Origin of the sequence: Micromonospora sp. NPDC047707 (assembly GCF_040704235.1) — a bacterium.
In the GTDB taxonomy this organism is placed as follows: Bacteria; Actinomycetota; Actinomycetes; order Mycobacteriales; family Micromonosporaceae; genus Micromonospora.
This window is the reverse complement of the sequence record NZ_JBEYSU010000005.1, coordinates 1-228,263: the sequence shown is the minus strand read 5'-3', so window position 1 is coordinate 228,263 and position 228,263 is coordinate 1. Positions and strand designations below refer to the sequence as shown.

General features: G+C 73.7%; 216 protein-coding genes, 1 tRNA gene, 1 other RNA gene and 2 pseudogenes (1 of these 220 running past the window's edge). 107 read left to right on the top strand and 113 right to left on the bottom strand.

Annotation, left to right across the window (positions count from 1 at the left end; all coding sequences use genetic code 11):
• A protein-coding gene (locus AB0873_RS08095; protein WP_366598959.1) for a DUF3488 and transglutaminase-like domain-containing protein crosses the window boundary here: on the top strand, positions 1–768 show its 3' portion. Its footprint begins 1,704 nt before the window's first position; only the last 768 of its 2,472 coding nucleotides appear in the window; the start codon falls outside the window, past its left edge; it ends in the stop codon at positions 766–768.
• 260 nt (positions 769–1,028) lie between these two features.
• Here AB0873_RS08095 and AB0873_RS08090 read toward each other — a convergent pair whose 3' ends face one another.
• The 9 genes from AB0873_RS08090 to AB0873_RS08050 all read right to left on the bottom strand — a co-directional run bounded on the left by AB0873_RS08090 (position 1,029) and on the right by AB0873_RS08050 (position 11,566).
• On the bottom strand, positions 1,029–1,424 hold the full coding sequence (locus tag AB0873_RS08090) for a DUF3040 domain-containing protein (protein WP_155331088.1): 396 nt from the start codon (positions 1,422–1,424) through the stop codon (positions 1,029–1,031).
• 115 nt (positions 1,425–1,539) lie between these two features.
• Complete coding sequence (locus tag AB0873_RS08085) at positions 1,540–2,799, bottom strand: DNA polymerase IV (protein WP_366598958.1); 1,260 nt, start codon at positions 2,797–2,799, stop codon at positions 1,540–1,542.
• A 38-nt stretch (positions 2,800–2,837) separates the two neighbouring features.
• Complete coding sequence (locus AB0873_RS08080) at positions 2,838–4,031, bottom strand: nucleotide pyrophosphatase/phosphodiesterase family protein (protein ID WP_366598957.1); 1,194 nt, start codon at positions 4,029–4,031, stop codon at positions 2,838–2,840.
• Positions 4,028–4,795: a methyltransferase domain-containing protein gene (locus AB0873_RS08075; protein WP_366598956.1), complete on the bottom strand. Its 768-nt coding sequence runs from the start codon at positions 4,793–4,795 to the stop codon at positions 4,028–4,030. The genes AB0873_RS08080 and AB0873_RS08075 overlap by 4 nt, the downstream gene beginning before the upstream one ends.
• Positions 4,796–4,824: 29 nt before the next feature.
• The gene (locus AB0873_RS08070; RefSeq protein WP_366598955.1) at positions 4,825–5,007 is read right to left on the bottom strand and encodes a hypothetical protein; all 183 of its coding nucleotides are present in this window, start codon (positions 5,005–5,007) and stop codon (positions 4,825–4,827) included.
• 99 nt (positions 5,008–5,106) lie between these two features.
• Entirely contained in the window at positions 5,107–8,502 is a 3,396-nt protein-coding gene (locus tag AB0873_RS08065) for an error-prone DNA polymerase (protein ID WP_366598954.1), read from the bottom strand.
• A gap of 81 nt (positions 8,503–8,583) precedes the next feature.
• Positions 8,584–10,182 carry a DNA polymerase Y family protein gene (locus AB0873_RS08060; RefSeq protein ID WP_366598953.1) on the bottom strand — a complete coding sequence of 533 codons (1,599 nt, stop codon included), beginning with the start codon at positions 10,180–10,182 and terminating at the stop codon, positions 8,584–8,586.
• Positions 10,179–10,967: a hypothetical protein gene (locus AB0873_RS08055; protein ID WP_366598952.1), complete on the bottom strand. Its 789-nt coding sequence runs from the start codon at positions 10,965–10,967 to the stop codon at positions 10,179–10,181. Before AB0873_RS08055 ends, AB0873_RS08060 begins: the two co-directional genes overlap by 4 nt.
• Positions 10,968–11,116: 149 nt before the next feature.
• A complete protein-coding gene (locus AB0873_RS08050) occupies positions 11,117–11,566 on the bottom strand; it encodes an SAV_6107 family HEPN domain-containing protein (RefSeq protein WP_366598951.1) in 450 nt (149 codons plus the stop codon).
• Positions 11,567–12,025: 459 nt separating this feature from the next.
• Between AB0873_RS08050 and AB0873_RS08045 the strand changes: the two genes are divergently transcribed.
• The 6 genes from AB0873_RS08045 (at position 12,026) to crtI (ending at position 17,492) form a co-directional block, all read left to right on the top strand.
• Positions 12,026–12,514: a YbaK/EbsC family protein gene (locus AB0873_RS08045; protein ID WP_366598950.1), complete on the top strand. Its 489-nt coding sequence runs from the start codon at positions 12,026–12,028 to the stop codon at positions 12,512–12,514.
• Between the two features lie 28 nt (positions 12,515–12,542).
• Positions 12,543–13,304, top strand: a complete 762-nt coding sequence (locus tag AB0873_RS08040; RefSeq protein WP_366598949.1) for a monooxygenase — start codon at positions 12,543–12,545, stop codon at positions 13,302–13,304.
• A gap of 81 nt (positions 13,305–13,385) precedes the next feature.
• On the top strand, positions 13,386–13,955 hold the full coding sequence (locus AB0873_RS08035; protein WP_155331077.1) for a GNAT family N-acetyltransferase: 570 nt from the start codon (positions 13,386–13,388) through the stop codon (positions 13,953–13,955).
• Positions 13,952–14,818, top strand: a complete 867-nt coding sequence (locus AB0873_RS08030) for a carotenoid biosynthesis protein (protein ID WP_155331076.1) — start codon at positions 13,952–13,954, stop codon at positions 14,816–14,818. Before AB0873_RS08035 ends, AB0873_RS08030 begins: the two co-directional genes overlap by 4 nt.
• A gap of 43 nt (positions 14,819–14,861) precedes the next feature.
• Positions 14,862–15,989 carry a glycosyltransferase family 2 protein gene (locus tag AB0873_RS08025; protein WP_366598948.1) on the top strand — a complete coding sequence of 376 codons (1,128 nt, stop codon included), beginning with the start codon at positions 14,862–14,864 and terminating at the stop codon, positions 15,987–15,989.
• A 15-nt stretch (positions 15,990–16,004) separates the two neighbouring features.
• Complete coding sequence (gene crtI / locus AB0873_RS08020; protein WP_366598947.1) at positions 16,005–17,492, top strand: phytoene desaturase family protein; 1,488 nt, start codon at positions 16,005–16,007, stop codon at positions 17,490–17,492.
• Between the two features lie 68 nt (positions 17,493–17,560).
• On the opposite strand, the gene AB0873_RS08015 is transcribed toward crtI, so the two are convergent.
• Together AB0873_RS08015 and metF are read right to left on the bottom strand one after the other, a co-directional pair.
• Entirely contained in the window at positions 17,561–18,250 is a 690-nt protein-coding gene (locus tag AB0873_RS08015; RefSeq protein WP_366598946.1) for a CDP-alcohol phosphatidyltransferase family protein, read from the bottom strand.
• Positions 18,251–18,293: 43 nt separating this feature from the next.
• Entirely contained in the window at positions 18,294–19,211 is a 918-nt protein-coding gene (metF, locus tag AB0873_RS08010) for a methylenetetrahydrofolate reductase [NAD(P)H] (protein ID WP_155331072.1), read from the bottom strand.
• Between the two features lie 154 nt (positions 19,212–19,365).
• Between metF and AB0873_RS08005 the strand changes: the two genes are divergently transcribed.
• On the top strand, positions 19,366–20,448 hold the full coding sequence (locus tag AB0873_RS08005; protein ID WP_366598945.1) for a polyprenyl synthetase family protein: 1,083 nt from the start codon (positions 19,366–19,368) through the stop codon (positions 20,446–20,448).
• Between the two features lie 36 nt (positions 20,449–20,484).
• Here AB0873_RS08005 and AB0873_RS08000 read toward each other — a convergent pair whose 3' ends face one another.
• On the bottom strand, positions 20,485–20,853 hold the full coding sequence (locus AB0873_RS08000) for an Rv2175c family DNA-binding protein (protein ID WP_155331070.1): 369 nt from the start codon (positions 20,851–20,853) through the stop codon (positions 20,485–20,487).
• 188 nt (positions 20,854–21,041) lie between these two features.
• Here AB0873_RS08000 and pknB point away from each other — a divergent pair, with 188 nt between their 5' ends.
• On the top strand, positions 21,042–23,015 hold the full coding sequence (gene pknB / locus AB0873_RS07995) for a Stk1 family PASTA domain-containing Ser/Thr kinase (protein WP_366598944.1): 1,974 nt from the start codon (positions 21,042–21,044) through the stop codon (positions 23,013–23,015).
• Positions 23,016–23,017: 2 nt separating this feature from the next.
• Positions 23,018–23,911: a deoxyribonuclease IV gene (locus AB0873_RS07990; RefSeq protein ID WP_366599015.1), complete on the top strand. Its 894-nt coding sequence runs from the start codon at positions 23,018–23,020 to the stop codon at positions 23,909–23,911.
• A gap of 41 nt (positions 23,912–23,952) precedes the next feature.
• Here AB0873_RS07990 and AB0873_RS07985 read toward each other — a convergent pair whose 3' ends face one another.
• From AB0873_RS07985 to AB0873_RS07970, 4 genes are all read right to left on the bottom strand, one after another.
• Positions 23,953–24,981: a GntG family PLP-dependent aldolase gene (locus tag AB0873_RS07985; protein WP_366598943.1), complete on the bottom strand. Its 1,029-nt coding sequence runs from the start codon at positions 24,979–24,981 to the stop codon at positions 23,953–23,955.
• A 50-nt stretch (positions 24,982–25,031) separates the two neighbouring features.
• Complete coding sequence (locus tag AB0873_RS07980) at positions 25,032–26,438, bottom strand: class II 3-deoxy-7-phosphoheptulonate synthase (protein WP_155331067.1); 1,407 nt, start codon at positions 26,436–26,438, stop codon at positions 25,032–25,034.
• Between the two features lie 85 nt (positions 26,439–26,523).
• Positions 26,524–27,000, bottom strand: coding sequence for a hypothetical protein (locus AB0873_RS07975; protein WP_366598942.1), 477 nt, complete (start codon positions 26,998–27,000; stop codon positions 26,524–26,526).
• 150 nt (positions 27,001–27,150) lie between these two features.
• Positions 27,151–28,779, bottom strand: a complete 1,629-nt coding sequence (locus AB0873_RS07970) for a glycosyl hydrolase family 18 protein (protein ID WP_366598941.1) — start codon at positions 28,777–28,779, stop codon at positions 27,151–27,153.
• Between the two features lie 209 nt (positions 28,780–28,988).
• Here AB0873_RS07970 and AB0873_RS07965 point away from each other — a divergent pair, with 209 nt between their 5' ends.
• From AB0873_RS07965 to AB0873_RS07945, 5 genes are all read left to right on the top strand, one after another.
• Complete coding sequence (locus AB0873_RS07965; RefSeq protein ID WP_366598940.1) at positions 28,989–29,483, top strand: glutathione peroxidase; 495 nt, start codon at positions 28,989–28,991, stop codon at positions 29,481–29,483.
• A 73-nt stretch (positions 29,484–29,556) separates the two neighbouring features.
• Positions 29,557–30,303 carry an NADPH-dependent F420 reductase gene (locus AB0873_RS07960; protein ID WP_366598939.1) on the top strand — a complete coding sequence of 249 codons (747 nt, stop codon included), beginning with the start codon at positions 29,557–29,559 and terminating at the stop codon, positions 30,301–30,303.
• Between the two features lie 119 nt (positions 30,304–30,422).
• Positions 30,423–31,274 (top strand): DUF4397 domain-containing protein, encoded by an 852-nt coding sequence (locus AB0873_RS07955; RefSeq protein ID WP_366598938.1) that lies wholly within the window; start codon positions 30,423–30,425, stop codon positions 31,272–31,274.
• Positions 31,271–31,918, top strand: a complete 648-nt coding sequence (locus AB0873_RS07950) for a class F sortase (protein ID WP_366598937.1) — start codon at positions 31,271–31,273, stop codon at positions 31,916–31,918. Before AB0873_RS07955 ends, AB0873_RS07950 begins: the two co-directional genes overlap by 4 nt.
• Before the next feature lie 224 nt (positions 31,919–32,142).
• Positions 32,143–32,739 carry a flavoprotein gene (locus AB0873_RS07945; RefSeq protein ID WP_366598936.1) on the top strand — a complete coding sequence of 199 codons (597 nt, stop codon included), beginning with the start codon at positions 32,143–32,145 and terminating at the stop codon, positions 32,737–32,739.
• Between the two features lie 63 nt (positions 32,740–32,802).
• Here the strand turns inward: AB0873_RS07945 and AB0873_RS07940 are convergent, their stop codons facing one another.
• From AB0873_RS07940 to AB0873_RS07925, 4 genes are all read right to left on the bottom strand, one after another.
• A complete protein-coding gene (locus AB0873_RS07940) occupies positions 32,803–34,374 on the bottom strand; it encodes an NAD(P)/FAD-dependent oxidoreductase (RefSeq protein WP_366598935.1) in 1,572 nt (523 codons plus the stop codon).
• A 534-nt stretch (positions 34,375–34,908) separates the two neighbouring features.
• Positions 34,909–35,727 (bottom strand): pyrroline-5-carboxylate reductase, encoded by an 819-nt coding sequence (proC, locus tag AB0873_RS07935; protein WP_366598934.1) that lies wholly within the window; start codon positions 35,725–35,727, stop codon positions 34,909–34,911.
• Positions 35,728–35,799: 72 nt separating this feature from the next.
• Positions 35,800–36,828, bottom strand: coding sequence for a 6-phosphofructokinase (locus tag AB0873_RS07930; protein ID WP_155331058.1), 1,029 nt, complete (start codon positions 36,826–36,828; stop codon positions 35,800–35,802).
• A 190-nt stretch (positions 36,829–37,018) separates the two neighbouring features.
• The gene (locus AB0873_RS07925) at positions 37,019–37,525 is read right to left on the bottom strand and encodes a polyadenylate-specific 3'-exoribonuclease AS (RefSeq protein ID WP_366598933.1); all 507 of its coding nucleotides are present in this window, start codon (positions 37,523–37,525) and stop codon (positions 37,019–37,021) included.
• A gap of 273 nt (positions 37,526–37,798) precedes the next feature.
• Here AB0873_RS07925 and AB0873_RS07920 point away from each other — a divergent pair, with 273 nt between their 5' ends.
• Positions 37,799–38,491 (top strand): Crp/Fnr family transcriptional regulator, encoded by a 693-nt coding sequence (locus AB0873_RS07920; protein WP_155331056.1) that lies wholly within the window; start codon positions 37,799–37,801, stop codon positions 38,489–38,491.
• Positions 38,492–38,510: 19 nt separating this feature from the next.
• Here AB0873_RS07920 and AB0873_RS07915 read toward each other — a convergent pair whose 3' ends face one another.
• The 4 genes and pseudogenes from AB0873_RS07915 to AB0873_RS07900 all read right to left on the bottom strand — a co-directional run bounded on the left by AB0873_RS07915 (position 38,511) and on the right by AB0873_RS07900 (position 43,205).
• Positions 38,511–39,224, bottom strand: coding sequence for a 1-acyl-sn-glycerol-3-phosphate acyltransferase (locus AB0873_RS07915; RefSeq protein ID WP_155334111.1), 714 nt, complete (start codon positions 39,222–39,224; stop codon positions 38,511–38,513).
• Positions 39,206–40,078, bottom strand: a pseudogene (locus AB0873_RS07910) (RHS repeat-associated core domain-containing protein); the annotation flags it as partial. The gene AB0873_RS07915 and the pseudogene AB0873_RS07910, both read right to left, overlap by 19 nt.
• 361 nt (positions 40,079–40,439) lie before the next feature.
• Complete coding sequence (locus AB0873_RS07905; protein WP_366598932.1) at positions 40,440–40,913, bottom strand: hypothetical protein; 474 nt, start codon at positions 40,911–40,913, stop codon at positions 40,440–40,442.
• A 117-nt stretch (positions 40,914–41,030) separates the two neighbouring features.
• Entirely contained in the window at positions 41,031–43,205 is a 2,175-nt protein-coding gene (locus AB0873_RS07900; protein WP_366598931.1) for an RHS repeat-associated core domain-containing protein, read from the bottom strand.
• 320 nt (positions 43,206–43,525) lie between these two features.
• On the opposite strand from AB0873_RS07900, the gene AB0873_RS07895 reads away from it, so the two are divergent.
• The 3 genes from AB0873_RS07895 to AB0873_RS07885 all read left to right on the top strand — a co-directional run bounded on the left by AB0873_RS07895 (position 43,526) and on the right by AB0873_RS07885 (position 47,550).
• A complete protein-coding gene (locus tag AB0873_RS07895; protein WP_366598930.1) occupies positions 43,526–44,896 on the top strand; it encodes a serine hydrolase in 1,371 nt (456 codons plus the stop codon).
• A gap of 222 nt (positions 44,897–45,118) precedes the next feature.
• Positions 45,119–45,931: a DUF308 domain-containing protein gene (locus AB0873_RS07890; RefSeq protein ID WP_366598929.1), complete on the top strand. Its 813-nt coding sequence runs from the start codon at positions 45,119–45,121 to the stop codon at positions 45,929–45,931.
• Positions 45,932–46,131: 200 nt separating this feature from the next.
• Complete coding sequence (locus tag AB0873_RS07885) at positions 46,132–47,550, top strand: trehalose-6-phosphate synthase (RefSeq protein ID WP_366598928.1); 1,419 nt, start codon at positions 46,132–46,134, stop codon at positions 47,548–47,550.
• 12 nt (positions 47,551–47,562) lie between these two features.
• Here the strand turns inward: AB0873_RS07885 and AB0873_RS07880 are convergent, their stop codons facing one another.
• From AB0873_RS07880 to AB0873_RS07855, 6 genes are all read right to left on the bottom strand, one after another.
• Positions 47,563–48,378: an alpha/beta fold hydrolase gene (locus tag AB0873_RS07880; protein WP_366598927.1), complete on the bottom strand. Its 816-nt coding sequence runs from the start codon at positions 48,376–48,378 to the stop codon at positions 47,563–47,565.
• Positions 48,379–48,433: 55 nt separating this feature from the next.
• Positions 48,434–49,840 (bottom strand): NAD(P)-binding domain-containing protein, encoded by a 1,407-nt coding sequence (locus AB0873_RS07875; protein ID WP_155331048.1) that lies wholly within the window; start codon positions 49,838–49,840, stop codon positions 48,434–48,436.
• A gap of 94 nt (positions 49,841–49,934) precedes the next feature.
• Positions 49,935–50,645: an endonuclease/exonuclease/phosphatase family protein gene (locus AB0873_RS07870; RefSeq protein ID WP_366598926.1), complete on the bottom strand. Its 711-nt coding sequence runs from the start codon at positions 50,643–50,645 to the stop codon at positions 49,935–49,937.
• A gap of 23 nt (positions 50,646–50,668) precedes the next feature.
• On the bottom strand, positions 50,669–51,616 hold the full coding sequence (locus AB0873_RS07865) for an ROK family glucokinase (protein ID WP_366598925.1): 948 nt from the start codon (positions 51,614–51,616) through the stop codon (positions 50,669–50,671).
• Between the two features lie 69 nt (positions 51,617–51,685).
• Complete coding sequence (locus tag AB0873_RS07860) at positions 51,686–52,324, bottom strand: hypothetical protein (RefSeq protein WP_366598924.1); 639 nt, start codon at positions 52,322–52,324, stop codon at positions 51,686–51,688.
• Positions 52,325–52,364: 40 nt separating this feature from the next.
• Positions 52,365–52,820 carry an SRPBCC family protein gene (locus AB0873_RS07855; RefSeq protein WP_366598923.1) on the bottom strand — a complete coding sequence of 152 codons (456 nt, stop codon included), beginning with the start codon at positions 52,818–52,820 and terminating at the stop codon, positions 52,365–52,367.
• A gap of 128 nt (positions 52,821–52,948) precedes the next feature.
• Here AB0873_RS07855 and AB0873_RS07850 point away from each other — a divergent pair, with 128 nt between their 5' ends.
• The 5 genes from AB0873_RS07850 (at position 52,949) to AB0873_RS07830 (ending at position 59,899) form a co-directional block, all read left to right on the top strand.
• On the top strand, positions 52,949–54,745 hold the full coding sequence (locus AB0873_RS07850) for an AMP-dependent synthetase/ligase (RefSeq protein ID WP_366598922.1): 1,797 nt from the start codon (positions 52,949–52,951) through the stop codon (positions 54,743–54,745).
• A 14-nt stretch (positions 54,746–54,759) separates the two neighbouring features.
• A complete protein-coding gene (locus AB0873_RS07845) occupies positions 54,760–56,451 on the top strand; it encodes a GAF domain-containing sensor histidine kinase (RefSeq protein ID WP_366598921.1) in 1,692 nt (563 codons plus the stop codon).
• 7 nt (positions 56,452–56,458) lie between these two features.
• Positions 56,459–57,127 carry a response regulator transcription factor gene (locus AB0873_RS07840; RefSeq protein WP_088972416.1) on the top strand — a complete coding sequence of 223 codons (669 nt, stop codon included), beginning with the start codon at positions 56,459–56,461 and terminating at the stop codon, positions 57,125–57,127.
• 155 nt (positions 57,128–57,282) lie between these two features.
• Positions 57,283–58,098 (top strand): SAM-dependent methyltransferase, encoded by an 816-nt coding sequence (locus AB0873_RS07835; RefSeq protein ID WP_155331041.1) that lies wholly within the window; start codon positions 57,283–57,285, stop codon positions 58,096–58,098.
• 145 nt (positions 58,099–58,243) lie between these two features.
• Positions 58,244–59,899 carry a bifunctional diguanylate cyclase/phosphodiesterase gene (locus tag AB0873_RS07830; RefSeq protein WP_366599014.1) on the top strand — a complete coding sequence of 552 codons (1,656 nt, stop codon included), beginning with the start codon at positions 58,244–58,246 and terminating at the stop codon, positions 59,897–59,899.
• 31 nt (positions 59,900–59,930) lie between these two features.
• On the opposite strand, the gene AB0873_RS07825 is transcribed toward AB0873_RS07830, so the two are convergent.
• The 8 genes from AB0873_RS07825 to AB0873_RS07790 all read right to left on the bottom strand — a co-directional run bounded on the left by AB0873_RS07825 (position 59,931) and on the right by AB0873_RS07790 (position 67,813).
• Complete coding sequence (locus tag AB0873_RS07825; RefSeq protein WP_366598920.1) at positions 59,931–61,055, bottom strand: glycosyltransferase family 4 protein; 1,125 nt, start codon at positions 61,053–61,055, stop codon at positions 59,931–59,933.
• Position 61,056: 1 nt separating this feature from the next.
• The gene (locus AB0873_RS07820; protein ID WP_155331038.1) at positions 61,057–62,316 is read right to left on the bottom strand and encodes a M48 family metallopeptidase; all 1,260 of its coding nucleotides are present in this window, start codon (positions 62,314–62,316) and stop codon (positions 61,057–61,059) included.
• Positions 62,317–62,527: 211 nt separating this feature from the next.
• Positions 62,528–63,319, bottom strand: coding sequence for an ABC transporter permease (locus AB0873_RS07815; protein WP_366598919.1), 792 nt, complete (start codon positions 63,317–63,319; stop codon positions 62,528–62,530).
• Positions 63,316–64,269 carry an ATP-binding cassette domain-containing protein gene (locus AB0873_RS07810; protein ID WP_366598918.1) on the bottom strand — a complete coding sequence of 318 codons (954 nt, stop codon included), beginning with the start codon at positions 64,267–64,269 and terminating at the stop codon, positions 63,316–63,318. Before AB0873_RS07810 ends, AB0873_RS07815 begins: the two co-directional genes overlap by 4 nt.
• A gap of 25 nt (positions 64,270–64,294) precedes the next feature.
• Positions 64,295–65,143 carry a DUF4097 family beta strand repeat-containing protein gene (locus AB0873_RS07805; protein WP_366598917.1) on the bottom strand — a complete coding sequence of 283 codons (849 nt, stop codon included), beginning with the start codon at positions 65,141–65,143 and terminating at the stop codon, positions 64,295–64,297.
• Between the two features lie 66 nt (positions 65,144–65,209).
• Complete coding sequence (locus tag AB0873_RS07800; RefSeq protein ID WP_366598916.1) at positions 65,210–65,728, bottom strand: hypothetical protein; 519 nt, start codon at positions 65,726–65,728, stop codon at positions 65,210–65,212.
• Between the two features lie 206 nt (positions 65,729–65,934).
• Positions 65,935–66,150, bottom strand: coding sequence for a hypothetical protein (locus AB0873_RS07795; protein ID WP_366598915.1), 216 nt, complete (start codon positions 66,148–66,150; stop codon positions 65,935–65,937).
• A 214-nt stretch (positions 66,151–66,364) separates the two neighbouring features.
• On the bottom strand, positions 66,365–67,813 hold the full coding sequence (locus AB0873_RS07790) for an NYN domain-containing protein (protein ID WP_366598914.1): 1,449 nt from the start codon (positions 67,811–67,813) through the stop codon (positions 66,365–66,367).
• Positions 67,814–67,974: 161 nt separating this feature from the next.
• Between AB0873_RS07790 and AB0873_RS07785 the strand changes: the two genes are divergently transcribed.
• From AB0873_RS07785 to AB0873_RS07775, 3 genes and pseudogenes are all read left to right on the top strand, one after another.
• Positions 67,975–69,732: a DEDD exonuclease domain-containing protein gene (locus AB0873_RS07785; protein ID WP_366598913.1), complete on the top strand. Its 1,758-nt coding sequence runs from the start codon at positions 67,975–67,977 to the stop codon at positions 69,730–69,732.
• 128 nt (positions 69,733–69,860) lie between these two features.
• Entirely contained in the window at positions 69,861–71,651 is a 1,791-nt protein-coding gene (locus AB0873_RS07780) for an HD domain-containing protein (RefSeq protein WP_155334110.1), read from the top strand.
• Between the two features lie 245 nt (positions 71,652–71,896).
• Positions 71,897–72,130, top strand: a pseudogene (locus AB0873_RS07775) (VOC family protein); the annotation flags it as partial.
• 228 nt (positions 72,131–72,358) lie between these two features.
• Here the strand turns inward: AB0873_RS07775 and AB0873_RS07770 are convergent.
• Both AB0873_RS07770 and AB0873_RS07765 read right to left on the bottom strand, forming a co-directional pair.
• Positions 72,359–73,690, bottom strand: coding sequence for a GNAT family N-acetyltransferase (locus AB0873_RS07770; protein WP_366598912.1), 1,332 nt, complete (start codon positions 73,688–73,690; stop codon positions 72,359–72,361).
• Positions 73,691–73,777: 87 nt separating this feature from the next.
• Positions 73,778–75,178, bottom strand: coding sequence for an MFS transporter (locus AB0873_RS07765; RefSeq protein ID WP_366598911.1), 1,401 nt, complete (start codon positions 75,176–75,178; stop codon positions 73,778–73,780).
• Between the two features lie 94 nt (positions 75,179–75,272).
• Between AB0873_RS07765 and AB0873_RS07760 the strand changes: the two genes are divergently transcribed.
• The 7 genes from AB0873_RS07760 to AB0873_RS07730 all read left to right on the top strand — a co-directional run bounded on the left by AB0873_RS07760 (position 75,273) and on the right by AB0873_RS07730 (position 80,055).
• Positions 75,273–75,875: a TetR/AcrR family transcriptional regulator gene (locus AB0873_RS07760; protein ID WP_366598910.1), complete on the top strand. Its 603-nt coding sequence runs from the start codon at positions 75,273–75,275 to the stop codon at positions 75,873–75,875.
• 36 nt (positions 75,876–75,911) lie between these two features.
• Positions 75,912–76,349 (top strand): MarR family transcriptional regulator, encoded by a 438-nt coding sequence (locus AB0873_RS07755; RefSeq protein ID WP_366598909.1) that lies wholly within the window; start codon positions 75,912–75,914, stop codon positions 76,347–76,349.
• A complete protein-coding gene (locus AB0873_RS07750; protein WP_366598908.1) occupies positions 76,336–76,857 on the top strand; it encodes a hypothetical protein in 522 nt (173 codons plus the stop codon). Before AB0873_RS07755 ends, AB0873_RS07750 begins: the two co-directional genes overlap by 14 nt.
• A 62-nt stretch (positions 76,858–76,919) precedes the next feature.
• Positions 76,920–77,159 carry a VOC family protein gene (locus tag AB0873_RS07745; RefSeq protein ID WP_366599013.1) on the top strand — a complete coding sequence of 80 codons (240 nt, stop codon included), beginning with the start codon at positions 76,920–76,922 and terminating at the stop codon, positions 77,157–77,159.
• Positions 77,160–77,486: 327 nt separating this feature from the next.
• Positions 77,487–78,245, top strand: coding sequence for a DUF2071 domain-containing protein (locus tag AB0873_RS07740; protein ID WP_366598907.1), 759 nt, complete (start codon positions 77,487–77,489; stop codon positions 78,243–78,245).
• Positions 78,242–79,156 (top strand): TIGR01777 family oxidoreductase, encoded by a 915-nt coding sequence (locus AB0873_RS07735; protein ID WP_366598906.1) that lies wholly within the window; start codon positions 78,242–78,244, stop codon positions 79,154–79,156. Before AB0873_RS07740 ends, AB0873_RS07735 begins: the two co-directional genes overlap by 4 nt.
• An 80-nt stretch (positions 79,157–79,236) precedes the next feature.
• Entirely contained in the window at positions 79,237–80,055 is an 819-nt protein-coding gene (locus tag AB0873_RS07730; RefSeq protein WP_366598905.1) for an MBL fold metallo-hydrolase, read from the top strand.
• 339 nt (positions 80,056–80,394) lie between these two features.
• On the opposite strand, the gene AB0873_RS07725 is transcribed toward AB0873_RS07730, so the two are convergent.
• The gene (locus tag AB0873_RS07725) at positions 80,395–81,081 is read right to left on the bottom strand and encodes an SHOCT domain-containing protein (protein ID WP_366598904.1); all 687 of its coding nucleotides are present in this window, start codon (positions 81,079–81,081) and stop codon (positions 80,395–80,397) included.
• A gap of 403 nt (positions 81,082–81,484) precedes the next feature.
• Between AB0873_RS07725 and AB0873_RS07720 the strand changes: the two genes are divergently transcribed.
• From AB0873_RS07720 to AB0873_RS07710, 3 genes are read left to right on the top strand one after another with little or no spacing between them, the layout of a single operon-like run.
• A complete protein-coding gene (locus tag AB0873_RS07720) occupies positions 81,485–82,027 on the top strand; it encodes an NUDIX domain-containing protein (RefSeq protein WP_366598903.1) in 543 nt (180 codons plus the stop codon).
• Positions 82,024–82,938, top strand: coding sequence for a sugar phosphate nucleotidyltransferase (locus tag AB0873_RS07715; RefSeq protein ID WP_366598902.1), 915 nt, complete (start codon positions 82,024–82,026; stop codon positions 82,936–82,938). Before AB0873_RS07720 ends, AB0873_RS07715 begins: the two co-directional genes overlap by 4 nt.
• Positions 82,935–83,222, top strand: coding sequence for an Lrp/AsnC ligand binding domain-containing protein (locus AB0873_RS07710; RefSeq protein ID WP_155331016.1), 288 nt, complete (start codon positions 82,935–82,937; stop codon positions 83,220–83,222). The genes AB0873_RS07715 and AB0873_RS07710 overlap by 4 nt, the downstream gene beginning before the upstream one ends.
• Before the next feature lie 90 nt (positions 83,223–83,312).
• On the opposite strand, the gene AB0873_RS07705 is transcribed toward AB0873_RS07710, so the two are convergent.
• The 5 genes from AB0873_RS07705 to AB0873_RS07685 form a co-directional block, all read right to left on the bottom strand.
• Positions 83,313–83,957 carry a DUF4142 domain-containing protein gene (locus tag AB0873_RS07705; RefSeq protein ID WP_366598901.1) on the bottom strand — a complete coding sequence of 215 codons (645 nt, stop codon included), beginning with the start codon at positions 83,955–83,957 and terminating at the stop codon, positions 83,313–83,315.
• Between the two features lie 136 nt (positions 83,958–84,093).
• Positions 84,094–85,716 (bottom strand): ubiquinol-cytochrome c reductase cytochrome b subunit, encoded by a 1,623-nt coding sequence (locus AB0873_RS07700; protein ID WP_155331014.1) that lies wholly within the window; start codon positions 85,714–85,716, stop codon positions 84,094–84,096.
• Positions 85,713–86,807, bottom strand: a complete 1,095-nt coding sequence (locus AB0873_RS07695) for a ubiquinol-cytochrome c reductase iron-sulfur subunit (protein WP_155331013.1) — start codon at positions 86,805–86,807, stop codon at positions 85,713–85,715. Before AB0873_RS07695 ends, AB0873_RS07700 begins: the two co-directional genes overlap by 4 nt.
• A 67-nt stretch (positions 86,808–86,874) precedes the next feature.
• The gene (locus AB0873_RS07690; RefSeq protein WP_155331012.1) at positions 86,875–87,708 is read right to left on the bottom strand and encodes a cytochrome c; all 834 of its coding nucleotides are present in this window, start codon (positions 87,706–87,708) and stop codon (positions 86,875–86,877) included.
• A gap of 73 nt (positions 87,709–87,781) precedes the next feature.
• Entirely contained in the window at positions 87,782–88,381 is a 600-nt protein-coding gene (locus AB0873_RS07685; RefSeq protein WP_155331011.1) for a heme-copper oxidase subunit III, read from the bottom strand.
• Between the two features lie 108 nt (positions 88,382–88,489).
• Here AB0873_RS07685 and AB0873_RS07680 point away from each other — a divergent pair, with 108 nt between their 5' ends.
• From AB0873_RS07680 to AB0873_RS07665, 4 genes are all read left to right on the top strand, one after another.
• Positions 88,490–89,434, top strand: coding sequence for a cytochrome c oxidase assembly protein (locus AB0873_RS07680; RefSeq protein WP_366598900.1), 945 nt, complete (start codon positions 88,490–88,492; stop codon positions 89,432–89,434).
• 94 nt (positions 89,435–89,528) lie between these two features.
• A complete protein-coding gene (locus AB0873_RS07675; protein ID WP_155331009.1) occupies positions 89,529–89,924 on the top strand; it encodes a hypothetical protein in 396 nt (131 codons plus the stop codon).
• A gap of 82 nt (positions 89,925–90,006) precedes the next feature.
• A complete protein-coding gene (gene trpD / locus AB0873_RS07670) occupies positions 90,007–91,053 on the top strand; it encodes an anthranilate phosphoribosyltransferase (protein WP_366598899.1) in 1,047 nt (348 codons plus the stop codon).
• Between the two features lie 246 nt (positions 91,054–91,299).
• On the top strand, positions 91,300–91,506 hold the full coding sequence (locus AB0873_RS07665) for a hypothetical protein (RefSeq protein WP_366598898.1): 207 nt from the start codon (positions 91,300–91,302) through the stop codon (positions 91,504–91,506).
• A gap of 227 nt (positions 91,507–91,733) precedes the next feature.
• Here AB0873_RS07665 and AB0873_RS07660 read toward each other — a convergent pair whose 3' ends face one another.
• Together AB0873_RS07660 and coxB are read right to left on the bottom strand one after the other, a co-directional pair.
• Positions 91,734–92,159: a cytochrome c oxidase subunit 4 gene (locus AB0873_RS07660; protein ID WP_366598897.1), complete on the bottom strand. Its 426-nt coding sequence runs from the start codon at positions 92,157–92,159 to the stop codon at positions 91,734–91,736.
• A gap of 10 nt (positions 92,160–92,169) precedes the next feature.
• Positions 92,170–93,141 carry a cytochrome c oxidase subunit II gene (coxB, locus tag AB0873_RS07655; RefSeq protein ID WP_366598896.1) on the bottom strand — a complete coding sequence of 324 codons (972 nt, stop codon included), beginning with the start codon at positions 93,139–93,141 and terminating at the stop codon, positions 92,170–92,172.
• A gap of 255 nt (positions 93,142–93,396) precedes the next feature.
• Between coxB and AB0873_RS07650 the strand changes: the two genes are divergently transcribed.
• Both AB0873_RS07650 and AB0873_RS07645 read left to right on the top strand, forming a co-directional pair.
• Positions 93,397–94,548 (top strand): aminotransferase class V-fold PLP-dependent enzyme, encoded by a 1,152-nt coding sequence (locus AB0873_RS07650; RefSeq protein ID WP_366598895.1) that lies wholly within the window; start codon positions 93,397–93,399, stop codon positions 94,546–94,548.
• Positions 94,545–94,778 (top strand): sulfurtransferase TusA family protein, encoded by a 234-nt coding sequence (locus AB0873_RS07645; RefSeq protein ID WP_155331003.1) that lies wholly within the window; start codon positions 94,545–94,547, stop codon positions 94,776–94,778. Before AB0873_RS07650 ends, AB0873_RS07645 begins: the two co-directional genes overlap by 4 nt.
• A gap of 82 nt (positions 94,779–94,860) precedes the next feature.
• Here AB0873_RS07645 and AB0873_RS07640 read toward each other — a convergent pair whose 3' ends face one another.
• From AB0873_RS07640 to AB0873_RS07630, 3 genes are all read right to left on the bottom strand, one after another.
• Positions 94,861–95,838 carry a carbohydrate kinase family protein gene (locus AB0873_RS07640; RefSeq protein ID WP_155331002.1) on the bottom strand — a complete coding sequence of 326 codons (978 nt, stop codon included), beginning with the start codon at positions 95,836–95,838 and terminating at the stop codon, positions 94,861–94,863.
• 163 nt (positions 95,839–96,001) lie between these two features.
• Positions 96,002–96,370 (bottom strand): iron-sulfur cluster insertion protein ErpA, encoded by a 369-nt coding sequence (gene erpA, locus AB0873_RS07635; protein ID WP_155331001.1) that lies wholly within the window; start codon positions 96,368–96,370, stop codon positions 96,002–96,004.
• 162 nt (positions 96,371–96,532) lie between these two features.
• Positions 96,533–97,669, bottom strand: a complete 1,137-nt coding sequence (locus AB0873_RS07630; RefSeq protein WP_366598894.1) for a glycerate kinase — start codon at positions 97,667–97,669, stop codon at positions 96,533–96,535.
• A 68-nt stretch (positions 97,670–97,737) separates the two neighbouring features.
• Between AB0873_RS07630 and nadA the strand changes: the two genes are divergently transcribed.
• From nadA to AB0873_RS07615, 3 genes are all read left to right on the top strand, one after another.
• The gene (nadA, locus tag AB0873_RS07625) at positions 97,738–98,937 is read left to right on the top strand and encodes a quinolinate synthase NadA (protein ID WP_366598893.1); all 1,200 of its coding nucleotides are present in this window, start codon (positions 97,738–97,740) and stop codon (positions 98,935–98,937) included.
• Positions 98,938–99,148: 211 nt separating this feature from the next.
• Positions 99,149–100,504 carry a UDP-N-acetylglucosamine 1-carboxyvinyltransferase gene (gene murA, locus AB0873_RS07620; protein ID WP_155330998.1) on the top strand — a complete coding sequence of 452 codons (1,356 nt, stop codon included), beginning with the start codon at positions 99,149–99,151 and terminating at the stop codon, positions 100,502–100,504.
• Between the two features lie 90 nt (positions 100,505–100,594).
• Entirely contained in the window at positions 100,595–101,191 is a 597-nt protein-coding gene (locus tag AB0873_RS07615) for a DUF3043 domain-containing protein (RefSeq protein WP_366598892.1), read from the top strand.
• A gap of 40 nt (positions 101,192–101,231) precedes the next feature.
• Here the strand turns inward: AB0873_RS07615 and AB0873_RS07610 are convergent, their stop codons facing one another.
• The 3 genes from AB0873_RS07610 to AB0873_RS07600 are packed head-to-tail and all read right to left on the bottom strand — an operon-like array spanning position 101,232 to position 103,736.
• Entirely contained in the window at positions 101,232–102,245 is a 1,014-nt protein-coding gene (locus tag AB0873_RS07610) for an ATP-binding cassette domain-containing protein (RefSeq protein ID WP_366598891.1), read from the bottom strand.
• Positions 102,242–103,063 (bottom strand): ABC-2 family transporter protein, encoded by an 822-nt coding sequence (locus AB0873_RS07605; RefSeq protein WP_155330992.1) that lies wholly within the window; start codon positions 103,061–103,063, stop codon positions 102,242–102,244. Before AB0873_RS07605 ends, AB0873_RS07610 begins: the two co-directional genes overlap by 4 nt.
• Positions 103,056–103,736, bottom strand: coding sequence for an ABC-2 family transporter protein (locus AB0873_RS07600; RefSeq protein ID WP_366598890.1), 681 nt, complete (start codon positions 103,734–103,736; stop codon positions 103,056–103,058). The genes AB0873_RS07605 and AB0873_RS07600 overlap by 8 nt, the downstream gene beginning before the upstream one ends.
• A gap of 271 nt (positions 103,737–104,007) precedes the next feature.
• Between AB0873_RS07600 and AB0873_RS07595 the strand changes: the two genes are divergently transcribed.
• Both AB0873_RS07595 and AB0873_RS07590 read left to right on the top strand, forming a co-directional pair.
• Positions 104,008–104,142, top strand: coding sequence for a hypothetical protein (locus AB0873_RS07595; protein ID WP_366598889.1), 135 nt, complete (start codon positions 104,008–104,010; stop codon positions 104,140–104,142).
• Positions 104,139–109,058: a WG repeat-containing protein gene (locus AB0873_RS07590; protein ID WP_366598888.1), complete on the top strand. Its 4,920-nt coding sequence runs from the start codon at positions 104,139–104,141 to the stop codon at positions 109,056–109,058. The genes AB0873_RS07595 and AB0873_RS07590 overlap by 4 nt, the downstream gene beginning before the upstream one ends.
• Before the next feature lie 185 nt (positions 109,059–109,243).
• Here the strand turns inward: AB0873_RS07590 and AB0873_RS07585 are convergent, their stop codons facing one another.
• Together AB0873_RS07585 and AB0873_RS07580 are read right to left on the bottom strand one after the other, a co-directional pair.
• Entirely contained in the window at positions 109,244–109,795 is a 552-nt protein-coding gene (locus tag AB0873_RS07585; protein WP_366598887.1) for a DUF3558 family protein, read from the bottom strand.
• 26 nt (positions 109,796–109,821) lie between these two features.
• The gene (locus tag AB0873_RS07580) at positions 109,822–110,301 is read right to left on the bottom strand and encodes a cupin domain-containing protein (RefSeq protein ID WP_155330989.1); all 480 of its coding nucleotides are present in this window, start codon (positions 110,299–110,301) and stop codon (positions 109,822–109,824) included.
• Between the two features lie 93 nt (positions 110,302–110,394).
• Between AB0873_RS07580 and AB0873_RS07575 the strand changes: the two genes are divergently transcribed.
• Positions 110,395–111,054: a helix-turn-helix domain-containing protein gene (locus AB0873_RS07575; RefSeq protein ID WP_366598886.1), complete on the top strand. Its 660-nt coding sequence runs from the start codon at positions 110,395–110,397 to the stop codon at positions 111,052–111,054.
• Between the two features lie 93 nt (positions 111,055–111,147).
• Complete coding sequence (locus tag AB0873_RS07570; RefSeq protein ID WP_155330987.1) at positions 111,148–112,146, top strand: aldo/keto reductase family protein; 999 nt, start codon at positions 111,148–111,150, stop codon at positions 112,144–112,146.
• Between the two features lie 70 nt (positions 112,147–112,216).
• Here the strand turns inward: AB0873_RS07570 and AB0873_RS07565 are convergent, their stop codons facing one another.
• Together AB0873_RS07565 and AB0873_RS07560 are read right to left on the bottom strand one after the other, a co-directional pair.
• Positions 112,217–113,014 (bottom strand): site-2 protease family protein, encoded by a 798-nt coding sequence (locus AB0873_RS07565; protein WP_366598885.1) that lies wholly within the window; start codon positions 113,012–113,014, stop codon positions 112,217–112,219.
• Entirely contained in the window at positions 113,014–113,214 is a 201-nt protein-coding gene (locus AB0873_RS07560; RefSeq protein ID WP_155330985.1) for a hypothetical protein, read from the bottom strand. The genes AB0873_RS07565 and AB0873_RS07560 overlap by 1 nt, the downstream gene beginning before the upstream one ends.
• Before the next feature lie 116 nt (positions 113,215–113,330).
• Between AB0873_RS07560 and AB0873_RS07555 the strand changes: the two genes are divergently transcribed.
• The 4 genes from AB0873_RS07555 (at position 113,331) to AB0873_RS07540 (ending at position 119,291) form a co-directional block, all read left to right on the top strand.
• On the top strand, positions 113,331–115,136 hold the full coding sequence (locus tag AB0873_RS07555) for a protein kinase (protein ID WP_366598884.1): 1,806 nt from the start codon (positions 113,331–113,333) through the stop codon (positions 115,134–115,136).
• Positions 115,137–115,207: 71 nt separating this feature from the next.
• Complete coding sequence (locus tag AB0873_RS07550; RefSeq protein WP_366598883.1) at positions 115,208–117,166, top strand: bifunctional adenosylcobinamide kinase/adenosylcobinamide-phosphate guanylyltransferase; 1,959 nt, start codon at positions 115,208–115,210, stop codon at positions 117,164–117,166.
• Positions 117,156–117,929 carry an adenosylcobinamide-GDP ribazoletransferase gene (locus tag AB0873_RS07545; protein ID WP_366598882.1) on the top strand — a complete coding sequence of 258 codons (774 nt, stop codon included), beginning with the start codon at positions 117,156–117,158 and terminating at the stop codon, positions 117,927–117,929. Before AB0873_RS07550 ends, AB0873_RS07545 begins: the two co-directional genes overlap by 11 nt.
• 66 nt (positions 117,930–117,995) lie before the next feature.
• Complete coding sequence (locus AB0873_RS07540) at positions 117,996–119,291, top strand: DUF2314 domain-containing protein (protein WP_155330981.1); 1,296 nt, start codon at positions 117,996–117,998, stop codon at positions 119,289–119,291.
• A 99-nt stretch (positions 119,292–119,390) separates the two neighbouring features.
• Here AB0873_RS07540 and gcvT read toward each other — a convergent pair whose 3' ends face one another.
• A complete protein-coding gene (gene gcvT, locus AB0873_RS07535; RefSeq protein ID WP_366598881.1) occupies positions 119,391–120,521 on the bottom strand; it encodes a glycine cleavage system aminomethyltransferase GcvT in 1,131 nt (376 codons plus the stop codon).
• A 162-nt stretch (positions 120,522–120,683) separates the two neighbouring features.
• Here gcvT and AB0873_RS07530 point away from each other — a divergent pair, with 162 nt between their 5' ends.
• Entirely contained in the window at positions 120,684–122,258 is a 1,575-nt protein-coding gene (locus tag AB0873_RS07530) for a leucyl aminopeptidase (RefSeq protein ID WP_366598880.1), read from the top strand.
• Positions 122,259–122,341: 83 nt separating this feature from the next.
• Here AB0873_RS07530 and AB0873_RS07525 read toward each other — a convergent pair whose 3' ends face one another.
• Complete coding sequence (locus AB0873_RS07525; RefSeq protein WP_155330978.1) at positions 122,342–122,671, bottom strand: hypothetical protein; 330 nt, start codon at positions 122,669–122,671, stop codon at positions 122,342–122,344.
• Between the two features lie 180 nt (positions 122,672–122,851).
• On the opposite strand from AB0873_RS07525, the gene lpdA reads away from it, so the two are divergent.
• Together lpdA and sucB are read left to right on the top strand one after the other, a co-directional pair.
• A complete protein-coding gene (lpdA, locus tag AB0873_RS07520) occupies positions 122,852–124,240 on the top strand; it encodes a dihydrolipoyl dehydrogenase (protein WP_366598879.1) in 1,389 nt (462 codons plus the stop codon).
• 67 nt (positions 124,241–124,307) lie between these two features.
• Positions 124,308–126,131, top strand: a complete 1,824-nt coding sequence (gene sucB / locus AB0873_RS07515) for a 2-oxoglutarate dehydrogenase, E2 component, dihydrolipoamide succinyltransferase (protein WP_366598878.1) — start codon at positions 124,308–124,310, stop codon at positions 126,129–126,131.
• Positions 126,132–126,192: 61 nt separating this feature from the next.
• Here the strand turns inward: sucB and AB0873_RS07510 are convergent, their stop codons facing one another.
• The gene (locus tag AB0873_RS07510; protein WP_366598877.1) at positions 126,193–127,143 is read right to left on the bottom strand and encodes an SDR family NAD(P)-dependent oxidoreductase; all 951 of its coding nucleotides are present in this window, start codon (positions 127,141–127,143) and stop codon (positions 126,193–126,195) included.
• A 202-nt stretch (positions 127,144–127,345) separates the two neighbouring features.
• Between AB0873_RS07510 and AB0873_RS07505 the strand changes: the two genes are divergently transcribed.
• From AB0873_RS07505 to AB0873_RS07490, 4 genes are read left to right on the top strand one after another with little or no spacing between them, the layout of a single operon-like run.
• A complete protein-coding gene (locus AB0873_RS07505) occupies positions 127,346–127,924 on the top strand; it encodes a helix-turn-helix domain-containing protein (protein ID WP_366598876.1) in 579 nt (192 codons plus the stop codon).
• A gap of 46 nt (positions 127,925–127,970) precedes the next feature.
• Entirely contained in the window at positions 127,971–129,302 is a 1,332-nt protein-coding gene (locus AB0873_RS07500) for a low temperature requirement protein A (RefSeq protein ID WP_366598875.1), read from the top strand.
• Positions 129,303–129,350: 48 nt separating this feature from the next.
• Positions 129,351–129,620 carry a type II toxin-antitoxin system Phd/YefM family antitoxin gene (locus AB0873_RS07495; protein WP_155330972.1) on the top strand — a complete coding sequence of 90 codons (270 nt, stop codon included), beginning with the start codon at positions 129,351–129,353 and terminating at the stop codon, positions 129,618–129,620.
• Positions 129,610–130,026: a type II toxin-antitoxin system VapC family toxin gene (locus tag AB0873_RS07490; RefSeq protein WP_230689012.1), complete on the top strand. Its 417-nt coding sequence runs from the start codon at positions 129,610–129,612 to the stop codon at positions 130,024–130,026. The genes AB0873_RS07495 and AB0873_RS07490 overlap by 11 nt, the downstream gene beginning before the upstream one ends.
• Before the next feature lie 21 nt (positions 130,027–130,047).
• Here the strand turns inward: AB0873_RS07490 and AB0873_RS07485 are convergent, their stop codons facing one another.
• Positions 130,048–130,950 (bottom strand): LysR family transcriptional regulator, encoded by a 903-nt coding sequence (locus AB0873_RS07485; protein ID WP_366598874.1) that lies wholly within the window; start codon positions 130,948–130,950, stop codon positions 130,048–130,050.
• A gap of 70 nt (positions 130,951–131,020) precedes the next feature.
• Between AB0873_RS07485 and AB0873_RS07480 the strand changes: the two genes are divergently transcribed.
• Positions 131,021–131,899: a dihydrodipicolinate synthase family protein gene (locus AB0873_RS07480; RefSeq protein WP_366598873.1), complete on the top strand. Its 879-nt coding sequence runs from the start codon at positions 131,021–131,023 to the stop codon at positions 131,897–131,899.
• Between the two features lie 164 nt (positions 131,900–132,063).
• A complete protein-coding gene (locus tag AB0873_RS07475) occupies positions 132,064–132,798 on the top strand; it encodes an MOSC domain-containing protein (RefSeq protein ID WP_366598872.1) in 735 nt (244 codons plus the stop codon).
• Between the two features lie 33 nt (positions 132,799–132,831).
• Here AB0873_RS07475 and AB0873_RS07470 read toward each other — a convergent pair whose 3' ends face one another.
• On the bottom strand, positions 132,832–133,059 hold the full coding sequence (locus tag AB0873_RS07470; RefSeq protein WP_155330967.1) for a winged helix-turn-helix domain-containing protein: 228 nt from the start codon (positions 133,057–133,059) through the stop codon (positions 132,832–132,834).
• 337 nt (positions 133,060–133,396) lie between these two features.
• Here AB0873_RS07470 and AB0873_RS07465 point away from each other — a divergent pair, with 337 nt between their 5' ends.
• The 4 genes from AB0873_RS07465 to AB0873_RS07450 are packed head-to-tail and all read left to right on the top strand — an operon-like array spanning position 133,397 to position 136,085.
• Entirely contained in the window at positions 133,397–133,732 is a 336-nt protein-coding gene (locus AB0873_RS07465) for a hypothetical protein (RefSeq protein WP_366598871.1), read from the top strand.
• On the top strand, positions 133,729–134,010 hold the full coding sequence (locus AB0873_RS07460) for a hypothetical protein (protein ID WP_366598870.1): 282 nt from the start codon (positions 133,729–133,731) through the stop codon (positions 134,008–134,010). The genes AB0873_RS07465 and AB0873_RS07460 overlap by 4 nt, the downstream gene beginning before the upstream one ends.
• Before the next feature lie 21 nt (positions 134,011–134,031).
• A complete protein-coding gene (locus AB0873_RS07455; protein ID WP_366598869.1) occupies positions 134,032–135,450 on the top strand; it encodes an AAA family ATPase in 1,419 nt (472 codons plus the stop codon).
• Entirely contained in the window at positions 135,447–136,085 is a 639-nt protein-coding gene (locus AB0873_RS07450; RefSeq protein ID WP_366598868.1) for a hypothetical protein, read from the top strand. The genes AB0873_RS07455 and AB0873_RS07450 overlap by 4 nt, the downstream gene beginning before the upstream one ends.
• Before the next feature lie 28 nt (positions 136,086–136,113).
• Here the strand turns inward: AB0873_RS07450 and AB0873_RS07445 are convergent, their stop codons facing one another.
• A complete protein-coding gene (locus AB0873_RS07445) occupies positions 136,114–136,965 on the bottom strand; it encodes an NAD(P)H-binding protein (protein ID WP_366598867.1) in 852 nt (283 codons plus the stop codon).
• A gap of 194 nt (positions 136,966–137,159) precedes the next feature.
• On the bottom strand, positions 137,160–137,528 hold the full coding sequence (locus tag AB0873_RS07440; RefSeq protein WP_366598866.1) for a MerR family transcriptional regulator: 369 nt from the start codon (positions 137,526–137,528) through the stop codon (positions 137,160–137,162).
• Positions 137,529–137,582: 54 nt separating this feature from the next.
• Between AB0873_RS07440 and AB0873_RS07435 the strand changes: the two genes are divergently transcribed.
• Entirely contained in the window at positions 137,583–138,590 is a 1,008-nt protein-coding gene (locus tag AB0873_RS07435; RefSeq protein ID WP_366598865.1) for an aldo/keto reductase, read from the top strand.
• 46 nt (positions 138,591–138,636) lie between these two features.
• Complete coding sequence (locus AB0873_RS07430; protein WP_366598864.1) at positions 138,637–139,536, top strand: TIGR01777 family oxidoreductase; 900 nt, start codon at positions 138,637–138,639, stop codon at positions 139,534–139,536.
• A gap of 60 nt (positions 139,537–139,596) precedes the next feature.
• Here the strand turns inward: AB0873_RS07430 and AB0873_RS07425 are convergent, their stop codons facing one another.
• Positions 139,597–140,808: a PHB depolymerase family esterase gene (locus AB0873_RS07425; RefSeq protein WP_366598863.1), complete on the bottom strand. Its 1,212-nt coding sequence runs from the start codon at positions 140,806–140,808 to the stop codon at positions 139,597–139,599.
• Between the two features lie 232 nt (positions 140,809–141,040).
• Here AB0873_RS07425 and AB0873_RS07420 point away from each other — a divergent pair, with 232 nt between their 5' ends.
• From AB0873_RS07420 to AB0873_RS07400, 5 genes are all read left to right on the top strand, one after another.
• Positions 141,041–142,873, top strand: a complete 1,833-nt coding sequence (locus AB0873_RS07420) for a DUF2079 domain-containing protein (RefSeq protein ID WP_366598862.1) — start codon at positions 141,041–141,043, stop codon at positions 142,871–142,873.
• 50 nt (positions 142,874–142,923) lie between these two features.
• Positions 142,924–143,562 (top strand): lipoyl(octanoyl) transferase LipB, encoded by a 639-nt coding sequence (gene lipB / locus AB0873_RS07415; protein ID WP_366598861.1) that lies wholly within the window; start codon positions 142,924–142,926, stop codon positions 143,560–143,562.
• A 127-nt stretch (positions 143,563–143,689) separates the two neighbouring features.
• Positions 143,690–143,857 carry a hypothetical protein gene (locus tag AB0873_RS07410; RefSeq protein WP_366598860.1) on the top strand — a complete coding sequence of 56 codons (168 nt, stop codon included), beginning with the start codon at positions 143,690–143,692 and terminating at the stop codon, positions 143,855–143,857.
• A 77-nt stretch (positions 143,858–143,934) separates the two neighbouring features.
• A complete protein-coding gene (locus AB0873_RS07405; protein ID WP_366598859.1) occupies positions 143,935–144,645 on the top strand; it encodes a hypothetical protein in 711 nt (236 codons plus the stop codon).
• On the top strand, positions 144,642–145,316 hold the full coding sequence (locus tag AB0873_RS07400; protein ID WP_366598858.1) for a DUF4166 domain-containing protein: 675 nt from the start codon (positions 144,642–144,644) through the stop codon (positions 145,314–145,316). Before AB0873_RS07405 ends, AB0873_RS07400 begins: the two co-directional genes overlap by 4 nt.
• 109 nt (positions 145,317–145,425) lie before the next feature.
• Here the strand turns inward: AB0873_RS07400 and AB0873_RS07395 are convergent, their stop codons facing one another.
• Complete coding sequence (locus AB0873_RS07395) at positions 145,426–145,980, bottom strand: amino acid--tRNA ligase-related protein (RefSeq protein ID WP_366598857.1); 555 nt, start codon at positions 145,978–145,980, stop codon at positions 145,426–145,428.
• Between the two features lie 293 nt (positions 145,981–146,273).
• On the opposite strand from AB0873_RS07395, the gene lipA reads away from it, so the two are divergent.
• Both lipA and AB0873_RS07385 read left to right on the top strand, forming a co-directional pair.
• On the top strand, positions 146,274–147,326 hold the full coding sequence (lipA, locus tag AB0873_RS07390) for a lipoyl synthase (RefSeq protein ID WP_366598856.1): 1,053 nt from the start codon (positions 146,274–146,276) through the stop codon (positions 147,324–147,326).
• Between the two features lie 66 nt (positions 147,327–147,392).
• Positions 147,393–149,069: a hypothetical protein gene (locus AB0873_RS07385; protein WP_366598855.1), complete on the top strand. Its 1,677-nt coding sequence runs from the start codon at positions 147,393–147,395 to the stop codon at positions 149,067–149,069.
• 12 nt (positions 149,070–149,081) lie between these two features.
• On the opposite strand, the gene AB0873_RS07380 is transcribed toward AB0873_RS07385, so the two are convergent.
• Positions 149,082–152,018 (bottom strand): AAA family ATPase, encoded by a 2,937-nt coding sequence (locus AB0873_RS07380; RefSeq protein ID WP_366598854.1) that lies wholly within the window; start codon positions 152,016–152,018, stop codon positions 149,082–149,084.
• A gap of 356 nt (positions 152,019–152,374) precedes the next feature.
• On the bottom strand, positions 152,375–152,545 hold the full coding sequence (locus AB0873_RS07375; protein WP_196255862.1) for a hypothetical protein: 171 nt from the start codon (positions 152,543–152,545) through the stop codon (positions 152,375–152,377).
• 195 nt (positions 152,546–152,740) lie between these two features.
• Here AB0873_RS07375 and AB0873_RS07370 point away from each other — a divergent pair, with 195 nt between their 5' ends.
• Positions 152,741–153,430 (top strand): DUF4191 domain-containing protein, encoded by a 690-nt coding sequence (locus AB0873_RS07370; protein WP_366598853.1) that lies wholly within the window; start codon positions 152,741–152,743, stop codon positions 153,428–153,430.
• Positions 153,431–153,494: 64 nt separating this feature from the next.
• Here the strand turns inward: AB0873_RS07370 and AB0873_RS07365 are convergent, their stop codons facing one another.
• Positions 153,495–153,830: an RDD family protein gene (locus tag AB0873_RS07365; protein WP_366599012.1), complete on the bottom strand. Its 336-nt coding sequence runs from the start codon at positions 153,828–153,830 to the stop codon at positions 153,495–153,497.
• 317 nt (positions 153,831–154,147) lie between these two features.
• Here AB0873_RS07365 and glnA (AB0873_RS07360) point away from each other — a divergent pair, with 317 nt between their 5' ends.
• Positions 154,148–155,572, top strand: coding sequence for a type I glutamate--ammonia ligase (gene glnA / locus AB0873_RS07360; RefSeq protein WP_155330947.1), 1,425 nt, complete (start codon positions 154,148–154,150; stop codon positions 155,570–155,572).
• Between the two features lie 135 nt (positions 155,573–155,707).
• Here glnA (AB0873_RS07360) and AB0873_RS07355 read toward each other — a convergent pair whose 3' ends face one another.
• The 4 genes from AB0873_RS07355 to mptB (AB0873_RS07340) all read right to left on the bottom strand — a co-directional run bounded on the left by AB0873_RS07355 (position 155,708) and on the right by mptB (AB0873_RS07340) (position 159,504).
• Positions 155,708–156,166 (bottom strand): SRPBCC domain-containing protein, encoded by a 459-nt coding sequence (locus tag AB0873_RS07355; RefSeq protein WP_366598852.1) that lies wholly within the window; start codon positions 156,164–156,166, stop codon positions 155,708–155,710.
• Between the two features lie 14 nt (positions 156,167–156,180).
• A complete protein-coding gene (locus tag AB0873_RS07350; RefSeq protein ID WP_366598851.1) occupies positions 156,181–156,534 on the bottom strand; it encodes a metalloregulator ArsR/SmtB family transcription factor in 354 nt (117 codons plus the stop codon).
• Between the two features lie 79 nt (positions 156,535–156,613).
• The gene (gene mptB / locus AB0873_RS07345; RefSeq protein WP_366598850.1) at positions 156,614–158,089 is read right to left on the bottom strand and encodes a polyprenol phosphomannose-dependent alpha 1,6 mannosyltransferase MptB; all 1,476 of its coding nucleotides are present in this window, start codon (positions 158,087–158,089) and stop codon (positions 156,614–156,616) included.
• A complete protein-coding gene (gene mptB / locus AB0873_RS07340; RefSeq protein ID WP_366598849.1) occupies positions 158,086–159,504 on the bottom strand; it encodes a polyprenol phosphomannose-dependent alpha 1,6 mannosyltransferase MptB in 1,419 nt (472 codons plus the stop codon). The genes mptB (AB0873_RS07345) and mptB (AB0873_RS07340) overlap by 4 nt, the downstream gene beginning before the upstream one ends.
• Positions 159,505–159,549: 45 nt before the next feature.
• Between mptB (AB0873_RS07340) and AB0873_RS07335 the strand changes: the two genes are divergently transcribed.
• Both AB0873_RS07335 and AB0873_RS07330 read left to right on the top strand, forming a co-directional pair.
• Positions 159,550–161,229, top strand: coding sequence for a hypothetical protein (locus AB0873_RS07335; RefSeq protein WP_366598848.1), 1,680 nt, complete (start codon positions 159,550–159,552; stop codon positions 161,227–161,229).
• A gap of 127 nt (positions 161,230–161,356) precedes the next feature.
• The gene (locus tag AB0873_RS07330) at positions 161,357–162,022 is read left to right on the top strand and encodes a methyltransferase domain-containing protein (protein WP_366598847.1); all 666 of its coding nucleotides are present in this window, start codon (positions 161,357–161,359) and stop codon (positions 162,020–162,022) included.
• Positions 162,023–162,059: 37 nt separating this feature from the next.
• Here the strand turns inward: AB0873_RS07330 and AB0873_RS07325 are convergent, their stop codons facing one another.
• Positions 162,060–165,146: a bifunctional [glutamine synthetase] adenylyltransferase/[glutamine synthetase]-adenylyl-L-tyrosine phosphorylase gene (locus AB0873_RS07325; RefSeq protein WP_366598846.1), complete on the bottom strand. Its 3,087-nt coding sequence runs from the start codon at positions 165,144–165,146 to the stop codon at positions 162,060–162,062.
• Positions 165,146–165,910 (bottom strand): type 1 glutamine amidotransferase, encoded by a 765-nt coding sequence (locus tag AB0873_RS07320; RefSeq protein ID WP_366598845.1) that lies wholly within the window; start codon positions 165,908–165,910, stop codon positions 165,146–165,148. Before AB0873_RS07320 ends, AB0873_RS07325 begins: the two co-directional genes overlap by 1 nt.
• Positions 165,911–165,963: 53 nt before the next feature.
• Here AB0873_RS07320 and AB0873_RS07315 point away from each other — a divergent pair, with 53 nt between their 5' ends.
• Positions 165,964–166,893, top strand: a complete 930-nt coding sequence (locus tag AB0873_RS07315; RefSeq protein WP_366598844.1) for an LD-carboxypeptidase — start codon at positions 165,964–165,966, stop codon at positions 166,891–166,893.
• A 308-nt stretch (positions 166,894–167,201) separates the two neighbouring features.
• Complete coding sequence (locus tag AB0873_RS07310) at positions 167,202–167,672, top strand: hypothetical protein (RefSeq protein WP_366598843.1); 471 nt, start codon at positions 167,202–167,204, stop codon at positions 167,670–167,672.
• 202 nt (positions 167,673–167,874) lie between these two features.
• Here AB0873_RS07310 and glnA (AB0873_RS07305) read toward each other — a convergent pair whose 3' ends face one another.
• Positions 167,875–169,224: a type I glutamate--ammonia ligase gene (glnA, locus tag AB0873_RS07305; protein ID WP_155330937.1), complete on the bottom strand. Its 1,350-nt coding sequence runs from the start codon at positions 169,222–169,224 to the stop codon at positions 167,875–167,877.
• 211 nt (positions 169,225–169,435) lie between these two features.
• Between glnA (AB0873_RS07305) and AB0873_RS07300 the strand changes: the two genes are divergently transcribed.
• The 3 genes from AB0873_RS07300 to AB0873_RS07290 all read left to right on the top strand — a co-directional run bounded on the left by AB0873_RS07300 (position 169,436) and on the right by AB0873_RS07290 (position 173,020).
• Entirely contained in the window at positions 169,436–171,196 is a 1,761-nt protein-coding gene (locus AB0873_RS07300) for an NAD+ synthase (protein ID WP_155330936.1), read from the top strand.
• Between the two features lie 150 nt (positions 171,197–171,346).
• On the top strand, positions 171,347–172,192 hold the full coding sequence (gene panB, locus AB0873_RS07295; RefSeq protein ID WP_366598842.1) for a 3-methyl-2-oxobutanoate hydroxymethyltransferase: 846 nt from the start codon (positions 171,347–171,349) through the stop codon (positions 172,190–172,192).
• A 171-nt stretch (positions 172,193–172,363) separates the two neighbouring features.
• Complete coding sequence (locus AB0873_RS07290) at positions 172,364–173,020, top strand: class I SAM-dependent methyltransferase (protein WP_366598841.1); 657 nt, start codon at positions 172,364–172,366, stop codon at positions 173,018–173,020.
• 247 nt (positions 173,021–173,267) lie between these two features.
• Here AB0873_RS07290 and npdG read toward each other — a convergent pair whose 3' ends face one another.
• The 4 genes from npdG to AB0873_RS07270 all read right to left on the bottom strand — a co-directional run bounded on the left by npdG (position 173,268) and on the right by AB0873_RS07270 (position 177,000).
• On the bottom strand, positions 173,268–173,966 hold the full coding sequence (gene npdG / locus AB0873_RS07285; RefSeq protein ID WP_155330933.1) for an NADPH-dependent F420 reductase: 699 nt from the start codon (positions 173,964–173,966) through the stop codon (positions 173,268–173,270).
• Between the two features lie 184 nt (positions 173,967–174,150).
• On the bottom strand, positions 174,151–175,584 hold the full coding sequence (locus tag AB0873_RS07280; protein WP_366598840.1) for an RNB domain-containing ribonuclease: 1,434 nt from the start codon (positions 175,582–175,584) through the stop codon (positions 174,151–174,153).
• Between the two features lie 287 nt (positions 175,585–175,871).
• The gene (locus AB0873_RS07275; RefSeq protein WP_366598839.1) at positions 175,872–176,720 is read right to left on the bottom strand and encodes a histone; all 849 of its coding nucleotides are present in this window, start codon (positions 176,718–176,720) and stop codon (positions 175,872–175,874) included.
• Positions 176,721–176,796: 76 nt separating this feature from the next.
• The gene (locus tag AB0873_RS07270; protein WP_168001362.1) at positions 176,797–177,000 is read right to left on the bottom strand and encodes a hypothetical protein; all 204 of its coding nucleotides are present in this window, start codon (positions 176,998–177,000) and stop codon (positions 176,797–176,799) included.
• A 223-nt stretch (positions 177,001–177,223) separates the two neighbouring features.
• On the opposite strand from AB0873_RS07270, the gene AB0873_RS07265 reads away from it, so the two are divergent.
• The 3 genes from AB0873_RS07265 to AB0873_RS07255 are packed head-to-tail and all read left to right on the top strand — an operon-like array spanning position 177,224 to position 179,788.
• Complete coding sequence (locus AB0873_RS07265; RefSeq protein WP_366598838.1) at positions 177,224–178,489, top strand: M48 family metalloprotease; 1,266 nt, start codon at positions 177,224–177,226, stop codon at positions 178,487–178,489.
• A 19-nt stretch (positions 178,490–178,508) separates the two neighbouring features.
• The gene (locus AB0873_RS07260) at positions 178,509–178,994 is read left to right on the top strand and encodes an NUDIX domain-containing protein (protein ID WP_155330928.1); all 486 of its coding nucleotides are present in this window, start codon (positions 178,509–178,511) and stop codon (positions 178,992–178,994) included.
• Entirely contained in the window at positions 178,991–179,788 is a 798-nt protein-coding gene (locus AB0873_RS07255) for a nucleotidyltransferase domain-containing protein (protein ID WP_366598837.1), read from the top strand. The genes AB0873_RS07260 and AB0873_RS07255 overlap by 4 nt, the downstream gene beginning before the upstream one ends.
• Before the next feature lie 298 nt (positions 179,789–180,086).
• Here the strand turns inward: AB0873_RS07255 and AB0873_RS07250 are convergent, their stop codons facing one another.
• On the bottom strand, positions 180,087–180,305 hold the full coding sequence (locus tag AB0873_RS07250) for a hypothetical protein (protein WP_366598836.1): 219 nt from the start codon (positions 180,303–180,305) through the stop codon (positions 180,087–180,089).
• Between the two features lie 167 nt (positions 180,306–180,472).
• The gene (locus tag AB0873_RS07245) at positions 180,473–181,144 is read right to left on the bottom strand and encodes an alpha/beta hydrolase (protein WP_366598835.1); all 672 of its coding nucleotides are present in this window, start codon (positions 181,142–181,144) and stop codon (positions 180,473–180,475) included.
• Positions 181,145–181,416: 272 nt separating this feature from the next.
• Between AB0873_RS07245 and AB0873_RS07240 the strand changes: the two genes are divergently transcribed.
• Both AB0873_RS07240 and AB0873_RS07235 read left to right on the top strand, forming a co-directional pair.
• Positions 181,417–181,587 (top strand): hypothetical protein, encoded by a 171-nt coding sequence (locus tag AB0873_RS07240; RefSeq protein WP_366598834.1) that lies wholly within the window; start codon positions 181,417–181,419, stop codon positions 181,585–181,587.
• A gap of 134 nt (positions 181,588–181,721) precedes the next feature.
• Positions 181,722–181,913 carry a hypothetical protein gene (locus tag AB0873_RS07235; RefSeq protein WP_366598833.1) on the top strand — a complete coding sequence of 64 codons (192 nt, stop codon included), beginning with the start codon at positions 181,722–181,724 and terminating at the stop codon, positions 181,911–181,913.
• Positions 181,914–182,262: 349 nt separating this feature from the next.
• On the opposite strand, the gene rnpB is transcribed toward AB0873_RS07235, so the two are convergent.
• Positions 182,263–182,675: RNase P RNA component class A (gene rnpB, locus AB0873_RS07230), an RNA gene on the bottom strand.
• 233 nt (positions 182,676–182,908) lie between these two features.
• Here rnpB and AB0873_RS07225 point away from each other — a divergent pair.
• Positions 182,909–183,670 (top strand): sulfite exporter TauE/SafE family protein, encoded by a 762-nt coding sequence (locus AB0873_RS07225; RefSeq protein WP_155330923.1) that lies wholly within the window; start codon positions 182,909–182,911, stop codon positions 183,668–183,670.
• Between the two features lie 126 nt (positions 183,671–183,796).
• Here the strand turns inward: AB0873_RS07225 and mctP are convergent, their stop codons facing one another.
• Positions 183,797–185,446: a monocarboxylate uptake permease MctP gene (mctP, locus tag AB0873_RS07220; protein WP_155330922.1), complete on the bottom strand. Its 1,650-nt coding sequence runs from the start codon at positions 185,444–185,446 to the stop codon at positions 183,797–183,799.
• Positions 185,446–185,688 (bottom strand): DUF3311 domain-containing protein, encoded by a 243-nt coding sequence (locus AB0873_RS07215; protein ID WP_366598832.1) that lies wholly within the window; start codon positions 185,686–185,688, stop codon positions 185,446–185,448. Before AB0873_RS07215 ends, mctP begins: the two co-directional genes overlap by 1 nt.
• Positions 185,689–185,848: 160 nt before the next feature.
• On the opposite strand from AB0873_RS07215, the gene AB0873_RS07210 reads away from it, so the two are divergent.
• On the top strand, positions 185,849–186,706 hold the full coding sequence (locus tag AB0873_RS07210) for an alpha/beta hydrolase (RefSeq protein WP_366598831.1): 858 nt from the start codon (positions 185,849–185,851) through the stop codon (positions 186,704–186,706).
• A 42-nt stretch (positions 186,707–186,748) separates the two neighbouring features.
• Here AB0873_RS07210 and AB0873_RS07205 read toward each other — a convergent pair whose 3' ends face one another.
• From AB0873_RS07205 to AB0873_RS07185, 5 genes are all read right to left on the bottom strand, one after another.
• Positions 186,749–187,954, bottom strand: coding sequence for a bifunctional RNase H/acid phosphatase (locus tag AB0873_RS07205; RefSeq protein WP_366598830.1), 1,206 nt, complete (start codon positions 187,952–187,954; stop codon positions 186,749–186,751).
• A gap of 3 nt (positions 187,955–187,957) precedes the next feature.
• Entirely contained in the window at positions 187,958–188,695 is a 738-nt protein-coding gene (locus AB0873_RS07200; RefSeq protein ID WP_366598829.1) for a C4-type zinc ribbon domain-containing protein, read from the bottom strand.
• Positions 188,685–189,521, bottom strand: a complete 837-nt coding sequence (locus AB0873_RS07195; RefSeq protein WP_366599011.1) for a Nif3-like dinuclear metal center hexameric protein — start codon at positions 189,519–189,521, stop codon at positions 188,685–188,687. The genes AB0873_RS07200 and AB0873_RS07195 overlap by 11 nt, the downstream gene beginning before the upstream one ends.
• 154 nt (positions 189,522–189,675) lie before the next feature.
• Positions 189,676–190,251: a flavoprotein gene (locus AB0873_RS07190; RefSeq protein WP_366598828.1), complete on the bottom strand. Its 576-nt coding sequence runs from the start codon at positions 190,249–190,251 to the stop codon at positions 189,676–189,678.
• A gap of 16 nt (positions 190,252–190,267) precedes the next feature.
• Positions 190,268–191,494, bottom strand: coding sequence for a helix-turn-helix domain-containing protein (locus AB0873_RS07185; protein ID WP_366598827.1), 1,227 nt, complete (start codon positions 191,492–191,494; stop codon positions 190,268–190,270).
• A 246-nt stretch (positions 191,495–191,740) separates the two neighbouring features.
• Between AB0873_RS07185 and AB0873_RS07180 the strand changes: the two genes are divergently transcribed.
• Complete coding sequence (locus AB0873_RS07180) at positions 191,741–192,412, top strand: bifunctional DNA primase/polymerase (protein WP_155330914.1); 672 nt, start codon at positions 191,741–191,743, stop codon at positions 192,410–192,412.
• A 327-nt stretch (positions 192,413–192,739) separates the two neighbouring features.
• Here the strand turns inward: AB0873_RS07180 and AB0873_RS07175 are convergent, their stop codons facing one another.
• The 5 genes from AB0873_RS07175 to AB0873_RS07155 form a co-directional block, all read right to left on the bottom strand.
• A complete protein-coding gene (locus tag AB0873_RS07175; protein WP_366599010.1) occupies positions 192,740–193,462 on the bottom strand; it encodes an FAD:protein FMN transferase in 723 nt (240 codons plus the stop codon).
• Between the two features lie 101 nt (positions 193,463–193,563).
• Positions 193,564–194,160: an FMN-binding protein gene (locus AB0873_RS07170; protein WP_366598826.1), complete on the bottom strand. Its 597-nt coding sequence runs from the start codon at positions 194,158–194,160 to the stop codon at positions 193,564–193,566.
• Between the two features lie 7 nt (positions 194,161–194,167).
• Entirely contained in the window at positions 194,168–195,589 is a 1,422-nt protein-coding gene (locus AB0873_RS07165) for a ferredoxin reductase family protein (RefSeq protein ID WP_366598825.1), read from the bottom strand.
• A complete protein-coding gene (locus AB0873_RS07160) occupies positions 195,586–196,965 on the bottom strand; it encodes a DUF1501 domain-containing protein (protein WP_155330912.1) in 1,380 nt (459 codons plus the stop codon). The genes AB0873_RS07165 and AB0873_RS07160 overlap by 4 nt, the downstream gene beginning before the upstream one ends.
• Positions 196,966–196,973: 8 nt before the next feature.
• Positions 196,974–198,992 carry a DUF1800 domain-containing protein gene (locus tag AB0873_RS07155; protein ID WP_366598824.1) on the bottom strand — a complete coding sequence of 673 codons (2,019 nt, stop codon included), beginning with the start codon at positions 198,990–198,992 and terminating at the stop codon, positions 196,974–196,976.
• 520 nt (positions 198,993–199,512) lie between these two features.
• Here AB0873_RS07155 and AB0873_RS07150 point away from each other — a divergent pair.
• Complete coding sequence (locus AB0873_RS07150) at positions 199,513–199,770, top strand: DUF3040 domain-containing protein (protein WP_168001343.1); 258 nt, start codon at positions 199,513–199,515, stop codon at positions 199,768–199,770.
• A 33-nt stretch (positions 199,771–199,803) separates the two neighbouring features.
• Here the strand turns inward: AB0873_RS07150 and AB0873_RS07145 are convergent, their stop codons facing one another.
• Both AB0873_RS07145 and AB0873_RS07140 read right to left on the bottom strand, forming a co-directional pair.
• Positions 199,804–200,739, bottom strand: a complete 936-nt coding sequence (locus AB0873_RS07145) for an SWIM zinc finger family protein (RefSeq protein ID WP_366598823.1) — start codon at positions 200,737–200,739, stop codon at positions 199,804–199,806.
• Entirely contained in the window at positions 200,736–204,137 is a 3,402-nt protein-coding gene (locus AB0873_RS07140; protein WP_366598822.1) for a DEAD/DEAH box helicase, read from the bottom strand. Before AB0873_RS07140 ends, AB0873_RS07145 begins: the two co-directional genes overlap by 4 nt.
• A gap of 64 nt (positions 204,138–204,201) precedes the next feature.
• On the opposite strand from AB0873_RS07140, the gene AB0873_RS07135 reads away from it, so the two are divergent.
• Both AB0873_RS07135 and AB0873_RS07130 read left to right on the top strand, forming a co-directional pair.
• Positions 204,202–205,077 (top strand): PfkB family carbohydrate kinase, encoded by an 876-nt coding sequence (locus AB0873_RS07135; protein WP_366598821.1) that lies wholly within the window; start codon positions 204,202–204,204, stop codon positions 205,075–205,077.
• 53 nt (positions 205,078–205,130) lie between these two features.
• On the top strand, positions 205,131–205,337 hold the full coding sequence (locus tag AB0873_RS07130) for a hypothetical protein (protein WP_366598820.1): 207 nt from the start codon (positions 205,131–205,133) through the stop codon (positions 205,335–205,337).
• 56 nt (positions 205,338–205,393) lie between these two features.
• Here AB0873_RS07130 and AB0873_RS07125 read toward each other — a convergent pair whose 3' ends face one another.
• The 5 genes from AB0873_RS07125 to AB0873_RS07105 form a co-directional block, all read right to left on the bottom strand.
• Complete coding sequence (locus AB0873_RS07125; RefSeq protein ID WP_155330905.1) at positions 205,394–206,542, bottom strand: polysaccharide pyruvyl transferase family protein; 1,149 nt, start codon at positions 206,540–206,542, stop codon at positions 205,394–205,396.
• 257 nt (positions 206,543–206,799) lie between these two features.
• Positions 206,800–207,597 (bottom strand): alpha/beta fold hydrolase, encoded by a 798-nt coding sequence (locus AB0873_RS07120; protein WP_366598819.1) that lies wholly within the window; start codon positions 207,595–207,597, stop codon positions 206,800–206,802.
• A gap of 22 nt (positions 207,598–207,619) precedes the next feature.
• Complete coding sequence (locus tag AB0873_RS07115; protein ID WP_366598817.1) at positions 207,620–207,754, bottom strand: hypothetical protein; 135 nt, start codon at positions 207,752–207,754, stop codon at positions 207,620–207,622.
• Positions 207,755–207,827: 73 nt separating this feature from the next.
• Entirely contained in the window at positions 207,828–208,481 is a 654-nt protein-coding gene (locus AB0873_RS07110; protein ID WP_366598816.1) for an alpha/beta hydrolase, read from the bottom strand.
• 119 nt (positions 208,482–208,600) lie between these two features.
• The gene (locus tag AB0873_RS07105) at positions 208,601–209,098 is read right to left on the bottom strand and encodes a DinB family protein (RefSeq protein WP_366598815.1); all 498 of its coding nucleotides are present in this window, start codon (positions 209,096–209,098) and stop codon (positions 208,601–208,603) included.
• Positions 209,099–209,240: 142 nt separating this feature from the next.
• Between AB0873_RS07105 and AB0873_RS07100 the strand changes: the two genes are divergently transcribed.
• The 5 genes from AB0873_RS07100 (at position 209,241) to AB0873_RS07080 (ending at position 212,371) form a co-directional block, all read left to right on the top strand.
• A complete protein-coding gene (locus AB0873_RS07100; protein WP_366598814.1) occupies positions 209,241–209,927 on the top strand; it encodes a helix-turn-helix domain-containing protein in 687 nt (228 codons plus the stop codon).
• The gene (locus AB0873_RS07095; protein WP_366598813.1) at positions 209,924–210,583 is read left to right on the top strand and encodes an arsenate reductase ArsC; all 660 of its coding nucleotides are present in this window, start codon (positions 209,924–209,926) and stop codon (positions 210,581–210,583) included. Before AB0873_RS07100 ends, AB0873_RS07095 begins: the two co-directional genes overlap by 4 nt.
• A 54-nt stretch (positions 210,584–210,637) precedes the next feature.
• A complete protein-coding gene (locus AB0873_RS07090) occupies positions 210,638–211,381 on the top strand; it encodes an MIP/aquaporin family protein (protein WP_366598812.1) in 744 nt (247 codons plus the stop codon).
• A gap of 178 nt (positions 211,382–211,559) precedes the next feature.
• Complete coding sequence (locus AB0873_RS07085; RefSeq protein ID WP_366598811.1) at positions 211,560–211,967, top strand: arsenate reductase ArsC; 408 nt, start codon at positions 211,560–211,562, stop codon at positions 211,965–211,967.
• Positions 211,968–212,014: 47 nt separating this feature from the next.
• A complete protein-coding gene (locus tag AB0873_RS07080; RefSeq protein ID WP_366598810.1) occupies positions 212,015–212,371 on the top strand; it encodes a hypothetical protein in 357 nt (118 codons plus the stop codon).
• A 422-nt stretch (positions 212,372–212,793) separates the two neighbouring features.
• Here AB0873_RS07080 and AB0873_RS07075 read toward each other — a convergent pair whose 3' ends face one another.
• The 7 genes from AB0873_RS07075 to AB0873_RS07045 all read right to left on the bottom strand — a co-directional run bounded on the left by AB0873_RS07075 (position 212,794) and on the right by AB0873_RS07045 (position 218,793).
• Complete coding sequence (locus tag AB0873_RS07075) at positions 212,794–213,201, bottom strand: DUF805 domain-containing protein (protein ID WP_366598809.1); 408 nt, start codon at positions 213,199–213,201, stop codon at positions 212,794–212,796.
• Positions 213,202–213,640: 439 nt separating this feature from the next.
• A complete protein-coding gene (locus AB0873_RS07070) occupies positions 213,641–213,775 on the bottom strand; it encodes a hypothetical protein (RefSeq protein WP_366598808.1) in 135 nt (44 codons plus the stop codon).
• Between the two features lie 352 nt (positions 213,776–214,127).
• Positions 214,128–214,202 (bottom strand) — tRNA-Val (locus AB0873_RS07065).
• An 87-nt stretch (positions 214,203–214,289) separates the two neighbouring features.
• Complete coding sequence (locus AB0873_RS07060) at positions 214,290–214,757, bottom strand: peroxiredoxin (protein WP_155330893.1); 468 nt, start codon at positions 214,755–214,757, stop codon at positions 214,290–214,292.
• Between the two features lie 82 nt (positions 214,758–214,839).
• Complete coding sequence (locus AB0873_RS07055; RefSeq protein ID WP_366598807.1) at positions 214,840–215,277, bottom strand: DUF3052 domain-containing protein; 438 nt, start codon at positions 215,275–215,277, stop codon at positions 214,840–214,842.
• Positions 215,278–215,388: 111 nt separating this feature from the next.
• Positions 215,389–218,247, bottom strand: coding sequence for a transketolase C-terminal domain-containing protein (locus AB0873_RS07050; protein WP_366598806.1), 2,859 nt, complete (start codon positions 218,245–218,247; stop codon positions 215,389–215,391).
• Between the two features lie 63 nt (positions 218,248–218,310).
• Positions 218,311–218,793, bottom strand: a complete 483-nt coding sequence (locus AB0873_RS07045) for a MarR family winged helix-turn-helix transcriptional regulator (RefSeq protein WP_366598805.1) — start codon at positions 218,791–218,793, stop codon at positions 218,311–218,313.
• A gap of 81 nt (positions 218,794–218,874) precedes the next feature.
• Between AB0873_RS07045 and AB0873_RS07040 the strand changes: the two genes are divergently transcribed.
• From AB0873_RS07040 to AB0873_RS07030, 3 genes are read left to right on the top strand one after another with little or no spacing between them, the layout of a single operon-like run.
• Positions 218,875–219,354: a MarR family transcriptional regulator gene (locus AB0873_RS07040; protein WP_366598804.1), complete on the top strand. Its 480-nt coding sequence runs from the start codon at positions 218,875–218,877 to the stop codon at positions 219,352–219,354.
• Positions 219,347–220,258: an ABC transporter ATP-binding protein gene (locus AB0873_RS07035; RefSeq protein ID WP_366598803.1), complete on the top strand. Its 912-nt coding sequence runs from the start codon at positions 219,347–219,349 to the stop codon at positions 220,256–220,258. The genes AB0873_RS07040 and AB0873_RS07035 overlap by 8 nt, the downstream gene beginning before the upstream one ends.
• Complete coding sequence (locus AB0873_RS07030; protein WP_366598802.1) at positions 220,245–221,042, top strand: ABC transporter permease subunit; 798 nt, start codon at positions 220,245–220,247, stop codon at positions 221,040–221,042. The genes AB0873_RS07035 and AB0873_RS07030 overlap by 14 nt, the downstream gene beginning before the upstream one ends.
• A gap of 49 nt (positions 221,043–221,091) precedes the next feature.
• On the opposite strand, the gene AB0873_RS07025 is transcribed toward AB0873_RS07030, so the two are convergent.
• Together AB0873_RS07025 and AB0873_RS07020 are read right to left on the bottom strand one after the other, a co-directional pair.
• A complete protein-coding gene (locus AB0873_RS07025) occupies positions 221,092–221,496 on the bottom strand; it encodes a YjbQ family protein (protein ID WP_366598801.1) in 405 nt (134 codons plus the stop codon).
• A gap of 52 nt (positions 221,497–221,548) precedes the next feature.
• The gene (locus AB0873_RS07020) at positions 221,549–222,001 is read right to left on the bottom strand and encodes a hypothetical protein (RefSeq protein ID WP_366598800.1); all 453 of its coding nucleotides are present in this window, start codon (positions 221,999–222,001) and stop codon (positions 221,549–221,551) included.
• A gap of 207 nt (positions 222,002–222,208) precedes the next feature.
• Here AB0873_RS07020 and aceE point away from each other — a divergent pair, with 207 nt between their 5' ends.
• The 3 genes from aceE to AB0873_RS07005 all read left to right on the top strand — a co-directional run bounded on the left by aceE (position 222,209) and on the right by AB0873_RS07005 (position 227,483).
• Positions 222,209–224,947, top strand: coding sequence for a pyruvate dehydrogenase (acetyl-transferring), homodimeric type (gene aceE, locus AB0873_RS07015; RefSeq protein WP_366598799.1), 2,739 nt, complete (start codon positions 222,209–222,211; stop codon positions 224,945–224,947).
• Positions 224,948–225,225: 278 nt separating this feature from the next.
• Positions 225,226–226,515, top strand: a complete 1,290-nt coding sequence (locus tag AB0873_RS07010) for a choice-of-anchor B family protein (RefSeq protein ID WP_366598798.1) — start codon at positions 225,226–225,228, stop codon at positions 226,513–226,515.
• Positions 226,512–227,483, top strand: a complete 972-nt coding sequence (locus tag AB0873_RS07005; RefSeq protein ID WP_366598797.1) for a hypothetical protein — start codon at positions 226,512–226,514, stop codon at positions 227,481–227,483. The genes AB0873_RS07010 and AB0873_RS07005 overlap by 4 nt, the downstream gene beginning before the upstream one ends.
• 94 nt (positions 227,484–227,577) lie before the next feature.
• Here AB0873_RS07005 and AB0873_RS07000 read toward each other — a convergent pair whose 3' ends face one another.
• The gene (locus AB0873_RS07000; protein ID WP_366598796.1) at positions 227,578–228,024 is read right to left on the bottom strand and encodes an SRPBCC family protein; all 447 of its coding nucleotides are present in this window, start codon (positions 228,022–228,024) and stop codon (positions 227,578–227,580) included.
• Between the last annotated feature and the right edge of the window lie 239 nt (positions 228,025–228,263).

Sequence of the window (228,263 nt, the reverse complement as noted above, 5' to 3'; positions counted from 1 at the left end):
ACCACCCCGGAGCCGGGCACGTCGGCCGGGCCGGCGGGGCCGGAGGCCACGCCCGGCGTGGAGCGCCGCACCGACGGGCAGGAGGACCCGTCCTCGGGGCTGCCGGCCGACTCGGGCACGCCGACCAGCAGTGTGCCGGTGTGGCTGTGGTGGGTCGCCGGGGTGCTGGCCCTGCTCGTGCTGCTCGCCGTCCCGGCGTTGCGGCGGCTCGCCCTGCGCCGGCGACGCGGCGGCGGCCGGGCACCCGCACCGGTCCCGGAGGCCGCCGAGCCGGACACGGCCGAAGTGCCGGCCGGCGGGCGGCGGATGGTGGTCCTGGCCGACGCCGACCGGGCGCGGGCCGACGCGCACGCCGCCTGGGACGAACTGCTCGACACCCTGGTGGACTTCCGCGTCCGGGTCGACCGGACGGAGACCCCCCGGGCCACCGCCGACCGGATCGCCCGGGAGACCCTCGCCGAGGACACCGACGCGACGACGGCGGTACGTCTGCTCGGCCGCGCCGAGGAGCGGGCCCGGTACGCCCGGGACCCGCTCACCGGGGAGCCGCTGCTGCCGGCGCTGCGCCGGGTCCGTGGCGCGCTCGCCGCGCGGGCCGACCGTCGCACCCGCCTGGTGGCGGCGGTCCTCCCCCCGTCGGTGCTGCTGCGCTGGCGTGCCGCCACGGCGGACGGGTCGGCCCGGCTGGTGGCGTCGTACGGACGGCTCCGGTACGCGGCCCTGCGCTGGAGTCCCCGACGACTGCTCGCCAACCGCCTCGCCCGCTGACCGTCGTGGCGACGCCGCCACGACGGCCGGTCGGGGTGTCCGCCCCGCCTTCGTGAAGATCGTGCTCGAACAGGGAAGTAGTGGCCTCATTGACGCCGCGAGGCCACTACTTCCTGGTTCGAGCAGGATCTTGGGGGGTGTCGCGGGGCGTGACGAGGCGAGGGCTCGGTGCGGTCGTCGGGGCGCACGGAAGCGCGAAGCGTCGCCGGAGCCGCGACGACGCGCTTGCCCCGGCGGCGGGCCGGTCGGTCAGCTGAGGGTCAGCGGTGCCCCTCCGGGCGCTGCCGCCACCGGTCCTCCATCCGGTCCAGGATCGACGGACGCCGACCTGTCCGCCCGCGGGGCCGGCGACGTGTGGTCGTCCCGCCCACGACGTGCAGGTCCGGTGACTGCGCCCGCCGATGCGACTGCACCGCGAACGCGGCCGAGGCCAGCATGACGACGAAACCCGCCACCGACACCAGCGCGGTGGTGATCACCACGCCGTAGACCAACAGGGCCAGGCCGACGATGATCGCGACGGCAGCGACGAGCAGGCGACGCCGCGCGTGGAAACGCGGGTCGCTGGCGCGCACGGCCGAGGCGAATTTGGGGTCCTCGGCAAGCGACCGCTCGATCTGCTCGAACAGCCGCTGCTCGTGCTCCGAGAGCGGCACGGCACTCCTCCCCGGTCACGTGGGTCGGCCCGGTCGGGCCGACAGACCGTGGCAGCCAACCGGCTGCTTACCCGCAAGTCTACGAGGGGCCCCGCGCGTCGGAAAGCGGGACGACCTATGGCCGGCGCGGATTTTCGTCGGGGCGTGGATCTCGGACCCGGAGCAGACTGGCCGGACCTATGACGGACCGCCCGAAACGGGCAGCGGCGGCGTCGGCGGCAGCTTCCGCCTCCCGCCAGCCGCGCTCAGGAGCGCCGAGCGCGAGCTGGCGCGGCGTCTCCCAGGCCCCCGAGAGCCCCTCGGCCCGGACGCCGACCAGGCGGATCGGCTCACCCGGGTCGAGGGCCGTGAACAGCGCCCACGCCGTGTCGAACATCTCCCTACCGACATCGGTCGGCACGTCGAGGGTGCGGGAGCGGCTGACGGTGCGGAAGTCGGCCAGGCGCACCTTCAGCGCCACCGTCCGCCCGACCTGGCCGGAGCGGCGCAGGCGGGCGCCCACCTTCTCGGCCAGGCCGAGCAGGGCACGGCGGATCTCCTCCGGGTCGGCCACGTCGACGTCGAACGTCACCTCCGCGCCGATCGACTTCTCCGCGTGCTCCGGGGTGACCCGGCGGGGGTCGCGCCCCCACGCCAGGTCGTGCAGGTGGCGGGCGGCGGCGTCGCCGAGCGCCTGGCGGAGCATGCCGTACGGCGCCTGCGCCAGCTCGCCGACCGTGGTCAGGCCGAGCCGGCGCAGCGTCTCGGCGGAGCGCTCCCCGACGCCCCACAGCGCCGACACCGGCAGCGGGTGCAGGAAGTCGAGCACCCGGGTGGCCGGGACGACCAGGAGGCCGTCGGGCTTGGCCCGGGTCGACCCCAGCTTGGCGACGAACTTGCTGGACGCCACCCCCACCGAGCAGGTGAGCGCCTGCTCGCGCGCCACCCGCTCGCGGATCAACCGGCCGATCGCGGCCGGCGGGCCGAACAGCCGCCGGGCGCCGGCCACGTCGAGGAACGCCTCGTCCAGAGAGAGCGGCTCGACCAGCGGGGTGGCGTCCCGGAAGATCCGCATGACCGCCCGGGAGGCCGCCGAGTAGGCGCTGAAGTCGGGCGGCAGGAACACCGCCTGCGGGCAGAGCGCGCGGGCCCGCATGGTGGGCATGGCGCTGCGGACGCCGTACCGTCGGGCCTCGTAGCTGGCGGAGCTGACCACGCCGCGCGGGCCGACCCCGCCGACCACGACCGGCCGGCCGCGCAACTCCGGCCGGCGGCGCACCTCGACGGAGGCGAAGAACGCGTCCATGTCGACGTGCAGCACCGGGCAGCCGGAGTCGTCGGCGTCCGGCCCGAAGCGCGGATCGCCGCCCCGGGGCAACGACTGGCTGCGGCCCATGCCGGAAGGCTAGCGGCCGGGTCCGACGAAACGCCGGGTCAGCCCCGCACCACCAGCAGCGGGATGGTCATCTCGGCCGCCGTGTCCGCCCCGTGGTACGCCACCAGCCGGCTCGCCATCGGCGGCTCGGAGCGGGTGGCCAGGACGGCGTACGTGTCGTTGCACACGACCACCACGTCCCCGATCCGGCTCAGGTGCTCCTCGGGCACCGGGCCGAACCAGCCGGCGGCGACCGCCTCCTCCCGGGTGCGCACCCGGGCCGCGGGCCCCAGCACCGCCGACCAGCTCGCCACCACGTCGTCACGGGCTCCGGGCCCGACGTGCAGGTAGCGGACGCGGGGTTCGCCCGCGACCACGGCCACGCCGGCGCGCAGGCGCGGATCGGTGTCCAGGTCGAACCGGTGACCGGCCGGGACGTCGAGCTGCCCGTGGTCGGCGGTGACCAGCAGCGCGGCGTCCGGCGGCAGCCCGTCCACGAGGCGGGCCAGCAGCCGGTCCACGTCGGCGGCCGCGATCCGCCACGGCACCGAGTCGACCCCGCTGAGGTGGCCGTGCCGGTCCAGGTCGGGGTGGTAGCCGGAGACCAGGGTCGGCCCCGGCCCGGCGCTCAGCGCGGCGAGCATCTCCCGGCCCAGCGCGTCGACACCCGCCGCGCCCCGGTAGTCGCCGCCGCGGTTGGCCGCCACCGTCAGCCCGCTGCCACCGAACTCCGGCCGGCTCACCACCGTCACCTGCACACCGGCGGCCCGCGCCCGCTCCAGCTGGGTCGGGACCGGCTGCCAGCGCAGCGGCTCCGGGTCGCCGGCCCACTCGACGTGGTTGAGCACCCGGTCGGTGCCGGGAACCCGCAGGGTGAAGCCGAGCACGCCGTGCGCGCCGGGAGCGGCCCCGGTGCCCAGGGTCACCAGGCTGGTCGGGGTGGTGGACGGGAAGGCGGAGGTGAGCGGCCGGCCGACGGTGGCGGCGAGACCGGCCAGCGTCGGCGCGTACGGCGCGGCGGTCGGGATCTGGTACCACCCGAGGCCGTCGACGAGCAGCACGGCGATCCGGCGGACGCCGGCCAGCGTCGTGGTCAGGCCGAGCGCGTCGGCGGCGCCGGGCACCCCGAGCACCGCGAGCGCGGCGGGGAGGACGTCGGCGAGGCTCGCCGCGCCGTACCGGGGGGCGACGGTCTCCAGCGGACCGGGCGACCCGTCCGGCCCACGCCCGTCCGACGAGGTCGGACCGGTCATGCCGGGCGGCGGGCGAACAGGTGCAGCTGCGCGGCGAGGTCCCGCCAGGGCGTCCGGGCGGCGAGCGCCCGCTCCAGCTCCAGCAGGGCGGCCGGCTGGCCGTCGGCGACCACGGCGGGGAGCAGGTCGGCGAGGACGCGTACCCCGTGGACCTCCTCCACCGTCAGCCCGGCGGCGGCCAGCAGCGCGGCGGCGCTCTCGGCGTCGTAGCGGCGGCGCAGGGTGTCGCGTGGCCCGGCGCTGCCGGTGGGGTCGGCGGCCAGCGCGGCGGCGACGTCCAGGTGCCCGTTCATCGCCCGGCCGAGCACGGCGGCGGCCCGACCGGCGACCAGCACGCTCGCGGCGCCGCCCGGGCGGAGGGCGGCGGCCAGCGCGGCGACCACCGGCTCCGGCTCGTCGACCACCTCGAGGACGGCGTGGCAGAGCACCAGGTCCACACTGGCCGGCTCGACGAGCCCGGCGAGCGCGTCCCCGTCCCCCTGCACCGCGCGTACCCGCGCGGCGACCCCGGCCTCGGCGGCGCGGCGGGTCAGCGCGGCGAGCGCGTCGGGACTGGCATCGACGACGGTCACCCGGTGGCCGGCCTGGGCCAGCGGCACGGCGAACCCGCCGGTGCCGCCCCCCACGTCGAGGACCGTCAGGTCGGTGTCACCGCGGCGGTCCAGCTCGGCGCGCAGCACCGACCAGATCACGGCGGTACGGGGGGTCAGTGGCGGCCCGGCGAGCCGGCCTCGGGTGTGCTCCACCCCGACGAGCCTAGTCACCCGGTCCAGCTCGGCCGGGGACGCGGCGGTCAGGCCTCGCCTCCGCCGGCGGCGGCGTCCTCCTCGTGGCGGGATCGCACGGAGTTGGCGACGGGCCCGTCGGTGACCTCGTACTCACGGATCTCCATGTGGTGCGCGGGCACCCAGCCGGCGCCCAGCCGGGTCCGTCGGGCGTTGGCAACTCCACCGCTGTTGGCGCGATACCCCGTCATCGGCACGTTCCCCTCCTGCCCGCGCGGGCCACTCTGCCCGCGCGGGCAGGAGTCTCCCGCCGTCGCGGGCGGAAAACCGTAACCTGAATCACTTATTGATCAACGGAAATCGCGTGCGGCGGGGCTGACCGGAGGATCAATCGGGTCCAACCGGTCGGCGGTGAGATTGATCACTCCCTCGTGGCGCTGCAGCCGCCCCCGGACCACCAGCGCGGCGCTGGTCCTCGCCACCCGCCGGTACCGCTGCCAGAGCCCCGGGGAGCAGGTGACGTTGAGCATCCCGGTCTCGTCCTCCAGGTTGAGGAAGGTGACCCCGCCCGCGGTCGCCGGGCGCTGCCGGTGGGTGACGATACCGCCGACCCGGATCCGCCGGCCCGGCTCCACCCCGCCGAGCCGGGCGATCGGCACCGCGCCCAGGGCGTCGAGCCGGTCGCGGATGAACCGGGCCGGGTGGCTCTCCGGCGACAGCCCGGTCGCCCACACGTCCGCGACGAGGCGGTCGACCGCCTCCATCCCGGGCAGGGTCGGCGCGGCCGTGCCGGTCACCGTGTCGGGCAGGCGACCCGGCCGGTCCTGGGCCGCCGCACCGGCGGCCCACAGCGCCTCCCGGCGGGTCAGGCCGAAGCACGCGAAGGCGTCCGCGGTGGCCAGCGCCTCCAGCTGCGCGGCGGTGAGACCCACGCGCCGGGCCAGGTCCGGCATGTCACGGTACGGCCCGTGCGCCACCCGTTCGGCCTCGATCCGCTCGGCCACCTCCTCGCCGAGGGTACGCACGCTCGACAGCCCCAGGCGGACGGCCGGCCCGCCCAGCCCCCAGGCGTGCGGCGGCTCCCCCGGCCGGCTCCCCCACCGGGTGTCCGGGGTGGACTCGAGGACGGCCTTCGCCCCGCTCGCGTTGACGTCCGGCCGGCGGACCTCCACCCCGTGCCGGCGCGCGTCGTCGACCAGGGTCTGCGGCGAGTAGAAGCCCATCGGCTGGGCGTTGAGCAACGCGGCCAGGAACGGAGCCGGGTGGTAGCGCTTGAGCCAGGAGCTGGCGTAGACCAGGTACGCGAAGCTCATCGCGTGGCTCTCCGGGAAGCCGTAGCTGGCGAACGCGGTGAGCTTGCGGTAGACGTCGTCGGCCAGCTCGCCGGTGATGCCCCGCTCGGCCATGCCGGCGTAGAGCCGGTCGGCGATCTGCGCCATCCGCTCCACCGACCGTTTGGCCCCCATGGCCCGGCGCAGCTGGTCGGCCTCGGCGGCGTCGAACCCGGCCAGGTCGATGGCGAGCTGCATGAGCTGCTCCTGGAACAGCGGCACGCCGAGGGTCTTCTCCAGCGCGTTGCGCATCAGCGGATGCGCGAAGGTGACCGGCTCCTGGCCGTTCTTGCGCCGGATGTACGGGTGCACCGAGCCGCCCTGGATCGGGCCGGGCCGGATCAGCGCCACCTCCACCACCAGGTCGTAGAAGCAGCGGGGCTTGAGCCGGGGCAGGGTGGCCATCTGGGCACGGCTCTCCACCTGGAACACCCCGACCGAGTCGGCCCGGCAGAGCATGTCGTACACCTCGGGGTCGTCCAGGGTCATGTCCCCCAGGTCGAGGCTCATCCCGATCATGTCGTAGCCGTAGTGCAGGGCGGAGAGCATGCCGAGGCCGAGCAGGTCGAACTTGACCAGCCCGACGGCGGCGCAGTCGTCCTTGTCCCACTGGAGCACGCTGCGGCCGGGCATCCGCCCCCACTCCACCGGGCAGACCTCGATCACCGGCCGGTCGCAGATCACCATGCCGCCGGAGTGGATACCCAGGTGCCTCGGGAACCCCGCCCACCTCCCCGAGCCACCAGTCAGCTCGTTGGCGTACCCGACCACCTGCTCGGGGATGTCCGCCACGTCGACCGCGGCGACCGAACCCCAGCGGTCGATCTGCTTGCTCCAGGCATCCTGCTGTCCGGGGGAGAACCCGAACGCCTTCGCCACGTCCCGCACCGCCGACCGCGGCCGGTACGAGATGACGTTGGCGACCTGGGCGGTGTGCTCCCGGCCGTACCGGGCGTAGACGTGCTGGATGACCTCCTCGCGGCGGTCGGACTCGATGTCCACGTCGATGTCCGGCGGGCCGTCCCGCTCGGGGGCGAGGAAACGCTCGAAGAGCAGCCGGTGCCGTACCGCGTCCACGTTGGTGATCCGCAGCGCGTAGCAGACCGCCGAGTTGGCCGCCGACCCCCGGCCCTGGCAGTAGATGTCCTGCTCGCGGCAGAACGTGACGATGTCGTAGACCACCAGGAAGTAGCCGGGGAAGCCCAGCTCCTCGATCATGTTCAGCTCGTGTTCGAGCTGCGCGTACGCCTCGGGGTGCGCCTCCGGCGGGCCGTACCGCTCCCGCGCGCCCTGCGCGGTGAGGTGCCGCAGCCAGCTCATCTCGGTGTGCCCCGGCGGCACCGGGTACGCCGGCAGCGTCGGTGCGACGAGCTGGAGGTCGAAGGCGAGTTCCCGGCCGAACTCGGCGGCCCGGGCCACCGCCCCCGGGTACGCGGCGAACCGGGCCGCCATCTCCGCGCCGCTGCGCAGGTGCGCGGTGCCGGCGGCGGGCAGCCAGCCGTCGAGCTCGTCCAGGCTGCGCCGGGCCCGGACCGCGGCGACCGTGGTGGCCAGCCGGCGCCGCCCCGGGGTGGCGTAGTGCACGTTGTTCGTCGCCACCGTCGGCAGCCCGGCGGCGGCGGCCAGCTCGGCGAGGGCGTCGTTGCGGTCGGCGTCGACGGGGTGCCCGTGGTCGGTCAGCTCCACCGCCACCGTCTCGGCGCCGAAGAGCGCGGTCAGCCGGTCCAGCTCCCGGGCCGCCGCGTCGACGCCCTCGGTGAGCAGGGCGGCCGGCACGTGCCCCTTGCGGCAGCCGGTGAGCACCAGCACGTGGTCGCGCAGTTCGGCGGCGACCTCCGCCAGCTCCCCGTAGACCGGGCGGCCCTTCTCCCCGCCGCGCAGCTGGGCGCGGGAGATGGTGGCGGCCAGCCGGGCGTACCCCTCGTGGCCGTGGGCGAGCAGCAGCAGGTGCCGGCCGAGCGGGTCCGGTTCGCCGTTCTGCGGGCCGGGCAGGTCGAGGGAGAGTTCCGCGCCGAAGACCGTCGGCAGGTGCAGGGCGCGGGCCGCCTCGGCGAACCGCACCACGCCGTAGAACCCGTCGTGGTCGGTCACCGCGAGGGCGGTCAGCCCCAGCCGGGCGGCCTCCTCGGCCAGCTCCTCCGGGTGGCTGGCGCCGTCGAGGAAGCTGAAGTTGGTGTGCGAGTGCAGCTCCGCGTACGGCACCACGCCGTCCGGGCGGTCCAGCGGCGGCGGCTCGTACTGCTGCCGCTTGCGGGTCCAGGCCGGCGAGTCCCCACCGTCGGCGTCCACCGCCAGGGGGTCCACCACGTGCAGGTGCCGCTCGCCGTGCGGCGTACGGCGTTGCCCCCGGGCGGGCTTGCCGGTGAGCACCCGCTCCAGGTCCGACCACGGCAGATCCGGATTGTGAAAACTCACGCCCCCACCCCCGGATGCGCCGGGCGCGCCGGCTGAGCCGGCGCCGCGGTCGCACGGATGGGGCAGCTCGACAGGGGACGGTCAGTCATAGACCGCCTCCACCAGCCACCGGCCGCCCTCGACCGCGAGCAGCAGGGCGGTGCCGTCGGCGAGGCCTACCTGGAACCGGGCCCGCCGCCGCGCCTCGGCCGGCGCCCACCAGCGCTCCTCCACCGGCCACGGCCCGGTCCAGCCCACGATCTCCACCGGGCGGGCGGTCCCGACGGCCAGCCGGACCGGTGCGGCGCTCACCGCCAGGCGGGCGCTGACCACGACCGGCTCGCCGGCCGCGTCGTGCACGGTGGCGGCGAGCGGCTCGGGGAGCACCACCGCCGGCGCCGGCGGTGGGAGCCGACCCGGCCACGGCGGTTCCCCCGCCCGGGCGGGGAGGCGTTCGTCGCCCCACGGCACCAGGCGTACCTGGTCGGCCGGAGACCGCCCGCCGCCGAGCACCGCCGTGACCACCGCCTCGGGGCCGAGGATGCCCTGGACCCGGCTGAGCGCCCGGTGGGCCCGTTCCCGCTCCTCCCCGGCCTCCCCCCACAGGCCCGGTTGCAGGGCGCCCTGCGCGATCACCCCGTCGGGGACCAGCCGCAGCCGGATGATGCCGGCCGTCGGCCGGGCGGGGCGGGCACCGGCCCGGCCGGGCCGGCCGCCGGAGAGCCAGCCGTCGAGCTGCCACCGCACCCGGTCGGCGATGGCGGCGGCGGTGAGCAGACCGTCGTGCCGCCAGACCCGGTGCAGCTCCTGGCCGTGCGCGGTGACCGCCTCGATGCCGAGCCGGGTGCAGGCCAGCCCGTGCGCGGCGAGACGGTCGTGCAGCCGCTCGGCCAGCGCCCGGGCGACGAAGGCCGCCGCGTCGACCCGGTCGAGGGGGTCGTCCTGGTCGGCGGTGACCGCCAGGTCGGCCGGGGGTTGCCGGACCGCGAGCGGACGGTGGTCCCGCCCCGCCGCCAGCCGGTGAGCCAGCGCACCGTCGAAACCGAACCGGGCCAGCACGTCCCCGGCGGGCAGCGCCGCGAAGTCGCCGAGGGTACGCACACCGAGCCGACGCAGCAGGTCGGCCAGGGCCGGACGGCCGAGCGCCTCGACCGGCAGGCCGGCGAGGAACCGCGGTGTCCCGTCGGGCGGGACGACCCGGCCCGAGCGGCCGGCCAGCCCCGCGGCGAAGACCCCGTCGGCGATGCCGATCTGGCTCTCCACCGCGCAGGCCTGGGCGACGTGCTCGACGATCCGCTCCGCCGCCGCCTCCTCGCCCCCGAGGTAGCGGCTCGGCCCCCGGGCCGCCACCGCGCACGCGCCGGGGCGGACCACCTCGACGCCGGCCACCAGCTCCTCGACCGCGGCCACCACCGGCTCGAACGCCCGGGCGTCCCGGGCCGGGTCGTGGTCGACGACGATGAGCCGGGGGCACCGGCCCTGCGCCTCCCGCCTGCGCAGCCCCCGGCGCACCCCTTCCGCCCGGGCCTGCTCGGAGCAGGCGACCACCCGGTTGGCGTGCAGCACCGCGACCGGCTCGGTGGCCGGCACCCCGTCGACGATCTCGGCGGCGATCACCGGCCAGTCCGGACACCAGAGCACCAGCGTGCGTACCGGCGCGACGGACCCGCCGGTCGCCGCGGGACGGGACCCGCCGGTCACGCCGGGCCGACCAGGGTGAGCGCCGGCGGGGACGGCTCGGCGGCGGAGGCCGCCGGCACGGCGCGGAGCCGACCGGCGGCCGAGCGGCCGGTGACCGAGGCGACCGGGGTGCCGGGGACCGGACGGGGAATGATCCGGGTCAGCGCGTCACCGGGCAGCCAGACCGTCACCTCCCGGGGGCGGGCGGCGGCGCCCCGGCCCCGCGCCGAGACGGTGACCTCCCGGCGCCGCAGCCGGCCCCGGCCGGCACCGAGCCCCTCCCAGGTTCCCCGGACCACCTGGAGGGTCACGTCGGCGCCGTCCCACCGCCCGTACGGGACGAGGACACAGCCCCGCTGTCGGGCCCGGGCGGCCAGCCGATCGGCGACCGAGGCGGAGACCGTGGCCGGCACGGCGGTGACCACGACGTCCACCCCGTCGATCAGCGCGGCGACGACGGTGGCCCACTCCGGCCCCGGGTGCGGCACCAGGGCGAGCCGGTCCAGGGCGATGCCGAGCTCGGCGGCGGCACCCGCCCCGAAGGTCGGCACCCCCACCACGGCGCACCACGAGCCGGCCCGGGACGCCTCGGCGAGCAGCGCCAGGACCAGGGAGGTGGCGCCGCTGGGCCGGGGCTGGCCGGCGACCGCGATCGTGCTGCCACGGCGCAGCCCCCGGTTGGGTAGCAGGCCGGTCAGTTCCGGGGTCACCGGCAGCACCCGGTGACCGCCCGCCGGGTCCGGGGCGCTCGCCGGGCGCACCAGACCCGCCAGTGCGGCGGTACCGACCACCATCCGGCCCGCCATCGGACCTACCCCCTGTCGTGCGCTGTGCGGGTGTGCTGCTGATAGCTCAAAACGGATCGGCCGCGCGGACGGCCCTCGTCTCCGCCCTGCCGGCGCAGGGCAGGCCGCCCCGGGGGACCGGCGCGGGCCCGGGGACGGATGCCGGGGGATCAGGCCGCGAGGCCGTCGAGTGCCGCTTGGTGGGCCACGCCGAGCGCGGTCTCGACCACCGTCACGAACTCCTCCGCCGCGCGCAGCAGGTCGTCGGCCTCCCGGGCGGTGACGACCCGGGGGATGCCGGCCTCGGCGGCGGCGCGCTTGCTGGCGCCGACGGCGAAGAACCGGGCCCACTCGTCCAGCTCGGGGGCGACGCCGGAGAGCAGGACCCAGACGCTGGTGACCCGGTTCCGCCGGGTCGGCGCGGGACGGGCGCGCGCGGCGAGCACGGCCGCGGCGGCGCGGAGAGCGGCCAGGTGGGCCGCCGCGTAGCGGAGGCCGTCCGGACCGGTCCGGGCGGCCTCGGCCAGCCCCTGGCGGGCGACCGCGAGAAGCTGTGCGGGGGTGCGGTGCGGCAGCACGTGCGCCGGCACCGTCGGTGCCTGAGCCGGGTTGGTCGGCATGGGTCTGTCTCCTCCACGTGGCCGAGGCGCGCACCCCGCGACGGAAACCGGTCCGCCGGCGGGACCGCCGGGTCGAGTGGTGCGGAGGAAGACGCACCGGTGTGGAAGCCGGCCGGGTGTGGACGCTTCCCCACACCACACCCGGCCGGCATGACCGGCGGGTTCGTCGCCCACCGCCCGGGGGTCGAGGGCGGCGGGCGACGCTCCTGCCTTGACGGGCCCGGGCTCGCGACTGCCCGGAACCCTGGTGCGGCCCGCGGAGCCGCACCCGCCCGGAACCGGTGCCGCGAAACACCGCTCCGGGGCTGTTGGAACGAGCGTACGAGGCAATCGAACATTCGTTCTAACTACTGCTGACAGTACACCCTCCCTCCGACGAAAATGCAACGTGTGACTCGCCGGAGATGCCTCAGCGTGGCCGGCTGAACCCGTTCCGGGCGCACCGGGAAGAATGGCGGCATGCAGCCACACCCGAACGTACGGGCGGTGCAGGAGGCGCTCGACGGCGCGGACGCCCGCGACGGCTCCGGCACGCCGAGCGCGGTCCGCCTGCTGCCCGACGCGGTCCACACCGCCGCGGCCGCCGCCGAGGCACTCGGCGTCGAGGTCGGACAGATCGCCAACTCACTCGTCTTCGACGCCGACGGCGCACCGCTGCTCGTGCTGACCTCCGGGGCCCACCGGGTGGACACCGCCGGTCTCGCCGCGTCGATCGGGGTCACCCGGCTGCGGCGGGCCACCCCGGAGTTCGTCCGCGGACACACCGGGCAGGTGATCGGGGGTGTCGCCCCGGTCGGCCACCCGCGGCCGCTGCGCACCGTGGTGGACACGGCCCTCGAGACGTACGCCGAGATCTGGGCCGCCGGAGGCGTCCCCCGGGCGGTCTTCCCCACCACGTACCCCGAGCTCCTCCGGGTGACCGGCGGCACGCCGGCCGAGGTGGCGTGAGCGAGCGGACGTCGCCCGGAGTGACCGCGTGAGCCCGGCCGGCCGCGGTGAGCCCGTTCCCGACCTGGTCACCCTGCACGTGTGGCGCACCGCCCGGGGCGGGTTGCCCCGGGCGCTGGTCCGGATGGCCCGCGATCCGCGCCGGCTGCGCGCACTGCCCGGCGTACGCTTCGCCAAGCTGCTCGGCACCGGGACCGGCACCGGCTTCGGGCCGGGTGACGCGGACCTGACCCGGTGGGCCGCCCTGACGGTGTGGGACTCCCCCGCCGCGGCGGCCGGCTTCGACGGCTCCCCGGTGGGGCGGGCCTGGGCGCGGCTCGCGCGCGCCGCCGTCCGGGTCGACCTGCGCCCCCTCACCAGCCGGGGCGAGTGGTCCGGCTGCCGGCCGTTCGGCGACCCGCCCGGCGGGCCGGCCGACGGCCCGGTGCTCGCGCTGACCCGGGCCCGGCTGCGCCCCGCCCGCGCGGTCACCTTCTGGCGGGCGGTCCCACCGGTGGCCGCCGCGCTGCGCGCCGCGCCCGGCCTGCTCGCCCGGTTCGGCGTCGGGGAGGCGCCGCTGGGCTGGCAGGGCACGGTCAGCGTGTGGCGCGATCCGGCGGACCTGGTCGCGTTCGCGTACCGTCACCCGGAGCACCGGGACGCGATCATCCGGACGCCCACCGAGGGGTGGTACGCGGAGGAACTCTTCGCGCGGTTCGCGGTGCGCGACGTGGTCGGCGACCGGACGGTGCTGGGGTGGGGCGCCGACGGCGACCCGGGTACGGCGGAGGGGCCGCGTGAGCGAGCGTAGCGAGCGAACCATCAGGCACAGCAGCGCGAGGAGTGAGCCGGGGTGGCGAGCCCCGCGGTCGGGAACGGGAGAAGGTACGGCATGAGGCTGGTGCGGTGGACACCGGAGGATCTCGTCCGGCGGCTGGACGACGTGGTGGCCGTCTACGGCGAGGCGATGGGGTACCGCACCGACCTGCTGGACGCCCGCCGCGGCTACATCGCCACCCACGTCCGGCGGCCCGGATTCCGCGCCGTCGCCAGCCTCACCACCGAAGGTCACCTGGCCGGCTTCGGCTACGGCTACCTGGGCGCGGCCGGCCAGTGGTGGCACGACCAGGTGTGGCGCGCGCTGGACCCGGCCGCCCGGCAGCGCTGGCTGGGCAACTGCTTCGAGGTGGTGGAGCTGCACGTCCGGCCGCCCGCGCAGGGGCACGGCCTCGGCGCGGGGCAGCTGCGCGCGCTGCTCACCATGGCCGAGGGGACGACCACCCTGCTGTCCACGCCGGAGGCCGACGAGCAGCGGTCCCGCGCCTGGCGGCTGTACCGGCGCTTCGGCTTCGTCGACATCCTGCGCGACTTCCACTTCCCCGGCGACGAACGCCCGTTCGGGGTGCTCGGCCGGGACCTGCCGCTGGCCGCACCCACCTCCCCGGCGCCGGCCGCGGCATGACCGGTCCCGTGCCGGCCACCCGCGCCGCCCGCCCGGCCTGGGCGGTGCTGGCGGTGCTGGTGCTGGCACAGATCTGCTACCCGCTGGCCGCCGGGCAGACCCGGGCCGGGCTCACCGTCGCCACGGTGGTGCTGGGCTACCTGCTCTCGGTCGGCCACGCGCTGCTCAGCCGCGGCCCACGGGCGGCGGCGGCGCTGGTCGCGGTGGCCACCGGAGGCGGCTTCGCCATCGAGGCGCTCGGTGTGGCGACCGGGTTCCCGTTCGGCAGCTACGACTACTCCGGCCAGCTCGGCCCGAAGCTGGCCGGTGTGCCGCTGGTCATCCCCCTCGCCTGGACCTGGATGGCCTGGCCGGCCTGGCTCGCGGCGGTACGGCTCACCGGCGGCGGGCCGGGCGGATCCGGCGGCGCCGGGATCGGGCGGACCACCCGGCGGATCGCGCTGGCGGCGCTCGGGCTGGCCACCTGGGACCTCTTCCTCGACCCGCAGATGGTCGCCGAGGGGTACTGGTCCTGGCGGGACGCGACCCCCGCGCTGCCCGGCCTGCCCGGCATCCCGGTCAGCAACTACCTGGGTTGGCTGCTCTTCGCGGTCCTGCTGATGGGCGCCCTGCGTCCGCTGGCCGGGCCCGCCGTCGCCGCCACCGACGGCCGCGACGACCCGATGCTCGCCCTCTACCTGTGGACGTACGCCTCCAGCGTGCTGGCCCACGCCGTCTTCCTCGGCCTGCCCGCCTCGGCGCTGTGGGGCGCCGCCGGCATGGCGGTGACGGCCGTCCCGCTGGCGGTGACACTGCTCCGCGCGGGCCGCCGCCCCGGTCCGGCCGACCGGAACCCCCGCCCCCGCGTCGACGCGCCGGCATGAACGGGCGGAGCGCCGGCCGGAGCGGGCATGGCGGGGCTGCGGCGTGAGCGTCGTGCTGGCGCTGCTGGCGGGGGTGGCCGCGTTGACCGCGCACACCGCCGTCAACGCCGGCCGGTGGCTGCGCCGCCCCGCCCCGGCGCCGGCGGAGGTGACCGAGACGGTGGCGGTGCTGCTGCCGCTGCGCGACGAGGCGGCCCGGGTCACCCCGTGCCTGCGCGCGCTGCTGGCCCAGCGCGGTGTGCCGCGGCTGCGGATCGTGGTGCTCGACGACGGGTCGACCGACGGCACCGCCGACGTGGTCCGCGCGGTCGCCGGGGACGACCCGCGGGTCACCCTGCTCGACGGGGCCGCCCCGCCGCCGGGCTGGCTGGGCAAGCCGCACGCCTGCTGGCAACTCGCCACCCGCGCCGACCCGGCCGCCACCGTGCTGGCGTTCGTCGACGCCGACGTCGTCCTCGCCCCGGAGGCGGTGGCCGCGGCCGTCGGTGAACTGCGCGCCGCGCGGGTGACGCTGCTGTCGCCGTACCCCCGGATCGTGGTGGCGACGGCGGCCGACCGGCTGGTCCAGCCGCTGCTGCAGTGGCTGTGGCTGACCTTCCTGCCGCTGCGCGCGATGGAACGCTCGGCGCGGCCGTCCCTGGCGGCGGCCGGCGGGCAGTTCCTGCTGGTGGACCGGGCCGGCTACACCGCCGCGGGCGGGCACGCGGCGGTGGCCGACCGGATCCTGGAGGACGTCGAGCTCGCCCGCGCGGTCAAACGGGCCGGCGGGCGGATCGCCCTGGCCGACGGCTCACGGCTGGCCACCTGTCGGATGTACGACGACTGGCCGCAGCTGCGCGACGGCTACACCAAGTCGCTGTGGGCCACGTTCGGGCACCCGCTCGCCGCCGGCGTGGTGGTCGCGCTGCTGCTCCTGCTCTACACCGCTCCCCCGCTGGTCACCGTGGCCGCGCTGGCCGCCGGCGCGCCGGGGGTGGCCGCCGGCGCCGCCGGGGCGTACCTGCTGGGGGTCGCCGGTCGGGTGCTCAGCGCGCGGGCGACCGGCGGCCGGTGGTGGCCCGACGCGCTCGCACACCCCGTGTCGGTCGCGGTCCTCGGTTGGCTGACCCTGCGGTCGTACCATCTGCGGAAGCGGCGGCACCTGACCTGGCGGGGCCGTCCGGTCGTCTAGGTCTGGGGGCGCGGCATGGCGCGGATCGTGGTCGTCGGCGCCGGGGTGGGTGGCCTCGCGACCGCCGCCCGGCTGGCCACCACAGGGCACGAGGTCACCGTCTTCGAGCAGGGCGACACGGTCGGCGGCAAGCTCGGCCGACACGTGCACGACACCCCGGCCGGCCCGTTCCACTTCGACACCGGGCCCAGCCTGCTCACCCTGCCGCAGGTCCTCCACGACCTGTTCGAGGACACCGGCGCGAAGCTCGACGAGTACCTGGACCTGGTCCCGCTGGACCCGATCGTGCGGCACGTCTTCCCGCACGGCGGGCCGACGCTGGACTCCTGCGCCGACCCGACCGGATTCGCCAGCCGGATCGGCGCGGCCCTCGGCGACCGTGCGGCGACGGACTGGCAGCGCCTGTGGCGGCGCGCCGAGCGGGTCTGGACGGCCTCGGAGCGGGACATCCTGCGCCGCCGCGTCGACTCGCCCCGCGACCTGGCGACGCTGGCGTGGCGGCTGGGTGACCTGGCCGCGATCGCGCCGGGCCGCACCCTGCGCGGCCTGGGCCGCACGCACCTGTCCGACCCCCGGCTGCGGATGCTGCTCGACCGGTACGCCACCTACACCGGCGCCGACCCCCGCCGGGCGCCGGCCGCGCTGGTCGCCGTGCCGTACGCCGAACTGGCCTTCGGCGGCTGGTACCTGCGCGGCGGGCTGGGCACCCTGGCCGACGCGCTGCTGACCCGCTGCCTGGACCTCGGCGTCGTCGTGCAGACCGGCGCCCGGGTCACCCGGATCGACGCGGCCGGCGGGCGGGTGCACGGCGTACGCCTCGCCGGCCGGGCCGCCCCGGTCCCCGCCGACGTGGTGGTGGCCAACGTCGACGCGCTCACCGTCTACCGGGACCTGCTGCCCTCGCCGCGCCGGCTGGCCGGTCTGACCGACCGCAGCCTCGCCGGCTTCGTGCTGCTGCTCGGCGTACGCGGCGACTCCGGGCTGGCGCACCACACGGTCTTCTTCCCCGACGACTACGACGCCGAGTTCGACGCGGTCTTCGGGGCACCGGGGCGGGGTGTCCGGGCCCGCCCCGCGCTCGACCCGACGGTCTTCGTCACCGTGGCGGACGACGAGATGGTCCGCCCGGCCGGGCACGAGGCGTGGTTCGTGCTGGTCAACGCCCCCCGGCACGGCACCGCCGCCGGTGCGGTGGACTGGCGGCGGCCCGGCCTCGCCGAGGCGTACGCGGACCACGTCCTCGACGTGCTGGCCGCCCGGGGCGTGGACGTGCGGGACCGGCTGGTGTTCCGGGAGATCCGTACCCCGGCGGACCTGGCCAGCGCCACCGGCGCGCCCGGTGGGGCGATCTACGGCACCGCCGGCGGCCTGCTCCGCCCGGCCAACCGCGGGGCGGCCCGCGGGCTGTGGCTGGTCGGCGGCTCCAGCCACCCGGGCGGCGGCCTGCCGATGGTCACCCTCTCCGCCCAGATCGTCGCCGAGCAAATCGGCCCGGCCTGGTAAGGAAGGGCCCCTTCTTGACGCCTGGGGTAGAGGAAGGGCCCCTTCTTAACGTCCTCTCCCCGGGAACGTCAGCCGGCTTCGAGCAAGGTACGGCGGACGGCCGCCAGCAGCTGCCCCAGGCCGAAGCCGGCCAGCAGCACCCACACGGCCGTCGCCATGGTGATGGTGCCGGCGGCCAGGTCGGGGTCGATCAGCCCGGTCAGGCCGGCCAGCAGCAGGCCCACCAGGGCCACCGAGACGCGGGTCGGGCGCTCCCCCACGGTCACCGCGCCGATCTCCCGCATGCCGGCGGAGACCGCCCGTGCCCGCACGTACTCGTGCAGCCAGGAGAGCCCGCCGCCGGCGGCCACCAGCGCGCCGGGGGCGCCGATCAGCCAGAACGCGACCAGCCAGGCCGCCTCGCCGAGCCGGTCGGCCACCGAGTCGTAGACGTACCCGAGCCGGGTGGTGCGGTTCGTCGCGACGGCGACCGCCCCGTCGACGCTGTCCGCCACCGAGGCGAGCAGCACGAACAGCGCGCCGAGGAACGGCCCGTCCTGGGGCCGTACGGCGAACAGCGGCACGCAGAAGCAGAGCAGCACCCCGACCACGGTGACGGCGGTCGGGGAGACCCGCAGCCGGCCCAGCACGAAGCCCACGTGGTACGCGAAGCGCAGCCAGGCGCGGACGACCGGGGCGGCGGCGCGGGGGTCGAAGCCCCCGTGCAGGCGCGCCCAGGCCGTCGCGTACTGGTCCCAGTTCAGCTGTGTGCCCACCACGGATCAACCGTCGCACCTGGCGGGAGGTGTCGCGGCACGAAGGTCACACCCGGGCGCCGGCTTGCAGGTTCTGCCAGATCTCCCGGGTGGCCGTCGACCGGTTGAAGGTGATGAAGTGGATCCCCGGCACGCCCTCGTCGAGCAGCCGCCCGCACATCTCGCTGGCCTGCTCGATGCCGAGCCGGCGGACCGCCTCCGGATCGTCGGCGACCCTCTCGAAGCGCGCGGCCAGGGCCGGCGGGAAGGGCGCGCCGGAGAGCTGCACCGACCGCTCGATGGTGCTGAACTGCGTCACCGGCATCACACCGGGCAGGATCGGGGTGTCGCAGCCCGCCGCGGCCACCCGGTCCCGCAGCCGCAGGTAGTCCTCCGCGTCGAAGAACATCTGGGTGATCGCGAACTCGGCGCCGGCCCGGCACTTCCGGACGAAGTACTCCGTGTCGGTGGCGACGTCGGGCGAGCGGGGGTGCTTGTACGGGAAGGCGGCGACGCCCACGCTGAAGTCGCCGGAGTCCCGGACCAGGCGCACCAGGTCCTCCGCGTAGCGCACGCCCTCGGGGTGCGGGACCCACTCGCCGGTGGGGTCGCCCGGCGGGTCGCCGCGCACCGCGAGCACGTTGCGCACGCCCGCGCCGGCGAGCCGCCCGATCACGTGGCGCAGCTCGGCGACCGAGTGGTTGACCGCGGTCAGGTGCGCCATCGGCAGCAGGGTGGTCTCGGTGGCGATCCGTTCGGTGACCGCGACCGTCGTGTCGCGCGTCGACCCGCCGGCGCCGTAGGTGATCGAGACGAACGACGGGCGCAGCGACTCCAACTCCCGGATGGCCTGCCAGAGCAGCCGCTCGCCCTGCTCGGTTTTGGGTGGCATGAACTCGAAGGAGAACGTCGGCTGGTGGTCGCGGATCAGCTCCCCGATCGCCGGCTGGGGATTGGGGAGGACCGAGGGGAGACCGAGCGCCACCTCACGACTGTAGCGGTGCACGGCCTGTCGACCCACGGTCTTCCCACCCGGCGGACCGGCGACGGCGCGCCGCGCCCACGCGGCGGACGGGCGTCGGCGCGCCGCGCCCACCCGCCGGTACGTCGTGGGCGGCGCGACCGGCTAGCGTCGGGGCGTGACTCACGCTGCTCCCGTCTCCCCGGTCGACCGCGCCGGGCTGCGTCAGCGCGTCGACAAGGCGCTGACCGAGTTCCTGGCCGCCCGGCGCACCTGGATGACCGGCGTCGACGACGCTCTGGTCCCGGTCGCCGAGGCGATCGAGGCGTTCGTCCTCGGCGGCGGCAAGCGGCTGCGGCCCGCGTTCGCGTACTGGGGGTTCCGGGGCGCCGGCGGGGTGGACACCGACCAGGTCGTGACGGCCCTCGCCGCGCTGGAGTTCGTCCAGGCCAGCGCACTGATCCACGACGACCTGATGGACCGCTCCGACACCCGCCGGGGCGAGCCGGCCGTGCACCGCCGGTTCGCCGCCCGGCACCGGGCGGCCGGCTGGGGCGGGGACGCGGACGGGTTCGGCGACGCCGCGGCGATCCTGCTCGGCGACCTCTGCCTGGTCTGGTCGGACGAGCTGCTGCACTCGGCCGGGCTCGATCCGCGCACGGTGGCCCGGGCACGGCCGGTCTTCGACGAGATGCGCACCGAGGTCACCGTCGGGCAGTACCTGGACGTGCTGACCCAGGCCACCGGGGACACCTCGCTGGAACGGGCCGGGAAGGTGGCCCGCTACAAGTCGGCGAAGTACACGGTCGAGCGCCCGCTGCTGCTCGGTGCCGCCCTGGCGGACGCCTCGCCGGACGTGCGGTCGGCGTACTCGGCGTACGGGCTGCCGCTGGGCGAGGCGTTCCAGCTCCGCGACGACGTGCTGGGGGTCTTCGGCGACCCGGCGCAGACCGGCAAGCCGGCCGGTGACGACCTGCGCGAGGGGAAGCGCACCTACCTGGTCGCGGCGGCTCTCGAGGCGACCGACGAGGTCGGGCGGGAGGTGTTGCTCGGCGGTCTCGGCGATCCGGCGCTCGACGAGACGGGCGTGACCCGGCTGCGGGACCTGATCGAGGCGAGCGGCGCGCTGGCCCGTACCGAGCAGCGGATCCGGGCGCTCACCGACGCCGCGCTCGCCGCGCTGGCCACCGTCGACCTGGACACCGAGGCCCACCAGGCCCTGGTCGACCTGGCCATCGCCGCCACCCGCCGCCCTGCCTGACCCCGCCGCCCCGTCCGCACCGCGGCGCGGACGGGGTCAGAAGCCCAGGGCCTGGGCTCGGCGCTTGATCTCGCGGGCCTGGTCGCCGGCGAGGGCCGCGGCCGCGGTGCCGCCGGGCAGCGTGTCGTCCGGCTGGTAGAGCCAGCGCAGGCTCTCCTCGTCGTCGTAGCCGGCGTCGGCCAGCAGGTTGAGCACCCCGGGCAGGTGCTTGAGGGCGCCCTGGCTGGCCACCAGTTCCTCCGGCACCCGGCGGACGCCGTCACGGCGTACCGCGATCAGCTCCCGGTCCCGGATCATCTGGTGCACCTTGCTGATCGGCACGTCGAGGCGCTCGGCGACGTCCGGGAGGGTCAGCCAGGCGGCCGGTTCGGCGGCACGGTTCGCGGCGGGTACGGAGTCGGTCACCCGACCACCCTGCCACGTCCCTCCCGCCGGACGGGTGGCGGCACCCCGTGACGACCGCGATCGGCCGCCGGCACAGCCCGTTCGACCTGCGGCGACACGTGGCGCCGCCACAGCCGGCCCGGCCGGTCGCCCGTCCGCTGTAGCATCCAGTTCAACCTTCACCCCCTGGACACATAGACTCCCTGCCGATGGACACACAGGTCGCCGACACGTTGCTGGGCTCGCTGATCGACGGGCGCTACCGCATCCGCGGTCGCGTGGCCCGTGGTGGCATGGCGACCGTGTACACCGCCACCGACGAGCGCCTCGAACGCACCGTGGCGGTCAAGATCATTCACTCGGCGCAGGGCCCGGAGGGCCGGGGCTTCGTCGAGCGCTTCACCGACGAGGCGAAGACGATCGCCCGGCTCACCCATCCCAACGTCGTCGCGGTCTACGACCAGGGCACCCACGGCGGCCGGCCGTACCTGGTGATGGAGTACGTGCGGGGCCGTACCCTGCGTGACGTGCTCGCCGAGCGGCGCCGGCTCAACCCGGACGAGGCGCTCGCCATCACCGAGCAGATGCTCGCCGCGATCGCCGCGGCGCACCGGGCCGGCCTGGTCCACCGCGACGTCAAGCCGGAGAACGTGCTGGTCGCCGAGGCCCCGACCGGCGGCGTGGCCAACCTGGTGGACAGCGTGGTGAAGGTCGCCGACTTCGGGCTCGCCCGGGCGGTCGAGGCGAGCGCCCACGAGGAGCAGGGCAGCCAGCTCATGGCCACCGTCGCGTACGTCGCGCCGGAGCTGGTCACCGACGGCCACGCCGACCCGCGCACGGACGTCTACTCGGCCGGCATCGTGCTGTTCGAGATGCTGACCGGCCGGGTGCCGTACGACGGGGACCGGCCGGTCGAGGTGGCCTGGCAGCACGTGGACCGGGACGTGCCGGCGCCCTCGACCCTGGTGCCGGCGCTGCCGAAGGCGCTCGACGACCTGGTCGCCAGGGCCACCCGGCGCGACCCGGGTGCCCGTCCGACCGACGCCGGAGCGCTGCTGTCCGAGGTGCAGATGGCCCGGGAGGAACTGGGCAACCCCAACACGCGTACGGCGGTGCTGCGCCGCGTGGCGGACGAGCCGGCGGTGGCCCAGCCCACCATGGTGGTCGCGGCCGTCCAGCCGGTCGAGCGGCCCGCCTGGGCCCGGCTCCCGGAGGGCGGTTCCCGGGCGGGCCGGCGGCGGGCGGCGCCGGAGGGGGGCGACCTCTGGTCCCGGCTGGCCGCCCTGCGGACCGGGCTGCTGGGGCACCCGCGGGGCCGGCTGGCCGTCGCCGCCGTCGTCGTGGTGCTCGGCCTGATCGCCGCGGTGGGCGGCTGGTGGGTCGGTGTCGGCCGCTACACGGTGGCGCCGCAGCTGGTGAGCCTCAGCAAGGCCGAGGCGGAGGCGCAGGCGGACCGGGCCGGCTTCGTCCTCAGGTACGCCGATCCCCGCCACGACGAGCAGGCGCCGAAGGACGCCGTCCTCCAGCAGGACCCGGTGTCGTCCACCCGGATCAAGAAGGGCGGCACGATCACGCTCACCCTGTCGTTGGGCCCGGAGCGGTTCCCCGTGCCGGACGTGGTCGGCAAGGAGTTCGAGCTGGCCGCGACCGACCTGGCCGACGCGCAGCTCAAGGTGGTCAAGGGTGCCGCCCGCTACGACGACAGCCTCCCGGCCGGCGTGGTGATGGCGACCGACCCGAAGGCGGGCACCGAGGTCAAGCCGGGCGACAAGGTCACCGTGATCCTCAGCAAGGGGAAGGCGCCGATCTCGGTACCGAACCTGGTCGGTAAGAACCTGAACGAGGCCCGGGGGATCCTGGCCCGGCTGGGGCTGGTGCTCGTCGAGCCGCCGACGGTGAAGGAGTCCGACAAGCCCAAGGACGAGGTCCTCGGGCAGAGCCCGGCCGACGGCACCGGTGTGGAGAAGGGCGCCCAGGTCCGGCTGGAGGTCAGCCAGGGGCCGCCGCTCGTCGTCGTCCCCCGGGTGCTCGACCTGCCGTGCGCGCAGGCGCAGCAGGTGCTGCAGAGCCAGGGCTTCCCGGTGACGGTGCAGTTCAACCCGAACGGCATCGCCCGGTTCCAGAGCCCGAACGAGAATTCGCAGGTGCCTCCGGGCACCCCGGTCACCCTCGGGTGTCTGTGACGATGACCGCGCCGGTGACCGGCGCCGACCGCGGCCCGGCGCAGCACCGGCCGGTCGGCACGCACACGCCGACCTCGGGTGGCCTGGCGAAGGCGGCCCTGCCGTACGTCGATGCGGCGGGCTCGGAGGTCGTGCAGGTCTACGTCTCCAACTCGCGGGGCTGGGCGCTGCCACCGGGTGACCCGGTCCAGGACGCCCTGTTCCGGGAGGGTTGCGCGGAGCGCGGCGTTCCCGTCTTCATCCACGCGTCGCTGCTGGTCAACCTTGGCTCCCCCACGGCGGCGACGGTCGAGCGGTCGGCGGCGACGCTGGCGCACGCGCTGCGCCGGGGAACGGCGATCGGGGCGCGCGGGGTGGTCTTCCACGCCGGCAGCGCGGTGGACGCGGGCCACGCCGAGGCGGCGATGCGGCAGGTCCGCGAGGCGCTGCTCCCGCTGCTGGACGCGGCGGGCGACGCCGGCGGGCCGATGTTGCTGGTCGAGCCGAGTGCGGGCGGCGGGCGGTCGCTCGCCTCGCGGGTGGAGCAGCTCGGCCCCTACCTCGACGCGGTGGACGGGCACCCGATGCTGGGCGTCTGCTTCGACACCTGCCACGCGTGGGCGGCAGGGCACGACCTGGCCGCCGAGGGCGGCATGACGGCGACGCTGGACGTCCTGGTCGCCACGGTCGCGGCGGAGCGGCTGCGGCTGGTGCACGCGAACGACTCGAAGGACCTGTGCGGCTCCACCCGGGACCGGCACGAGAACATCGGCAAGGGCACCATCGGCGAGCCCGCGTTCGCCGAGCTGATGCGCCACCCGGCCACCGCCGGCGTGCCCGTGGTGGTGGAGACCCCGACGGAGAAGCACGTCGGCCACGCCGCCGACGTCGCCACCCTCAAGCGCCTCCGCCCCTGACCCCCGGCCCGCCGCAGTCCGCACCGGCGCGCTCGAATGGGTCAGGCGCGCAGGATCCGGGTGACGGCCGCCACGGCGCGGTCGATGGCGCTGTCGTCGACGTCCATGTGGGTCACCAGGCGGGCCGTGCGGGGGCCGAGCACCGAGACCAGCACGCCCTCGGCCCGGGCCGCGGCGGCCAGGGCCTTCGCGTCCAGTGGATGCTTGGTCAGGTCCAGCGGGACGAGGTTCGTCCGGACCGGGCCGGCCAGCACCCCGAACGGCGCGACCGCCTCGGCGAGCCGGGCCGCCTTCGCGTGGTCCTCGGCGAGCCGCTCGACGTGGTGCGCGAGGGCGTACCGGCCGGCCGCGGCGAGGACGCCCGCCTGCCGCATGCCGCCGCCCATCCGCTTGCGGACGAACCGGGCCCGCTCGATCCGGTCGGCGCCGCCCACCACCAGCGACCCGACCGGCGCGCCGAGGCCCTTGGACAGGCAGACCGACAGGGTGTCGAACAGCCCGCCGTAGGTCGCCAGCGGTACGCCGTCGGCGACGTGCGCGTGCCAGATGCGGGCGCCGTCGCAGTGCAGCGCGACCTGCGCGTCGTCGGCGACCCGCCGCAGCTCGCGCAGCGTGTCCAGCGGGATCACGCCGCCCCCGCCGCGGTTGTGGGTCTGCTCGACGGCGATGGCCCGGGTGGGCACCGCCCAGTAGCCGTCGGGCCGGATCATGGCGGCGACAGCGTCGGGGTCGACGTCCGCGCCGACCGCCGGCCACGTCCGCGACGAGATGCCGCCGTACGCCGCGGCGGCGCCGATCTCGTACGTCACCACGTGCGCGTCGGCGTCACAGAGCAGCTCGTTGCCGGGCGGCACGAGCAGTTGCAGGGCGATCTGGTTGGCCATCGACCCGGTCGGGCAGAACAGCGCCGCCTCGTGGCCGAAGAGCGCGGCGACCTCGGCCTCGAGGGCGTTGACCGTCGGGTCCTCGCCGTAGACGTCGTCGCCGACGTCGGCGGTGGCCATGGCCTCCCGCATCCCGGCGGTCGGCCGGGTCACCGTGTCCGAACGAAGATCGATGAGGTCAGCCACGGTCATCCTTCCGGCTGCCGGCTGCGGGGCTCGCCAGCTCACTCCTCGGGTCAGCCACGGAGCATCTCCGCAACCAGGAAGGCCAGCTCCAGCGACTGCTGGGTGTTCAGTCGCGGGTCGCAGGCGGTCTCGTACCGGTCGGGCAGGTCGAGGTCCTCGATGCCCTGGGCGCCGCCGAGGCACTCGGTGACGTCCTCGCCGGTCAGTTCGACGTGCAGGCCGCCGGGGTGGGTGTCCAGACCCCGGTGGACCTCGAAGTAGCCGAGCACCTCGTCGACGATGCGGTCGAAGTGGCGCGTCTTGTAGCCGTTGGACGACTCGTGGGTGTTGCCGTGCATCGGGTCGCACTGCCAGACGACCTTGGCCCCCGCCGCGGTGACCTTGGCGACGATCGGCGGCAGGACGTCGCGTACCCGGTGGTTGCCCATCCGGCTGATCAGGGTGAGCCGGCCGGGGACGTTGTCCGGGTTGAGCTTCTCGCACAGCTCGATGGCCTCGTCGGGCGTGGTGGTCGGGCCGAGCTTCACGCCGATCGGGTTGGCGATCCGGGAGATGAAGTCGATGTGCGCCCCGTCGAGCTGCCGGGTGCGCTCCCCGATCCACAGGAAGTGCCCGGACAGGCCGTACGGACGCTGGTCGGAGACCCGGGTGAGCGCCCGGTCGTACTCGAGGGCGAGCGCCTCGTGGGAGCAGTAGAGGGTGACGGTCCGCAGCGCCTCGTCGTCGGTCATCCCGCAGGCCCGGATGAAGGCGAGGGCCCGGTCGATCTCCCGGGCGATCGCCTCGTACCGCTCGCCGGCGGGCGAGTTGCGCACGAACCCCTTGTTCCAGTCGTGCACGGCGTGCAGGTCGGCCAGGCCGCCGGCCAGGTACGCGCGGAGCATGTTCATCGCGGCGGCGGAGTTGGCGTATGCCCGGATCATGCGCTGCGGGTCGGCGATCCGCGCCTCCGGTGTCGCCTCCAGAGAATTGATCATGTCTCCGCGGTAGGCCGGCAGGCCGCGGGCGTCGGTCGGCAGGGACCGGGGCTTCGTGTACTGGCCGGCGACCCGGGCGACCTTGACCACCGGCAGGGAGGCGCCGTAGGTCAGCACGATCGCCATCTGGAGCAGCGTGCGGGCGTTGGCGAGCAGGTGGCTCTCGGTGTTGTCGGCGAAGGTCTCGGCGCAGTCGCCGCCCTGGAGCAGGAACGCCTTGCCCTCGCAGACCAGCGCGAGCTTCTGCCGTAGCTGGTCGACCTCGTAGGGCGCCACGACCGACGGCACGTTCTCCAGCACCTTGCAGACCTCGGCGACCTGGGCCGGGTCCGGCCAGGGCGGGGTCTGCGCGCGGGGCAGGTCGCGCCAGAGGTCCAGGCCGAGGGCCGCGTCCTCGGCGGAGTCGACGGTCGGCCGGCTGGTCTGGAGCACGGGGCTGCCGACGGCCGGATGGCTCAGCTGATGCCACTCATGGCGCATGCCAGAAAGCGTACGGCGACGGGCCGGGCGGCCGGGCGGCGAGGGGCGCCGTTCCGGCAGGTGAGAGATCCCTCACCGGTTCCGGTCAGGGGCTGGCGGCGGGGCTGGGCGGGTTGCCGCGCGCCTCGCCCGCGATGCACCAGTCGGCCCCGTCGCGGGTGACCGTGAACAGCAGCGGGCGGGTGAGCTTCTGCCGCCCCGAGGTCACCGACACCGCCGTGCTCACCTGGAGGCCCTGCGGGCCGGGGCGGATGTCGGTGATCTGCGCCTGGGGTACCTCGAAGTGGTCGGCGAAGTCACCGTTCGGCCCGGTGGCGGCGGCGTCGAACGCCTCGTGCATCGCCGCGCAGAGCTGGCTGCGCCCGGCGGCCACGTCCTTGGCCGTCATGGCGTCCAGGTACGCCTGGACCCGCTCCCGGGCCTTCGCCGAGGCCTCCTCGACGGGCGCCCGTCCGGGGCGCTCCGCCGGCTGGTCGTCGCCGCCGATCCCGCACCCCGTCAGGGCGGGCGGCAGGGCCACGACGAGGGCGCCGACCGCCAGCCTCCGGTACGCCGTACGCATGCCACCTCCGAAACGCCCGTGGACAGTCAACCCCCGTCGAGCGGCGAGTCTGTCACATCGAGCCGGCCGACGGCCCGTCGGCACACGCGGGCGGGGAGGGACCGGTGCGCGGTCCCTCCCCGCCGTGTGGGTGATGCGTCGGCCTGCGGACTAGCCGAGACCGCCCTTGATGGCGCCGATCAGCTCACCGTTGCTGGTGTCACCGGAGAGCTCCCAGAAGAACGCGCCACCGAGGCCCTGGTTCTTCGCGTACGTCATCTTGCCGCCGATGGTGGAGGGGGTGTCGTAGCTCCACCAGTTGCTGCCGCACTTGGCGTACGCCGTGCCGCCGACGGTGCCGGTGGCCGGGCAGGTGTTCTTGAGGACCTTGTAGTCCTCGATGCCCTGCTCGTAGGTGCCCGGGGCCGGCCCGGTGGCGGTGCCGCCCGGCGCGGTCTGGGTCACCCCGGTCCAGCCGCGGCCGTAGAAGCCGACGCCGAGCAGCAGCTTGTTGGCCGGGATGCCCTTGCTCTTGAGCTTCTGGATCGCCGCGTCGGACCAGAAGCCCTGCTGGGGGATGCCCGGGTACGAGTACAGCGGGGAGTGCGGGGCGGTCGGGCCCTGCGCGTTGAAGGCGCCGAAGTAGTCGTACGTCATCGGCATGATCCAGTTGAGGTACGGCGCCGCGCCGGCGTAGTCGGCGGCGTCGATCTTGCCGCCGTTGCTGCCGTCCGCGGTGATCGCCGAGGTGACCAGGGCCGACGAGCCGAACCGCGAGCGCAGCGCGCTCACCACGTTCTTGAACGCGGCCGGTCCGCTGGAGTCGCAGGTGAGGCCGCAGGCGTTCGGGTACTCCCAGTCGACGTCGATGCCGTCGAACACGTCCGACCAGCGCGGGTCCTCGACCAGGTTGTAGCAGCTCTCGGCGAACGCGGCCGGGTTCTGCGCCGCCTGGGTGAAGCCGCCGGACCAGGTCCAGCCGCCGAACGACCAGATCACCTTGAGGTGCGGGTACATCCGCTTGAGCTTGCGCAGCTGGTTGAAGCTGCCGCGCAGCGGCTGGTCCCAGGTGTCGGCGACGCCGTCCACGCTGTCCGCCGCGGTGTACGCCTTCTCGTAGTCGGCGTAGCTGTCCCCGATGGTGCAGCGGCCCCCGGTGGTGTTGCCGAAGGCGTACAGGATGTGCGTCAGCTTCGCGGCCGAGCCGCTGGTGTGGATGTTCTTGACGTGGTAGTTGCGGGCGTAGACGCCCCACTGCGCGAAGTAGCCGACGATCTTGCGGTCCCCGCTCGGCGGCGGCGTGGTGGGCGGCGGCGTCGTCGGTGGCGGGGTGGTGGGCGGCGCCGTGGTCGGCGGGGCGGTGGTCGGCGGCGCGGTGGTGGTCGGGGGCGGGGTGCCGCCACCGCCGCAGGGGGCGCCGTTGATGGTGCAGTTCAGCGGGGCCTTGTAGGCGCCGGTGCCGTTGTAGCCCCAGCTGAAGGTGGCACCCGGGGCGAGCGGGCCGGCCCAGCTCTTCTTGACCGCCACGTAGTGGTTGCCGGTGCGGGTGACGTCGGCGTCCCAGGAGCTGCTGATGCTGGTGCCCGCGGGCAGGTCGAACTCGATGCGCCAGGTGCTCACCGACGCGTCCGAGCCGTTGGTGACCGTCACCCGCGTCTCGTGACCGGTCCCCCAGTCCTGCACCTTGGCGAACGTGGCGGTGACACTGCCGGCCCCGAACGCCGAGGCCATCGGGACCGTCGTGGCCGTGAGTGCGACCACGGCGCCGACCCAGAGGGCCCGGCGGAACGATCTCTTCATGTGGCGTCTCCCCAAACAGTTAGGAAACTTTCCAAAAGGATTGCTGAGACGCTACTCACGGCGTCACCAGTTCGTCAAGATGTGCATGTATCGATTTCGTGAGGAGCAAAGCCGGCCGCGTCGCCCAACCCGCACCGGCCGCCGACCCCGCCACCGCGAGGGGCACGCCGGGCGGCAGCGACGGTTCCGATCCGCGTAGCCTCGCCTCCATGACGGTCTTCGACACCCCGATCGACGCCCTCACCGGCGGGCCCGCCGACCTCGCCCGGTACCGAGGTCGCGCCCTGCTGGTGGTCAACGTCGCGTCCCGCTGCGGCCTCACCCCGCAGTACGCCGGCCTCCAGGCCCTGCACGACGAGTACGCCGACCGGGGCCTCGCGCTGCTCGGCGTGCCCTGCAACCAGTTCGCCGGCCAGGAACCCGGCAGCGCCGCGGAGATCAGCGACTTCTGCCAGGTGAACTACGACGTCACGTTCCCGCTCACCGAGAAGGTGGACGTGAACGGCCCGCACCGGCACCCGCTCTACGCGGCCCTGGTCGACACCCCGGACGCCGAGGGCCACACCGGTGACGTGCGGTGGAACTTCGACAAGTTCCTGGTGGCGCCGGACGGCACGGTCGCGGCGCGGTTCGCGCCGACCGTCGAGCCCGGTTCGCCGGAGTTGCGCGCGGCGATCAAGAAGGTCCTTCCCGCGACCACCTGACCCGCACGGCCGGTCCGGACCGCCGGCCGGCACGCCGCGCCCTCCCCGGCCCGGACGCGCGGAACTCGGCAACGTGCGGGGCGCACGGCAGTACGTTGGGCAGACGGGGCCGGGGCGCGCGGCACGACGGTCGGACGGGGTCGGGGTGGCGACGGTGGGGCTGATCGGCAGTGGGCACATCGGGAGCACGGTCGCCCGGCTGGCGGTGGCCGCCGGCTACGACGTCGTCCTCAGCAACCGCCGGGGGCCGGCCACGCTCGCCGACCTGGTCGGCGAGCTCGGCCCCCGGGCCCGCGCCGCGACCCCACCGGAGGCGGCGGCGGACGGCGACCTGGTGGTGGTGACGATCCCGCTCAAGGCGTACCGGGACGTGCCCGTCGACCCCCTCGCCGGCAAGCTCGTGATCGACACGAACAACTACTACCCCGAGCGGGACGGCCGCTTCCCCGAGTTGGACGCCGGCTCGACCACCAGCAGCGAGCTGCTCCAGCGGCACCTGCCCCGGTCCCGGGTGGTCAAGGCGTTCAACAACATCTTCTTCAAGCACCTCCTCGCCCTGGCCCGCCCGGCCGGCAGCGCGGACCGCAGCGCGCTGCCGGTCGCCGGCGACGACCCGGGCGCGAAGGCCGAGGCCGCCGCCTTCCTCGACGGGCTCGGGTACGACCCGGTCGACGCCGGGACGCTCGCCGACAGCTGGCGCTACCAGCCGGACACCCCGGCGTACGGGGTCGTCTACTCGGCCGACCCGCAGGACTGGGAACGGGAGTCCCCGGCCGACGCGGACAGCGTGCGCTCAGCCCTCGCCGCCGCCACCCGCTGACCCGCACCGCGGAGCGCCGGCCGCGGCGGTCCGGAGTGGACGGCGTGTCGAGGGTTGCGCCGGAGTCCCGTTCACGGGACTCTGGTGACGGGCACCCGTCCCCGCGCCCCGGAGGCCACATGCACCCGCTCCGCACCGCGTCCCGCCGGCCGCTCGTCACCGCCGCCGCGCTCCTGCTCGCAGCCGGCGGTGTCGCCGTCGTCGCCGGCCCGGCGCAGGCCGCCCCGGTCGGCTACGTCCGGCTGGCGCACCTCTCCCCCGACACCCCCGCCGTCGACGTCTACCTGGCCGCTTCCGGTCAGGAGAAGCCCCAGGTCTTCCCCGGCGTCGGCTACGGGGTGGTCTCCACCTACCTGCCGTTGCCCGCCGGCCGCTACGCGGTCGCCATGCGCGAGGCCGGCGCCCCCGCCGACGAGCCTCCGGTGCTGACCACCGAGGTGGCGGTGAGCGGCGGCGCGGCGTACACGGTCGCCGGGGTCGGCCGGCACGCGGACCTCGGGCTGCGGGTGCTCGACGACGACCTGAGCGCTCCGGAGCCGGGCTACGCCAAGGTCCGCGTCGTGCAGGCGTCGGTGCGCGCCCCGGTGCTCGACGTCGCGGCGGCCGACGGCCCGCCCATCGCCACCGGCGTCCGGTTCGCCACCACGACGGACTACCAGCAGGTCGAGCCGGGGCGCCTGCGGTTGCGACTGAGCAGTGCCGGCGGCCCGACGACCGACGTGCAGGTCACGCTGACCGGCGGGGCCGTCTACTCGCTGCTCGTGCTGGACGCGAAGCAGGGCGGGCTCACCACCGAGCTGCGGCAGGACGCCGCGGGCGGGGTCGTCGTCGTCCCGACGGGCGGCGTCGACGCCGGCGCCGGCGGCAGCACCGGGCCGCCCGCGTACCCGCTGGTCGCCGGCGGCCTCGCGGTGGCCGCGCTGACCGCGGGCCTGGTGCTGACCGGCCGCCGGCGGCGCGGCGTCTGGTGACCGGCCGGCCCGACGCCACGATCCGGCGGCACCGCGACCGCGGGGCGCCGGCCACCGCGCTCGTCGCGGCCGGGGCGGCGCTCTGCCTGGTGGCGGGGACGGGGGTCGGGCTGGCCACCACCACCACCTCGCCGCCGCCGGCCGTGGACTGGCGACCGGGCTGCACCACCGACTGCCCCCGGGCGGCCCCGCGGGCCGCGCGGCTGCCGGCCCCGACCCGGGTACGCGTGCCGCGCATCGCGGTCGACTCGCCGCTGGAGGTGCTGGGTGTGGACGCGGCCGGCGCCCTCGCCCCGCCGGTCGACTTCGCCCGGGCCGGCTGGTACGGCGCCGGGCCGGCCCCCGGCGACCCCGGTCCGGCCGTGATCGCCGGTCACCTGGACTCCCGCACCGGACCGGCCGTCTTCGCCCGGCTGGGCGAGCTGCGACGGGGCGACCGGGTGCAGGTGTGGCGCGGCGACCGGGTGGTGTCGTTCCGGGTCACCGGCACGGTGCGGGCGCCCAAGGACCGCTTCCCCACCGCCGCCGTGTACGGCCCGACGCCCGGCCCCGAGCTGCGGCTGGTGACCTGCGGCGGCGACTTCGACCGGCGGACGCGCCACTACCGGGACAACGTGGTGGTGTTCGCCGTCGCCGAGCCGTAGCTGACCGGCGGTGGACGACCTGGTCGGCGCGGGGACCGACCAGCTGTCGGCGTTCGACCGGTGCCGGCGGCCGCACCTGCCCCACTGACCAACCGATCAGGCGCAGGCGCGAACCGATCCAGCCGGATAACTGGATTCCGGCTCGCGTCCGCGCCCGGCTCGCTACCCTCGGCTGCGGGACCCACACGGACATCCGCGGTGCACGTCATGCCGATTGGAGCGCCATGCCCGCCACGTCACGACCGCCTGTCCTGCACCTCGTCGTCGGCGCCGCCGAACCGGCCGCCCAACTCAGATCCTTCATCACCGCCTGCCAGCAGCTGGGCTGGGAGGTCCACCTCGTCGCCACCCCGGACGCGCTCGACGTGATCGACCCGGACGCCGCAGCTGACCTCACCCACCACCCCGTCCACACGGACGAGCAGATCACCGAACTGCCGCCGGCCGAGGCCTACGCGGTCGCCCCGGCCGGTTTCGACCTGGTCAACAGGTGGGCGTACGGCTTCAACGACAACCTCGCCCTGCGGCTGCTCAACGAGGCCACCTCCATCGGCCTGCCGGTCGTCGCCGTGCCCGTCCCGAACCCGGCGCTCGCCCGGCACCCCGCGTTCCTGGAGAACCTCGAGCGGCTGCGGCACTGGGGCGTCCTGGTGACCGCGCCCGCCGAGCCCGCGGACCGGGCCCCGTGGCGCGCCGCCGTGCGGGTGATCGCCGAGTGGACCCGCTTCGCCCGGATGCCGGTACAGCCGACAGCGGTGCCCGAGCAACCGGGCGGAGACCGGCCGCGCAGCGCCGACGACCTGGCGTTGCAGTCCGGCTGAACGCCCCGCGCAGACCGACGAGGATCGCGCGAACCGCGGAAACAACGAAGCTGACAAGATGGATCACGCGCCGAGCAGTTGCCGGGCGACGATGAACCCGGAGCCGCCGCTGACGCCGGCCCCCGGCCAGGTGCCGGCACCGAGCTGGTACAGGCCGTCGATGGGCGTCCGGTGGCCAGGCTGGCCGGGCAGCGGACGCAGCAGGTAGCTCTGCGCCAGGTCGTGCGCACCACCGTACGGATCACCCGGGCCGCAGTTCGGGTTGTAGCGCGCCAGGTCGTCCGGTGTGGTGACGGCGTGCGCGGCGATCGCATCGGGGATGTTGGGGATGTGCCGGCCGACCATGGTGATAACCCGGTCCACGAGCCGATTGGTCAGGTCGTCACTCCAGCCACCGTCGCCCACATCGATCACCCCGGCCGCGTCCCCACGCGGGCGGATCGGCATCTCCAGCAGCTGGATACGAAGGATCGCCGCACCGGCCGGAGCACGGCTGGGATCCAGCGCGGTCGGGCAGTCCACGGTGAACGTCGGGTCGGCGGGCAGCAGACCCGCCATGCCCTGCGCCACGGCAAGCGCGCACTCGTCCAGGCCGCTGGTCAGGAACGGCTGACCGATGGTCGCGAAACGAGGGTCCGGCCAGCGCGGCGGTTCCCGTAGGGCGAGATGGATCTGCACGCATCCGCGACCGTACCGGTACCGGGCTGCCTGTGCGCGCAGCGTGTCCGGCGCGTCGCCGCCGAGCAGCTTGAGATAGAGCTGGTCGGCGTTGGTGCAGGCGAGCACCGCCTGGCGAGCGGCCATCCGGGTCCCGTCAGCGGTGACCACACCGGTCGCCCGCCCCTGCTCGACCAGGATCCGATGCACCTCCGTGTCGGTGACGATCCGCCCGCCGTGCTCAGTGACCAACTGGGTCAGGGCGGTGACCAGGGCCTCGCTGCCACCGACCGGGAACGGCATGCCCGCCCGCATCGCGGTCTGGGTGAACAGGGTGACCCAGATGCCGCTGCCCGGCTCATTCGGCGTGCGCCCCATGTGGAGCACCCAAGACGCGAGCATCGCCCGCAGTACCGGCGAGGAGAACCGGGACACGGTGGTCTGCGCGGTGTCGAAGAGGTCGACCGCGAACGGAGTCAGCCCCGCACCGTCGCCCCGGAGCAGCCGACCGATGGCGGCCCTGGCACCCGGCTCGCTCAGCTCGCGCGAGAGGAGCCCGAAGACATCGCCCGCGTACGGCGCGAAGGCCGACATCCATGCGGCGAAGGCATCGCCGTCGCCGGGCGAGAGCTGGTCCGCCTCGGCCACCATGGCATCCATCGACCGGTGCAGGACGGCCGTACGGCCGTCCGGAAAGGACACTCCGGTGGGCGGGTCCGGGTTGACGTAGCTGAGGCCACGCGCGGTCAACTCCTCGCCGAGGTCGGCCCAGACGGGGCCGGCGTGCAACAGCGGATGCACCGCGGAGTAGACGTCGTGCAGGTAACCAGGCAAGGTCATCTCTTCGGTGCGCACCAGGCCGCCGGGCCGGTCGTTGCGTTCCAGGATCAGCACTTCGCGCCCGGCCCTGGCCAGGTAGGCGGCGGCAACCAGGGCGTTGTGCCCGCTGCCGACGACGATGAATTCGTAGCTGTCCACTGCGTCTCTCCCCCATCGGCGCTCCGTCAGCGGGGCGAGCGCCGACGTCAACCGGAGGTCGGGCCACCGGCGCGGTGGTAGCCGGCCGGGCCCCCACGAGGCATCGCGACATTCGGGCCGCGAGGAATCTGGTCGAAACGAACTCTATAGACGTTGCCGCTCCGGGTAGCGGGTTTCCCTGGTTCCTACCCTCGGCGGCGATCCAAGCCGTGCTTCAGGTCGGCGCGTTGATCCATCTCGACCGACCGTGCGGATCAGATCGCCCGTCGATCGACACACGAGACGGATCACCGACAGTCGAACTCCGCCGACCGGACCGTCAGTCGGCATCGGTGTCATGCCGGTGCAGCGCCCACCTCCAGCGAGAGACCAGCGATCTCGACCGGTGGCGGCGGGCAGACCTGCCGGCACCGGAGGCCTGCGGTCATCACCCGGAGGAAGACCGGCGCCTGGATCTGCGCGGGCAAATGGATCGGCGGGGCCGGACACCGGCGGCGAGCAGCCGCGGGTGAGTGGATCAACCCAGGATGAGCCTCAGTCGGCCTGGGCGGCGAGTTCCCGGGCGCGGTCGCGGGCGGCCTCCAGCGCGGCCAGCAGCGCCGCCCGCACGCCGTGCTTCTCCAGCTCGCGGATGGCGGAGATGGTGGTGCCGGCCGGCGAGGTGACCGCCTCGCGCAGCTTGACCGGGTGCTCGCCGGAGTCACGCAGCATGACCGCGGACCCGATCGCGGTCTGCACGATCAGCTCGTGCGCGACCTGCCGGGGCAGGCCGAGCAGGATGCCGGCGTCGATCATCGCCTCGACCAGCAGGTAGAAGTACGCCGGGCCGGAGCCGGACAGTGCCGTCACCGCGTCCTGCTGCGACTCGGGCACCCGGATGGTGGCGCCGAGGGGCTTGAACATCTCCTCGGCGAGGGCCAGGTGCGTGCCCGTGGCGTGCGCCCCGGCGGAGATGGCGGTCATCGCCTCGTCGACCAGGGCCGGGGTGTTGGTCATCACCCGCACCACCGGGGTGCCCTCCGGCAGCCGCCGGCTGAAGAAGGTGGTCGGCAGGCCGGCGCAGAGCGAGATGACCAGCTTGTCGGCCGGCACCTTGGGCCCGATCTCCTCCAGCAGCACGCCGGCGTCCTGCGGCTTGACCGAGATCGCGAGCACCTCGGCCTCGTCCACCGCGGTCAGGTTGTCGACCACCCGGACGCCGTAACGGGCGGCGAGCTCCTCCGCCCGGGCCGGCCGCCGGGCGGTGGCCAGCAGGCGGTCCACCGGCCAGCCCGAGCGCAGCAGCCCGGAGAGCATCAGCTCGCCGATCTTGCCGGCCCCGATGACCGCGACCGTGTGCACCGAACCCGCCATCGGGCCGTACCCCTCTCGCCGTGAAACCGGCGCGCGGCGGACCCGGGGCCCGCCGCGTCGCCGTGGGACGGATCAGCTGCCGAAGAAGACCTCGGCCTCGGCGTACCGCTCCAGCGGCACGGTCTTCAGCTCCCGGGTGGCCTCCGCCAGCGGGACGCGGACGATGTCCGTGCTCTGCATGGCGACCATCTTGCCCCAGTCGCCCTCGTGGGCGGCGTCGATGGCCTGCAGGCCGAGCCGGGTGGCGAGCACCCGGTCGAACGCGGTCGGGGTGCCGCCGCGCTGGATATGACCGAGCACGACGGTGCGGGCCTCCTTGCCGGTCTTCGCCTCCAGCTGCTCGGCCAGCCACTGGCCGATGCCGCCGAGGCGGACGTGGCCGAACGCGTCCAGCTCCTGGTTGTGCAGGACCATCTGGCCCTCGAGCGGGTGGGCGCCCTCGGCGACCACGACGATCGGGGCGTACTGGTGCTGGAAGCGCTTCTCGACGTAGCCGGCGACCTGGTCGACGTCGAACTGCCGCTCCGGCAGCAGGATCACGTTGGCGCCACCGGCGAGGCCGGCGTGCAGGGCGATCCAGCCGGCGTGCCGGCCCATCACCTCGACGACCAGGGTGCGGTGGTGGCTCTCGGCGGTGGTGTGCAGCCGGTCGATCGCCTCCATGGCGATGTTCACCGCGGTGTCGAAGCCGAAGGTGTAGTCGGTGGCGCCGAGGTCGTTGTCGATCGTCTTCGGCACGCCGATCACGTGGACGCCCAGCTCGTGCAGCTTGGTCGCCACGCCGAGGGTGTCCTCACCGCCGATCGCGATGAGTGCGTCCACGCCCTGCGCGGCGAGGTTCTCCTTGATCCGCTCGACGCCGTTCTCGATCTTGAACGGGTTGGTGCGGGACGAGCCGAGGATGGTGCCGCCGCGCGGCAGGATGCCACGGACCTCCGCGATGCCCAGCGGGCGGGACAGGCCCTCCAGCGGGCCCTTCCAGCCGTCCCGGAAACCCACGAACTCGTGACCGTAGTTGGTGACGCCCTTGCGGACCACCGCCCGGATCACCGCGTTGAGACCTGGGCAGTCGCCGCCGCCGGTGAGCACGCCGATACGCATGATCTGCTCATCCTCCTGGAGCATTGGGGTAAAGCCCGGTAAGCCCCAGGATAGGTGTCAAGAACAGACCATCGGCGCCGTTGCCGGCCCGGGGCGGGCCGTCAGTGCGCACTGTAGTCCGCGCGGGTGCACGCCGGCACCGCGGCCCGGTTACCGCCCAGTAGCTGACCTGGGCTTTCCGGCCGCCCGGTCAGCGCCCACCGGAGGCGGTCATGGCCCGCCACCGCAGCAGGTTGTGCCGGGCGTCGACCAGCGCGTCGTGCCGGGCCGCCTCGGCCTCCGGCAGTGGCGGGCGGCCCCGGTCGTCCCAGACCTGGCGCAGTTCCTTGGTGAACCGGGGGATCTCGCGGGGCAGCGCGGTCATCGGGCCCCAGAGCTGCGCGAGAGCCACGTGGTCGTACGCCGCGTACCAGGCCCAGAGCTCGATCTGCTCGCCCGGACGGTCGCGCACCGGCTCGAGGAGGAAGTCCAGCAGGTCGTCCCGGATCCGCTCCCGGGAACGCCAGGCCCGGTCGGCCGGCGACGGGAGCTTGTCGAGCACGTTGCGGCGCACCCACGGCACGGCCCGGGAGTCGTCGAACTCGGTGGAGACGGCGTAGAACTCGCGGCCGTACTCGTCGACGACGCCGATCGACACCAGGTCGATGATGCGGCCGTCCTCGATGAACTCACAGTCGTAGAAGTAGCGGTAGACCATCACCGCCATCCTCGCGTACGCCCACACCGCCGCGCCGGGCGGGTGGCGACAGCCCGACCACCGGCACGTTCGCGCAGGTCACGACGGGGATGAGGGACGGCCTCGAGTACGCCTCGAACGTCACGGAGATGAATTGAGGGGTGTACAGCAAGCGACCGGACCGTCATGATCTGATGTGTACCGCTACCGGAGGTGTCGGAGCACCTGGGCGGGGGGCCCGTCAGGTTCACCCGGTGAGCGAGTTGTGGTCCTTGACCGGGGAGGGGTTGGGCCGTGGAGGTGCGCCTTCCGGAGCCGGGTGACGCGCTCACGGGTGTCGAGATGTTCGCCGGCCTCGAGCCGGAGGTCCGGCAACGCGTGATCGCGGCGGCCGTCCCGCGCACGTACCGCAAGGGGCAGCTGCTCTTCGTCGAGAACGATCCCGGCGAGTCGCTGATCGTGCTGCGGCGCGGCGCGGTCGCCGTCTTCCGCACCGCACCGACCGGCGAGCGGGCCGTGCTGTCGGTGATCCGGCCGCCGGACGTGCTGGGCGAGGTGTCCCTGCTCGACGCCTCCACCCGCTCCGCGTCGGCCGAGGCCATCGAGGACTGCTCGGCCCTCGCGCTGTCCCGCGGCGCGTTCATGGAACTGGTGCACTCCAACCCGCGCATCCTCGACGCGGTGATGCGCTCCCTCGGCGCCCTGATCCGCCGCCTGACCGAGCAGAACGCCGACCACGTCTTCCTCGACCTGCCCGGCCGCGTCGCCAAGACGCTGGTCCGCCTCGCCGGCGAGAGCCAGGCGCCGATGATCACCATCGAGCTCAACCAGAGCCAGCTCGCCGAGATGGCCGGCGGCTCCCGGCAGAGCGTCAACCAGGCGATCGGCTCGTTCGCCAGCCGGGGCTGGCTGCGCACCGAGGGCCGCCGCATCGTGGTCACCGACGTGGCGTCGCTGCGCCGCCGCGCCGGCATGAGCGAACGCTGACCGTCGGGCGACGCCGCCGTCAGGCCGCGATCGGCTCGCGGGGCTTCGGCGCGGGCGGCGGGGGCACCGACTTCGCCTTCTGGGCGTACATGTCGACGTACTCGCGGCCGGACAGCTCCATCAGCTCGTACATGATCTCGTCGGTGACCGCGCGCTCGACGAACCGGTCGCTCGCCATCCCGGCGTAGCGGGAGAAGTCCAGCGGCGGGCCGAACCGGATGCGCACCCGCTGCACCTTCGGGATGATCTTGCCCGGCGGCTGGATCTCGTCCAGGTTGAGCATCACCACCGGCACCACCGGGGCGCCGCTCTCCAGCGCGAGCCGGGCAACGCCGGTCTTGCCCCGGTACAGCCGCCCGTCCGGCGAGCGGGTGCCCTCCGGGTAGATGCCCGCGACCCCGCCGGCCCGCAGCACCTTGAGCTGGGTGTCCAGCGCCGCCCGGGCGGCCCGGCCGCCGGAGCGGTCCACCGGGATGGTGCCGGTGCCGACGAAGAACATCTTGGTCAGCCACCCCTTGAGGCCCTTGCCGGTGAAGTACTCCGCCTTGGCGACGAAGGTGACCTTCCTCGGCACGATCAGCGGGGTGAAGATCGAGTCGGAGAAGGAGAGGTGGTTGCTGGCGAGGATCACCGGGCCGGTCGCCGGTACGTGGTGCAGGCCCTCCACCTGCGGGCGGAAGATCAGCTTCAGCAGCGGCCCGAGGATGACGTACTTCAGCAGCCAGTACAGCACCGGCGTCCTTTCCCGTGGGGTTGCCCGCGACAGCGACCCGTCCCCGGGAGCGCTGCCGTCGCCGACGAGCCTACGGAGCACCGGCCCTCCGCCACAACGGACGACCGATCAACTTTCCCGTCACACCACCTGTGGCGCCCCGGAGGAGCGCCCTCTCCCACTCGTCCAGCCCGTCGCCGCTCGACCTGGCCGTCGCGACATATTCCACCCCGGAGAACCGGTCGCCTGTCGCTCGTCCGCACCTCCACGGCGGGCACCAGGTCACGCTCCGCCGCGCAACTCCGGAGGTAGTTTCCGTCGGCGATGCGGACCGGAGTGTCCGGGACGAAGGAGTTGCAGCGGCTCCGGTGACGGCCCTTGTAGGCACGACGCACCTTGCTGGCCTTACGCGCCTTGTAGGCGGCGCGGGCACTGTTCACGGCGAGGCGGACGCCCTTCACCGCCGCTCCGGCGCCGACGACGGCCGCCGCCGCTCCCGCGAACGCCCAGGCCGCCTCCCGCCAGTTGCCGGTGGCCGCGTACGACACGGCGGACACCACGCCGGCGATCGTGCCGATCGGGCCGGGGATCATCGAGGCGTACGAGGCCACCTTGGCGACCTTCGACAGCCCCTTCTTGATGCTGCCCCAGCCCCACTTGCCGTCCAGGTCGGTGCAGTTGACGGGGTCGCCGGCGCAGTAGTCGTACGCCGTGGCGTTGCCGCCGTCGACTGGGTCCACCTGGAGGAACCGGCCGATGCCGGGGCTGTAGAGGCGGACGCCCATCAGGATGACGTCGCCCATCGCCTCGCCCGAGCGCTGCTTCCCGCCCAGCCAGCCGTACCGCTGGTCGGCCTGCCCGGCCATCGGCACGCCGAACTCGTCGTAGTCGAAGAACTCCGGCTCGGTTCAGCGCCGTGTCGACCGTCGCCGCCACGTCACCGTGCAGGTCGGTCAGTTGCAGCACCACGTCGTCGGTGGCCCAGGTGGCGGCGGCCAGGCCGCCGTCCGGCCCGGACACGTTGCGGGTGATGCTGCCCAGCGTGGTGCCCTCGACGATCCAGCGCGGCTGGTAGGAGTCGTCGCCGTAGTGGTTCAGGCTTCGACGTGGCGCCGACCCAGTTGCCGTCGACCAGCGTCTCGGTGGTGTACGCGCGGAACCGGCGCGCCGGGGCCAGCGTCCACCTACCTGTTGACCTTGCCTTACTTTGTCAGTTCAACACCGGTACTGGGACGGCTACTCGCCGTTCTCGGCACGCCAGCGCTCCAGCTCTGCAGTCAACCCTGCGGCCGCACGCCGGCCGGGCGACATGAAGGCGAGGAACCGGTACGAGCCAAGGACACTCAGCTCGACCTCTTCATGGTCACCGTCTGGTGAGCGAACGGCGACGATCGGCGTCTGCACCTCGAAGAACGTGCCCGCCAAGCCCGTTGACTGTTCGCCAATACCGACCCTGTCGACGTCGGCCCACGGAATTTTCCTCGTACGCGTCAACTCTCGGATCTGGATTTCGTTGTCACGCACGCTGACCCCGAGCAGAAGTGCTCGGACCGCCCCGGCGGCAAGTACGGCGGTCATGATCCAAAAGATGATACGCGCGGGTAGAGCCGACTCGGACACCGCGATAGATGCGGTCAGCAACAGCATGATCATAAGGCACAGGAACAGGAACATGTTCCACGGCCACGAACGCCAGGTGACCTTCGTCATCTCGCCGCCCTCGTCGATATCGCGTCATACCCTCGCGGATCCTACGTCCGCGAGGGTATGACAGGGTCATGTGCCCCGGGCCGGCCAGCTGAAGCCGGCCGGCCCTCCAGACCGAAGTCAGAAGTACCAGGGGAGCCGACTCATCGGACGCCGCCAGCACCTGTCCGAGTAGCACTTCGCCGCGCCGAAGGGCAGGTTCACCCCTCCGGTTCGCATCGCCGACGCCCGCCAGCCCAACTGGTTCCAACCCCTGGTCTGGTACTTCCGCTCCCATGCCTTCAGCTTTTTGCGTTGCCACAGGGCCGGCTTCTTGGCCTTGATGCGGCCGAGCTTGCCGTACTGGGCGTAACGGAACGCGGAACCCAGACCGACGGTGGCGAAGGTGGCAACGCCATCAACCGCGTTGGCCCGCCACGTCTTCCGCCAGCCGCCGCCTTCCTTCGCTCGTTGCTGGGCGCGAACGCCATACGCGGCAGCCTGGAGACCGGCGCACGCGGCCCAACCCACCGCGGGCGTCAGGCAGGCGCCGGTGGCGACCGCAGTCGCGATCGCACCTCGGTGCCGGTACGCCCAGCGGCCCACCGCGCTCGCTCCTCGCGCGATGCCGCGTCCGACCGCCGCTGCCTTCCGGCACGCCCACTTCGGCCCCCAACACCGCTGGCCGTCGAGGTCGAACTGGTTGACCGGATCCGCGCAGGCGTAGTCATAGTCGTTACAGCTGCCGCCGTCGACGGGGTCGACCTGGAGGAACCGGCCCAACGACGGGCTGTAGAGACGGACACCCATGAGGATCACGTCGCCGAGTGCCTCACCGGAGCGCTGTTTCCCGCCCAGCCAGCCGTACGCCTGGTCCGCCTGACCCGCCTGCGCATTGCCGAACTCGTCGTAGTCGAAGGCCTCGACGTCGACCAACGCCGGATCGGTGGTGACGACGACGTCCCCGTGCAGGTTCGTCAGGTGCAGCTTCACGTTTCCGCTCGCGGAAGTGGTCGCGGCCAGGTCACCGTCCGGCCCGGACACATTTCGGCTGATGTCCCCCGTCACCGTGTCCGTGACGACCCACCGCGGCTCGTCACTGTCGTCGCTGTAGTGGTTCACCTTCGAGGTGGACGGCGTCCAGGCGCCGTCGACCAGCGTCTCCGTGGTGAAGGTTCGGAATCGCCGGGACGGGTCGAGCGTCCAAACCTGCCGGACGTCGTCGAGTTCCTGCTTCTGCACCAGGTCGTTGACGAAATAGGTGTTGGTGAGCCCGTCCGGAAGGGTGGTGACCCGGCCGAACGCGTCGTAGTGGTAGCCGCTGTCGACCAGCCGGTCCGCCGTGTCGTAGCTGTGCGTGTCGACGCTGGACGCGGTGGCCTCCTGGCACGCACCGTCGGCTGCCGGTCCGAAGACACTCTTCGAGGTGCGGTTGGTCTGGTTGTCGTAGCCGTAGGTCCGCGTGACGCAGCCGCCCGAGACCGAGCTGTCGTGCCGGGTGCGGGTGAGTCGGCCGAGGCGGTCGTAGCCGTACGTCTTGTCTCCGCCGGTGTAGGCGTGATTCACCCACTGCCCGGCGCTGTTCTCCGTCACGGCCTCGCTGTACACCACGGCGCCGTCGGAATCCCTGGTGTAGACCCGCTCTACCGGGTCGAGTCCGCTGTCCAGCCGGTCTCGTCGGGTGATTCCGCCGGGGTAGCTCACCTCGACCAGCTGACCATCCGGCGCGTACCGCGCTCCGAACGAGCCGGCGACGCTGTCGCTGACGCTCGTCAGGAACCCTCGTGGCTCGGAGGCGCGATCGTAGGCGTAGGTCGTGGAGCTATGCGGGTCCGCGATCTTGACCAGCTTGCCGACCCGGTCGTACTCGGTGGTCGTCACCGCGCCCCCAGCGTCCGTGTACTTCACGGAACGGCCCAGCGCGTCGAACTCGCGGGCAATCGTGGCGGAGCCGCTCTGCGTGGTGGTCGCCCGTCCGTTGACCGGGTCGTAGCCAGTGGTGACCGACTCCAGCGCGACCCCCAGATCCGATGTCACCGAGCCCGAGACCACGCGACCCGCCGCGTCATACCCCGTGACGGTCGTCCGGGTGCTTCCTCCCGCCGCCTCGGTGACCGTGGTGGGATCGCCGTAGCGGTGATAGCCCGTGACGTGCCGGACGGGCAGGCTGCCAGGCATCCGGTCCGGGTCGTGCCCACTGACGGCACCGGCGTGCCGCGTCATGCAGGGCTGGCCGGCCCACTCGGGCTTGTTGCCGCACACGCTCTCCTGCGGGTTGGCGCCCGCGGTGTAGAACCGGTGATCCTTTGCGGACACCTACCGCCGAAATGGATCCGTCGCACCGAGCCGGATGAGTCGGACTCTTCCGGCTTCCGACCGTCACCGAGCGCCGCGGGCGGACCAGCCATGATCGGGGCGGGCTCCAGCGCCCGATGCCGCCACCTGCGGCTCGGCCCCACCCGGACGACGGCGGAGCACCGCCCTGGTGACGATCGGTGACCCTACCCGGCCGGGACGCCGCGCCGACCCCGGAACACATCGGCCTTCGCCTATGACGTGAGTCACAGTCGCCGTCGATGTCCGCGGCTGGCCGGGCAAGCTGGATTCGCTCGGCCGCAGCTGCCATGATGCGCCGCATGTCCCTGCACCGTCGTACCGTGCTCGGCATCGGTCTCGCGGTCGCCGCCGCGACCGTCGCCGGCTGCCGCGAGGTGGCCCGGTCGGCCACCGCCGGCCCGTCCGCCGCGCCCACCGCGAGCGCGGGCGCGAGCGCGTCGGCCGCGCCCAGCCGGTCCGCGGCGGCACGAATCGCCGCCCCGGACGCCACCGGGACCAGCGGGGCGACGGTTCGCGGCGGCGCCAACGCGGCGGGCCGGCTGGTCATCATCACGCTCGACCGCCATCTCTCGCCGACCCGTGCCAACCCGCAGCATCCGGCGTACGCGGGCGCGGTCGCGCTGTGCCTGGTCAACGGGGCCATGGTGGCGCGGGCGGTGGCCGGCAAGGCGCTGCGCTACGACGCCGGGCCGGTCCTGCTGCCCGCGTCGAAGCAGGTGACGATGCGGTACGACTCGATCTTCGACCTCGCCTCGATCACCAAGGTCTACACCTCGATCCTGGCGTTGCAGCAGGTCGACAAGGGACGGATCGACCTGTCCGCGCGGGTGGTGGACTACCTGCCCGGCTTCACCGGCACCGGCAAGGACAAGATCACCGTCGCCATGCTGCTGTCCCACACCAGCGGCCTGCCGGTCGGGGCGAAGGTCGCCGGCCTGCCCGACGACGCGGCCCGCCGGGCGGCCGTCCTGGCCACCCCCCTGGTGAGCGGCGCCGTGCCCGGCACGGTGTTCCGGTACTCCAGCGTCGGGCTGATGGTCCTCGCGTTCCTGGTCGAGAAGGTCACCGGGCAACGGTTGGACCAGGCGCTCAAGACCGGGCTGACCGGCCCGCTCGGCCTGCGGTACACGGGCTTCAACCCGAAGACCTGGCTCAGCGCCGCCGACCAGGCCGCCCGGCTCGTCGCCACCGACGCGCGCTCGTCGCGGGGGCTGCTCCGGGGGGTGGTGCACGACGATGTCGCCAACCACATGGGCGGAATCGCCGGCCACGCCGGCATCTTCAGCACCCCCGCCGAGGTGGCCGTCATCGGTGAGCTGCTGCTGAACGGCGGTGCCTACCGGGGCGTCCGGATCCTCTCCGAGGAGATCACCCGGCAGATGCTCACCAACGTCAACGCCGGCCTGCCGGCCGTCGACCCCGAGCGGCCCACCCGTACCGCCGCGCACGGCCTCGGCGTCGTGCTCGACCAGCCGTGGTTCATGGGCCGGCTGAGCGGTCCGCGCACCTTCGGGCACACCGGCTTCACCGGCACCTCCCTGGTGGTGGACCCGGACCGGCGGATGGTCCTGGTCCTACTGACCAACCGCGCCCACCCGAACTGGAGCTGGGCGAGCCCGGACCCGGTCCGGGTCGACGTCGCCGACATCGTCGCGGCGATCCCCCGCTGAGCCGGGTCGCGGCGGCGGAGATCACGCCGGCAGAGGGCGCGGTCCGCGCACAAACGGACAAACACCCGCGCCCGCCACCAGCGGAGCGACCCCTGACGGGCAAGACGCGACACAACGCACTCCCGGAACCGGGTGCCGACGTGTCACGATTCATGGCACGGCGTGGGGACGCCGAGGGGGCTCAGGTGGCGCGCCGCGGGCGCGCGTTGAGGAGGTTGTCCGGTGTCAGCGGGTGGCGCCCGCCGGGGGCGGCGGGACAACGGGCTCGACGCGACCGAGTACGCGGTCGCCGGCGACGTCGACCCCCGGGTCGGCGAGCACCTGCTGGACGTGCTGGCGGCCGGGGGCATCGCCGCGTACCTGCAACCGTCCGCCGACCTGAACCCGGTCACCCGCACCACCACGGTCCCGTCCCGGCCGGTCGACCGCCTGTACGTGGACCGCTCGCACCTGACGACCGCCCGCGACTACCTGACCCAGCTCGCCGACGAGGGCGCCACCGACCGCGCGCGTGACGACGAGCCCGACATCGACGCCGAGTGGGCCCGCATCGTCGCCGGTTTCCACGCCACCGCCCCGACCGGTGACAACCCGTGGCCCGCCGCCGAGGACGTCGACGACACCCGCCCGGGTCGGCCCGGCGTCGACGAGCCGACCGTCACCGAGGCCCGGCCGCTGCCGTACGCGGCCGACATCTCCGGGGTGACCGTCGGGCGGGGCCGGGACGACGCGCCGTCGCTGCTGGACGGGCTGGACACCTTCGGGGCGGACCTCCCCGACGACGAGGACGAGGACCGGTACACCCCGCCCCCGCCCCCACCGCTGCCCCGGATCTCCAAGTACGCCGCGGTCGGCACGCTGGCCATCGTGGTCGGCTTCGTGCTGTTCCTGTTCCCCACGGTGTTCCCGGCCGACCCGTCCGTGGTCACCCTGCTCGGATTCACCGGCATCCTGGCGGGCTTCGTCACGCTGGTCTGGCGGCTGCGGCCGGGCGACCGCGACGAGCAGGACCCGGACGACGGCGCGGTCGTCTGACCGCCCGATCCAGCGGACGCCTCGATCAGCGGCACTGCGCCCGCATCCCGGGACGGCCACTCCCCCACCATGGGCGTAACAGTGGTGTAACTTACGGTCAGTAGGAATACCGCTGCCCGTCACGTCCCCTCCGCTGACTGCCGGTCGTTCCTCCCCCTTCGCACCGGCGGTCGCTTCCCCGGCAGATCGGAACGCCCGAGATGCGACAGAGTTCCCTCGTGGTGGTCGCCAACCGCCTCCCCATCGACGACAGTGTGGCGCCGGACGGTGCGTGCGAATGGCGCCGCAGCCCCGGCGGCCTGGTCAGCGCGCTGCACCCGCTCCTGCGGCACACCCCCGCCACCTGGGTGGGGTGGGCCGGCGGCACCGGACCGGCCCCCGCGCTGCCCGACATCGACGGCGTCCGCATGCACGCCGTGGCGCTAACCACGGAGGACCTGCGCGACCACTACGAAGGCTTCGCCAACGCCACCCTGTGGCCGCTCTACCACGACGCCGTCGAGCAGCCTGAGCACCACCGCCGCTGGTGGGAGGCGTACCAGCGGGTCAACCAGCGCTTCGCGGAGGCGACCGCCGAGGTGGCCGAGCCCGGCGCCGTGGTGTGGGTGCAGGACTACCACCTCCAGCTCGTTCCGGGCCTGCTCCGGGCGCTGCGACCGGACCTGCGGATCGGCTTCTTCCTGCACGTCGCCTTCCCACCGCCGGAACTGTTCATGCAACTGCCCCGCCGGGCCGAACTGCTGCGCGGCATGCTCGGCGCCGACCTCGTCGGCTTCCAGCGGGCCCAGGCGGTGCACAACTTCGCCCAGCTCGCGGCGAAAGTGCTCGGCCTGCCCGCCACCGACCGCCGCATCGCGGTCGACGACCGGGTGGTGCGCATCGGGGCCTTTCCGGTCTCCATCGACACCGCCGAGATGGCCGCCCTGGCCACCCGGCCGGACGTCGCCGAGCGGGCCGCCCGGCTGCGCCGCGACCTGGGCAGCCCCGACCAGGTGATCCTCAGCGTTGACCGGATGGACTACACCAAGGGCATCGAGCAGCGGCTCAAGGCGTACAGCGAGCTGATCGTCGACGGTCACGTCAAGGTCCGGGACACGGTGCTGGTGCAGGTGGCGGTGCCGAGCCGGGAGCGGGTCGGGCAGTACCAGATCCTCCGCGAGCGCGTCGAGCGCGAGGTCGGCCGGATCAACGGCGAGTTCGGGCGGGTCGGCGAGCCGGCCATCCACTACCTGACCCAGCCGTTCGACCGCGCCGAGTTGGCGGCCCTGTACCGGATCGCCGACGTGATGGCGGTGACCCCGCTGCGGGACGGCATGAACCTGGTGGCCAAGGAGTACGTCGCCGCCCGGGTCGACGACAGCGGGGCGCTGCTGCTCAGCGAGTTCGCCGGCACGGCCGCCGAGCTGTCCCAGGCGTACCTGGTGAACCCGCACGACCTGGAGGGCCTCAAGCAGGGGCTGCTCGCGGCCCTGCGGGCCGCGCCGGACGACGTCCACGAACGGATGCGGGCCATGCGCGCGCACCTGCGCCAGCACGACATCCGCGCCTGGGCCCGGTCCTACCTCTCGGCGCTCGACGAGGACGGGTCGCTGGTCAGCCGGCTCGGCGCCGGGGGCTGATCGCGTCCGCGCTCAACCTCGGACGGGATCCTTCTCCAGCCAGTCCAGGATCGCGTCGACCGGTTCCCGCCAGCGCGCGTCGAGCATCAGGTCGTGCCCCATCCCGGGGAAGAGCAGCGGCGCGGAGCCGTACCGCCGGGCCGCCCGGGTCAGCGCCGCCGCCGGCACCACCCGGTCGTCCGGGCTGCCGAGCACCAGCACCGGCGGGTCGCCCACCGCCGGCTCCGGCTCCCGACCCAGCAGCAGCTGCCACTGGGCACGCCGGGCGGCCCGGCCCAGCCGGGAGACGTGCCGCCGGGCGTCCGCCGCCGACAGCTCGCGGCTGAACAGCTGGGAGCGGCTCAACCGCAACCGGCCGCCGGCCAGCGCCGGCAGCGTCCCGAGGGGGTTGCGGCGCAGCGCGGTCAGCGCCGTACCCCAGCCGCCGAGGACCGGCGCCACCAGGACGGCGGCGCGGGCCGGGTAGCGCGCCAGGGCGTGCGCGACCACGAGCGCCCCGGCGCCGTGCCCCACCAGCACCGCCCGGCGCGGCAGGCCCGCCGCCACCTGGACCACGTCATGGGCGTACGCGCGCAGCGTCGCGTCCGGCGCCGGGCCGCTGCCGCTGTGGCCGCGCAGGCTCAGGGCGTACGCGGGAAAGCCGCGCCCGGCGGCGTGACCCAGCCAGTGCTCGGCGAACGCCCACGCCCCGTGCCCGAACCCCGGCACGAACAGCAGCGGCGGGCGGCCCTCCTCCAGCTCCGGGGCGGCGCCGAGCACCTCGCGCCGGACCGGGCGGACCGGCCGGGCCCACTCCCACCCCCGCATGATCCGCACCTGCTGGCTCACCGTGCCGACCTTTCGTTCGCCACTGCGGGGCTTCGCTCCGCCGCACTCCTCGCGCTCACCGCGCCTCCAGGTCCCGCATGGCGCGCTGGACGGCGCGCAGGTAGTCGGCGTGGCCGACCTCGAACCAGTGCCGGGTGCTGTCCTTGACCGGCCCGGAGTAACGCTCCCCCGCCTTCGCGGTGACCTTCCCGGCGAAGGCCGCCGCGCGGTCCGGGCGGGTCACCCGCAGCCGCAGCAGCCGGGCGAACAGCACGGCCTGCCAGTGCGACAGGGTGAAGATGCCGGAGTCGGGCTGCACCAGGCCGGCCACCGCGAGCGTCGGGTGACCGGGCACGAACGCGTTGAGCCACAGCGTCGGCCGGCCGGTCCCGCCGTCGTCGCCGAGGATCTTCGGGTCGAGGAACTCGAACCGCGGCAGGTAGCCGGTGGCGAAGACGACCAGCTCCGGGTCGATCCGCCGGCCGTCGGCGAGCTCGACGGCGTACGGGTGGAAGCGGGTGACGTCCGGGACCGGGGTGATCCGGCCGTGGCCGACGTGGTACACGAGCTGGCTGTTGGCGATCGGATGGGTCTCGTACACCCGGTGGTCGGGTTTCGGCAGGCCGAACCGGGTGAGGTCACCGACGGTGAGCCGCAGCGTCAGGTGGTAGAGCCACTGCCGGACCCGCCGCGGGACCCGCAGCGCCAGCAACTCGTCGTTGACCTGGTCGGCGGGGCGGCCGAGGACGTACTTGGGGGCGTACCAGTAGCCGCGGCGCGTGGAGTGCCAGCAGTGTGACGCCTGCTGCGCGGCCTCCACGGCGATGTCGCAGCCGGTGTTGCCCGCGCCGACCACCAGCACCCGCTTGCCGCGCAGCTGCGCCGGGTCCTTGTACGACGAGGAGTGCATGATCTCGCCGCGGAACTCGGCGAGGCCGTCGTAGCTCGGCAGCTTCGGGGACCAGTTGTGGCCGTTGGCGACCACGACGGCCGCGTACCGGGAGGTGCGCTCCGGGCCGTAGCCGCCGGTGCTGCGGGTGGTGACGTCCCACCGGTCCCCGGCCACCGGCTCGACCCGCACCACCTCGGTGCCGAACCAGATGTGCCGGCGCAGGTCGAAGTGGTCGGCGTACCGCTCGAAGTAGGACAGCAACTGGCTGTGGTGCGGGTAGTCCGGCCAGTCGTCCGGCATCGGGAAGTCGGGGAACTGGGTGAACGGGCGCGACGAGATGAGGTGGGTGCTCGCGTACACCGGGCTGCGGTCGTGCCGCCAGTTCCACGCGCCGCCGACCCCCGTCTCCCGCTCGTAGCAGTCGACGCCGAACCCGTGCTCGGTGAGGTTCTTGATGGCGGTCAGCCCGCTCGCGCCGGCACCGATCACGCAGACCGTGTCGCCCCGGTCCGAGACCGGGCGGCCGTCGCGGGTCACGTCGAGGGTGCTCGACTCCGGGTCGGGCCGGCCGTCGTCGGTGGAGGTGGACACCGAGAGATCTCCTTTGTGCGGCACGGGTGCCGGGTCGCGCAGCATCCTGCCCACATCGGATGGCCGATGTCCAGCCCCGGCCCCGGCGCCGCGGTCAGGCGGTCGGGGGCAGCAGCAGGTCGACCAGGACCGGGAAGTGGTCACTGGCGCGGCGGGTCTCCGGCGTGTCCACCACGTCGTAGTCGACGACGGTGATCCGCGGGTCGACGAAGAGCGCGTCGATCCGCCGGCTCGGGTTGGCGCACGAGTAGGTGAGCCGGTCGGCCCGGTCCGTCGCCACCGCGGCGTCGGTGCGGCCGGCCGCCACCGTCGCCCAGGCCGGCCCGTCCGGCCCCTCGTTGAGGTCCGCGCCCGCGATCACCGGCCAGGGCGCGTCGGCCAGCCCTCGGGCGAACAGCTCGGCCTGGGCCGGCCGCTCCGCCGGGTCGGTGGACAGGTGCGCACCGGCGAGCGTGAACCGGGCGCCCCGCTCGACCACGCAGTCGGCGTACGCGGCGCCCCGCAGGTGCCGGCCGGGGGTGAGCGGGAACCGCTGGCACCGGTCGGCGGTCACCCGCACCCGGAGGCTGGTCAGCAGCAGGTTGCCCAGCGCGGGCAGCCCGCCCGCCGCGACCACCAGCCCGAACGACGCGGCGAGCGCCGCGGACTTCTGCCGCCAGCGGAACCGGCGCGGTCCCTCCTGCACGATGACCACGTCCGGCGCGGCGGCGCGGACCACCGCCGCCAGCGCGGCGGTGTCGTCCCGCTGGCTGTGGATGTTGTACGACACGACGCGCAGCGGCACGCCGTCACCCGGTGCGGTCACCGGGGCCTGCGTCGACACCGGCCCTAGATCCGGCGGGCGAGGTCGGCGGCGCCGATGACGCCCGCGGTGTTGCCGAGCTGGGCCGGCCGGATCTCGGCCACCGGCAGCCGGCTGCGCTGCGCCAACGCCTCGGTGAAGGAGCGGCGGGTCGGGCCCATCAGCAGGTCGCCGGCGTCGATGACGCCACCGCCGACGACCAGCACCTGGGGGTCGAGGATCTGCGCCATGTCCGCGAGGCTGGTGCCCAGCCAGCGGCCGACCTGGGCGAACGCCTCGGCGGAGACCGGGTCGCCGCCCTTGGCGGCAGTCGTCACCATCGGGCCGGTGATCGCCTCGGCCTCCCCGCCGGCCAGGTCCAGCAGGGCGGCGGCGCGGTGCGGCTCCTGCCGGGCCGCGGCGCGGGCGAAGCGGACCAGGGCGCTGCCGCTGGCGTACTGCTCGATGCAGCCCAGCCGGCCGCAGCCGCACTGGTGCCCGTCGGGCACGGTGAGCATGTGCCCGAGTTCGGCGGCGATGCCGTTGGCGCCGCGGACCAGCTCGCCGCCGAGGACGATGCCGCCGCCCACGCCGGTGCCGATGGTGAACATGACCATCGAGTCGTCGGCGTGGCGGGCCGCGCCGTGCCGGAACTCGGCCCACGCGGCGACGTTGCCGTCGTTCTCGACGATCACCGGCAGGTTCACCGCCGCGCTGACGTAGTCGCGCAGCGGCTCGTCGCGCCAGGCCAGGTTGGGGGCGAAGAGAACGGTGGAGCGACCGGCGTTGATCCAGCCCGCCGCGCCGATGCCGACCGCCTCGACCGTCCGCCCGTGCGCCAGCTCGCCGACCACCTCGATGATGACGTCGCGGGTCTTGCCGACGTCATCGGCGGGAGTGTCCCGTCGGGCCTGCACCAGGACCCTGCCGGCGTCGTCCACGACACCGCCGGCCACCTTCGTGCCACCGACGTCGACTCCGATGGTCAGCGTCACCGCTGCCACTCCCCTCTGCTGTGCTGCCCCGGCCCCACGGCATCGCTCGGTGGGGTCGGGAGGCGGTGGTCAGGCCCCCCGGGCGTCCTCGCCCGCGTCACCGGGCACCCGGGAGGCGGGCACCACGGGACGGTCGGCCGCCGCCCGTACGGTCACCGGCGCGGCCGGCCCGGCGACGTCGACGGGCGGTGCGGCGGCCGGGTCGGGGGTCTCCTCCGTGCGGGTGGCAGCGGACCAGACGTCCCCCTCGGGCGCCGACGGAGAATCATGCCCGCTCCGGGTGGCCTCGCGCCACACGTGATCCTCCGTGCCGGCGGTCGGCGGGGCCGGGGCGGGCTCGTCGGCCCGCTCGTGGGCCGGCTCGGCCGGGGCGAACGCGCGGAGCAGGCTGGCCACCCCGGCGGCCAGGTCGCCGGCTCCGGTGGCGAGCCGCTCGGCGAATTCCGGACTCGGGTCCCGCAACGCGGCGACAGCCCGGCAGACCGGGCAGATGCAGCACTCCGCGGTTCCGGTGGCGAAACCACCCCCGGTGGAACCCGCCGACCCGCCCGGGCCGCCGCTGTGACCGAGGACACTCGACACGATCCCACCGAGCGGACCCCACGCCGCCGACCCCGATCCCGCCGCGGCCAGCCGCGCGGTGGCCAGCAGCGTGGCGACCAGTCGTTCCGCCTCTTCCCGGGCCGAGCCCGGATCCGTTGCCCCCACGCTCGGCTCCTCTACCGGGGCGGCCGGGCCGCCGGCCGCGTCACTGCGCCGCACCGGGTGCTTCTACCCGGCGTTTGAGCTGCTTCAACGCGGCGTCCATGATCATTTTTTCGGCCTTGCGGCGGAACATGCCCAACATCCCGACCGACAACTCGACCTCCAGCGTGTAGGTCACCGTCGTCGTGCCGTCGGGGTTGCCCACCAGGTCGTACGAACCGCGCTGGGCCTTCTGCATCTTCGAGGGCGCCACCAGGTGCCACTCGATACGGGTGAGGTCCTCCGCGTACTCGTAGGCGAGCACGTACTCGTCGGCCATCACGCCCGCGTCGATGGTGAACCGGACCTGGCTCGCGTAGCCGTCCTCGTACTCCTCGACGACCTCCACGTCCCGTACCGCCTCGGTCCACTCCGGGTAGCGCGGGAAGTCGCAGATGACCGCCGCCACCCGTTCCGGTGGCGCGCCGATGATGATCGACTGGGTGGAGGAGTCCGCCATGGGGGGAGGCTACCCGGCGGCGGGAGGAACCTGCCTGCGCCACCCACCCGCTCGGGCGGGTAGGTTTCGACAGAGCCGACCCGAGGTGGCGGCCCCGCCCGGCCAGTGTGAGCACGAGGAGAGTGCAGGTGCGCGAGTTCTCCGTCCCGCCGATCGTCACCGTCGGCGACTCGGCCAACCTCACCGATCCGGTCTGGGACAATGCCGAGGTCGCCCCGGACGCGGTGCAGTTCGTCCGACCGGGCCCCGACGGCACCCCGGTCGAGGTGACCTGCCGGCAGTTCCGCGACGAGGTCGTCGCGGTCGCCCGGGGCCTGGTGGCGGCCGGCGTGCAGCCCGGCGCCCGGGTCGCCCTGATGAGCCGCACGCGCTACGAGTGGACCCTGTTCGACTACGCCATCTGGGCGGCCGGCGCGGTGACCGTGCCGATCTACGAGACGTCCAGCGCGGAGCAGGCCGCCTGGATCCTGTCCGACTCCGGCGCCGTCGCCGCGCTGGTGGAGACCAACGCACACGCCACGTTGGTCGCCGGCGTACGCGACCGGCTCCCCGAACTGGCGAACGTGTGGCAGATCGACCTCGGCGCGGTGGACGAGCTGGTCGCGGCGGGCGCCGCGGTCGACCCGGTGGAGATCGAGCGGCGCCGCTCGGCGGTACGGTCCGGCGACCTCGCCACCATCATCTACACCAGTGGCACCACGGGCCGCCCCAAGGGCTGCATGCTCACCCACCGCAACATGTACGCCGACATCGCCAACGCGGTGCCGGTCCTGCCGAACCTGTTCGGCGAGAACGCGTCGACCCTGCTGTTCCTGCCGCTGGCCCACGCCTTCGCCCGGCTCATCCAGATCGGTGTCGTGCAGGCGCGCGCCACGATGGCGCACTGCGCCGACACGAAGAACCTGGTCGCCGAGCTCCAGGCGTTCCGCCCGACGTTCGTGCTGTCGGTGCCGCGGGTCTTCGAGAAGGTCTACAACGCCGCCAAGCAGAAGGCCGAGGCCGACGGCAAGGGGAAGATCTTCGCCCGCGCCGAGGCCGTCGCCATCGCGTACAGCGAGGCGCTGGAGACCCCGGCCGGCCCCGGCCTGGCGCTGCGCGCGCAGCACGCGCTCTTCGACCGGCTCGTCTACCGCAAGCTCCGCGCGGCGCTCGGCGGCCGGTGCCGCGACGCCATCTCCGGCGGCGCGCCGCTCGGTGCCCGGCTCGGGCACTTCTTCCGGGGCATCGGGGTGAACATCTGCGAGGGGTACGGCCTGACCGAGACCTCCCCCGCGGCCGCCGCCAACCTGCCCGGCGCGACCCGGATCGGCACCGTCGGCCGGCCGCTGCCCGGCGTGACCATCCGGATCGAGGACGACGGCGAGATCCTCATCGCCGGCGACCTGATCTTCAAGGGCTACTGGCGCAACGAGGTCGCCACCGGCGAGGCGCTGGCCGACGGCTGGTTCCGCACCGGCGACCTCGGCCACCTCGACAGCGACGGCTACCTCAGCATCACCGGCCGCAAGAAGGAGATCATCGTGACCGCCGGCGGCAAGAACGTCGCCCCGGCGGTCCTGGAGGACCAGGTCCGGGCGCACCGGCTGATCAGCCAGTGCGTCGTCGTCGGTGACCGGCAGCCGTTCATCGCGGCGCTGGTCACCGTCGACGAGGAGGCGCTGCCGACCTGGCTGGAGGCGGCCGGCCTGCCGACGGACACCCCGGTCGAGGTGCTGTGCGAGCACCCGGAGCTTCGGGCCGAGATCCAGATCGCGATCGACGCCGCCAACCAGGCGGTGTCCAAGGCCGAGGCGATCAAGGTCTTCCGGATCCTGCCCCGGGACTTCACCGAGGCGACCGGCGAGCTGACCCCGTCGCTCAAGGTCAAGCGGCAGGTCGTGCACAAGTCGTACGCCGCGGAGATCGCCGACATCTACCGCGGCTGACTACGATCCGTCACGTGCCCGCCTCGACATCCGCCCTCCCGCGCCCACACCCTCTCGCCGCCGCCGCGCGCGTGGTCATGCTGGCGCTGGTCGCCGTCCTGACCCTGTTCGCGACGCGGGACGTCGCCCAGCTGTGGTGGATCGCGCTGCTGGCGGTGGCGGGCCTGCCCGCGCTGCTCGCGCCGACGCACCACCGGCTGGGGCCGCTCAGCCGGGTCGCCGAGGTGGTGGTGCTGGGGCTCGCCGCGAGCCAGGTCGCCTCGGTCGCGACGATCGGCGCGCAGAACGGCGGGCTGGGCGCCTCGGCGGTGCTGCCGTACCTGGCCGTCCCGGTCACCGTCACGGCCCTGCGCCGGCGGTTCCGCGAAGGCGCCGCGCTGCTCGCCGTCGCCGCGGTGACCCTGCTCGGCGCGGGCGCGCTGACCGAGGTCGACGGGAGGCGCCAGCTCGCCCAGATCGGTTACCTGGCCGTCTGCGCCCAGTGGCTGATCCTCGCCGGCCTCGGGCTCTACGCGGCGAGCACCCTGCACCGGGTGATGCAGGCGCGCGGCGACGGCAAGCCGCAGCCGTACGCCGAGGCGACCCGGCTGCTCACGCAGCTCCGGACGGTCGCCCGCCAGCTGCCCGGCGCCACCCTCGACCCGGGCGGCATCTCGGAGCACCTGCTGGAGGAGCTACGGTCGGTGGCCCGGGCGGACCGGGCGGCGGTGCTGTCGGCCAGCGGCGGCGGGCGGCTGGTGGTGCTGGCCCAGTCGGGCGTCGACCGGGTGGACTGGGAGACGACGCTCGACGCGGATTCGGCGATCGCCGACGCGTGGGCCAGCCAGCAGCCGCAGACCGCGGCCCGCTCGCAGGCCCGCTCCCACACCGGCAGGGAGGTCTCCGCGCTGATCGTCCCGCTGGTCGCCGGGGTGCGTACGGTGGGGCTGGTGGTGCTGGAGGCGGACGCCGCGCACGCGTACCCGCCCGAGGTGGTGTCCCGGGTGACCGCGTTGACCAGCCCGGCGGCGCTGCGGCTGGAGGCGGCGCTGCTCTTCGACGAGGTGCGGTCGCTGGCCACCAACGAGGAACGGCAGCGGCTGGCCCGGGAGATCCACGACGGCGTGGCGCAGGAGCTGGTGATGGTCGGCTACGGCATCGACAACGCCCTGGCCACCGTGCACGACGACGCCGAGGAGACCGCCGAGAGCCTGCGGACGCTGCGCCAGGAGGTCACCCGGGTGATCACCGAGCTGCGGCTGAGCCTGTTCGAGCTGCGCAGCGAGGTGGACCGGCACGGCGGGCTGGCGGCCGCGATCGCCGAGTACGCGCGCACCGTCGGGGCCTCCGGCGGGCTGCGGGTGCACCTGTCGCTGGACGAGTCGACGGCCCGGCTGCCCGCCGCCACCGAGGCGGAACTGCTGCGCATCGCCCAGGAGGCGGTGACCAACGCGCGCAAGCACGCCGGCGCCGCGAACCTCTGGGTCACCTGTGAGGTCGACCCCCCGTACGCCCAGATCGAAGTGTCGGATGACGGTCACGGGATGGGTGACCAGCGCACCGATGGGCACTACGGTCTTGCGATCATGGCCGAGAGGGCGGAACGTATCCGGGGCCGATTGGAGATCAGGCCGCGGCAACCAAGTGGCACGACGGTGGCGGTGGTGGTGGGTTCGTCACCCCGACGCGATACCGTGCGTGGCAGCGCAGCAGCAGAAGGGGAGTAACGCGAGGATGACCACAAGCCCGACACCGGCCACCCGCACCAAGGTCCTCCTTGTCGACGATCACGATCTGATCCGCAAGGGCCTCCGGCACGCCTTCGAGCGCGACCGCCAGTTCGAGGTCGTCGGCGAGGCCGCCACGGCAGCCGAGGGCGTCCGCCAGGCCGGCGCGCTCCAGCCCGACGTGGTGATCATGGATCTGCGCCTCCCCGACGGCAGCGGCCTCGAGGCCACCCGCGCCCTGCGCAAGTCCAGCGCCACCATGGGCATCGTCGTGCTCACCATGTACGCCGGCGACGACCAGCTCTTCGGCGCGCTGGAGGCCGGCGCGAGCGCCTTCGTACCGAAGACGGCCCCGGCCGACGAGGTGGTCGCGGCGGCCCGGCACGCCGCCTCCTCCCCCAGCGCGTTCACCGCCGCCGACCTGGCCGAGGCGATGAAGCGCCGGCTGGCTCCGTCCGGTCCGCAGCTCTCCCCCCGCGAGGGTCAGGTGCTCCGGCTGCTCGCCGACGGCATGAGCGTCGCCGGCATCGCCAAGCAGCTCTTCGTCAGCGAGTCCACCGCCAAGACGCACATCTCCAAGCTCTACGAGAAGCTGGGTGCCGCCAACCGCGCCCAGGCGCTGATGACCGCGCTGCGGCTCGGCCTGCTCGAGGCTCCGGACGCGCCGAAGTTCTGACCTCGCCGTCCACAGTGTTCGCGTCCGCCCACCCGGCGGGCGCGAATCTTTTTCATCGACCGCTGTGTCCGGCCGGTGCGGTGGCGCGCTATGGTCTCCCCCGGCGGAAGGCGGTCCACGGGCGGCGCGGCCCGGGCGCGGCGAAGAGGTGAGGCATGGGACGGCCGGACTGGGCACCCGACGAGATCGACATCGAACGCCCCAGCGTGGCCCGAATGTACGACTACTACCTGGGCGGCTCGCACAACTTCGCGGTCGACCGGGCGGCGGCGCAGGCGATGGTCGCGGCGGTGCCCGAGGCACCGCTGATGGCCCAGGCCAACCGGGCCTTCCTGCGGCGGGCCGTGCAGTTCCTGGTCGACGCCGGAGTCCGGCAGTTCCTCGACGTCGGCTCGGGCATCCCCACCGTCGGCAACGTGCACGAGATCGCCCAGCGGGCCGCGCCCGACGCCCGGGTCGTGTACGTGGACGTCGACCCGGTGGCCGTGGCGCACAGCCGCGAGATCCTCGCCGGCAACGACGGGGCGACGATCGTGCAGGAGGATCTGCGCCACCCGCAGCGCATCGTCGACCACCCCGACGTCCGCCGGCTGCTCGACTTCGACCAGCCGATCGCCGTGCTCGTCGTCGCCGTCCTGCACTTCGTCTCCGACGACGACCGCCCCGCCGAGCTGCTGCGGACGCTGCGCGACGCCCTCGCCCCGGGCAGCTGGCTGGTGCTGTCGCAGGCCAGCGCCGACGGGCGGGGTGACGACGAGCGGGCCGAGGCCGAGGCGGTCTACCGGCGCACCGACAACCCGCTGTGGATCCGCAGCCGCAGCGAGTTGACCGCACTGTTCGACGGCTTCGAGCTGGTGGACCCGGGCGTGGTCTGGGTGCCCCAGTGGCGCCCCGAGTCGCCCGAGAGCGCCGAGGACGCCGAGCGGTCGGCGTTCATCGGCGGGGTGGGGTGCCTTGGTGCCAGCCGCTGAGCCGCCCGGGACGGCGTTCCGGCCCCGCGGCCCGGCCGGGGCCGCCAGGGCCGCATGGCCCGCGGAGACCGGCGTCGCCGCGTCCGGCGCGGCGACCTTCGCCCGCGCGTGGGCGAAGGCGGTCAGCGGGACGAGCTACCTGCCGATGGCCCAGGCCCAGCTCGAGGCGCTGCTGTGCCGCCTCGCCCAGGACCTGGCGGCGGCCCTGCTCGCCGAGCCGTTCGACCTGCGCGCCGGCCAGCGGGTGGGCGCGGAACTGGTGGCCGCGCACATCGCGTCCGCCGAGGGGCTGGGGCGCACGGTCGAGGTCGTCCACCTTCGGCTGGTACGCGACTTCGGGCTGGTCGCCGACGACGTGGAGGACCGGATGGCCCGGCTCCTCGCCGCCGTGGCCACCGGATACGCGCGGGCGCTGCGGGACCGCACGCTGGACGAGCAGGAGTCGATCCGGCGCGCCGCGATGACCGCGTGGGCGGAGGCGGAGCGGGCGCTGCGGGCCAGTGAGGCCCGCTTCCGGCACCAGGCCACCCACGACCCGCTCACCGGCCTGCCGAACCGGGCGCTGTTCACCGAGCGCCTCGCCGCGGCCGTCAACTCCCCCGGCCGGGCCGCCGAGCGGGTCGGGCTCTGCTTCCTCGACCTGGACCGGTTCAAGCGGGTCAACGACTCGTACGGGCACCAGGTCGGCGACACCCTGCTCACCATCGTGGCCGACCGGTTCCGGCGGGACCTCGACGGCCATCTCGTCGCGCGCCTCGGCGGCGACGCGTTCGTCGTCCTGATCGAGAACACCGCGGGCACCCGGGACGTCATCGCGGTCGCCGAGGCCGCCCTCGCCGCCGTGCACGAACCGGCCCTGGTGGCGGGGCACGAGGTGGCCGTGACGGCGAGCGTCGGCCTGGTCGAGCGGCAGGTCGCCGGCACCTCCCCGGGCGAGCTCATGCGTGCCGCCGACTGCACCATGCACTGGGCCAAGTCGGCCGGCGGGGACTGCTGGGAGTTGTACGACGCCGAGCGCCACCACCGCCAACTGGCCCGGCAGGCCCTGTCGGCGGCGATCCCCGCCGCGCTGGAGCGGGGCGAGTTCTTCCTCGACTACCAGCCGCTGGCCTCCCTGCGCGACGGCCGCCTCATCGGCGTTGAGGCCCTCGTGCGGTGGCGCCACCCGGAGCTGGGAGTGCTGCGTCCGGACAGCTTCATCGACCTGGCCGAGGAGACCGGGCTGATCGTGCCGCTCGGCGGCTGGGTGCTCGCCGAGGCGTGCCGGGCGGCGGGTACCTGGTCGGCGGGCGGCGGGCCGGCGCCTTTCGTGAGCGTCAACCTGGCCGTACGCCAGGTGCACCGCCCGGGCCTCGTGCAGGAGGTCCGCGCGCTGCTGCGGCACACCGGGCTGCCGCCGGAGCGGCTCCAGCTGGAGATCACCGAGAGCACCATGATGAGCACCGCCGAGGAGCCGGTTCGGGCGCTGCGGGTGCTCGCCGACCTCGGCGTGCGGATCGCCATCGACGACTTCGGCACCGGCTACTGCAACCTGGCGTACCTGCGGGACCTGCCGGTCACCGAGCTGAAGGTGGCCGGGGAGTTCGTCGCCGGGCTGCGGACCCCGGACGCCCGGGCCAACGAGCGGATCCTCGCCTCACTGGTGTCGTTGGCGCACGCGCTGGACCTGACGGTCACCGCCGAGGGTGTGGAGACGGCCGGCCAGGCGGAACGGCTGCGCGCCATCGGCTGCGACGCGGGGCAGGGCTGGCACTTCGGCCGCCCCGAACCGGCCGACCGCATCCTGGCCCGCCTCTCCTGACCGCCGCCGCGCCCCGACCGCTGAGCCCGGCTCAGCCGGCGAGGAGGGCCGCCATCCGCTGCGCCTGGGTCTCCCAGCGCCACTCCCGTTCGACCCAGGCACGGCCGGCGGCGCCGAACTGGCGGGCCAGGTCGCGGTCGGCGAGCAGCGTCGCCACCCGGTCGGCGAGCTGGGCCACGTCGCGTCCGCGGACCACGAAACCGGTCTCGCCGTCGCGGACGGCGTCCGGCGCGCCGCCGGAGTCACCGGCGACCACGGGCAGGCCGGTCGCCGATGCCTCCAGGTAGACGATCCCGAGCCCTTCCACGTCCAGCCCCCGGTTGCGGGTGCGGCAGGGCATCGCGTACACGTCGCCGGCCGCGTAGTGCGCGGGCAGCTCGGCCGCCGGAACCGTGCCGGTGAAGACGACGTCGCGCTCGACCCCGCTCTGCCGGGCCAGCTTCTCCAGCGCGGCCCGGTACGGGCCGCCGCCGACGACCAGCAGCGCCGCGTCCGGAACCCGGCGGCGGATCGCCGGCATCGCCCGGATCAGCATGTCCTGGCCCTTGCGCGGCACCAGCCGGGACACGCAGACCACGACCGGACGGTCGGCCAGCCCGAGCCGGACGCGCACCGGCTCGCCGTCGACCGACGGGTGGTACGCGTCCACGTCGACGCCGGGGGCGAGGCGGCGCAGCTCGGTCAGCCCGTGCAGCGCCCGCTCCAGCCGGACCCGCGTGTACTCCCCCAGGTAGGTGGTCACGTCCACGCCGCGGGCGATGCGGCGCAGCGCGGCCCGGGCGCCGGGCAGCGCCGCCCAGCCCACCTCGTGCCCGTGGGTCAGCGCCACCGCACGGCGGATCCCGGCCCGCCGGCGCAGGCCCGCGGCGAGCAGTCCGAGCGGGGCCGCCGCGCCGAACCACACCGTGTCGCACCCGTACGCCCGCGCGAGCCGCGCCGCCCGCCGGGCCACCAGCGGGGTGGGCAGGAGCACGCGGGTGCGTTCGCGGACCACCTCGAAGGGCTGGTCGGCGTCGAACTTCTCGGCGCCCCGCCAGCTGGAGGCGTAGACCACCACCGATCCCGGAGGCTGCCGGACGGCGAGATTGTGCACGAAGGACTGGATGCCGCCGGGCCGGGGCGGGAAGTCGTTCGTGACGAGCAGGGTGCGGCCCACGCTATCGACCGGCCTCTCGGGCGTAGGCGCGGGCGGCGGCGATCCGCTCCACGGTGGACGGGTGGGAGGCGGAGTACAGGTACTCCAGACGAGGCGGATCGGGGTCGGCGAGGTTGATGCCGGCGAGCCGCCGCTGCATCGCCTCGAAGGCCGCCGGGTCGCCGGTGAGCGCGAGCGCGTGGGCGTCGGCGCGTGCCTCGACCCGCCGGGACATCAGCGCCTGCGCCGGCGCGGACAGCAGCCCGGCCACCGTCACCAGGGCCACCAGCAGCGGGAACGCGCGCGGCTGGGCGACTGAGTCGACGCCGGCCAGGCGCAGCAGCGGACCGGAGGAGCCGAGCAGGTAGAGCGCCACGACCGCCGCCGCCGCGCCCAGCGCGCCGGTGAGCGTGCCGACAGCCACGTCCCGGTCCTTCGCGTGGCCCAGTTCGTGCGCCACCACGGCGGTCACCTCGGCCGGGCCGGCCTCGCGCAGCAGCGTGTCGTACACGACGATGCGCCGGGTCGGGCCGAGCCCGGAGACGTACGCGTTGACCGCGCGGGTGCGGCGGGACGCGTCGGCCACCAGCACGTCGCGGACCGGTACGCCGTCGCGGGCGGCCAGGTCCATCAGCTGGGTACGCAGCGGGCCGGGCTCCATCGGGGTGAACCGGTTGAACACCGGCTCCACGAGCACCGGCAGCACGAACGACAGCAGCACCACCAGGCCGGCCGCTCCGGCCGCGCCGAGCGCCCACCACCAGCGCGGCGCCAGCCGGATCACGCTGTAGAAGCCGAGCAGGGCCACCGCGCCGATGACGGCGCTGACGGCGTACGACTTGAGCAGGTCGACGGCCCAGCCGCCCCAGCCGTTGGTGGCGAGCCCGTAGCGGGTCAGGACGGCGTGCCGCCAGGCGGCGAACGGCAGCGTGACCAGGTCGGCGACGAGCACCACGGCGAGCCCGCCGAGCACCGCCTGCGCGGCCCAGTGCCCGCCGAAGGGGCGCCCGGCCAGCTCGACCAGGCGGCTGCCCAGCGGCGTGAGCCCGAGCGCGAGCGCTACCAGCAGCCCGATCCCGAGCGCGGCCCAGCCACCGGGCCGCAGCGCCGCGCGGAACTCGCGGCCCCGGGCCACCTGCTCGGCCGGCAGGTCGCGCAGGGCGGCGAGCTGGTCGGCGCGGGGGGCCGGCGGGCGCTGCCACGGGATGAGGACGGCGGCGGCGACGGCCAGCGCGAGCACGAGCCCGACCAGCGTCAGCACGGCCCACCCGCGGTGGCTCACCGGACCGTCTCCCGGCCCGGCGCGCCGGCCATCACGACGGGCCTGCCGTCGTCGCGCCGTGTCCGCGTCATACCGCTCCTCCCGCCGTGAGCGCCCATCGTAGTGCCCTCGCCGTCCGCCGCGGCGGGGGTCCACGACCTGATCCGTGGTGTGGAAGGACCGCGACGGTGCCGCGTGGACCCACGTGACACCCGTCGACCGGTCGGGTGGATCAGCGGGAGGGGTCGCGGTTGTACAGTTTCCGGGCCCACAGGTAGCAGGCGACGGTGACGACGGCGCTCCAGGCGACGGCCAGCCAGGCGCTGTTGCCGATGCCGGTGCCCAGGAGCAGGCCGCGGAGCGTTTCCATGACCGGGGTGAAGGGCTGGTACTCGGCGAACCAGCGCACCGCCGCCGGCATGGTGTCGGTGGGGACGAACCCGCTGCCGAGGAACGGCAGGAGGATCAGCGGCATGGGGAGGTTGCTGGCCGTCTCGACGCTCTTGCTGACCAGGCCGCAGGCGACCGAGAACCAGATGACCGCGAAGGTGATCGCGGCGAGGATGCCGATGGCGGCGAGCCATTCGATCGGGGTGGCGGTGGGCCGGAAGCCCACGAGCAGGGCCACCCCGGTGACGACCAGCAGCGCCAGCATGGTCTGGATCATGCTGCCGACGACGTGGCCGGTCAGCACGGAGGGGCGGAAGATCGCCATCGTGCGGAAGCGGGCGATGATGCCCTCGGTCATGTCCATCGCGACGGAGATCGCCGTGCCCTGGACGACGCCGGCGACGGTGATCAGAAGCACGCCCGGCGTGATGTAGTTGGCGTAGTCGGCCCGGCCGCCCGAAGCGCCGCCCAGCCCGGCGCCCATGGTGCCGCCGAACACGTAGACGAACAGCAGCAGGAATACGACCGGTATGCCGAGGAGCATCAGCGTCATCGACGGGTAGCGCTGCATGCGTCGCAGGTTGCGCCGCAGCATGGTCGCCGAGTCGCGTACGGCGTAGGTGGCGGTGCTCATCGCACGGATGCCCTTTCCTGCTGGGGTTGCCCGGTGAGGGTGAGGAAGACGTCGTCGAGGTCCGGTGTGTGCACCGACAGTTCCTCGACCTCGACCGCGGCGTCGTCGAGCCAACCCAGCAGTGCACGCAGGGACCGGACGCTGCCGTCGTGGGGGATCCGCAGCGTGAGCGCGTCGTCGTCGCGCACCCCGTCGGCGAACGTGCGGGCGGCCCGGCCGAGGTCGGCGGGGTCGGTGAACCGCAGTTGGACGTGGCCGCCGGGGATGCGGCGCTTGAGTTCGTCGGGGCTGCCTTCGGCGATCAGCCGCCCGTGGTCGAGCAACGCGATCCGGTCGGCGAGTTGGTCCGCCTCCTCCAGGTACTGGGTGGTGAGGAAGATGGTCACCCCAGCGCGCACCAGGTCACGGATGATCTGCCACATGGTGCGACGGCTGCGCGGGTCGAGGCCGGTCGTCGGCTCGTCGAGGAAGATGACCCGTGGGCTTCCGACCAGGGTCATGGCGAGGTCGAGGCGGCGGCGCATGCCGCCGGAGTAGGTGACCACCGGTTGGCGGGCGGCCTCGACCAGGTCGAACTGGTCGAGCAGTTCGGCGGTGCGCCGCCGCCCGGTGGCCCGGTCCAGGTGACGCAGGTCCGCCATCAGCCGCAGGTTCTCCTCGCCGGTCAGCAGGTTGTCGACCGCGGAGAACTGCCCGGTGACGCCGATCGCGTCGCGTACGGCGTCGGGGTCGCGCGCCAGGTCCCGCCCGTCGATCCGGATGTCGCCGGCGTCGGCGCGGATCAGGGTGGAGAGAATCTGGACGGTCGTCGTCTTGCCGGCGCCGTTGGGGCCGAGCAGCGCGAAGATCGTTCCGGCGGGAACCGTCAGGTCGATGCCGTCGAGTACGAGCTTCTCACCGTAGGCCTTGCGCAGCCCGGTGGCGCTGATGGCCGCTCGGGGTGTGGACATGGGATCTCCTCCGGGTGTCCGTGGGTCAGGCGCGGCGGATGATGATGTCGCCGGCGGAGGTGCGGGCCCGCACCTCGACGGTCTGGTCGGTGCTGTCGGGCGCCGGGGTGGTGGAGAGTTCGTTGCGGACGCGCCCGGCGGAGGTCTTGAGCTCTAGCCAGGCGGCGGTGCCCGCGCTGATGCCCACGTCCAGGGAGCCGGCGGCGGTCTCGACCGCCACCGCGCCGCGGGTGACCTCGCCGATCCGTACGCCGCCGCTGGCGGTCTTCGCGGTGACGCCGGCGTGTGCCCGGTCGACGCTGATGTTCCCGTTCGCCGCGTTGACCCGCAGGTCGCCGGTGACCTCCCCGATCCAGCTGTCGCCGTTGGAGTTCTTCACCCTCGCCGGCCCGTCGATCCGGCCGATGCGTACCGCGCCGCTGCCGGTGGTGACCTCGGCGCCACCGTCGACACCACTCACGATGACGTCCCCGAAGCCGCTGTTCAGGTGCACCGGGCCGGCCTGGTCGAGTCGGATCGGTCCGTATCCGGACTTGAGCCGGCACTCGCCGAACCGCCCCTCGCAGTGGAACTCGCCCATCCCGGTGTCGCCCTGCACCTGGGAGCCCGACGGCAGCTCGATCGTGACGTCGACCCCGCCGGTCCGGCCGAACAGGGCGCTGAGCTGCTTCGGAACCCTGACCGTGAGCGTGCCGTCGGCGTACTCGACGCGGGTCTGTTCGGCGACCTTGAGGTCCGCCTTGCTGGACGCGTCCATGGGTCGTACGTCGACTGTGGTGTCGCCGCGGTCGCTGGCGATGATCCGTACGTTGCCGGCGACGAAGCTGAGGCTGATCGTGGCGGAGATCGGGTCGGGCGTGTCAAAGGTCGGCATTGCTGATCCCCAATGCGTGAGTGGCGACGGGATGGTTGGCGGCTGGTCGCGGTTTCGCGGGCCGGGTCACCGCGCCCAGCCGGTGAATCGCTGACCGGAGCTGGCGGCGGCGGTGCTGACGCTGGGGCCGGTGCCCAGCGCGGTGGCGGCAGCCCGGACGAGCCAGGAGTTGACCGAGAGCCGCTCGCGGGCGGCGGCGTCCTCGACCCGGGCCTTGAGGTCGTCGGGGAGCCGGAGGTTGATGCGTGCGGTGGCGCCCCTGTCGCCGGCGGACGTCGCGGTCTCGTCGACCGTCGCCGCGGGGGCGGCCGGTGCCTGGTCCATGGCCGCGGGCTGCTCCGTGGCCGCCGGCGTCACGACGAAGTCCGGGTCCCGCCCGGTGAGGCGCAGGTGGACCGAGCCGGGGGCCAGGTCGCGGGTGATCTCGGCGGTGGCCGCGGAGAGCGCCTCCAGCAGGGTGAGCCGGATCGCCGACTCGAGGGGCGCGGTGAGGCGCTCGGCGAGCTCCCGTGCCTCGTCCCCGCCGGCCGCGGCGGCCACCGCGAGTTCCCGGCGGAGCAGTTCGACATAGGGCGTGAGGTTCATGGTGCCATCATGGCACCACAGCGGCACCATCGCAAGGCACCTTTGGCTCAGGTTAGATGCCACGGCGACTTGGAGCTGGCGCCACGGGGGACGATCTGCTGCCACCACAACGGCGGGCCGAAGCCGGTCGTCCTGGTCAGAACGTGCGAATGCCGGTCAGCCGTCTTCTGCCGCCACGGCGTCGCCGGCTCGCCGGAACGGACCCGTCAGGCCACCCGCCGGCGGCGGCCGGCGCCGCGCACCTCGCGCCGCGGCTCCGGCAGCACCTCCACCTCGAACCCGGCCCGGGCGAACACCTCGATCGCCCGGGCCTCGGCGGAGCCGAGCCCCGCGGTCGGGGACGCCTCGTCGAACAGGGCGGTCACCAGGCAGCCGGAGCAGCCGTCACCCCGGATCCCGCACCGGTCACACTCGATGAGCATCACGCCTCCTGATGAGCTGGCGGCGATCATGCGGCATCGTCGCCGCCCGACCACCGTCGGTAACATCGACGCTAACCGCGGGGTAAGACAGAATCCGGACAAGCGGCGGCCATCAGGGAGATCCTGGAAGGAAACGGCCCCGGGCCGGTTCGGTGCGTTCCACGCCTTGTCGGCCGGTGCCGGCGCGACGGCGGTCGGCGGACGATCCAACCGGTCAGGAGCGGGCGAGGCGGCGCACCAGCGCGTCGGCCCCGAGCGGGTACGCGCCGTGCCGGCGGACGCCGTCGGCCACCTCGCGGTCCGAGGAGACCACCACCACGGGCCGGCCCGGCGGCTCGGCCCGGACCAGGCGTCGGATCAGCTCGTCGGCGGTCTCCCCCTTGCGGGAGAACAGCACGCGGACGCCGCGCGGGGTCGGCGGCAGGCCGTGCATCCGCTCGGCACCGTCGAAGACGACCGTCACCTCGTCACCGGTCTGCGCGGCGATCCCGCCCAGACCGGTGATGAGCCGCTTGCGCTGCTGCTCCAGCGACATCTCGCCGAAACCGCGCTTGGTGACGTTGTAGCCGTCGACCACGAGGTGCGCCCGGGGCAGGGCGAGCAGCTGGTCCAGCCGGGCCGGGTCGTCGGTGTCCCGGGCACGGGCCGCCGTGCCGGCCGCGGTGGTGCTGGACTGGTCGGCGAAGGCGTCGGCGACGAAGTCACCGGGCAGCTTGTCCACCGGGTCCAGCGCCAGCTCCCGCCGCAGCCCGACGGCGGCCTGGCCGATGGTCTCCAGCAGCAGCCACAGCCGGGCGTCGTCGACCGACCGGGCCTCCTTGGCGCTGGCCCGCGCGACCCCCGCCGCGGCTTCCGCCTCGGCCAGTCGTGCCCGGGCCCGCCGCAGCTCGGCGTCGGCGTCGGCCGCCGCCCGGGCCGCCCGGCCGCGCTCGGTGGCGAGCAGCTCGGACGCCTTCCGTTCCCGGGCCTGCGTCTCGCGCAGCGACCGCCCGAGCTGCCGCGCCTCCTCGCGGAGCTGCCCCAGCTCCTCCCGGACGCGGGCCAGCTCGTCGCGGAGCTTCTCCGCCTCCACCCGGGCCACCGCCCGGTCGTGCTCGGCGCGGGTCGCCCGCTGCTCGGCTTCCCGGACCAGCTCGGCCACCACCGCGCTGTCCGCCTCGGCGCGGACCGCCGCGCCGCTGGCCTCGACCAGCTCCCGCCAGCCGCGCGGACGCGCCAGGTACGCCAGCGCCGCCACCTCCACCGGGTCGGCGGCGGCCGGCGCGGTGCCGTCAACCACGGCCGCGCCGAGGTCCCCGGCGTCGGCGAGCACCCGGGCGGTGACCCGCTGCCGGAACAGCGGGTCGCTGGTGAGCTGGGCCGCGATCGCCGGGGCGCCGAGGCGCGCGCGGCGGTTGGGGGCGAACTTCGCCACCCTGCGCAGCGGGACCGGCACCTCGTCGGCCGGCAGGACGGGCAGGACGGCGGCGGCGAGGGTCACGATCCGCTGGCGGACCGGCTCGGGCAGCACCGGCTCGGGCTCCGGACCGCCGTCGTCGGCGGTGGCGCCGGCCACGACGGGGTCGTCGAGGGCGCCCCCCGTACCCTCGACGCCCGCGTCGGGCGCGGCGGCGACCGGTTCCTCCGCGGGGAGGTGGTCGTCGTACGGCTCGGCGAGGGGCATGGGCCAAGTCTCCCACCGAGACCGGGCCCAGCGCCCATCGAGTGAACCGATCTCTCGTTGCGGCGGATCTCCGGAGGGTCGCGACGACGTTCCCGGGGCGACGGTGGCCGCCGGGGCCGGTGGGGCGGGAGTGTCGGACCGGGCCGCTAGCCTGCCCGCCGATGGCACAACAGGAGTACGTCCAGGAGTCGCTCGCCGGTCTCGACCCGACCGTCGGCGGCGTCGACCCGGAGCTGCCGCTCCACGCGACCACGTTCGTGGTGGTCGACCTGGAGACCACCGGCGGCGCGCCGGACGGCGGTGGGATCACCGAGATCGGCGCGGTGAAGGTCCGCGGCGGTAAGGAGCTGGGCGTGCTCGCCACCCTCGTCAATCCCGGCGTGCCGATCCCGCCCTTCATCACCGTGCTCACCGGCATCACGCAGGCGATGCTGCTGCCGGCCCCGCCGATCGAGCAGGTCCTGCCGAGCTTCCTGGAGTTCCTCTCCACCGACGCGGTCCTGGTGGCCCACAACGCCCCGTACGATGTCGGCTTCCTCAAGGCGGCCTGCGCCGCGCACGGCTACCGGTGGCCCAACCCCCGCGTGCTGGACACGGCCGCGCTGGCCCGGCGGGTGTTGACCCGGGACGAGGTGCCCAACCGCAAGCTCGGCACCCTGGCGGCGTTCTTCCGCACGGCCACCCAGCCGACCCACCGTGCGCTCGACGACGCGAAGGCCACCGTCGACGTGCTGCACGGGCTGATCGGCCGGCTGGGCGGCCACCGGGTGCACACGATCGGCGACGCGATCGAGTTCGCGCGCGCGGTCACGCCGACCCAGCGCCGCAAGCGGCACCTCGCCGAGGGGCTGCCCAAGGCCCCCGGCGTCTACATCTTCCGCGCCGCCGACGACCGCCCGCTCTACGTCGGCACCTCGGTCGACATCGCCACCCGGGTCCGCAGCTACTTCACGGCGGCCGAGAAGCGGGCCCGCATCTCGGAGATGCTCGCCGCGGCCGAGCGGGTGGAGGCGGTGGAGTGCGCCCACTCGCTGGAGGCGGAGGTGCGGGAGCTGCGCCTGATCGGGGCGCACGCCCCGCCGTACAACCGGCGGTCGAAGTTCCCCGAGCGGGTGGTCTGGCTGAAGCTCACCGACGAGGCGTACCCCCGGTTGTCGGTGGTCCGCGACCTCGCCCCCGGCGACGAGGCCTACCTGGGGCCCTTCACCTCCCGCCGGGCGGCGGAGCTGGCCGCGGCGGGCTTCCACGACGCCGTGCCGCTGCGGCAGTGCACGCACCGGCTCTCGCTGCGGACCGTGACGCCGGCGTGCGCGCTGGCCGAGCTGGGCCGGTGCGCGGCGCCCTGCGAGCACCGGATCAGCCCCGAGGAGTACGCGGCCCGCGCGGCCACGCCGTTCCGCACCGCCACCGCCAGCGACCCGCAGGTGGTGGTGGACGCCCTGCTCGCCCGGATCGAGGTGCTCTCCCGGTCCCAGCGGTACGAGGAGGCCGCCGTGGTGCGGTCCCGGCTGGCCGCGGTGCTGCGCGCCGCCGTGCGCATGCAGCGGCTCGCCGCGCTCACCGGGATCGCCGAGTTGGCCGCCGCCCGGCCGGCCGCGCGCGGGGGCTGGGAGCTGGCGCTGGTCCGCCACGGGCGGCTCGCCGGCGCCGGTGTGTCACCGCCCGGTGTCCATCCGCGACCGACGATCGCCGCGATCCGGGCCACCGCGGAGACCGTCCTGCCCGGCCACGGGCCGGTCCCCCGCGCCTCCGCCGAGGAGACCGAACGCATCCTGTCCTGGTTGGAGCGTCCGGAGACCCGCCTGGTCGAGGTCTCCTCCGGCTGGTCGTCCCCGGTGGCCGGTGCGGGCCGCTTCCGGGACCTGCTGGCCAAGGCGGAGGGCGCGGCGTCCCACCAACTCTCGACCGAAAGCTCATGACCAAGTGACCGATCGGATGACGTCGACTCGCTTACGCTGTTAAGGAAGTGCAGTCCTGCCCGTTTCGTGGGCCTGCTCCCGGTTGCCGGGTCCGGCGGCCGTGGGGCCGGGGTGAGGAGGTGTCCCTCGTGGACGTCGACGCCGGACACGGCGCCGCCCTGGGGGGCGCGCTTCCGACCCAGCCGGGCGACCTGCCGCTGACCCGCCGTCTGCGTTCGCTGCTGACCTGGCCCACCGCCGACACCGACCCGGTCGGCCACCTGGTCCGCACCCACCGGAGCATCCACTCCGGGACGGACCCGTCGGTGCTCCGCCGGGCGTACACCATCGCCGAGACCATGCACCGGGGGCAGTTCCGTAAGAGCGGTGAGCCGTACATCACCCATCCGCTCGCGGTCGCCCAGATCTGCGCCGACCTGGGCATGGACACCACGACCCTGGTGGCGGCGCTACTGCACGACACGGTCGAGGACACGCGCTACACCCTGCAGGCGCTCGCCGACGACTTCGGCCCGGAGGTCGCCCACCTGGTCGACGGGGTGACGAAGTTCGACAAGGCGTTCTACGGCAAGGCCGCCGAGGCGGAGACGATCCGCAAGATGATCATCGCGGCCGGCAAGGACGTCCGCGTGCTCATCATCAAGCTGGCCGACCGCCTGCACAACATGCGCACCCTCGGGGTCCGGTCGGCCGCGTCCCGGGAGCGGATCGCCCGCAAGACGCAGGAGGTGCTGATCCCGCTCTGCGACCGGCTGGGCATCCAGACCCTCAAGCGCGAGCTGGACGACGTGGTGCTGCTGCACCTGGAGCCGGAGGAGCACGCCCGGATCGCCCGCCACGTGCACGACCGGCCGGGCTGGGCCGCGTACCTCGAGGCCGTCGTCGCCCGGGCCAGGACGGCGCTGCGCCGCAGCCGGGTCGACGCCGAGGTGACCCCGCGACCGAGACACCTGTACTCGATCTGGAAGGACACGGTCGCGGGCGGCCACACCGCGCCGTACGACCTGCCCCGCATCGCGGTCATCGTGGACGGTCCGGCCACCGACTGCTACGCGGCGCTCGGCGCCATCCACGGCGTCTGGCGCCCGGTGCCCGGCCGCTTCAAGGACTACATCGCCTCACCGAAGAACAACCTGTACCGGTCCCTGCACACCAGCGTCTGCGGCCCCCGGGACCACACCGTGGAGGTGCTGATCCGCACGGCCGAGATGCACCGCTCGGCCGAGTACGGCATCGCCGCGACCTACCGCTTCCCCCGCGCCAGCGCGGGTGCCGCCGTCCAGGCCGAGCAGCTGGACTGGCTGCGCCGGGTGCTGGACTGGGAACAGGAGACGGCCGACCCGGCCCAGTTCCTGGAGTCGCTCCGCTGCGACCTCGCCGAATCGCAGATCCAGGTCTTCGCCGACGGGCGCCAGGTCGTGCTGCCGGCCGGCGCCACCCCGGTCGACCTGGCGTACGAGTTGGGCACCGAACGCGGCGACCACTGCCTGGCCACCCGGATCAACGGCCGGCTCGCCCCGCTCTCGTCCTGTCTGGAGGACGGCGACGTGGTGGAGATCTTCACCGAGACGGACGCGGCCAACGGCTTCGACGCCGACGCCGCCCCGCGCGGCCCCCGCAAGGAGTGGCTCGGCTTCGTCAAGTCGCCGCACGCGCAGATGCAGATCAACCGGTGGTTCGCCGACCACACCGAGCCCGGAATCTCGATCACCGACAAGGTCCGGCTCGGCCGGGCCACCATCGGCCTGGCCCTGCGCAGGCACAATCGCGGCCTCGCCAGCGACCTGCCGCTGCTGCGGCTCGCCGAGGAACTGGGCTACCCCGACCTGGAGACCCTGCTCGTCGCGGTCTTCGACCGGGTCATCGAGCCGGACGCGGTGGTCCAGCAGCTCATCGACCTGGTCGACCACCGGCAGTGACCCGTCGCGCCCCGTGCCGGGCTGCACTTGATCCGTTACACATCGACTTCACTTGAAGGGTGACAGTTGGCCGGCTCTCCCCGGGCTCGGCTGTCACGGTGCGTAACTGGCGTGCCGCCTATTGCTGAGGCATGCGATCCTCGACGCCGGTCAGGACGCGCGATCAGCGGCAAGAGCGGATGGCCCGTGGCGCGCGATGTAATCCTCGTCGCGGCGGGTCGCACACGCCACTAGGGTGTGCACCCATGCCATCGGTGAAGCAGCTGCAGGTCACCTTCGACTGCACCGAACCCGAGCGCGTCGCTCGGTTCTGGTGTGAGGTGCTGGGGTACGTCGTCCCGCCGCCCCCCGGGGAGTTCGCCAGGTGGGAAGACTTCCAGCGCTCGTTGCCGCCCGAGGAGCAGGGTTCGTGGTTCGCCTGCGTCGATCCCTCGGGCGTGGGTCCGCGACTGTTCTTCCAGCGCGTGCCGGAGGGGAAACGTGACGAACCAGGAACCGATATCGAGTTTCCCGTGGTGGCGGAGCGACGGTCTATCGGGTGACGTTATGGCTGGCCAGGTTGCCGGACCCTGGGCGCCGGTCGAGGTTTCCGCTCGGCAACCAGCCAATCGGGCCAGCCGGTTGGCGCGGACCAGAGGACGTGTCGGCGGGTCGGTACGTAGCTGCGCCGTTCGATTCTCTGGAAGCGGCGTCAGCTCGCGCGCTGGTCAATTGCGGGGCCAGACCCAGACCGGTACCCGGGGGAACGCCGTGGTCAGGAGGTGTTCGGTGAGGCGGTCGCGGAGGAGGCAGTCCGGCCAGATGTCCAGCACCTCGGGCAGGGTGCGGTGGCCGAGGGCGAGTTGAAGCAGAGCGCCGGGTGGGATGGCGGCGTGGGTCTGCGGGTCGGTGGACGGGCTGGCGGCGCCGTGGATGGCGGTCACTGCCGTCAGATCGCCGTCGGTGAACTCCAGCCGCGCGGCGCGACCGTACGTGTCGATGGTCAGCGCCGGCTCAGGCCATCGCAGGTCGGCTGCGTGCCAGCGAGCCCGCAGCAGCGGTTGTAGCCGGGCGAGCAGGTTGGCCGGGTCGCCGGTGCGGACGTACCAGCCTCTGGGCCGCCTGGATGCGCCGGGCGGGCCGAGCCGGGCCAGTGGGTGCTCAGGGTCGAGGAGGGGGCGGACCGCGGCGAACGGCTGTCCCGCCGATGCCTCGTACTGCTGGCCGACCTGGCCCAGGTGTGCGTGCATGGCGGTGGCGGCTTGCGGCCAGTCGGCCGGTCGCCTGCAGGCCGCCGCGACCACGATCAGCTCGCCGGCGGCGGAGAGCCGGGCGCCGTGAACCAGGTAGCCCCGCACGTCGGTGCCGTGCACCAGGACGGCGACCTCGCGCCGGGCGATGTCCGCCGGGCGGCGCCCGGCGATCTCGTACCGCCACACCGCCGCGTCCCTCGGGCAGACCAGGGCGTTGCCGTCGGCGACCCGCTGGTCGATTTCGGCGAGTTCGTCCGCGTCGGCGACGGCGGCCGGGCGCACGGTCAGGCCGCCGGTGCCGTTCGACCTGTCCGGCTCGGCGGCCGGGAGGGCGGTGGCGGGCATCGTGGGAGCGCCGTCGTTGGCCAGGGCGTACTCGTAGCCGAGCCGCCGGTAGAAGTACGGGATCCCCTCGACGATCTGGACCGGCACACCGTCGACCGCGTTCCGCTGGTGCAGCGCGGCGAACAGCCGTTCGGTGAGCCGATTCCCGCGATGCTGCGGCGCCGTGCCGACCAGCTCGATTTGGGCCACCGGCAGCCGGACCCCGGCCAGATGCCAGTCCTGCCGCAGCCCGACCAGGCTGGCCACCGGGCGGCCGGTCACCGAGTCCTCGGCGACCAGGAAGTCGTCGGGCACGACCGAGGGATGACCACCCAGCAGGTCTCCGACCCAGGCGGCGATGCCCGGATGCGGCTGCCCGCCGGTCACCGCCTGAAGCTGCACCGACGCCTGCAGCCGAGCGAGCTCGGCAGCGTCGCAGGCGCGTCCCGACCGGATCACGTAACGGTCGTCTTCCCCTGTCATACCTTGTCTCCTAACGGATGTGCCCAGTGCTGGCCGGCCTCAGCAGCACTCCACCGCCGTCGGCGCCGGCTGGCCGCTCGTCGGCTGCTACCTGGGGCGTGCACTCGGTGTGATGACGAGCGCCGCGACGGCGGTCACGATGGCGACGATCGCGCCGGTGGTGAAGCCGCGGGTGAACCCCTCGGTGCTGGTCCCGGCGATGCTGGCGGCGGCAATGCTGGATACGACGGCGGCGCCCAGTGAGGCGCCGAACTCGTGGAAGGTGCTGACGATTCCGGAGGCCAGGCCAGCTTCCTGTGGCGCTACCTGTCCCAGTGCGGTAGCGGACGCCACCACGAACAGCACCCCGGTGCCGGCCGCCCCGACCGTCATGCCGGCCACCATGGGAGCGGCCCCGTCCCAGATCGCGGGGATGGCCAGACCGACGGCGGCAATGGCCAGTCCGGTCACCGCCAAGGTGCGGGGTCCGGTGCGGCCGATCACGCGCCCGGCCAGGTTCGCGCCCAGCATGGTGGACACCGCGACGGGCAGGAAGAGCAGTCCGGTGGTCAGCGCGCCGTAGCCGTGATGCTCCTGCAGGGCGAACGTGCCAAGGAAGAACATCATGATCATGAGCGCGGTGGCGACGAGGATCAGCACGGTGCCGGTAGCCACCGGCCTGCGGGTCAGCAGCCGCACGCTCATCAGCGGACTCACGGCCAGGCGCTGACGCGCCACGAACCCGGCGTAGAAGAACGCCGATAGCAGTAGCAGGACTGCGGTGGTCCAGGTGGTCCAGCCGTGGTCTCCGGCCCTGATCAGCGCGTAGATCAGGGTTGCGGTCGCGGCGGTCACCAGGGCCGCGCCGGGAACGTCGAGTGCAGCTCTGGTAGCGGGTGCCGCCTGTGCCGGCAGCTGGGAGCGGAGCGTGAGCAGCAGCACGATCCCGACCGGGACGTTGATGTAGAAGATCCACGCCCAGCCCGGTCCGGCGGTGAGCAGTCCGCCGAGCAGGACGCCCAGGGCGGCACCGCTGCCGCCCAGGGCGGACCAGATGCCGAGCGCCCGGTTGCGTTCGTCGCCGTCGAAGATGGTGACGATCAGCGACAGCGCGGCCGGTGACAGCATGGCGGCGGCCATGCCCTGCGCGACCCGACCGGTCAGCAGCATCGGTTCGGAGGTGGCCAGTCCGGCGGTCAGTGATGCCGCCGCGAACAGCAGCAGACCGGCCAGGACGAGCCTGCGGGCGCCGAACAGGTCGGCGGCGCGACCACCGAGCAGCAGCAGCCCACCGAACGCGAGGGTGTAGCCGCTGACTACCCAGGTGAGGGCTTCCCGCCGCAGGTCGAGGTCGGCGCCCATGTGTGGCAGGGCGATCGCGACGACGGTGACGTCGAGGATGAGCATGAGTTGCGCGACGCCGACCAGCCCCAGGATTCGCCAGCGTCGTGGATCTGGGGTGCTGGTTGGGTTGGGTGTCGAGGTGGCTGCGGTCATGGACTCGGACACGATGATCACCTCCGGCGGCTAAGTCGTACAGGTCTTGTTCAACTTGTCCGAGTACTGTAACCCGCACAAGCGCTGTTCGACTTAAGGAAGTTGCATGGCTCACTCCGCCGCCAGGTCGACCCGGCGAGCCGACGCACGGCAGAACGTCGAGAAGATCGTGCAGGCGGCCGTCACCTGCCTCGGCCGGAACGCCGAGGCGAGCATGAACGACATCGCGCGGGAGGCGGGGGTCGGCAGGGTGACGCTGTACGCACACTTCTCGTCCCGAGAGGCCCTGGTCGAAGCGGCATTGGTCCGACTGTTGGGCCAGGGCGACGAGGTGTTGGAGGCCATCGACCTCAGCAGCGATCCCCGCGACGGGCTGCGGTCGCTCATGGAGTCCGGCTGGCTGCTGATCGCCCAGGCGGCTTCGGTCCTGCAGGCGGCGGAGTCGACCCTGCCCCCGAGGCGCGTGCAGGAGTTGCACGCCAAACCCGAGCAGCGGGTTGACGACCTGATCCGCCGTGGCCAGACCGAAGGCGTCTTCCGGGCCGACATCCCCGCCGACTTGCTGGCCAGCGCCCTGCACCACATCCTGCACGGCGCGGCAGGTGACGTCGCCGCCGGCCGGCTCGATCCGACCGATGCGCCACGCTTCGTTGCCGAGATGGCCTTGGCCGTCTGCGCGATCCCGGCGGCGCCAAGGCCATCAAGATAGTTGCACTGTCGAACCATCTGGTTGTACGCTCGAACCATGCACAGTGGGGAGGTCGACGCCGCGCAGGAGGCCCTGATGCGGTTCGTCCGCAACTTCGGCCTCCATCAGCCCGACCGCACCCCGTGCGGCCAGCCGCTGCCGGTCTCCGAGGCACACGCCATGGTGGAGATCGCCCGCGAGGGGCGGATCCGTCAGGTGGAGCTGGCCCGCCGCCTGCGGCTGGAGAAGAGCACCGTCAGCCGCCTGGTCACCAACCTGGTCAGCCGCGGTTGGGTGCGCCGGGAGACCGCCGACGGTGACGGCCGCGGGGTCCTACTGGTGCTCACCGACACCGGGACCACCGCAGCCGCTCGGCAGGCCGACGCGCGCCGTGACCGGCTCACCGCCCTCCTCGACCGCATACCCGATGACCAACGCGACGCCGTGGTGCGCGCGCTCCAAACCCTTGCGGAGGCCACCGTTGAACCATCTTGACCGTCCCCGCACCCGTCGAGCCCTGCTGCTGGTGGCTGCCGCCGCTGCCGCCGCGCTCACCAGCGGCTGCGCCGACGACTCAGCGACGCCGACACCGGCGAGCTCCAGCCGACAGGCCGAGGTCGCCGAACGGGGCGCGTCCGTCATGCCGTTCGACCTGGACCGCACCACCCATCAATTCACCAAGACCGACACCGGCGGCGTGCAGACCGTGGTCGCGGACGACCCGCAGGACAATGCTCAGATCACCCTGATTCAGCAGCACCTAACCTCGGAGGTGGACCGCTTCCGGCGCGGCGACTTCACCGACCCTGCCCGCATCCACGGCAACGAAATGCCCGGCCTGGAAGCGCTCCGCGCGCACGGCGGGCGAATCACCATCGACTACCAAACCACCCCCGACGGGGCACGCGTCACCTACACCACCAGCGACGCCGAGCTGCGCAACGCCCTGCACCACTGGTTCGACGCCCAGGTCAGCGACCACGGCCAGCACGCCACCCGCTAACGCCGTCCAAGACATGGACCTCACCGGTCGGTTCTTGGTTCACCGGGCCTGCCTCTGGTCGCATCGGTCAAGATACCCGATTCTTCCTATATGCCACCGAAGGCAAGGTGGCCAAGAACCGGATGCACCTCGACGTTCGGGTGGGCACCGGGCTCGAGGGCGAGGAGCGGCTGGCCGCACTCGAGGCCGAGTGCGCGCGGCTGGTGCCGCTCGGCGCGACCCGCGTGCGACTGCTGTATGACGGCACCGACTCGTGCATCGTGATGCAGGACATCGAAGGCAACGAGTTCTGTCTCGACTGAGGAAGCCGCCGATCGCTCATCGGCTTGATCGTGCGCCAGCGGCGCCTGCCACCGTAACGGTATGTAACGATCGGATCGCGGCAGAAGAGGATGCAGAACCTCATTAGTTCCTCCCTATCGACAGAGGCGCGCCCAATTTGTTGGTATAAGCGTGTTATCAGGCGTTCCTATTAGGCGCTCGGCCGACGGTGACCGCCGGGTTGAGCGCTTGCTCAAAACGTCGTAAGCTCCAGTTTGAGCGACCGCTCAACCTGGCGTGCGCGTTCTGCCTGAGCAGGTATTACTCCGGCAACGCCAGCGGCGCGCCGGAATAAGGAAGGCGGCCATATGAGAGCCCCCCGATTGGTGAGCGTCGTCCAGCGCCGCCTCCTCGTGAACTACCGCACGGACCCGGAGGCCACTGCACGGCTTCTACCCGCCCCGCTGCGACCGCAGGTCGTCAACGGGTGGGCTGTGTCGGGCATCTGCCTGATCCGGTTGAGCGGCGTCCGTCTCCCATCCGTGCCCGCACCGTTCGGCCTGCGTAGCGAAAATGGCGCGCACCGGATCGCGGTTGAGTGGGACACACCCGACGGCGTCGCACACGGCGTCTACATCCCACGCCGTGACACCGGCTCCCGGCTCAACTCCTGGGTCGGCGGCAGGCTCTTCCCGGGGCGGCACCACCGCAGCCGCTTCGACGTGAGAGAGAGCGCGGACGAGCTGCGGATCGCCTTCGTCGATCCGGGCGATGCGGTACGCGTCGACGTCCACGTCCGTATGGCAGCCGCCCTGTCGGGCAGCCACCTCTTCCATGACGTCGACCAGGCGTCGGAGTTTTTCCGGCGCGGTGCCACCGGCTTCTCGACCACCCCCGATCCGAGCCACCTCGACGCCGTGGAACTACTCACCCAGGGCTGGCGGGTCACGCCGGTGGAGCTGGCCTCGGTACAGTCCACGTTCTTCGACGACCCGGCCCGGTTCCCCCCGGGATCCGCGATACCCGACTGCGGGCTGCTGATGCGCAATGTCCCAGCCACTTGGAATTCGCTGCCGCCGATGGCGGTGCGGCCCACCGCTGGCCCGGTCACCACCTGCAGCCGATGAAGGTCGTCATCGCCGGCGGTTCCGGGGCGCTCGGGCAACGGATCGCCCGCGACCTGGCCGGTCGGGGCGACGACGTGGTGGTACTGAGCCGTTCGGTCGCGCGGGTCCGGTGGGGCCGGCAGGTGCACTGGGACGGTCGAACCGTCGGCCCCTGGGCATCTGAACTGTCCGACGCCGCATTGGTAAACCTTTGCGGTGAACTGGTGTTCCGGCGGCCGACACCGGCCAACATCGCGCTGCTGACACGTTCCCGGACGGAACCTACCCGGGCGCTCGCCCGCGCCTGCACCGGTCTGGACCGGCCGTTGCCAGTGCTTTTACAGATGAGCACGCTGGCGATCTACGGCGACGCCGGGGAGGCGGTGCTCGACGAATCCGCCCCGCCCGCCGACGATCCACCGCAGATGGCCGGTGTCGCGCGGGCTTGGGAAGACGCCGCGGCGGAGATCACCGCGGCGCGCCAGGTCACGCTGCGTACCGGCATCGTGTTCGACCGCGACACCCCGGCCTTCGATCGACTGACCGGATTCGTGCGGTGGAGTCTCGGTGGCCGGATGGGCAGCGGCCGACAGTGGATCAGTTGGTTGCACATCGACGACCTGTGTGCGATCGTGCGCCACTGCGTGGACGACCCCATGCTGTCGGGCATTGTGCATGCAACCTCCCCCAACCCCGTACGCAACAGCGATCTCATGGCCGCGCTCCGCCGGACGATGGGTCGTGCCGCCGGTGTTCCCACCCCTGCGCCTCTGGTCCGGGTCGGATCGGTGTTCATGCGCGCCGATCCGCTATTGGTATTAACCGGCCGTCGGTGCGTCCCGAAGCGGCTGCGCGATGCCGGCTTCGAGTTCACTTATCCAGAGTTGGGACCCGCGGTCGCCGACCTACTCGGCGGAGCAACCCGCCGATGACCGCACCCGTGGGCCCGACCGGGCAAGGATCGGCGAACAGCGCCGCCGAATAGGCCGGCCACCCTAACGAAAGCAGCCGCATGAACATCACGAATGTGGGCGATCTGCCCGTGGCGCCACAGTGGTTTCGTTTCACCGATGTAGACGAGCGCACCACCCTCATCGAGGAACCCTACGTCCGTCCCCTGCTCCGGGCGAACGTCTGGCATCTGCGCGGCCGCGAGCGCGACCTGCTCGTCGACTGCGGACTGGGCGTCACCACGCTGGTGCCGCTGCTCCGCGAGCGCTTCGACCGCGAACCCGTGCTGGTCCTCACCCATGCACACCTCGACCACATGGGATCCGCGTACGAATTCAGCCAGGTCTGGGCCCACCCGCTCGAACTCGTCGACGACCCAGCACCGGGTTCCCTGCACGGCCCGGTCCTGGCCGCCCAACTGGGCCTCGACGAAGTCCTGCCACCAGCGCTGCTGACCGCCCGTCCGCACGGCGACTATGACCTCGAGACCTATCGGGTACGCCCCGCGACACGCACCCGCTCGCTGGCCGACGGCGACCTGCTCGACTTGGGCGACCACGCCCTGACGGTCCTGCATCTACCCGGTCACAGCCCTGGCAGCATCGCCCTGTTCGACGAGAGCGACGGCACGCTGTTCAGCGGAGACGTTGTCTATGACGACGTCCTGCTCGACTCCCTGCCCGGCAGCGACACCGAGCACTACGCACGCTCACTGCGAAGGCTACGCAACCTGCCGGTACGCCTCACTCATCCCGGACACGGACACAGCTTCGACCGGCACCGCCTGCATCACCTCATCGACAATCATCTCCACCGTCCACCGTCCACCGTCCACCGTCCACCGTCCACCGTCCACCTCACGCCTCATGACAGCGACTGACGTCGTTCTCGGTTGCAAGCTGCCGGGGTGCCCACGCACCGTCCTCGGCTGAATGCAGCGCTTCATCCTCCGTCGCCACCCGCGGGTAATTGCGCGCCTAACTTCTGATTGCACCTGAGCTCCATACGGAACGCATTTTCTGGGCATGATCGAGTGCACTCAACTCGGCACGTCCGCAAGGGCACCCGAACCGGCGCGACGGGACGCTGCGTAGCGCGCCTCGCGGCATGTGCGGGCGTTACCGCGCAGTGGCCGATGGCGGGAGGTGCGAGTGTGACACTGAGGGCGCGCAGCTGCGTCTCCCGCCGGGTGGATACCAGCATCTCTGACGGGCTGGAATCAGGGGCCACCGAGCAGTTGCTGGCGAGCCGCAGCGAACTCCTCGTCGGTCAACTCGCCGCGTTGATGCTGCCCGACCAGCACCGACAGTTGGGAAATCTGGCCGATGATCGGACGGGCTGCCCCACCGACCGGCGCTGGCGCCGAGTCGCCCAGGTAATGAGTTGCTGGCGCCGAGTCGCCCAGGTAGTGAGTTGCTGGCGCCGAGTCGGCCAGGTAATGAGTAGCTGACGGCGGTGCCAGCTGTCTGACCGGACGGAAGAAGCGGTTGGCTGAGGGTCGCGCGAGCAGCACGACGACGACGATCAGGGCGAGCATCGCGAAGAGGGCAAAGCCGGCGCTGAGGTACTGATAGGCCGCCGGGTACGCGGCCGGCAACCGCTGGACGAACGTGTTAGTTCCGGAGGCGTCACGGCTGAAGGCGGACACGTAGGCGATTCCGCTGAAAGCGGGCGTACCAGCTTGGCCCAGCCCGCAGAAGCTGCACGTCAGGGACAGACCGATCGCGATCCAGGCGATGATGCGGCCCGCGAAGTGCCCCGCACGCACCGAGGCCGCGATACCCAGTAGGACCAGTGCTGCCACGGCGGTGATCAACGCCGCGACGTAGGGCAATGCCGAGACCAATGGCTTGATAGCGTCAAAGGCACGTGGGTCGACCTCGGAGGCGTTCAGTGCCTCGCGCACACGGTCCGGGTATGCAACTGCCCCAGCGGCGACCGCCACCGCGTCTGCGAGATACCCGACGGCCACGACGGTCATCAGAGTCGCTGCAATCGTTACTGACCGCGGCCGTCCACCGACCTCCGCCCGATCCACCATCGGCACTCCCTTCTCAAGGGTTGCCGGTGACGCTAGCAGCGGCCGTCGATGGGACGCGACCCGATCGAACGCCTCGACCACACTCTCATCGGCAGAAGCGGATGCCTGGCACGCCAGCCGTCGTGGACAGTCGGCGTCACGGTCCGTATCCGGCATGCTCAAGGCCCGTGTAACCCATCAACTGAGTCACCGTCGCATCAAGCGGAGTACGACAACCCATCGCGCCCCGGACCGTCCGAACATTCCTCACGGGCACTAGCCTGGACCCATGATCCCCCGTTCCCGCTTCACCGGGCGCGCCGTGGCGTACCAGGTCTTCTACCGGCTGCCGTTGCCGGTGCGGCGCCGCCTGGTCCGGCTGGCCGTGCCGAAGTACATCGTCGGCGCGGTCACCCTGGTCCGCGACGCCGAGGCCGAGGGGGCGGGCCGGCTGCTGCTGCTGCGCCAGCCGCCCGGCAACGGCTGGACGCTGCCGGGCGGGCTGCTGGAGAAACGCGAGATGCCGGTGGTCGGCGCGGCCCGCGAGCTGTACGAGGAGACCGGCATCCGCCTGTCGCCCCGCGACCTGCGCCCGGCGACGCCGAACGCCGTCGTCCACGCCAAGGGCTGGGTGGACGTGGTGTTCACCGCCGAGGTGCCGGCCTCCACCACCACCTTCACGGTCGACGGCGCCGAGGTCTTCGAGGCCGCCTGGCATCCGCTGGACGACCTGCCCCGGCTGACCTGGCCCACCGCCCGCCTGCTCGCCTACTACGACATCGGGCCGCTGGCCGGGCAGTTCCCGCCGCCCGTGCCCGACGTCCGGCCGTGACCCCGGAGGGCGCGCCCGTCTGCGCGGTGGTCCTCGCCGCCGGCGAGGGCACCCGGCTGCGGCCGTTGACCGAGCGCGTCCCCAAGGCGCTGTGCCCGGTGGGGAACGTGCCGCTGCTCGACCGGGCGCTCGCCCGCCTCGCCGGGCTCGACCTGACCGGCCCGGCCCGGGTGGCGGTCAACGCCAGCTACCTCGCCGAGCAGGTCGTCCGCCACGTCGGCGACCGCGCGCACCTCTCGGTGGAGCCCGACGGGCCGCTCGGCACCGCGGGGGGCGTGGCGAACCTCCGCGACTGGATCGACGGGCGGGGCGTCCTGGTGGGCAACGCCGACGCGTACCTCGCCGACCCGACCCGCCCACCCGGGCCGGACATCGCCGCGCTGCTGGGCGGCTGGGACGGCGAGACCGTACGCCTGCTCGGCCAGCCCGCCCCGGACCCGGCCGCGCCGGGCACCTTCGACGGCCACGTCTTCACCGGGTTCTCGCTGCTGCCGTGGCGGCGGGTCCGGGACCTGCCGGTCGAGTTCGGCGACCTCGTCCGGACGGTGTGGCGGCCCGCCGAGGCGGCCGGGGAACTGACCGTCGTCCCCTACCGGGGCACCTTCTACGACACCGGCACCCCCGCCGACTACCTCGCCGCCAACCTGCACGCGGCGGGCGGCGGCACCCTCGTCGACGCCGGTGCCGTGGTGACCGGCCGGTGCCGGGAGGCGGTCGTCGGAGCGGACGCCGTCGTCCGCGGCGACGTCACCCACGCCGTGGTCTGGCCGGGTGCCACGGTGCACCCCGGCGAGCACCTGCGGGACGCCGTCCGTGCGGGTACCGACCTCACCGTCGGCGTCGGCCAGCCGCCCCGCCCGGGAACATCTAGCATGAGCGACGACGCCGACGAACGGAGAACCGTCCCGTGATCACCGCGATCGTGCTGATCGACTGCGCCACCGACTCGATCCCCGAGGTGGCCGAGGCCCTGGCCGCTCTGCCCGGCGTCAGCGAGGTCTACTCGGTGGCCGGGCACGTCGACCTGATCGCGATGGTCCGGGTGCGCGAGTTCGAGCAGATCGCCCAGGTCATCGCCGGGAGCATCTCGAAGGTGCCGGGCGTGCTGAACACGGAGTCCCACATCGCGTTCCGGGCGTACTCCCAGCACGACCTGGAGGAGACGTTCGCGATCGGCCTCGCGGGCGCCGACTGACCACGGAGGCCGGGCCGCCGCGCCCGACACGACGCACGACGGCCGGTCCACCCAGTGGTGGACCGGCCGTCGTACTGCGTACCCCGAAGGTCAGCTCTGGCCCGGAGCCGGCGACTCGGTCGTGCCGCCCGGAGCCGGGGTCTCGGTGCCGGGACCCCCCGGCGCGGTCCCACCCGGGCTCGGGGTGCCGGTGCCGGTGGCCTGCGGGACCGGGATGCCGAGCTGCTCAGCCAGCTGGACCAGTTCGTCGTAGTGCGCCTGCAGCGTCGGCAGCGCCGTCTGCGCCAGCTGGACCACCGCCTGCTCGGAGCCCTGCGAGATCTCCGTCTGGGTGGCCTGGATGGCCTGGACGTGCCCGGTCAGCTGGTTGGTCACCCAGAGCCGGTCGAACTCCTCGCCGCTGGCATTGTTCAGCTGGTCGATGATGTTCTGCTGCTCCGGCGTGGGCTCGTCCGGCAGCTCCACGTCGAACTGGCCGGCGACGTCCTGGACCGACTGGTCCAGCTGGGTGTGGTCGGTCTTGAACATCTCGCCCAGATTCTTGACCTGCTCGTTCTGGCCCTTCTCCTGGGCCAGCTCACCCGCGGTGATCTCGAACAGGTTCACCTGGTGGATCGCCTGCAGGTACTGGGTGTCCTGTTGTGACGGCTGCACCGCGGCCTGGGCGGCCGCGGCGGGTGCGATACCCACCAGCACCAGCGCGGCCAGCAGGCCCAGGCGCTTGATTCCCAACATGCCTTCCCCCCCTTGAGACGTTGGACCGCACGGATACCCGGCTGGCCCGGGTTATTCCTCCGTCTCCGTCGGTGGGAGAAACGCGTAGCGCCCGCCGGACGAATCCGGCGGGCGCCACGAGATGGTACGAGGTGGGTCAGCGGCGTTCGCCGCTGCCGATCTCCTCCCGCTCGGCGCGGGGCTCGACCGGCGGGTGCCCCGGCGAGACCGGCGCCTCGGCCGGCTTCTCGATCGGGTAGAAGAAGCCCCGGATCGCCGGCCCGAGGGCACCGAGCCGGTTCATCTTCTTCGGGACGACCCAGCCGGCGTACTCCAGCGCGCCGTGCCCGTCGTGGTCGGCCGCGCTCAGCGGCTGGTGGACCTCGACGAACCGGCCGTCCGGCAGCCGCCGGATGATGCCGGTCTCGACACCGTGGGCGAGAACCTCCCGGTCGTGCTGCTGGAGACCCAGGCAGACCCGGTAGGTCACGTAGTACGCGATCGGCGGCAGGACGAGCAGACCGATCCGGCCGGCCCAGGTCATCGCGTTCAGGCTGATCTGGAACTTGTCGGCGATGACGTCGTTCGCCCCGGAGAGGGTCAGCACCACGTAGAACGCGACCGCCATGGCACCCACCGCGGTGCGGGCCGGGACGTCCCGGGGCCGCTGCAGCAGGTTGTGGCTCTTACGGTCCTTGAGGTGCCGGGCCTCCAGGAACGGGTAGAGCGTCGACAGGCCCACCAGGATGCCGGGTAGGACGACCGTCGGCCAGAACAGCGGCGGGATCACGTACCCGTCGCCGATCGGGATGGTGATCTCCCAGGCGGGCATGAGTCGGGTGGAGCCGTCGAGGAACATGACGTACCAGTCCGGCTGGCTGGCGGCCGAGACCACCCACGCCTCGTACGGGCCGAACAGCCAGATCGGGTTGATCTGGAACAGACCGCCCATCAGCGCGATCACGCCGAAGACGACCATGAAGAAGCCGCCCTGCTTGATCGCGTACCGCGGGAACATCCGCTCGCCGACCACGTTGCCGTTGGTCCGGCCGGGGCCGGGCCACTGGGTGTGCTTCTGCTTGAAGACCAGGCCCAGGTGGACGCTGATCAGCGCGACCAGCAGACCCGGGATGAGCAGCACGTGCGCGATGTAGAACCGGCTGATGATGATCGTGCCGGGGAACTCACCGCCGAAGATCGACGAGGTGAGCCACGAGCCGATCACCGGGATCGACAGCATGATCGCGGAGGCGATCCGCAGGCCGGTGCCGGAGAGGCCGTCGTCCGGCAGCGAGTAGCCGGTGAAGCCGGCGAGGAAGCCCACCCAGAACAGCAGCGAACCGATGATCCAGTTCGTCTCGCGGGGCTTGCGGAACGCGCCGGTGAAGAAGACGCGCAGCATGTGCACCACGATCGCGGCCATGAACAGCAGGGCCGACCAGTGGTGCATCTGCCGCATGATCAGGCCGCCCCGGACGTCGAACGAGATGTCCAGGCTGGAGGCGTACGCGGCCGACATCGGCGTGCCCCGCAGCGGGGCGTAGCTGCCGTTGTAGACCACCTCGGTCATCGCCGGCTCGAAGAAGAAGGTGAGGAAGACACCGGTCAGCAGCAGGACGATGAACGAGAACAGCGCGATCTCGCCCAGCAGGAAGGACCAGTGGTCCGGGAAGACCTTGTTCAGCAGCCGGCGCAGCGGGGTAGCCACCTGGAAGCGGTCGTCCACCCCCCGGGCGGCGTTGCCCGGGACGGCTGCCATGTCAAACTTTCGCCGCTTCACGGCCGCTCCCAGAAGTCGGGCCCGACGGTCTCGGTGTAGTCGGACTTCGCCACGAAGTAGCCCTCGGCGTCGACCTCGATCGGCAGCTGGGGCAGCCGCCGGCTGGCCGGGCCGAAGATGGGCTTCGCGTTGTCGGTGATGAGGAACTGCGACTGGTGGCACGGGCAGAGCAGCCGGTTGGTCTGCTGCTCGTACAGGCTGGCGGGGCAGCCGGCGTGCGTGCAGATCTTCGAGTACGCGGCGTAGTTGCCCCACATGTAGTCGCCGTGGCCGATCCGCTCGTTGGCGCGGCGGGCCTCCTGCGCGTCGGAGTCACGCAGGTGGATCAGCAGCGCCGGCGAGTCGGCGTGCTTGTTGCTGATGCCGTGGTCGATGCCGGGGAACACGGTGAGCTGGCCGCCGCTGCTGATGTCGGCCGGGCGGACCGGACGGCCGTCCTCGCGGACCAGCCGGATCTTCCCGCCACCCTCCGCCGGCGCGAAGCCGGTGGTGAACATCTGGTTGTTCTTGTGCGGGTCGGAGATCAGGCCACCCACCAGCGGCGCCGCGGCCACCGCGCCGACCGGCGCGAGACCGGCCAGCAGCGAGAGGCCGAGCAGCGGCCGGCGCTTCACGCCCAGCTCGTCGGCCATGTAGAGCATCGTCTGGCCGGTGATGATGCGGTCTTCCTCGGAGCCGGCGCCCTCGTGCCGGTCCTGGATCGACACCTCCTTGGGCAGCAGCTTCTTGCCCCAGGTGAGGATGCCGAAGCCGATGCCGAGCAGGGCGATGCCCAGGGTGACGCCGAGCAGCGGGGTGTACCACTTGTCGCCGCCGCGGCCCGGAGCGTACTCCCACGGCCACCAGATGTAGATGGCCAGGAAGGCCGTCGCGGCGAGGCCGGTCAGCAGGAAGAACGACGCGACCGTGCGGACCAGCCGGCGCTCGGCCTTGCTGCCCGGGACGACCTGCGGCTCGTAGTGGACGATCTCGATGTCGTCCCGCCGGGCGCCCTCCTGCACGATCTCGAACCGGCTGAGCCGGGGTTCGGTCACGTCGAGCGGCTCCCGGCTGGCCGGGATCCGCGGATGCCCGGTCTGGGTGGTGGTCATGCCGTCACCTCGCTACGGACGGTGCCGGCGAGCGACACCAACGCAATCTTATCCACGGGTCGGCCGGTCACGACTTGCCCGCGATCCACAGGCTGGCGAAGACCAGCGCGACGATGCCCACCAGGAAGATCGCCAGGCCCTCGGTCGACGGGCCGTAGCGGCCGAGGTTGAAGCCGCCCGGGTCCTGGTCGTGCTTCAGGGTCTCCTGGATGTAGGCGATGATGTCCGCCTTCTGCTCCGGCGTGATCTGGTTGTCACCGAAGACCGGCATGTTCTGCGGGCCGCTCAGCATGGCCGCGTAGATCTGGCGGTCGGTGGCCGGGTTCAGGCTCGGCGCGTACTTGCCCGAGGAGAGGGCGCCGCCGCCACCACCGAAGGCGTGGCACTGCGAGCAGTTGATCCGGAACAGTTCGCCACCGGCGGCGATGTTCGCGTCCTCGTGGAGGTTGTCACCCGCCGGCACCACCGGGCCGCCGCCGAGTTCCTGGATGTACTGGGCGAGCTGGCGGGTCTCCTCGTCGGTGAAGACCTCCGGCTTGCGCTGCGCCTGGGCCTCCTGCCGGGCCATCGGCATCCGGCCCGTGCTGACCTGGAACTCGACCGAGGCGGCGCCGACGCCGATCAGGCTCGGGCCCCGGCCCTCGACACCCTGCGCGTTGCGACCGTGACAGGTCACACAGCTCACGTCGAACAGTGCCTTGCCCTCCGCGGCGGCGCCGGACAACGGCGTGTCCTGCGCCTGCACGCCGGGGGCGAAGACGGTGTAGGCACCGCCGGCCAGCATCAGCGCGGCCAGCAGCCGGACCGCGGCACCCAGCCGGCGGCGGCCCCTGCTGCGCGCTGCGGGCCGCCCGCGCAGGCGCGCGAGCAGACCGCGTCGGCGGTCGTTGTCAGAAGTCATGACCTGTGTCCTTAACCGGTTGGACCTTGCCTGAGGGGGACGGAGCAGCGGCGCGGTTCGTGACGCGCCAAGATCACTGGAGCCAGTAGATCATGGCGTAGAGCCCGATCCACACGACGTCGACGAAGTGCCAGTAGTACGACACGACGATCGCCGCGGTGGCCTGTGCCGGCGTGAACCGGCCCATGGTGGTGCGGATCATGAAGATGATGAAGGCGACCAGACCGCCGGTCACGTGCAGACCGTGGAAGCCGGTGGTCAGGTAGAACATCGACCCGTAACCGTCTGAGTTGATCTTGATGCCCTCGTGCACCAGCTCGCGGTACTCGTTGACCTGGCCGAGCACGAAGATCAGGCCCATCACGAAGGTGACCGTGAACCAGCGCCGCAGCGCGTGCACGTCGCCCTTCTCGGCGGCGAACACGCCGAGCTGGCAGGTCACCGACGAGAGCACCAGGATCACCGTGAACGTCGTCGCGTACGGGATGTTCAGGTGCGGGGTGTGCTCCGCCCACTGCTCCGGCGCCGCCGCGCGGATGGAGAAGTACATCGCGAACAGCGCCGCGAAGAACATGAGTTCGCTGGAGAGCCACACGATCGTCCCGACGCTGACCATGTTGGGTCGGGTCAGGGAGTGGATCCGGCTCTTGTCAATGGCTGGGGCCGCAGTCACGCGGTCATTATTGCCGTTGACCGGCGCCCGCGATCAGCGGGGTGCCAAACCGGTGGTCCAGGCAGCCCGATCGGGGTGGTCCGGTTCGCCTGACCTAGGCTGAAAAGCGTGCTGCACGTCGATCCGATCTCCACCGCGACCTCGGTCGCCGCACCGGCGGTGACCGTGGTCACCCCGCCGCCGTTCACCGTCACCTCGGTGTTCACCGAGACGCGGCTGGACAGCTGGCTCGCCGTCGGCCTGGTGCTCGCCGCCGGACTCTACCTCTACGGCGTGCACCGGCTGCGGGTCCGCGGCGACCGCTGGCCGGTCGCCCGCACGGTCTTCTTCCTCGGCCCGGGCCTCGGCGGCATCGCGGCGGTGACGGTCAGCGGGCTGCACGCGTACGACACCGCCCTGCTGTCGGTGCACATGGTCCAGCACATGGTCCTGTCCATGATCGCGCCGATCTTCCTCGCGCTCGGCGCACCGATGACGCTGGCCCTGCGGACGCTGCCGATCCGCCCGCGCAAGCGGCTCCTGACGATCGTGCACAGCCGGATCGCCCGCGTCTACAGCTACCCGCTGGTCGCCTTCGCGATCTTCGTGGTGAACCCGTTCGCGCTCTACTTCACGGACCTGTACCGGTACACGCTCGAACACGCCTGGGCGCACGAGCTGGTGCACGCGCACTTCATCCTGACCGGCTGCGTGTTCTTCTGGCCGCTGCTCGGCCTGGACCCGCTGCCGGGCCGCTGGCCGTACCCGGGCCGCGCCCTGCTGATGCTGCTGTCCGTGCCGTTCCACACCGTGCTCGGGCTCACGATCATGCAGTCGACCACGCTCTTCGGCGGCGACTGGTACCCGTCGCTCGGCCTGACCTGGTCGGACCCGTGGGAGGACCAGGTGGTCGCCGGGGGCATCCTCTGGGCCGGTGGCGAGTTCGTCAGCGTCACCATGCTGGCGGTGCTGGTCGTGCAGTGGATGCGCCACGCGGAACGTGAGGCCCGCCGGATCGACCGCGAGCTGGACCGCCAGGAGGCCCGCCAGCGCGCCGCGGAGACCGCGGCCTGAGCCGCGCCGACGCGTACGCCCCGGGCGGGGCGTCGGGTATCTCACACCGACCGGTACGATCGGCGGGCAGCTACGAGGTGGGAGCACGTCAACCATGAGCGATCGTCAGTGCACCGTCCTGCTCTACAGCGACGACCCGCAGGTCCGCGACCGGATGCGGCTCGCCGTCGGCACCCGGCCCGCACCCGGCCTCCAGATCGAGTTCGTCGAGGCGTCGACCTACGCCGAGTGCGTCCGCCTCGTCGACGACTACGAGATCGACCTGATGCTGCTCGACGGTGAGGCGACGCCCGGCGGCGGCATCGGCATCGCCCGCCAGATCAAGGACGACCGGGACGACGCTCCCCCGACCTGCGTGGTGATCGCCCGCGCCGCCGACCGATGGCTCGCGGCGTATGCCGAAGTCGACGCCACCCTGGTGCACCCGCTCGACCCGGTGACCACCGGCACCACGGTGGCCGAGCTGCTGCGGACGCACGCCCCCGCCTGACGTCCCCCACTCCGGCACCACCTCGGCGCCGGACCCGCCGGCGCCGGTTCCCCATCCACCTGGACCGCTCGGGAGGCCCACCATGGGCGAACGGACCTGGCCGCACCTGCTCTCCGCGCTGCTTCGCGGTGAGGAACTCTCCACCGCCGACACCGCCTGGGCGATGGGCGAGATCATGTCCGGGTCCGCCGCCCCGGCCCAGATCGCCGGCTTCGCGGTGGCGCTGCGCGCCAAGGGCGAGACGGCCGCCGAGGTGGCCGGCCTGGTCGAGGCGATGCTGGGGCACGCGGTCCTGGTCCAGCTCCCCGACGAGCTGCGGGCCAGCGCCCTCGACGTGGTGGGCACCGGCGGTGACCTCGCGCACACCGTGAACATCTCCACCATGGCCTCGCTGGTGGTCGCCGGCGCCGGCGTCCGCGTGGTCAAGCACGGCAACCGGGCCGCCTCCTCGTCCTGCGGCACGGCCGACGTCCTGGAGTACCTGGGGCTGCCACTCGACCTCGGCCCGGAGGGCGTGGCCGCCTGCGTCGCCGAGGCCGGCATCGGCTTCTGCTTCGCCGCGCGATTCCACCCGGGCATGCGGCACGCCGGCCCGGTCCGGCGCGAGCTGGGCGTCCCGACCGCCTTCAACTTCCTCGGCCCGCTCACCAACCCGGCGCGGCCCCGGGCCGCCGCGGTCGGCTGCTTCGACGCCCGGATGGCCCCGGTGATGGCGGACGTCTTCGCGGCCCGTGGCGACTCGGTGCTCCTCATGCGGGGCGAGGACGGGCTGGACGAGTTCACCACCGCCGCGCCCACCCGGGTCTGGGCGGCCCAGGGCGGCACGGTCCGGGAGGCGCTGCTGGACGCCGCCGACCTGGGCCTGCCCCGGGCCACGCTGGCCGACCTGCGTGGCGGCGACGCCGCGTACAACGCCGGCGTGGTGCGCCGCCTGCTCGCCGGGGAGACCGGCCCGGTACGCGACGCGGTGCTGGTCAACGCGGCGGCCGCGCTGGCCACGCAGGGCCCGCTCGACGGGGACCTGACCGAGGCGCTGCGCGCCGGCCTGGCCCGTGCCGCCGAGTCGATCGACTCGGGCGCCGCCGCCCGCGTCCTGGACCGCTGGATCGAGGTCGCCCGGTCCCGCTGACCGCCGCCCCGCTGCCCCACCCCGGCCGGCGCTGCCCCACCCCGGGCCGCTCGCCGGGCAAGACCCGCTCCATGCCGCCGGCATCGCGCCTTCCGCCGGCCAGGACCCGCGATGGCGGCGGCATCGAGTCGGTCATGAGCCCGGGTGGGTGGCGCACGGAGGAATGTCGGGGGTGCGTGGAAAACTACAGGCGAGTAGTTCTCCGCCCGTCGCCCGTCGACGGAGCCGCAGCGAGAGGAGCCGGCCGTGTCGACCCGCGAGATGCAGTGCGACGCGTGTGAGGGCGGGCAGCCGTTCGAGGTCCCGCCCTGCGTCGACGGTCACGGCAGCGACTGTCCCGAGCTGATCTGCACCGGCTGCGGGGCGGCCGTGCTCATCGCCACGTTCGCCTTCCCCGCGCCCCGCCTGGCGACCCGCCGACGGCAGCCCGGCGTCCACCGCCGCGCCGCCTGACCCGCGCAAGCCGACGCCGCCCCGCCGCCCAACCACCTCCCCCGCCCGCCACAGACGCAGGCCGCCCACGGCCACCCTGGCGAGTGCGGGACCGGCGCGGTGCCGCACCCGAACGATTCGATCGACCCACCTCGCGCCGGTGCGGGGACGGCGTAGCGCGAGCCGCATGCGCAGAGGCCCGCTTCCCCGGAGGGAGGCGGGCCTTCACGTGCGTTACGGGTGGCGGCTCAGTGCTCGGCGGTGCGCCGGGTGCCGCTGTAGTACTCGAAGAGCAGGCCGCAGGCGGCGAAGACGACCGCCACCAGACCGACGCCCAGCAGCCAGAACTGCCAGAACACCAGGCCCAGACCGGCGATCGACGCGGACAGCGCCAAGCCGAACGGCCAGTAGCTGCCCGGGCTGAAGAAGCCGACCTCGCCCGCGCCCTCGGCGATCTCCGCGTCCGGCCGGTCCTCCGGACGCAGGTCGATCCGGCGGGACACGAACCAGAAGAAGCCACCGCACATCGCGCAGAGCAGGAAGCTCAGCAGCAGGCCGACGGTGCCGACCCACTCGACCCGACCGGCGTCCGCGGCGGTCCAGCCGCCGTAGAGGAACGTGGCGAAGAGCAGGAACCCGGCGATGATCAGGAAGAGCTTCCACTCGGTCTTCATGCCTGCCCCCTCAGTTGCCCGCGCCGGCGGACGCGTTGTCCGGGTTGAAGTTCGCCTGCGTACGCCGGGTCTCGAACGGCCGGGTGGTCTCCGCGTACGGCTTCTCGCCGATGGCGGTCAGCGCCTCCTGCGTCGACCGGCCGGCCTGCTTGGCGGCGAGGAACTGGTCGTACTGCTCCGGGGAGACGACGCGCAGCTCGAAGTTCATGAAGGCGTGGTAGCTGCCGCACAGCTCGGCGCAGCGGCCCACGTACGCGCCCTCCTCCTCGAACTTGGAGACCTCGAAGACGTTGCGGATCTCGCCCGGGAAGACGTCCCGCTTGAACAGCATCTCCGGCACCCAGAAGGAGTGGATGACGTCGCGGCTGGTCTCCTCGAAGCGGATGGACCGGTCGGTCGGCAGCACGAGGATCGGGATGACCTCACTGGTGCCGAGGACCGAGGCCACGGTGTTGGCCTCCGGGCCCTGCCCGTCGCGGTAGTTGAACTGCCAGTTCCACTTGAAGGCGACCACCTCGACGACCACGTCGGGGTTCTTCGTCGTCTTCACCACGTTCGTCTGGACGATCGCCGTGTAGTAGAAGAGCACGGACACGATCAGGATCGGCGCGATGGTGTAGAGGAACTCCATCGGCATGTTGTAGCGGGTCTGCACCGGCAGCTCGTTGCCCCGCTTCCGGTAGCGCACCACGCACCAGAAGATGAGGCCCCACACGAACACGCCGACCGCGAGCGCCGCGATGCACGACGCGATCCACAGGTCGTACATCCGGTGCGCCTCGGGCGTGATGCCGCCCTGCGGCCAGCCGAAGCCGTCGAACGCGGCGCCGACGTCGCAGCCCGTGAGCAGGACCAGCAGCGCCGCTCCGCCGAGACCGAGCCCGGCGAGCCGACCGGCACCCCGCGCCCGGCGCCCACCGGCTCCCGGGGAAGCGCTGCGTCGTACGGCCGACGGCCGTACCTCCGAACTCCTTGCGACCACCTGGTCCTGCCTCCCTAGCGCGCCGCGGTGTGTGTCTTGTCTGCCGGTCTCCGCCGGGCGGAGCGACAGCACCGGCGGCAAAGGCGTCACCGACGGTCGCAGATTACTCGACCATGACGGGCTGGACCGTGTTGGGGTCGCTCTCCGCCCCCATCGGGGAGATCACGGGCCGGCCGGCGCGATAGCGTGAACTTCCGTGAGCGCGAGGAGCGAGCCGGGGTCGCGAGCCCCGCAGTCGGGAACGTGGGTGGCGCCGTGAGCGCTTCCCCGGTCTACCTGGACGCGGCGACCGCCGCGCCGCTGCACCCGGTGGCCCGGCAGGCACTGCTGGCCGCGCTCGACGACGGCTGGGCCGACCCGGGACGCCTGTACACGCAGGCCCGGCGGGCCCGCCAGCTCCTCGATGCCGCCCGCGAGGCGACCGCGGCCACGCTCGGTGTCCGACCCGACGAGTTGTCCTTCACCCCCAGCGGCACGGCGGCCGCGCACTCCGCCGTGCTCGGCGGCCTCACCGGGCGGCGCCGGGTCGGCGCCACCCTGGTGCACTCCGCGATCGAGCACTCGGCGGTGCTGCACGCCGCCGAGAAGCACGTGGCCGGCGGCGGTACGGCGACACCCGTGCCGGTGGACCGGCTGGGCCGGGTGGACGTCGACGCCTGGTCGACGGCGGTCCGTGAGCCCGGCGTGGCGCTCGCCGCGCTGATCGCCGCCAGTCACGAGGTTGGCACGGTGCAGCCGGTCGGTGTGGCGGCCGACGCCTGCGCGGCGGCCGGGGTCCCGCTCTACGTCGACGCCGCCCAGGTGGTGGGCCGCGCTCCCGTTCCAAAGGGTTGGTCGGTGCTGACCGCGAGCGCCCACAAGTGGGGCGGGCCGCCCGGCGTCGGGCTGCTGGTCGTCCGCAAGGGCACCCGCTGGGAGTCGCCGTGGCCCGCCGACGAGCGCGAGTCGGGGCGTACGCCCGGGGTGTTGAACCTGCCGGCGGTCGTGGCGGCGGCGGCGAGCCTGCGCGTGGCGGCGGCCGACGCGGCGGCGGAGGCGGCCCGGCTCGCGCCCCTGGTGGACCGGATCCGGGCGCGGGTGGCGGCGGAGGTGCCGGACGTCGAGGTGGTGGGTGATCCGGATCACCGGCTCCCCCACCTGGTGACGTTCTCCTGCCTGTACGTCGACGGCGAGGCGTTGCTGCACGCGCTGGACCGGCGCGGCTTCGCCGTCTCCTCCGGCTCCTCCTGCACGTCGTCGACGTTGCGCCCGTCGCACGTGCTGGAGGCGATGGGTGTGCTGTCGCACGGCAACGTACGGGTCTCGCTGCACCGGGAGACCACCGAGGCGGACGTGGAGCGTTTCCTCGCCGAGCTGCCGGGGATCGTGGCGGGGCTGCGCGCCGAGGCGGGGGTGGTGGGGCTGTGACGCTGCCGGAGGAGGTGCTCGACTGCCGGGGGCAGCGCTGCCCGCTGCCGGTGATCGCCGTGGCCCGGCGCCTGCCCGACCTACCGGTCGGCACGGTGGTCCGGGTGCTGGCGGACGACCCGGCGGCCGCGGTGGACATCCCGGCCTGGTGCCGCATGCGCGGCCAGGAGTTCGTGGGCCGGCTCGACGGCCCGGACGGCCCGGCGTACGACGTCCGCCGCCGCCACTGACCCGCCCCGCCTCCGGCCGGGCCGCCAGGATGGTCCAGCTAGCCCACCCCGGGCAGCCCGGCGCACGCGACGAGCGGGGGTGTCACGGCAGGAGGTGCGGCCGTACGTCCTCGGCGGCCTCGTCGCCGTACGACTCGGCGAGGCGCTTGACGAACAGGTCACGGCGGACCTGGTACTCCTGCGTGCCGACGGTCTCCAGCACCAGCGTGGCGAGCAGCGACCCGACCTGGGCGGCCCGCTCCAGCCCGAGGCCCCAGGAGAGCGCGGCGAAGAAGCCGGCCCGGAAGCCGTCGCCGACGCCGGTGGGGTCGACCGCGCGGATCTCCCGGGCGATCGGCACGTGGATCGGGTCGATGCCGCGGCCGGCGATCTCCACGCCGTGCTTGCCCAGCGTGGTGACCCGGACCTTCACCATGTCGAGCAGCTGTTCGTCGCTGAGGCCGGCCTTGCTCTGCAGCAGCGACTTCTCGTAGTCGTTGGTCATCAGGTAGTCCGCGCCGTCGATCAGCGCGACGACGTCCTCGCCGGGCATCCGGGCGAGCTGCTGGGAGGGGTCGGCCGCGAAGGCGTACCCCCGCTCCCGGCACTCGGCGGAGTGCCGCAGCATCGCCTCCGGGTCGTTGGCGCCGACCAGCACCAGGTCGAGGCCGTCGATGCGGCGGGCCACCGGCTCCAACTCGATGTTGCGCGCCTCGCTCATCGCACCCGCGTAGAAGGACGCGATCTGACACATCTCGGTGTCGGTGGTGCAGACGAAGCGGGCGGTGTGGGCGACCTCGCTCACGTGCACCGAGTCGCAGTCGACGCCGTGCCGCTCCAGCCAGGAGCGGTAGTCGGCGAAGTCCGCGCCGACCGCGCCCACCAGGGCCGGGCGCAGGCCGAGCTGCCCCATGCCGAAGGCGATGTTGGCGGCCACCCCGCCGCGGCGCAGCACCAGGTCGTCCACCAGGAAGGAGAGCGACACCTTGTGCAGCTGGTCGGCGATGAACTGGTCGGCGAACCGGCCGGGGAAGCTCATCAGGTGGTCGGTCGCGATCGAGCCCGTCACGGCGATCTTCATGTCAACCCTCGGGGGTCGGGAGCAGGGCGCGGTCAGCCTACCGGTCCGGCCACCGGAAGGAGACCGGTCGGTCGGACCGCGGCCACCTCCCGCACACCGTGCGGAGACACGACGGCGGGGCCGTCCCCTCGTCGTCGAGGGACGGCCCCGCCGTCGGGAAGGCTCAGCTGAACGAGTCGCCGCAGGCGCAGGAGTTGCCCGCGTTCGGGTTGTCGATCGTGAAGCCCTGGGCGTCGATCCGGTCGGCGAAGTCGATCGTGGCGCCGGCCAGGTAGGGGGCGCTCATCCGGTCGACGACGACCTCGACGCCGTCGAAGCCGGTGACGACGTCGCCGTCGAGCGACCGCTCGTCGAAGAAGAGCTGGTACCGCAGGCCGGAGCAGCCGCCCGGCTGCACCGCGACGCGGAGCCGCAGGTCGTCACGGCCCTCCTGCTCGATCAGAGCCTTGACCTTCTGCGCCGCGACGTCGGTGAGGATGACGGTCGTGGGGGCCTTGGCCTCGGTCGACTCGGTCTGCGCTGGCGTGGTCACGTGGAATTCTCCCTGCACGCGTACGGTGTGGTCGTCCTGGCCAACGTCACCCGTCGGTCAGCGATTCCCACAGTGGTCCAATTTCCGATTGTAGGCCGCCGGGCGGGAGGTCACCCAGGTGACGCGGCCCGCATCGGCCGTCCGGTCCCGCGCAGCCCGCCGTCAGCGGCTCCACTGCCGGGCCAGCCGGGCGCCCAGTGCCCGCAGGCCCTCGGCCGGGCGGCCCATCGCCGCCTCGACCCCGCCGCGCTCCTCCCCGCCGAAGTGCTCCACCAGGCTGTACGCCTCGGTGACGCCGGCGGCGGCGGCCTCACGGCGGCCGGTGCTCACCCGTCCCGCCAGCACCACGCAGGGCACCCCCCGGTCCCGGGCGGCGCCGGCCACCCCGGCGACCACCTTGCCGCGCAGCGACTGGTGGTCGAACGACCCCTCGCCGGTGATCACCAGGTCGACGGTGTCGAGCGCGGTGTCCAGCCCGATCGCCCCGGTGACCAGGCCGATGCCGGACTCGCACCGGCCGCCGAGCGCCAGGACGGCCGCGCCCAGCCCGCCGGCCGCCCCGCCGCCGGGCAGGGCGCCCAGCCCGGCGGGGCAGCCCGGCAGGTCCCGCTCCAGGGCGGCGGCGAAGCGCTCCAGCGCGGCGTCGAGCAGCAGCACGTCCGCTTTGTCGGCGCCCTTCTGCGGGCCGAAGACGTTGCTCGCGCCGTGCAGCCCCAGCAGCGGGTTGTCGACGTCCGTGGCGGCCACCAGGCGGGCGTCACGCAGCCGGGGTACGCCGTCCAGGGCCGCGACGGCGGCCAGCGCCGCTCCCCCGTACGGCAGGGCACGGCCGGCGTCGTCCAGCGGTGTCACGCCCAGCGCGGTGAGCATGCCGGCCCCGGCGTCGTTCGTGGCGGAGCCGCCGAGCCCGATCACCACCTGCCGGGCGCCGTGTTCGACGGCGGCGGCGACCAGCAGCCCCAGCCCGTACGAGGTGGTGGCCTTCGGGTCGCGCTCGGCCGGGGTGAGCAGGTGCAGGCCGCACGCCTGGGCGCTCTCCACGTAGGCGGTGCCGTCGGCGGTGACCAGGATCTCACCGGCCGCCGGCCGGCCGAGCGGGTCGACGGTCGGCACCGGCACCCGGCGGGCGTCCAGCGCGTCGGCGAGCACGTCCAGGAAGCCGGGGCCGCCGTCGGCGAGGGGCCGCACGAGCAGTTCGTCGCCGCCGGCCACCTGGTGCCAGCCGTCGGCGACGGCCGCGGCCACGTCCGGGGCCGACAGCGTGCCGGCGAACTTGTCGGGACAGAGCAGCACGCGCATGCCGAGCAGTGTGGCAGCCCACACCGGCGGAGCCGGCGCCGCGTCCGCGCTGTGGGACCATGGGGTACGTGACGTCGACCTGGGTAGAACCTTCCAACACGGCCACCGCACTGCTCCTGCTCGGTCGCGGCAGCGACCCTGCCACCGAGCGCGGCGTCGAGTGCCCGGGTGACCTGCCGGCGCCGAGCGACCCGGATCTGGTGGCCCGCGCGGCGGCGGCGAAGGCGAAGCTGGGCAGCAAGGTGTTCGTGCTGGGCCACCACTACCAGCGCGACGAGGTGATCCAGTTCGCCGACGTGACCGGTGACTCGTTCAAGCTGGCCCGGGAGGCCGCGGCGCGGCCGGAGGCGGAGTACATCGTCTTCTGCGGCGTGCACTTCATGGCCGAGAGCGCCGACATCCTCACCTCGGACGCGCAGAAGGTGGTCCTGCCCGATCTGGCGGCCGGCTGCTCGATGGCCGACATGGCGGTGCTGTCGCAGGTCGAGACCGCCTGGGACGTGCTGACCGACCTCGGCATCGCCGGGCGCACCGTCCCGGTGACGTACATGAACTCCTCGGCGGACATCAAGGGCTTCGTCGGGCGCAACGGCGGCGTGGTCTGCACCTCGTCGAACGCGAAGCGCGCCCTGGAGTGGGCGTACCAGCAGGGTGAGAAGGTGCTCTTCCTGCCCGACCAGCACCTGGGCCGGAACACGGCGGTGCTGGAGATGGGCTTCTCGCTGGACGACTGCGTCCTGTACGACCCGCACAAGCCGAACGGCGGGCTCACCCCGGAGCAGCTGCGCGACGCGAAGATGATCCTGTGGCGGGGCCACTGCTCGGTGCACGGCCGGTTCACCCTCGACAGCGTCAACGACGTGCGGGAGCGGGTGCCGGGCGTGAACGTGCTGGTGCACCCGGAGTGCCGGCACGAGGTGGTCAACGCCGCCGACTTCGTCGGGTCGACCGAGTACATCATCAAGACGATCGAGGCCGCGCCGGCCGGTTCGGCGTGGGCGGTCGGCACCGAGCTGAACCTGGTCCGCCGGCTGGCGCTGGCCAACCCGGACAAGCAGATCATGTTCCTCGACAAGGCGGTCTGCTACTGCTCGACGATGAACCGCATCGACCTTCCGCACCTGGTGTGGGCGCTGGAGGAGCTGGTCGCCGGCCGGGTGGTCAACCAGATCACGGTGGACGCGGACACCGCGCACCACGCGCGGGTGGCGCTGGACCAGATGCTCGCGCTCCCCGGGGCCGACACCCCGCCACCGAGCGCCGGCTGATCACTCTCTGTAGCGCCATTGGTACGGGATAGTGCCGGATCACCCATAAGTACCCGCGAGGGCGAAGTGACCGGGTCCATTCTCGTCACGGAGGGCTATGCTGCCGGGGCGACGACGCACGGGGTCCCCGGTTACGGCCAGCGCCGTTCCGGGTAGCTGGACATCCCGCCCCATCATCGACACGGCACCACCCGACGCGCTGGAGGTTGCGTTGACCGACGACGTCCTGGTCGTACACGGAGGCACTCCGCTGGAAGGGCGGATCCGCGTGCGCGGCGCGAAGAACCTGGTCTCGAAGGCGATGGTCGCCGCCCTGCTGGGCGACAGCCCGAGCCGGCTGTACGACGTGCCGAAGATCCGTGACGTCGAGGTCGTCCGCGGGCTGCTCGGCCTGCACGGGGTCAAGGTCAGCGACGGCAACGAGGACGGCGAGCTGGTCTTCGACCCCGCGAACGTGGAGAGCGCCAGCACCGACCAGATCAACGTGCACGCCGGCTCCAGCCGGATCCCGATCCTGTTCTGCGGGCCGCTGCTGCACCGCCTCGGGCACGCGTTCATCCCGGACCTGGGCGGCTGCCACATCGGTCCCCGCCCGATCGACTTCCACCTCCAGGCGCTGCGGGAGTTCGGGGCCACCGTCGACAAGCGGCCGGAGGGCCTGCACCTGTCGGCGCCGAACGGCCTGCACGGCACCAAGTTCGCCCTGCCGTACCCGAGCGTCGGCGCCACCGAGCAGGTGCTGCTCACCGCCGTGATGGCCGAGGGCGTGACCGAGCTGCGCAACGCGGCGGTCGAGCCGGAGATCATCGACCTGATCTGCGTCCTGCAGAAGATGGGCGCGATCATCAAGGTGCACACCGACCGGGTGATCGAGATCCAGGGCGTGCCGAAGCTGCACGGCTACACCCACCGTCCCATCCCGGACCGGATCGAGGCGGCGAGCTGGGCGGCGGCCGCCCTCGCGACCCGCGGGCACGTCGAGGTGCTCGGCGCGCAGCAGGCCGACATGATGACCTTCCTCAACATCTTCCGCTCGGTCGGCGGCGAGTACGAGGTGACCGACGCCCGGCCGCCGAAGCTGGGCGACCCGGGCCAGGAGGGCGGCATCCGGTTCTGGCACCCCGGTGGCGAGCTGAAGTCGGTGGCGCTGGAGACCGACGTGCACCCCGGCTTCATGACCGACTGGCAGCAGCCGCTCGTCGTGGCGCTGACCCAGGCGCGGGGCCTGTCGATCGTCCACGAGACGGTCTACGAGCAGCGGCTCGGCTACACCGAGGCGCTCAACTCGATGGGCGCCAACATCCAGGTCTACCGGGACTGCCTCGGCGGCACACCGTGCCGCTTCGGCCGGCGCAACTTCAAGCACTCGGCGGTCATCGCCGGGCCGAGCAAGCTGCACGCCGCCGACCTGGTCATCCCGGACCTGCGGGCCGGCTTCAGCCACCTGATCGCCGCGCTCGCCGCCGAGGGCACCTCCCGGGTGTACGGCGTCGACCTGATCAACCGCGGCTACGAGGACTTCGAGGCGAAGCTCGCCGACCTCGGCGCGCACGTCGAGCGGCCGTGACGGTCGACCGGCCGTAACCTCGGCCACTGCCGTTCGCGCCCGGTGCACCGCGATGTGCACCGGGCGCCGGCGTTTGGCTACCCTTGCCGCGTGTCGCTGTTTCGCCGCAAGTCCGCCAACCTCGTCGAGGAGGCCACCACCTCGGTGACCCCCGAGGAGGAGACCACCTCCGCCCGTCCCCGCGGCTACACCCCCGCCAAGGGACGCGAGACGCCGAAGCGTCCGGCGGCCGGCCGCCGTCCGGCCACGGCGGCGAAGCCGCTGACCAAGGAGGAGCAGCGGGAGCGGCGGCGCCAGTTGCGCGCCGACGCGGCGGCGGAGTTCCGGCGCGAGGGCGGCCCCCGCGACCGCGGGCCGGAGCGGCTGCTCGCCCGCAACGTGGTCGACTCCCGGCGTACGGTGGGCACCTGGTTCTTCGGCGGCGCGCTGATCGTGCTGATCGGCTCGAACCAGGCGATGCCCCCGGTGGTCCAGCTGGTCTCCAACATCCTCTGGGGCGCGCTGGCGTTCGGTGTGATCGTCGACTCGATCCTGATCTCGCGGAAGATCAGGAAGCTGGTCCGCGAGCGCTTCCCGAACACCGGGCAGCGGATGGGTTCGCTCTACCTCTACGCGATCATGCGGTCGATCACGTTCCGCCGGATGCGGGCCCCCCAGCCGCGCGTCAACATCGGCGACCCGATCTGACGGGTGCGGGGCCGACCCGGCCCGGCGGCGTGCCGCACCGCTACGGGGCGCCGGCCCCCGGCACCGTCACGGTGCCGATGGTGGAACGCCCCTGATCCTCCCGCCGGTACAGGCGGGCCACCACGTCCTCGATGTCGGGCTCGACGATCGAGACGTCACGCAGCGCGCCCAGCCCGGCGAGGGCGGCCACCACCTCGGCGACGCCCGCCGACTCCAGCGCGTACACCAGGCGGTGCCCGTCGGCCTCGACCCGCTCCAGCGGGGCGCCCGGCAACGCCGGTGGCCGGGCCGGCGCGGTGTCCAGGTCGGCGACGAGCAGCCGCCGGGAGCCGTACCGCCGGTGCAGCTCGGCGATCGAGCCGTCGTGCACCACCCGCCCGTGGTCGACCACGACGAGCCGCGCGCAGAGCCGCTCGATGTCGGCCAGGTCGTGGGTGGTCAGCACCAGCGTGGTGTCGCCCGCCCGGCCCAGTTCGGCGAGGAACCCCCGGACCGCCTGCCGGCTCACCACGTCGAGGCCGATGGTCGGCTCGTCGAGGAAGAGCACCTCCGGCCCGTGCAGCAGCGCGGCGGTCAGCTCGCCGCGCATCCGCTGGCCCAGCGAGAGCTGCCGAACCGGGACGTCCAGGAACGGGTCCAGGTCGAGCAGGCTGCGGCAGCGCCGCAGCCGGGCCGCGTGCGCGTCGGCGGGCACCCGGTACACGTGCCGGAGCAGCGCGAACGAGTCCCGCAGCGGCAGGTCCCACCACAGCTGCGAGCGCTGCCCGAACACGACCCCGATCCGCAGGGCGAGCCGGGTGCGCTCGGCGACCGGACGCAGGCCGCACACCCGGACCTCCCCGGCGGACGGCATCAGCACACCCGTCAGCATCTTCAGCGTCGTCGACTTGCCGGCGCCGTTCGGCCCGATGTAGCCGAGCAGCTCGCCCCGGGCGACCCGCAGGTCGATGCCGTCGACGGCGGCCACCCGCCGCTTCTCCCGGCGCAGCCGGCCCGCCCGGATGCGCACCGTGAAGTCCTTGCGCAGCCCTTCGGCCACGATCACGTCGGTCATGATCCCGTACTCCGGTAGTGCCGGACACCCGTACGCCAGGCCGCCGCGGCCAGGGCCGCCGCGACCAGCGCGACGGCCGGCGCGGCCCAGCCCACCGCGGCCGGCAGGCCCAGCGGGTCGGCCCGGCCCAGCAGCGCCAGCGCCGGGTGGTAGCTCACGAAGGCGAAACCCAGGCCGTACGCGAACAGCGCCCGGAACCAGCCACCGTAGACGGTGACCGGGTACGCGGTGAAGTCCCGCCCGCCGTACGTGACCGCGTTGGCCAGCTCACCGGAGTCGACCCACCAGAACGAGACGGTCGCGGTCGCGACGAACACCGAGCCGAAGAACACCACCCCGGCGAGCGGGGCGACGACGACCAGGGCGACCCGGGCCGGCGTCCACTCGATGCCGGCCGAGCCGAGCGCGACGACGAGGACGGCGAGGCCGAACACCGCCCGCGACACCTTGCGCAGCGGCAGGTCCATCAGCAGGAGCTGCGGCAGGGTGCCGAGCGGGCGGACCAGCACCGCGTCGAAGAGCCCGGTCCGCACGTACCGGGGCAGCCGCTCGATGTTGCCGACCAGCAGGTCGGCGGTGGCGAACGCGGCGGTGGCGAGCCCGACGATCACCATCGTCTCGCGGAGGGTGAAGCCACCCAGCTCCCGCGTCACCCCGAAGATCACCAGTACGGTGAGCACGTCGAAGACGGTGGAGCCGACGTTGCCGAGCACGTCCACGACGAACGACGTCCGGTACGCGGTCTGCGAGCGGGCCTGCGCGCCGAGCAGGGCCCGGTACGCCGCGAGCCTGCCTCCCGCGCCGGTCCGCTCAGCCACCGTGCACCACCAGGTGCTGCTCGGCGCGCCGCTGCACCCAGCGGCAGGCGGCCAGGATCACCACCGTCCAGGCGACCTGTAAGCCGACCAGGGCGACCTGCACGCCGGTCGGGTCCCGCTCGACCAGCACGTCGAGCGGGGTCTGCAACAGACTCGGGAACGGCGTGCCCAGCCAGAGCGCGACCTGGAGCCACTCGGGCAGGAAGCGCAGCGGGAAGTAGAGCCCGGCGAGCACCCCGGAGCAGACCGTCCAGAGGATCATCGCGCCCCGGACGTCGTGCAGCCGGTACGCGGACGCGTTGACGAGGAACCGGCAGCCGAAGCAGAGCACCACGGCGGCGAGCACGGACACCGCGAACAACGGTCCGGTGGCCCACCGCGACGGCACGTGCACCTCGAAGAAGAGCGGCCCGACCAGCACCGGCGGCACCATCCGGACCAGCACGGCGTGCCCGGCCCGCCCGAGGTCGGCGGCCAGGTACGCGGTGACCGGGTGCACCGGCCGGAGCAGGTCGGCGGCGATCTCGCCGGAACGGATCCGGTCGGCCAGCTCCGTCCAACCCCACAGCAGGACGACGGCGAGCAGGCCCTGGCTCACCCAGACGAACGTGGCCAGCTGACCCCGGTCGTACCCGGCGACGGTGCCCGCCGCCCCGGCCGCCGCGAGCAGCACGTAGCAGCGCAGGAACCCGAAGACGACGTTGGTGACCAGCCCGGCGACGGAGGCTTGCCGGTAGGTGGCGTAACGTCGGAAGCCCGAACCGGTTATAGCCTTAAATGTCCGGAACCATAGGATAACGTTTGAGGCCCGGGACGGTGCCACAGTGGCGGTGACCGAGCCCACGCCGTTACCCTCCATCCGCAGCTACGCCGTGCCGGAACGGGGGACTCTACCGGCAGGCGGGGTGCCCAGCGCGACAATGTGCAACGAGGTGACAATCGCCGTGAGCGAGCGGACGCGAGCCGGCCACCGGGGCGCGGCCGTGAGCGAGCGGACGCCCGCCGGCCGGCCCGGCGTGCCCGCCCGGGCGGGGCACGACCCCGCCGCCGCGCGCACCGACGACGGGTCGCCCGGATGAGTCGCGGCTACGGCGACCGGTGGCACGACCCCGCCGAGCCGTCCTGGGTGGTCGAGCCGACGAACGAATGGCACCCCCAGTTCCCCGGCCAGCGCTACCCCGGTGACATCGGCGTCGAGCACACCCCGCCGCCCGCCCCGCGTGGCCGGGCCGCCGTGGTCGGCCGGGCCGAGGTGCCGCCGCTCGCGCCGACCCGCCCCGACGGGACGTACGTCGGCCGGTCCTGGGACGACGAACCGGACGGCCGGCGCGGCCACCACGACGACCGGCGCCCGGGCGACGAGGCGTACCGCCCGCCGGCCGGCGACCCGGCCAGGACGGACACGCGGGGGCGGGGCCAGCGACCGGACCAGCGCAACGGCCGACCCGCCGGCGACCCTGGGTGGAGCCCCGACGACCACCGGGCCGACGGCCGTGGCCGCCACGACGACTCCGGCCGGTACGACGACCGCCGCCCCCGATACGAGCCGGCCGGACGGGACCGGCCGGTGTCCCCGGCGGGACACGCGGACCTCGGCTGGCTGCGGGAGACCGAGGAGGACCGACCCCGGGGCCCCGAGCCCACCCACGCCGGACACCGGGACGGCGCGGAGCCGCGCCGGACGCGCTACCCCTGGGGACGCTCCGGATCCGACGACCGGGGCCGGCCCGCCGCGCACTCCCCGGACCGTCGCAACGGCGGGCCACAGGACCACACGTACACCGGCCCGTGGGACCGCGCCGACGGGCCCCGTCACCCCGGCGCGCCCCACGGGCACGTCGTGCCCGACCCGCGGGACCGAATCGACGGCCGACGCGATCGCGCCCCGGACCATCCCCGCGACCCCCGTGGCGAAGGCCCCCGCGGCCGCGTGACGGACGGTCCCCGCGACGGCGCCCGCGACCGGGCTGCCGAGGGACCACGCGATCGGGATGCCGACGGTTCCCGGAACCACGCGGCGGGTCCGCCGCGACCGGCGGACCGCCGCCCGGAGCCCGCCGGCGAGGGACCGTGGGACCGTTCCGGCGACGGATCGCGGTACGGCCACGCCGACCGCCGGCCGCATCCCGAGCGGACGCAGGCCGAGCCGCCGTCGCGCGGTGCTCGTCATCGGGAGCACGACGGCCCGTGGGGCGGACGCGACGCGGCGGCGCGCGCGGACGGGTATCCGCAGCGCCGTCCCGCCGAGCCGGACCGCCCGCCCGCGTACCGGGACCCGGATCCCCAGCGGAACGGTGAGCGGGCCGGCGACCGTCCGGCGGACCGGTACCGTGCCGAACGACCGCAGGCCGACCGGCGGCCCGACGACCGGCTGCCCTGGCCGCCGCCCGGCCCGGTCCGCCCCGGTTTCGACCGGGACGCCGTCCGCCACGGCGAACCGCGGCCGGACCACTCCCGTCTGACCGAGCGGCCACCTCACGACGCCCGACCGGCGCGGTACGACGAGGTGCACCCGGCCGCGGGCGCCCGTCCCGCCGGCGCGCCGGTGTCCGTCCCGCCGTCCCCGGCGCACGACCGGCCCGTGTCCGGCGCGCCCGGCCGTCCCGTCTCCCCCGGGCCCGTCCCACCACCACCGGCACGGCCCGTCTCACCCGCACCCGCCCCGACCGGCGAGGACCGCCGACTCCCGGACCGACCCGTCTCCCCCGGACCCGTCCCACCACCGGCACGGCCCGTCTCACCCGCACCCGCCCCGACCGGCGAGGACCGCCGACTCCCAAACCGACCGGTCTCCCCGGCGTCTCGTCCCGGCCGGTACGACGACCGGCCGGCGCCGATCGCCCCCGGCACCGACGGGCCGGGCCGGTGGCCGGTACCTCCCGCCTCCGGTCACGATCGCGGGACGCCCGGCCGGCCGGTGTCCCCGGCTCCCGTCGACCACCGGCAGGACCGGCGACACCTCGACCGTCCGGTGTCACCGGCGGCCGGACACGCCGAGCGGCCCCCCGGCACCGCGCCCATCCCGTACGGACCGGACCGCCCGGTCTCCCCCGCCCCCCGCCCGTACGGACCGGCCACACCACCGGAGCCGGTCGACCGGCGGCCGGCACCGGAGCCGGGTGACCTCGGGGCGGATCGGGCGACGACGCGTCCCGGCTCGCCGGAGGACACCACGCCGCTTCCGTCGTCGCCGGACGATCGGCCCCGGGTCGAGTTCCGTCCGGCGCCGGAACGCGCGGCCCGGCCCGAGGACATCCGGCCGGCCGGCGCGTCCTCGACACAGGAGGAAGCGGCAACGGCCGGATCGGCACCGGACACCACCTCGGGCACGACGCCGGCCATCACGCCCTGGAACCCGCGCCGGTACGTGCCGCCACCGCCGTTGGATCAGCCCGCCGTCGAGCCGCCGCGCGCGCAGACCCCGAAGCGGAACGGCCCGGCCGCCTGGTTCGGGTCGGCCGCGCCGCCCGCCGAGCCGGAGCCGACGCAACCGACCTCGCCGGCGGAGGCTACCCCGGCTTCGCCGGTCAGCGCGGAGAGCGCGGCGGGCTCCGCCACGACCGCCGACACGGACGGGCGGCCCCTGCCGCCCGCACCAGCCGGCGACGAGCCGGTCGGCGGCACCGCTGCGACGTCATCCACCCCGACCTCGCCGGCACCTCCCACGGCGGCAGCGGACCCCGGCAGGCCCGCCCCGTCCGACGCCCTCCCGTCCGCGCCCGTGCCGTCCGGCTTGTTGGAGCCCCCGCCGGCGGTCGATCGACCTGTGTCGGCCCCACCCGCCCAGGTGGTGTCGGCACCACCCACCCGGCCGGTCTCGGCGCCACCGGCCGGCGCGGTGGAATCCCCCACACCGGTCCCGGCGCAGCCGGCCGCGCCCCGGTCGGCCGCGGCTCCCGCCGCCCCGGCAGCAGAGCACCCGGAGTTCACCGCACCGGCCCCGGAGACCCCACCGGCCGCCGAGGCACCGGCCACCACCGCCCCGGTCGCGACACCACCCACGCACCCGGTCGGCACGTCCCCAACCAACCCGACGTCACCGGTCTCCGCGCCACCCGCCCAGCCGGTGTCGGCGCCACCAGCCACCTCCCCGTCCCCGCCACCAGCCGCGACCGGTTCGACCCCGCTGGGCGACGACCTGTCGGATGCGCCGGTCACACCGCCGGTGGCGGCTTCCCCGATCCCCGAGCCCGCCGCCCCGCTGTCGGAACCGGCCGGTCACCGGAGCGACCGGGCGCACGAGCCGGGCGAGCGACCGGACACGGACGACGCCGCGGTGTCCGCCGCACCGGCCGGGCCGGCGGTCGCGCCGCGTCCGCCGGTGGAACCCCCGACGGCTGCCCCCTCGACCGGGACACCGCCGACCGTCGACCCGACGACCGCACCCGCGAGCGGCACCGACACGCGGCCGACGTCGGCAGCGCCCGTCGACGTTGCGGCCGAGCCGACGCCACCCGCCGCCGTGGACGCGGCGGGGTCGGCGACGGACATCCCCCCGTACGGAGCCGAAGGCGACCATGATCTGCCGGCATCCCCCGACGGCACCGGCGACACGACGGCGACCCCCGACGGCACCGGCGCGACAGCGCCGACCGGGGCCGGACCGACCGGCTCGGTAACGGCGCCCTCCTCGGACTCCAGCGAGGAGGGGCCCGACCCGCGCACCGACGCCGCGCCGGGCGGGACACGGTTGTCGGAGCAGGGTGATCCCGAGCAGATCCTCGCGAGCTACCACTGGCAGCTGGACCCGGCGACGCTCCGCGAGATCGTGACGGAACCCGACGAGTTCCGGGTGATCCGTCGCCGCCTCACCGAGAAGCTCGGTACGGCCGTCGACAACAGGTCCCGTGCCCGGCTGCTCAGCCTGCGGGCGGTGGTGTCCCGGATCGTCGGCGACCTGGACGACGCCCTCGCCGACGGGCGGCTCGCCCTCACGTACGCGGAGGCGACCGGTGAGCTGCGGCGGACGGCGCTGGCGCAGGCCCGGCTGGCGCACGTGCTGCGGTGGCGGGGCGAGTACGACGAGGCCGACCGGCTCCTCGCCGCGGCGAACTCGCCGGAGCTGCCCGACCGCCTGCGGGCCACGCTGCACGAGCACGCCGGCCGGTGCTGCTTCGACCAGGGCCGGCTGATGGAGGCGTGCGACCACTTCGAGCGGGCGCTGAACCTGCGGGGCGCCGCCGACCCCGAGCTGCTGGCGCGGGTCCGGATGAGCCTGGACGCGGTGACCGAACGGGCGGCGGGGACGGGCTTCGGGCCGTACCCCCGGAGCCGGGAGGAGCTGCTGGAGCGGGACCGGCCCCCGGTGCCCGCGCGCGACGGCGAACGCTGGGGGTACAGCGACCCCGACGGCGACCTGGTGATCGGCGCGGAGTACGCGGAGGCGCAGCCGTTCCGGGAGGGGGTGGCCTGGGTACGCCGGCCGACGACCGACCGGTGGTCGCTGATCGACCTCACCGGCGCGACCGTGCTGGAGCCGTCCTGGACGGCGGTGCGCCCGTTCTCCGACGGGCTGGCGTGGGTGTCGCACGGCGAGCCCGGCGGCTGGCGGGCGATCGACATGACCGGCGAGGTGGTCGTGCCGCCGGGTTTCGCCGACGTACGCCCGTTCCGGCGCGGCGTCGCCGCGGTCCGCCGGGAGGGCTGGGGAGCGGTGGACCGCACCGGCCGGATCGTGGTGCCGACCCGCTACCACGGGTTCGCGACCACCCTCGCCGACGGCCGGCACGTCGACGGTTTCACCGACGAGGGCCTGGCCGTGGTGGACGTGGCCGGGCGGTACGGCGTGGTGGACCGGACCGGGCGGGTGGTCGTGCCGCCGGTACACCCGGCGCTGGTGGTGCACTCCGTCGCGTTCCTGGTCGCCGTCGGCACCGGCCGCTGGGGGGCGCTGGACCGGCGGGGCGAACCGTTGATCGACCCGGTGCACCCCGACCGGGGCGAGGTGGCGGCCGAGATCGACCGGCTGCTCACCGACACCGTGCCGGTGATCTGACCGGCCCTAGGCGGCGCGCTCCGGCGGCCGGGTCCGGCGCTGCCCGGGACGAGGTCCCCGACGCCTCGGCCAGCCGCCGGTGCCCGGGGCAGGCCGGCGACCGTCCGGCGCGGCCGGCCGCCCCGTGCCCCGCCAGCCACCCGGGCGGTGCGCCCCCTGCTGACGCGGCCGGAGCCCGCCGGGCCTCACAGCCGGTCCCGGACCAGGCCGGCGAGCCGGACCATGGTGTCGCGGTCGCGGTCGTCGACGACGCTCGTGACCACCCGCAGCCGGCAGATCCGGTCGCCGTCGGCGAACTCCGCCTCGTCGATCACGAACCGGATCCCGTCCGGGCCCGGTTCGGGCTCGCCCAGCACCGGGTCGGGCGTTGGCAGGACGCCCTGCGGGGCGGTGCCGGGCCGGCCCACGAACAGGGTGACGGAGTGGCCGGTTTCCCGGTTCTCCCACACGCAGCCGTCGGCGCCGGCGACGCCGGTGCCGGCCCGTCCGATGACGTCGGTGATCTCGGCTTCGGTCAACAGCGAACAGTCGTCGACCTCCTCGCCACCGGCGGCCGGCCCGCCGGTGGTCGGCCCCGCCTGGTCCGACGCGCCGGCCGGGGGTGGAGCGGTCGGGGACGGGTCGGTGGCGCAGCCGGCGAGGGCCGGCCCGAGTGCCAGGACCAGGGCGGCGACGGTGGCCGTACGGAACCGTCGGCTCCGCGCCGGAACGGTCGACGCGACGGGTTGCACGATCATGCTTCGCTCCTCGGGAGACGGGTCGGTCACCGGCCGGGCGGGGGCCCGAGCAGGTCGATGCCGTGCCGTGCGGCGGCGTGGCCGAGAGCCGCCGGGTCGATCGGCGCCGGGTCCGGCAGCCGGCGTTCCGCCGCCGGGACGCCGGCCTCGGCGGCGAACCCCTCGAACCCGGACGGAGTGGTGATCTGCAACGCCCGCAACGGCTCGTCCTCGCCGACCACGAAGGTGTGCGGGACTCCGACCGGCAGCAGGACGAAGTCACCGGGCCCGGCGCCGAACCGCTCGTCCCCGCAGTGGAACACCGCGGTGCCGGAAATCAGGTAGAACATCTCGTCCTCCACCTGGTGCCGGTGCAGGGGCGGGGCGAAGCCCGGCGGGTTGACGAACTGCGCCACCGTGATCCGCCCGCCGGTGTGCGCACCGGACGCCTTGACCGTGACCAGGTTGCCGAGGAACCAGTACGCCTCTCCGTCGTCGGGGCGGAGCACGTAGGGGTGAACGGACATGTCGCCTCCCGGCGGACCGACGTGATAGTCGATGAACACTGCACTATTGGATAGCCAGAAGTACAGTGAATGTGTTGCTAGTATGACGACGCCATGGGTGAAGTCAAGGACGGAAAGCCGACGCGGCCGTACCGGTCCCGGGTCCGGGAGGAGAGCGCCCGCCGCACCCGGCAGGCCGTGGTCCGCGCCGCGACCGATCTCTTCGTCGCTCGCGGCTACACGGCGACATCGCTGGCCGACGTCGCCGCCGAAGCCGGAGTGGCCCGCCCCACCGTGTTCGCGGCGTTCGGCTCGAAGGCGGCCCTGCTGCGCCAGGTGCTCGACGAGGCGCTCGCGGGGGACGACGAGCCGGTGCCGGTGGCGCAACGCCCCTGGTTCCGCCCGGTGCGGGAGGGGCGCACCGGCGCCGAGGTGCTCGACGGGTACGCCGGCGTCTGCACCCTGATCGGCGCCCGCGCCGCCCGCGTGTTCGAAACGGTCCGCCGCGCCGCCGACGGCACGCCCGAAGCGGCCGAGGTCTGGCAGACCCTGCTGCGCAACCGGCGGGCCGGCGCCCGGATGGTGGTCGAGCGGCTGCGCGAACTCGACGTGCCGTTGCGGCAGGGGTCCGACGTGGAGCACGCGATCGACGAGCTGTGGTTCTACAACGACCCCGCCCACTACGGCGCGCTGGTGCTGGACCGCGGCTGGCCCGAGGATGCCTTCCGGGCCTGGCTGGGCCGCAGCATGCGGCACGCCCTGCTGCCGGCCTGACGGTCGCCGCGCCGCGCCCCCAGCCCTCGGGGTGAGGATCCACACCACCGGGCAACCGGTGAACCCCGGTGCACGCCGGACTAGGGTCGAGGGATGGAATTCCGACACCTGGGCCGGTCCGGCCTCATGGTCAGTGAGATCTCGTACGGCAACTGGATCACCCACGGCTCGCAGGTCGAGGAGGAGGCGGCGTTCGCGTGCGTCCGGGCCGCCCTGGACGCCGGCATCACCACCTTCGACACCGCCGACGTGTACGCGGGCACCCGCGCCGAGGACGTCCTCGGCCGGGCGTTGGAGAACGAGCGGCGCGAGGGCGTCGAGCTGTTCACGAAGGTGTACTGGCCGACGGGGCCGGGTCGTAACGACCGGGGCCTGTCCCGCAAGCACATCATGGAGTCGATCAACGGCTCGCTGCGCCGGCTGCGCACCGACTACGTCGACCTCTACCAGGCCCACCGGTACGACTACAGCACCCCGCTCGAAGAGACGATGGAGGCCTTCGCCGACGTCGTCCACTCCGGCAAGGCTCTCTACATCGGCGTCTCCGAGTGGAAGGCCTCGCAGATCCGCGAGGCCCACCAGCTCGCCCGCGAGCTGCGCATCCCGCTCGTCTCCAACCAGCCGCAGTACTCGATGCTCTGGCGGGTCATCGAGGCTGAGGTCATCCCCACCAGCGAGGAGCTGGGCGTGGGGCAGATCGTCTGGTCCCCGATGGCGCAGGGCGTGCTGTCCGGCAAGTACCAGCCGGGCCAGCCGCCGCCGGCCGGCTCCCGCGCCACCGACGAGAAGTCCGGCGCGGGCTTCATCGCGCAGTGGATGACCGACGAGGTCCTGACCCGGGTGCAGCGGCTCAAGCCCCTCGCCGAGCAGGCCGGGCTCAGCATGGCCCAGCTCGCCATCGCCTGGGTGCTGCAGAACCCGAACGTGTCCTCGGCGATCGTCGGCGCGTCCCGCCCCGAGCAGGTCCACGACAACGTCAAGGCGGCCGGCGTGAAGCTCGACGCCGACCTGCTCAAGGCCATCGACGAGATCGTCGAGCCGGTCACCGAGCGCGACCCGTCCCGCACGGAGTCCCCCGCCCAGCGCCCGTGACGCGCACCGTCGCGGCCGGCGTGCGACATCGGCGCCGGCCGCGACGGACGGGAACCGCCGCGATCCGCCGTCAGCCCTGCCAGAAGCGCACGAGCTCCAGGCCGCGGGCGTACAGGCCCGGCGGCAGGCCGAGGGCGTCGCCGACGGCGAAGACCGCCCCGAAGAACCAGCCGCCGATGGTCGGGTTCCACAGCAGCGCGAACAACAGGATGAAGCCGTACGGCGCGAAGAGGTCGTACATCCGGCGGTACGGCGGGCTGAGCCACGGCTGGATCATGTTGCCGCCGTCAAGACCCGGCACCGGGAGCAGGTTGAGCAGGCTCGCGGTGAGCTGGAGGAAGGCCAGCAGCGCCACGGCGGCCCAGAAATCGACCGGCCCGCCGCCGGGCGCGCCGACGCGGAGCGCGGCGACCAGCACCAGGGTGAACAGCACGTTGGTGGCCGGCCCGGCGAGGCTCACCAGGGTGTGCCGCAGCCGCCCCGGGATGGCGTGCCGGTCCACCCAGACCGCACCGCCGGGCAGACCGATGCCGCCGAGCAGCACCACCATCACCGGCAGCGCGATGGACAGCAGCGGGTGACTGTATTTCAACGGGTTGAGCGTCAGGTAGCCCTGGTGGGCGACGCTGCGGTCACCGGCCCGGAAAGCGACGAGTGCGTGCGCGTACTCGTGCAGGCAGAGCGAGACCAGCCAGCCGGACACGACGAAGAGGAACACGTCGAACCGGACGTTGCCGAACCCGCGCCAGGTCATCACCGCGCTGGTGACGAAGAGCGCCACCAGGGCGAGGAAGACCGGGCTGGGCCGGAACGCCGCCCGGGGTACGCCGAGCACCAGCCCCTCGCCACCCGGGCGGTCGCCGGCCATCACTCCGCCGGAGGCAGCAGGCTCATCCGGTACTCCACGCGGTCGTCCTCGACGAGCGCGACCGAGGTGACGCCGGACGCCGCGAGCTCCCGCCAGGTCTGGCCGATCCAGGACTCGGCGTCCGCCTGGCTGCCGAACGACTCCGCCGGACCCTGCGCCGGCTCGCCGTTCGTGCCCTCGTACCGCCAGCTCCACGCCATGTGCGCGTCTCCCCTCGCCGCTGATCTCCCGCCAGAGTAATGGGCCGGACGGACAACGGCTGCGCGTCGGGTGAGTGCGTGATCGCCCCGCGGGGGCCGGCCGGTACCGTGACCCGGTGCTGACTCGAGGTGTGACGCTCAGCGACCGGTACCGGTTGGACGAGCGGGTGGCAACCGGCGGCATGGGGGCGGTCTGGCGGTGCACCGACGTCGCACTGGAACGCGTGGTGGCGGTGAAGGTGCTGCTCCCGGCGCTGACCGAGGACCCGGAGTTCACCACCCGGTTCCGCTCCGAGGCCCGGATGCTGGCGGCGCTGCGCCACCCCGGCGTGGTCGCGGTGCACGACGTCGGGCGGGCCACCCTCGGCGACGGCTCCGCGGTCGACTACCTGGTGATGGAGTACGTCGACGGCGAGCCGCTCGGCACCTGGCTGCGCCGGGCGGGGCGGCTCGACCCGGCCTCGACCATGTCCGTGGTGGCGCAGGCCGCCGACGCGCTGCACGCCGCGCACGTCGCCGGCATCGTCCACCGCGACGTCAAGCCGGGGAACCTGCTGGTGAAGCGGGACGGCCGCGTGGTGCTCGTCGACTTCGGCATCGCCCGCTCCGGCACCACGGCCGGCCTCACCGCCGCGAACATGGTGCTCGGCACCGCCTCGTACATGTCCCCCGAGCAGGCCGCGAACCAGCCGGTCTCCCCCGCGACGGACGTCTACGCCCTCGGCGCCGTGGCGTACGCCTGCCTCGCCGGCCGGCCACCGTTCGACGGGGACAACCCGTTGCAGGTGGCCCTGCGCCACCTGCAGGACGAGCCCGCGCCGCTGCCCCCGGAGACCCCGGCGGGGGTCGTCGCCGTGGTGGAGCGCGCCATGGCGAAGCGCCCGGCCGACCGCTGGCCCGACGCGGCGGCGCTGGCCGACGCCGCCAGCGCGGCGCGGGAGGCGACCCTGGCGGTGGTCCCGGACTCGGCCCGTCCACCGTGGGCGGTCGCCGGAGCGTCGCCCGCCGCCGGCCCGCCGGGATTCTCCACCGCCGCACCGGTCCCACCGTCCACCGCCGCACCGGTCCCGCCGTCCACCGCCGCACCGGTCCCGCCGATCCCCGCTGCCGCCGCCGCGCCGGACGGCAGGGGCCCGGACGGCTCGGGGCCGTCCACGCCGCCGGGGCAGCCGTCCGCCCACCAGACCGACCCGACGTCGTCGCCCACCCGGGAGGAGCCCGCCGCCCGGCGGCCCGGCCGGCGGGCCGCCCTCGTCGGCGCGGCCGTCGCGGTCGCCGTCGTGACCGTCGGCGCCGTCACAGCCGCGGCGCTGCTCACCGACGGAAGCAGCACCGCCCCTGACAGGGACCGCGCCACCCCGGCCGCCGCCGCCTCCGTGGGCGGGATCAACCCCGGGAGCCCGACGCCCAGCGCGGCGGCCCCGACCGGCACCGGGCGTCCGGCCACCGCCGCCACCCCGTCGGCGGGCCGCACCTCGGCCCCCGCCTCGGCGGCTCCGGCGCCCGCGCCGTCGGACGCGGGTACCGCCACCGCCACGTCGCCGCGCCCGGGGCCGACCACCGCCACCGCCGCTCCCCCGAAACCCAACCCGTACACCGCGGGCGAGGTGTGCGGCAGCGGCTACCAGGTGATCGACTCCGCCCCGCTGACCGCCGGCGGCACCCGGACGGGGCGCGTCTACCTGCTGTACCACAATGGCACCGGCACCAACTGCGTGGTGACGCTCAAGGACAGCGCCGTGGGCACGGCCACCGCCGCGTCGGCCTGGCTGGAGGTGCAGGGGCGGGCGCGCAGCACCGACAGCGGGTCGTTCGCGTACTACGCCGGCCCGGTCCGCGCCAAGGCCGCCGGGGTCTGCGTCAAGTGGGGCGGGTCGACCGGCGGCGCCAGCTACGGCAGCGGTTTCGAACACTGCGGATGAGGTCGCGCGGACCGGCCGGCGGCGTACGGGCCGGAGGGCGGCGGGACACCGGGCGGCCTTAAGGTACGGGCATGTCCGTTGACGGGTGGAACACGGTCCTGGTGCTCGGCGGTATCCGGTCCGGCAAGTCCGAGTTCGCCGAGTCCCTGGTCGCCGACGCGCCGCTGGTCCGCTACGTGGCCACCGCCGCCGACGCCGGCGACGACGAGGAGTGGGCGGCGCGGTTGGCGGCCCACCGGGCCCGCCGCCCGGAGACCTGGACCACCGAGGAGACGGCCGGGGACCCGCGTCGGCTGGCGGACGTGATCTCCGCCGCCGGGTCGCACGAGACGCTGCTCGTCGACGACCTGGGCGGCTGGGTGACCGTCCTGCTCGACCCGGCCCATCAGCCGGCCGACGACACCGCCACCGTCGCGGAACTGGCCGAGGCGGTGCGTTCCTGCCGGGCCCGGCTGGTGGTGGTCAGCCCGGAGGTCGGGCTCTCCCTGGTGCCGACCACCACCCTCGGCCGGGCCTTCACCGACGCGCTCGGCGCGGCCAACCGCGCGGTCGCCGACGCCTGCGACGCGGTCGTCCTGGTGGTCGCCGGCCAGCCGGCCTGGCTGAAGCCCGCCGCGCCGGCGGCCCCCGGACCGCCGCCGAGCGTCACCGTGGGAGCGGCGGGCGCCCCCACGCTGGACGGCGGGGCCGGCGAGCCGACCGACGAGACCGAGGTGACGCCGCGCGGGGAGCCGGCGGCGCTGCCCGAGGTGCTGACCCCGACCGCCCCGGCGGGACCCGCCGACGACGGCGGCACCGCCTGGGCGGCCCCGACGATGGCGCTGCCGATGGTCGCCACCGGCCTGGTCATCCAGCCGGGCATGGAACTGCCCATGCCCGACGAGTACGCGGGGCCGCAGGCCGTGGACCGGCTCGCCACCCTGGACGTGCCCGGCGCCGGGTTCGGCGTGCTCGACCGGGTGGTCGGCTTCGCCGCCGCGACGCAGGGCACCCCGACACCGGTGCCCTGGGGCCCGGTGCGGGCACTGCTGGTGCACGGCGACCACGCGGGTGGCGCCGCCGCCGGCACGGTCCCGGGCGACTCCACCCGCCGCGCCCAGGACGCCCGGGCGGGCCGGGGTGCCCTCGCGCGGCTGGCCGCGGAGTCCGGCGCCAGCCTCCAGGTGGTGGACGCGCCGACCGCCGGCCCGATCGAGGTCGAGCCGGCGCTGGCCCTCGACCAGGTCGAGTCGGCGCTGCGCCAGGGCTGGCGGCTGGCCGAGCAGGCCGCCGACGACGGCGTACGGCTGCTGGTGCTGGGCGCGTGCGGCGCCGGCACCGAGGCGGCGGCCGCGGCGGTGCTGGCCGCCACGGCCGGCGCCGAACCGCCCACCGTGCTCGGCCGGGTCCTCACCGACGCGGGCGAGTACGACGACGCCTCCTGGATGGTCCGCTGCGCTGCCGTCCGGGACGCCCTGCACCGCAGCCGGCACTCGCCGCGCGGCGCCAAGGACATCCTGGCCGAGTTGGGCGGCGGCGACATCGCCGTGGCCACCGGCGTGCTGCTCGGCGCGACCGCGCGGCGGCTGCCGGTGCTGCTCGACGGGCCGGTCGGCGTGGCCGCCGGCCTGGTCAGCCGGGACCTGGCCGGTCAGGCCCGGCACTGGTGCCTGCTCGCCGACCACGGCGGGCACCCGGCGGTACGGCTGGCCGCCGACGTGCTCGGCCTGACCCCGCTGCTCGACCTGCGGCTGGACCTGGGCGAGGGCGCGAACGCGCTGGTGGCGCTGCCGCTGCTGCGTTCGGTGCTCGGGCTGGCCGCCGCGCTGCCGGCGCACCCGGCGTTGGGCGGCGGCGTCCCGGACGAGACCGAGCCGGAGACCGGGGAACCCGACGCCGAGGAGCCGGACTTCCACGAGCCGGAACCGGCGGGGCCGGGGCCGACCACGACCGAGCCGGACTTCCACGAGCCGGAACCGGCGGGGCCAGGGCCGACCACCACCGAGCCGCGGTCCGCGTCCCTGGATCCGTCCGGCTGGCGTGCCGGCTGACTCGCGGCTCGCCGCCGGGGTGCGGCTGGCGCTGACCACGTTCACCACGCTGCCGGTGCGCGCCGGCCGGATCGACCGGGCGGTCGCGGGCACCGCGATGGCGCTCGCTCCCGCCGTCGGCGCGCTGCTCGGCGCCGCCCTCGCCGGGGTGCTGCTGCTCGTCGGCGCGCTCGCGCCGCCGCTGGTGGCGGCCGGCGTCACGGTCGCCGCCGGCGCGCTGCTCACCCGGGGCCTGCACCTCGACGGGCTGGCCGACACCGTGGACGCGCTCGGGTCGTACCGGCGGGGAGCGGCCGCGCTGGAGATCATGAAAAAGCCGGACGTGGGCCCGTTCGGGGTGGTCGCGCTGGTGGTCGTACTCCTCGTGCAGGCGGCGGCGCTCGCGGACCTGGCCGGGCGGTCGGGGCCCGCGGTGCTGGCGGCGGTGGTGACCGCGACCGCCGCCGGCCGGCTCGGGGTCGCGGTGGCCTGCCGGCGCGGGGTGCCCGCGGCCCAGCCGGAGGGCCTGGGCGCGCTGGTCGCCGGCACCGTCGGGCCGCTCGCGCTGGCCGCCGGCGCGGCCGCCGTCGGGCTGGTGGCGGTCGCGGCCGTGCCGGGCCGGCCGTGGCAGGGGCCGCTCGCCGTCGCCGTCGCCCTCGCCGTCGCGGTGGGGCTGCTGCGGCACGTGGTACGCCGCCTCGGCGGCGTCACCGGCGACGTGCTGGGCGCGACGGTGGAGGTGGTCACCACGCTGACCTACCTGGGACTGGTGTTGTCCGGCTGAGTTCGGCCCCGCCCGGCGGGTAGCGTTCGGGGCGACAGCACCGGCGCGGCCATCCCGGGGGACGACATGCTCATCACGGACGACTTCCTGCCGGTACCGGTCCCCGAGTCGCTGAGCGCGACCTACCTGGTGCCGATGGCCGGGTTGCCGGCGGTGGGCACGAAGACGGCGGTGCAGCGGCTCGCCGGGCGGCTGGCCGAGCCGGTGCACGGGCTCGCGCGGCAGATGCTGGACAGCCCGCTGATGAGCGTGGACACCCGGCCGGTCGACGAGTTCCCCGAGCTGCCGCCGGACCTGCTGACGGCGTTCGGCGCGACCGAGGCGCAGCTGGCCCGGCTGGCGGCGGCGACCCACCTGGTGGTGGTGCAGGCCGAGTACCGGCCGGGGTGGCCGCCGGCGCACGAGTGGGCGGCCCGGGCGGTGGCCGCCGCGGTCGCCGACACGGTCGGCGGCGACGTGGTGGACGTCTTCGGGCTCCAGTTCCTGGACCCGGCGACCGCGCTGCGGTCGCTGCCGGACGCGCAGGGGCGGATCCGGCTGGTCGACTGGGTGCTGGTGCCGTACTCGTCGGACGCCGAGGGGCTGTGGTTCACCACGAAGGGGCTGCGGCGCTTCGGCCTGCTGGAGCTTCAGGCGCAGGGGGTGCCCGACCATCTCACCAGGGCGTGGGGCGCGGTGATGACCGGGGCGGCGCGCCGGCTGCTGCGGGACTGGACGGACGGCCTGGCCGGCGAGGAGGTGCCGGCGTTCGTGCAGTTGCCGGTGCTGGCCACCGTCACCGGGCACGACATCGCGGTGGCGTACGGCAACCCGGAGCAGCACGGGGCGACCGCGCCGGTGCTGCTCCGGCTGGAACTGGACCCGGCGACCGACCCGGAGGCCGACTCGTTCCTCAGCCTGCGCCCGCCCGCCGGGCACCCCGGCCCGGACGGTCGCTACTACGCCGCCGCCTGCGCCACGCTCTTCAACGGCATCCAGCCGGACGTGCGGTACGCGCGGCCCGGGGACGCGATGAGCCGTGCGGTCGCCACCGCCCGCGCCTCGCTGGGCGACATCCGGGCGCGGTTCCTCGCCGGGCAGCTACCGCCGGAGACGCAGCTCGTGGTCAAGTACGGGCTGTCGGGTGACGACGGCCCCGAGTACGTCTGGGCCGGGGTGACCTCCTGGGCCGTGCCGGAGCGGATCGAGGGTGCGAGCGCCAGCGACGCGAACACCGACCCGACCGTCCGGATCGGCTCCCCGGTGGTGGTGGAGGCGACCGACGTGGTCGACTGGGCGGTCCTCGACGGCACCGGCGTCATCGAGGGCGGCTGGACCCAGGCCGTCCTGGACGCCGGCGAACGCCCCACCCCACCCCTCTGATACCCCCCCCACCCCACACCCGACCAGCGTGATCATGGAGTTAGCGGGCGAGTTGATCTCCAAATCACCCGTCAAATCCATGATCAACGGGGATCGGTGTCAGCGGACCGAGGGGTTCACGAACGGGGGGCGGGTCAGGCGCATCGGCGCGCGGCGGCCGCGGATGTCGACCTCGACCTCGGTGTCGTCCGTCAGGTTGGGGGCCGTGTCGATGAGGGCCAGGGCGATGCCCTGCTTGCGCGTCGGGCTGAAGGTGCCGCTGGTGATGGTGCCGACCCGGGTGTCGCCGACGTACACGGCCATGCCGGGGCGCGGGATGGCGCGGTCGACCGCCGCCAGGCCGCGCAGCGTCCGCCGGGGGCCGGCGCCCTTCTCCGCGAGCAGCGCGTCCCGGCCCCAGAAGGCGGGCTTGTCCCAGCCCACCGCCCAGCCCGAGCGGGCCTGCACCGGGGTGATATCCAGCGACAGGTCCTGCCCGTGCAGCGGGTACCCCATCTCGGTGCGCAGCGTGTCTCGGGCCGCCAGGCCGCAGGCCCGCAGCTCGTACGCCTCCCCGGCGGCGAACAGCGCGTCCCACACGGCGACCGCGTCGCCCGCGGGCACGACCAGCTCGTACCCCAGCTCCCCGGTGTAGCCGGTGCGGCAGACGGTCAGCTCGGCGCCGGCGAGGGTGGCGGTCGAGAAGCTCATGTACCCGTGCTCGGTGGGCAGGCCCAGGGCGCCGAGCAGGTCGGCCGAGCGCGGGCCCTGCACGGCGAGGACCGCGTACGCCTCGTGCTCGTCGCTGACCGTGACCGACGGCGGCGCGGCGGCGCGCAGGCGGCGCACGACCTCGGCGGTGTTCGCGGCGTTCGGGACGAGGAAGACGTGGTCGTCGCCGTGCAGGTAGGCGATGATGTCGTCCACCACGCCGCCGGTGGCGTCGTCGCAGCAGAGCGTGTACTGCGCCCGGCCCGGCCCGATGCGGCCCAGGTCGTTACTCAGGCAGGCGTTGACGAAGTCCGCCGCGCCGGGACCGGTCACCCGAGCCTTGCCCAGGTGGGACACGTCGAAGACGCCGACCGAGGTGCGCACCGCGGTGTGCTCCCTGAGCACGCCGCCGCCGGCGTACTCCAGCGGCATCTCCCACCCGCCGAACGGGGCGAACTTGGCGCCGGCGGCGGTGTGCCGGTCGTGCAGCGGGGAACGGCGGAGCCGGGTCTCGGCGGCGCCGGAGGTCACGTCGGTCATGGGTGGGAACTTACCGGGGCCTGAACCGCTGGTTAGCATCGGCGGGACCCGCCGGAGCCGTCGGCGGGACAGCCCTCACCTCCGGCGGGTACGGTCCGCCGGAGACCTTCATCGCCGGTTCGCGACGATGCGACCGGCCCGGCCCGCCCGGGAGCAGCTTCAGTGACACCGCCCAGCACCACCACCCTGAGCCTGGTCGACACCGACCCCGCCGAACTCGCCGTCGACGCCATCGTCATCGGTGTGCACAGCCAGACCGGCGAGCCGGCCGCCGGCAGCGGCCACGCCGCCACCCTGCTGCTGGCCAGCGGCGCGGAGAGCATCGCCGCGGCCTTCGACGGAAAGCTGACCGAGACGCTGGCGCTGCTCGGTGCGACCGGCGGCCCCGGCGAGGTGATCAAGCTCGCCACGCTCGGCACGGTCACCGCCCCGGTGGTCGCCGCGGTGGGCCTCGGGCCGGAGCCGACCGGCGCCGCCCCCGCCCCGGAGGCCCTGCGCCGGGCGGCCGGCGCGGCCGTTCGGTCCCTGGCGGGCGCCTCCCGGGTGGCCCTGGCCCTGCCGCTGCCGGACGACACCGACGCGCCGGCGGCGCTGCGGGCGGTCGCGGAGGGCGCCCTGCTCGGCGGCTACCGGTTCGCCGGCTACAAGACCCGCCCCCAGCCCGCCCGCCGTGAGCCGGTGGCCGAGGTGCTGGTGTCGGTGCCGGACGCGGGCGACGCGGTCGCCACGGCCGAGGTGGCCCGGGCGCAGGCGGTGACCGACGCGGTGCGCCGCACCCGGGACTGGGTGAACACCGCCCCGAACGACCTGCGCCCGCCGGCGTTCGCCGACGCCGTGGCCGCCGCCGCTCGCGAGGCCGGCCTGGCGGTCGAGGTTCTCGACGAGGCGGCGCTGCGCGAGGGCGGGTACGGCGGCATCGTCGCCGTCGGCCAGGGCTCGGAGGCCCCGCCGCGGCTGGTGCGGATCAGCTACACCCCGGCCGGCGGCGGCACCGGCAAGCGGGTCGCGCTGGTCGGCAAGGGCATCACCTTCGACACCGGCGGCATCTCGATCAAGCCCGCCCAGGGCATGTGGGAGATGAAGTCCGACATGGCGGGCGCCGCCGCCGTGGCCGCCGCCATGCTGGCGGTCGCCGCGCTCAAGCCGTCCGTGCCGGTGACCGCGTACCTGCCGATGGCGGAGAACATGCCGTCGGGCACGTCGTACCGGCCGGGCGACGTGATCACGATGTTCGACGGCAAGCGGGTCGAGGTGCTGAACACCGACGCCGAGGGCCGGATGATCCTCGCCGACGCGATCGCCCGGGCCTGCGCCGACGGCTGCGACTACCTCTTCGAGACCTCCACCCTGACCGGCGGCCAGGTCATCGCGCTGGGCAAGAAGGTGGCCGGTGTGATGGGCACCCCGGAGCTGTGCGACCGGGTGAAGGTGGCCGGCGACGCGGTCGGCGAGCCGGCCTGGCCGATGCCGCTGCCAGACGACGTACGCAAGGGCATGGACTCCGACGTGGCCGACATCTCCCAGGTCAACGCCGGCATGGACCGGGCGGGTCACATGCTCCAGGGCGGGGTGTTCCTGCGCGAGTTCGTCACCGCGGACGTGTCGTGGGCGCACATCGACATCGCCGGGCCGAGCTACCACTCCGGCGAGCCGACCGGCTACTGGACCAAGGGCGGCACCGGCGTCCCGGTCCGCACCCTGCTGCACCTGATCGAGGACGTCGCCGCCAACGGCTGACGCGCAAGGAAGGGCCCCTTGTGCAACGCCTGGCGTTGCACAAGGGGCCCTTCCTAACACCTCGGGCGCTGGGTACGCCCACCTCAGAACAGTTCGGGGCGGCGCTTGCGGCGTTCGTTGTAGTCGCGCATCCGCTGCGGGTAGCCCATCAGGCGGACGTCGTACACCGGGATGCCCATCCGGTAGGCGAAGCGCCGCGCGCCGTCGGGACCGTCGATGCGGCGGCGGGTCCACTCGCCGTCGCTGGCGATCAGCATGACCGTGGTCTCGGTGACGGTCGTCCGGGGCTCGATGTACGCCTCGACACCCTGCCGGGTGCGGACGAAGTTCTCAAGGTGCTCCAGATCGGCACGGTCGGCCGCGCGGTCCAGGCTGACCGCAGGCCTCTTCTTCCGTCGTCGGAACAGTCCCACCGGCCGTCTCCCCCAACCCGCGTCATCGAAGCCCGTGCCAAGCGTACGTGTCGACGACGTGTCGTTGGGCACCTCGTTACGCGGGCGGAGCGCGGTGGTGACAAGATGACCGAGGTGGGGTGTGCCCGCATTACCCTGCTGTGACCCCCCGAATGCAGCGACGCGACCTGGGAGTTGGACGTGAGCGAGCCGAACCAGACCTTCGACATCGTCATCCTCGGAGGTGGCAGCGGCGGCTACGCGACGGCGCTGCGCGCCGCCCAGCTGGGCCTCTCCGTCGCGCTGGTCGAGAAGGGCAAGCTCGGCGGTACCTGCCTGCACAACGGTTGCATCCCGACCAAGGCGCTGCTGCACGCGGCGGAGATCGCCGACCAGACCCGCGAGTCGGAGCAGTTCGGCGTCAAGGCCGAGCTGGTCGGCATCGACATGGCGGCGGTCAACTCGTACAAGGACGGGGTCGTCTCGCGGCTGTACAAGGGCCTGCAGGGTCTGGTGGGCGGCGCGAAGAACATCACCTTCGTGGCCGGCGCCGGCAAGCTGGTCGCGCCGAACGCCGTCGAGGTCGACGGCAAGCGCTACACCGGCCGCAACGTCGTCCTGGCCTCCGGCTCGTACGCGAAGAGCCTGCCCGGCCTGGAGATCGACGGTGAGCGGGTCATCACGAGCGACCACGCCCTGACCCTGGACCGGGTCCCGTCGTCGGTGATCGTGCTCGGCGGCGGCGTGATCGGCGTCGAGTTCGCCAGCGTGTGGAAGTCCTTCGGCGTGGACGTCACGATCGTCGAGGCGCTGCCGCGGCTGGTCGCCGCCGAGGACGAGGAGTCGTCGAAGGCGCTGGAGCGGGCGTTCCGCAAGCGGAAGATCAACTTCAAGGTCGGCAAGCCGTTCGAGAAGGTCGAGAAGACCGACGGCGGCGTCAAGGTGACGATCCAGGGCGGCGACACCGTCGAGGCGGAGCTGCTGCTGGTCGCCGTCGGCCGCGGCCCCAACACCGCCAACCTCGGGTACGAGGAGCAGGGCGTGAAGATGGACCGCGGCTACGTGCTGACCGACGAGCGGCTGCGCACGAACGTGCCGAACGTCTACGCCGTCGGCGACATCGTGCCCGGCCTCCAGCTCGCCCACCGGGGCTTCCAGCAGGGCATCTTCGTCGCCGAGGAGATCGCCGGGCAGACCCCGGCCGTGATCGACGAGGCCGGCATCCCCCGGGTCACCTACTCCGACCCGGAGCTGGCGTCGGTCGGCCTGACCGAGGCGAAGGCCAAGGAGCAGTACGGCGCCGACAAGGTCAGGACCTACAACTACAACCTGGGCGGCAACGGCAAGAGCCAGATCCTCAAGACCACCGGTTTCGTGAAGCTGGTGCGGGTCGAGGACGGGCCGGTCGTCGGCGTGCACATGGTGGGCGCCCGGGTCGGCGAGCTGATCGGCGAGGCCCAGCTCATCTACAACTGGGAGGCGTACCCGGCCGAGGTGGCGCAGCTCGTGCACGCCCACCCGACGCAGAACGAGGCCCTGGGCGAGGCGCACCTGGCCCTCGCCGGCAAGCCGCTGCACGCGCACGCCTGACACGACAACCGCGGCGTCCGGCGACGGGCGACGATCCCACCAGGGGAACCGAAGGAGTCTGGAGAACATGCCGGTATCGGTCACCATGCCCCGGCTCGGCGAGAGCGTCACCGAGGGCACCGTCACGCGCTGGCTCAAGCAGGAGGGCGACACCGTCGAGGTCGACGAGCCCCTGCTCGAGGTGTCGACCGACAAGGTCGACACCGAGATCCCGTCGCCCGCGGCCGGCGTGCTGACCCGGATCGTCGTCGGCGAGGACGAGACCGCCGAGGTCGGGAGCGAGCTGGCCGTGATCGACGGTGAGGGCGGCGCCGCCGGCGGCGGCGAGGCCGCCCCGCAGCGGCAGGCCGCTCCGGAGCCGGAGCCGACGGCCGCCGCCGCGGGCACCGCCGAGCAGGTCGCGCAGGAGGAGGCCCCGCAGGCCGAGGCGCCGAAGGCCGCCCCGGCGCCGTCGGGCGAGGGCACCCCGGTCACCATGCCGGCCCTGGGCGAGAGCGTCACCGAGGGTACGGTGACCCGCTGGCTCAAGCAGGTCGGCGAGACCGTCGAGGTGGACGAGCCGCTGCTGGAGGTCTCCACCGACAAGGTGGACACCGAGATCCCGTCGCCGGTCGCCGGCACCGTCCTGGAGATCAAGGTCGCCGAGGACGAGACCGCCGAGGTCGGCGCGACCCTGGCGATCGTCGGCGCGGCCGGTGCCGCCCCGGCCGAGGCGAAGCCGGAGCCGAAGCCCGAGCCGAAGGCGGAGGCGCCCGAGCCGAAGCCCGAACCGAAGCCGGAGCCGGAGCCGCAGGTCAGCGAGCCGACGCCGGGCCTGTCGTACAACGAGCCGGCCGCCGAGGCCGAGGTCGCGGCCGAGCCGGTGAAGGCCGAGCAGGCCGCCACCCCGCCGGCCCCGACGCCGCAGCAGCGCCCGTCGGCGCCGGCGCCCGCCGGTGGCGAGGAGGCCGCCGGGTACGTGACCCCGCTGGTCCGCAAGCTCGCCGGCGAGCACGACGTGGACCTGTCGACCGTCAACGGCACCGGCGTGGGTGGCCGGATCCGCAAGCAGGACGTGCTGGAGGCGGCGGAGAAGGCCCGCGCGGCCAAGGCCGCCCCGGCTCCGGCCGCTCAGCCGGCCGCGGCGGCGGCCCCGGCGAAGCCGGCGGTCAAGCCGACGCCGAGCGGCAAGCGGGGCACCACCGAGAAGTTGACCAGGATCCGCTCGGCGATCGCCAAGCGGATGCAGGAGTCGCTGCACGAGATGGCGCAGCTCACCACGGTGATCGAGGTGGACGTCACCAAGATCGCCAAGCTGCGGGCGCAGGCGAAGGACTCCTTCCAGCAGCGGCACGGCGTGAAGCTGTCCTTCCTGCCGTTCTTCGCCCTCGCCGCCGTCGAGGCGCTGCAGGCGTACCCGATCGTCAACGCCCGGATGGACCTGGCGGCCGGGACGATCACCTACCCGGACGCGGAGCACCTCGGCATCGCCGTGGACACCGAGCGCGGGCTCCTGGTGCCGGTCATTCACAACGCCGGTGACCTCAACCTGGGCGGCATCGCCAAGCGGGTCGCCGACCTGGCCGAGCGCACCCGGACCAACAAGATCAGCCCGGACGAGATCGCCGGTGCGACGTTCACGCTGACCAACACCGGCAGCCGGGGCGCCCTCTTCGACACCCCGATCGTGCCGTCGCCGCAGTCGGCGATGCTCGGTACGGGTGCCGTCGTCAAGCGGCCGGTCGTGGTCAACGACCCGGAGCTGGGCGAGGTCGTCGCCGTACGGTCGATGGTGTACCTGGCCCTGTCGTACGACCACCGGCTCATCGACGGCGCGGACGCCGCCCGCTTCCTGGTCGCCGTCAAGGAGCGGCTGGAGGCCGGCAACTTCGAGGCCGAGCTGGGCCTGTAGGGCTGACGCTCCACGACGAAGGGCTCCCCGGGTGACCGGGGAGCCCTTCGTCGTCGCGGGGTCACGCCGCCTTGAGGGTCTCCTCGGAGACCTCCCACAGCCGCTGCGCGGCCTCCGGGTCCAACGCGTACGGCGCGTACCCGGTGCGGGTGCCGGGCTGGTTCGGGCCGGCCTCCTGGCAGTCCTCGAAGTAGCGACCGCCGACGCCGTCGAGCAGCGGCGAGGTGGCCACCAGCACGGACGTGGCGGCACCCTGCTCGACCGTCTTCCAGGCCGGCGCCGCCGGTCCGCCGCTGGCGGCGCGCAGCCGGGCCAGTTCCTCCTCGGTGATGTGGCGCTGCAGGTTGGTGCGGATCGCGCCGGGCATCAGCGCGTTGGTGAGGATGCCGTCGTCCGCCCAGCGCCGGGTCGCCTCGACCGCGAAGAGCACGTTCGCGGTCTTCGACTGCCCGTACGCGGCCCACGGCTCGTAGGGCCGGTCGTGGAAGTGGATGTCCTCGAAGACGACCGGCGAGCGCAGGTGCGCGGCCGAGCTGACCGAGACGACGCGGGCTCCCCCGGCCGCGGCGAGTGCCCGGTGCAGGCCGGTGGCCAGCACGAAGTGGCCGAGGTGGTTGGTGGCGAACTGGAGTTCCCAGCCCTGCGGCGTCCGCATTTCCGGCGACGCCATGACACCGGCGTTGTTGACCAGGATGTGCAGCGGACCGTCCCAGGTCGCCACGAACGCGGCGACGGAGGCCGGGTCGGCCAGGTCGAGCGGGGCGACCAGGATCCGGTCGTTGCCGGTCGTACGCGTGATGTCGTCGGCGGCCCGCCGCCCCTGGTCGAGGTTGCGGACGGCGATGGTGACGTCGGCGCCGGCAGACGCCAGCGCCCGGGCGGTGTCGACGCCGATGCCGGATCCCCCGCCGGTGACGACGGCCCGGCGGCCGGTGAGGTCGATGCCCTGGATCACCTCGAGGGCGGTGGACTCTGCGGTGAACGGCGTGCTGACAGGTGTGCTGGTGGTCATGATCCGTCCTTTGTCAGAGGTGGCACGGCGGAACCCGGTCCGGCCGCTACCATCGGAAGCGGAGGCTCCTCCGCTACGGATCCAGCGTAACCGGAGGGTCCTCCGCTTGCCAACCGGCCTGCTCCCGGCCGGCGTCCTGCAGACGCCCCGGCGTACCGTCGCGGGACGGGCCACCGGAGCCCGCCGAGCGCCAGGAGGAGACGTGCCCGACCCCGCCCCCCGACCACTGCGCGCCGACGCGCAGCGCAACCGCGAGCGGCTGCTGGACGCGGCGGTCCGGGCGTTTTCCCAGGCCAGGGCCGACGTAACGCTGGACGCCATCGCCAAGGACGCCGGGGTCGGCATCGGGACCCTCTACCGGCACTTCCCCACCCGGGAGGCGCTGGTCGAGGCGGCCTACCGCAACGAGTTGGCCAAGCTCTGCGACGCGGCGGAGGACCTGCTGGAGCGGCTGCCGCCGGCCGACGCGACCCGCGCCTGGATGGACCGGTTCATCGACTACCTGTCCACCAAGCGGGGCATGGCCGACGCGCTCCGGCTGGTCATCGCGGCCGGCACCAACCCGTACGCGCAGAGCCGCGACCGCCTCGTCGCCGCCCTGACCCGGCTGCTCTCGGCGGGCGCGGCGGCCGGCACGGTCCGCGCCGACGTCGACCCGGCGGACGTGCTCGCCGGCCTGAGCGGCGTCTCCCTCGCCGCCGGCGGCCCCGAGCAGCGTGACCAGGCCCGGCGGCTGCTGGACCTGCTCATGGACGGCCTGCGCTACCGCCCCGGGGACTGAGCCGATTCCGGCCCGGCCGGTCTCGGGGCGCTGAGAGAGTGGTCGGGTGGGCGGGAAGGGGTGGCGGGACCGGCTGGGGCCGGCCGTCCCCATCGCCCCCGGTGCACGGGTCGACAAGTTCGAGGTCTTCTTCGACCTGGTCTTCGTCTTCTCGTTCTTCATCATCACCCGGGCCACCGCCATGAACATCAGCGGCCGGAGTCTGCTGCACGCGATGCTCGTGCTCGCCGTGCTCTGGTGGTGCTGGGTGATCCACAGCGTGGTCGCCACCCGGGTCCGCCTCGGGCTCGGTTTCGTGCCGGTGCTGATGGTCGTCGGGATGGCGGCGCTCTTCTGCTTCGCGCTGGCGCTCCCGCAGGCGTTCGGCGATCCGCGCGAGGGCGCGGCCGGGCCGGTGGTGGTGGCGATCAGCTACGTGGTGATCCGGGCGGTGCACTTCCTGCTCTTCTGGCACGTCGTGCGCCACAGCCCGAACGAACGGCGGCAACTGCTCCGGTTCTCCCCGGAACTCGTGTTCAGCACGCTGCTCCTGGTGGCCGCCGCCATGGCGCCGTCCGTGATCGAGGATCCGGAGGCGGCCACGCTCGCCCGGGACGGACTGTGGCTGACCCTCGTGCTGCTGCAGTACACCACCGGCATCCTCGTCGGCACCTGGGGCTGGGGTGTCACCTCCGCCGAGCACTGGACCGAGCGCTACGACCTGATCCTGATCATCGCCCTGGGCGAGTCGGTGATCTCCGTCGGCGTGGGCAGCAACCTGCTCGGCCAGCCGCCGACCTGGTCGGCGGTGACGGCGGCCGTCCTCGGCATCGTCTTCACCGCCGCCCTCTGGTGGGCCCACTACGACATGATCGGGCCGGCCGCCCGCATCGCCCTGCACGCCGCCAAGGACGGTCCGCGGGTGGCGATGGCCCGCGACGCGTACGCCTACCTCTACCTGCCGATGATCGCCGGAATCATCCTGTTCGCCCTCGGGGCCGAGGGCATCGTGCACGAGATCGCCGATCCCAAGATCCCGATCACGCAGCCGGCGCACGGTCCCGACGTACCGCTGCTGTTCGGTGGGGTGATCTGCTACCTGTCGGCGAACATGCTGTTCCAGCTCCGTACGCTGCACACCCTGTCCTGGACCCGGGTCGGCGCGGTGCTCGTGCTCGCCAGCAGCATCCCGATCGCCTCCCACCTGCCCGGCCTGGCCGCCCTCGCCCTGCTCACCGCCATCTGCGTCGGGCTGGTCGCGACCGAAGTGGTGCTCTTCACCGACGCCCGGAGGGCCCTGTACGCCGCCGTGTACCAGGAGCGCACCACGCACGAGGCGCACGAGGCCGCCTTCCGCTCCCGCTGGCACGACACCACCCCCGACGACCCCTCGACGTAGGACCGCCAGTCGTAGCACTTCGTAGCACCCTGGACTAGTATCGGGTTCATGGCCGAGCATGCTCATCGCGAGATCACCCAGCGCGAGCTGCGCAATGAGTCCGGTGCCATCATGCGCGGGGTCGAGCGGGGTGAGTCATACGTCATCACGCGCAACGGCACACCGATCGGCAAACTCATTCCTCTCCGCCGGAGAACCTTCGTCCCGCGCGCCGAGGTCATGGCGGCGTTCGCCACCGCACCGGTCCTCGATGCCGACAGGTTCCGTGAGGACATCGACTCATCCGTCGACCAGGACCCGTTCAGCCGTGAGTGGTGACGCCGCGAGCCGCGGACTCGTCGACACCAACGTCGTCATCCACCTGGCCGCCCTGGACCTGGCGGAACTGCCCGAGGAGATGGTGATCTCCGCGGTCACGCTCGCCGAACTCTCCGCAGGCCCACACCACGCCGACGATCGCACTGAACGAGCACGTCGGATGAGCGTGCTCCAGCACGCCGAGGCGACCTTCGATCCCTTACCCTTCGATGCCGAGGCGGCGCGCGCCTTCGGCATGGTCACAGGTGCGGTCCTCGCCACCGGCCGGACAACCCGTCGGCGGATTGCCGACCTGATGATCGCCTCGATCGCGTACGCGAACGGGCTGGCGCTCTACACCACGAACCCGACCGACTTCGTCGGTCTCGATGATCTGGTGACGGTCCGACCGGTACGACGCCCCTGACCCAAGCGACTGCCGTTACGTTCAGCCGGTCGACGAGCCCACGTCGACGGACCGATGCGCCGCGACGCAGGCGGCGACCGCCGGGTGGCCGGCCGCGCCCCTCCGGTACGCGATCCGGGTGCGCCGGGTGAAGCCGAGGGGTACCAGACGGACCCCGGCCACGGGCGGTTGCCCGACCGCGAGTCGGGGCACGAGCCCGACGCCGTGGCCGGCGGCTACCAGGGCGAGCATGGCGGCGAAGTCATCAGCGTGATGACGCACGGTCGGGCGGAAGCCGGCCAGCTCGCAGGCGTGCACGGCGAGCGAGTGGCAGAGGGTTCCCGGGCTACCCGCGATCCACCCCGCGTCGCGTACCGAGAGCAGCGGGTCGCCGGTCAGGTCGCACTCCAGGTCGGCGGGCACGGCGAGAAAGACCGTCTCGTCCAGCAACGGCGTCGAATCCAGCGCCGGATCCGGCTCGACCGGCGCGATGTCGTAGTCGTGCACGAGGGCCACGTCGAGCCGGCGGTCCCGCAGTGCGGCGGGCACGGCGACCGGGTCCAGTTCGGTGACCGTCAGGTCCAGCGCGGGGTGGTCCCGGGCCAGCGTGACCAGGGCGGGCAGCAGCACGGGACGCACGGCGCTCGGGTAGGTGCCGATGCGCACCGTGCCGGAGAGCCCCCCGCGTGCGGCGGCCAGGGTGGCGTCGGCCGCCTCCAGGGCGCCGAGGATCACCTCGGTGTGCCGGACCAGAGCCTCCCCGGCCGGGGTCAGGGCGACCCGGCGGCCGGCGCGTTCCGTCAGCGCGACGCCGGCGTCCCGTTGCAGCGCGGCGAGCTGTTGCGAGACGGCGGACGGCGTGTAGGTGTGCGCCTCGGCGACCGCGGCGATGGTGCCGAGCCGGGCCAGGTCCCGCAGGAGACGTAGCCGGCGGACATCAAGCATCAGTTCAGCTTACGCATCTAGTGAGGAATCGGAACTGGTCCTACACGATCCTCTGTCGCAGGCTGGAGGCATGACACCGACAGGGCTGTACGTACCGCTGGTCACGCCGTTCGACGACCGAGGCGAGGTCGCCCTCGACGCGTTGACCGCCCATGCCCACGACGTGCTGGCATCCGGCGCTGCCGGCCTGGTCGCGCTGGGCACCACCGGGGAACCGCACGCACTCGACGACGGCGAGCAGCGTCGGGTGGTCGACGCCGTCGCCGAGCCCTGCCGGGAGCACCAGGCCGGGCTACTGGTCGGCGCCAACACGGTCGAGGCGCTGCACGCCCTGGCCGGACGGCCCGAGGTCACGGCGGCGCTCTGCCTGGTGCCGCCGTTCCTCCGGCCCGGCGAGGAGGCGGTGGTCGCGCACTTCGCCCGGCTGGCCGAGGCGTCCCCGGTGCCGCTGGTCGTCTACCACGTCCCGTACCGCACCGGGCAGCAGCTCTCCGCCGGGGCGCTGCGCCGACTGACCACGCTGCCCGGGGTGGTGGGTATCAAGCACGCGGTCGGCGGCATCGACGCGGACACCATCGCCTTCCTCGCCGACGTCCCGCCGGGCTGCGCCGTGCTCAGCGGCGAGGACGCGTACGTCTCGGCGCTCCTCGCCCTCGGCGGGCACGGCGGCATCGTCGCCTCGGCGAACGTCGCCACCGCCGACTACGCCGCGCTGGTCGAGGCGTGGCGGGCGGGGGACGTCGCGCGGGCCCGGCCGCTCGGCCACCGGCTCGCCACCCTCTCGGCCGCCCTCTTCGCCGAGCCCAACCCATCCGTGATCAAGGCGGTGCTGCACGCCCGGGGCCGCATCCCGACGCCGGCGGTCCGCCCGCCACTGCTGCCCGCCACCGACGCCGCCACCGCACGAGCCCTACGCCACCTGGCCGAACTGACCAAGCTGCCGGCCTGACCGCACGTCGCCAGATGTTGGAAGGAAACGGCCCCCGAAGGGGCCGAAATTCTCCAAGAGCTCGCGGCCGCCCACTCGTTACGGGTCCGCCGCGACACCCTCGGCCCGCTCACCAACGGGCGGCTGGATGACCCTGCTCGGTCCGGCCATCTACAGTGACGCCGATGGAGCTAGCCGAGATCCGCCGGTATCCGATCAAGTCGCTACTCGGCGAGCAACTCGCCGCCGTCGACGTCGACCAGCGGGGATTGGTTGGTGACCGTTTGTGGGCCGTGCGGGACGCAGACGGGAAGCTGGGCAGCGGGAAGAACACCCGTCGCTTCCGACGGATGCCGGGGCTGTTCACGCTCCGCGGGCATTTCGGTGATCCGGTGCCGCTCGTCGAGTTACCCGACGGACGCCGCTTCGCCGCCGATGCAGCAGCAGGGCATGCGGCGGTCAGCAAGGTGCTCGCCCGTCGCGTCACGATCGAGCGCCAGGCTGAGGTCATGCACCATGACGAGGGACCGGTAAGCCTGATCAGCACCGCCGCCCTGCGACGACTGCATGATCTCCTGGGGGAGCCGGTCGAGCCGTTGCGGTTCCGCGCCAACCTGCTCGTGGACGCGCCGGGAAGCGACTTCCCGGAAGACGGATGGCTCGGAAGGAGCGTTCGCATCGGTCCCGAGGTCGTCTTGAGACCACGCCAGCGGCTTACTCGATGCGTCATGATCGACCTCGCTCAGGAGGACGCCCCGGAGCACGGGCATCTCCTGAGAACCGTCGCCGATCACCACGACATGACCTTCGGCGTGTGGGCCACAGTCGAACGCCCTGGTCGTATCGCACTAGGGGATGCCGTCGAACCGCATCCCCAGCTGAGACACGAGCGGGTTGGCGGAGTGTCACCGAGGTCCTGAGACCGGACACATCAGTTGATCGAGGAGACCCCCTCAGGCGTCGGGGCGTTCGGCGACGAAGACGCCGAGACCGTGCACGCCCTCGACAAGGCCCTCGGTCTTGAGCACGATCATGGCGTGGTTGACGACGCCGGCTGACACACCGTGCTGTAGGCACAGTTGAGAGGTCGACGGCAGCTTGTCGCCGGGTGCGAGTTCTCCGGACGCGATCTGCTCGCGGATGAGGTCCGCAAGCTGCGCCCACTTCGGTTTGGCGGGCATGGTGACTCCCTGGTCTGCACCGCCATTTGATCACGCTTCGCTTCTATCGACAAGTAAGCAGTAGTCAGTGGTTGACCTATGAGCAGTACTAAGTATAAGTTCGGTCGTGGCTGGCTCCCTGGTCTGCAACCGGGGCTGGTCGTTCCGTGAAAACGCGCCCGGCCGGCCGCCGTTCCCCCGGAGGTCGGTCGGGTGCCACGCCCCGCCCGACACCGCTCGTCGGGCAGCACCAGCAGGCCCGGGGCGGGTGCCGGGCTCCAGCCGTCAGGCGCGGACCCGAACCGCCATGACGGCTGCCCCCGCCCGTTCCGGCGCCGCTGACCGGAGAGGAGACGACGTGCGTTCACCCCTCCCCCGGCCGCCCAACTCACTGCGCATGGCGCAGGGCGGCGCGGCTGTCCGCGTACTCCTCGGGAGGTGGCGGCGTCGCGAGCCGCCGGTGCCGCTCGGGCCTCGGCACCGGCGGACCTGGCGGGGGTTGCGGCGCTGGTGCTCGTGCGGCCTGCGCTGGACGGCGTGCCCCGACCGGCACGCGACCACGCCGACCGAACCGCCGACGCCGCCGCGCAACACCCGCTGGCGGGACGAGCCGACGCGGGCGAACCCGCAGGTCGGGCGGGTCGGCCGGCTGACGCCCGCGCAGACCTGGCGGGCCAACGGCGGACGCTGGTGACCACCCGCCCGCACACGCCGTTGCGTCCCCTGTGGCTGTGCCGGGCCTGCGCCGCGCCGTGGCCGTGCGGGCCGGCCCGGCTGACGCTGCTACGGGAGTACGCACACGACCGGGTGGCGCTGCTGGTCTACCTGGGCGGGCTGCTGCACGACGCGGCCGGGCAACTCCACCCGCTCAACCCGCACGACGGCCCCGACCCGGCGCAGCTCTTCGACCGCTTTCTCGGCTGGGCCAAGTCCGTGCGCGCCACCGCCGCGCCGGCACACGAGGTGGCGTAGGCCCCGGACTAAGCTCTGCTCATGCTCACCCGGCTGCAGGTACAGGGATTCAAGAACTTGCTCGATGTTGACGTCGAGTTCGGCCCCTTCACCTGCATCGCCGGCGCGAACGGCATGGGCAAATCCAACGTCTTCGACGCGATCGAGTTCCTCTCCTACCTCGCTACCGATCCCCTTTCTGAAGCCTCACAACGGGTCCGCAGCGCGGCCGGCAACAGGGGCGGCGACCCACGGGATCTGTTCTGGGACGGGTATCGCAGCGACCGGCATCAGATGACGCTCTCCGCAGAAATGATCGTACCCAACGAGGTGGAGGACGAGCTCGGTGAACGCGTGGCGTCGACCGCGACCCACTTGCGCTACGAGGTGACACTTCGGTACGAGGCAGGGCGCGGCGATCACGGCCTGGGTCGCCTGCAACTCGTTCGGGAGGATCTACGGCAGGTTGACGACAGCCGGGCGTCCCTGCGTTTTCCCGCCCCGGCGGAATTCCTCAATGCGGTCATCACCAGGGTGGAACCGGGACGTCTCTTCCTGTCGACGCAGCGGCAGACGGAAGACGGATTGGTCGTGGACGTTCACGCCGAGCAGAAGCGCGGAAGCATGAAGCGGTCACGAGTCGCGAAGGGTTCCAGTCGCACCGTGCTGAGCACCATGACCACCGCCGACTACCCGACCGTCCTCGCCGCTCGCCGGGAAATGCAGAGCTGGCGCCGCCTAGCCCTGGAGCCCTCCGCACTCCGCGCCCCGGACGGCACCGTCAGCCCCGAAATTCTGGCGCCGGATGGCCGATACCTCCCCAGCACGCTCTACCGCATCGCACACGGCCCGGATTGGTCCGCCGCTGCCGAACCCGAGCGGGTGTACGCGGCGGTGGCCGGCCGGCTCTCCGACCTGTCCGGCGTAGCCGTCGAGAACCTGGAAGTCGAGTACGACGAGGCGCGGGAGTTGTTCACTCTCTTTCTCAGGGAACGGGGAGGGCTTCGGCTTCCCGCCCGGGCGCTGTCGGAGGGAACCCTGCGCTTCCTGGCGCTCTGTGTGCTGCTGGAGGATCCGGATTTCACCGGCCTGATCTGCATGGAGGAGCCGGAGAACGGCATCCACCCCGCGAACCTTCCCGCGATGGTGCAGCTCGTCCGCGACCTCGCCGTCGACCCCGGCCACCCACCCGGCGCTGATAACCCGTTCCGTCAAGTCATCATCAACACCCACTCCCCCGGCGTCGTCCAGCTCTGCGACCCGGCCGACCTGCTGCTCGCCCGGCTTCGGCCGCGGTCGGTACCGGATCAGGGGGTCATGCGTGCGCTGTCGCTCATGCCTTACCGGGGATCATGGCGTGCCCGACCCGGCGAGCCCACCTTCTCCGAGGCCGACGTGGTGGAATACCTCGCCGGTCCGCCGACGGCCCAGCTCCGCCTCCCCCCTGGCCTCATCGCATGACCGGGCGGACCTACGCCGGTCTGTTCGTCGCCGAGGGAAGCTCAGACCGGCCGCTGGCCGACCATGTCCAGCTGCTCTTCCTCGACCGTGGCGTTGACGTCAATCTCAGTCATCCTCCGTTCGATCGACTCACGAAGGTCGGCAAGGACGTCAGATCCCGCGTCGCAAAGGGCCTGGAACTGATGAACGGTGAGGCGGACCTGATCGTGGTTCACCGGGACGCTGACGCTTTTCGCTACGTGGACCGGCTGAAGGAGATAACAACTGCGGTACGGGCCGTGACAGGCGACGCCAGCCTGGTTCCGATCATCCCCGTGACGATGACAGAGGCGTGGCTCCTCCTCGACGAAGCGGCGATCCGTCATGTGGCCGGCAACCCTAACGGACACAGAAAGCTGGATCTGCCCAAGCTTCGCGAGGTGGAGGGTCTGCGCAACCCGAAGAAGAAGCTCGAGGAGTGCATTCTCGCGGCCTCCGAGGAAAGCGGACGCCGCCGGGAAAGGGTGAAGAGTCGGTTCGATGAGCACCGCCGACAACTGTTGGAACGGCTCGATCGGACCGGTCTCGTACGGCGCCTGGACAGTTGGCAGCGGCTGGTGGAGGCGGTTGACCAGGTGGTCAAGAGCTGGCGCTGAGTACTTTCAGGTCAGCAGGTCACCACCCTCAGCGGAAGTCGTCGGCGTGATCGGCGGCCCACTGCCGGAAGGTACGACCCGGCCGGCCGGTGACCTCCTCGACGTCGGGCGAGACCCAGGCGTTGCCGTCGGGGTGGGCGCCCATCTCCAGGAACCAGTCGATCACCTCGGGCGGGTACACGTCCTGCCAGTGCGCGCGGGCCTGCTCCGGAGTCAGCTCGACGAATCGGACGTCGCGGCCGATCGCCTCGCCGATCATGCGGACCGCGTCGCGGCGGCGGACCGGCTCCGGCCCGGTCGGCTGGTACGTCCGACCGGCGTGGCCCTCCTCGGTGAGCGCGGCCAGCGCGACCGCGGCGATGTCCGCCTCGTGGACCATGGCGCTGTTCCAGTCACCGAACGGGGCGCGAACGACGCCCTCGGCGCGGATCCCGCCCACCCACTCCCAGGTGTTGGCCATGAACTCGCCCGGGAACAGGTGCGTCCACTCCAGACCCGACTTCTCGATGGCGCGGTGCAACGGCCGGTGGCCCGCCTCGATCGGGTCGTCGTCGTCCCGGCTCGGGTCGTTGTGCCCCAAGTGGGTCAGCCGCCGGACGCCGGCCTCCTCAGCGAGCGCAAGGATCTCCGGACCGGTGGTCAGGGGGCCGTACCCGTCCTGAGCCACCAGGTGCATCCGCTGCACGCCGCGCAGGGCGGGGGCCAGGGTGTGTGGCCGGGCGAAGTCGCCAGCGACCACCTCCACCTCGCGGGGCAGTCGCGCCGCCGCCGGGGAGGCGGGGTCACGGGTGAGCGCGCGCACCTCGTGGCCGGCGGCCAGCAGCTGCCGGACGAGGCTGCCTCCGACGGTGCCGGTCGCTCCGGTGACCAAGGTCGGCATGGCTCCTCCTCAGGGATCGTCCCGGTCGCGGGCAGCAGCCATCGCGCCCCGATCGGGTGCCGGACGGATGGTCCATCCTTGCCGCGCCGGAGAGCGGAGGGCAAACGCGAACAACACCTTCACCTTCGCTCTGAGCTGCGAATACGCAACTGCCGCCGGTGGCGTCGGTCGACGAATTCAGTCCGTCTGACCTGCTAATCCGGGCGTGCCTGGCGATCGTAGAAGCGGATCTTCTCGCGCAGGTGGTCGTACTGGCGCTGGAGCAGGCGCATCTGCTCCTCGACCCGCTCCGCGTGCCGCTCCAGCAGGGCATGCCGCTCGCCGGCGGTGTGCTCGCCCTCCCGGGCGAGTTCGGCGTACCGGCACATCTCCGCGATCGGCATGCCGGTGTCCCGCAGGCAGCGGAACAGCGTCAACCAGCCCAGGTCGTCGTCGGTGAAGACGCGCCGCCCGCCGGAGGTGCGGCCGATGCCGCTGAGCAGGCCGATCTTCTCGTAGTACCGCAGGGTGTCGAGACTGAAGCCGCTGCGGCGAGCCGCCTCGGAGGGCGCGTACCCGGACATGCCGGCAGCCTAGCGCTTGACCTGGAGCGCACTCCAGGTTGAAGGCTTGGCGGCATGACGACGACACGGACACTGGGCCGCAGCGGGATCGAGGTCGGCGCGATCGGCATGGGTTGCTGGGCGATCGGCGGGCCACTGTGGGGAGACGACGGGCAGCCCTTCGGCTGGGGCGAGGTCGACGACGACGAGTCGGTGCGCACCGTCCACGCCGCCCTCGACCTCGGGACGACCCTCTTCGACACCGCCAGCATCTACGGCGCCGGGCACAGCGAGCGGATCCTCGGCCGGGCGCTCGCCGGCCGCCGCGACCGGGCGGTGATCGCGACCAAGTTCGGCAACCGCTCCGACGGGGCGACCCGCCGGTGGACCGGCAGCGACCACAGCCCCGGCTACGCCGTGGCGAGCCTGGAGGAGTCGCTGCGCCGGCTCGGCACCGACCACGTCGACCTCTACCAGCTCCACCTCAACGACCTGCCGGCGTCCGCCGCGCTCGACCTGGTCGACACCCTGGAGGGCCTGGTCACCCAGGGCAAGATCCGGGCGTACGGCTGGAGCACGGACCACCCGGAGTCGGCGGCGGCGTTCGCGGCGGCCGCCCCGCACTGCGCGGCGATCCAGCACGACCAGTCGGTGCTGCTGGACAACGCGGCGATGCTCGCGGTCTGCGACAGGTACGACCTGGCCAGCGTCAACCGGGGTCCGCTGGCGATGGGACTGCTCACCGGCTCGACCCGAGCGGTCGGCGCCGACGACGTACGCGGGAGGGCGCCGGAGTGGCTGGTCTGGTTCACCGACGGGCGGCCGTCACCCCGGTGGGCGGAGCGCGTCGCGCAGATCCGGGCGGCGCTCACCGCCGACGGTCGCACCCTGGCGCAGGGCGCGTTGGGCTGGCTGCTCGCCCGCAGCCCCCGGACGGTCCCGATCCCGGGTTGCCGGACCGTCACCCAGGCCGAGGAGAACTTCGGTGCGCTCGCCCTCGGGCCGCTGCCGGCGGACGCGGTAGCCGAGGTCGAACGCCTCCTGGCGGATCTCCGACACACACCGGCCGATTCGGGGGTGTGATCCGCTCAACGCATCCGGATCGTCACCCGTATCCGAAGATATGAGCATGCGGATCCTGATGGCCGGCGCGTCCGGCTTCCTCGGCACCCGGCTGGCCGACCTGCTCACCGCCGACGGCCACGAGGTGACCCGGCTGGTCCGCCGGCCGCCGCGCACCCCCGACGAGCGGCAGTGGAGCCCGTCCGCGGCCCAGCTCGACCCGGCGGTGATGGCGGCGGCCGACGCGGTGGTCAACCTGGCCGGCGCGGGTGTCGGCGACCGGCGGTGGAACGACGAGTACCGGCGGATCATCCGGTCCAGCCGGGTGGACACCACCACCACGCTGGCGATCACCATCGCCGGGCTGCCCGCCGCGGACCGGCCGGAGGTGCTGGTCAACTCCTCGGCGGTCGGCTGGTACGGCAACACCGGCGACCGCACGGTCGAGGAGGACTCACCGGCCGGCGAGGGGTTCCTCGCCGACGTCTGCCGGGTGTGGGAGGCCGCGACCCGGCCGGCGGAGGACGCCGGCGTACGCGTGGTGCGGCTGCGGACCGGGCTGCCGCTGCACCGCGACGGCGGGCTGCTCAAGCCGCAACTGCTGCCGTTCCGGCTCGGCATCGCGGGCCGGCTGGGCAGCGGCCGGCAGTGGCTGCCGTGGATCTCGATGGCGGACTGGCTGAACGCTGCCGCGTTCACGATCGCGCGGGCCGACCTGGCCGGGCCGGTCAACGCGGTCGGGCCGGCGCCGGTGACCAACGCCGAGTTCACCCGCGAGCTGGCCCGGCAGTTGCACCGGCCGGCGATCATCCCGATCCCGGCGCTGGCGCTGAAGGTGGCCCTGGGCGGGTTCGCGCAGGAGGCGCTGACCAGCGCTCGGGTCCTGCCCGGCGTGCTGACGAAGGCCGGCTTCACGTACCGCCACCCGGACCTGCGCAGCGCCCTGCACGCCGCCCTGGCCGAGTAAGGAAGGGCCCCTTGTTAACGCCTCGCGTTGTACAAGGGGCCCTTCCTAACCGCGGAGCCGTCAGCAGCCGATCACCCAGTAGTTGGGGCCGGTCTGCTTCAGCGTCGTGGTGTAGAAGGTGTTGTAGAGGCCCATCCGCTGGTTCGAGCCGTTGGCGTAGGCGTACCCCCCGGACTGGTAGGCGCGACCGGCCGTGACGTGCGCGTAGTTGGACGCGGTGACGCAGGTCGGGCTGGTCGTCGGCGTCGGGGTGGGCGACGGGGACGCCGTCGGCGTCGGGGTCGGGTTGGGCCCGCCGCCGTTGAGGCCGAAGAAGACGGCGTCGTGGTAGGTCGAGCAGATGGTGTCCAGGAAGTACGCCGCGGCGGTGCCGCACTGGTCGGCGGCGGAGCCCGGGTCGACCGGCGTGCCGTGGCCCATGCCGGAGACGCGGTAGACGCGGACCTTCTCGTTGCCGTACACCTCAAGGCTGGTGCCGGCCGGCAGTTGGGCCGTGCTGGTGGGGGTCTGGCTCACGCCGAGGACGTTCGTCCACTGGTCGCGGGACTCCGTGGCGTTCGCAACCGCCACCGTGTAGTCGCTGGTGCCGTGCCAGACGGCCACCTTCGGGCGCGGGCCGGAGTAGCCGGAATAGGCGTTGCGCACGAGGTCGCCCCACTGCGCCGGGGTCTTGTTCACCCCCGGGCTCATGCAGGAGAACGCGTTGGTCAGCCCGGTGGCGCAGCGGTACGGGATGCCCGCGATGACCGAGCCGCCGGCGAAGACGTCCGGGTAGGTGGCGAGCATGACCGCGCTCATCCCCCCGCCCGCGGAGAGTCCGCTGACATAGACGCGGCCGGCGTCGGTGCCGTAGTTGTTCTTCGCGTGGTCCACCATCTGCTTGATCGACAACGCCTCGCCCTGGCCGCGCGCGGTGTCGCCGGTCTCGAACCAGTTGAAGCAGGTGTTGGAGTTGTTGGCGGACTTCTGTTCCGGCACGATCAGCGCGAACTTCCACTGGTCGGCGTACTTCCGCCAGCCCGAGTTGCCGAAGTAGCCGGTCGCGTTCTGGGTGCAGCCGTGCAGCAGCACGACGGCGGGCGCGCCGGCCGGCAGGTTGTCCGGCCGGTACGCGTACATGGCGAGGTTGCCGGGGTTGGAGCCGAAGCCGGTCACCTGCTGGAGGCTGGCGGCCTGGGCGGGGGTGGCGACGGCGACGGCCGCCGTGGCGGCCAGGACGAGGCCGGCGGCCGCGCCGGCCAGCCGGGCGAGGAGGGAGGGGTTGCGGCGCACGGGGAGCCTCCTGACGGGGGGTGTGAAGTGGGTCACCCGCGAATTGCCGCGACGTTACGCCGATGTGTCCAAGTGATGACATGGTCCGCCTTCACACATTCACCACTGTGGACGTGTGTGCGTACGCGGTGGGTGATTGGAGGGGCCCCTTGTACAACGTGACGCGTTAACAAGGGGCCCTTCCTTGCAGGTCTGTCCGGCGTGTCCGGGTCCGGTTGGTAACGTCCGCTGCGTGCCGACCTCCCCGTCCCTGGCTCCCGCCCCCGTCCCACCGGTCCGGGCCGTCCGTGACCGCCGGGCCGACCTGGCTGTCGCCCTCGCCGCGCTCGCCCTGGCCGGGTGGGTGACCAGTGGCCTGTGGCGCGACCCGAACGGGCGGGCGATCACGGTCAACTCCAGCGACCAGGCGCTGTTCGAGTGGCTGCTGGCCTTCGGCGGGCACGCCCTCACGCACGGGCAGAACCCGCTCTTCACCTACCTGATCAACGTCCCGGACGGGGTCAACCTCGCGGTCAACACCTCGATCACCGTGTACGCGGCCGTCTTCGCACCGCTGACGTACCTGATCGGACCGCCGGCGACCTTCCTGGTGATCCTCACACTGAACCTCACCGCCACGGCGCTGGCCTGGTACTGGCTGCTCAACCGGCAGTTCGGCCGCGGCCCGCTGGCCGCCGGCCTCGGCGGGCTGTTCATCGGCTTCGCTCCCGGCATGGTCTCGCACGCCAACGCCCACCTGAACTGGACCGCCGGCTGGCTGGTGCCGCTGCTGGTCTGGCGAACCTTCGCGCTGCGCCGCCCCGAACACCGGATCCGCAACGGGGTGATCCTCGGCGTGCTGGTCGCGGTGGCGTTCTCCATCGCGGCCGAGGGCCTCTTCTTCACCGCGCTCGCCCTCGGCCTCTTCGTCGGCGTCCGGGCGCTGCACCCGCAGGGCCGCGCCGAGGCCCGGGGGGCGCTGCCCGGCTTCCTCGGCGGTCTCGGCGTGACGGCGCTGGTGGCCGCCGTGCTGCTGGCGTACCCGCTGTGGCTGCACTTCGCCGGCCCGCAACGCTTCCACGGCACCGGCTTCGACGCGGTGATCCACTCCGAGGACGTCGCCTCGTACGCGGCGTACCCCAGCCGCTCGCTCGCCGGCGAGGCCGGGCTGCGGACCGGCCTCGCGCCGAACCCGACCGAGGAGAACTCGTTCTTCGGGCTCCCCCTGCTGCTCCTGACCGTCGCCGCCGGGGTGCTGCTGTGGCGCCGGGCCCGGGCGCCGCAGCGGGCCACCCTCTGGGCGCTCGGCGCGGTGGCGGTCGTCTTCACGGTGCTGTCGTTCGGCCCGGTGGCCAAGGTCGACGGCCGGCGCACCGACCTGCCGATGCCCTTCGACCTGGTGGGCCAGCTCCCGGTGGTGAACGCCGCGCTGCCGGCCCGCCTGGCGCTGGTGGTGGCGCCGGTGATCGGCGTGCTGCTCGCGTACGCGGTCGACGCCCTGCGCGCCGACCCGCCGCGGTCACGACCGGCCCGGGCGGCGTGGCTGGCCGCGTTCGCGGTGGCCCTGGTGCCGCTGCTGCCCGTCCCGCTGCTGACGATCGAGCGGGAACCGGTCCCCCGGTTCTTCACCTCCGGCACGTGGCGGGAGTACGTCTCGCCCGGCGGGGTGCTCACGCCGGTGCCGCTGACCCTCGACGTCTACCCGGACGGGCAACGCTGGCAGGCGTACGCCCTCTCCCACCGGCAGGGCGAGTTCGCCATCCCGTCCGGGTTCTTCCTCGGTCCGGGCGGGCCGGACGGGCGGGGCCGGATCGGCCCGCCGCCCCGGCTGCTGAGCACGCTGATGGACCAGGCCGCCCGGTTCGGCGCGGTGCCGATCGTCACCGAGGGCACGATCAGGGAGGTCCGGGCCGACCTCCGGCACTGGCGGATCGAGGCGGTGGTGCTCCCCGACCGGGTGCACGGCGCGAAGTGGGCGGTCAACCAGGAGGCGGTACTCCGTGCCGCGACCGCGCTGTTCGGCGAGCCGGAACGCGTCCAGGACGTGTGGGTCTGGCGGATCCCGCCGGACCGACCGGCCCGGTGAGCCGGCTCACGTGCGGGGGTGACCGGCGGGTACGGGACTACGCTGGGGCAGTGACCACGACGACCTCCGGCCTCACGGCCGTCCGCGCCGGTCTCCTCGACTACGAGGCAGCCTGGGAGGAGCAGCGCCGGCTGCACGAGTCCGTGGTGGCCGGCGAGCGCGGCGACACCGTGCTGCTGCTGGAGCACCACAGCGTCTACACCGCCGGCAAGCGCACCGAGCCGTGGGACCGGCCGATGGACGGCACCCCGGTCATCGACGTCGACCGCGGCGGCAAGATCACCTGGCACGGCCCGGGTCAACTGGTCGGCTACCCCATCCTGCGCCTGCCCGACCCGGTCGACGTGGTCGCGTACGTGCGGCGCACCGAACAGATGCTGATCGACGTGTGCGCCGAGTTCGGGCTGACCGCCGGCCGGGTCGAGGGGCGCAGCGGCGTGTGGGTCCCCGAGGACGACCGCGGCCCCGCCCGCAAGGTCGCCGCCATCGGCATCCGGGTCGCCCGCGGCGTCACCCTGCACGGCTTCTCGATCAACTGTGACTGCGACCTGGCGCACTTCGACCGGATCGTGCCCTGCGGCATCCGCGACGCCGGTGTCACCTCGCTGACCGCCGAGCTGGGCCGCCCGGTCACCGTGACGGACGTCCTCCCGGTGGTCGAGCGCCGCCTGCCGACCCTGCTCGCCTGAGCCGGGTCGGGCGGACGCCTCCGGGCACCGGCCCACGACCGTCGCCGGGTCCCCGCCGTCGGGGGCGAGCTGCTCGGGCAGGGACACCACGAACGCCGCGGGGTCGCGCTCCGGTCGCTGTGGCTGATTGGCGCGGCGCGGCACCGCCGCGCTGGCCCGGCTGCCGCGCGACGACTTCCCGTACCTGGCGGACACCGCCGGCACGGCCCGCACCATCGGTCCCGACGACGAGTTCCGGGGTGGGCTCGACGTCGTCCTGGCCGGGCTGCGGCACCGGCTCGGCACCCCGGACTGAGCGGAAGACCCTCTTGAGCGATTGCTCAAATCGCTCTACGCTCGCTCTTGAGCAGTCGCTCAAGAGCGAGGGGCGGTATGCGACCCGTCTACGTCGAGACAGTCATCGGCGCACCGGTCACCGAGGTGTGGCGGGTGACGCAGGACCCCGTCCAACACCGCCGGTGGGACGTCCGCTTCGGCCGGATCGACCCGCTGCCGGGTGGCCCGCCCGCCCGGTTCCGGTACGCCACGCGGGTGGCTCCCGGCGTCACGATCGCCGGCTGGGGTGTGCACGCCGGCGAGCGGAACCGGCCGGACGGCAGTCGCACCTCCGCGCTGCTGTTCGGCTCCGACGACCCGCGCTCGTTGATCGCGGCCGGTGCCGGCTACTGGCGCTACCTGCCGGGTCCGGACGGCGTGCAATTCCTCACCGGCTACACCTACACACCACGCTGGGGACCGCTGGGGCGCGCCGCCGACCTCGGGTTCCGCCCGGTGTTCGGGTGGGCCACCGCCTGGTCGTTCGACCGGCTACGGCTCTGGCTGGAGCACGGCGTCACCCCGGAGCGCGCCCGGCGCAACGCGGCCCGGGAGATCGCCGTACGGCTCCTCGGGGTGCTGGGCGCCGGGGCGCTCGCCGCCGGCTCCGGCCTCCCGGCCGCCACGGTGGCCCTCACCGTCCTCGGCACCTCGGTGGCCGCGCTGGCCGTACCGCCGCGTCCGCACACCCCCGCGGCCCGCCGCTGTCGGCGCCGACCACCGGACCGCCTCGCCGCCCGGGCACCCGAGGAGTTGGAGAAGCTGTGACCGCCGTCTTCCGTACCGCCCTGGGTGCCGACTTCGACCGGCTCCACCCCGAGCTGCAGCGCCGCTTCGACGTCGACGGCGACACCCACCTGGGCTGCGTGGGCACCGGGGTGATGGACCGCGTCTGGCGGGGTGCCGCCTTCACCCTGCCGTTCCTGCACCTCGGCACCCTGCGGCACATCCTGTTCCCGGAGACCGGCGTCGGCATCCCCTTCACCATCGAGAACTACGCCTACACCGACTCCTACGGCCGCCCGACGCTGACCTTCGTCCGGACCTTCCAGGTCGCACCGGACCGCCGGCGACGCTTCGACGCCACGATGGTGTGGAGCGAACGACGGGCCGTGCTGGTCGACTACCTCGGGACCCACCAGCACCTGGCGGTCGACCTGCACCCCGCCGTCGACGCCGCCGGCGCCCTCACGCTCCGCAGCGGCACCTACCGCGCGCGCGGCGGGCTGCGCTGCCCCGCCACCGTGACCGGAGAGGCCCACCTGCGCGAGTGGTACGACGACCGGGCCGGGCGGTTCCGCATCGAGGTGGCGGTGACGAATCGCCGGTTCGGGCCCCTGTTCGGCTACACCGGCAGTTTCACCGTCCGCTACCTACGGCCGGACCGCGCGCCGGTCCCCGCCGCCGTCCGACCGCTCCGGGAGAACCCCCGGGAATGACCGCCCCGAACCCGCCGCGCCGCCCGCCGAGTCGATCACGAGGTCTGCGTCGCGGTGACGGTTCACCCGTGACGCAGACCTCTTGATCGACCGGCACCCGTCGGGGAGGTTACGGCGTGAGGCGGTGCAGGTCGCGTGGGAAGGCGGTCACCTCCCGGACGTTGCGCGCGCCGGTCAGCCGGGCCACGAAGCGTTCCAGGCCGATGGCGAAGCCGCCGTGCGGCGGCATCCCGTGCCGGAACGCGTCCACGTAGCCGGCGTACGGCTCGACCGGCTCGCCACGCGACGCGAGCGCCGCCAGGTAGTCGGCATGCCCCAGTTGGGTGGGGAGGCCCGCGGTGAGCGCCGGCCGATACAGGTCGAACGGCGGCGGCACGGCGGGCGGGCCGAGCGGCCGTACCGTCGGCGCGGTGAGCTCGACCCCGGCGGGCGCCGCCGGGTTGGCGGCCACCGTGGCGACCACCTCGACGACGGTCTCCTCGGTAAGGGCCTCGACGGCCGCGCGGGCCTCGGGCTCGGTGACCACGACCTGGGCGAGCCCGGCCGCGTCCCGGAGGGTCAGGAAGGCCACCGACTTGAGCAACCGGCGGCGGTGGACCCAGCCGGCGACCCGCACGGACGCGCCGACGTGGGCGGGAAGCTGGGTGGTAAGGACGCGTTGCACGGCGGTCACCTCCTTGATCATCGCAACGCGATCCCAGGGAGGTGTGGGCGAGCGGGAACCTCGCGGTGCCACCACACCTTCGCCCCCGCCGGAGCGGGAGCCTCGTTCGTCGCCTTTTCACCGGGGCCAGCCGGGCGGGTCTACTGGGTGTTAAGAAGGGGCCCTTCCTCTACCGGAGGCGTTAACAAGGGGCCCTTCCTTACCGTTCTTCCCGCAGCTCGGGAGAGTGTTCGCGGGGATGGGTGTGACGGGGATTTTTGTGCGGTGGTGTCCGGCGTCACAAGGGTGGGGGCGTGACGGCGGTCGCCCGACGTACATCGACAGGCGCCGTCGGGCGTAGGCTCGACTTTGTGACGATCGAGCACTCCGCGCCGACGACCGGCCAGGCAGCGCGCACCGCGACGCCCGCCCCCGAGGGGCGGCGTCTCCTGCGGATCGAGGCGCGCAACGCCGAGACGCCGATCGAGCGCAAGCCACCGTGGATCAAGGTCAAGGCCAAGATGGGCCCGGAGTACACCCAGCTGCGCGGGCTCGTCTCGCGCGAGGGGCTGCACACCGTCTGCCAGGAGGCCGGCTGTCCCAACATCTACGAGTGCTGGGAGGACCGGGAGGCCACCTTCCTCATCGGCGGTGACCAGTGCACCCGCCGCTGCGACTTCTGCCAGATCGACACCGGGAAGCCGGCCGAGTTCGACGCCGACGAGCCGCGCCGGGTCGCCGAGTCGGTGGTCTCGATGGGCCTGCGGTACGCCACCATCACCGGCGTCGCCCGGGACGACCTGCCCGACGGCGGAGCCTGGCTCTACGCCGAGACCGTCCGGCAGATCCACGCCCTCCAGCCCGGCTGCGGCGTCGAGCTGCTGATCCCCGACTTCAACGCCGTTCCCGCGCAGCTCGCCGAGGTGTTCGGGTCGCGGCCGGAGGTGCTCGCCCACAACGTCGAGACCGTGCCGCGGATCTTCAAGCGGATCCGGCCCGCGTTCCGCTACGAGCGTTCCCTCGACGTGATCCGGCAGGCCCGCGCCGACGGCCTGGTCACCAAGAGCAACCTCATCCTGGGCATGGGCGAGGAGCGCGCCGAGGTCTCCCAGGCGCTGCGCGACCTGCACGAGGCCGGCTGCGAGCTGATCACCATCACGCAGTACCTGCGCCCCTCCCCCCGCCACCACCCGGTGGAGCGGTGGGTCAAGCCGGAGGAGTTCGTCGAGCTGCGCGAGGAGGCCGAGGAGATCGGCTTCGCCGGGGTGATGAGCGGCCCGCTGGTGCGCTCGTCGTACCGCGCCGGCCGGCTCTACCAGCAGGCCCTGGAGGCCCGCCGGGCCGCCCCGGTCGGCACCGCCGGCTGACGACACCCGACCGCCGCGTCGGGCACCGCGCCGCGCGGACCACCGACCGGGTGCCATGATCGGCCCATGACCACCGGGGTACGCGAGGAGCACCGCGCCGCGCTGCGCGCGCTGCCGCGGGCCCGGTGGTACCGGCTGCCCGACGCGCTGGCCCTCGTGGCGATCCTCGCGGGGGTCGCGTACCGCCTCGGTCTGCTGCTGCACGCCACGCCGCCGACCAACAGCGACGAGGCCACCATGGGGCTCGCCGCCCTGCACATCGCGCAGGGGCGGGAGTTCCCGGTCTGGTTCTACGGTCAGGCGTACATGGGGACGCTGGAGGCGTACCTGGCCGCACCGCTGTTCGCGCTCGTCGGGCCGTCGACCCTGACGCTGCGCCTGCCCACCCTGGCCCTGTACGCGGTGTTCGTCCTGCTGGCCTGGCGCCTCGCGGGGCGGCTCACCGGGGACCCGTGGTACGCGCTGCTGGTCGCCGTCCTGCTCGCGTCCGGCTCGGACCGGATCGTCAAGAACCAGCTCATCGCCGGCGGCGGGTACCCGGAGATGAACGCCGCCGGGGTGGCCCTCGCCCTGCTCGCGTACGACCTGGCGGCCGGCCGGCCCGGACGCGGGCTGCCCCGCTGGGCGGTGTGGGGGTTCCTCGCCGGCCTGATGGTGTGGGTGGACCCGCTGGTCCTGCCGTACGTGGCCGCCGCCGGGGCGGTGCTGGTGGCGTTCCGGTGGCGGGACCTGCGCGGCCGGGCGGGCGCCCTGCTCGGCCTCGGCGCGCTGGCCGGTGCGGCACCGCTGCTGGTCGACGCCATGGCGTCGGGGCGCAGCCCGCTCGCCGCCGTGCTGGCCGCCGGTGGCGCCGGTGAACCCGCCGGCTGGGCGGAGCGGCTGCACGGCGCGCTGGTGCTCGGGCCGGCGCTGGGCATGGGCTTCTGCTCGCCCGGCCGGTGCGCCGGCTGGCAGCTGTGGTGGTCGGCCGCCCTGCCGCTGCTCCTGATCGCCGCCGCCGTCGCGGCGTGGCGCCGGCTGCGCGCCCCGACGCCGCCGCGAGGTGTACCGACGGTCGCCGGCCCGGGGCGGCTGCCGGAAGCCGCGGACGGGCGACCCGACGAGGCCGGCGCGGCCCGTCCGGTCGGGGCGGCCCTCGCGCTGGCCCTGGTCGGGGCGGCCGTGCTGACGCTGGCCGTCTACACGGCGAGCAGCGCGTCGGGCCGTACCCCGGTCGAGAGCTCCCGGTACCTGTCCTGCCTGCTCATCTCCGTACCCGTGCTGCTGTGGCCGGTGTGGGACGCGGCCCGGCGGCGGTCGGGGCGGGCCGGTGGCGCCCGCCGGGTCGCGGCCGCGGCGGTGCTCGCCGCGACCCTCGGCGGCGCGGCCGTCGCCACCGGCGGGGCGGTCGCTGCCGCGCCCGCGCACCGGGCCGCCGAGGACCGGCACGCCGGCCTCGTCCGCGCCCTGCGCGCACTGGACGTCCGGCACGTGTACGGCGGCTACTGGACCTGCAACCGGCTCATCTTCGCCACCGGGGAGGAGGTCCTCTGCGCGGTCGTCGACGACGACCTGAGCCCCGGCCACGACCGGTACCGCCCGTACCGGCGCGCGGTGGACGCGGACCCCCGGGCGGCCTGGATCGCCCCGGAGGGCTCCCCCCTCGCGACCCGACTCGACGCGCAGCCGGCCAGCCGGCACACGATCCCCGGCTGGCGCATCTACCTGCCGGCCACCCGGACCACCCCGCCACCCGGCCGCTGACCGTCTCGGCGGTCAGCGGGTTTCGGCCAGCAGGCCCAGGCGGTGGGCGACGGCGGCGGCCTCGACCCGGTTGTGCACGTCCAGCTTGGCGATGATGCGCGAGACGTGGACGCTGGCGGTCTTCGGCGAGATGAACAACTGCTCGGCGATCCGGCTGTTGCTGTGCCCCTCGGCGACCAGCCGCAGCACCTCCCGCTCGCGCTCGGTCAGCAGGTCCGCACCGGGACGGCCCCGGTTCGCGCCGCGCAGCCCGACCCGCCGGGCGAGGGTCGCCGCCTGCTCGGCCAGCGGCGCGGCACCGAGCCGGTCCGCGAGCGCGGCCGCCTCCGCGACGGCCGCCGCCACCTCGTCCCGCTCCCCCGTCGCGGCGGCCACCTCGGCCAGCGCGAGCAGCGCCCGGGCCAGCGGGTACGGCTGCCCGTCGGCCCGCCAGGCCGCCACCGCCGCCCGCCACCGGGTCAGCGCGCCGGTGTCGCCGGCTTCCACGGAGGTCCGGGCGGCGGGCACGGCGACCGGACCGTCGGCGGGGACCGACCCCCCCACCGTCGCCGCGACCTGGGCGGCGTGCGCCCGCTCGGCGGGGAAGCGCACCGGAACCGCGGCGGCGAGGTCGGCCGTCCGGGCGGCGAGGTCGTCGTCGCCGACGTGGCGGGCGGCGCGGGCGAGGGCGGTCAGCACCGGCCAGCCGTACCGGGGATGGTCGGCGACGCTGCTGTCGGCCAGTGCCGCCGCCGCGGCCCGCCGTGCCTCGGGCCGGTCGTCGGCGGCGAGGGCGGCCTCCAGCCGCAGCTCGATCAGGGGCAGCCGCTGGTGCGGGTGCAGGTACGGCTTGGTGAGGAAGCTCAGCGACCGGCCGATCGTCTCGTCGACGGCCGGGTGGCCCTGGGCCAGCCGCAACGCGGCACACAACTGGAGCCAGTGCGAGCCGGTGACGCCCGGCGGGTCGATGCGGGCGGCGTCGGCGAGCACCTCGCCCGCCTCCGCCCACCGGCCCACGGCGAGCAGCGCCTCGGCTCGGTTGGACAGCAGGTAGGCCCCGGTCGAGCGGCTGATCCCGACCCGGCGCGCCTCGGCCACGCCGTCGGCGGCGGCGCGGGCCGATTCCTCGTACCGGCCCAGCTCGAACAGCACGTCGGAGATGTGCACCAGGGCACCGACCAGCGCCGGCGCGGCGCCGGCGGCCCGGGCCAACGCCTCGGAGCGGCGCAGCTCGGCCAGCCCCAGATCCGTCGCGTGGTCGGCGCGGCGCAGCAGCGCGACGACCTTCACCGGGAGCTCGGCGTTGTCGACACCCGAGGCGTGCGCCGCCGCGAGCACGTCGGCGGCCAGCAACGCACCCTCGGCCCGGTCCACGCGGGCGACGTGGGCGGCGACGTCGGCGAGCAGGTGCAACCGCTCGGGGCCGTCCGGCGCCCCGGCCGCCAGCCGGTACGCCTCCCGCAGCTCGGCGGCGCCGTCGCTCTTGCCGAGCATGGCGAGCATCCGGCCGCGCCGGTCGAGCAGCCGGGCGGCGCGCAGCGGCTCCGCGGTCCCGTCCACCTCGGCCAGCGCGGCCCGGGTCAGGGTGAGGGCGCGATGGTAGTCCCCGGCGGTGGTGGCCGCCGCGATCGTCTCCTCCAGCAGGGCGAGGTGGTCCATGCCGAGCCGGTCGGCCGCGTCGGGGACCAGCTCCCACAATTCCAGCGTCCGTTCCAGCAGCCGGCTCTGCTCGGCGTACGCGTAGCGGTCGGCCGCCGCGCACGCCGCCGTCCGCGCGGCGACCAGCGCGCGGGCGTGGTCGTGCGCGGCGTACCAGTGGTGGGCGATCTCGGCGGGCGCGCGCCCGGCGGCGACCAGGCGGGGCTGCGCCTCGATGGCGGCGGCCCAGCGGGCGTGCAACCGGGCGTGTTCCCCGGGCAGCAGCTCGTCGTGGACGGCCTCGCGGACCAGCGCGTGCCGGAACTCGTAGTCGCCCTCCGGGTCGGCCACCACGAGCTGGGCGGCGACGGCGGCGCGCAGCGCTTCCTCCAGGTCGGCGTCCGGCAGGCCGGCGACCTCGGCGAGCAGTTCGTGGGCGAAACGGGTGCCGCCGGCGGCGGCGATGCGCAACACCCGCTGCGCCGGCTCCGGGAGCCGGTCCACCCGGGCGAGCAGCAGGTCGCGCAACGTGTCCGGCAGGGCGGCGCAGCCGATCGGGTCACCCGCGGCGGCCAGCTCCTCGATGAAGAGGGGGTTGCCCTGCGTGCGGTCGTGGATGTCGTCGACCGCGCGGGCGGCCGGCTCGGCGCCGAGCAGGCCGGCCAGCACCGCCCCGGTGCCGTCCCGGTCCAGCCGGCCCAGCTCCATCCGCTCGACGCCCCGGGCCCGGTCCAGCTCGGCCAGGAACGGCCGCAGCGGGTGCCCCCGGTGCAGTTCGTCGCTGCGGTACGTGCAGACCAGCAGCAGGCGGTCGGCGCGGGCCGCCCGGACGAGGAAGCCGATCAGGTCCCGGGTGGAGCGGTCGGCCCAGTGCAGGTCCTCGATGAGCAGCACCAGCGGCTGCTCGTCGGCGAGGCGTGCGAACAGCTCGGCGACCAGGTCGAACAGGTAACCGCGCGGGGCGTCGGAGGACGGCGGCGGCGCGGCCCCGAGCGGGCCCCGGGCCAGCTCCGGCAGGAGCCGGGCGAACTCCGCCTCGTACCCGTCGAAGACGGCGGGGCCGTCGCGGCGCAACACCGCGCGCAGCGCCGCCGCGATCGGCGCGAAGGGCAGGCCCGCCTCGCCGAGTTCCAGGCACTGCCCGACGAGCAGCCGGACCCCGTCGGCGGCGCCGCCGAACTCCTCCAGCAGCCGGGTCTTGCCGACCCCGGCCTCGCCGCCGACCAGGACGGTGGTCGGCTCGCCGGCTCGGGTCCGCGCGAGCGCGTCCCGCAGTGCGGCCAGTTCACGCTGGCGGCCGACGAGGGTGGTACAGGCGGGGCGTGCGGTCACGGCACCGAGCATGCCACGACCGCTGCCGCCCCCGGTCCCGCCGGCGTCCGACGATCCAGTCGCGATCATGGATAGACCGGACGGCGTGGCGGGCCCTCCCGGCGACGTGGCAGGTCCTCCCGGCGACGTGGCGGGCGCGCCCACCCCCGTGATGGGCGCGCCCGCCGCCGGTCGGGCCGGGTGCGCCTCGGCGAACCCGGCCGGTGGGACCGGGTGCGCCTCGGCGGACCCGGGCGGTAGGACCGGCGCCGACGGTGCGGCTGATGCCGACGGTGGTGCCGGCGAAGCCGGTGAAGCCGGTGCCGCCGATGCGGCCGGCGCGACCGGTGCGGCCGGCGCGGCCGGCTGCGCGGTGGTCACCGGCGGCTGTCGCCGGGGCGGCCGGCGTGGTGACGCCGGCTCAGCCAGCCGCGGGCGGAACGGTGCGGCAGGCTCCGGGCCAGCCGGTCGACGGCGGCCTCGGCCCGCAGCTCGGCGGCGTGCGTACGGTGGACGGAGAGCAGGAACTCCGCGTCGTGGGTGAACATCTCGGGCTCCTCGTGGTCGTTGTCGTTTGCCGACTCTGACTCTCCGCCCGAAGGTGCCCGCGGGGCATGGGTGCACCGCCTGATCTTCGCCAGCCCGCCCTCCTTACCTCGACCGGCGGCCGGCGCTACGGCGACGTAAGGTACTCAGCCGCCCGCGGATCACCGGGGGGTGCGCCGACCACTAGACTCAGCGGCATGGCAAATCCCCAGGAGAAGGTGTCGTTCGGCCAGCGGCTGAAGCAGATCGGGATGGTGTTCCGGTTCACCGCCAAGCAGGACAGGTGGTTCGCGCCCCTGGCCTTCGCCGCGGTGGTCATCCCGCTCGCGCTGACCGTGGTCGCGTTCCTCGCCTGGGGCTGGCTCTGGATCCCGCTCGGCATCCTGATCACCCTGCTCTGCCTGCTGATCGTGCTCAACCTGCGGTCCAACCGGGCGATGATGAACGCGGCCGAGGGCCAGCCGGGCGCGGCGGCGCAGATCATGGAGAGCATGCGCGGCGACTGGCGGGTCACGCCGGCGGTCAGCTCGACCACCCAGATGGACATGGTGCACCTGGTCATCGGCCGGCCCGGCGTGATCCTGCTGGCGGAGGGGAACCCGCAGCGGGTGCGCGGCCTGCTCGGCCAGGAGAAGCGCCGGCTGGCCAAGGTGATCGGCTCGGCGCCGCTCTACGACTACGTGATCGGCCAGGAGGAGGGTGAGCTGCCCATCCGCAAGCTGCGGATGACGTTGATGAAGCTGCCCCGCAACCTGACCGGCAAGGACGTCAACGCGCTGGACAAGCGCCTCAAGGCGCTCAGCGCCCGGCCGCAGCTGCCGAAGGGCGCGATCCCGAAGAACATGCGGCCCCCGCGCGGTGCCTTCCGCCAGTCCCGCGGCCGCTGACCCACGCCGTACCCGGCGGGAGCCGGGCCCCGAGGGGGCCCAGCTCCCGCCGTCTCGTGGGCGGTCAGCGGGGGGCGGAGGTGACGACGGAGGCGGCGGCGCGGTCGTGCAGGCCGCGACGGTTGGCGTCCATGATCAGGGCGGGTACCACGAGGGCGAGCAGGACGCCGCGCAGCAGCCCGCGGAGCACCCCGATCCGGCCACCGTCGGCCCAGGACACGCAGCGGACCCTCGTGATGAACATGCCCGGGGTCTGGGCGAAGAGGCCGAGGAAGAAGCCGTACTCGACGATCAGGACCAGCACCGGCGCCCAGCCCTCGGTCACCGGGTCGGCGAAGCCCCGGGCGACCAGCAGGCAGAGCACCCAGTCGATCACCAGCGCGCCGAAACGCCGGCCCAGGCCGGGCGGCGTGAAAGTCGGATCCGAGGCGGGCGGTACGGGGCGGTCGGCCGGGTTCGTCACAACGGACAAGGGTAGTCAGGCGGCCGGGCCGGGACCGGCCACCCCGGGACGCAAAAACGGACCAAGCATGGCAGTTGTCACTACACTGGCACAGCCGGACGCCTCCCACCGGCCGGCCAGGTGCGGTTGAGCCGCGCGGATGACGCTCCGCGAGGGACGTAACACGGCAGAAACACCGAAGACATGGCCGGGCAACCGCGCGGCCATAGCGTCGCCAGAAGCCCAGCCACCCAGTGGACGTGCCAGGAGGACGAGTGTTCGCCAATCCCGAGGAACTCCTGCGTTACCTCAAGAACGAGGACGTGAAGTTCGTCGACGTACGTTTCTGTGACCTGCCCGGCGTGATGCAGCACTTCAACCTGCCGGTCGAGTCGGTCGCCGACGACCTCTTCACCGACGGCCTCGCCTTCGACGGGTCGTCCATCCGCGGTTTCCAGGCCATCCACGAGTCGGACATGCTCCTGCTCCCGGACGTCGCCACCGCCTTCATCGACCCGTTCCGCGCGCAGAAGACCCTCGCGTTGAACTTCTTCATCCACGACCCGTTCACCCGCGAGGCGTACACCCGCGACCCGCGGAACGTGGCGAAGAAGGCCGAGGCCTACCTGGCGGCGAGCGGCATCGCCGACACCGCGTACTTCGGCCCGGAGGCCGAGTTCTACATCTTCGACTCGATCCGCCACGAGACCTCGGCGCACCAGGCGTTCTACTACATCGACTCGATCGAGGGCGCCTGGAACACCGGCCGTGAGGAGGTGGGCGGCAACCGCGGCTACAAGACCGCGTACAAGGGCGGCTACTTCCCGGTGCCGCCGGTCGACCACTACGCCGACCTGCGCGACAGCATCGTCCGCCGGCTCGTCGACACCGGCTTCACCGTGGAGCGCTCGCACCACGAGGTGGGCACCGCCGGCCAGGCCGAGATCAACTACAAGTTCTCCACCCTGCTGCACGCCGGTGACCAGCTCCAGCTGTTCAAGTACATCGTGAAGAACGAGGCCTGGGCCAACGGCAAGACCGCGACCTTCATGCCCAAGCCGCTCTTCGGTGACAACGGCTCCGGCATGCACACCCACCAGAGCCTCTGGCTCAACGGCGAGCCGCTGTTCTACGACGAGACCGGCTACGCCGGCCTGTCCGACACCGCCCGCTGGTACATCGGCGGCCTGCTGCACCACGCCCCGTCGCTGCTGGCCTTCACCAACCCGACGGTCAACTCGTACCGCCGCCTGGTGCCGGGGTTCGAGGCGCCGGTCAACCTGGTCTACTCCCAGCGCAACCGCTCCGCCTGCACCCGGATCCCGGTGACCGGCAGCAACCCGAAGGCCAAGCGGGTCGAGTTCCGCGTGCCGGACCCCTCGGCGAACGTCTACCTGGCCTTCTCTGCCATGCTGATGGCCGGCCTGGACGGCATCAAGAACAAGATCGAGCCGCCGGCGCCGATCGACAAGGACCTGTACGACCTGCCCCCGGAGGAGTGGGGCGACGTCAAGCAGGTGCCGGGCTCGCTGCCGGAGGTGCTCGACGCGCTCGAGGCCGACCACGACTACCTGCTCGACGGCGGCGTGTTCACGCCGGACCTGATCTCGACCTGGGTCGAGTGGAAGCGGGCCAACGAGGTCGACCCGGTGCGCCTGCGCCCGACCCCGCACGAGTTCGCGATGTACTTCGACTGCTGACCACCCACCAGCACCGGCCGGGCCGGCTCCGCGACACCGCGGGGCCGGCCCGGCCGTTCCGCCTCGATGCGGGTTCGAGAGGTGCTGGCCGGCCCGCGCCGGATCCCGGCGCGACCGCCACTGCTCGACGACGCTTCAGCGGGCGAGCAGCGCGTCCAGCTTCGTGAAGGAGCTGCCCCAGCCGCCCTCGGCGCTCGACCGCCAGTCGGCCGGGAACGGGCCCTGCCGCAGCTCCAGCCGGGTCTTGCCGCCCGGCTCGTCGTGGAACTCCAGCCGCAGGGTCATCCGCGTGCCGTCCTCGAGGCCCGGCATGCCCTTGACCTCCTCGTAGCCGACCAGCAGTTCGTTCTCGACGACCTCGGCGAAGGTGCCGTCCGCCGGGGAGGTCATGGCCGGGTCGTCGTCGTTGACCATGGTGAAGCGCTGGTGCCCGCCGACGCGGACGTCGAAGTCGACCGTCTCGCGCGGCACGGACCAGCCGACGGGGCCGAACCAGGCGGCGAACTGGTCGGGGTCGGTGAAGGCCTGCCAGACCAGCTCCCGGGGCGCGTCGAAGACGCGGGTCATGACGAGTTCGTTGGTGGTGTCGGTCATCGTGCTGTCCTCTCTCACTGCGGATCGTCCGTCGTCGGCGGTGCCTGCGCCTGGATTCGGCGCAGGTGGGCGTCGAGCCGGTCGAAGCTGGCGTCCCAGTGCCGCCGGTAGCGCTCCATCCAGGCCGTGGCCTCCCGGAGCGGCTCCGGGTTCAGGCTGCTGGAACGCCACTGGGCGCTCCGGCTGCGGGTGATGAGGCCGGCCTGCTCCAGCACCTTCAGGTGGCGGGAGATCGCCGGCAGGCTGATGTCGAACGGCTCGGCCAGCTCCGTGACGGTGGCGTCGCCGTCCGCGAGCCGGGCGAGGATCGCCCGGCGGGTCGGGTCCGCCAGCGCCGAGAAGATGACGCTGAGCCGATCGGTCGCCACTTGCTTAACCACCTCGTTAATTAGCAGATGCGTTAAATGTAGGGTGAGACAACGTCGCGTTCAAGGACCTACCGGAACGTCAGCGCGGCCGAACGTTGCGGAGCCGGGGCAGACCCCACACCGCCAGCGCGACGACCAGGACGGTCATCACCAATGCGCCCGGGGCCTTGACCAGCCGGGCGAGGTTGGTGCCGTCAGGTAGCGCGAGGAAGGCCGCGACCGCGCACGGCAGCACGAACCAGCCGGTCCGTACCGCCACGACCGCCAGCACGGCCAGCGGCCAGGTCGCGTACCAGGGGTGGAACACCGGGGCCAGGGCGACCGTGGCGGCCAACGCGAGCCCCGCCCCGAGCAGGGACACCCGGACCCGGGCGGCGTCCATCCGCGCCACCCGCTGCCGGACGTCGTTCAGCTCGCGCAGCGCCGTCCAGGCCCGCCACCACAGCAGCGCCAGCAGGGCGACCAGCACGGCCAGCGCCACCGCCCGCGCCACCGGGACCGCGGCGGGTCGCCGGCCGAGCAACTCGCCGGCGTAGTCCACGACCATGCCGACGGCCGTCGGGGGCGACGTCCACTGCTCCGAGTCGCCGCTGCGGTTCAGCCCGCGCACCCAACCCAGGCCGAGGCCGGAGAGCAGCGACGCGCCCGCCAGGGCGGCGAACACCCCGGCGGCCAGCCAGCCGCCGTCGCGCAGCAGCGACCGTACGGTGTAGCGGCCGAGCACCGCCGCCAGGGCCGCGAACGGAAGCACCACCACCGCGGTCGCCTTCACGCCCACCGCCAGCCCCAGCAGCACCCCGGCGACCAGCAGCGGGCGCGGCTTGCCGGGGAAGCGGACGAGCACCAGCAGGCCGAGCAGCAGCAGCCCGAGCATCAGCGCGTCGTTGTGGGCGCCGGCCACCAGGTGCACGGCGACCAGCGGGCAGGCCAGCACCAGCCAGGTCGCCCGGCGCGTCGGCACGCCCGCCGCCCGGGCCAGCCCGAGCAGGCACAGCCCGGCGAGCAGGACCCCGGCCACGGCGACCAGGCGCAGCACCACCACCGCGCCGACCAACCCACCGCCCAGGGTCACGGCCAGCGCGGCGAGCAGGACGAACACCGGCCCGTACGGCGCCGGCGTGTCCCGCCAGATCGGCGCGACCGCGTCCACCCACGGGCAGCCGGCCGCCGCCACCCCCGTCGCGTACGGGTCGACGCCGTGCGCGTACGCCCAGCCCTGGCAGGCGTAGGAGTAGACGTCCCGGCTGCCCAGTGGCGGCGCGACGAGCAGCGGCAGCGCCCACAACCCCGCCGTGCGGTACGCCCAGCCGGTCGACGGCGCACCGTCGCGCAGGGCCCACCAGGCGCCGACGAGCAGGCCGGTGCCGACCAGCCAGAGCACGACGGTCAGCGGGCCGTCCGCGGAGCGCCACACCCGGTCGGCGGTGGTGCCGGGCAGCGCCCCGCCCACGTACCCGGCGACGGACAGCAGCACGGCGCCGGCCAGACCGGCGTACCGCGCGACGAGCGCCCGCCCGGGCGCGATCGGACCCGGCGCTGCGCCGGGTCCGGTCACCGGCGTACCCCTCCCGACTCGGCGGCGGCCGGCCGACGGGCCGCCCGCGCCGACCGTACCAAGCGGACCGTAACCACGATCACCAGCAGCGTCATCAGCGGCGCGCCGACGGTCTTGGTGTACCGGGGCAGCCCGGTGCCGTCCGGCAGCACCAGGAACGACGCGACCAGCGCGACCAGGGCCGCCCAGTCGGCCCGGCGGGCGGTCGCCGCGAGCACCACGAGGGGCCAGGTCCAGTACCAGGGGTGGAAGAGCGGCGCGAGCGCGACCGTGGCGGTCAGCGCGAGCCCGGCGTGCCAGAGCGCGTCCCGGGTCCGCGCCCGCCACAACAGCCACGGCAGCAGCAGGAGGAGCACCGCCAGGCCGATCCCCCGGGTCACCGGCAACGCGTCGATGTGCCAGCCGAAGGGCAGCACGAGATACCCGAAGGTCTGCCCGACGGCGGTCGGCGGCGACGTCCAGCCGATCACCAGACCCCCCTGCTCCAGCCCACCGATCCAGCCGAAGTCGAGGCCGGCGGCCAGCGTCGCGCCGACGACCGTGGCGACGGCGCCGCCGACCACCCACCCGCCGTCGCGGATCAGCGCCCGGACCGAGTACCCCCCGGCGAGCGCGGCCAGCGCCGCGAACGGCACCACGACCAGCGCGGTCACCTTGATCCCGGCGGCCAGGCCGAGCAGCACACCCCCGGCCAGCAGCGGGCCGGGGCGCCCGGGACGGGACGCCACGACCGCCAGCCCGGCGACGAGCAGCCCGACCATCAACGCGTCGTTGTGCGCGCCGGAGACCAGGTGCACCCCGACCAGCGGGGAGCCGAGCGCCAGCCACAGCGCCCGCCCGGGCGCCACCCCACACCGACGGGCCAGCACCGGCAGCACGGCCGCCGTGAGGCCGACGCCGGCCACCGCGAGCAGCCGGAACACGACGATGCTGGCGACCAGCGAGTCGGTGGCCGCCACGATCGCCCCGGAGACCAGGACGAACAGCGGACCGTACGGCGCCGGGGTGTCCCGCCAGATCGGCGAGATCGTGTCCAGCCACGGGCACGGCAGGGCGGACACCCCCTGCTCGTACGGGCTGAAGCCGGCCGCGTACGTGGCGCCCTGGCAGGCGTACGCGTACACGTCCCGGCTGCCCAACGGCGGCGCGACCAGCAGCGGGACCAGCCAGAGCCCGACGGTGACCAGCGCCCACCGCGCGGAGGGCACCCGGTCCCGGACCGACCACCACGCTCCGGCGGACAGCGCCAGGCCGACCACCCAGAGTGCGATCAGCAGCGGCCCGTTCGGGCCCTGCCAGATGCGGACCGGGTTCGCCAGGTGCGACCCGGAGGGCAGGGCGCCGCCGAGGAAGGCGGCGACGGCGAGCATCGTCGAGCCGGCCAGGCCGGTCCAGCGGGCGAGGTGGAGAGGCACGGAAGCACATGCTGCCAGTACGGTGGTCGCGGTACGGAGGTGGGCATGCGGGACAGGCGGGTCGTGGCGCTGGCCACCGCGTCGGCCGTGGTGCTCGGTGTGACGTACCTGACGTTGCCGCCGGCGGGTTCGGACCTGGCCGCCCAGGTGGCGCGGGCCGACTTCTTCGCCGCCCACGGCACCGCCCCGGTCGACCTGCGCTGGTACGGCGGGGTGAACCAGTTCGGCTACAGCCTGGTGTCCCAGCCGGTGATGGCGCTGCTCGGCGTCCGGGTCACCGGCGTGCTCGCGCTGGTCGCGGCGGCGGCCGCCCTCGCCGCCCTGCTGGCCCGGACCGGGGTGCCCCGGCCGCTGCTCGGCGCCCTGGTGGGCGTGGTCACCCTCACCGGGAACCTGGTCGCCGGCCGGGTCACGTACGGCCTCGGGGTGGCCCTCGGCCTGGTCGCCCTGCTCGCCCTCACCCTGCCCGCCGACCGGCGTGAGCCCGCCCCCGCGCGGGGGCGACGCGGCACGGTGCGGCTCGGGCTGGCCGCCCTCGGGGCGCTGCTGGCGTCGGCGACCAGCCCGGTGGCCGGCCTCTTCGTCGGCCTGGCCGGCGCGGCGCTGCTGCTGTCCCGCCGGTACGCCGACGGCCTGGCCCTCGGGGTCGCCGCCGCGCTGCCCCTCGGGGTCACCGCGTTACTGTTCGGCGACGGCGGCTGGATGAACATCAGCCGCACCGACACCCTCCGCACCGTGGTGACCAGCCTGCTGGTGGCCGCGCTGGTGGCGTACCGGCCGGTGCGGGCGGGCGCGTTGCTGTCCGCGGCGGGGGTGCTGGCCGCGGCCCTGGTGCACACGCCGGTCGGCCTCAACGCCACCCGGCTGGCGGCGATGTTCGCACTACCCGTACTGGCCGCCGCCGCGGGTGTAAGGAAGGGCCCCTTGTTAACGCCTCCGGTAGAGGAAGGGTCCCCTGTTAACGCGTCGCGGCTCCGGTGGGCGCCACGGGGCCGGTGGAGTGGGTGGGGGTTCGCCGCCGCGCGCGGCGGGCGGGGTGGGGCGGTCGCGCTCGCCGTGCTGCTGGCCGCGGTGTGCTGGTGGCAGCCACCGGTCTCGCCGGCCGACCTGCGCAGTGTCACCGATCCGGCGGCCCGGCCGGCGTACTTCGCGCCGCTGCGGGACTTCCTCGCCGCTCAGCGCCTCACCGGCCGGGTGGAGATCCCGCCGACCCGCGGCTACTGGGAGGCGGCGTCCCTCGGCGAGGTGCCGCTCGCGCGGGGCTGGCTGCGGCAGGCCGACATCGACCGCAACCCGCTGTTCTTCACCACCGTGCCGGGCGCCGCCGGCACCGGGGTGCCGTTGACACCGGACAGCTACCGGGACTGGCTGCTCGACAACGCCGTGCAGTACGTCGCCGTTCCCGACGCCCCGCTGTCGTGGGTGGGCCGGCCCGAGGCCGACCTGGTCACCGGCGGCCTGCCCTACCTCACCCCGGTCTGGTCCGGCCCGCACTGGCGGGTGTGGGCGGTCGACGGATCGCGCCCGGTCGTCGGCGCCCCGGGTGAACTGGTCCGCTCCGACGCGGCGTCGCTGACGTTCCGGGCGGCGGCGGCCGGCCCGGTCCCGGTCCGCGTACGCCACAACCGCTGGCTGACCGTCACCGGCGGCGCCACGCTCGCCCCCGACGGCGACTGGATCACCGTCACCGTGCCGGGTGCCGGGGAGTACCGGCTCGGCAGCTGACCCAATCTTTTTGCCGTTCCGGCAAACATCCTTGCCGCATCGTCGGGCTCCGGGCAACGATCGACGCGACGGGCAACGATCGACGCGACGGCCCGACCGGGAGCGGCACGAGCAGCGAGGAGGAACGGTGCAGGAGAGCGCTGACCGCGTGGACGACGTCCGGCAGCCGGACGTGGACGTGGAGGCCGCCCGGTTCTGGGACGAGCTCTACGGGGAACGGGACCAGATCTGGAGCGGCCGCCCCAACCCGCACCTGGTCGACGTGGCCGGTCCGCTGCCGGCCGGCACCGCGCTGGACCTGGGCTGCGGCGAGGGCGCCGACGCGATCTGGCTGGCCGGCCGGGGCTGGCGGGTGACCGCCGTCGACATCTCCGCCACCGCCCTGGACCGGGCCGCCGCCCGGGCGGACGCCGACGGCGTCGCGGCACGGATCGACTTCCAGCGGCACGACCTCCTCCGCACCTTCCCCGAGGGCGTGTTCGACCTGGTGTCCGCCCAGTTCCTCCAGTCACCGCTGGACTTCCCCCGGGAGGACGTGCTGCGCGCGGCGGCCCGGGCCGTGGCGCCCGGTGGCCGGCTGCTGGTCGTCGAGCACGGTGAGATGCCGCCGTGGAGTCGGCACGCCCACCCACACGTCCGGTTCCCCACGCCGGAGGAGACCCTGGCCGGGCTCGACCTGGACACCGGCCGGTGGCACACCGAGCGGGTCGACGGCGTGCCCCGGCCGGCCACCGGCCCGGACGGGCAACCCGCGACGCTGCTCGACAACGTCGTGCTGGTGCGCCGGCGGTAGCGGCCGGTTTCCGACCGCCGGCCGGCGACGCCCGGCCTCAGCTCTCCAGCACCCGCTCCATGGCGGCGCGGGAACGGCGACCGGTGCGCAGGTACTCGTCGAGGAACTCCCCCGGGTCGTCGCGGCCGAGCAGCCGCACCACGCCGGCCAGCTCCACCCCGTGCCGGGGGAGCTGGTCACCGGCCCGGCCCCGCACCAGCATCAGCGCGTTGCGGACCTGCGCGGCGAGGGTCCACCCGGCCGCCATCGCCTCGGCGTCCGCCCGGTCGACCAGGTCCGCGTCCCGCGCGGCCGCGAGGGCGTCGAGCGTACGCGTCCCGCGCAGCTCCGGCAGCCGCCCGCCGTGCCGGAGCTGGAGCAGCTGCACCGCCCACTCGACGTCCGACAGCCCGCCCCGCCCCAGCTTGGTGTGGGTGGCCGGGTCCGCGCCCCGGGGCAGCCGCTCGGTCTCCACCCGGGCCTTGATGCGACGGATCTCGACGACCTGCTCGCGGGTCAGCCCGTCGACCGGGTACCGCACCGGGTCGATCATCGCCTCGAACTCGGCGCCCAGGTCCGCGTCGCCGCAGACGAACCGGGCCCGCAGCAGCGCCTGCGCCTCCCACACCCCCGACCAGCGCGCGTAGTACTGGGCGTACGCGGCGAGGCTGCGGACCAGCGGACCCTGCCGCCCCTCGGGCCGCAGGTCGGCGTCGACGCCGAGCGGCGGGTCGGGGGCGGGCATGCCGAGCAGCCGGCGCAGTTCCTCGGCGATCGCGTGGGCGGTGGCGCTCGCCGCGCTGTCGCTGACGCCGTCCGGCCCGTCGTAGACGAACAGCACGTCGGCGTCGGAGAGGTAGTTCGACTCGTACCCGCCGAGCCGGCCCATGCCGACCACCGCGAACCGCAGCCCCGGCCCGGGTGCCTGGGACGCCCGGGCGGTCCGTAGGGCGGCGGCCAGCGTGGCGTCGGTGACGTCGGCCAGCGCGGTGCCCACGGCGGTCACGTCGGCGAGGCCCAGGGCCGGTGCCGACGTCCCGGCGCGGCCGGGCTGCGACGTCGGGGCGGCCCCCTGCGCGGCACGGTCCTCGGCGCGGGGTGGCGACGGTGCCAGTGACCCGGCGCGGCTCAGCACGTCGGCGCAGGCCAGCCGGACCAGTTCCCGGCGGCGCAGCGCGCGGACCGCCCGGGTCGCCTCGACCGGGTCGTCGGCGTGCCGGGTTGCGGCCGCCGCGAAGCCCTCGCACAGCACGTCCCGCGGGCGCGGGACCAGCTCGCTCTCCTCGGCGAGCAGGCGCAGCGCCTCCGGTTCGCGGGCGAGCAGGTCGGCCGCGTACCGGGAGGAGGAGAGCACCCGGGCGAGCCGGCGGGCGACCGGCCCCTCGTCGCGCAGCAGCCGCAGGTACCAGGGTGTGCTGCCGAGCTTGTCGGAGACCTGGCGGTAGTTGAGCAGCCCGCGGTCCGGCTCGGGGGCGTCGGCGAACTCGCTCAGCAGCACCGGCAGCAGGGTGCGCTGGATCGCGGCGGTACGGCTGACCCCGCCGGTGAGGGCCTGGAGGTGTCGCAGCGCCCCTGCCGGGTCGGCGAAGCCGAGGATCTCCAGCCGGTGGCGGGCCGCCTCGGGGGTGAGCCGCAGCCCGTCGGCGGGGACCCGGGCGACCGACTCCAGCAGGGGCCGGTAGAGCAGCTTGGCGTGCAGCCGGCGTACCTCGGTGGCGTGGGTGACCCACTCGGCGCGGAACTCCTCGACGGCGCTGCGGCCCGGCGTGGCCGCGTGGCCGAGCGCGGCGGCCAGCCAGCGCAGCGCGGCCGGGTCGGTCGGCACGGTGTGGGTCCGGCGCAGGCCCTGGAGCTGGAGCCGGTGCTCGACGGCGCGCAGGAAGCGGTAGCCGCGCAGCAGCGCCTCCCCGTCGGCCCGCCCGACGTAGCCGCCGGCGACCAGCGCCCGCAGCGCCGGGACCGTGCCCGGGACCCGTAGCGTCTCGTCACCGCGGCCGTGCACCAGTTGCAGCAACTGCACCGCGAACTCGATGTCGCGCAGCCCGCCCGGGCCGCGCTTGATCTCGCGGTCCAGCTCCTTCGGCGGGATGTTGTCGATGATCCTGCGGCGCATGGCGCGCACGTCCTCGACCGCCTCGGGGCGTTCGGCGGCCCGCCAGACCAGCGGGGCGAGCTGGTCGATCCACTCCCGGCCCAGGGCCAGGTCCCCGGCCGCCGGCCGGGCCTTCAGCAGCGCCTGGAACTCCCAGGTCCGGGCCCACCGCCGGTAGTAGGCGAGGTGGCTGGCGAGGGTCCGCACCAGCGGGCCCCGGTTGCCCTCCGGCCGCAGCGCGGCGTCGACCGGCCAGGCGACCAGCCCGCAGATGTGGATCAGCCGGGTGGCGACCGTGGTGGCCGCCGGGAGGTGGTCGTCCTCGGCCGCCACGAAGATGACGTCGACGTCGGAGACGTAGTTCAGCTCGTCGCCGCCGCACTTGCCCATCGCCACCACGGCGAGCCGCGGCCGGGGCGTGCCCTCCGGCAGCTCACCCACGGCGATCTCGTACGCGGCGGCGAGCGTCGCGTCGGCCAGCGCGGACAGCGCGGCCATCGTCTGCTCCAGCCCGCGCCCGCCGGTCAGGTCGGCCGCCGCGATCCGCAGCAACGCCAGGCGGTACGCGGTTCGCAGCACCGCGACCGGGTTGCCGTCACCGGTCCGGTCGAGCCGCCCGTCGGCGGGCGGCGCCAGACCGTCCGGGGCGGTCCGGAGGGCCGTCCACTGGTCCGGGTTGGCCACCAGGTGGTCGCCGAGCGCCGAGGACGCGCCTAGCACGGCGACCAGCCGCCGGCGCAGCCCCGGATCGTCGTGCAACGCCTCGATCAGGGCGGACCCGGCGCCGATGCCGGCCGGACCGCCGCCGTTGCCGGCCGCGCGGCGCTCCGCCTCGACGAGCCGGTGCAGCTGGCGCAGCGCCAGTTCCGGGTCGGCGGCCCGGGACAGGGCGGCGAGCAGCTCCGCCGCCGGCTCGTCGGCCGGCTCCTGGGTGTCCGGCCGCCACAGGCCCAGCCCGTCGGGGCCGAGCAGGTCGGCGGCGCGGGAACCGGCGTCACCGGCGCCGAACCCGTACCGGGCGAGCCGCCCCGCGGCCCTGGTCGGCCGGCCCATCAGTGCCCGAGCAGGGGCAGGCTGCGGCGGGTGCCCTCGTCCAGCTCGCCGAGGGCCAGGGCCGCGAAGCGCGCCGCGAAGGGCTGCCACACCTCCTCCACGTCGACCATCACCGCGTCGCAGGCGGCCACCACCGCCTCCGGGTCGTAGCCCAGCTCGGCGAGCAGCCTCGAGTCGGTGGCCCAGTCGGCGATCATCGCGGTGTCGCACTCGATGTGGAACTGGAGCCCCCAGGCCCGGTCGCCGAGGCGGAACGCCTGGTGCGGGTAGCGGGTGGAGGCGGCGAGCAGGGTCGCGCCGGCGGGCAGCTCGGTGATCTCGTCGGAGTGCCACTGGAGCACGTCCGGGATCAGCGGGACGTACCGGAAGAGCGGGTCCGCCTCGGCGGCGTCGCGGCGGCCCACCACGCCGGGGCCGACCTCCGGGCCGGACGGGCTGCGCTCGACGGCGCCGGCGTGCGCGGTGGCGAGCAGTTGGGCGCCGAGGCAGATGCCCAGGGTCGGCACGCGGTACCGGACGGCCTTGCGCAGCAGCGCCTCCACGTGCGGGAACCAGGCCGCCCCGGGTGAGCCGTCGGGCAGCGGGTACGCCTGCTGCTCGCCGCCGAGCACCACCAGCGCCGCGTACCCCTCCAGGTCGGCCGGCAGTTCGTCGCCGGCGTGCGCCCGGACCACCCACAGGTCCAGGCCGGCCTCGGTCAGCCACTCCCCCAGCCGGCGCGCGTCGTCGGTCGGGTCGTTCTCGATCACCAGCGCGGTTGCCACGCCGTCGAGGCTATCCGGTACGCCCGTCGAAGAGCTGGTTAGGCTCGGCGGTTGTGATCACCGAAGACGTCGTCCGGCCGCCGGCGCTGCGCCCCGGCGACACGGTCATGCTGGTGTCGCCGTCCGGGCCGACCCGGCCGGAGCGGGTGGCCCGGGGCGTCGAACTGCTCACCGGCTGGGGGCTGCGGCCGGTCCCGGCCCCGAACGCGTACGCCCGGCAGGGCTACCTGGCCGGCGCCGACGAGCTGCGGGCGGCGGACCTGAACGCCGCGTTCGCCGACCCCTCGGTGCGGGGCGTGATCTGCACCCGGGGCGGCTACGGCGCGCAGCGGGCGGTGGACGCGATCGACATGGCCGCCGTACGCCGGGACCCGAAGGTCGTGGCCGGCTTCTCCGACATCACCGCCCTCCAGTTCGCGCTCTGGCGGGGCGCCCGGCTGGCCGGCGTGCACGGGCCCGGGGCGGCCTGGCGGGACGAGCGCACGACGCTGGACTCGGCGCAGTCGCTGCACGCGGCGTTGATGACCACCGAGCCGGTGACCGTGGCGGCCCGCGACGGGGAGGAGACCGCCGGCGTCCGGGTGCCCGGCCGGGCCACCGGCCGGCTGCTCGGCGGCAACCTGTGCCTGATCGTGGCGTCGCTCGGCACCCCGGACATGCCGGACCTGACCGGGGCGGTGCTCCTCGTCGAGGAGGTGCAGGAGCCGCCGTACAAGATCGACCGGATGTTGACCCAGCTCCGCCGGGCCGGCGTGCTCGACGGCGTGGCGGGGGTGGCGGTCGGGCAGTTCACCGACTGTGCGGACGGGTGGGCGGTGGACGTCGCCGACGTCCTGACCGACCGCCTCGGCGACCTGGGCGTCCCGGTCCTCGGTGGCCTTCCGATCGGTCACGGGGTCGGTCAGCTCACCGTCCCCGTCGGCACCGAGGCGGTCCTCGACGCCGACGCCGGCACGCTCACGGTCGCCCCCGCCGTCCGCTGACCCCCCGCCTCTCCGCTCCCCGCCTCCACTTCCACCCTCACCGACCCGCGTCCCGCGCCCGTCCCACCACTGCCGTGCCCGCTGCCAGGCGGCCAGCAACTTCGGGGACGTTGCTGCCTCGACGGGTGCCGGAAGCAGCAACGTCCCTGAAGTTGGGTGGGTCTTGGGACGGCCGCAGGCCGACTGGGCGGTCTGTCCGGCTTGGCGGGCGGACTGCCAGCCCATTCATAGGCTCGCCATGGGTTTCCTCCAGCCGCCCAGGTCACCGTCGGTGAGGTCATCGCACCACCGACGAGTTGGAGGACGACATGTCCCGCACGATTCGAAAGAAGCACCTGCTGGCCGGCTTCGCCGCCGCCGGCCTGCTCGGCGTCGGGATCGCGGCGCCGACCGTCGCATTCGCCGCCGACGGCGCCTCGCCGTCGGCGAGCGCCAGCGCCGACACCGACCGGGAGCAGCGGCTGGCCGACCGGCAGGCGGAGTTCGCCGAGGCGCTCGCGAAGGAGCTGGGCGTCCCGACCGACCAGGTGACGGCCGCGCTGGAGAAGCTGCGCGAACAGCGGAAGGACGACCGGCCCGAGCGGCCGGACGCCGCGGAGCGGCAGGCCGCGCTGAAGGAGCGGCTCGACCGGGCGGTCGAGGACGGCAAGCTCACCCAGGAGCAGGCCGACGCGATCATCGCCGCGGCCGAGGCGGGCGTCCTCCCGGGCCCGGGCGGGCACGGCGGCCACGGCGGGCCGGGCGGCCACGGCGGGCCGGGCGGCTTCGGCGACAAGTGACCGGACGCCGCCCGCCCCGGCCGCGTGGCTGGGGCGGGCGGCGCCGTGACCTTCGGAGGGGACGGCGCCGCCGGGACGCCCCGGTCGGCTTCGGACGGTCAGGCGATGCGGGCGCGGACGATCAGGGCGGCGCCGACGTGCGTGCCGGGGATGAGCAGGCCCGGCACGAAGAACGCCAGCGCCTCCGGCTTCCCGGCACCGCCTACAGCGACAGGTAGCGCTGCCGCTCGTACGGGGTGACCTCGCGCCGGTACTGCTCCCACTCGGCCCGCTTGTTGCGCAGGAAGAAGTCGAAGACGTGCTCGCCGAGCACCTCGGCGACCAGCTCGGAACCGGCCATCACGTCGATCGCCTCGGAGAGGTTCTCCGGCAGCGGCTCGTACCCCATCGCCCGTCGCTCGGCGCTGGTCAGCGACCAGACGTCGTCCTCGGCGCCCGGCGGCAGCTCGTACCCCTCCTCGATGCCCTTCATCCCGGCGCCGAGCAGCACCGCGAAGGCCAGGTACGGGTTGGCCGCCGAGTCGAGCGACCGGACCTCCACCCGGGCGGAGTTCGGCTTGCCGTACGCCGGGACGCGGACCAGCGCGGACCGGTTGAGGTGACCCCAGCAGACGTACGCGGGGCTCTCGGTCACCCGGTCCGGCAGGGCCTGCGGGAACAGCCGCTTGTACGAGTTGACCCACTGGTTGGTGACCGCCGTGTACTCCCGGGCGTGCACGAGCAGGCCGGCGATGAACGCGCGGGCCACCTTGGACAGCTTCATCGGGTCGCCGGCGTCGTGGAACGCGTTGCGCTCGCCCTCGAACAGCGACAGGTGGGTGTGCATGCCGCTGCCCGGCTGGTCGGTGAACGGCTTCGGCATGAAGGTGGCCTGCACCCCGGTGGAGAGCGCCACCTCCTTGACCACGTGCCGGAAGGTCATGATGTTGTCGGCGGTGGTCAGCGCGTCGGCGTAGCGCAGGTCGATCTCCTGCTGGCCGGGGGCGACCTCGTGGTGGCTGAACTCGACCGAGATGCCGATCCGCTCCAACGCGAGCACCGCCTGGCGGCGGAAGTCCCGCGCGACCGCGTGGGTGGTGTGCTCGAAGTACCCGCCGGTGTCGACCGGGGTGGGCACCGAGCCGTCCATCGGGCCGTTCTCCAGCAGGAAGAACTCGATCTCCGGGTGGGTGTAGAAGGTGAAGCCCTTCTCCGCCGCCTTGGACAGGGCCCGGCGCAGCACGTGCCGCGGGTCGGCCCAGGACGGGCCGCCGTCGGGGAGCAGGATGTCGCAGAACATCCGGGCGCTCTCGCCGCTGACGCCCCCCTCGAACGGGAAGACCTGGAACGTGGTCGGGTCGGGCATGGCGACCATGTCGGACTCGAAGACCCGGGCGAAGCCCTCGATCGCCGAGCCGTCGAACCCGATGCCCTCCTCGAAGGCCGCCTCCAGCTCGGCGGGGGCCACCGACACGCTCTTCAGCGTGCCCAGCACGTCGGTGAACCACAGCCGGACGAACCGGATGTCCCGCTCTTCCAGCGTACGGAGGACGAACTCCTGCTGACGGTCCACTTCCACCCCTCGCGACCCTGTTGTCCGCCTTCGGCCGGGGGTGACCCGGCCTGACCGACCAGTCTCCACCGGCCTCGTTACGCCGACGTTACGCGACCTGCCGGCGCTCGTCCCGCCCAGTCCCACCCCGGCGCGGTCCCCCGCTCGGGGGTGGCCCCGGTCTCCCCCGGCGGGCCGTGTCGGGCCCGGACGGCTGGGGCAAGATGAGGACATGCCCACCCTGCGTCTCGCCCTCTGTCAGGTCAACCCGACCGTCGGCGACCTCACCGGCAACGCCGCGCTGATCCGGGAGTGGACCCGGCGCGCCGCCGACGCCGGCGCTCAGCTGGTCGCGTTCCCGGAGATGATGCTGACCGGGTACCCGGTCGAGGACCTGGTCTTCCGCCGGTCCTTCGTGGCGGCGTCGAAGGCGGCCCTGGAGCGGCTCGCGGCCGACCTCGCCGCGGACGGCCTCGGTGACCTGCCGGTGCTGGTCGGTTACCTGGACGCGGACGGCCCGCCGCAGGTCAGCGGTGACGCGGAGCCGGGTCACGGTGCGCGCAACGCCGCCGCCCTGCTGCACGGCGGTGGGACCGTCGCCACCTACTTCAAGCACCACCTGCCGAACTACGGCGTCTTCGACGAGGACCGGTACTTCGTTCCCGGGGACATGCTGACCGTGGTCCGGATCGGCGGGGTGGACGTCGCGCTGACCATCTGCGAGGACCTGTGGCAGGCCGGGGGCCCGTTCGCCGCCGCCCGCCAGGCCGGCGTCGGCCTGGTCCTCAACATCAACGGCTCGCCGTACGAGCTGAACAAGGACGACATCCGGCTGCCGCTGGTCCGCCGCCGGGCCGCCGAGGCGGGGGCCACCATCGCGTACGTCAACATGATCGGCGGCCAGGACGAGCTGGTCTTCGAGGGCGACTCGATGATCGTGACGGCGGACGGGACGTTGCTGGCCCGGGCTCCGCAGTTCGTCGAGCACCTGCTCGTGCACGACGTCGAACTCCCCGAGGCGGAGCCCCACGCCGGCGAGGACACCGAACTGGCCGACGCGCTGCGGGTGGTCCGCCGTACCGTCGGATCGGTGCCGGCCGCGCCCACGGGCCCGGCGGCGACCGGCGGCGTCATCGAGCCGGTGGCCGACGAGGCCGAGGTGTGGCAGGCGCTGGTGCTGGGCCTACGCGACTACGTCAACAAGAACCGCTTCCCGTCGGTGGTGCTCGGCCTGTCCGGCGGCATCGACTCGGCGGTCGTCGCGGCCCTCGCGGTCGACGCGCTGGGCCCCGACCGGGTGGTCGGGGTGTCCATGCCGAGCCAGCACTCCTCGGAGCACTCCCGGGAGGACGCGGCGGACCTGGCCAAGCGCACCAGCCTGGACTACCGGGTCGAGCCGATCCAGCCGATGGTCGACACCTTCCTGGCCAACATGTCGCTGTCCGGCGTCTCGGTGGAGAACCTGCAGGCCCGGGTCCGCGGGGTGATCCTCATGGCCCTGTCAAACCAGGAGGGCCACCTGGTGCTGACCACCGGCAACAAGAGCGAGCTGGCGGTCGGTTACTCCACCCTCTACGGCGACTCGGTCGGCGGCTTCAACCCGGTCAAGGACGTCTGGAAGACGCTGATCTGGCGGCTGGCCACGTGGCGCAACGCGGACGCCGGCCGGCGCGACGAGACCGCGCCGATCCCGGAGAGCTCCATCGGCAAGCCGCCGTCGGCCGAGCTGAGCCCGGGGCAGCTCGACAGCGACACCCTCCCCGAGTACGACGTGCTCGACCCGATCCTGATCGGGTACGTCGACGGCGACCTGGGCCGGGACGGGCTCGTCGAGTCCGGCCACGACCCGGCGGTGGTGGACCGGGTGCTGCGGATGGTGGATACCGCCGAGTACAAGCGACGCCAGTCCGCCCCCGGCACGAAGATCTCCATGAAGGCGTTCGGGCGGGACCGCCGGCTACCGATCACCAACCGCTGGCGGGAGAACGGCTGACGCACGGGTGCCCGGTCACCGGCGCCGGTCTCCGGTGCTGGCGGCCGGAGTGAAATCCTCCACTGGCCTCTGCCGCCGCCGGGCGTCCAGGTGCGACGATCGCGGCGCAACCCGGGGACCGCGTACGCGGCCTCGAGGAAGGAGAGAACCATGGTGGATTCCACCCCGCCCGAGGTGACCGCCCTCTACGGCGGACCGGCGACCCGGCGGGTCCGCACCCGCGACCTGATCGCCGCCAAGGAGCGCGGCGAGCGGTGGCCGATGCTCACCTCGTACGACCAGTACACGGCGGCGATCTTCGACGCCGCCGGCATTCCCGTGCTGCTGGTCGGCGACTCGGCCGCGAACAACGTCTTCGGCTACGAGACCACCCTGCCGGTGACCGCCGAGGAACTGCTGCCGCTGGTCCGGGCGGTCGTCCGGGCCACCCGGCAGGCGCTGATCGTCGGCGACCTGCCGTTCGGCTCGTACGAGGAGGGGCCGACGCAGGCCCTGCGCACCGCCGTCCGGTTCATGAAGGAGGGCGGCTGCCACGCGGTGAAGCTGGAGGGCGGCCGGCGCTGCGCCGACCAGATCGCCGCGATCGTCGGCGCCGGCATCCCGGTGATGGCGCACATCGGCTTCACTCCGCAGAGCGAGCACACCCTCGGCGGGTACCGGGTGCAGGGCCGCGGTGACGCCGCCGACGAGGTGATCGCCGACGCCCGGGCGGTCGCCGAGGCGGGCGCCTTCGCCGTCGTGCTGGAGATGGTGCCCGGTGAGGTGGCCAAGCGGATCACCGCCGAGCTGAGCATTCCGACCGTGGGCATCGGCGCCGGCCCGGACACCGACGCCCAGGTGCTGGTCTGGCAGGACATGGCCGGCCTGCGTACCGGAAAGGCGCCGCGCTTCGTGAAGCGCTACGCCGACGTGGCCGGCGCGCTGACCGACGCGACCCGCCGCTTCGCCGACGAGGTCCGCGGCGGTCAGTTCCCGGCGGCCGAGCACACCTTCTAGGGGTACCGGAGGGCTCCCGGCCGACGTACCCGTCAGGCCGGGCGCCCTCCTTCCCGGGCACCCGGCCACCCTGACCACCGCGGGCCGGCTCGACGGGCGGATCGGTCGCGGCGCGGGCGGCTCGACGGGCGGGTCGGTGTCGGCGAGGCGGGGACGTTACCCTCCAGCACCATGCCGGACGCCAGCTTCCTCGACGCCACCCGCGACTCGTACGACGCGACGGCCGCCGAGTACGCCGACTGGCTCGCCACGGACCTGGACGGCCGGCCCCTCGACCGGGCGATGCTGGCCGCCTTCGCCGAACTGGTCCGCGCCAACGGTTCCGGTCCCGTCGCCGACGTCGGCTGCGGGCCGGGGCGCGTCACCATCCTGCTGCACGGCCTGGGGTTGGACGCGTTCGGCGTCGACCTCTCCCCCGGCATGGTGGCGCTGGCCCGCCGCACCTACCCGCACCTGCGGTTCGAGGTGGGCTCCATGCTCGCCCTGTACCTGCCGGACGCGTCCCTCGGCGGGCTGCTCGCCTACTACTCGGTCATCCACGTCCCGTGGGACCGTTGGCCGGACGTGTTCACCGAGTTCCATCGCGTTCTCGCACCGGGCGGGCCGCTGATGCTCGCCTTCCAGATCGGCGACGAGCGCTACCACCGCGACGAGGCCTTCGGCAAGGCGATCGACCTCGACTGGTACCGGCACCGCCCGGACGCGGTGGCCGGCCTGCTGCGGGACGCGGGCTTCGAGACGTGGGTGACGGTGGTGAAGGAGGCCGACGTGACCGAGCGGACCCAGCAGGCCATCGTCATCGCGCGCAAACCGGCCGCGGGGGCGTAGGTCGCCGCCCGGAGCCGCCGCGCGGACCCGCAGCGGTAGCGGTGACCTCCTGGTGGCGGCGGACGTCCACCCCGGCCGCCCCGGGCCGCACCTCGACCCTCAGGCGGCAGGCGGGCCGGGCGAACAGCCGGCAGCTCACCGGGCGTGCCGCTGCTCTGGTAGTGGGTGGGTTCGCCCCGCAGACGCTGCCCGGACCGGCGGCCAGCAGGGACAGCGCGTGCCGGACGGTGTCGTCGGCGGCGCCGGGTCAGAGGTCGGTGACGCGGATGCCGGCGTGGGCCTTGTAGCGCTTGTTGATGGCGATCAGGTTGGCGGTGAGCGCCTCGACCTGGTGGGCGTTGCGCAGGCGGCCGGCGTAGATGCCACGCATCCCCGGGATCCGGGCGGCGAGGGCGCCGACGATGTCGACCACTTCCCGGTCCTCGGTGCAGATCAGCACGTCGAGCTCGATGCGGTCGATCTCCGGGTCGGCGAGGAGCGGGGCGCTGACGTGGTTGAACGCGGCGCACACCCGGGAGTCGGGCAGCAGGGCAGCGGCCTGCTGGACGGCGCTGCCCTCCTCGACGGTCAGCGCGTACGGGCCCTGCTTGTCGAAGCCGAGCGGGTTGACGCAGTCGACGACGATCTTGCCGGCGAGCGGCTCGGCGAGGGCGGCGACGGTGGCCGCGTGGCCGTCCCACGGCACGGCGATGATGACGACGTCGCTGCGCCGCGCGACGTCCTCGTTGCCGGCTCCGGTGACGCTGGCACCGGCGGCGACCCCGGGGAGGCTCCCGATCTCCGCGGCGGACTGGGCGGCCCGCTCCGCCGACCGGGATCCGATCAGCACGGTGTGGCCGGCCCGCGCGAACCGGTAGGCGAGACCCCGCCCCTGGTCGCCGGTGCCACCGATGATGCCGACGGTGAGCCCGGACACGTCGGGCAGGTTGCTCGCGTCGTAAGCCATGGCGACATCCTCGCAAACCCGCCGGCCCGAGAGCAGCGGCGAACGCTGTGACAAACCCCGCTGCCGACGCCGTCAAGGGTGCGCCGAGGGACAGGTGCGCCCCGGCCCGACGCGGCAGACCTCCCCCCGACTTCTCGACCCGGAGCGGGAACCGGGCAGCGGGCAACGGGCAACGGGCAACCTGTCAGGCGCGCTCGAAGGCCACCGTACGGGTGGTGGGGTCGGCGGTGACCAGGCGGACCCGGATCCGTTCGCCCAGCGGAAGGTCGCCGACGCAGCGGGCGCGGACCGGCGGGTCGTCCAGGGCCACCGTCCCACCGGGCGGGCGGCCGGGCCGGGACCGGCCGTTCGGGGGTGCGTCGACGTCCAGCACCGCCGCGTCGAATGTTTCCCCGACCCGGTGCTCCAGCAACACGGCCTCGGCGAGCTCGACGGCGCCACGGGTGGCGGCGGAGGCGGTGCGGTCGGTCGCCGCCATCACCTCGGGCAGCTTCGGCAGCGCCGACCGCGCCCAGTCGGGGACGTCGCGGCCGTCGTGCAGGGCCAGGCAGACCTCGGTGGCGTACCGATCGGCCAGGCGCCGCAACGGCGCCGTGACATGGGCGTACGCGGCCGCGACACCGCCGTGCTCCGGCTGGTCCGGGAGCGCGGCGTCGAATGCGGTGTACGCGGCGCCGCGCATCAGCTCGGCCGCCTGGTCGATGAACGCCGCCGCCCGGGGCTGTGTCGGGTCCAACCCGGCGATCACCTCACCGGGGCCCGCCCCGTCCGGCCAGGGCACGCCCAGCGGGGCGGCGGCGGCCCGCAGCCGCTCCACCGCCTCCGGTTTCGGGGCCGGCATCGTCCGCAGCAGACCGATCCGCCCGACGAGCATGATGTCGGCGGCCGCCATCCCGGTCAGCAGCGAGATCTGGGCGTTGTGCTCCTCCAGCGGCACCGGCCCGCGCAGCACCAGCCGCCAGCCGTCACCGTCCGGCTCCACGTCCTGCTCCGGTAACGGCAGGTTGATGGCGCCCCGGCGCAGGCCGCGCGCGGTCAACAGGGCGCCGACGTCGGGCAGCAGGGCGATGGGCTCCGGCAACCGGCCCGCGTCGGCGTCCGCCTGCACGCCGTCGTAGTCCAGCTGCGCCCGGCTGCGGACCAGCGCCCGCTCCAGGTGGACCGCGACCGTCGCGCCGTCGCCGTCCAGGTCGATCGTCCACACGACGGCGGCCCGGTCGACGCCCGGCAACAGGCTGGCCGCTCCCTCACTCAGCGTTCCGGGGTGCAGCGGCACGGTGCCGTCCGGCAGGTAGACCGTCTGCCCGCGCCGCCACGTCTCCTCCTCCAGCGCCCCGCCGGGGCGGACGTGGGCGGCGACGTCGGCGATCGCGTACGTGACCCGGAAGCCGCCGCCCGCCCGGCGCGCGAGGTGCATCGCCTGGTCGAGGTCCCGCGAGCCGGCGGGGTCGATCGTCACGAACGGAACGTCGGTGCGGTCCACGGCCGGCCGGGGCGGGTCGGCCGCCGCGGCGTCGGCCTCCCGCTGCGCCGCGGCGGGGAAACCGCCCGGGAGGTGCAGCTCGCGGCGCAGTGCGCCGAAGTCGATGCGGGGCGCGAGGACACGTCGGATCACCACGGCGTCCATCCTGACAGCGCCCGGCCCGAACCGCTTTCCCGCAGCACCGAGCGCCGCCGTGACTCCCGGCCACCGCCCTTCCACCGGCACCTGGCGGAGCGCCGGCGCCCAGGCCGCCGCCACCCCGGCACCGCCCGCCGCCGGCCGGCACCTGCCACCGGTACGGCCGGTCCTGCCACCACCGCGACCCGGGCAACCGGATCGTGTGGCAGCGCGGGGGCCCCTGACCGGTGGGGCGTTCGCGGGACGGGACCGGGACGTGCCGCCGGAGAGGTCGGCGCCTGGGGTCAGCCGGTCGCCTTGCGGGCGACTGCCCGCGTACCCCGGGTGGTGGTGGCCCGGCCCGCCGCGGAGCGGGCCGGCGCCTTGCGGGCCGTGGTCGTGCGGGCCGTGGTCCTGGTCGCGGTGGTCTTCCGCGCCGGGGCCTTCTTCGCCGCCGTGGTCGTCTTCTTGGCGGTGACCTTCTTGGCTGGGACCTTCTTCGCCGCGGTGGGCCGCGCGGTGGCGGCCGGTCGGGTCGAGGGGGCCTTCTTGGCGGGGGCCTTCTTCGCGGGGGCCTTCTTCGCGGGGGCCTTCTTCGCGGGGGCCTTCTTCGCCGCGGTCTTCTTGGCCGTCGCGGTGGTCTTCTTCGCGCCCGAGGTGACCTTGCGGGCGGCGGTCCCCGTCTTCGTGGGGGCCTTCTTCGCCGCCGTGGTGGCCTTGGTCCGCGCGGTGGCGGTCTTCTTCGCGGCCGTGCCCTTCGCCGCGGCGGTGGTCTTCTTCGCGGTCGCGGTGGTCTTCTTCGCCGCGGCCGTGGTGGTCTTCTTCGCCGCCGCCGTGGTCTTCTTCGTGGCGGGGGCCTTCTTCGCCGCCACGGCGGTCTTCTTCGCCGCGACGCCGGCCTTCTTCGCGCCGGGGGCCTTCTTGGCGGGAGCCTTCTTGGCGGGAGCCTGCTTCGCCGGGGCCTTCGCGGCGGTGGTCCTCTTCGCCGGGGTCCGGCCGGCGCCGCCGGCCGCCTTGCTGGCCGGGGCCTTCTTCGCCGCCGTCGAGGACGTCCGCGCCGTCCGGGTCGCCCCGGCGGTGCGCTCCGCGGCGGCGGTCTTCTTCGCGGCGGTACGGCGGGCGGCCGGGCGGGTGGCCTGCTGTGCTACGGCCATCTCGGTTTCCCTCCTTGGGGACGTGCCCGCACCGTCGCGGAGCACGCGGTACCTCGACGCGGGCCTCCCGCGCCGCCTATCTGTCCTCCCCGGCCCAGCGGGCGTCCTCGGCGTCCCATGCTTCGTTGCGCTCCCGCACCTGCTGGAGCGCGTTCTCGGCGTCGGCGGCTGAGGCGTACGGCCCGAGAACGTGCCGGGCGGGGCACACGTCGGCATCGGTCTCGACCCGGTGGTGTCGGGTGCACCAGTAGTAGTGCCCCCCGATTCCGCTGTCGCTCATGGGATCACTGTGCACCGCGATCCACCCGGCCGCCACCGGAACACCGCAAGTCGCCGATGATCTCCACAGTAGACGTGCTCCCGGCCATAGGGGGCGCGAACAGCGAAAACAGCCACCGACGGACCCGGGCGACACCACGCGCCCACTCGCCCGCCGCCGCCTGGCGGGCATCGGCTGAACGGCCGGTACCGCCACGGGGAGCCCGTCGGCACAATCGGCGCTCATGATCGACACGACGGCGGTCGACGGCACGTGCCCGCGATGTGGCAAGGCCGCGGTCTCCCAGCTCGAAGCGACGCCGTGGTGCCCGTCGTGCGAGTGGAACCTGGAGGCGTACGACGAGAAGCGGAGCCGCCCGCTCTTCGGCTGGCGGTGGCTGGACCGCCGGGCGCACCACCTCGGCTACCGGATGACCCGCCGGCAGTTCGACCGGCTGCTGGGACGCCCGCTCGATGCCACCGGTGCGGGAGCGGCGACCGTCATCACGACAGTCGCCTCGGTGGTGCTGTTCCTCGGGGTGGCGACCCTCGCCGGCACCGGGATCTGGTTGGTCGTCGGTCATCCATTCCCGGGCCCGTCGATCCTGCTCGCCGTACCGTTGCTCGCCCTGGCCATCGGACTTCGGCCCCGGTTCGGTCGGCTCGACCCGTACGCGGAGGTCCTGTCCCGCGACCGCGCGCCCGAACTGTTCGGCCTGGTGGAGGAGGTGGCGCGGGCGGTGGGCAGCCCGGCGCCCGACGTCATCGCGGTCGACGACGACCTGAACGCGTACGCGCAGGCGGTCGGCGTCCGTCGCCGCCGGGTGCTGTGCCTCGGGCTGCCCTACTGGGGGGCCCTCGGCCCGCAGGAACGGGTCGCCCTGCTGGGGCACGAGTTGGGGCACTTCGTCAACGGAGACCCGCGGCGTATGCTGCTCACCCAGCCCGCGTTCACCACGCTCGGATCGGCGGCGGACCTGCTCCGCCCGGCACCGTCGACCGAGCGCGGCCTCGTCGAGATGGTCGGCGCGGCCCTCGGACGGGTGCTCCAGTGGCCCCTGTCCCGCCTGCTGTTCGCACTGCACCTGGTGCTGGTGTGCGTCGCGCTGCGGGACAGCCAGCGGGCCGAGTACCTGGCCGACGAGCTGTCCGCGAAGGCGGCGGGCACAACGGCCGCGACGGACCTGCTGGACGTCACCCTGCGGGTCGAGTCGATGGAGCTCGCCGTACGCCGGGAGGCCCGGGCGGGGCACGGGCCGGCACGGTGGCGGGCGGCGTTCGACGAGGCTCGGGTGGCCAACGCCGGCCGGCTGCCGCAGCTGCGGCAGCTATCGGCCCGCGAGGAGGCGTCGCTGTTCTCCACCCACCCACCCACCGGCCTGCGGCGGCTGATGCTCGACGGCCGGGAGCGGCACGAACCGGCCGTGGTGCTCACCGAAGGGCGGTCGGCCCGGATCGACGAGGAGCTGGCGAAGGAGTACGAGACGGTGCGCCGGAACCTGGCCTGGTGAACCCGGTTAGGGTCGCCCGATGGGCGTCCCCGAGTACATCCGGCAGTTACGCGCGCACGTGGGCCGCGACCTCCTCCTGCTGCCGAGCGTCAGCGCCGTGGTCCGCAACGACACGGGCGAACTGTTGCTCGCGCAGCGCGCCGACGACGCGCGCTGGTCGGTGGTGAGCGGTGTCCTGGAGCCGGGCGAGCAGCCGGCGACAGCGGTGGTCCGGGAGGTACGGGAGGAGACCGGTCTGGACGTCGAACCGGTACGGCTGAGCAGCGTCCTCACGCACCCGCACACCTATCCCAACGGGGACCGGTGCGAGTTCGTGAACCTGGGATTCCGGTGCCGGCTGACGGGCGGCACGGCGCGGGTCAACGACGACGAGTCGATGGCCGTGGGGTGGTTCCCGCCGGACCGGCTGCCCGAGTTGGACCGACACGCGCGGCTGGTCATCGGGTACGCGCTCGACGACGGTGCGGCGGCGGGCTTCCTGCCGCCCGGGGTGGCGTGGACGTGAACGTGGACGCGGACGTCCGCCGCTACCTGACCGGGCTGGTCGCGGCCGGCCGCACCGTGCTCGGGAACCGCCTGGTCGGCGCGTACGCGGCCGGCTCGGTCGGGCTGGGCGCGTACCAGCCGTCTCGCAGCGACGTCGACGTCGCGCTGGTCAGCGCGGACGCCCTCGACGAGGAACGGAAGCGGACCCTGGTGGCGCGGCTGCGGCACGAGGCGCTGCCGTGCCCGGCCCGGGGGCTGGAGCTGGTGGTCTACCGGTGGGAGGTCGCCCGGTCCGGCAGCGCCGAACCCGGCTTCGAGGTCGAGCTGAACACCGGGGCGCGGATGCCGTTCCGGGCCACGTACGACCTGGCGGACCGGCCGGCCACCGACGGCCACTTCTGGTACGGGCTGGACCGCAGCATCCTGCACCAGCACGGGTACGCGCTGTTCGGCCCGCCGGCCCGCGAGGTCTTCGCCGACCTGTCCCCCGCCGACCTGCGCCGGCTCCTCGTCGACGCGCTGTCCTGGTGGCTCGCCCGGCCCCTCCCGCCCGGCGACGCGCCGGCGCCGGGCACGGAGGACGCGGTGCTCGGCGCGGCCCGCGCGCTGGTGCGGTTCCGCCACGGCGAGTGGCTGGCCAAGGCCGATGCCGGGCGCCGGCTCGCCGGGGTCCTCCGCGCGGAACCGGCGTGGGGCGACGCACCGGACCTGCTGGAGCGGGCTGTCGCCGCCCGCAACGGTGGCGAGTCACCGCGCGGGCCGGAGGCACACGACTTCCAGCGCCGGGTGCTGGCCGAGATCACCGGCGGGTGACCCGACCAGGTTCCGGGGAACGCGGCGGGGTACTGCGACCGGTGCCCGGTGAAGAGCAGTACACCAACCTGTCCGAGGCACTGCCGTACCCTCCGCGCGCCCGGCGGTCACCTCCTGTGCGTCATCCCCCCGCACAGCGACCCGGCGACCTTCGAGAAGCACTCCCACGCCTGGCGGTAGCTCGCCGGTGATGACGGCCGACCCACCGCCCTCGCCTGTTCGTCCACTTGCGCCACCACGACTCGGCCCGGCCGAGCGAACAGCGCATATTACAGGGGCGCAGCGACGCCGAAGGATCTCACCTGGGCCACAGCACGGCGGTAGACAGCAGAAGCGACGCGACGAGCAGGCCCAACCCGGTTGCGAGGAGAGCGTCCAGCCGAGGCTTGAACCAAGGGCTGCGGTGGGTCACGGCGAGGGCGAGCCACGCCACAGGTGCGGCCACCACGAAGAGCGGCAGCAGATAGATCGACATGTAGAGTCCGCTGAGCCAGCTCGAGAACAGCGCCAACAGCACAACGACGACCCCGTGAGCGGCGAGAAGGTATCCGGGCACGTACAGGCAGGTCCGCCACGCCCGAGGCGAAGTTGGCTGGGCTTGCATCGAGTCCCCCCGGTCGCAAACTCCGCATCCCCGCGCACGGTGCGGCCACTGGTCGGGCACCGACCTCCGGACATCGCGGTTCAGGGTGCCGTCGTCGCAGGCGATGGCCAGCCTGGTGGCTGTGACGTGGATGGTGACGGTGCTGCCGGCAGGCAGCCGGCCGAGGGCAATTCTTCCATGACCATCCCGCTGCCGGAAGCGCTGCCGCAAGGTGTCCAACTCGGCCAGCCAATGGCGTCGAGGAACTCGTCCACCGCGACCACGACTCGGCTGAGCACCGCGATCGACTCGGTGAGCGGACCAGGTACGTACATGCCGTGATCCGCGCCGTCCACCTCCAGCACGTGCGGGGACAGCCGGCGGGCGATGTCACCGTCCCACAGTTTGTCGGCAGTGCCACCCACGAGCAGGAATGGCGCGGTTGCACGGTCCAACGCGTCAGCCACCCACGGCAGGGTGAGCAAGGGCGTGAGCCATACGGCGGGCAGACATCTGTCGGCGGCAATCGCTGCCGCATTCGTGCCGAGCGACTTGGCGATCAGCAGTGGGTGACCGCCGACAGTGTCGATCAGCGGAGCGATCTCGCCACTGACCCAGCCCTCGATCTCTGGCTGATCAAGCTTCGGAAGGGCCTGGGACCACGAGTATCGGTGCACCGTCGCGCCTCGCTGCTCCGCCACATCGCCGGCATACATCAGCAGGGGAGCACCCGGTCCGAACCTCCCGCCGGGAATCACGACAGCGTCCGCCACGCGGACGACCTTATCTCGCTTCCGATGGGACAGGATTGCCGTGTTCCGCAACGAGCCGCACGCACCGCCGCCTGGGCGCGCGCCGGCCGCTGCCGCTGTCGCTCTGCGGCCGTCACGCCTGATGCCCGGCGGCTGGCGCGGAGGGCGGGGAGCCCGGAGCGCCAGACCGACAGATCGTTGACGGTCGACGCTAGGCTGACCAACTCGGGTGACGGTTGGAAGGAGGAGGGTTGAGGCACGGCCGGCGCGACCGTAAGCGTTGGGAGCAGGTCGTGGAGGTCCTGGCCGTCATCATGCTGGCTATACCGACGAGCCTGATTCTGTTCTCCGCTGACCTGTTGTGGCGGGACGGCTTGGCGGCAGGCGTCCTGCTGCTGGCTACGTTCACGGTTCCACCGGTTCTGGCGCTCTGGCTGATCGAGCGTCGGGGCCGCCAGCGGTGAGTGACAACCTGGGTGGCGACGGGAGGGGACGCTGCTGGCCTTCCTCCGCCCGGAGTCTTTCCTGCTCATTGCGCCACGGCGCACCCTGGTGTGCATGGGCACGATTCAGGACCCGACCCCCCGAGCGCGACTGGTTGAAGCGCAGCTACCTGGATACGAGCACCAACCCGTACTCCGTGGATGCGCGCACGAAAATGATGGGCAGCCTTGCTGGAGGCACCGGAGGCAGCCGGGTGGCCCGTGCCGTCATGCGCGCCGTCGCCGGCATCGCGCTGGTCGGGATCGGCGTGTCGATTGTCCTAGCGGTCCTGGACCTGGTGGTGTGAGCCGCGCCGATTCAAAGGCATGGGTGGCGGTCTGCACGGCTGCGAGAAGCGGACTCCAGTGCGGGTAGTTCGACTCCCATTCGGCGCCGTTCCCCAGGCCCAGCGCGTCGGGAGCGCCCTCGTCCCGCCAGCGCCTGAAGCGGTCCACCTCTTCACGTAGAGGATCGGGCATCTCCTGCAACGGAGCCAGCTCCTCTCAAGCTTTCACGCCCTCAAGATCAGGGCGTCCCCAGGGCGTCAGGGCGTCTCCAGGGCGTCGAACGCCAGCCAACAATGACGCCAACGCCCATAGACAGCCGGACATACGGCGAGGTCGCAGCCTTGATCGAGGCTGCGACCTGGTGGGCGACGGACGAGTCGACCTGTACGCCGGATTCTGTGCGCGGCGCGTACCCGGGGGTTCGCGCCGGCGGCGGTCATCCATCTCGGCCTGCCGTCACCGACAGGCTCCAGCGGCCTACCCGCAGACATCGGGCGGGCCGCCCTCGAACGTCTGCGCGGACCGTCACCTCGCGGTGGCGACCCTTTCTTGGCCTTGCTCCGGGTGGGGTTTACCGAGCCACCCCGGTCACCCGGGGTGCTGGTGGGCTCTTACCCCACCGTTTCACCCTTACCGTCCCGTTTCGGGTCGGCGGTCTGTTTTCTGTGGCACTGTCCCGCGGGTCACCCCGGGTTGCCGTTAGCAACCACCCTGCCCTGTGGAGTCCGGACGTTCCTCGGCGGCGGGTTTCAGCCCGCCGACGCGACCGCCCGGTCGACTCGTCCGTCGCGCACTCATCCTAACGACGCGGCGGCCGCCCCCATTTCCGCCCCGAACGGGCCCGGATGATCGACTCGGTGCCGCCGGCACAGCGGTGTCGCACGGCACCGGACAGGCCGATGCCGGCGGCACGGCGTTGATCTCGGATCCGGGCGACGCGGAGGGGATCACGGCCGGTGTGACCTCGCCGACCGCGACCGGCGACGACGCGGCACGCGTACTAGCCTGCGGGATCATGGACATCGCCGACGCCGTGCTGCTCGTCGCCGCCGGTCTCGCCGCGGGCACGGTGAACGCCGTGGCCGGCGGCGGTTCGCTCATCACCTTCCCGGCGATGATCGCGGTCGGGCTGCCGCCGATCCCGGCCAACGTGAGCAACTCGGTCGCGGTCTTCCCGGGGTACGTGGCGAGCGTCGCCGGCAGCCAGCAGGATCTGCCCCGCGGGCGCGCGCTGGCCATCCTGGTGCCCACCACGGTCCTCGGCGCGGTGGCCGGGGCGGCGCTGCTGCTGGCCACGCCGGCACGGGCGTTCGAGCTGGTCGTACCCTTCCTGGTGCTCGGCGCCACGGCGGTGCTGGCCTTCCAGGACCCGCTGCGCCGATTGGTCGGGCACCCGCGCGACCTGTCGCCGCGCCGCCGTACCGTCTCGGTCCAGACCATGGTCGCGGTCGGCGCGGTGTACGGCGGCTACTTCGGCGCGGCGCTCGGAGTGATGCTGGTCGCGGGGCTGGCGCTGGTCCTGGACGCGACGCTGGCCCGGGTCAGCGCGATCAAGAACCTGCTGTCCGCGGTGGTGGGGCTCACCACGCTGGTGGTGTTCGCGCTGTTCGGGCCGGTGAACTGGGCGGCCGTCGCGCTGGTCGCGCCGGCCACGCTGGTCGGGGGGTACGCCGGCGCCCGGCTGGTCCGCCGGCTGCCGTCGGTGGTGCTCAAGACCGTGATCGTCGTGTTCGGCTCGGTCATCGGGCTGTACCTGCTCTGGCGCGCGGTGCGCTGACCAGCCGCCCCCGCGAGCGGGCCGCCCCGGCGCGACGTCGGCCGGCCGCGACCGCGCCGTGGCACAGGCGTTGAGAAGGGCCCCTTGTACAACGCCAGGCGTTAACAAGGGGCCCTTCCTTACCCCTCAGGCGACGGGCTCCGGGGCCGCGTCGGCGCCGCGGCGCTCGCCCGGGGTGACCCGCGGGTCGCCCTCGTCGGCGAAGTAGTCGTCCGGCGAGGTGCCGTCGCCGCCGTCGTGCACCTTCCCGGCCCGCAGCGCCAGGGTCACCAGCGCCGCCACCACCAGGTTGACCAGTACGGTCACGAACCCGACGTAGATGGTCATCTTGGTGTCGAACCCGAACTTCTCCAGCGGGAACGCGGAGCCGCCGAAGTGCTTCCGGGTCGGGCTGGACACCTGGTAGAGCATCCACATGCCCAGCGCCATGCCGACCGCCCAGCCGGCGATCAGCGCGCCCCGGTGGAACCAGCGGGTGTAGAGGCCGAGCGCCACCGCCGGCAGCGTCTGGAGGATGATGACGCCGCCGATCAGTTGGAGGTCGATGGAGAACTGCGGGTCGAGGAAGACGATGCAGGCCACCGCACCGACCTTCACCAGCAGCGAGGTCACCTTCGACACCTGCGCCTCCTGCGCCGGTGTGGCGTCGCGCCGCAGGTACTCCTTGTAGATGTTGCGGGTGAACAGGTTCGCCGCCGCGATGGACATGATCGCGGCCGGCACGAGCGCGCCGATGCCGATGGCCGCGTACGCGACGCCGGCGAACCAGTCCGGGAACTGCTGGTCGAACAGCACCGGCACGACCGTGTTGTTGTCCACGCTGCCCTCGGTGGCGCCGGGCAAGGGCTTCACGCCGGCCGAGATGGCCATGAAGCCGAGCAGCGCGATGAGCCCCAGCAGCAGGCTGTACGCGGGCAGCGCGGACATGTTCCGCTTGATCACGTCCCGGTTCCGGCTGGCCAGCACACCGGTGAGGCTGTGCGGATAGAGGAACAGCGCCAGCGCCGAGCCGAACGCCAGGGTGACGTACTGGAGCTGGTTGTTCGCGTTCAGCAGGATGCCGTCGTTCGGGTTCGGCGAGGCCTGGAACTTCGCGTCCGCCGCGTCGAAGATCGAACCCCAGCCGCCCAGCTTGTACGGCAGCCAGAGCACCGCCACCAGGATGACGATGTAGATCAGCGTGTCCTTGACGAACGCGATGAGCGCCGGCGCGCGCAGGCCCGACTGGTACGTGTACGCGGCCAGGATCGCGAACGCGATGATGATCGGCAGGTGCCGGGCGAACGCGCTCTCGCCGGTGACACCCATCGTCTTGAGCACCGCCTCGATGCCGACCAGTTGCAGCGCGATGTACGGCATGGTGGCCACGATGCCGGTGATCGCCACCAGCAGCGCCAGCACCGGGGAGTCGAACCGGCTGCGGACGAAGTCCGCCGGGGTGACGAAGCCGTGCCGGTGCGACACCGACCAGAGCCGGCAGAGCACCAGGAAGACCAGCGGGTAGATCACGATGGTGTACGGCACCGCGAAGAAGCCCATCGCGCCCGCGCCGAACACCAGCGCCGGCACCGCCACGAAGGTGTACGCGGTGTAGAGGTCACCGCCGACGAGGAACCAGGTGATCCAGCCGCCGAAGTTGCGCCCGCCCAGCCCCCACTCGTCGAGGTGGGCCATGTCCTTCGGCGCGCGCCAGCGCGCCGCGACGAAGCCCATCGCGCTGACCAGCAGGAACAGCGCCGTGAAGATGATGATCTCGGTGAGGTGGTCCTGCCACATCAGCGGTCACCCCGCTTCTTCGTCATCTGGTAGACGAGCGTGGTGGTCGCGACGCCGAGCAGGATGTACGTGAGCTGGAGCCAGTAGAAACGCGGGAAGCCGAGGATCCGCGGCGAGTCGGCATTGAAGAGCACGGGGATCAGCGGGACGAGGATCGGCACGAAGAGGAGCCAGTTCCACGGGCTCTTGTCCTTCGCCCGGGTCCTCACGGTAGCCCGCGTCTCCGGGTCGGGTGCGGCCATCGGCACACCTCCGGTGGGTGGTTGGACATGTGACGGCCGGAGGCTACGGCCGGGTGAGCGCCGTCACGTTCGATCAAGGAACCCCGCTGCGCCGAACGGCCGATCCGGTGCGCCGAACGGCGGGGCGCCAGCGGACGTGTGGACCTGGCACGATGCCCCGATGCCGACCTTCTCCTCGTACGACGGCACGACCCTCGCCTACCACCGCCTCGGCGACGGCCCGCCGCTGGTCTGCCTGCCGGGCGGCCCGAGCCAGGCGTCGCGCTACCTCGGCGACCTCGGCGGCCTGTCCGCGGGCCGGACGCTGCTGCTGCTCGACAGCCGGGGCACCGGCGGCTCCGCGGTGCCGGCGGACCCGTCGAGCTACCGCTGCGACCGGGTCGTCGACGACGTCGAGGCGTTCCGCGCCCACCTGGGACTGGACCGGATGGACCTGCTCGCCCACTCGGCCGGCGCCAGTGTCGCGCACCTGTACGCCACCCGGTTCGCCCACCGGCTCCGCCGGCTGGTGCTGGTCACGCCGAGCCTGCGCCTGCTGGCCTCGGCGCCGGTGGGCATGGCGGAGGCGCTCGCCGGCCGCTCCGCCGAGCCCTGGTACGCCGAAGCGACGGCGGCGATGGACGCGTGGGGGGAGGCGCTCAAGCGTGGCGCCGACGACACCGAGATCGCGCCGCTGCGGCTGGCCGCCGCCCCGTTCCTGTACGGCGAGTGGACCGAGCGGGCACGGGCGCACGCCGAGGCCCAGGAGCACGACCGGGCGCCGGCAGCGGCCGTCGGCTTCTACGCCGGCGTCGACGTCGACCGGGACGCCCTCCGGGCGGCGCTGACCGAGGTGGGAGTGCCCACCCTGGTGGTGGCCGGCGCGCTGGACCCCGCGCCGACGCCGGAGTTCGCCCACGAGTTGGCCGAGCTGCTGCCGAACGCCGAACTGGTGGTGCTGCCCCGGTCCAGCCACGTACCGTTCGTCGACGAGCCGAACGAGTTCGCCGGCACCGTGGAGCGGTTCCTCGCCGACTGAGCGGCGGTCGCCGAACCGGCGCCGTACCCGACCGCCGCCGACTCAGTCGGCCGGGAGGTGGGCGGTCTCGTTGACCGAGCGGACGGCGACACCGCCGTCCGGCCACAGGTCCACCACCGAGATGCCGGCGGCGTCGAGGAACAGCCGGTGCAGGAGGGTGTCACCGGCCCCGAGCGCGTCGCGCAGGATCAGCTTGATCGGCGACACGTGCGAGACCACGACGACGGTCTCCCCCCGGTACGCCTGCCGCAGCCCGTCGACCGCACGGCGGCTGCGCGCGGCGACCTCGGCGAACGACTCGCCGTCCGGCGGCGCGACCTTCGTGGAGGCGAGCCAGGCGTCCATCTCTCCCGCCCAGCCCTCGCGTACCTCGGCGAAGGTCCGCCCCTCCCACGCGCCGAAGTCGCACTCGATGAGGTCGTCGTCGAGGCGTACCGGAAGGCCGCCGAGCGCGGCGGCGATGGCCTCGGCGGTGTGCGTACACCGGGACAGGGGTGAGCTGACCACGGCCGCGACGGACGGGGCCAGCGCGGCGACCCGGGTGGCCGTGGCCTTGACCTGGGCCCGGCCGCGCGCGGACAGCGGCACGTCGCCGCGACCGGAGTAGCGGCGCTGCTCGGTGTACTCGGTTTCGCCGTGCCGGACCAGGACCAGGCGGGTGGCGGTGAAGCTGGGCCGCGGCTCCCAGGAGGCGGGAGCGGTCGCCGGGTCGGTGCCGGTGGTCCGCGCGGTGGCCGCGCGGGCCGCCGCCTCGCGGGCCGCCGCCCGCGCCGGCGAGTCGGGTGCGGCGACCTCGCGGGGAGGCTCGGCGGGGCGCGCCGGGCGCGCCGGGGCACCGGCGGCGGCGTCCATCGCGGCGTTGGCCAGCGCGTCGGCGTGCCGGTTGCGCTCGCGGGGGATCCAGGTGAACCGGACGGCGGCGAACCGGCCGACCAGCCCGGCCGCCTGGGCGGCGAGGGGGCGCAGTCCGGGGTGCTTGATCTGCCAGCGGCCGCACATCTGCTCGACCACGAGCTTGGAGTCCATCCGGGCCTCGACCTCGCCGGCGCCCAGCTCGGCGGCGGCCTCCAGCCCGGCGATCAGGCCCCGGTACTCGGCGACGTTGTTGGTCGCGGTGCCGATCGCCTCCGAGCGCTCGGCCAGCACCTCACCGGTGTCCCGGTCCCGGACGACCGCACCGTACCCGGCGGGGCCGGGATTGCCCCGGGACCCGCCGTCGGCCTCGACGACGACCACGCGCGGCGCCATCGACTACAGACCGGACTCGTTGGTGCGGACCATGATCCGGCGGCACTCCTCGCAGCGCACCACGTCGTCCGGGTCCGCCTTGCGGATCCGGGCCAGGTCGGCGCCGGACAGCTCCAGCCGGCACCCGCCGCACCGCCCGGCGGTGAGCAGGGCCGCCCCGAGGCCGGTGTCCTCCCGAATCCGGTCGTAGAGCGTGACCAGGTCGGCGGGGAGGTCGCCGGCGAGCGGCTGCCGCGCGCCCCGCTTGAACTCCTCCTCCTTGGCGATCCCGGCCAGGCTCTCGTCGCGGCGCTGCTCGACGGCGGCCCGCTTCTCCCGTGCCTCCGCGATCCGCTTCTCGACGCCGTCGAGGACGCCCTGCGCGGTCTCCCGCTGCTCCATCAGCTCCAGCTCGGCGTCCTCCAGGTCGCCCTGACGACGGTTGAGGGAGGCCAGTTCGTGCTGGAGGGCCTCCAGCTCCCGGGCCGGGCCGGTACCGGCGGCGAGCCGGTCCTCGTCCTTGCTCTTGCGGGCGCGGACCTGGTCGATGTCCTTCTCCAGCCGGGCGATGTCCCGGTCCAGGTCGTCCACGGCGACCTGGGCGCGGACGCGCTCGTCCTCCAGCGCGGACAACTCCCGGGCGAGGGCCTCCAGCTCGGCCCGCTCGGGCAGGGCCCGGCGGCGGTGGGCGAGCTGGGCGAGGGCGGTGTCGATCGCCGCCAGGTCGAGCAGGCGGCGCTGGACGTTCGGGTCAGCCTTCACGGTCGGGCTCCTTGTCGTCCGCCGCGGGTGGGGCGGCGTGTACGGTCCACGGGTCGGTGTCCAGGTCGGACACCAGCGTCTCGACCCCGGTCGTCTCCCGCAGGAGCGCGGCCAGGTCGTCCAGCCAGGGTCGTTCGGTCGCCCAGTGGGCGGCGTCGAGCAGGGCGGGCCCGCCGGTGGCCAGGTGTTCACCGGCGGGGTGGTGCCGCAGGTCGGCGGTGAGGAAGGCGTCCACCCCGGCGGCGGTCGCGTCGCCGAGGAAGCTGTCGCCGGAGCCGCCGCTGACGGCGAGGGTACGCACGATGCGTCCCGGGTCGCCGGCGGCTCGGACGCCCCAGGCGGTGGCGGGCAGCACGGCGGCCGCGTAACGGGTCAGCTCGGCGAGGGTCATCGGCTCGGGGAGTTCGCCGATCCGGCCGATCCCCCGGCCGTCGCCGTGCGCGGGCGAGCCCGGGGCGGGCCGGTGCAGCGGGCGCAGCCCGGTCAGCCCGAACCGGGCGGCGAGCGCGTCGGAAACGCCCGGTTCGGCCACGTCCGCGTTGGTGTGCGCCACGTAGAGCGCGATGTCCGCCTTGATCAGGCGGTGGATGATCCGCCCCTTGTACGTGGTCGGGGCGACCGACGACACCCCGCGCAGCAGCAGCGGATGGTGGGCGACGATCATGTCGACCCCGGCGTCGACCGCCTCGGCGACCGTCTCCGGCACGACGTCAACCACGCAGAGCACCCGCCGGACCGGCGCGCACGGCTCGCCGAGCACCAGCCCGACGCGGTCCCACTCCTCGGCCCACGCCGGCGGGTAGCGCCGCTCCAGCTCCGCCACCACGTCGGCGACGGTCGGCGGGAATGCGGGAGTGCTCACGGCGGGCCAGCTTACCGGCGCAGGCGGCGACGGGGCGCGTCGCCACCCGGACGCGACCCGTCGCGCCGCCGGCACCGCCCTGGTGATCGTGCCCGTGCCGGCGGTCGACCGCCGTCCGTCAGGCGGCGGAGGCCGCCGGTGACCGGTCCCGCAGCGCGGCCACCGCGACCTCCCAGGGGAAGGCGTGCAGGTGGCGCTCGCCGGAGCCCGGCGGGTGCAACGGGACGACGTGGTCGCCGAACAGCACGGTCACACCCCACTCGGTCAGCCGGCCGAGACCCGCCCGGAACGCCGGGTGCGCGGCCATCGCCGCGTTCGTGTACGGCACCACCACCAGCGGCACCCCCAGCCCCTGGGCCTCGACGAGGAGCCCGAGGGCCAGGGTGTCGGCGATGCCGGCCGCCCACTTGTTGACCGTGTTCACCGTCGCCGGGCAGACGATCATCGCGTCGGCCGGCGGCAGGACGTCCGGGTCGCCCGGGTTCTTGTAGTGCGTACGCACCGGGTGCCCGGTCTGGCGGGCCAGCGCCGGCCGGTCGATGAACTTCGCACCGTCCGGCGTGGTGACCGCGCAGACCTCCCACCCGTCCCGCTGGGCCAGCTCGACGAGCCGGCCGACGTGCCGCGCCAGCGGCGAGCCGCAGACGATGACGTAGAGCACCTCGCGGTGCTCACTCTGGTGCGGGCCGGCCATCAGACCGGCTCCGCGCTCATACCCCTACTCCCATGTGCTCAGCCAACTCCGCGATCGGAGAAGGCGGCGCACCACGTGTGCGACGCAGGATGTCCGACATCACCTCGTGGGCGATCGGGCGGCAGCGAATCTCCGACGGGGCCAGCCGGTCGCCGCGCAGGAGCACCTCACCGGCGTTCGCCACGTCCCCGACCTGGGCGAAGCCCCGCGCGATGTCGAGCAGGTGGTGCGCCCGGCGTTCGGGGAGCAGCCCGCTGAAGGCCGGCTCCGGGATGCGCTGGTGAATCTCCACCGCCCGGCCGCCGTCGCCCAGCTCCACGGCCGCCGCGGCGCGGTGCAGCTCCACATTGGTCGGGCCGAACGACGTCCAGTAGTGGTTCTGGTCGCCGCCGAGCAGGGTGGCCGCCTCGTCGGCGCCGCCCAGCAGGTCGTCCACGGTGGCCGAGTCGCCGATCCGGGAGGCGGCCATCGCGCCCTGGAGCAGCAGCATGCCGTACACCGACAGGCGGTCCGGCGAGGCGTCGTTGCCGCCGCCCGGCGCCAGCCGGTTCGCGATCGTGACGTTCAGCTCCAGGGCCGGACGGGGCCGGCCCATCGCCACGAGCGCGTTGCAGACCCGGGTGGTGGCGATGCCGGCCAGTAGCGGGTCGTCCGCGCGCTGGGCGACCGCCATGGACCGGTCGGCGGCCAGCCAGGCCAGGTCGCACTCCCCGAGCTTGCGCAGGACCGACGAGGCGATCTGGTAGACCTGCCCGAGCAGGTGGGCCGCCGTCCGGCCGTCGTCCCCGCCGAAGCCGGCGTCGGCCGCCTGCGCGTCGCGCAGCAGCTTCGGCAGCGCCCGGGTGAGCATCCCGTAGCGGCCGTACTGGTAGGTCAGCCAGGCGTGGGTGACGGCCTTGCGCATGTCCGCCAGCGGCGGCGGGTACGGCGCCGCGTCGAAGTAGGCGCTCATCGAGTCGTACCGCTCCAGGGCGGCCCGGATCTCCTGGACCTCGACCTGGTCGATGCAGTTCAACGCGTCGGTACGCCGCTCCGGGTCCTTGCCGAGCAGCAGTTGGACGTCGACCTGGAGGATGTCGGCGATCTCGTACAGGACGGAGAACTTGTCGAGCCGGCGCACTCCACGCTCGACCTTGTCCACCCAGCTCTTCGACTTGCCCAGCCGGTCCGCGAAGACCTGCTGCGACATCTTGCGCCGCCCCCGCCAGTAGGCCACCCGCCGCCCTATGGGTAACTCGTCCATCTCCCCATCCCTCCCCTGTGCCGTCCACACCGGCCGGTGGGCCGGGGGTTCTCCTCGGGCGCGACGCTTCGTGTTCAGGTTTTCGCTGGTCGCACAGTGTGTGCGTCAGCCGTACGGCTGATCCTCGTAGTTTTCGTGCAAGTTGCATCAGCCGTTCGTCAACTCAACGACCGCGGGTTACGGCAGTGACGGTGTTCGACGTGCCACCTGTGCACCGGCCGGGTCCGACGAGGGGAGATCGCACACATGTGGGGGAATGTCGGACCACGCGTCGCTCAACTGTCGCCTCTGGAGCGGGTACGGCTGCGCCGGGTCGCCGTACGCTACGCGCTGCACGGCTGGGAGGTGACGCCCGGTGCGTGCCTGGCCCGCAGCCGCTTCGTGTGCGGCCGGGCCGGCTGCCCCACCGTCGGCTGCCACCCGGCCCTGGAGGACTGGGAGCACGCCGCGAGCGCCGACCCGGCCCGGGTGGCGACGTGGTGGCGCGCCCGTCCGCACGGGGTGCTGCTCCCCACCGGCCGGGCGTTCGACGTGCTGGAGGTGCCGGCGCACCTCGGCCGGCAGGTGCTCGCGGCCATGGAGAACCATCCGGCGGGCCTCGCCGTCCGCGGGCCGGTGCTGGCCACCCCCACCGGTCGCTGGATGTTCCTGGTCCGCCCCGGCGACCCGCTGCGACCCGAACTGGACCACTGCTTCCACGTCGTCCGGCACGGGCCGGGCTCGTGGATCCCGGCGCCCCCGACCCGGCTGCCCGAGGGCACCGTCCGCTGGGTGGTCGCGCCGGAGCAGGCGCGCTGGCAACTGCCCGACTCGTACCTGTTGCAGAACACCCTGATCGGGGAGTTACAGGCGAGCGGGGTCACGCTCGTCGCCGAACTGCTCCCCGGTCACCTGCCACTGCCCCGCCGGGGCCGCTGAGACGCAGCGCCGGCCGGCCGCCCGCGGCCCGCAGCGTCGCCCCGACGGTCGGCCAGGTGAGCCCGCGGACGGCAGCGTCGTCCGGGCGGTCCGGCTCGTTGGACCTGGTGACGGCGCGGACGCGCCACGAGCGGGGGGTTTGCATGTCCACCGACGACACCAGGCGCGAGCCGGGCGGCGCCGAGCCGCCACGCCACCACCGGCCCCGGTACCGCTGGGCCGGCACCCGACCGGCGGGCTCCCGTCCCGGCCGGCCCCGTCCACTCGGCTCCCGCCCCGCGGGCACCCGCCGCCCCGCCCGCTGAGTCCAGCCACCGACGGGCCGGATCAGGGTGCCAGGGGAAGGCCCGTCGAGTGCAGGAGGCGGCCGTCGTCGGTGACGATCGCGTGCCGGTGGCCGGCCAGCCGGTCGAGCCAGCCCACGCCGGCCACACCCATGGCGACGGCCGCCGTGGCGTACGCGTCCGCGAGCCCCAGGTCGGTGCCGACCACGGTGACCGACCGCAGCCCCCGGGCCGGCGCCCCCCGGCGCGGGTCGAGCACGTGGTGGCCGCGCTCGTAGCCGCCGGACGTGGCGACGGCCAGGTCGGAGCCGGTGAGCACCAGGCAGGTGGCCATCGGGTCCCACGGGTGCCGGACGCCGACCCGCCACGGCCGGCCGGAGGCGGACAACCCGCGAACGCGTACGTCGCCGCCCGCGTTGAGGCAGTGGTTGGCCGAACCGGCGGCGAGCAGCCGGTCCGAGGCGACCTGGGCGGCCCAGCCCTTGACGTAGCCGGACGGGTCGAGGCCGCCGGTGGCGTACGCGTCGAAGAACCCGTCGGTGGCGCCCCACAGGTCGGCGCAGCGCTGCAGCACCAGCCGCAGGTCCGCCGACGCCTCCGACAGCAGCAGCTCCCCCCGGTCGAAGCGGCACACCTCGCTGTCGGCCCGGTACGTGCTGAACCGGGCGTCCACCTCCCGGAGCCAGCGGAAGACCTCGTCGGCCAGTTCGTCCAGCTCGGCGCGGGGCAGGTCGTCGGCGAGGTCGAGGCTGATCGGCGTACCCATGACCTGCTCGACCCGGCGCAGGCCGGGCCGGGCCGGCGACGCCGGGACCAGGGCCGGTGCCGAGGCCCCGGCGTGGCCGGACGGTGACGTCGGCACAGGCCCTAGTTCGCCCGGTCGATCGCGGCCTGCAGCGACTGCCGGTACGAGTCGCTGGTGGCCGTCGCCCCGGACACGGTGTCGAGGTCCGCGCCCTGCTGCTGCACCACCAGCCCCGCCGTGCCGCTGTACCGATCGTCCACCTGCTGGCTGCGCTGGTCGGACTGGGCCGTCTCCTCGGGCAGCTCCAGCGCCACCGCGTCGACGATTCGCGAGCCGGAGAGGGTGATCTGGACCTGCACCGCTCCGTACTCGTTCTCCACCACCGGCCCGGTCACCGTCCGCGTGGTCGGCCGGGCCGGCGTGCTGCTCGTCCGCGGGGCGGACGGCACCCGCGCATTGGAGGTGGGGCGCGTCGCGGGGGCGCGGGTGGCGCTGCGGCTGGGCCGGGGCGACGTGGCGGCGCCCGACGTGGACGCCTCGGGCTCGGCGGCGCCGCCGTCGGCCGGGGCCGCCTCGGCGGGAGCGGGCGTCACCGGCCGCCCCTCGACGGGCAGTTCCTGGGCGACCGGGCCGGCGCCCGGGCCGCTCTTCAGCACCACCATCGCGGTGGTGCTCGCGGCCAGGCCGGTGATCGCGAGCAGGGCGCGACGCATGGACATGCCCTTCCTACAATTCGAAGGTGGCGAGGTGGACCTGCCGGCGCGGCACGCCGGCCTGGCGCAGCGCCCCCAGGGACTGCGCGACCAGGCCGGGGGGCCCGCACAGGTAGACGTCCCGGCGGACGAGGTCGGGGACCAGCCCGCGCAGCCCGTCCGGGGTGAGCACCTGGCGGGGACCGGGGTCGTTCCGGGAGCCGATGACGTACCAGATTCGCACGTCCCGGGCCTGGGCGAGCCAGTCCAGTTCCCGGTGCAGCAGCACGTCGGCCGGTGTGCGGGCCCGGTAGATCAGCGCCGAGCCCGGTGGCAGCTCCTCGAGCATCGCCCGGATCGGCGTGATCCCGCTGCCGCCGGCGATCAGCAGCGCCCGGTCGCCAGTCCGGTGAGCGGCGGTGAACGTACCGGACGGTCCCTCCGCCCAGACGGGCGTCCCCGGGTCGAGGTCGCGGAGGTCCCGGGTGTACGCGCCGACCACCTTGACGGTGAGCCGCAGCCAGCGGCCGTTGGCGGCGGCCGAGACGGAGAACGGGTGCGACTGCCACCAGCAGCCGCGGGTGAGGAACCGCCAGCGGAAGAACTGACCGCCGAGCAGGTCCAGCTCGCCCAGCCGCTCCCCGGTCAGGTAGATCGAGACCGTGTCCGGGCTCTCCGCGACCACGTCGGCCACCCGCAGCCGGTGCCGCAGGTTGAACGCCAGCGGCACGACCACCCGGCCCCAGACCAGGACCGCGACGACCACGACGTACATGGCGATCCACAGGGTGCGGACCGGGCCGGGCCGGAAGAGCTGGGCACCGTTGCTGAACTGGTGGCCGAAGCCGAGCAGCAGCGCGAGGTAGCTGGACAGGTGCAGCGCGTGCCACAGCTCGTACGGCAGCACCCGGCGGATCGCCCGGACGCTGGTGAAGCCGATCAGCACCAGCACGCCGGCGGCGGCGAACGCGGAGACCATGTCCTCGTAGTCGCGCAGCAGCACGCCCGCCTCGGTGAGGACCGGGTTGTCCTCCAGGTCGGCGTACCCGACCAGGATCAGCGCCGCGTGCGCGAGCACCGCGACCAGCAGGGTGGCGCCGAGGTCGCGGTGCCAGCGGGCGATCTGCTCGCCGCCGATCCGGCGCTCCAGCACCGGCAGCCGGCTCATCATCAGCACCTGCACGAGCAGCAGGTAGCCGGCGACGAGGCCGGTGATCCGCCCGGCGGCGGTGAGGGTCGCGGCGGTGGTCTTCAGGGAGCCGGCGGGGGTGTCCAGCCACCAGGGCAGCACGCTGGCGAGCAGGCCGAGCACGAGCAGCGCGGCCAGCACCCGCCGGCCGCCGGGTCCGCGCCGCGGCGGCACCTGGGGGCGTACGTCGGCAGCCGGCCGGCCGCCGGCCCGGGACGGTGTCGTCCCGGCCCGGCGGCCGGTGGCGTGGGTACGGGGGTACGTCACGCGTACAGCTTCATCGGGGCGTACTTCATCCGCGGGAAGATCTTCGCCACCTCCGCGTTGGTGAGCCCGAACCGGCCCTGCGCCACGGACCCGTAGACGTTGAACATGTTGTTGTACTCGGGTACGTCGCCGGAGTCGAGCTGGTTCAACCCGTTCCAGGTGCCGAGCAGGGAGCCGGCGAGCTTGCGGCCGGACAGGACGGTGATGACGCCGCCGTGCCCGTGGTCGGTGCCGCCGCCGTTGGAGGCGACGCGCCGGCCGAACTCGCTGGACACCATGATCGTCACGTCGGCGGCCAGGTCGCCGAGGTCGGTGAAGAAGGCGGCCATCGCCGAGGCGAGCTCGCCCAGCCGCCGGTGCAGCTGGCCGCCGTCGCGGGTGCCCTGGTTCTCGTGGGTGTCGTAGCCACCCATGCCGACGGTGGCGACGCGGACGTTGGCGCCGCCCTTGATGAGCTGGGCGAGCTGCTGGAAGGCACGGCCGACGCCCCGGTACTCGACGCCCTCCGCCGGCTGGTACGGCTTCGCGGCGAGCCGCTGCGCGGTGGCGAGCGCGCCGAGGCCGTCCTGGACCGCCTCCTCGACCGGGTGGTTGATCCCGGTGAACAGGCCACGGATCGCCTTCTCGGTCGCCGCGCGGTACTTCTCCTCGCCGTTGAGCCGCAACGAGCCGACGCTGTTCAACGACAGCGCGCCGTTCGTGCCGACCAGCGAGCGGGGCAGGGTGCTGCCGATGCCGACGCTGCGGAACGCGGTGCCCTTGCCGAGCGCGTCGACCAGGCTGTCCAGCCAGCCCCGGCCACCGGTCTCACCGGGCAGGCCGCCGAGGTTGCAGGCGTCCGCGGCCTGGAAGTGGCTGCGGGACAGGCGCTCGTCGGAGACGCCGGGCACGAAGCCGAGGTTGCCCGCGCGCAGCCACGGTTCGAGCGGCTTGAACGCGCTGGTCAGCTTGAAACCGCGGCCGACGGCCAGGGAGTCGTCGGCGAGCAGCAGGTCCGGGCGGGCCCGGGCGAGCACCGGGTCGTCGGCCGGTGCGACCAGGCTCAGACCGTCCAGCCCGCCGTAGAGGAAGACGTGGATCAGGGTGCCGGTCTTCGTCGCCGCGAACGACGCCGACGTGGTGACGAACTGTGCGGTGGCCAGGGCGGTGGCGGTGGCGGCGGCACCGGCCACGAAGGTCCGGCGGGTGACGCCGCGGCCGTCCTGCTGCGCCTCCTCCAGTTCCTCCAGGCGACGGTAACGGTCCCGCTCGGCGGCGTTCTCGGCGGCGACGATGTCGGCCTCCGCCCGCAGCAGCGCCTCGGCCGGGTTGTCGGCCAGCCGCCGCACGTCGGGGCAGTCGGGGTGCAGGGGGTACGAGTACACGGTCTTCTCCATCGGAGGCCTCACCGGAGGTGGTGCTGGGGGGAAGCGAGGATCGCCCGCGCGACGGCGGCGACGGCCCCGTTGAACGTCGCGTCCACCCGGGCACCGGCCGACAGGCCGGCGATGCCGAGGATCAGCGACTTCTCCTTGGCGCTCAGCTTCTGGCCGACCAGCCGCTGGGCGAGCGCGTCCACGTACGCCCCGGCGGTCGCCGGCGGTCGGGCCACCAGCTTCTCCGGCTTCGTGTACGTGAAGACGGTACGGCGGGCCGCGACGAGTTCGCCGGCCTCGTTCCAGCCGTTGACCATCGTCCCGGCCGACGTCCAGGCGACGTAGACGTCCGGGTAGCCGTCCGGGGTGGGCTGGCCCATCGGGTACTGGCCCAGCTCGCGCATCTTGTCCTGGATCTGCCGCAGGCCCCGGCCGAACGGGGTGCGCCGGTTGTCGCGGTTGTCGTGGCCCGGCGACGCCTCCGGCGAGACGCCGAGCGCCCGGTACGTGGCGACGAGGTACTCCATCGGCCGGCGGACCTTCTGCCCCACCGCGGCCCAGAACTCCGAGGAGCTGAAGAGGGTCATCAGCAGCGGCTTGACCATGCCCTTGTTGGTCAGGTACGTCTTCGCCAGCCGGTCCACGAGGGACTTCGGCGGGGTGTCCGAGACGAACCGGGTGGCCAGGCTCTGGGCGACGTACTTCGCCGTCGAGGGGTGCAGGGCGATGTACGTCAGGTACGCGTCGATCGCCGCCTCGGCCTTCTTCGGGTCCTTCGAGTTGTTGGCGTGGGTGAAGCCGAGGATCTTCACCTTGCCGACGTAGTGCCGCTCCGGGCGGAAGACGTACTTGCCGTCGGCGACGCCGCGTCCCGTCTGGAGCAGGGCCGCCTGCCGGACGTCCTTCTCGGTGTAGCCGCCGTCGACGCCCACCGAGTACAACTCCAGGTTCTCCCGGGCGAGGTTCTCGTTGACCGCGTCGGCGCGGGAGTCGTTCTGGTTGAGGTAGAGCAGCAGCGCGGGGTGCCGGTTCGCGGCGAGCAGCATGTCCGGGTAGCTGCCCAGGGCGTGCGGCCGCACCACGTCCCGGTCGAAGGAGTTCCGGTACACCTCGCCGCCGTCGAAGTCGGCCGCGACGTGCAGGAAGTCGTTCCAGAAGTCGACCATGACCTCGTACAGCTGGCGGTCCGACCAGATCTGCCGGGCGATGGTGGCGTCGACCATCTCCCGCTCCGGCTGGGCGCCCCGCTCGTTGAGCTGGTCGCGCTGCGCGCGCAGCTGGTCGGTGCTGAGCTTGAGGGTGGGCAGCTCGGCGAGCTTCAGCTCGGCCTTCGTCGGGGCGACCTTGTCGGGGTCGAGCTGCCAGCGCAGCCAGCCGTCGATGCCCCGGTCCTTGATGTCGGCGAGGACCTTCGGGGTCACGCCGAAGGTGGCCCGCCGGGCCAGGTGCAGGATCGGGTCCTTGGCGAGGACCGTCTTGACGGTCACCGGGGTCTCCGCGGCGGCGGCCGCCGGCCCGGAGAACGTCCGGCCGCCGGCCGGGTTGTTCTTCTTCAGCGCCGCACCGGCCCGCGAGCCCATGTAGCTCTCGTTCTGCTCGGTGTAGGTGCGCACCGTGCTCGGCTGCTGCCCACCGGGGCGGGCGGCGGTGCCGTCGGTCACCTGGGTGCCGGTGGCGTCGCCGGCCACCACGTCGTCACCGAAGAGTCCCCGCACCTGCGGTGTCATCGCCAGCGCGGCGCCACCGGCGACCACCGCGGCGGTGCCGCCGAGTGCGGCGAGCGCCTTGCGGCGGCCCACCGGGCGGCCGGGTTCACCGCCGTCGTCCAGGGTGGGCAGTCCGGCGCCGGGGGTGCGGGCCGGCGTGACGGATGGCCCGAAGCCGTTCGGGCCGACCCACTGGGGGCCCTGCGGGGCCGGCGACTGGGGCGCGTCGTAGGCGTACGGGGTGGACGCGTACTCGTCGCGGTACGCCTCGGGGTGCGGTCGCCCGTCCCACCCGCGGTCGTCCCACGATCGGTGTGGTGGTGGCACATTCTGGTCGGCCATGTACCAATCCGTTTCTGCTGCGCCGCAACGACCGTGACCGGGCAGGATACGGGTGCGACGGCTGATGCCTGGGGGGTTGCTACGGCAAGGTAGCCAAGGGGTGAGAGGCCTTCAAGCAGCGTCGGACGGCCCCCAACCGGCACTTAAGACGGCCCTCAGCGCCCCGGAACCGCCCCGCTGGCCGGCCGGCACCGGACAGACGGTCCCGAGCAGGGCCGACGCGGGCGGGCCGGGCACGCGCGTAACGTTTCCGGCGCACGCGGCGCTGATAGCACCGTTCAACGGCACAGGCAAACTTAAGGTTCGGATAACCCGGTCCTCAAGAGCCCCGGAACGGCCACCCCGCGCACCGTGCGTCGCCGTTCCCACGCCGGCGGTTCGCGCGATCCCGAGCGCGGGCCCTGGGCGGTTTCCACGCGGCGAGGCCCGCGACCGCAAAGAGGCGGTAACAGGAGAGCGTGAGCCGCCGCCGCAGCGGGTATGCCGCCGAACCGCTGCTGAACGCGTGAGGGGAAGGCACATGCTCAGCAAAGAGGATCAGCGCAGGTTCGAGCAGATCACCCGCCACCTCCGGGAGAGCGACCCGGCGTTCTTCGCCCGGCTGGACAACCGCGCACGGGGACGTCGCGGCCGGTGGCTGATGCTGTTGACCATCGTTCTCTGGGCGGCACTGCCGGCGACGACCGTACTGGCCGGACGGCTGGCCGGCGCGATCTGCGCGGTGGTCCTGGTGGCCAACGCCGCGGTCATGTGGCGTTTCCGACGGCGCTGGCTGTGACGCCACGACGGGCGACGCCGGTCCTTCCGCCGGTCAGTCAGCCAGCCGCCGGTACGCCCGGCGCAGCCGTTCCACCAGCCCCGGCCCGCCGATGGCGGGAGCGGGCGCGCCGAGCTGACGGAGCAGCAGGTCCGGCCCGGTCATCAGGGTGGGTGGCCGGTCGGGCAGCGGCACCGGCGGGGACCAGAACCGGTCCACCGCCTCGGCCAGCGGCGCCGGCGGCAGCCCGGTGACCGCCCGCGCGGTACCGACCGGCAGAACCTCCACAGTGGTACGCGCACCGTCCGGGGCGGACCGGACGGCCGGGGGACCGGCCACGCCACCGCGCAGGACCCGCAGCCGGTCGAGCAGCTCGTCCCGGTGCCGGCCCCGCCAGTGCAGCAACTGGAACGGGTCGGCGTCGAACGCCTCGGCGAGCAGGTAGAAGGTCGCCGCGAGGTGCTTGCAGGGGACGGCGGCGTCGGGGCAGCTGCACCGCTGGCTCAGCTCGGCGACGCCGGCCGGGAACAGCGGCGCGCCGGCCGCGGCGAACAACTCCTCCAGCTCGGCGGGGAGATCCCCGGCGAGCAGGCGGGCACTGAAGAACGCCTGCGCCGCGAGGTCCGCCTCCAGCCGCGCCCAGAGCTCGGGCGGGAAGGCCGGCAGCGCGATGCGCACGTCGTACGGGCGGGCGCGGGAGCCCTGCACGACGGCCGTCACCTCGCCGGGCGCCACGTCGAGGCGGACCACCTGGCCGGCGCGCGCGTACGACCGGCCCCGGGTGAGGCGGGTACCGAGGGCGAACGACTCCAGCACCTCCAGGAAGCGCCGCGACCACCAGGACCGGCCGATCGCGCCGCGGGTGCTGCGCGCCCGGAGTCCACCCTCGACCTTGCGGGGCGGCCCGTAGTCGGCGAACCGCCCGGGGACGCCGTCGCGCCGCCCGCCGCCACCGCGATCGGTCGTGCCGCCACCGGCTCGCGGGCTCACTCGACCACCGCCCCGGCCTCCAGACGGAACAGGTCGCGCAGTTGGGCGGTGGACAGCTCGGTGACCCACTGCTCGCCGGTGCCGACGACCGTCGAGGCGAGGCGGCGCTTGTCGGCGATCAGCGCCGCGACCTTCTCCTCCACCGTGCCGGCGCAGACGAACTTGCGGACCTGGACGCGCCGGCGCTGGCCGATGCGGAACGCCCGGTCGGTGGCCTGGTCCTCCACCGCCGGGTTCCACCAGCGGTCGACGTGCACGACGTGGTTGGCGGCGGTGAGGGTGAGCCCGGTGCCGCCGGCCTTGAGCGACAGGACGAACAGCGCCGGACCGTCCGGGGACTGGAACCGGGTCACCATCGCGTCCCGGTCGGCCTTACCGACGCCGCCGTGCAGGAACAGCGTCTCCCGGCCGAAGCGGGCCGACAGGTGGGCGCGCAGCATGCCGCCGAACTCCGCGTACTGGGTGAAGAGGAGGGCCTTCTCCCCTGCGGCGAGGACCTCGTCGAGGATCTCCTCCAGCCGGGCCAGCTTGCCGGAGCGACCGTCCAGGGCGGAGCCGTCGCGCAGCAGGTGAGCCGGGTGATTGCAGACCTGCTTGAGCCGGGTCATGGCGGCCAGCACGAGCCCCCGGCGTTCGATGCCGTCGCTGGACTCGATCCGCGCCATCATGTCGTCGACCACCGCCCGGTAGAGGGCGGCCTGCTCGGCGGTCAGGTTGCAGACGACCTCCATCTCCAGCTTCTCCGGCAGGTCGGAGATGATCGAGGAGTCGGTCTTGAGGCGGCGCAGGACGAAGGGGCCGGTGATCCGGCGCAGCCGCTCGGCGGCGTCGGTGTCGCCGTGCCGCTCGATCGGCTCGGCGTACCGCTTCTTGAACGTCGCCGCCGGGCCGAGCAGGCCCGGGTTGGCGAACTGCATGATCGACCAGAGGTCGGCGAGCCGGTTCTCCACCGGGGTGCCGGTGACGGCGATCCGGTGCCGGGCGGGCAGCGCGCGGACCGCCTCGGCCTGCCGGGTGGAGGCGTTCTTGATGGCCTGCGCCTCGTCCACCACCACCCGGTGCCAGTCGATGCCGGCCAGGTCGACGGCGTCGCGGGCGGCCACGGTGTAGGTGGTGAGGACCACGTCCGCCGCGTGCACGGCGTCGGCGAACGCGTCCCCCCGGGCGCGCTCGGCGCCGTGGTGGACGTGGACGCGCAGGTCGGGCGCGAACGTCGCCGCCTCCCGCTGCCAGTTGCCGACCAGCGACATCGGACAGACCAGCAGGGTCGGGCCGGCGTCCGGCGGGTCGCCCGCGAGCAGGGCGAGCAGTTGGACCGTCTTGCCGAGACCCATGTCGTCGGCGAGCACCCCACCCAGGCCGAGTGACTGGAGGAAGGACAGCCAGGCCAGTCCCCGCCGCTGGTACGGGCGCAGCGTGCCGCGGAACGACGGCGGCGCGTCCAGCGGGGTGAGCCGCCGCTCCACCGTGCCGGCCAGCAGGTCACCCAGCGCGCCATCGGCGCTGACGTCCAGCACGGGCAGCGCGTCCGTCCCGGCGTCGGACAGGCCGAGGCGCAGCAGGTCACCGACGGTCAGCTCGCCGGCCGAGCGGAGCAGCCGCAGGCCGGCGGCGAGACGCTTCGGGTCCAGCTCGACCCAGCGGCCGCGCAGGCGTACCAGCGGTGTCTTCAGAGCCGCGAGGGACTCCAGTTCGTCGGCGGTCAGCGGGTGGTCGCCGAGCGACACCTCCCACCGGTAGTCCACCAGCGCGTCCAGCCCGACACCGCCGCCGGCCCCGGCGACGGTGCCCGGAGCGGTCCGGCTGCGCGCCTGGAGGCGGGCGCCGAGCCGGGACGACGGGCGTTGCCACCACGACGGCAGCAGCACGGCGAACCCGGCCGCGTGCAGCACCGGGGCACCCTCCCGGAGGAACCGGTGCGCGCCCTCCACGTCCAGGACCAGCGCCTCCGGCGTGGCGGTCCGCAGCGCCACGTCCAGCTCCGGCCAGAGCCGGCTGGCCCGGCCCAGCTCCGCCAGCAGCGTCTCCTCGGGGCTGCCCAACCCGGTGACGGTCTCCGGCTCGTGCCAGATCCGCCCGGCGTCGACGTGCAGGCTCGGCTCGTCGGCGGCCTGGAGGCCGAACTCGACCCGCCAGAGCCCGTCGGTTCGAGCCTGGACCGAGGCGTCCGCCGGCACCACGGTGACCGGCTCGGTGACCTCGTCGAGGGACGGCTCGACCAGGCGGAAACTGGCCCGGACCGCGCCGCCCGCGGCGTCGCGCTGCCAGGCGTCCAGCTCGTCGCGGAGCGTCGCCAGGGCCGCCGGGTCGGCGGCGAAATAGCGGTGCGGGCCGGTGAGCGCGGCGAGCCACGCCGGCACCGCACCGAGCCGGCGTACGCCCTTGGCGAGCACGGCGTCGGCGAGCGCGGCCCGCACGGCGGCGTCGGTGAGCGCGTCGAGCGCGTCGGCGACCAACTCCCCCGGGGTCCACCCGTCACCGTCCCGGCCGGCGGGCCGCCCGCCCGCCCGCGCGACGGCGGTCCCGCTCGCGGACCCGCCGTCGTCCCGCGTCGGGTCCGGGCCGCCCGCCGCCGCGATGCCGGCGGCGTCGGCTGATCGCGCCCCGCCGGACCCCACGATGCCGGCGGCGTCGAGTGGATCGAGCAGGACCTTCACGGTGGCCCGGGCGGCCGGCGGCAGGGCCAGCGCGAGCGAGCGGGCCCAGGCGGCGTCCGTACCGGTGAGCAGGGGCCGCCACACCGCCCGCGCGTTGGCGGCCGGCCCGCCCGGCCCGGTCGACCGCCCCGCGGTCACGTCCGGGCCCGTCGGGTCGACCGCCGCCAACTCGGCCGACTGCGTCGGCTCCGGCCCGGCCGGCCGGCGCGATCGCGCCCCGCGCGGCCGGGCCGGCTCCCCGCCCGGCCGGCCGGGCTCGGCAACCCCGGCCCCCGCCAGCGGCAGGACACCGGGCAGGACGCGGCCCCGGGCCGCCAGGTCGGCGGCGAACTCCGCCAGCTCGGCGAGGTGGCGCAGGGTCGCCCCGGCCACCGCCACGTCGCCGACCCGGCGCAGCAGGGCCAGGGCGGCGTCCGGGGCGTACGCCAGGACGGGGACCCGCCACCCGGCGAGGCTGACCGGCCCGCGGACCGGCTCGACGGGCCCGGTGCGGACCAGTTCCGGCGAGTCGAGCGGCGAGCCGGCGCGGGTGGGCAGGGTGAGCAGGGCCGTACCGAGCCCGGTCGGCTCGGCCACCTCGGCCAGGGCGGCGGCGAGCGCGGCGTGGTCGGCGGCGAACGGATGCGGGCGTTCCCGGGGTGCCCGGCCGGGACGGCGCGGGGCGTGGGGCGGGAGCGTGCTGTCCTCCGCCCAGACGGCGAGCCCGGTGCCGGGCCGCCACGACCCGTGGATGACCAGCACGCGCTCCCCCTCGTCGACGCCCGGGCCCAGGATAGGCGGGCCCCGACCGGCTATCGTCGCCGCCGTGGACGACCTGCTCGTGATCGGGGGCCTCGGGGTGGACGTGCGGGTCCGGGTCCCGGCGCTTCCGCTGCCCGCCGCCGACTCCTTCACCGTCGATCCGATCGACCTGCGCGTCGGCAACACCGGGGCGGGTGTCGCCCTCGCCGCGCACGCGCTCGGTCTGCGCGTGACGGTGGTGGACGTGCTCGGCGCCGACCCGACCGGCGACGTGGTGCGGGCGGCGTTGGGGCGCACCGGCGTACGGGCCGTGCTGGCCGACGCCCCGGCCGGTACGCGACGGTCGGTGAACCTGGTCGACGCGGCCGGGCGGCGCAGCTCGCTCTACGACCCCCGGCCGTGGTCCGGGCCGGCGCCGTTCCCGCCGGCGGAGCTGGCGGCGCTGATCCGGGGCGCGGCGCACGTCCACGTCTCGATCATGGACTGGGCGCGGGACCTGCTGCCCGAGGTGCGGGCCGCGCTCGCCGAGGGGGCCGCGCTCTCCACCGACCTGCACGACTGGGACGGCGCGAACCCGTACCACCTACCGTTCGCGGAGGCCGCCGACCTGGTCTTCGTCAGCGCGGTCCGGCTGGACGGCCGCGCCGGTACGGTGGCGGCGCGCCTGGCACCTCGGACGGTCGTGGTCACCCGTGGCGGCGACGGCGCCGACGTGCACCCGGCCGGCGGGGCGCCGACCCGGGTACCCGCCGCGGCGCCGCCCGCGCCGGTCGTCGACACGAACGGCGCCGGTGACGCCTTCGCGGCGGGCCTGATCGCCGCCCGCCTGCGCGGCGCGGCGCTGGCCGACGCGGCGGCGTACGCGGCCCGCGTCGCGGCCGCCGCCTGCACCCACGACGGCATGGAGTACCCGCCCGCCCTGCTCCCCCGTCCCGCCTGAGCGCGGCGGGCGCTTCCGCTGCGCGGGTACGCGGCTCGGGGCAGGATGGGCGCATGGCATCAACCGCGGAGATCCCCCTGGTCGGTGGCGCGGCCGACGGGCAGAGCGTCACCGTCGAGCTGGACCCGAACGGCCGGCCGCCACTCACCCACCACCATCTGGGCGACGGCGGGCTCGCGAAGGCGGAGATCTACGAGCTGGAGACGGTGGAGGGCGCGGGCGACCGGTGGCGCTACTGCTGGCGCGGCCCGGCGGTCTGAGCCGGCGGTGGACCCGCGGCGGCTGATCGGCGGTCCGGTCAGCCGGCACGGCACGTTCAGGCGCCGACGCGGATCATGGACTGGGCCCGGAGGCTCTCCAGCACGGCCCGGGTGACCTGCGAGGTGCCGCGGGCCTCCTCGCACACGTCGGCGACCCGCCGGGCGGTGGCGTCGGCGCGCTGCTCCCGCTCGTCCCACAGCCGGTCGACCTCCGCCAGCAGCGGGCCCTCCACCTCCCGTTCCACGCCCCGCAGCGCCGGCACGCCGAGCCGCTGGGCCAGGTCGAAGACCTTGCCGGCGTACGGCAGCGGCAGGAACGGGGTGCCGACCATCGCGGCGAAGATCAGGAAGTGCAGCCGCATGCCGACCGCCAGGTCGAAGTGGCGCATCAGGCCGAGCACCTGCTGAGGTGAGTACGTGCCGTGCAGGATCCGCCCCCGCTCGGCGGCGATCATGTGCGACAGCACCCCGTGCGAGTGCCGGATGTCGTCCCGCTCCATGGGGACGAACAGGACGTACGCGTCGATCCGCTGCACGAGGAAGTCGCCGATCTGCGCCAGCAGCCGGTGGTAACCGTCGATGTCGAGCCGTTCGGCGGCCCGGCCGGGCTCCCGTACGCTCATGCCCACCAGCCGCGTGCCGGCCGGCACGCCCTCCTCACGCAGCAACTGCTCGGGGAAGTCCTCGGGTTCCAGCAGGAAGGCCGGGTCGGCGGTGACCGTGATCGGGTTCAGCAGGCCGGCCTCCTCCAGCACCATCCGGGACTCCTGGTCCCGCACCGTCACCTGGGTGGCACCGGCCAGGGTCTCGCGCACCATCCCCGTGTCCACGGTCTCGCTGAGCGGGCCGACCCCCACCGCGTACGTCAGCAGCGGCAGGCCACGCTCCTGGGCCACCCGGACGACGCGCAGGTAGCGGCGCGCCTCGCGGTCGTAGAGGATGCCGCCGCCGCCCAGGATGAGCAGGTCGAGCTGCGCGAGCACGACGGACGAGTCGTTGCGGCTGACGCCCTCCCAGGGGACCGCCTCCACGTCCGGGTGGGCCACCCGGGTGTGGGCGGGGTTCCGTGAGAAGACGATGATCCGGGCGTTCGGCTCCTGCTCCCGCAGGTCGGCCAGGAGGCCGGTGAGGATGGCCTCGTCGCCGAGGTTCCGCCCGCCGTACGAGCCGAGCACCCCGATGGTCAAGCCGGCGCCACGCGTCATCCGTCGCTCCTCCCCAGGTGCGTCCCGGGCGTTTTTCCCGGTACGCCGCGGAACAGTCCTGCCCCGTTCGCCCGACGCCCGGCGGGTACCACACCCGGGGTACGCGGGAGCGACGCGGAACCGTTTCCGCTTGCGGAGCGGGACGCGGACCGCCCGGGTGTCCGTCGGCGGCGCCCGGGGGCGGAGCACTGACGCCGTTGTCCTCGCACCCGGTCGACGCCCTGCCGCCCTGGGTGGCCGCTCGCCTCCGCTGACCGTCACCCCGGCGCGACGGCCGGGTGCGTGAGGAACGGCAGGACGGCGGCGGGCAGCGCGGGCGACCCCAGGATGTCGTGGTGGGTGAGGCCGGGCAACACGGCCAGGCGCGCGGCCGGCCGGTCGGTGCCGTCCCGGCCGGCGTCCCGGTGACCGCCGCCGAGCAGCCCGAAGAACTCCACCATGTGCGCCGTGGTGACCGAGTCGGCGTCGGCGAAGACGAGCAGGGTGGGCAGGGTGAGGGCGGCCACCTCGGGCGACCAGTCGTACTCGCGGCGCAGCAGCTCACCCGACTTCGCCCACAGCCGGGGCCAGTCCGCCGGCCGGGGCGCCACCCGCGTGTAGAGCTGGTGCATCGGGCTGCCGCGCATCCGCTCGCCCGTCGTCTCGTCGTGCCGGGCCATGGCGGCCAGCACCTCGGGGTACCAGCCCTGCCGCCGGCAGGGCGCGGAGACCAGCACGAGCCGGCCGACCAGGCCAGGGTGCTGGATCGCGGCCCGCAGGGCCACGCCGCCGCCGAGCGAGTACCCGAGCAGGTCCACCCCGGTCAGGCCGAGGTGGACGATCAGGGCGGCTACGTCGTCGGCCATCGACTCGTACCGCAGCGGGCGGTCCACGTCCGCGGTCCGGCCGTGGCCCTGGAGGTCCACGGCGATCACGCGGCGGCGCTCGGCCAGCGCCGGGAGCAGTGGGGCGAACATCTCGGTCGAGCCGAAGCCGCCGTGCAGCAGCACCAGCGGCCGGCCGGCACCGTGCTCGGCGTACCAGATCCGGAGGCCGTCGACCTCGGCGTAGCTCACCTGGCCCGCCCGACGTGCCCGCTCACGCCGCCGCCCTCGTCAACGCGGCGACCGCGCGGGCCGGAGTCTCGTCGACGACCTGCCCCTCGGCGGGCCGGCGGCACCCGGCGGCCAGCTCGGCGCGGCCCCGGCGCGCCGCCTCGACCTCCGCCGTCAACCGGGGAGTCGGTCTTCCGGACCCACGCACCACCATGCGCCGAGTATGCGCGCCGGCGGTGACATCGGAGGGCTCACCGGACCGGCACGGCAGCGGTGACCTCAGCCAGGAACCGGCGTACGGCGGCCGCCAGGTCGGGCCGGCGCAGGTCCAGCTGGCCGTGCTCCCCGTCGGCGACCGTCACGTGCACGCGGTGACCGGCGGCGACGAGCGCGGCGGCGAGGTTCAGCGTCTGCGTCACCGGGACCGATGCGTCGTCGAGACCGTGGGCGAGCAGCACCGGCGTGCCCGCACCCACATGGGTGGTGACCGTGCAGTCCACGGTGGCCGCGTCGCCCGGCGCGGGCAGGTGCCCGAGGAGCTGGTGCCACGGGTTCCCCTCGGCCCGGCCGCGGGGCCAGTCCGGCGCGAGCGGGTCGACCGGTGGCTCCAGGGCCAGGACGGCGTCCACGTCGCCGGGAACGTCCACGCCCCGCAGACCGACCTGCAGAGCCAGGTGGGCGCCGGCGGAATCCCCGGCGACGACGAGCGGCCGGCCCGGCAGCCGCGCGGCGCGCGCCTCGGCACGGACGTCGTCGAGCTGCGCTGGCCAGCTGGCCTCGCCGCTCAACCGGTAGCGGGCCTGCACCACCCGCATCCCCAGCTCCTCGAAGAGCGACACGTCGGTCGTGTCCCGCGAATGCCACCCGCCGCCGTGCACCCACAGCAGCACCGCACCGTCCACCATGCCGCGATCGTACGGCGGGCCACCGCCGCCCCCGGGCGGCCGGCTCCGGCGCCCCGCGTCGATGGTCCGGAGCCGGGCTCCCCGACCAGCCGGTGGGGCGAGTGCCCGGCGGAGGTCGGCTAGCCGGCTCGGAGTTGCTCGCGGAGGATGTCCGCGTGCCCGCAGTGCTGGGCGAGTTCGCGGAGCACGTGGAGGTACACCCAGCGCAGCGGGAGCGGGCCGCGGCGGTTGCCCTGGAGCACGTCGTCCAGCCCGAGCGTCGACGTCGCCCGGCGGGACGCCTCGCAGGCCTCGCGATGTGCCTGCCGGATGCGGGCGATGGTGTCGTCGTCATCGAGGATGAACGACTCGTCGGGCGTCGCGGGGATGCCGATCTCGGCGCGCGACCGGCAGGTGATGGCCTCGTCGAACCAGACCTTCTCGACGACGGTCGCGTGCTTCACCAGACCCAGCAGCGTCGTCCTGGAGGGCACCAGCGACCGGCGTGCCTCCTCCTCGGTCAGCCCGTCCAGGCAGCGGTTGAGGGCGTCGCGATGCTCGTCGATGAAGGCTTCGAACTGGACCTTGACCGAGCTGTTGATGGCATCTTCGCTGAACGTCACCGGAAGTGCGGGCATGCGCCAAGCATTCCAAACAGCGGGCCAGGCAGCAGCACACGGGTCCGGGCGAGCGAGCACGGTGCACAGGTTCGGCGCTGCCCGTGCGGGCCGTGACGCCGCCGCTTGACGATCGGCACATCGCTCAGCGATAGTTGACTCAATGAAGGCTGAGCTTGCTTCCCTCCATGGCCGGGCCCGGGTCCACGCCGCCCTGGGCGATCCGGCGCGCCTGGCGATCGTGGACGCGCTCACCCTGGGCGACGCCTCCCCCGGGGAGATCGCCCACGACCTGGACATGCCGACCAACCTCGTTGCGCATCACGTGAAGGTGCTCGCGGAGGCCGGTCTCGTCGTGCGGGCCCGGTCGGAGGGCGACCGGCGGCGCACCTACCTGCGCCTCCAGCCGGCCGCCCTGGCCGCCCTCGCCCCGCCGCCGCTGGCGGGTGTTGGTCGGGTGGTCTTCGTGTGCACCCACAACTCCGCCCGCTCGCAGCTGGCGGCGGCGCTGTGGAAGCGCCGCACCAGCGGCGACGCCGCCTCGGCCGGCACCAAGCCGGCACCACGGGTCCACCCTCGCGCGATCGCGGTGGCCCACCGCCACTCCCTCGATCTCGACCCGACCGGCACCGCCCACGTCGACGACGTCGTCCGCGACGACGACCTGGTCATCGCCGTCTGCGACAACGCCCACGAAGAACTCACCGGACCGGTCCGCCCCCGCCTGCACTGGTCCGTGCCGGACCCGGTCCGCGTCGACACCGACGAAGCGTTCGAGACGGCCTACGCCGACCTCGCCGACCGCGTCGACCGCCTCGCACCCACCGCCACCCTGAGAGGCACCCGATGACTGACACCAGGGCCCGCTACCAGGAGATCACCCTCGACCAGCAACTTGCCCTGCACACCGCAGCGAGCCGACTCGCCGAGGAGTTCACCGGCAGCTACGGCACCGAGACCATCGAGCGGTTCCTGCACAGCAGCTACGACCGGTTCGCCACCGCCGCCAGCATCCCGAACTACCTTCCGCTGCTCGCCGAGCGTTTCGCCCGGCAGCGTTTGCGGGCCCTGGCCCGGGTCGAGGGACACCACCGCGACGGCCGGCCGGTCGTGCTGTTCCTGTGCACGCACAACGCCGGCCGCTCCCAGATGGCGCTGGGCTTCTTCACCCACCTCGCCGGCGACCACGCGATCGCCTGGTCCGGCGGCAGCGAACCCGGCATCGAGATCAACCCCTCCGCCGTCGCCGCGATGGCCGAACGCGGCATCGACATCTCCGACGAGTTCCCCAAGCCGTGGACCGACGAGGTGGTCCGCGCCGCCGACGTGGTCGTGACCATGGGCTGCGGCGACGCCTGCCCCATCTTCCCCGGCACCCGCTACGAGAACTGGGATGCCGACGACCCGGCCGGCCTCGACCTCGCCGACGTGCGGCCGATCCGCGACGAGATCGAACGCCGGGTTCGTCGCCTGCTCGACGAGCTGCACGTCCCCACCATCCGATAACCACCCCGACCGGCACCCGGCCGGGGCGTACAACCCATGGGAGAGAACAGACCGATGACCATCGCACTCCGGCGGCGCCTGCTGGCCGAGTTCACCGGCACCGCGCTGCTGGTCACCGCCGTGGTCGGCTCCGGCATCATGGCCGCCACCCTCTCTCCCGGCGACGTCGGCCTCCAACTGCTGGAGAACTCGATCGCCACCGCCTTCGCGTTGGCGGCGTTGATCCTTGTCTTCGGCCCGGTTTCCGGGGCGCACTTCAATCCGGTCGTGTCGGCCGCGGACTGGTTCCTCGGCCGCCGCGCCGGCACCGGGCTGACTGGCCAGGACCTTGCCGGCTACGTGGTTGCCCAGATCACCGGCGCGATCGCCGGGTCGGTGCTGGCGAACCTGATGTTCGACCTGTCCGCCGTGACCTGGTCGAGCAGGGACCGCTCCGCCGGGCACCTCTGGCTGGGTGAGGTCGTCGCCACCACCGGCCTGATCCTGCTCGTCTTCGCTCTCGCCCGCTCCGGCCGCGCCCCGGTCGCCCCCGCCGCCGTCGGCGCCTACATCGGCGCGGCCTACTGGTTCACCTCGTCCACCTCGTTCGCCAACCCGGCGGTCACGATCGGCCGCGCGTTCACCGACACCTTCGCGGGCATCGCCCCGGCCTCGGTGCCCGGCTTCGTTCTCGCGCAGGTCGTCGGCCTGGCCGTCGGCGTCGGGCTGCTGGCCGTGCTCTACCCCGACGCCGGCCGCGCCGCAGACCAGGTGGTCGTCCCCATCGACGAGGACGCCGCCGTGGGCCACCGCCGATGACGCCCGGACGCGTACTCGGCCGTGCAGCGTCCCCTTGGACCGGCCTGGTGAACAGGCCCTACGGTTCCGGTCGCCACCGGCTGCTCGACCGCAACGGCGACCCCCACCGCCGGTCCCTGGATCCCCACGACGCGCCGGTCAACCGGCCCGGTGACCCGTACTGCCAGAAAGGCTCCTGATGAGCGACAAGCCCAGCGTCCTGTTCGTCTGCGTCCACAACGCCGGACGCTCCCAGATGGCCGCCGGCTGGCTGCGCCACCTCGCCGGCGACACCGTCGAGGTCCGCTCCGCCGGCTCCGCCCCCGCCGACCAGATCAACCCCGCCGCCGTCGAGGCCATGCACGAGGTCGGCATCGACATCACCGACCAGACCCCCAAGCTTCTCGAGTACGAGACGGCGGAGTCGTCGGACGTCATCGTCACCATGGGCTGCGGCGACGCCTGCCCCGTCTTCCCCGGCAAGCGTTACGAGGACTGGAAGCTCGAAGACCCTGCCGGCAAGGGCGTCGAAACCGTCCGGCCCATCCGCGACGAGATCCGTACCAGGGTGGAGAAACTCCTCGCCGAGCTGCGGCCCGCCGCCTGAGACTCCCCGTCACCGCTGCCCGCCCGCCGGCGCTTACCGTCGGAGGTATGAGTGACCACGCCATCACGACGGACGACGCCTGGGTACCGGACGCCTGCACGCTGCCGACGGTTGAGCGGCCGCTGCGGCTCGCCGAGTTCGATCAGTTCTTCGCCGCCGCCGTGCGGGGCGTCGACCGGCCGTCGGCTCAGCATCTGCGGTTGCGCCTCGACGGCGCGGCGCAGGTCGAGGAGACGGCACGGGATCTGACGGCCCGGGAGGCGTCCTGCTGCTCGTTCTTTGCTTTCGACCTCTCCCGGTCCGGCCCGGAGGCGCTGGCATTGGACGTCCGGGTGCCGGCGGCACACGTCGACGTGCTCGATGCCCTCGCCGAGCGGGCGGTGTCCGTCCGGGATCGGGGATGACCGGGTCGGGACTGCGTAGGGAAGGATAGCGTCTCCCTGCCATCACAGCAGGGACGTTGGAGCGGCCATGGTCCAGTCCGTGCGGGGCCACTGGCACCGGACCGGAGAACTCGGCGACGACGTCGATGTGCTGCGAGCTTGCCTGTTCTATGAAGTGCGGGGCCATCGTCACAGCGGGGGCTACGGCGAGTTCGAACAGGAGCCGTTCGTCGCTGCCTTGTTCACGCGCGTCCGGTCTCTCTCTGGTGGACTCCTGCCAACCAAGGGCAGAGTTGCCTGAGCGCCGCATACGGCATGATCGCTTCTCGCGCTGGCCGACAACTGATGAGTGGTGCCGGCGGCGACAGTCGCGCGCTGTCAACCGCCGGCGTGGATCTCTTGGGCTGGCTCAGCTCCAGCAAGCAGCCACTCGATGGGCCCTGTCAGGCCATGCTGGGGGAAGCGGCCTGCGGAGCGTCCTTCGGGTCGGCACCGTACCGGTTACTTCCCCGAGTTCCGTCCATCACGAAGAAGACGAGCAGGACGATGCCGCCCACGAGTGGCACGAGTCCGATCAACAGCCACCAGCCCGAGCGGTCGGTGTCGTGCAGTCGCCGCACGGCAACGGCCAGGCCCGGCAGCAGCAGGGCCAGGCCGACAATGAGCCCGATGACGCCGGTAGCGCCCGCACCCGACCCGATGCTGGTTCCCAGCGCGCCGTCCAGAATTCCGGCGACGAGGCCGACGATCAGGGTGAAGAGGAAGAACCACCAGTACTCGGACCGGCGGGCTCGACCGCGGAAACCGGCGTACTGGGAGAGGACTGATTTGATGGCATCAATGGGGGGCATGCATTTCTCCAGCGCAGTGAGAGATTGAGACCTGCAAGGTCAACTGCGACGCAGTTGAACAGACGGCCGGCGGGCCGTCAATGGCCGGGAACTCGGACGCTGAGCCCCTCAGAAGTGGCATAGATCCTCTCGGATCGGGTGAATCGACGCGTGGACCTCGGCGATACCGCTCGGGTCTTACGCCCGAGCCAGCGACTCAGGTTCGACTTCTGCGGCGCGGGCGCCATCACCCGGCTGCCGTCAGTGCAGGTGACGGCAATTCCGTAGTAGCCCGCATCGCACCGCGCAACGGCTGACCACGGCACGCGGACTGTACGCCACTGGCTGCGCAGGATCATCCCTTCGGACCCGCGGACATTCGAGGATGGAATGTCCCCCGCCACATCAAGAATCCCAGCAAGCCGTAAGGCACCGCGAGGGCGAGCGCCACGCGCAAGTTTCAGTCGGTCGCAAGAGCTTGATGGGCGAAGAAGGCCACCACCCCTACGGCCATGACGCCGAGTAGCAGGCCGGCGAAGATCCTCAACGCGACACCCAGTCGCCACACCCGCACCACGTCCAAGTCGATCGGCACTCCCGATCCCTATCTGTCCGATGCGGTCGTGGCCAGTGCCATACACCCTGCCCGCGAGCATCCGTAGCAACCATCATCATCCATCAACGCCGTACCGAGCCCTTGATGCAGGTTCGGAGGCTGGCGGGTCGCGCGGTGGTTTGCTCGGCTTGCCCGGGTCGACGGCGGGCGGGCTGGCCCGGTGCACTCACCCACGGACCCGGCGGCTGCCGACGCGCTCCCCTACGCCGCGGCCTGCTGGCCGCGCGGCCCGGTTGGCTGCCGGCTCGGGGCTGCGCTGGTCGGACCTCGACCCCGTTGCTGTCATCTGCCGATGCTCGGATCCTGTGGTCGGCGTTGATGCTGTGAGGTGTGGTGGGCGCGGCAGGTTTCGAACCTGCGACCCCTCGCTTGTAAGGCGAGTGCTCTCCCACTGAGCTACGCGCCCCGGTGCCCGTGCGGCGGGCCGGAGGTTGGCAAGCTTACCCTGCCGACCGTGGGCCACGTCGCACGGCCGCGTACCGGTCGTCGCGGGTCAGGCGGAGGCCGTCTCGGCGAGCGCCTTGCGCCAGCCCTGCTGGTCCCGGGCCTCCCCCGGCATGTTCATCTCGGCGAAGCGGACCACGCCCGCCTTGTCGATGACGAAGGTGCCCCGGTTGGCGATGCCGGCGACGTCGTTGAAGACGCCGTACGCCTGGGCGACCGCGCCGTGCGGCCAGAAGTCCGACAGGAGCGGGAACTGGTAGCCCTCCCGGTCGGCCCACACCTTGTGCGCGAACACCGAGTCGACGCTGACGGTCAGCACCTGGACGTCGTCGTTGAGGTACTCGTTCAGGTTGTCCCGCACCTCGCACAGCTCACCCTGGCAGACGCCGGTGAAGGCGAGCGGGTAGAAGACCAGCAGCACGATGCGCTTGCCGCGGAAGTCGGAGAGCCGGACCTCCTGGTTGTTCTGGTCCTTGAGCACGAAGTCCGGCGCCTCGGCGCCAACCTCGATGGGCATGAGAGAGCTCCTTGCGTCGAGTCGAAGGTGACGACAGCCTGCCACACACGGTGGTGGCCCCACCGTGGGTGAAATTGCGCAGTTACTTCTTGGTCTTCGACCCGCGCCGGAGCACCAGCCGGGCACCGCTCCAGTCCCGGCCGGCGTTGATCGTGGAGGTCTGCTGGAGGCCGGCGGTGGGCGCGGACTCGGCGATCTCGCTCGGCTCGACGTGCCCCTCGCGCCCGGCCTTGGGCGTGAGCAGCCACACGACGCCGTTGTCCGCCAGCGGGCCGAGGGCGTCGACGAGCAGCTCGAAGAGGTCACCGTCGCCGTCCCGGTACCACACCAGCACCGCGTCGACCACCTCGTCGGTGTCCTCGTCGACCAGGTCCCCACAGCGGTCGGTCAGGGCGTCCCGGAGATCCTGGTCGACGTCGTCGTCGTACCCCATCTCCATGACGACCATCCCCGGCTCGATCCCGAACCGGTCCGCCAGGCTGCGTACCCCGTCGGCGGCCTGACCAGCGGTCGCGCTCACTGTCGCGTGCCTCCTCATCTCATCCCTGCTCGCGGCGTCGTACGACGTCGTCGGGCCAAGTCCACACAGTTGCGGCTCGCCGCGCAAGTGGCGCACCGGGTGGAACGGAATTTACCGTGCCAGGAGCGTGCGGGCACCCTGGGTAATGGCATCCTCGGAGACCAGAACCTGACGGGCAGCCGGACCTAATGGTACAAACGAGTCAACTGCGGCTACTCGCCGCGCCGCTCCGACATATCCGGCATCGACCAGGGCCGCGATCACCCCTTCACCAACCCCACCCGAGCGCCGCGTCTCGTCCACGACCAGCACCCGGCCCGTCGCCGTGGCCTCCCGGATGAGATCGGCGACCGGCAGCGGCGCCAGCCAGCGCAGGTCCACCACCCGGGTCCCCACCCCCTCGTCGGCGAGCGCCGCCGCGGCGCGCAGCGACAGCCGGACGCCGTTACCGAAGGTGATGATCGTGATGTCCTCGGCCGAGCCCACACCGTAGACCCGGGCCCGGCCGACCGGCACGTGCGCGCTCGGCCAGGCGCCCGGCTCCGCGTACTCGGCGAGCCACTCCCCGTCACCCTCGCTGTGCAGGTCCCGGGTGTGGTAGAGGGCGATCGGCTCCAGGAACACGCACACGCTGCCGTCGACCGCCGCGCTCGCCAGGCAGGTCCGCAGCATGGGCGCGGCGTCGTCCGGCCGCGCCGGCACCGCGACCACCAGGCCGGGGACGTCCCGGAGTACGGCCACCGAGTTGTCGTTGTGGAAGTGCCCGCCGAACCCCTCCTGGTACGCCAGCCCGGCGACCCGGACCACCATCGGGTTCCGGAACGCCCCCCGCGAGAAGAACTGCATGGTGGCCGCCTCGCCGCGCAACTGGTCCTCGGCGTTGTGCAGGTACGCGAGGTACTGGATCTCGGGCACCGGGAGCATCCCGGCCAGCCCGGCGCCCAGGCCGAGCCCGAGGATCGACGTCTCGTCGAGCAGGGTGTCGAACACGCGGGCGGCGCCGAAGCGCTCCCGCAGGCCCTTCGTCACCCCGTACACCCCGCCCTTAACGCCGACGTCCTCGCCGAAGACGGCCATCTGCGGGTGGTCCAGCAGCCCGTCGGCCAGCGCGGCGTTGATGCTCTGCGCGAGCGTCAGCGGGCCGGCGAACTCGGGGAGCTTCCCGCCGAAGGCCTCGGTCCGCGCGGCCACCCCCGGACCGGCCGCCCGCGCGGCCGCGTCGGCCACCGCCCGGGCGACCCGGACCGGTCGCCGGGGTGCGAGCGGCGCCACCACCTCGGCCGGGTCGGCCAGTTTCGGCTCCTCCAGCACCTCCTCGGCGATCCGGCGCGTCCGCCAGCCGATCTCGTCGTACCGGGCCAGCAGGTCGGGGCCGGTGGCGACGCCCGCCCGGACCAGCAGCCGCGCGGTGGCGAGCAGCGGGTCCCGGTCGAGGTCGGCCGCGATCTCCGCGGCGGTGCGGTACGCGGTCTCGACGTCCGCGCCGGCGTGCCCCATCAGGCGGACGGTGGACAGGTGCAGCACGGCCGGACGCCGGTGCCGGCGGACCCACGCCGCCGCCTCGGCCGCCACCGCGTACGCCCCGAGCAGGTCGCTCCCGTCGGCGGCGAAGTAGCGGATCCCCGGCTTGGCCCGCAGGGTGGCCTCCACCCAGCCGCGCGGCGAACGGACGCTGATTCCCAGCCCGTTGTCCTCGCAGACGAAGAGGACCGGGATGCGCAGGCCGGTGTGGTCGTACCAGCCGGCGGTGTTGAGGGCGGCGGTGGCGCTGGCGTGGTTGACCGAGGCGTCGCCGAACGAGCAGACCACGATCGCGTCGGGCGGCCACGCCGCGTGGGACGCTCCCCCGCCGCTGCCGGCCCGGATCCCGGTCCGCCGGCCCGCACCGTCGAGTCGGCGCAGCCGCTCCACCGCGAGACCCATGCCGACCGCCCGGGGCAGGTGCGAGGCGATCGTGGAGGTGGTCGGCACGACGGCGAGCTCGGACCGGCCGAACACCTTGTGCCGGCCGCCGGCGATCGGCTCCCGCGCCGAGGCGACCATGCCGCGCAGCACGTCGCGGGCCGCGTCCGCGTACCCGGGCGCCAGGGGCCGGTCCGCCACGGGTCCGGCGGGCAAGATGGTGCGCTCGGTGGCATCCGCCCCCCGGCGGGTCGCGGCGAACCGCGCCGGACCGCCGTCACCCGGCCCGGCGTCGTCCGGCAGGACCGCAGTGTCGGCGGCACCCGGACCGTCGGCGGACCGGGCGTCCGGGACGAGGTCGGTCGCGGCGCGGTCGGACCCGGCAGGGCTGGACCCGGCGAGGTCGGGGCCGGCAGGGCTGGGGCCGGCAGGGCTGGGCTCCGGGGCGGCCAGGTCGACGCCGGCGGCGGTGGCGGCATTCGAGCCGGCTGCGGACGGTGACGGGACCAGGCCGACCTCCGCGCGCTCCGGCTGGCTGTCGACGGTACGGATGCCGGTGGTGTCGGCGTCCGGCCCGGGTGCGGCGGCGGCCTCCACGCGGTCGGCCGCAGCGGCGTCGTCCGCGCGGCGCGGCAGCGGGACGACAGCGGCGCCGCCGGCAGCTCCGGGCGGTGCCGGACGCTCGTCCGTGGCCGGGCGGTCGGCGGTTCCACAGGGTACGCCGTCGGCGCCGGCGGCCTGGGCGGCGCGGACGCAGTAGAAGGCGCCGGAGCGGTAGTGCAACAGGGCCGGGTCGGTGGGCCGCAGGGCGGCGGCGACCGCGGCGTTGCCCTCGTGGCCGGCGGAACCGATCGTGTAGAACCCTTCGCCGAAGCTGCGCAGCCAGCGACCGGCGAGGTCGAGCTGGCGGCTGACGACCTGGGCGTCGAAGAGGTCCAGCGCCTGCGCCCCGGTCAGCGGCGCGTCGTCGGTGACGGGCCGGGCCGGGTCCCGCCTCCGCTCGTCGTCGGCGGTCAGTGCTCCCAGCGCCTCGCGGAGCCGTTCGTCAAGATCGTGCGGGGTGGTCACGAACGACAGCATTACCGACCATGGCGCGGTCCGCCCACCTGGACACGATCGGCGCGTCCGCGCCTACTCGGTCCCGCAGGCCTCCGGGCAGCCGCCGTCGGAGACCTTGAACACGAGGTCCCGCAGGGTGGCGAGCTCGGCGTCGGTGAGACCGGCGAGGAGGCGGGAGTCGGACATCACGTGGTGCACCCGCGCCCGCATGCCCCGGCCGGCCTCGGTCACCACGAGCGTCTTCTGCCGCCGGTCGGCGGGGTCGACCCGGCGTTCCACGAGGCCCGCCTGCTCCAGCTTGTCCACCAGCGCGGTGACGTTGGACCGGTCGCAACGCAGCCGGTCGGCCAGGTCGCGGGCGGGCAGCGGATGGTCGGGGTCCAGCTGGTGCAGGGCCCGGGCCACCGCCGGGGTGAGCCCCAGCTCGGCGATGTCGACGTCCTGGTAGTGCCGGATGGCCGAGGCGATGTGCATGATCCTGCGCACCGCGTCTCCGGCCAACCCGGAGCGACCGGTCAGCTCGGGACCGGTCGGCGAAACGGTGCTCTGCGCCATGACTCACATCCTACGTTCGGGACGCCCTCAGCTGAGGTACTCTTTGTTCAGAACTTCTTGAACGTTTGGAACGAGGTTGGGATGACGGAGCTGTCCGACCACCGCCGGTACGCCGAGGAGGCGGCCGTCGTCATGAGCGGCATGGGGCTGTCGCCGGCGTACGGCAAGTTGCTCGGCTGGCTGCTGATCTGCGATCCGCCCCAGCAGACCAGCGGACAGCTGGGCGAGGCCCTCGGGCTCTCCAAGGGGTCCGTCAGCACCGGCATGCGGATGCTGGAGAGCAGCGGCTTCGTCCGGCGGGTGGCGGCCCCCGGCCAGCGCGGCCACGCGTACGAGATCGTCCCGGACGCGATCATCCGAACGGTCGCCGAGCCGACCAAGTTCCGGATGTTCCGCGAGCTGATGGACCGGGGCCTGGCCCTGATCGGGGATCCGGACGCGCCGGAAGCCGCCCGGCTGCGCATCACCCGCGACTTCTACGCCTACATCGAGCACGAGATGCCACGGCTCGTCGAGCGCTTCAAAGCCGAACACCTCCGGAAGGGAGACCACGATGGCTGACCCGGCCATCAGCACCGAGAACCTCGTCAAGACCTATGGCCGCACCCGCGGCCTCGCCGGGCTGGACCTGCGGGTCGAACCCGGCGAGGTCTACGGGTTCCTCGGCCCGAACGGGGCGGGCAAGACCACCACCATCCGGCTGCTGCTCGACCTGATCCGGCCGACCGGCGGGCGGATCCAGGTGCTCGGGCTCGACCCGCGCCGAGACGGCGTGGCGCTGCGCCGACGCCTCGGCTACCTCGCCGGAGATTTCGTCATCGACGGCCGGCAGACCGCGCGCGAGCTGCTCACGTACCTGGGCAACCTGCGCGGCGGGGTGTCCAGGACCCGGGTCGAGGAGCTGGCCGCCCGCCTCGACCTGGACCTGGGTCGGCGGATCAAGGGGTTGAGCAAGGGCAACCGGCAGAAGGTCGGCATCGTCCAGGCGTTCATGCACGACCCGGAACTGCTCGTCCTGGACGAGCCGACCAGCGGGCTGGATCCCTTCCTCCAGCAGGAGTTCCTGGCCATGGTGCGCGAGGCGCGGGCCGCCGGCCGGACGGTGTTCATGTCCTCGCACGTCATGAGCGAGGTGCAGCAGACCGCCGACCGGGTCGGCATCATCCGCGACGGGCGCCTGGTCACCGTCGCCCGCGTCGATGAGCTGCGGGAGCAGGCGGTGCGCCGGATCGAGATCCACTTCGAGGACCCGGTGACCGAGGCGGAGTTCACCGCCCTGCCCGGGGTCAGCGAGGTGGCCGTCGTCGGCACCACCCTGCGCTGCCGGCTCGACGGCCGGGCCGACGCGCTGGTGAAGGCGGCGGCCGGGCACACCGTCGTCGGGCTGCTCTCCGAGGAGCCCGACCTGGAGGAGTTGTTCTTCGGCTACTACTCGCGCGAGGAGGTCACCGGTGCTGCTGCGTGACCCGTTCACCAAGTTCCTGTACGACGCCCGCCGGTCCCTGCTGGGCTGGTCGATCGCCATCGTCGCCGTCGGCGCGTTGTACGCGTCGTTCTGGCCGACCATGCAGACGCCGGAGATGGCGAAGGCGCTCGAGGCGTACCCGGAGGGGGTGCTGGAGGCGTTCAACTACAGCGACCTGACCACCGCCGCCGGCTACCTCGGCAGCGCGGTGTACGGCCTGCTGGTGCCGCTGCTCACGGTGGTGTTCGCGATCGCGGCGGGGACCCGGGCGGTGGCGGGTGACGAGGAGGCCGGCACCCTCGACCTGGTGCTCGCGCACCCGGTGAGCCGCGCCCGGCTCGCCCTGCTGCGGTTCGCCGGGGTCTCCGCCGGCGTCGTCGTGGTGACCGTGCTGCTCGGCCTGGCCATGGTCGGGCTACGCGGCCCGGCCCAGCTGACGAGCATCAGCCTCGGCGGGTTCGCCGCGATGACGCTGCACCTGGCGCTGTTCGGGTTGGCGTTCGCCGCGCTCGCCTTCGCCGTCGGCGCGGCCACCGGCCGGCGTGCGGTCGCACTCGGCGCGGGTGCCGGCGTGGCCGTCCTCGGCTACCTGGCGAACTCCGTCTTCCCGCAGGTCGACGGGCTCGCATGGGCGCAGGAGGCGTCACCGTTCCACTGGTACCTGGGTGGTTCGCCCCTGGTCGACGGCGTGCAGCCGGTCGGCGCGCTGCTGCTGCTCGCGGGCACCGCCGTGCTCGTGGCGGCCGGCACCGCCGCCTTCACCCGGCGCGACCTGGCCGCCTGACAGCCCACCGCCGCGCGCCGACCCCGGGGACGGCGCGCGGCGCAACGGGTCAGCCCGGCAGGAACGACAGGCGGACCTTCCGGGTCGGGTTGTCGCCGTTGGGGTCGACCAGACACACCGACTGCCAGGTGCCCAGCGCCAGCCGCCCGCCGACCACCGGCAGCGTCGCGTACGGCGGGACGAACGCCGGCAGCACGTGATCCCGCCCGTGGCCGGGCGAGCCGTGCCGGTGCCGCCAGCGGTCGTCGGCGGGTAGCAGGTCGTCGAGCGCGGTGAGCAGGTCGTCGTCGGAGCCGGAACCGGTCTCGATGATCGCCAGCCCGGCGGTGGCGTGCGGGACGAAGACGTGCAGCAGGCCGTCGCCCTGCCCGGCGACGAACCGTTCGGCCTCGGCGGTGATGTCCCGGACCGTCGGCCGCGACCCCGTCCGGACCGTGATCACCTCGGTACGCATACGCCGCATTCTGCCCGAGCCGCCGGGTGCCCGCCCGGACGACCGGCCGGCGTCACCAGCTGCCGCCCCCGCCGGAGTCCCCGCCGCCACCGGAGGACCAGCCGCCACCCCCGGAGTCGCCGCCACCGAAGAACCAGCCGCCTCCGGAGTCCCCTCCCGACGACCCGCGGCCGGAGTCCCCGTCCGACGACCCGCCGCCGGACGACCAGTCGCCCGGGTCGTCGCCGTCGCCGTGGTCCCGGTGCCGGTAGTCGGCGCCGACGCCCCCCGCCGGTCCCGGGACCACGCCGAACGCGCCGCCACGGCGGGCGCCCGCCGTCCGGGGTGCGGGGGCCCGCGCCCCGGCTCGCACCACGACCGCGCCGAAGCCGGCGAGTCCCGCGCCGAGGACGACGACCGGCAGCGCGGCGAGGTCCCCCGCGAGGAGACCGGTCCCCGCGGCGAGCGCCAACGCCAGCCCGCCCAACCCGAGCAGTACGCCCAGAGCCACCAGTCGTCCGTTCATGACCCGCACGGTAGGGACCGCCCGCAAGGCGGACACCGGACGGGCGGGCGGCCGGCGTACGGCGGAGTGAACCCACGACCAGCGGAAAGTTACCGACGGGTACCTGTGTCGAGCGTCGCGTCTCCCGGCGGTGGACGTGACGGCGGGCGGCACGAGGGGGCAGGATGGCGCTAGAGACCTATCCCACACACAACCGAGGGAACGCCTGTGGCTACGGAACGCAAGCGCCCGGTGATCACCGCCGGTCTGCCGAGCCAGCTTCCGGACATCGACCCTGAAGAGACCAGCGAATGGGTCGAGTCGCTCGACGGTGTCATCGACGAGCGCGGGACCAAGCGCGCCCGCTACGTCATGCTGCGCCTGCTGGAGCGGGCCCGCGAGCGCCAGGTCGGGGTGCCGTCCCTGACCACCACGGACTACATCAACACCATCCCGCCGGAGCGCGAGCCGTGGTTCCCGGGTGACGAGCACGTCGAGCGGCGGATCCGGGCGTACGTCCGGTGGAACGCCGCGATGCTGGTGCACCGGGCGCAGCGCCCGGAGATCGGCGTCGGCGGGCACATCTCCACCTTCGCCAGCTCGGCCTCGCTCTACGAGGTCGGCTTCAACCACTTCTTCCGGGGCAAGGACCACCCGGGCGGCGGCGACCACCTCTTCTACCAGGGCCACGCCTCCCCCGGCATGTACGCGCGGGCGTTCCTGGAGGGCCGGCTCAGCGAGCACCAGCTCGACGGGTTCCGGCAGGAGCTGTCGCACCCCGGGGGCGGCCTGCCGTCGTACCCGCACCCGCGGCTGATGCCGGACTTCTGGGAGTTCCCGACGGTCTCCATGGGTCTCGGCGGCGTCAACGCCATCTACCAGGCCCGGTTCAACCGCTACCTGCACCACCGGGGCATCAAGGACACCTCGGACCAGCACGTGTGGGCGTACCTCGGCGACGGCGAGATGGACGAGCCGGAGACGCTCGGCGCCATCGGGGTGGCCGCCCGCGAGGAACTGGACAACCTGACCTTCGTCATCAACTGCAACCTCCAGCGCCTCGACGGACCGGTCCGGGGCAACGGCAAGGTCATGCAGGAGCTGGAGGCGTTCTTCCGGGGCGCCGGCTGGAACGTCGTCAAGGTGGTCTGGGGCCGCGAGTGGGACCCGCTGCTCGCCGCCGACACCGACGGCGCGCTGGTCAACCTCATGAACACGACGCCCGACGGCGACTACCAGACCTACAAGGCGGAGTCCGGGGCGTACGTGCGGGAGCACTTCTTCGGCCGTGACCCGCGGACCCGCAAGATGGTCGAGCACCTCACCGACGACGAGATCTGGAACCTCAAGCGGGGCGGCCACGACTACCGGAAGCTCTACGCGGCGTACAAGGCGGCGATGGAGCACACCGGCCAGCCGACGGTGATCCTGGCCAAGACGATCAAGGGCTGGACGCTCGGCTCGCACTTCGAGGCCCGTAACGCCACCCACCAGATGAAGAAGCTGACGCTGGAGGACCTCAAGACCTTCCGCGACCGGCTCTACCTGGACATCCCGGACAAGGCGCTGGAGGAGAACCCCTACCTGCCGCCGTACTACCACCCGGGCGAGAAGTCGGACGAGATCGCGTACCTGCACGAGCGGCGTCGCCAGCTCGGCGGCTACCTGCCGTCGCGGCGGACCGAGCACAAGCGGCTGACGATTCCCGGTCCGGAGCGCTTCTCGGACGTCAAGCGCGGCTCCGGCAAGCAGAAGGTCGCCACCACCATGGCCTTCGTCCGCCTGCTCAAGGACGTGATGAAGGACAAGGAGTTCGGCAAGCGCTGGGTGCCGATCATCCCGGACGAGGCGCGCACCTTCGGCATGGACTCGCTGTTCCCGACGCAGAAGATCTACTCGCCGCACGGCCAGCGGTACACGTCGGTCGACCGGGAGCTGTTCCTGTCGTACAAGGAGTCGACCGTCGGGCAGATCCTGCACGAGGGCATCAACGAGGTCGGCTCGGTCGCGTCGTTCACCGCCGCGGGCACCTCGTACGCCACGCACAACGAGCCGATGATCCCGATGTACATCTTCTACTCGATGTTCGGGTTCCAGCGCACCGCCGACGGGCTCTGGGCGGCGGCCGACCAGATGGCGCGGGGCTTCCTGCTCGGCGCCACCGCCGGCCGGACGACGCTGAACGGCGAGGGGCTCCAGCACGAGGACGGCCACTCGCACCTGATCGCCGCCACCAACCCGGCGGTGGTCGCCTACGACCCGGCGTTCGCGTTCGAGATCGCGCACATCGTGGAGAACGGCCTGCACCGCATGTACGGCGAGGCGCAGGAGAACGTCTTCTACTACCTGACGGTCTACAACGAGCCGATCGCGCAGCCGGCGGAGCCGGCGGGCGTGGACGTCGAGGGCCTGCTCAAGGGCATGTACCGCTACGCGGCGGCGCCCCAGGTGGACGGTCCGAAGGCGCAGCTGCTCGCCTCGGGCACCGGCATGCAGTGGGCGCTCAAGGCCCAGCAGTTGCTCGCCCAGGACTGGGGGGTGGCCGCCGACGTGTGGTCGGTGACCTCCTGGACCGAGCTGCGGCGCGACGCGGTCGAGGCCGAGGAGCACAACCTGCTCAACCCGACCGGGGACCAGCGGGTGCCGTACGTGGCGCGGAAGCTCGCCGACGCCGAGGGCCCGAAGGTGGCCGTCAGCGACTGGATGCGGGCGGTACCGGACCTGATCTCCCGCTGGGTGCCCGGCGACTGGACGTCGCTCGGCACCGACGGGTTCGGCATGTCCGACACCCGCCACGCGCTGCGCCGGCACTTCCACGTCGACGCCGAGTCGGTCGTGGTCGCCACGCTGCGGCAGCTCGCCCTCCGCGGCGCGGTGCCGGCGAACGTGCCCGCCGAGGCGGCCAAGAAGTACGCGATCGAGGACATCAGCGCGGCCCCGGTCGGCGAGACCGGCGGCGACAGCTGACCTGACGTACGCGAAAGGGCCCGGCGCGAACCCCGCGCCGGGCCCTTCGTCGCGTCCGGACCGCTCCCCGCGGGCGGTATGACGTAGCCGGTATCCGCCGCGCGTCTTGTCCCCACCCCACATTTACATTCACAATTCTCAATACATTCGACGCCCTTCCGGGCTCCGTCGCAACCCCGGAGCCCACGCCGATCCGGTGGATGCCCCGTCGCGCCGGTCCACCACCCCGGGACGGTTCGGGTGCCGACGCCATCGAGGCGCGGCGGTAGGGAGTCGCCATGCGAATCGTCCGGATCGCGACCGTGCTGGCGGTCGGCGCCCTGACGGTGTCGATGCTCGGACCCGGGTCGCCCTCGGTGGCCCACTCACCCGACACGCCCGCCGGGCGGGCGTCCGCCCAGGAGTTCATGGCGCAGCGGGAACCCACCCACAGGCTCGCCGCGGTCGCCGCCGCCACCTGCACCAACGGCCAGGCCGCCGGGTACCCGTGCCGCAACGTGGACCTGCTGTCGTTCCTGCCGTTGGCGAACATGGGCGGCAGCCAGGGCAACGACATCTGGGGTTGGACCGACAGCGCCACCGGCCGGGAGTACGCGCTGGTCGGCCGGCGCAACGGCACGTCCTTCGTCGACGTCTCCGACCCGGCCGCGCCGGTCTACCTCGGCAACCTGCCCGCCCACCAGAACCGCACCGCGATCTGGCGGGACATCAAGGTCTATCGCGATCACGCGTACGTGGTGGCCGACGTGTCCGGGCACGGCATGCAGGTGTTCGACCTGACCCGGTTGCGCGGCGTGACCTCAGCCCGGACGTGGTCGGCCGACGTGCACTACAACCGGTTCGGCAACTCGCACAACATCGCCGTCAACGAGCAGACCGGGTACGCGTACGCGGTCGGGTCCAACACGTGCAGCGGCGGCCTGCACATGATCGACATCCGGACGCCGAAATCCCCGGCCTACGCCGGCTGCGTCAGCAACGACGGGTACACCCACGACACCCAGTGCGTCGTCTACCGTGGCCCGGACGCCGCGTACCAGGGCCGGGAGATCTGCGTCAGCTCGAACGAGGACACGGTGACCGTGGTCGACGTGACCAGCAGGTCCGCGCCCCGGCAGCTGGCCCGGATCGGGTACACCGGCCGGGCGTACACCCACCAGGGCTGGTTCACCGAGGACCAGCGGTACTTCCTGCTCGACGACGAACTCGACGAGTCCCGGCGCGGCGTGAACACCCAGACGTACATCTGGGACCTCGCCGACCTGGACGCGCCCCGGCACATCGGCACCTACAGCGCCCCGGCGGGGGTCCGCGCCACCGACCACAACCAGTACGTCAAGGGCCGCTACAGCTACCAGGCGAACTACCGGGCCGGGCTGCGGATCCTGGACCTGCGTGAGGTGGCGGCCGGGCGGGCCACCGAAGCCGGGTACTTCGACGTCTACCCGTCGAGCGACAGCAGCTCGATGAACGGGGCGTGGAGCACCTATCCGTACTTCCCGAGCGGGATCGTCGTGGTCAGCGGGATCGAGCAGGGGCTGTTCGTCCTGCGGCCCCGGTTGTCGTGACCACCACCGGAGACCGGGCGGCGGCACCGGCGAGCACGGTCTCCGGTGCCGCCGCGCCAGTGGTCGCCGTCGGCGGCGGCGCCGCCGACGTGGCCGGGTCGGACCCGGCCGGTCCCGAGCGGTCGGCCCGCGGCACCGGGCGGGCCGGCCGGTACGCCGCCGCCGGCCTCGTGCTCGGCCTGGTCCTCATGATCGGTTTCGCCGTCGGCCGGGCGGGCCGACCCGACCCGGTTCCGGTCCGGGCGGCGGCACCCCCCGCACACGCCGGCCACGGCCCCGGTGGTCTGGAGGTGTCCCGGGACGGCTGGACCCTCGCCCTGGCCGAGGCGTCGCTGACCGCCGGCCGCCCCGGCGAACTGGCCTTCCGGATCATCGGCCCGGACGGCACCGCCGTGACCGCCTTCGAGGTCGTCCACGAACGACGGATGCACCTGATCGTGATCGGCCGGGACCTCGACGGCTACCAGCACGTCCACCCCGAGATGGCACCGGACGGCACCTGGCGGGTCCGGGTCGTCCCGGCCGCGGCGGGCCCGCTGCGGGTCATCGCCGACTTCCGTCCGCAGGGCGCCCCGGGGCCGGTGGCTCTGGGCGTCGACGTGCCGGTCCCGGGACGGTACGCGTCGCGCCCGCTCGCCCCGCCGGAGGAGACCCTCCTGGTCGACGGCTACACGGTGACCCTCGACGGCGGCCTGCGGGCGGGCGAGTCGAACCAGGTCCTGGTGTGGCTCGGTCGCGACGGCAAGCCGGTGGGCGACCTGCAACGGCACCTGGGCGCGTACGGGCACCTGGTGGCGCTGCGCCAGGGCGACCTGGCGTACCTGCACGTCCACCCGGCGGCGGCGAGCCGGCCCAGCTCGGTCGTGGCCTTCGGCGTCACCGTGCCCTCCGCCGGCGTCTACCGGCTGTTCTTCGAGTTCCGGCACCTCGACCGGGTGCACGTCGCCGCGTTCACCGTGATCGTGTAGGCGGGGCGGGGACGCTGAAGCGGTGGCGGCCCGGGTGTGCCTGGACGGGACACCGGGGCCGCCACCGTCGCGGGTGGCGCCAGGACGGCCCCGGTCAGCCGACGGCGGCCAGGTCGGTCAGCCGGGCGAGCGAGTCCTCCAGGTCGGCGCCGACCCGACGCAGACCGAGCCGGAGCAGGGCGGCCTTGACCGGACCTGCCGGCCAGCGTACGACGATGAGCCGTACGATCGTCCCGCCCTCCTCCTCGTCGGCGGTGAGCTGGACGTAGATCTCGGTGCGCGCCTCCGCCCGGGCACCGGCGCCCTTGGCCCGTTCCCGCCAGCCGATCAGGGCCGGCTCCTGGTAGGCGATCACCTCGGCCTCATGCGCCGCGCCGCGCCCCGCCTGGACCAGCTGCCGCCGGCCGAAGCCCTCTCCCGAGAGCACCTCGGCCGCGCGGACCCCCGCCAGCCACGCCGGCAACTGTTCGGCCCGCTGCACGACGTCCCAGACCGCTTCGATCGGCGCCACCACGTGCGCACTGCGTTCCACGAGGATCATTTCCGTCTTCCTCCAGTGAGGACATCCCACGATATCGGCACTCTATGCGCAAATTCGGACGTACTTGGACGGGTTCGGAAAAGACACGCCGAAAACCATTGCGCTGGCGGGCTCCGCGACCTATGGCGCTCCACGCGGCGGCCCCCTAGACGAGTGATTCCGAATGGATCAGTGGTCGTACGCGGTCAGGGAGCGTTTGACGTCGGCGTTTATGCGCCAGTTGTGCCAGATCGCGGCGG

Bases quoted from the DNA above. Each gene is read 5' to 3' on its own strand.
- AB0873_RS07575 (WP_366598886.1), top strand. From the start codon at position 110,395: ATGGGTGAAGTCAAGGACGGAAAGCCGACGCGGCCGTACCGGTCCCGG.
- AB0873_RS07450 (WP_366598868.1), top strand. From the start codon at position 135,447: ATGACCGGGCGGACCTACGCCGGTCTGTTCGTCGCCGAGGGAAGCTCA.
- AB0873_RS07150 (WP_168001343.1), top strand. From the start codon at position 199,513: ATGCTCAGCAAAGAGGATCAGCGCAGGTTCGAGCAGATCACCCGCCAC.
- AB0873_RS07955 (WP_366598938.1), top strand. From the start codon at position 30,423: ATGCACCCGCTCCGCACCGCGTCCCGCCGGCCGCTCGTCACCGCCGCC.
- AB0873_RS07785 (WP_366598913.1), top strand. From the start codon at position 67,975: ATGGCACAACAGGAGTACGTCCAGGAGTCGCTCGCCGGTCTCGACCCG.
- AB0873_RS07445 (WP_366598867.1), bottom strand. From the start codon at position 136,965: ATGCCGACCTTGGTCACCGGAGCGACCGGCACCGTCGGAGGCAGCCTC.
- AB0873_RS07690 (WP_155331012.1), bottom strand. From the start codon at position 87,708: ATGACTTCTGACAACGACCGCCGACGCGGTCTGCTCGCGCGCCTGCGC.
- AB0873_RS07495 (WP_155330972.1), top strand. From the start codon at position 129,351: ATGGCCGAGCATGCTCATCGCGAGATCACCCAGCGCGAGCTGCGCAAT.
- AB0873_RS07805 (WP_366598917.1), bottom strand. From the start codon at position 65,143: ATGCCGACCTTTGACACGCCCGACCCGATCTCCGCCACGATCAGCCTC.
- AB0873_RS07470 (WP_155330967.1), bottom strand. From the start codon at position 133,059: ATGCCCGCCAAACCGAAGTGGGCGCAGCTTGCGGACCTCATCCGCGAG.
- AB0873_RS07090 (WP_366598812.1), top strand. From the start codon at position 210,638: ATGACCATCGCACTCCGGCGGCGCCTGCTGGCCGAGTTCACCGGCACC.
- panB (WP_366598842.1), top strand. From the start codon at position 171,347: ATGGTGGATTCCACCCCGCCCGAGGTGACCGCCCTCTACGGCGGACCG.
- AB0873_RS07990 (WP_366599015.1), top strand. From the start codon at position 23,018: ATGACCGCGCCGGTGACCGGCGCCGACCGCGGCCCGGCGCAGCACCGG.
- AB0873_RS07720 (WP_366598903.1), top strand. From the start codon at position 81,485: ATGATCCCCCGTTCCCGCTTCACCGGGCGCGCCGTGGCGTACCAGGTC.
- AB0873_RS07405 (WP_366598859.1), top strand. From the start codon at position 143,935: ATGCGACCCGTCTACGTCGAGACAGTCATCGGCGCACCGGTCACCGAG.
- AB0873_RS07265 (WP_366598838.1), top strand. From the start codon at position 177,224: ATGATCGACACGACGGCGGTCGACGGCACGTGCCCGCGATGTGGCAAG.
- AB0873_RS07770 (WP_366598912.1), bottom strand. From the start codon at position 73,690: ATGACAGGGGAAGACGACCGTTACGTGATCCGGTCGGGACGCGCCTGC.
- AB0873_RS07975 (WP_366598942.1), bottom strand. From the start codon at position 27,000: ATGCGTACGGCGTACCGGAGGCTGGCGGTCGGCGCCCTCGTCGTGGCC.
- AB0873_RS07160 (WP_155330912.1), bottom strand. From the start codon at position 196,965: ATGGAGAAGACCGTGTACTCGTACCCCCTGCACCCCGACTGCCCCGAC.
- trpD (WP_366598899.1), top strand. From the start codon at position 90,007: ATGGGCGAACGGACCTGGCCGCACCTGCTCTCCGCGCTGCTTCGCGGT.
- AB0873_RS08045 (WP_366598950.1), top strand. From the start codon at position 12,026: ATGCAGCCACACCCGAACGTACGGGCGGTGCAGGAGGCGCTCGACGGC.
- AB0873_RS07105 (WP_366598815.1), bottom strand. From the start codon at position 209,098: ATGCCCGCACTTCCGGTGACGTTCAGCGAAGATGCCATCAACAGCTCG.
- AB0873_RS07800 (WP_366598916.1), bottom strand. From the start codon at position 65,728: ATGAACCTCACGCCCTATGTCGAACTGCTCCGCCGGGAACTCGCGGTG.
- AB0873_RS07210 (WP_366598831.1), top strand. From the start codon at position 185,849: ATGCCGACCTTCTCCTCGTACGACGGCACGACCCTCGCCTACCACCGC.
- AB0873_RS07550 (WP_366598883.1), top strand. From the start codon at position 115,208: ATGTCCGTTGACGGGTGGAACACGGTCCTGGTGCTCGGCGGTATCCGG.
- AB0873_RS07510 (WP_366598877.1), bottom strand. From the start codon at position 127,143: ATGACCACCAGCACACCTGTCAGCACGCCGTTCACCGCAGAGTCCACC.
- AB0873_RS07755 (WP_366598909.1), top strand. From the start codon at position 75,912: ATGCACAGTGGGGAGGTCGACGCCGCGCAGGAGGCCCTGATGCGGTTC.
- AB0873_RS07695 (WP_155331013.1), bottom strand. From the start codon at position 86,807: ATGACCACCACCCAGACCGGGCATCCGCGGATCCCGGCCAGCCGGGAG.
- AB0873_RS07300 (WP_155330936.1), top strand. From the start codon at position 169,436: ATGCCCACCCTGCGTCTCGCCCTCTGTCAGGTCAACCCGACCGTCGGC.
- AB0873_RS07965 (WP_366598940.1), top strand. From the start codon at position 28,989: ATGACGGTCTTCGACACCCCGATCGACGCCCTCACCGGCGGGCCCGCC.
- AB0873_RS07375 (WP_196255862.1), bottom strand. From the start codon at position 152,545: ATGTTCACCCACGACGCGGAGTTCCTGCTCTCCGTCCACCGTACGCAC.
- AB0873_RS07270 (WP_168001362.1), bottom strand. From the start codon at position 177,000: ATGAGCGACAGCGGAATCGGGGGGCACTACTACTGGTGCACCCGACAC.
- AB0873_RS07970 (WP_366598941.1), bottom strand. From the start codon at position 28,779: ATGAAGAGATCGTTCCGCCGGGCCCTCTGGGTCGGCGCCGTGGTCGCA.
- AB0873_RS07815 (WP_366598919.1), bottom strand. From the start codon at position 63,319: ATGAGCACCGCCACCTACGCCGTACGCGACTCGGCGACCATGCTGCGG.
- AB0873_RS07175 (WP_366599010.1), bottom strand. From the start codon at position 193,462: ATGGGTACGCCGATCAGCCTCGACCTCGCCGACGACCTGCCCCGCGCC.
- AB0873_RS07430 (WP_366598864.1), top strand. From the start codon at position 138,637: ATGCGGATCCTGATGGCCGGCGCGTCCGGCTTCCTCGGCACCCGGCTG.
- AB0873_RS07025 (WP_366598801.1), bottom strand. From the start codon at position 221,496: ATGCGTACCGAGGTGATCACGGTCCGGACGGGGTCGCGGCCGACGGTC.
- AB0873_RS07810 (WP_366598918.1), bottom strand. From the start codon at position 64,269: ATGTCCACACCCCGAGCGGCCATCAGCGCCACCGGGCTGCGCAAGGCC.
- AB0873_RS07385 (WP_366598855.1), top strand. From the start codon at position 147,393: ATGACCACCGGGGTACGCGAGGAGCACCGCGCCGCGCTGCGCGCGCTG.
- AB0873_RS07190 (WP_366598828.1), bottom strand. From the start codon at position 190,251: ATGGCCGGCCCGCACCAGAGTGAGCACCGCGAGGTGCTCTACGTCATC.
- AB0873_RS07840 (WP_088972416.1), top strand. From the start codon at position 56,459: ATGACCACAAGCCCGACACCGGCCACCCGCACCAAGGTCCTCCTTGTC.
- proC (WP_366598934.1), bottom strand. From the start codon at position 35,727: ATGGCGGGTTCGGTGCACACGGTCGCGGTCATCGGGGCCGGCAAGATC.
- AB0873_RS07020 (WP_366598800.1), bottom strand. From the start codon at position 222,001: ATGAACGGACGACTGGTGGCTCTGGGCGTACTGCTCGGGTTGGGCGGG.
- AB0873_RS07085 (WP_366598811.1), top strand. From the start codon at position 211,560: ATGAGCGACAAGCCCAGCGTCCTGTTCGTCTGCGTCCACAACGCCGGA.
- AB0873_RS07060 (WP_155330893.1), bottom strand. From the start codon at position 214,757: ATGCCCATCGAGGTTGGCGCCGAGGCGCCGGACTTCGTGCTCAAGGAC.
- AB0873_RS07455 (WP_366598869.1), top strand. From the start codon at position 134,032: ATGCTCACCCGGCTGCAGGTACAGGGATTCAAGAACTTGCTCGATGTT.
- AB0873_RS07205 (WP_366598830.1), bottom strand. From the start codon at position 187,954: ATGGCGCCGCGCGTGGTCGTCGTCGAGGCCGACGGCGGGTCCCGGGGC.
- mctP (WP_155330922.1), bottom strand. From the start codon at position 185,446: ATGTGGCAGGACCACCTCACCGAGATCATCATCTTCACGGCGCTGTTC.
- AB0873_RS07730 (WP_366598905.1), top strand. From the start codon at position 79,237: ATGAACATCACGAATGTGGGCGATCTGCCCGTGGCGCCACAGTGGTTT.
- AB0873_RS08050 (WP_366598951.1), bottom strand. From the start codon at position 11,566: ATGCCGACCAACCCGGCTCAGGCACCGACGGTGCCGGCGCACGTGCTG.
- AB0873_RS07925 (WP_366598933.1), bottom strand. From the start codon at position 37,525: ATGGTCTACCGCTACTTCTACGACTGTGAGTTCATCGAGGACGGCCGC.
- AB0873_RS08085 (WP_366598958.1), bottom strand. From the start codon at position 2,799: ATGGGCCGCAGCCAGTCGTTGCCCCGGGGCGGCGATCCGCGCTTCGGG.
- AB0873_RS07075 (WP_366598809.1), bottom strand. From the start codon at position 213,201: ATGCCCCCCATTGATGCCATCAAATCAGTCCTCTCCCAGTACGCCGGT.
- AB0873_RS07760 (WP_366598910.1), top strand. From the start codon at position 75,273: ATGGCTCACTCCGCCGCCAGGTCGACCCGGCGAGCCGACGCACGGCAG.
- crtI (WP_366598947.1), top strand. From the start codon at position 16,005: ATGGCGCGGATCGTGGTCGTCGGCGCCGGGGTGGGTGGCCTCGCGACC.
- AB0873_RS07740 (WP_366598907.1), top strand. From the start codon at position 77,487: ATGAGAGCCCCCCGATTGGTGAGCGTCGTCCAGCGCCGCCTCCTCGTG.
- AB0873_RS07980 (WP_155331067.1), bottom strand. From the start codon at position 26,438: ATGCGCCATGAGTGGCATCAGCTGAGCCATCCGGCCGTCGGCAGCCCC.
- AB0873_RS07355 (WP_366598852.1), bottom strand. From the start codon at position 156,166: ATGACCGACACCACCAACGAACTCGTCATGACCCGCGTCTTCGACGCG.
- AB0873_RS08055 (WP_366598952.1), bottom strand. From the start codon at position 10,967: ATGGCGGGCCGGATGGTGGTCGGTACCGCCGCACTGGCGGGTCTGGTG.
- AB0873_RS08035 (WP_155331077.1), top strand. From the start codon at position 13,386: ATGAGGCTGGTGCGGTGGACACCGGAGGATCTCGTCCGGCGGCTGGAC.
- pknB (WP_366598944.1), top strand. From the start codon at position 21,042: ATGGACACACAGGTCGCCGACACGTTGCTGGGCTCGCTGATCGACGGG.
- AB0873_RS07540 (WP_155330981.1), top strand. From the start codon at position 117,996: ATGCTCATCACGGACGACTTCCTGCCGGTACCGGTCCCCGAGTCGCTG.
- AB0873_RS07095 (WP_366598813.1), top strand. From the start codon at position 209,924: ATGACTGACACCAGGGCCCGCTACCAGGAGATCACCCTCGACCAGCAA.
- AB0873_RS07000 (WP_366598796.1), bottom strand. From the start codon at position 228,024: ATGATCCTCGTGGAACGCAGTGCGCACGTGGTGGCGCCGATCGAAGCG.
- AB0873_RS07440 (WP_366598866.1), bottom strand. From the start codon at position 137,528: ATGTCCGGGTACGCGCCCTCCGAGGCGGCTCGCCGCAGCGGCTTCAGT.
- AB0873_RS07735 (WP_366598906.1), top strand. From the start codon at position 78,242: ATGAAGGTCGTCATCGCCGGCGGTTCCGGGGCGCTCGGGCAACGGATC.
- AB0873_RS07125 (WP_155330905.1), bottom strand. From the start codon at position 206,542: ATGACGCGTGGCGCCGGCTTGACCATCGGGGTGCTCGGCTCGTACGGC.
- AB0873_RS07180 (WP_155330914.1), top strand. From the start codon at position 191,741: ATGTGGGGGAATGTCGGACCACGCGTCGCTCAACTGTCGCCTCTGGAG.
- AB0873_RS07660 (WP_366598897.1), bottom strand. From the start codon at position 92,159: ATGAAGACCGAGTGGAAGCTCTTCCTGATCATCGCCGGGTTCCTGCTC.
- AB0873_RS07035 (WP_366598803.1), top strand. From the start codon at position 219,347: ATGGCTGACCCGGCCATCAGCACCGAGAACCTCGTCAAGACCTATGGC.
- AB0873_RS07835 (WP_155331041.1), top strand. From the start codon at position 57,283: ATGGGACGGCCGGACTGGGCACCCGACGAGATCGACATCGAACGCCCC.
- AB0873_RS07560 (WP_155330985.1), bottom strand. From the start codon at position 113,214: ATGGCGTGGAGCTGGCGGTACGAGGGCACGAACGGCGAGCCGGCGCAG.
- AB0873_RS07475 (WP_366598872.1), top strand. From the start codon at position 132,064: ATGGAGCTAGCCGAGATCCGCCGGTATCCGATCAAGTCGCTACTCGGC.
- AB0873_RS07570 (WP_155330987.1), top strand. From the start codon at position 111,148: ATGGAATTCCGACACCTGGGCCGGTCCGGCCTCATGGTCAGTGAGATC.
- AB0873_RS07580 (WP_155330989.1), bottom strand. From the start codon at position 110,301: ATGTCCGTTCACCCCTACGTGCTCCGCCCCGACGACGGAGAGGCGTAC.
- AB0873_RS07185 (WP_366598827.1), bottom strand. From the start codon at position 191,494: ATGGACGAGTTACCCATAGGGCGGCGGGTGGCCTACTGGCGGGGGCGG.
- AB0873_RS07630 (WP_366598894.1), bottom strand. From the start codon at position 97,669: ATGCGCGTGCTGCTCTGTCCCGACAAGTTCGCCGGCACGCTGTCGGCC.
- AB0873_RS07905 (WP_366598932.1), bottom strand. From the start codon at position 40,913: ATGACGAAGGTCACCTGGCGTTCGTGGCCGTGGAACATGTTCCTGTTC.
- AB0873_RS08030 (WP_155331076.1), top strand. From the start codon at position 13,952: ATGACCGGTCCCGTGCCGGCCACCCGCGCCGCCCGCCCGGCCTGGGCG.
- AB0873_RS08080 (WP_366598957.1), bottom strand. From the start codon at position 4,031: ATGACCGGTCCGACCTCGTCGGACGGGCGTGGGCCGGACGGGTCGCCC.
- AB0873_RS07335 (WP_366598848.1), top strand. From the start codon at position 159,550: ATGCGGGACAGGCGGGTCGTGGCGCTGGCCACCGCGTCGGCCGTGGTG.
- AB0873_RS07310 (WP_366598843.1), top strand. From the start codon at position 167,202: ATGTCCCGCACGATTCGAAAGAAGCACCTGCTGGCCGGCTTCGCCGCC.
- AB0873_RS07830 (WP_366599014.1), top strand. From the start codon at position 58,244: ATGGCCCAGGCCCAGCTCGAGGCGCTGCTGTGCCGCCTCGCCCAGGAC.
- AB0873_RS07790 (WP_366598914.1), bottom strand. From the start codon at position 67,813: ATGCCCCTCGCCGAGCCGTACGACGACCACCTCCCCGCGGAGGAACCG.
- AB0873_RS07585 (WP_366598887.1), bottom strand. From the start codon at position 109,795: ATGATCGTGCAACCCGTCGCGTCGACCGTTCCGGCGCGGAGCCGACGG.
- AB0873_RS07045 (WP_366598805.1), bottom strand. From the start codon at position 218,793: ATGGCGCAGAGCACCGTTTCGCCGACCGGTCCCGAGCTGACCGGTCGC.
- AB0873_RS07675 (WP_155331009.1), top strand. From the start codon at position 89,529: ATGAGCGATCGTCAGTGCACCGTCCTGCTCTACAGCGACGACCCGCAG.
- AB0873_RS07100 (WP_366598814.1), top strand. From the start codon at position 209,241: ATGAAGGCTGAGCTTGCTTCCCTCCATGGCCGGGCCCGGGTCCACGCC.
- AB0873_RS07275 (WP_366598839.1), bottom strand. From the start codon at position 176,720: ATGGCCGTAGCACAGCAGGCCACCCGCCCGGCCGCCCGCCGTACCGCC.
- AB0873_RS07325 (WP_366598846.1), bottom strand. From the start codon at position 165,146: ATGGGCCGGCCGACCAGGGCCGCGGGGCGGCTCGCCCGGTACGGGTTC.
- AB0873_RS07080 (WP_366598810.1), top strand. From the start codon at position 212,015: ATGAGTGACCACGCCATCACGACGGACGACGCCTGGGTACCGGACGCC.
- AB0873_RS07795 (WP_366598915.1), bottom strand. From the start codon at position 66,150: ATGCTCATCGAGTGTGACCGGTGCGGGATCCGGGGTGACGGCTGCTCC.
- AB0873_RS07290 (WP_366598841.1), top strand. From the start codon at position 172,364: ATGCCGGACGCCAGCTTCCTCGACGCCACCCGCGACTCGTACGACGCG.
- AB0873_RS07590 (WP_366598888.1), top strand. From the start codon at position 104,139: ATGAGTCGCGGCTACGGCGACCGGTGGCACGACCCCGCCGAGCCGTCC.
- AB0873_RS07895 (WP_366598930.1), top strand. From the start codon at position 43,526: ATGTCCCTGCACCGTCGTACCGTGCTCGGCATCGGTCTCGCGGTCGCC.
- AB0873_RS07040 (WP_366598804.1), top strand. From the start codon at position 218,875: ATGACGGAGCTGTCCGACCACCGCCGGTACGCCGAGGAGGCGGCCGTC.
- AB0873_RS07855 (WP_366598923.1), bottom strand. From the start codon at position 52,820: ATGGCGGACTCCTCCACCCAGTCGATCATCATCGGCGCGCCACCGGAA.
- sucB (WP_366598878.1), top strand. From the start codon at position 124,308: ATGCCGGTATCGGTCACCATGCCCCGGCTCGGCGAGAGCGTCACCGAG.
- AB0873_RS07610 (WP_366598891.1), bottom strand. From the start codon at position 102,245: ATGACCGACGTGATCGTGGCCGAAGGGCTGCGCAAGGACTTCACGGTG.
- AB0873_RS07260 (WP_155330928.1), top strand. From the start codon at position 178,509: ATGGGCGTCCCCGAGTACATCCGGCAGTTACGCGCGCACGTGGGCCGC.
- AB0873_RS07565 (WP_366598885.1), bottom strand. From the start codon at position 113,014: ATGGCCGGCGACCGCCCGGGTGGCGAGGGGCTGGTGCTCGGCGTACCC.
- AB0873_RS07215 (WP_366598832.1), bottom strand. From the start codon at position 185,688: ATGGCCGCACCCGACCCGGAGACGCGGGCTACCGTGAGGACCCGGGCG.
- AB0873_RS07485 (WP_366598874.1), bottom strand. From the start codon at position 130,950: ATGCTTGATGTCCGCCGGCTACGTCTCCTGCGGGACCTGGCCCGGCTC.
- AB0873_RS07435 (WP_366598865.1), top strand. From the start codon at position 137,583: ATGACGACGACACGGACACTGGGCCGCAGCGGGATCGAGGTCGGCGCG.
- AB0873_RS07170 (WP_366598826.1), bottom strand. From the start codon at position 194,160: ATGTCCATGCGTCGCGCCCTGCTCGCGATCACCGGCCTGGCCGCGAGC.
- AB0873_RS07705 (WP_366598901.1), bottom strand. From the start codon at position 83,957: ATGTTGGGAATCAAGCGCCTGGGCCTGCTGGCCGCGCTGGTGCTGGTG.
- npdG (WP_155330933.1), bottom strand. From the start codon at position 173,966: ATGGCTTACGACGCGAGCAACCTGCCCGACGTGTCCGGGCTCACCGTC.
- AB0873_RS07370 (WP_366598853.1), top strand. From the start codon at position 152,741: ATGGCAAATCCCCAGGAGAAGGTGTCGTTCGGCCAGCGGCTGAAGCAG.
- AB0873_RS07930 (WP_155331058.1), bottom strand. From the start codon at position 36,828: ATGCGTATCGGCGTGCTCACCGGCGGCGGCGACTGCCCAGGTCTCAAC.
- AB0873_RS07225 (WP_155330923.1), top strand. From the start codon at position 182,909: ATGGACATCGCCGACGCCGTGCTGCTCGTCGCCGCCGGTCTCGCCGCG.
- AB0873_RS07110 (WP_366598816.1), bottom strand. From the start codon at position 208,481: ATGGTGGACGGTGCGGTGCTGCTGTGGGTGCACGGCGGCGGGTGGCAT.
- AB0873_RS07945 (WP_366598936.1), top strand. From the start codon at position 32,143: ATGCCCGCCACGTCACGACCGCCTGTCCTGCACCTCGTCGTCGGCGCC.
- gcvT (WP_366598881.1), bottom strand. From the start codon at position 120,521: ATGACCGACGTGACCTCCGGCGCCGCCGAGACCCGGCTCCGCCGTTCC.
- AB0873_RS07130 (WP_366598820.1), top strand. From the start codon at position 205,131: ATGGCATCAACCGCGGAGATCCCCCTGGTCGGTGGCGCGGCCGACGGG.
- AB0873_RS08070 (WP_366598955.1), bottom strand. From the start codon at position 5,007: ATGACGGGGTATCGCGCCAACAGCGGTGGAGTTGCCAACGCCCGACGG.
- AB0873_RS07480 (WP_366598873.1), top strand. From the start codon at position 131,021: ATGACACCGACAGGGCTGTACGTACCGCTGGTCACGCCGTTCGACGAC.
- AB0873_RS07885 (WP_366598928.1), top strand. From the start codon at position 46,132: ATGCGACAGAGTTCCCTCGTGGTGGTCGCCAACCGCCTCCCCATCGAC.
- AB0873_RS07155 (WP_366598824.1), bottom strand. From the start codon at position 198,992: ATGGCCGACCAGAATGTGCCACCACCACACCGATCGTGGGACGACCGC.
- AB0873_RS07010 (WP_366598798.1), top strand. From the start codon at position 225,226: ATGCGAATCGTCCGGATCGCGACCGTGCTGGCGGTCGGCGCCCTGACG.
- AB0873_RS07640 (WP_155331002.1), bottom strand. From the start codon at position 95,838: ATGAAGATCGCCGTGACGGGCTCGATCGCGACCGACCACCTGATGAGC.